The sequence below is a fragment of the Methylocystis heyeri genome, from assembly GCF_004802635.2.
GTDB classification, from domain to species: Bacteria; Pseudomonadota; Alphaproteobacteria; order Rhizobiales; family Beijerinckiaceae; genus Methylocystis; species Methylocystis heyeri.
In genome coordinates this window covers 1,196,079-1,423,524 of record NZ_CP046052.1, presented here as the reverse complement: position 1 = coordinate 1,423,524, position 227,446 = coordinate 1,196,079, and the positions used below count along the sequence as shown (strand labels likewise).

General features: G+C 63.5%; 203 protein-coding genes, 2 tRNA genes, 1 other RNA gene and 1 riboswitch (1 of these 207 running past the window's edge). Of the genes, 149 read left to right on the top strand and 57 right to left on the bottom strand.

The genetic code is table 11. The features are described from left to right. Nucleotides 1–66: 66 nt before the first annotated feature. Entirely contained in the window at nucleotides 67–891 is an 825-nt protein-coding gene (locus H2LOC_RS06375; RefSeq protein WP_136497010.1) for a TIGR00282 family metallophosphoesterase, read from the bottom strand. A gap of 165 nt (nucleotides 892–1,056) precedes the next feature. Between H2LOC_RS06375 and H2LOC_RS06370 the strand changes: the two genes are divergently transcribed. Both H2LOC_RS06370 and H2LOC_RS06365 read left to right on the top strand, forming a co-directional pair. Next, nucleotides 1,057–2,232 carry an aminodeoxychorismate synthase component I gene (locus tag H2LOC_RS06370; protein ID WP_136495634.1) on the top strand — a complete coding sequence of 392 codons (1,176 nt, stop codon included), beginning with the start codon at nucleotides 1,057–1,059 and terminating at the stop codon, nucleotides 2,230–2,232. After that, nucleotides 2,196–2,864 (top strand): aminotransferase class IV family protein, encoded by a 669-nt coding sequence (locus tag H2LOC_RS06365; protein WP_136495633.1) that lies wholly within the window; start codon nucleotides 2,196–2,198, stop codon nucleotides 2,862–2,864. The genes H2LOC_RS06370 and H2LOC_RS06365 overlap by 37 nt, the downstream gene beginning before the upstream one ends. Nucleotides 2,865–2,955: 91 nt before the next feature. On the opposite strand, the gene H2LOC_RS06360 is transcribed toward H2LOC_RS06365, so the two are convergent. From H2LOC_RS06360 to H2LOC_RS06350, 3 genes are all read right to left on the bottom strand, one after another. Further along, nucleotides 2,956–3,186: a hypothetical protein gene (locus tag H2LOC_RS06360; RefSeq protein ID WP_136495632.1), complete on the bottom strand. Its 231-nt coding sequence runs from the start codon at nucleotides 3,184–3,186 to the stop codon at nucleotides 2,956–2,958. Between the two features lie 168 nt (nucleotides 3,187–3,354). Then, nucleotides 3,355–4,119, bottom strand: a complete 765-nt coding sequence (locus H2LOC_RS06355; protein ID WP_136495631.1) for an AAA family ATPase — start codon at nucleotides 4,117–4,119, stop codon at nucleotides 3,355–3,357. 15 nt (nucleotides 4,120–4,134) lie between these two features. Further along, on the bottom strand, nucleotides 4,135–4,689 hold the full coding sequence (locus H2LOC_RS06350) for a hypothetical protein (RefSeq protein ID WP_136495630.1): 555 nt from the start codon (nucleotides 4,687–4,689) through the stop codon (nucleotides 4,135–4,137). A 146-nt stretch (nucleotides 4,690–4,835) separates the two neighbouring features. On the opposite strand from H2LOC_RS06350, the gene ccmA reads away from it, so the two are divergent. The 15 genes from ccmA (at nucleotide 4,836) to H2LOC_RS06275 (ending at nucleotide 23,332) form a co-directional block, all read left to right on the top strand. Then, on the top strand, nucleotides 4,836–5,492 hold the full coding sequence (gene ccmA / locus H2LOC_RS06345; RefSeq protein ID WP_136495629.1) for a heme ABC exporter ATP-binding protein CcmA: 657 nt from the start codon (nucleotides 4,836–4,838) through the stop codon (nucleotides 5,490–5,492). Next, nucleotides 5,489–6,154, top strand: coding sequence for a heme exporter protein CcmB (gene ccmB / locus H2LOC_RS06340; protein ID WP_136495628.1), 666 nt, complete (start codon nucleotides 5,489–5,491; stop codon nucleotides 6,152–6,154). Before ccmA ends, ccmB begins: the two co-directional genes overlap by 4 nt. 112 nt (nucleotides 6,155–6,266) lie before the next feature. Next, nucleotides 6,267–7,805 carry a YifB family Mg chelatase-like AAA ATPase gene (locus H2LOC_RS06335; RefSeq protein WP_136495627.1) on the top strand — a complete coding sequence of 513 codons (1,539 nt, stop codon included), beginning with the start codon at nucleotides 6,267–6,269 and terminating at the stop codon, nucleotides 7,803–7,805. Between the two features lie 132 nt (nucleotides 7,806–7,937). Continuing rightward, on the top strand, nucleotides 7,938–9,674 hold the full coding sequence (locus tag H2LOC_RS06330) for an ATP-binding protein (RefSeq protein WP_136495626.1): 1,737 nt from the start codon (nucleotides 7,938–7,940) through the stop codon (nucleotides 9,672–9,674). Nucleotides 9,675–9,771: 97 nt separating this feature from the next. Next, complete coding sequence (gene olsB, locus H2LOC_RS06325; RefSeq protein ID WP_136495625.1) at nucleotides 9,772–10,683, top strand: l-ornithine N(alpha)-acyltransferase; 912 nt, start codon at nucleotides 9,772–9,774, stop codon at nucleotides 10,681–10,683. Nucleotides 10,684–10,774: 91 nt separating this feature from the next. Beyond that, nucleotides 10,775–12,010, top strand: a complete 1,236-nt coding sequence (locus H2LOC_RS06320) for a glycosyltransferase family 87 protein (RefSeq protein WP_246207024.1) — start codon at nucleotides 10,775–10,777, stop codon at nucleotides 12,008–12,010. 219 nt (nucleotides 12,011–12,229) lie between these two features. Next, nucleotides 12,230–13,270: a cytochrome-c peroxidase gene (locus H2LOC_RS06315; RefSeq protein WP_136495624.1), complete on the top strand. Its 1,041-nt coding sequence runs from the start codon at nucleotides 12,230–12,232 to the stop codon at nucleotides 13,268–13,270. 149 nt (nucleotides 13,271–13,419) lie between these two features. Then, a complete protein-coding gene (acpA, locus tag H2LOC_RS06310) occupies nucleotides 13,420–14,823 on the top strand; it encodes an acid phosphatase (RefSeq protein ID WP_136495623.1) in 1,404 nt (467 codons plus the stop codon). An 849-nt stretch (nucleotides 14,824–15,672) separates the two neighbouring features. Beyond that, the gene (amoC, locus tag H2LOC_RS06305; RefSeq protein ID WP_136495622.1) at nucleotides 15,673–16,440 is read left to right on the top strand and encodes a bacterial ammonia monooxygenase, subunit AmoC; all 768 of its coding nucleotides are present in this window, start codon (nucleotides 15,673–15,675) and stop codon (nucleotides 16,438–16,440) included. A gap of 238 nt (nucleotides 16,441–16,678) precedes the next feature. Then, nucleotides 16,679–17,437 (top strand): bacterial ammonia monooxygenase, subunit AmoA, encoded by a 759-nt coding sequence (gene amoA, locus H2LOC_RS06300; RefSeq protein ID WP_136495621.1) that lies wholly within the window; start codon nucleotides 16,679–16,681, stop codon nucleotides 17,435–17,437. A 182-nt stretch (nucleotides 17,438–17,619) separates the two neighbouring features. Further along, entirely contained in the window at nucleotides 17,620–18,879 is a 1,260-nt protein-coding gene (gene amoB / locus H2LOC_RS06295; protein ID WP_136495620.1) for a bacterial ammonia monooxygenase, subunit AmoB, read from the top strand. Between the two features lie 566 nt (nucleotides 18,880–19,445). Continuing rightward, a complete protein-coding gene (locus H2LOC_RS06290; RefSeq protein WP_246207022.1) occupies nucleotides 19,446–20,006 on the top strand; it encodes a hypothetical protein in 561 nt (186 codons plus the stop codon). Between the two features lie 42 nt (nucleotides 20,007–20,048). Continuing rightward, nucleotides 20,049–20,432: a copper resistance CopC family protein gene (locus H2LOC_RS06285; protein WP_136495618.1), complete on the top strand. Its 384-nt coding sequence runs from the start codon at nucleotides 20,049–20,051 to the stop codon at nucleotides 20,430–20,432. Nucleotides 20,433–20,583: 151 nt separating this feature from the next. Continuing rightward, on the top strand, nucleotides 20,584–22,494 hold the full coding sequence (locus H2LOC_RS06280; protein ID WP_136495617.1) for a CopD family protein: 1,911 nt from the start codon (nucleotides 20,584–20,586) through the stop codon (nucleotides 22,492–22,494). 223 nt (nucleotides 22,495–22,717) lie between these two features. After that, nucleotides 22,718–23,332: a copper chaperone PCu(A)C gene (locus H2LOC_RS06275; protein WP_136495616.1), complete on the top strand. Its 615-nt coding sequence runs from the start codon at nucleotides 22,718–22,720 to the stop codon at nucleotides 23,330–23,332. Nucleotides 23,333–23,400: 68 nt separating this feature from the next. On the opposite strand, the gene H2LOC_RS06270 is transcribed toward H2LOC_RS06275, so the two are convergent. Continuing rightward, nucleotides 23,401–23,637, bottom strand: coding sequence for a hypothetical protein (locus tag H2LOC_RS06270; RefSeq protein ID WP_136495615.1), 237 nt, complete (start codon nucleotides 23,635–23,637; stop codon nucleotides 23,401–23,403). Nucleotides 23,638–24,113: 476 nt separating this feature from the next. Between H2LOC_RS06270 and H2LOC_RS06265 the strand changes: the two genes are divergently transcribed. Beyond that, nucleotides 24,114–25,316, top strand: coding sequence for a pyridoxal phosphate-dependent aminotransferase (locus H2LOC_RS06265; RefSeq protein WP_136495614.1), 1,203 nt, complete (start codon nucleotides 24,114–24,116; stop codon nucleotides 25,314–25,316). A 202-nt stretch (nucleotides 25,317–25,518) separates the two neighbouring features. Here the strand turns inward: H2LOC_RS06265 and H2LOC_RS06260 are convergent, their stop codons facing one another. Continuing rightward, complete coding sequence (locus tag H2LOC_RS06260) at nucleotides 25,519–27,792, bottom strand: ATP-dependent helicase (RefSeq protein ID WP_154331746.1); 2,274 nt, start codon at nucleotides 27,790–27,792, stop codon at nucleotides 25,519–25,521. 162 nt (nucleotides 27,793–27,954) lie between these two features. On the opposite strand from H2LOC_RS06260, the gene H2LOC_RS06255 reads away from it, so the two are divergent. Further along, the gene (locus tag H2LOC_RS06255; RefSeq protein ID WP_136495613.1) at nucleotides 27,955–28,728 is read left to right on the top strand and encodes a class I SAM-dependent methyltransferase; all 774 of its coding nucleotides are present in this window, start codon (nucleotides 27,955–27,957) and stop codon (nucleotides 28,726–28,728) included. A gap of 107 nt (nucleotides 28,729–28,835) precedes the next feature. Here H2LOC_RS06255 and H2LOC_RS06250 read toward each other — a convergent pair whose 3' ends face one another. From H2LOC_RS06250 to H2LOC_RS06220, 7 genes are all read right to left on the bottom strand, one after another. Beyond that, nucleotides 28,836–29,081, bottom strand: a complete 246-nt coding sequence (locus H2LOC_RS06250; RefSeq protein WP_136495612.1) for a ribbon-helix-helix domain-containing protein — start codon at nucleotides 29,079–29,081, stop codon at nucleotides 28,836–28,838. Beyond that, nucleotides 29,078–29,287: a DUF4169 family protein gene (locus tag H2LOC_RS06245; RefSeq protein WP_136495611.1), complete on the bottom strand. Its 210-nt coding sequence runs from the start codon at nucleotides 29,285–29,287 to the stop codon at nucleotides 29,078–29,080. Before H2LOC_RS06245 ends, H2LOC_RS06250 begins: the two co-directional genes overlap by 4 nt. An 11-nt stretch (nucleotides 29,288–29,298) precedes the next feature. After that, entirely contained in the window at nucleotides 29,299–29,862 is a 564-nt protein-coding gene (locus tag H2LOC_RS06240; protein WP_136495610.1) for an SspB family protein, read from the bottom strand. 62 nt (nucleotides 29,863–29,924) lie between these two features. Next, nucleotides 29,925–30,289, bottom strand: a transfer-messenger RNA (tmRNA) gene (ssrA, locus tag H2LOC_RS06235). A 23-nt stretch (nucleotides 30,290–30,312) separates the two neighbouring features. Further along, nucleotides 30,313–30,573, bottom strand: a complete 261-nt coding sequence (locus H2LOC_RS06230) for a hypothetical protein (protein WP_136495609.1) — start codon at nucleotides 30,571–30,573, stop codon at nucleotides 30,313–30,315. After that, nucleotides 30,570–31,175 carry an aminoacyl-tRNA hydrolase gene (gene pth, locus H2LOC_RS06225; RefSeq protein ID WP_136495608.1) on the bottom strand — a complete coding sequence of 202 codons (606 nt, stop codon included), beginning with the start codon at nucleotides 31,173–31,175 and terminating at the stop codon, nucleotides 30,570–30,572. Before pth ends, H2LOC_RS06230 begins: the two co-directional genes overlap by 4 nt. A gap of 140 nt (nucleotides 31,176–31,315) precedes the next feature. Further along, nucleotides 31,316–31,942: a 50S ribosomal protein L25/general stress protein Ctc gene (locus tag H2LOC_RS06220; protein WP_136495607.1), complete on the bottom strand. Its 627-nt coding sequence runs from the start codon at nucleotides 31,940–31,942 to the stop codon at nucleotides 31,316–31,318. A gap of 239 nt (nucleotides 31,943–32,181) precedes the next feature. On the opposite strand from H2LOC_RS06220, the gene H2LOC_RS06215 reads away from it, so the two are divergent. The 4 genes from H2LOC_RS06215 (at nucleotide 32,182) to H2LOC_RS06200 (ending at nucleotide 36,624) form a co-directional block, all read left to right on the top strand. Continuing rightward, nucleotides 32,182–32,388: a hypothetical protein gene (locus H2LOC_RS06215; protein ID WP_136495606.1), complete on the top strand. Its 207-nt coding sequence runs from the start codon at nucleotides 32,182–32,184 to the stop codon at nucleotides 32,386–32,388. Beyond that, complete coding sequence (gene murA, locus H2LOC_RS06210) at nucleotides 32,376–33,671, top strand: UDP-N-acetylglucosamine 1-carboxyvinyltransferase (protein ID WP_136495605.1); 1,296 nt, start codon at nucleotides 32,376–32,378, stop codon at nucleotides 33,669–33,671. Before H2LOC_RS06215 ends, murA begins: the two co-directional genes overlap by 13 nt. Before the next feature lie 278 nt (nucleotides 33,672–33,949). After that, a complete protein-coding gene (locus H2LOC_RS06205) occupies nucleotides 33,950–35,395 on the top strand; it encodes a DUF1800 domain-containing protein (RefSeq protein ID WP_136495604.1) in 1,446 nt (481 codons plus the stop codon). Nucleotides 35,396–35,397: 2 nt separating this feature from the next. After that, nucleotides 35,398–36,624, top strand: a complete 1,227-nt coding sequence (locus H2LOC_RS06200; RefSeq protein ID WP_425487322.1) for a DUF1501 domain-containing protein — start codon at nucleotides 35,398–35,400, stop codon at nucleotides 36,622–36,624. Between the two features lie 36 nt (nucleotides 36,625–36,660). Here H2LOC_RS06200 and H2LOC_RS06195 read toward each other — a convergent pair whose 3' ends face one another. Further along, nucleotides 36,661–37,596 carry a diguanylate cyclase gene (locus H2LOC_RS06195; protein ID WP_136495602.1) on the bottom strand — a complete coding sequence of 312 codons (936 nt, stop codon included), beginning with the start codon at nucleotides 37,594–37,596 and terminating at the stop codon, nucleotides 36,661–36,663. After that, nucleotides 37,593–41,045: a hybrid sensor histidine kinase/response regulator gene (locus H2LOC_RS06190; protein WP_136495601.1), complete on the bottom strand. Its 3,453-nt coding sequence runs from the start codon at nucleotides 41,043–41,045 to the stop codon at nucleotides 37,593–37,595. The genes H2LOC_RS06195 and H2LOC_RS06190 overlap by 4 nt, the downstream gene beginning before the upstream one ends. 245 nt (nucleotides 41,046–41,290) lie before the next feature. Between H2LOC_RS06190 and H2LOC_RS06185 the strand changes: the two genes are divergently transcribed. Next, nucleotides 41,291–41,830: an SRPBCC family protein gene (locus tag H2LOC_RS06185; protein WP_162009706.1), complete on the top strand. Its 540-nt coding sequence runs from the start codon at nucleotides 41,291–41,293 to the stop codon at nucleotides 41,828–41,830. 109 nt (nucleotides 41,831–41,939) lie between these two features. On the opposite strand, the gene H2LOC_RS06180 is transcribed toward H2LOC_RS06185, so the two are convergent. After that, the gene (locus H2LOC_RS06180) at nucleotides 41,940–42,539 is read right to left on the bottom strand and encodes a superoxide dismutase (RefSeq protein ID WP_136495599.1); all 600 of its coding nucleotides are present in this window, start codon (nucleotides 42,537–42,539) and stop codon (nucleotides 41,940–41,942) included. Between the two features lie 247 nt (nucleotides 42,540–42,786). Next, complete coding sequence (locus H2LOC_RS06175) at nucleotides 42,787–44,091, bottom strand: endo-1,4-beta-xylanase (protein WP_136495598.1); 1,305 nt, start codon at nucleotides 44,089–44,091, stop codon at nucleotides 42,787–42,789. Nucleotides 44,092–44,356: 265 nt separating this feature from the next. Between H2LOC_RS06175 and H2LOC_RS06170 the strand changes: the two genes are divergently transcribed. After that, complete coding sequence (locus H2LOC_RS06170; RefSeq protein WP_136495597.1) at nucleotides 44,357–44,851, top strand: hypothetical protein; 495 nt, start codon at nucleotides 44,357–44,359, stop codon at nucleotides 44,849–44,851. Nucleotides 44,852–44,973: 122 nt separating this feature from the next. Here the strand turns inward: H2LOC_RS06170 and xth are convergent, their stop codons facing one another. Both xth and H2LOC_RS06160 read right to left on the bottom strand, forming a co-directional pair. Beyond that, the gene (gene xth, locus H2LOC_RS06165) at nucleotides 44,974–45,774 is read right to left on the bottom strand and encodes an exodeoxyribonuclease III (RefSeq protein ID WP_136495596.1); all 801 of its coding nucleotides are present in this window, start codon (nucleotides 45,772–45,774) and stop codon (nucleotides 44,974–44,976) included. A gap of 17 nt (nucleotides 45,775–45,791) precedes the next feature. After that, nucleotides 45,792–46,871 carry a YcjF family protein gene (locus tag H2LOC_RS06160; protein WP_136495595.1) on the bottom strand — a complete coding sequence of 360 codons (1,080 nt, stop codon included), beginning with the start codon at nucleotides 46,869–46,871 and terminating at the stop codon, nucleotides 45,792–45,794. A 218-nt stretch (nucleotides 46,872–47,089) separates the two neighbouring features. Here H2LOC_RS06160 and plsY point away from each other — a divergent pair, with 218 nt between their 5' ends. Next, complete coding sequence (gene plsY, locus H2LOC_RS06155) at nucleotides 47,090–47,692, top strand: glycerol-3-phosphate 1-O-acyltransferase PlsY (RefSeq protein WP_136495594.1); 603 nt, start codon at nucleotides 47,090–47,092, stop codon at nucleotides 47,690–47,692. Further along, a complete protein-coding gene (dprA, locus tag H2LOC_RS06150) occupies nucleotides 47,692–48,990 on the top strand; it encodes a DNA-processing protein DprA (protein ID WP_136495593.1) in 1,299 nt (432 codons plus the stop codon). The genes plsY and dprA overlap by 1 nt, the downstream gene beginning before the upstream one ends. Nucleotides 48,991–49,018: 28 nt before the next feature. On the opposite strand, the gene H2LOC_RS06145 is transcribed toward dprA, so the two are convergent. Further along, nucleotides 49,019–49,270, bottom strand: a complete 252-nt coding sequence (locus H2LOC_RS06145) for a hypothetical protein (RefSeq protein WP_136495592.1) — start codon at nucleotides 49,268–49,270, stop codon at nucleotides 49,019–49,021. Between the two features lie 138 nt (nucleotides 49,271–49,408). On the opposite strand from H2LOC_RS06145, the gene H2LOC_RS06140 reads away from it, so the two are divergent. Beyond that, a complete protein-coding gene (locus H2LOC_RS06140; RefSeq protein ID WP_136495591.1) occupies nucleotides 49,409–49,738 on the top strand; it encodes a hypothetical protein in 330 nt (109 codons plus the stop codon). Between the two features lie 58 nt (nucleotides 49,739–49,796). Here H2LOC_RS06140 and ruvX read toward each other — a convergent pair whose 3' ends face one another. After that, nucleotides 49,797–50,267 (bottom strand): Holliday junction resolvase RuvX, encoded by a 471-nt coding sequence (gene ruvX / locus H2LOC_RS06135; protein ID WP_136495590.1) that lies wholly within the window; start codon nucleotides 50,265–50,267, stop codon nucleotides 49,797–49,799. 106 nt (nucleotides 50,268–50,373) lie between these two features. On the opposite strand from ruvX, the gene H2LOC_RS06130 reads away from it, so the two are divergent. Next, nucleotides 50,374–51,072, top strand: coding sequence for a metal-dependent hydrolase (locus H2LOC_RS06130; RefSeq protein WP_136495589.1), 699 nt, complete (start codon nucleotides 50,374–50,376; stop codon nucleotides 51,070–51,072). Nucleotides 51,073–51,261: 189 nt separating this feature from the next. Here the strand turns inward: H2LOC_RS06130 and H2LOC_RS06125 are convergent, their stop codons facing one another. Beyond that, nucleotides 51,262–53,496, bottom strand: a complete 2,235-nt coding sequence (locus H2LOC_RS06125; protein WP_162009705.1) for a toll/interleukin-1 receptor domain-containing protein — start codon at nucleotides 53,494–53,496, stop codon at nucleotides 51,262–51,264. Nucleotides 53,497–53,674: 178 nt separating this feature from the next. On the opposite strand from H2LOC_RS06125, the gene gatC reads away from it, so the two are divergent. From gatC to H2LOC_RS06100, 5 genes are all read left to right on the top strand, one after another. Beyond that, on the top strand, nucleotides 53,675–53,962 hold the full coding sequence (gene gatC / locus H2LOC_RS06120) for an Asp-tRNA(Asn)/Glu-tRNA(Gln) amidotransferase subunit GatC (protein WP_136495587.1): 288 nt from the start codon (nucleotides 53,675–53,677) through the stop codon (nucleotides 53,960–53,962). A gap of 45 nt (nucleotides 53,963–54,007) precedes the next feature. Beyond that, nucleotides 54,008–55,504, top strand: a complete 1,497-nt coding sequence (gene gatA / locus H2LOC_RS06115) for an Asp-tRNA(Asn)/Glu-tRNA(Gln) amidotransferase subunit GatA (RefSeq protein WP_136495586.1) — start codon at nucleotides 54,008–54,010, stop codon at nucleotides 55,502–55,504. Nucleotides 55,505–55,509: 5 nt separating this feature from the next. Next, entirely contained in the window at nucleotides 55,510–55,863 is a 354-nt protein-coding gene (locus H2LOC_RS06110) for a chorismate mutase (protein WP_136495585.1), read from the top strand. 261 nt (nucleotides 55,864–56,124) lie between these two features. After that, entirely contained in the window at nucleotides 56,125–57,597 is a 1,473-nt protein-coding gene (gatB, locus tag H2LOC_RS06105; protein WP_136495584.1) for an Asp-tRNA(Asn)/Glu-tRNA(Gln) amidotransferase subunit GatB, read from the top strand. Between the two features lie 634 nt (nucleotides 57,598–58,231). Beyond that, nucleotides 58,232–58,606, top strand: a complete 375-nt coding sequence (locus tag H2LOC_RS06100) for a histone (protein WP_136495583.1) — start codon at nucleotides 58,232–58,234, stop codon at nucleotides 58,604–58,606. 183 nt (nucleotides 58,607–58,789) lie between these two features. On the opposite strand, the gene H2LOC_RS21365 is transcribed toward H2LOC_RS06100, so the two are convergent. Continuing rightward, nucleotides 58,790–59,215, bottom strand: coding sequence for a hypothetical protein (locus H2LOC_RS21365; RefSeq protein ID WP_162009704.1), 426 nt, complete (start codon nucleotides 59,213–59,215; stop codon nucleotides 58,790–58,792). Nucleotides 59,216–59,498: 283 nt separating this feature from the next. On the opposite strand from H2LOC_RS21365, the gene hemB reads away from it, so the two are divergent. The 3 genes from hemB (at nucleotide 59,499) to pyk (ending at nucleotide 62,529) form a co-directional block, all read left to right on the top strand. Further along, nucleotides 59,499–60,533, top strand: coding sequence for a porphobilinogen synthase (gene hemB, locus H2LOC_RS06095; RefSeq protein ID WP_136495581.1), 1,035 nt, complete (start codon nucleotides 59,499–59,501; stop codon nucleotides 60,531–60,533). Nucleotides 60,534–60,631: 98 nt separating this feature from the next. Next, the gene (locus H2LOC_RS06090) at nucleotides 60,632–61,057 is read left to right on the top strand and encodes a DUF1036 domain-containing protein (protein ID WP_136495580.1); all 426 of its coding nucleotides are present in this window, start codon (nucleotides 60,632–60,634) and stop codon (nucleotides 61,055–61,057) included. A 41-nt stretch (nucleotides 61,058–61,098) separates the two neighbouring features. Next, a complete protein-coding gene (gene pyk / locus H2LOC_RS06085) occupies nucleotides 61,099–62,529 on the top strand; it encodes a pyruvate kinase (RefSeq protein WP_136495579.1) in 1,431 nt (476 codons plus the stop codon). 79 nt (nucleotides 62,530–62,608) lie between these two features. On the opposite strand, the gene H2LOC_RS06080 is transcribed toward pyk, so the two are convergent. From H2LOC_RS06080 to ptsP, 4 genes are all read right to left on the bottom strand, one after another. Continuing rightward, complete coding sequence (locus tag H2LOC_RS06080) at nucleotides 62,609–63,091, bottom strand: GNAT family N-acetyltransferase (protein WP_136495578.1); 483 nt, start codon at nucleotides 63,089–63,091, stop codon at nucleotides 62,609–62,611. Next, the gene (locus H2LOC_RS06075) at nucleotides 63,088–63,879 is read right to left on the bottom strand and encodes an inositol monophosphatase family protein (protein ID WP_136495577.1); all 792 of its coding nucleotides are present in this window, start codon (nucleotides 63,877–63,879) and stop codon (nucleotides 63,088–63,090) included. The genes H2LOC_RS06080 and H2LOC_RS06075 overlap by 4 nt, the downstream gene beginning before the upstream one ends. 135 nt (nucleotides 63,880–64,014) lie before the next feature. Then, a complete protein-coding gene (gene prfA / locus H2LOC_RS06070) occupies nucleotides 64,015–65,088 on the bottom strand; it encodes a peptide chain release factor 1 (RefSeq protein WP_136495576.1) in 1,074 nt (357 codons plus the stop codon). A gap of 67 nt (nucleotides 65,089–65,155) precedes the next feature. Continuing rightward, entirely contained in the window at nucleotides 65,156–67,423 is a 2,268-nt protein-coding gene (gene ptsP, locus H2LOC_RS06065) for a phosphoenolpyruvate--protein phosphotransferase (RefSeq protein WP_136495575.1), read from the bottom strand. A gap of 253 nt (nucleotides 67,424–67,676) precedes the next feature. Here ptsP and H2LOC_RS06060 point away from each other — a divergent pair, with 253 nt between their 5' ends. Further along, the gene (locus tag H2LOC_RS06060) at nucleotides 67,677–70,604 is read left to right on the top strand and encodes an EAL domain-containing protein (RefSeq protein ID WP_136495574.1); all 2,928 of its coding nucleotides are present in this window, start codon (nucleotides 67,677–67,679) and stop codon (nucleotides 70,602–70,604) included. A gap of 3 nt (nucleotides 70,605–70,607) precedes the next feature. Continuing rightward, the gene (gene ligA, locus H2LOC_RS06055) at nucleotides 70,608–72,725 is read left to right on the top strand and encodes an NAD-dependent DNA ligase LigA (RefSeq protein ID WP_136495573.1); all 2,118 of its coding nucleotides are present in this window, start codon (nucleotides 70,608–70,610) and stop codon (nucleotides 72,723–72,725) included. A gap of 126 nt (nucleotides 72,726–72,851) precedes the next feature. Here the strand turns inward: ligA and H2LOC_RS06050 are convergent, their stop codons facing one another. The 4 genes from H2LOC_RS06050 to H2LOC_RS06035 form a co-directional block, all read right to left on the bottom strand. Then, nucleotides 72,852–73,514 (bottom strand): sterol desaturase family protein, encoded by a 663-nt coding sequence (locus tag H2LOC_RS06050; protein ID WP_136495572.1) that lies wholly within the window; start codon nucleotides 73,512–73,514, stop codon nucleotides 72,852–72,854. 4 nt (nucleotides 73,515–73,518) lie between these two features. Further along, nucleotides 73,519–74,511 (bottom strand): fatty acid desaturase, encoded by a 993-nt coding sequence (locus H2LOC_RS06045; RefSeq protein WP_136495571.1) that lies wholly within the window; start codon nucleotides 74,509–74,511, stop codon nucleotides 73,519–73,521. 33 nt (nucleotides 74,512–74,544) lie between these two features. Further along, nucleotides 74,545–75,684 (bottom strand): hypothetical protein, encoded by a 1,140-nt coding sequence (locus H2LOC_RS06040; protein WP_136495570.1) that lies wholly within the window; start codon nucleotides 75,682–75,684, stop codon nucleotides 74,545–74,547. A gap of 183 nt (nucleotides 75,685–75,867) precedes the next feature. Further along, nucleotides 75,868–77,106, bottom strand: coding sequence for an aminotransferase class I/II-fold pyridoxal phosphate-dependent enzyme (locus H2LOC_RS06035; protein ID WP_136495569.1), 1,239 nt, complete (start codon nucleotides 77,104–77,106; stop codon nucleotides 75,868–75,870). Between the two features lie 468 nt (nucleotides 77,107–77,574). Between H2LOC_RS06035 and H2LOC_RS06030 the strand changes: the two genes are divergently transcribed. The 6 genes from H2LOC_RS06030 (at nucleotide 77,575) to H2LOC_RS06005 (ending at nucleotide 84,489) form a co-directional block, all read left to right on the top strand. Continuing rightward, nucleotides 77,575–77,650: transfer RNA gene (locus H2LOC_RS06030), tRNA-Ala, on the top strand. A 1,094-nt stretch (nucleotides 77,651–78,744) separates the two neighbouring features. After that, nucleotides 78,745–79,728, top strand: a complete 984-nt coding sequence (locus H2LOC_RS06025; protein WP_162009703.1) for a DUF2232 domain-containing protein — start codon at nucleotides 78,745–78,747, stop codon at nucleotides 79,726–79,728. 37 nt (nucleotides 79,729–79,765) lie between these two features. After that, complete coding sequence (gene rplI / locus H2LOC_RS06020) at nucleotides 79,766–80,332, top strand: 50S ribosomal protein L9 (RefSeq protein WP_136495567.1); 567 nt, start codon at nucleotides 79,766–79,768, stop codon at nucleotides 80,330–80,332. Between the two features lie 307 nt (nucleotides 80,333–80,639). Beyond that, nucleotides 80,640–82,148 (top strand): replicative DNA helicase, encoded by a 1,509-nt coding sequence (locus tag H2LOC_RS06015; RefSeq protein WP_136495566.1) that lies wholly within the window; start codon nucleotides 80,640–80,642, stop codon nucleotides 82,146–82,148. A 141-nt stretch (nucleotides 82,149–82,289) separates the two neighbouring features. Further along, complete coding sequence (locus H2LOC_RS06010; protein WP_136495565.1) at nucleotides 82,290–83,615, top strand: Nramp family divalent metal transporter; 1,326 nt, start codon at nucleotides 82,290–82,292, stop codon at nucleotides 83,613–83,615. 88 nt (nucleotides 83,616–83,703) lie between these two features. Continuing rightward, a complete protein-coding gene (locus tag H2LOC_RS06005) occupies nucleotides 83,704–84,489 on the top strand; it encodes a class I SAM-dependent methyltransferase (protein ID WP_136495564.1) in 786 nt (261 codons plus the stop codon). A 26-nt stretch (nucleotides 84,490–84,515) separates the two neighbouring features. Here the strand turns inward: H2LOC_RS06005 and cobO are convergent, their stop codons facing one another. Next, entirely contained in the window at nucleotides 84,516–85,130 is a 615-nt protein-coding gene (cobO, locus tag H2LOC_RS06000) for a cob(I)yrinic acid a,c-diamide adenosyltransferase (RefSeq protein ID WP_136495563.1), read from the bottom strand. Between the two features lie 179 nt (nucleotides 85,131–85,309). Here cobO and H2LOC_RS05995 point away from each other — a divergent pair, with 179 nt between their 5' ends. The 13 genes from H2LOC_RS05995 to H2LOC_RS05940 all read left to right on the top strand — a co-directional run bounded on the left by H2LOC_RS05995 (nucleotide 85,310) and on the right by H2LOC_RS05940 (nucleotide 98,365). After that, nucleotides 85,310–85,549: a cysteine rich repeat-containing protein gene (locus tag H2LOC_RS05995; protein WP_246207018.1), complete on the top strand. Its 240-nt coding sequence runs from the start codon at nucleotides 85,310–85,312 to the stop codon at nucleotides 85,547–85,549. 136 nt (nucleotides 85,550–85,685) lie between these two features. Next, nucleotides 85,686–85,880: riboswitch (cobalamin riboswitch) on the top strand. Between the two features lie 30 nt (nucleotides 85,881–85,910). Continuing rightward, nucleotides 85,911–86,102 (top strand): CbtB domain-containing protein, encoded by a 192-nt coding sequence (locus H2LOC_RS05990; RefSeq protein ID WP_136495562.1) that lies wholly within the window; start codon nucleotides 85,911–85,913, stop codon nucleotides 86,100–86,102. A gap of 6 nt (nucleotides 86,103–86,108) precedes the next feature. Next, on the top strand, nucleotides 86,109–86,780 hold the full coding sequence (locus tag H2LOC_RS05985) for a CbtA family protein (RefSeq protein WP_136495561.1): 672 nt from the start codon (nucleotides 86,109–86,111) through the stop codon (nucleotides 86,778–86,780). A 122-nt stretch (nucleotides 86,781–86,902) separates the two neighbouring features. Next, nucleotides 86,903–87,934: a cobalamin biosynthesis protein CobW gene (cobW, locus tag H2LOC_RS05980; protein ID WP_136495560.1), complete on the top strand. Its 1,032-nt coding sequence runs from the start codon at nucleotides 86,903–86,905 to the stop codon at nucleotides 87,932–87,934. Between the two features lie 7 nt (nucleotides 87,935–87,941). Next, the gene (gene cobN / locus H2LOC_RS05975; RefSeq protein ID WP_136495559.1) at nucleotides 87,942–91,229 is read left to right on the top strand and encodes a cobaltochelatase subunit CobN; all 3,288 of its coding nucleotides are present in this window, start codon (nucleotides 87,942–87,944) and stop codon (nucleotides 91,227–91,229) included. Then, nucleotides 91,213–92,463: a precorrin-3B synthase gene (cobG, locus tag H2LOC_RS05970; RefSeq protein WP_136495558.1), complete on the top strand. Its 1,251-nt coding sequence runs from the start codon at nucleotides 91,213–91,215 to the stop codon at nucleotides 92,461–92,463. Before cobN ends, cobG begins: the two co-directional genes overlap by 17 nt. A gap of 28 nt (nucleotides 92,464–92,491) precedes the next feature. After that, a complete protein-coding gene (locus H2LOC_RS05965; protein ID WP_136495557.1) occupies nucleotides 92,492–93,124 on the top strand; it encodes a precorrin-8X methylmutase in 633 nt (210 codons plus the stop codon). Continuing rightward, complete coding sequence (locus H2LOC_RS05960; protein ID WP_136495556.1) at nucleotides 93,121–93,861, top strand: precorrin-2 C(20)-methyltransferase; 741 nt, start codon at nucleotides 93,121–93,123, stop codon at nucleotides 93,859–93,861. Before H2LOC_RS05965 ends, H2LOC_RS05960 begins: the two co-directional genes overlap by 4 nt. Further along, on the top strand, nucleotides 93,858–94,613 hold the full coding sequence (gene cobJ, locus H2LOC_RS21490; protein ID WP_202620534.1) for a precorrin-3B C(17)-methyltransferase: 756 nt from the start codon (nucleotides 93,858–93,860) through the stop codon (nucleotides 94,611–94,613). The genes H2LOC_RS05960 and cobJ overlap by 4 nt, the downstream gene beginning before the upstream one ends. Then, a complete protein-coding gene (cbiE, locus tag H2LOC_RS05955; RefSeq protein WP_202620533.1) occupies nucleotides 94,610–95,806 on the top strand; it encodes a precorrin-6y C5,15-methyltransferase (decarboxylating) subunit CbiE in 1,197 nt (398 codons plus the stop codon). The genes cobJ and cbiE overlap by 4 nt, the downstream gene beginning before the upstream one ends. After that, complete coding sequence (locus H2LOC_RS05950) at nucleotides 95,785–96,204, top strand: cobalamin biosynthesis protein (protein ID WP_136495554.1); 420 nt, start codon at nucleotides 95,785–95,787, stop codon at nucleotides 96,202–96,204. The genes cbiE and H2LOC_RS05950 overlap by 22 nt, the downstream gene beginning before the upstream one ends. Then, nucleotides 96,201–97,064, top strand: a complete 864-nt coding sequence (gene cobM, locus H2LOC_RS05945; RefSeq protein ID WP_136495553.1) for a precorrin-4 C(11)-methyltransferase — start codon at nucleotides 96,201–96,203, stop codon at nucleotides 97,062–97,064. The genes H2LOC_RS05950 and cobM overlap by 4 nt, the downstream gene beginning before the upstream one ends. Then, complete coding sequence (locus H2LOC_RS05940) at nucleotides 97,061–98,365, top strand: cobyrinic acid a,c-diamide synthase CobB (protein ID WP_136495552.1); 1,305 nt, start codon at nucleotides 97,061–97,063, stop codon at nucleotides 98,363–98,365. Before cobM ends, H2LOC_RS05940 begins: the two co-directional genes overlap by 4 nt. A gap of 459 nt (nucleotides 98,366–98,824) precedes the next feature. Here H2LOC_RS05940 and H2LOC_RS05935 read toward each other — a convergent pair whose 3' ends face one another. Continuing rightward, nucleotides 98,825–100,702 carry a potassium transporter Kup gene (locus H2LOC_RS05935; protein WP_136495551.1) on the bottom strand — a complete coding sequence of 626 codons (1,878 nt, stop codon included), beginning with the start codon at nucleotides 100,700–100,702 and terminating at the stop codon, nucleotides 98,825–98,827. Nucleotides 100,703–100,972: 270 nt separating this feature from the next. On the opposite strand from H2LOC_RS05935, the gene scpA reads away from it, so the two are divergent. Continuing rightward, nucleotides 100,973–103,141, top strand: coding sequence for a methylmalonyl-CoA mutase (scpA, locus tag H2LOC_RS05930; RefSeq protein WP_136495550.1), 2,169 nt, complete (start codon nucleotides 100,973–100,975; stop codon nucleotides 103,139–103,141). Between the two features lie 148 nt (nucleotides 103,142–103,289). After that, a complete protein-coding gene (locus H2LOC_RS05925; protein WP_136495549.1) occupies nucleotides 103,290–105,098 on the top strand; it encodes a DUF2786 domain-containing protein in 1,809 nt (602 codons plus the stop codon). Nucleotides 105,099–105,297: 199 nt separating this feature from the next. On the opposite strand, the gene H2LOC_RS21700 is transcribed toward H2LOC_RS05925, so the two are convergent. Beyond that, nucleotides 105,298–105,594, bottom strand: a complete 297-nt coding sequence (locus tag H2LOC_RS21700; protein ID WP_246207016.1) for a phosphate-starvation-inducible protein PsiE — start codon at nucleotides 105,592–105,594, stop codon at nucleotides 105,298–105,300. A 295-nt stretch (nucleotides 105,595–105,889) separates the two neighbouring features. Here H2LOC_RS21700 and H2LOC_RS05915 point away from each other — a divergent pair, with 295 nt between their 5' ends. Next, nucleotides 105,890–107,194 (top strand): glycosyltransferase, encoded by a 1,305-nt coding sequence (locus tag H2LOC_RS05915; RefSeq protein ID WP_136495548.1) that lies wholly within the window; start codon nucleotides 105,890–105,892, stop codon nucleotides 107,192–107,194. A 135-nt stretch (nucleotides 107,195–107,329) separates the two neighbouring features. On the opposite strand, the gene H2LOC_RS05910 is transcribed toward H2LOC_RS05915, so the two are convergent. Together H2LOC_RS05910 and H2LOC_RS05905 are read right to left on the bottom strand one after the other, a co-directional pair. After that, nucleotides 107,330–108,211 (bottom strand): class I SAM-dependent methyltransferase, encoded by an 882-nt coding sequence (locus tag H2LOC_RS05910; protein ID WP_136495547.1) that lies wholly within the window; start codon nucleotides 108,209–108,211, stop codon nucleotides 107,330–107,332. A gap of 112 nt (nucleotides 108,212–108,323) precedes the next feature. Next, complete coding sequence (locus H2LOC_RS05905) at nucleotides 108,324–110,153, bottom strand: PAN domain-containing protein (protein ID WP_136495546.1); 1,830 nt, start codon at nucleotides 110,151–110,153, stop codon at nucleotides 108,324–108,326. 276 nt (nucleotides 110,154–110,429) lie between these two features. On the opposite strand from H2LOC_RS05905, the gene H2LOC_RS05900 reads away from it, so the two are divergent. The 4 genes from H2LOC_RS05900 to H2LOC_RS05885 all read left to right on the top strand — a co-directional run bounded on the left by H2LOC_RS05900 (nucleotide 110,430) and on the right by H2LOC_RS05885 (nucleotide 113,664). Further along, complete coding sequence (locus H2LOC_RS05900) at nucleotides 110,430–110,984, top strand: L,D-transpeptidase (RefSeq protein WP_136495545.1); 555 nt, start codon at nucleotides 110,430–110,432, stop codon at nucleotides 110,982–110,984. Nucleotides 110,985–111,377: 393 nt separating this feature from the next. Further along, nucleotides 111,378–111,878, top strand: a complete 501-nt coding sequence (locus H2LOC_RS05895) for a type III secretion system chaperone family protein (protein ID WP_136495544.1) — start codon at nucleotides 111,378–111,380, stop codon at nucleotides 111,876–111,878. Next, nucleotides 111,875–112,711 (top strand): pyrroline-5-carboxylate reductase, encoded by an 837-nt coding sequence (gene proC, locus H2LOC_RS05890; protein ID WP_281350551.1) that lies wholly within the window; start codon nucleotides 111,875–111,877, stop codon nucleotides 112,709–112,711. The genes H2LOC_RS05895 and proC overlap by 4 nt, the downstream gene beginning before the upstream one ends. A gap of 188 nt (nucleotides 112,712–112,899) precedes the next feature. Then, nucleotides 112,900–113,664 carry a TetR family transcriptional regulator gene (locus tag H2LOC_RS05885; RefSeq protein ID WP_136495543.1) on the top strand — a complete coding sequence of 255 codons (765 nt, stop codon included), beginning with the start codon at nucleotides 112,900–112,902 and terminating at the stop codon, nucleotides 113,662–113,664. A 455-nt stretch (nucleotides 113,665–114,119) separates the two neighbouring features. Here H2LOC_RS05885 and H2LOC_RS05880 read toward each other — a convergent pair whose 3' ends face one another. After that, nucleotides 114,120–114,581 carry a DUF192 domain-containing protein gene (locus H2LOC_RS05880; RefSeq protein WP_246207013.1) on the bottom strand — a complete coding sequence of 154 codons (462 nt, stop codon included), beginning with the start codon at nucleotides 114,579–114,581 and terminating at the stop codon, nucleotides 114,120–114,122. A gap of 173 nt (nucleotides 114,582–114,754) precedes the next feature. Then, on the bottom strand, nucleotides 114,755–115,255 hold the full coding sequence (locus tag H2LOC_RS05875) for a cold-shock protein (protein WP_246207148.1): 501 nt from the start codon (nucleotides 115,253–115,255) through the stop codon (nucleotides 114,755–114,757). Here H2LOC_RS05875 and H2LOC_RS21695 point away from each other — a divergent pair. From H2LOC_RS21695 to H2LOC_RS21895, 3 genes are all read left to right on the top strand, one after another. Next, entirely contained in the window at nucleotides 115,169–115,441 is a 273-nt protein-coding gene (locus tag H2LOC_RS21695) for a hypothetical protein (RefSeq protein ID WP_246207248.1), read from the top strand. The genes H2LOC_RS05875 and H2LOC_RS21695 overlap by 87 nt on opposite strands. 532 nt (nucleotides 115,442–115,973) lie before the next feature. After that, on the top strand, nucleotides 115,974–117,386 hold the full coding sequence (locus H2LOC_RS05870) for an aspartate aminotransferase family protein (RefSeq protein WP_136495540.1): 1,413 nt from the start codon (nucleotides 115,974–115,976) through the stop codon (nucleotides 117,384–117,386). A gap of 244 nt (nucleotides 117,387–117,630) precedes the next feature. Continuing rightward, a complete protein-coding gene (locus H2LOC_RS21895) occupies nucleotides 117,631–118,338 on the top strand; it encodes a hypothetical protein (protein WP_202620531.1) in 708 nt (235 codons plus the stop codon). A 209-nt stretch (nucleotides 118,339–118,547) separates the two neighbouring features. Here the strand turns inward: H2LOC_RS21895 and H2LOC_RS05860 are convergent, their stop codons facing one another. From H2LOC_RS05860 to H2LOC_RS05850, 3 genes are read right to left on the bottom strand one after another with little or no spacing between them, the layout of a single operon-like run. Further along, the gene (locus H2LOC_RS05860; RefSeq protein WP_136495539.1) at nucleotides 118,548–119,999 is read right to left on the bottom strand and encodes a pilus assembly protein TadG-related protein; all 1,452 of its coding nucleotides are present in this window, start codon (nucleotides 119,997–119,999) and stop codon (nucleotides 118,548–118,550) included. Between the two features lie 2 nt (nucleotides 120,000–120,001). After that, nucleotides 120,002–120,679, bottom strand: coding sequence for a TadE/TadG family type IV pilus assembly protein (locus H2LOC_RS05855; protein ID WP_136495538.1), 678 nt, complete (start codon nucleotides 120,677–120,679; stop codon nucleotides 120,002–120,004). 16 nt (nucleotides 120,680–120,695) lie between these two features. After that, nucleotides 120,696–121,325, bottom strand: coding sequence for a TadE/TadG family type IV pilus assembly protein (locus H2LOC_RS05850; RefSeq protein WP_136495537.1), 630 nt, complete (start codon nucleotides 121,323–121,325; stop codon nucleotides 120,696–120,698). 488 nt (nucleotides 121,326–121,813) lie between these two features. On the opposite strand from H2LOC_RS05850, the gene H2LOC_RS05840 reads away from it, so the two are divergent. The 24 genes from H2LOC_RS05840 (at nucleotide 121,814) to H2LOC_RS05725 (ending at nucleotide 151,295) form a co-directional block, all read left to right on the top strand. Continuing rightward, nucleotides 121,814–122,452 carry a hypothetical protein gene (locus H2LOC_RS05840; protein WP_136495535.1) on the top strand — a complete coding sequence of 213 codons (639 nt, stop codon included), beginning with the start codon at nucleotides 121,814–121,816 and terminating at the stop codon, nucleotides 122,450–122,452. A 372-nt stretch (nucleotides 122,453–122,824) separates the two neighbouring features. Next, nucleotides 122,825–124,291: an O-antigen ligase family protein gene (locus H2LOC_RS05835; protein WP_136495534.1), complete on the top strand. Its 1,467-nt coding sequence runs from the start codon at nucleotides 122,825–122,827 to the stop codon at nucleotides 124,289–124,291. A 38-nt stretch (nucleotides 124,292–124,329) separates the two neighbouring features. Next, entirely contained in the window at nucleotides 124,330–126,600 is a 2,271-nt protein-coding gene (locus tag H2LOC_RS05830) for a GumC family protein (protein WP_136495533.1), read from the top strand. Continuing rightward, nucleotides 126,597–127,238, top strand: coding sequence for a hypothetical protein (locus H2LOC_RS05825; RefSeq protein ID WP_136495532.1), 642 nt, complete (start codon nucleotides 126,597–126,599; stop codon nucleotides 127,236–127,238). Before H2LOC_RS05830 ends, H2LOC_RS05825 begins: the two co-directional genes overlap by 4 nt. 26 nt (nucleotides 127,239–127,264) lie before the next feature. Then, nucleotides 127,265–128,110 carry a class I SAM-dependent methyltransferase gene (locus H2LOC_RS05820; RefSeq protein WP_136495531.1) on the top strand — a complete coding sequence of 282 codons (846 nt, stop codon included), beginning with the start codon at nucleotides 127,265–127,267 and terminating at the stop codon, nucleotides 128,108–128,110. A 162-nt stretch (nucleotides 128,111–128,272) separates the two neighbouring features. Then, on the top strand, nucleotides 128,273–129,757 hold the full coding sequence (locus H2LOC_RS05815; RefSeq protein ID WP_162009702.1) for a flippase: 1,485 nt from the start codon (nucleotides 128,273–128,275) through the stop codon (nucleotides 129,755–129,757). A gap of 49 nt (nucleotides 129,758–129,806) precedes the next feature. Then, nucleotides 129,807–130,997 carry a glycosyltransferase family 2 protein gene (locus H2LOC_RS05810; protein WP_136495529.1) on the top strand — a complete coding sequence of 397 codons (1,191 nt, stop codon included), beginning with the start codon at nucleotides 129,807–129,809 and terminating at the stop codon, nucleotides 130,995–130,997. 95 nt (nucleotides 130,998–131,092) lie between these two features. Further along, a complete protein-coding gene (locus H2LOC_RS05805; protein ID WP_136495528.1) occupies nucleotides 131,093–132,103 on the top strand; it encodes an NAD-dependent 4,6-dehydratase LegB in 1,011 nt (336 codons plus the stop codon). A gap of 28 nt (nucleotides 132,104–132,131) precedes the next feature. Then, complete coding sequence (locus H2LOC_RS05800) at nucleotides 132,132–133,322, top strand: LegC family aminotransferase (RefSeq protein WP_246207011.1); 1,191 nt, start codon at nucleotides 132,132–132,134, stop codon at nucleotides 133,320–133,322. A gap of 13 nt (nucleotides 133,323–133,335) precedes the next feature. Further along, the gene (locus H2LOC_RS05795) at nucleotides 133,336–134,394 is read left to right on the top strand and encodes an aspartate aminotransferase family protein (protein ID WP_136495527.1); all 1,059 of its coding nucleotides are present in this window, start codon (nucleotides 133,336–133,338) and stop codon (nucleotides 134,392–134,394) included. Continuing rightward, complete coding sequence (locus H2LOC_RS05790; RefSeq protein WP_136495526.1) at nucleotides 134,379–136,193, top strand: NeuD/PglB/VioB family sugar acetyltransferase; 1,815 nt, start codon at nucleotides 134,379–134,381, stop codon at nucleotides 136,191–136,193. Before H2LOC_RS05795 ends, H2LOC_RS05790 begins: the two co-directional genes overlap by 16 nt. Next, nucleotides 136,190–137,203: an N-acetylneuraminate synthase family protein gene (locus H2LOC_RS05785; RefSeq protein WP_136495525.1), complete on the top strand. Its 1,014-nt coding sequence runs from the start codon at nucleotides 136,190–136,192 to the stop codon at nucleotides 137,201–137,203. The genes H2LOC_RS05790 and H2LOC_RS05785 overlap by 4 nt, the downstream gene beginning before the upstream one ends. Further along, nucleotides 137,188–138,408, top strand: a complete 1,221-nt coding sequence (neuC, locus tag H2LOC_RS05780) for a UDP-N-acetylglucosamine 2-epimerase (protein WP_136495524.1) — start codon at nucleotides 137,188–137,190, stop codon at nucleotides 138,406–138,408. The genes H2LOC_RS05785 and neuC overlap by 16 nt, the downstream gene beginning before the upstream one ends. Continuing rightward, complete coding sequence (locus H2LOC_RS05775) at nucleotides 138,405–139,133, top strand: acylneuraminate cytidylyltransferase family protein (RefSeq protein ID WP_136495523.1); 729 nt, start codon at nucleotides 138,405–138,407, stop codon at nucleotides 139,131–139,133. Before neuC ends, H2LOC_RS05775 begins: the two co-directional genes overlap by 4 nt. After that, the gene (locus H2LOC_RS05770; RefSeq protein ID WP_136495522.1) at nucleotides 139,130–140,191 is read left to right on the top strand and encodes a nucleotidyltransferase family protein; all 1,062 of its coding nucleotides are present in this window, start codon (nucleotides 139,130–139,132) and stop codon (nucleotides 140,189–140,191) included. The genes H2LOC_RS05775 and H2LOC_RS05770 overlap by 4 nt, the downstream gene beginning before the upstream one ends. A gap of 39 nt (nucleotides 140,192–140,230) precedes the next feature. Further along, nucleotides 140,231–141,172 carry a glycosyltransferase family 52 gene (locus H2LOC_RS05765; protein ID WP_136495521.1) on the top strand — a complete coding sequence of 314 codons (942 nt, stop codon included), beginning with the start codon at nucleotides 140,231–140,233 and terminating at the stop codon, nucleotides 141,170–141,172. Between the two features lie 36 nt (nucleotides 141,173–141,208). Beyond that, on the top strand, nucleotides 141,209–142,222 hold the full coding sequence (locus H2LOC_RS05760) for a glycosyltransferase family 2 protein (RefSeq protein ID WP_136495520.1): 1,014 nt from the start codon (nucleotides 141,209–141,211) through the stop codon (nucleotides 142,220–142,222). Between the two features lie 20 nt (nucleotides 142,223–142,242). Continuing rightward, nucleotides 142,243–143,385, top strand: coding sequence for a glycosyltransferase family 4 protein (locus H2LOC_RS05755; protein WP_246207147.1), 1,143 nt, complete (start codon nucleotides 142,243–142,245; stop codon nucleotides 143,383–143,385). Nucleotides 143,386–143,465: 80 nt separating this feature from the next. Then, nucleotides 143,466–144,512, top strand: coding sequence for a glycosyltransferase family 4 protein (locus H2LOC_RS05750; protein WP_136495518.1), 1,047 nt, complete (start codon nucleotides 143,466–143,468; stop codon nucleotides 144,510–144,512). Beyond that, a complete protein-coding gene (asnB, locus tag H2LOC_RS05745) occupies nucleotides 144,512–146,467 on the top strand; it encodes an asparagine synthase (glutamine-hydrolyzing) (protein ID WP_136495517.1) in 1,956 nt (651 codons plus the stop codon). Before H2LOC_RS05750 ends, asnB begins: the two co-directional genes overlap by 1 nt. A 1-nt stretch (nucleotide 146,468) precedes the next feature. Next, complete coding sequence (locus H2LOC_RS05740; RefSeq protein WP_136495516.1) at nucleotides 146,469–147,620, top strand: EpsG family protein; 1,152 nt, start codon at nucleotides 146,469–146,471, stop codon at nucleotides 147,618–147,620. Then, nucleotides 147,617–148,750 carry a glycosyltransferase family 4 protein gene (locus tag H2LOC_RS05735; protein WP_136495515.1) on the top strand — a complete coding sequence of 378 codons (1,134 nt, stop codon included), beginning with the start codon at nucleotides 147,617–147,619 and terminating at the stop codon, nucleotides 148,748–148,750. The genes H2LOC_RS05740 and H2LOC_RS05735 overlap by 4 nt, the downstream gene beginning before the upstream one ends. A gap of 231 nt (nucleotides 148,751–148,981) precedes the next feature. Continuing rightward, a protein-coding gene (locus H2LOC_RS05730) for an IS5 family transposase (protein ID WP_202620455.1) occupies nucleotides 148,982–149,733 on the top strand; the annotation gives its coding sequence in 2 pieces (ribosomal slippage) (nucleotides 148,982–149,312 and nucleotides 149,312–149,733; 753 coding nt in all). Between the two features lie 128 nt (nucleotides 149,734–149,861). Further along, nucleotides 149,862–151,295 (top strand): sugar transferase, encoded by a 1,434-nt coding sequence (locus tag H2LOC_RS05725; protein ID WP_162009701.1) that lies wholly within the window; start codon nucleotides 149,862–149,864, stop codon nucleotides 151,293–151,295. Nucleotides 151,296–151,493: 198 nt separating this feature from the next. Here the strand turns inward: H2LOC_RS05725 and H2LOC_RS05720 are convergent, their stop codons facing one another. The 3 genes from H2LOC_RS05720 to H2LOC_RS05710 are packed head-to-tail and all read right to left on the bottom strand — an operon-like array spanning nucleotide 151,494 to nucleotide 152,874. Continuing rightward, on the bottom strand, nucleotides 151,494–151,982 hold the full coding sequence (locus H2LOC_RS05720; protein ID WP_136495513.1) for a cupin domain-containing protein: 489 nt from the start codon (nucleotides 151,980–151,982) through the stop codon (nucleotides 151,494–151,496). A 40-nt stretch (nucleotides 151,983–152,022) separates the two neighbouring features. Continuing rightward, a complete protein-coding gene (locus H2LOC_RS05715; RefSeq protein WP_136495512.1) occupies nucleotides 152,023–152,421 on the bottom strand; it encodes a VOC family protein in 399 nt (132 codons plus the stop codon). A gap of 36 nt (nucleotides 152,422–152,457) precedes the next feature. Beyond that, a complete protein-coding gene (locus H2LOC_RS05710) occupies nucleotides 152,458–152,874 on the bottom strand; it encodes a 4-oxalocrotonate tautomerase (RefSeq protein WP_136495511.1) in 417 nt (138 codons plus the stop codon). A 124-nt stretch (nucleotides 152,875–152,998) separates the two neighbouring features. Between H2LOC_RS05710 and H2LOC_RS05705 the strand changes: the two genes are divergently transcribed. Further along, complete coding sequence (locus H2LOC_RS05705; protein WP_136495510.1) at nucleotides 152,999–153,865, top strand: LysR substrate-binding domain-containing protein; 867 nt, start codon at nucleotides 152,999–153,001, stop codon at nucleotides 153,863–153,865. Between the two features lie 181 nt (nucleotides 153,866–154,046). Here the strand turns inward: H2LOC_RS05705 and H2LOC_RS05700 are convergent, their stop codons facing one another. Together H2LOC_RS05700 and H2LOC_RS05695 are read right to left on the bottom strand one after the other, a co-directional pair. Next, entirely contained in the window at nucleotides 154,047–155,216 is a 1,170-nt protein-coding gene (locus tag H2LOC_RS05700) for an acetyltransferase domain-containing protein (RefSeq protein WP_136495509.1), read from the bottom strand. A 440-nt stretch (nucleotides 155,217–155,656) separates the two neighbouring features. After that, nucleotides 155,657–156,400 carry a flavin reductase family protein gene (locus H2LOC_RS05695; RefSeq protein WP_136495508.1) on the bottom strand — a complete coding sequence of 248 codons (744 nt, stop codon included), beginning with the start codon at nucleotides 156,398–156,400 and terminating at the stop codon, nucleotides 155,657–155,659. 167 nt (nucleotides 156,401–156,567) lie between these two features. Here H2LOC_RS05695 and ada point away from each other — a divergent pair, with 167 nt between their 5' ends. After that, complete coding sequence (ada, locus tag H2LOC_RS05690; protein ID WP_136495507.1) at nucleotides 156,568–157,635, top strand: bifunctional DNA-binding transcriptional regulator/O6-methylguanine-DNA methyltransferase Ada; 1,068 nt, start codon at nucleotides 156,568–156,570, stop codon at nucleotides 157,633–157,635. 142 nt (nucleotides 157,636–157,777) lie between these two features. Here the strand turns inward: ada and H2LOC_RS05685 are convergent. Then, a tRNA-Arg gene (locus tag H2LOC_RS05685) sits at nucleotides 157,778–157,854 on the bottom strand. A gap of 293 nt (nucleotides 157,855–158,147) precedes the next feature. Between H2LOC_RS05685 and H2LOC_RS05680 the strand changes: the two genes are divergently transcribed. From H2LOC_RS05680 to H2LOC_RS05595, 18 genes are all read left to right on the top strand, one after another. Beyond that, nucleotides 158,148–159,161: an RluA family pseudouridine synthase gene (locus H2LOC_RS05680; protein ID WP_136497005.1), complete on the top strand. Its 1,014-nt coding sequence runs from the start codon at nucleotides 158,148–158,150 to the stop codon at nucleotides 159,159–159,161. Between the two features lie 42 nt (nucleotides 159,162–159,203). Then, a complete protein-coding gene (locus tag H2LOC_RS05675) occupies nucleotides 159,204–160,019 on the top strand; it encodes an ATP12 family chaperone protein (RefSeq protein ID WP_136495506.1) in 816 nt (271 codons plus the stop codon). 219 nt (nucleotides 160,020–160,238) lie between these two features. Then, nucleotides 160,239–160,604, top strand: a complete 366-nt coding sequence (locus H2LOC_RS05670) for an NADH-quinone oxidoreductase subunit A (RefSeq protein WP_136495505.1) — start codon at nucleotides 160,239–160,241, stop codon at nucleotides 160,602–160,604. Continuing rightward, nucleotides 160,595–161,179 carry a NuoB/complex I 20 kDa subunit family protein gene (locus tag H2LOC_RS05665; protein WP_136495504.1) on the top strand — a complete coding sequence of 195 codons (585 nt, stop codon included), beginning with the start codon at nucleotides 160,595–160,597 and terminating at the stop codon, nucleotides 161,177–161,179. Before H2LOC_RS05670 ends, H2LOC_RS05665 begins: the two co-directional genes overlap by 10 nt. A gap of 70 nt (nucleotides 161,180–161,249) precedes the next feature. Continuing rightward, complete coding sequence (locus H2LOC_RS05660) at nucleotides 161,250–161,852, top strand: NADH-quinone oxidoreductase subunit C (protein WP_136495503.1); 603 nt, start codon at nucleotides 161,250–161,252, stop codon at nucleotides 161,850–161,852. 55 nt (nucleotides 161,853–161,907) lie between these two features. Beyond that, nucleotides 161,908–163,098: an NADH-quinone oxidoreductase subunit D gene (locus H2LOC_RS05655; RefSeq protein WP_136495502.1), complete on the top strand. Its 1,191-nt coding sequence runs from the start codon at nucleotides 161,908–161,910 to the stop codon at nucleotides 163,096–163,098. After that, a complete protein-coding gene (gene nuoE / locus H2LOC_RS05650) occupies nucleotides 163,098–163,712 on the top strand; it encodes an NADH-quinone oxidoreductase subunit NuoE (RefSeq protein WP_136495501.1) in 615 nt (204 codons plus the stop codon). The genes H2LOC_RS05655 and nuoE overlap by 1 nt, the downstream gene beginning before the upstream one ends. Before the next feature lie 22 nt (nucleotides 163,713–163,734). Continuing rightward, nucleotides 163,735–165,039 carry an NADH-quinone oxidoreductase subunit NuoF gene (gene nuoF, locus H2LOC_RS05645; RefSeq protein ID WP_136495500.1) on the top strand — a complete coding sequence of 435 codons (1,305 nt, stop codon included), beginning with the start codon at nucleotides 163,735–163,737 and terminating at the stop codon, nucleotides 165,037–165,039. A gap of 43 nt (nucleotides 165,040–165,082) precedes the next feature. After that, nucleotides 165,083–167,146, top strand: coding sequence for an NADH-quinone oxidoreductase subunit NuoG (gene nuoG, locus H2LOC_RS05640; RefSeq protein WP_136495499.1), 2,064 nt, complete (start codon nucleotides 165,083–165,085; stop codon nucleotides 167,144–167,146). A 32-nt stretch (nucleotides 167,147–167,178) separates the two neighbouring features. Then, nucleotides 167,179–168,207, top strand: coding sequence for an NADH-quinone oxidoreductase subunit NuoH (nuoH, locus tag H2LOC_RS05635; protein ID WP_425487338.1), 1,029 nt, complete (start codon nucleotides 167,179–167,181; stop codon nucleotides 168,205–168,207). A 10-nt stretch (nucleotides 168,208–168,217) separates the two neighbouring features. Beyond that, on the top strand, nucleotides 168,218–168,706 hold the full coding sequence (nuoI, locus tag H2LOC_RS05630) for an NADH-quinone oxidoreductase subunit NuoI (protein ID WP_136495497.1): 489 nt from the start codon (nucleotides 168,218–168,220) through the stop codon (nucleotides 168,704–168,706). Between the two features lie 123 nt (nucleotides 168,707–168,829). Continuing rightward, on the top strand, nucleotides 168,830–169,378 hold the full coding sequence (locus H2LOC_RS05625) for an NADH-quinone oxidoreductase subunit J (protein ID WP_246207145.1): 549 nt from the start codon (nucleotides 168,830–168,832) through the stop codon (nucleotides 169,376–169,378). An 11-nt stretch (nucleotides 169,379–169,389) separates the two neighbouring features. Then, nucleotides 169,390–169,701 (top strand): NADH-quinone oxidoreductase subunit NuoK, encoded by a 312-nt coding sequence (gene nuoK / locus H2LOC_RS05620; RefSeq protein WP_136495495.1) that lies wholly within the window; start codon nucleotides 169,390–169,392, stop codon nucleotides 169,699–169,701. Nucleotides 169,702–169,708: 7 nt separating this feature from the next. Next, on the top strand, nucleotides 169,709–171,772 hold the full coding sequence (gene nuoL, locus H2LOC_RS05615) for an NADH-quinone oxidoreductase subunit L (RefSeq protein ID WP_136495494.1): 2,064 nt from the start codon (nucleotides 169,709–169,711) through the stop codon (nucleotides 171,770–171,772). Then, nucleotides 171,772–173,280, top strand: coding sequence for an NADH-quinone oxidoreductase subunit M (locus tag H2LOC_RS05610; protein WP_136495493.1), 1,509 nt, complete (start codon nucleotides 171,772–171,774; stop codon nucleotides 173,278–173,280). The genes nuoL and H2LOC_RS05610 overlap by 1 nt, the downstream gene beginning before the upstream one ends. Before the next feature lie 13 nt (nucleotides 173,281–173,293). Further along, on the top strand, nucleotides 173,294–174,724 hold the full coding sequence (gene nuoN / locus H2LOC_RS05605; RefSeq protein ID WP_136495492.1) for an NADH-quinone oxidoreductase subunit NuoN: 1,431 nt from the start codon (nucleotides 173,294–173,296) through the stop codon (nucleotides 174,722–174,724). 9 nt (nucleotides 174,725–174,733) lie between these two features. Then, complete coding sequence (locus H2LOC_RS05600) at nucleotides 174,734–175,552, top strand: biotin--[acetyl-CoA-carboxylase] ligase (RefSeq protein WP_136495491.1); 819 nt, start codon at nucleotides 174,734–174,736, stop codon at nucleotides 175,550–175,552. Next, complete coding sequence (locus tag H2LOC_RS05595; RefSeq protein WP_136495490.1) at nucleotides 175,549–177,219, top strand: ribonuclease J; 1,671 nt, start codon at nucleotides 175,549–175,551, stop codon at nucleotides 177,217–177,219. Before H2LOC_RS05600 ends, H2LOC_RS05595 begins: the two co-directional genes overlap by 4 nt. A 181-nt stretch (nucleotides 177,220–177,400) precedes the next feature. Here H2LOC_RS05595 and H2LOC_RS05590 read toward each other — a convergent pair whose 3' ends face one another. Beyond that, complete coding sequence (locus H2LOC_RS05590; protein ID WP_136495489.1) at nucleotides 177,401–178,150, bottom strand: phytanoyl-CoA dioxygenase family protein; 750 nt, start codon at nucleotides 178,148–178,150, stop codon at nucleotides 177,401–177,403. Nucleotides 178,151–178,546: 396 nt separating this feature from the next. Further along, nucleotides 178,547–179,062, bottom strand: a complete 516-nt coding sequence (locus H2LOC_RS05585; protein WP_246207006.1) for a septal ring lytic transglycosylase RlpA family protein — start codon at nucleotides 179,060–179,062, stop codon at nucleotides 178,547–178,549. 427 nt (nucleotides 179,063–179,489) lie between these two features. Here H2LOC_RS05585 and mog point away from each other — a divergent pair, with 427 nt between their 5' ends. The 8 genes from mog (at nucleotide 179,490) to H2LOC_RS05545 (ending at nucleotide 185,509) form a co-directional block, all read left to right on the top strand. Beyond that, a complete protein-coding gene (mog, locus tag H2LOC_RS05580) occupies nucleotides 179,490–180,035 on the top strand; it encodes a molybdopterin adenylyltransferase (protein ID WP_246207004.1) in 546 nt (181 codons plus the stop codon). Nucleotides 180,036–180,066: 31 nt separating this feature from the next. Continuing rightward, nucleotides 180,067–180,204: a hypothetical protein gene (locus H2LOC_RS05575; RefSeq protein WP_154331585.1), complete on the top strand. Its 138-nt coding sequence runs from the start codon at nucleotides 180,067–180,069 to the stop codon at nucleotides 180,202–180,204. Nucleotides 180,205–180,207: 3 nt separating this feature from the next. Then, on the top strand, nucleotides 180,208–181,023 hold the full coding sequence (gene dapB, locus H2LOC_RS05570) for a 4-hydroxy-tetrahydrodipicolinate reductase (RefSeq protein WP_136495487.1): 816 nt from the start codon (nucleotides 180,208–180,210) through the stop codon (nucleotides 181,021–181,023). Between the two features lie 21 nt (nucleotides 181,024–181,044). Then, the gene (locus tag H2LOC_RS05565; RefSeq protein ID WP_136495486.1) at nucleotides 181,045–181,662 is read left to right on the top strand and encodes a 2,3-bisphosphoglycerate-dependent phosphoglycerate mutase; all 618 of its coding nucleotides are present in this window, start codon (nucleotides 181,045–181,047) and stop codon (nucleotides 181,660–181,662) included. Nucleotides 181,663–181,706: 44 nt separating this feature from the next. After that, nucleotides 181,707–182,315: an alpha-ketoglutarate-dependent dioxygenase AlkB family protein gene (locus tag H2LOC_RS05560; protein ID WP_246207002.1), complete on the top strand. Its 609-nt coding sequence runs from the start codon at nucleotides 181,707–181,709 to the stop codon at nucleotides 182,313–182,315. A 179-nt stretch (nucleotides 182,316–182,494) separates the two neighbouring features. After that, entirely contained in the window at nucleotides 182,495–182,893 is a 399-nt protein-coding gene (locus tag H2LOC_RS05555) for a c-type cytochrome (protein ID WP_136495484.1), read from the top strand. A gap of 257 nt (nucleotides 182,894–183,150) precedes the next feature. Continuing rightward, the gene (cysG, locus tag H2LOC_RS05550) at nucleotides 183,151–184,602 is read left to right on the top strand and encodes a siroheme synthase CysG (protein ID WP_246207000.1); all 1,452 of its coding nucleotides are present in this window, start codon (nucleotides 183,151–183,153) and stop codon (nucleotides 184,600–184,602) included. A gap of 223 nt (nucleotides 184,603–184,825) precedes the next feature. Then, complete coding sequence (locus H2LOC_RS05545; protein ID WP_202620529.1) at nucleotides 184,826–185,509, top strand: hypothetical protein; 684 nt, start codon at nucleotides 184,826–184,828, stop codon at nucleotides 185,507–185,509. Here H2LOC_RS05545 and H2LOC_RS05540 read toward each other — a convergent pair. Continuing rightward, nucleotides 185,471–185,887, bottom strand: a complete 417-nt coding sequence (locus H2LOC_RS05540; RefSeq protein WP_136495481.1) for a very short patch repair endonuclease — start codon at nucleotides 185,885–185,887, stop codon at nucleotides 185,471–185,473. The two genes, H2LOC_RS05545 and H2LOC_RS05540, sit on opposite strands and share 39 nt — an antisense overlap. Continuing rightward, nucleotides 185,884–187,062 (bottom strand): DNA cytosine methyltransferase, encoded by a 1,179-nt coding sequence (locus H2LOC_RS05535; RefSeq protein WP_136495480.1) that lies wholly within the window; start codon nucleotides 187,060–187,062, stop codon nucleotides 185,884–185,886. The genes H2LOC_RS05540 and H2LOC_RS05535 overlap by 4 nt, the downstream gene beginning before the upstream one ends. A gap of 78 nt (nucleotides 187,063–187,140) precedes the next feature. Between H2LOC_RS05535 and H2LOC_RS05530 the strand changes: the two genes are divergently transcribed. The 3 genes from H2LOC_RS05530 to H2LOC_RS05520 all read left to right on the top strand — a co-directional run bounded on the left by H2LOC_RS05530 (nucleotide 187,141) and on the right by H2LOC_RS05520 (nucleotide 189,409). Then, nucleotides 187,141–187,374, top strand: coding sequence for an SAM-dependent methyltransferase (locus H2LOC_RS05530; RefSeq protein WP_202620528.1), 234 nt, complete (start codon nucleotides 187,141–187,143; stop codon nucleotides 187,372–187,374). A gap of 358 nt (nucleotides 187,375–187,732) precedes the next feature. Further along, nucleotides 187,733–187,939: a TOBE domain-containing protein gene (locus H2LOC_RS05525; RefSeq protein ID WP_136495479.1), complete on the top strand. Its 207-nt coding sequence runs from the start codon at nucleotides 187,733–187,735 to the stop codon at nucleotides 187,937–187,939. A 291-nt stretch (nucleotides 187,940–188,230) separates the two neighbouring features. Next, nucleotides 188,231–189,409 (top strand): DUF2235 domain-containing protein, encoded by a 1,179-nt coding sequence (locus tag H2LOC_RS05520; RefSeq protein WP_154331584.1) that lies wholly within the window; start codon nucleotides 188,231–188,233, stop codon nucleotides 189,407–189,409. A gap of 132 nt (nucleotides 189,410–189,541) precedes the next feature. On the opposite strand, the gene H2LOC_RS05515 is transcribed toward H2LOC_RS05520, so the two are convergent. The 4 genes from H2LOC_RS05515 to H2LOC_RS05500 all read right to left on the bottom strand — a co-directional run bounded on the left by H2LOC_RS05515 (nucleotide 189,542) and on the right by H2LOC_RS05500 (nucleotide 194,763). Further along, complete coding sequence (locus tag H2LOC_RS05515; RefSeq protein WP_136495477.1) at nucleotides 189,542–191,845, bottom strand: alkaline phosphatase family protein; 2,304 nt, start codon at nucleotides 191,843–191,845, stop codon at nucleotides 189,542–189,544. Between the two features lie 134 nt (nucleotides 191,846–191,979). Further along, nucleotides 191,980–192,690: a uroporphyrinogen-III synthase gene (locus tag H2LOC_RS05510; protein WP_136495476.1), complete on the bottom strand. Its 711-nt coding sequence runs from the start codon at nucleotides 192,688–192,690 to the stop codon at nucleotides 191,980–191,982. Continuing rightward, complete coding sequence (hemC, locus tag H2LOC_RS05505) at nucleotides 192,687–193,613, bottom strand: hydroxymethylbilane synthase (protein ID WP_136495475.1); 927 nt, start codon at nucleotides 193,611–193,613, stop codon at nucleotides 192,687–192,689. Before hemC ends, H2LOC_RS05510 begins: the two co-directional genes overlap by 4 nt. 481 nt (nucleotides 193,614–194,094) lie before the next feature. Next, nucleotides 194,095–194,763 carry a uracil-DNA glycosylase gene (locus tag H2LOC_RS05500; RefSeq protein WP_136495474.1) on the bottom strand — a complete coding sequence of 223 codons (669 nt, stop codon included), beginning with the start codon at nucleotides 194,761–194,763 and terminating at the stop codon, nucleotides 194,095–194,097. A gap of 214 nt (nucleotides 194,764–194,977) precedes the next feature. Here H2LOC_RS05500 and H2LOC_RS05495 point away from each other — a divergent pair, with 214 nt between their 5' ends. The 9 genes from H2LOC_RS05495 to H2LOC_RS05455 all read left to right on the top strand — a co-directional run bounded on the left by H2LOC_RS05495 (nucleotide 194,978) and on the right by H2LOC_RS05455 (nucleotide 204,670). Beyond that, entirely contained in the window at nucleotides 194,978–195,508 is a 531-nt protein-coding gene (locus H2LOC_RS05495; RefSeq protein ID WP_136495473.1) for a hypothetical protein, read from the top strand. A 5-nt stretch (nucleotides 195,509–195,513) separates the two neighbouring features. After that, nucleotides 195,514–196,248: a dCTP deaminase domain-containing protein gene (locus H2LOC_RS05490; protein ID WP_136495472.1), complete on the top strand. Its 735-nt coding sequence runs from the start codon at nucleotides 195,514–195,516 to the stop codon at nucleotides 196,246–196,248. A 225-nt stretch (nucleotides 196,249–196,473) separates the two neighbouring features. Next, the gene (locus tag H2LOC_RS05485; protein ID WP_202620527.1) at nucleotides 196,474–197,670 is read left to right on the top strand and encodes an MFS transporter; all 1,197 of its coding nucleotides are present in this window, start codon (nucleotides 196,474–196,476) and stop codon (nucleotides 197,668–197,670) included. A 194-nt stretch (nucleotides 197,671–197,864) separates the two neighbouring features. After that, entirely contained in the window at nucleotides 197,865–198,929 is a 1,065-nt protein-coding gene (tsaD, locus tag H2LOC_RS05480; RefSeq protein WP_136495470.1) for a tRNA (adenosine(37)-N6)-threonylcarbamoyltransferase complex transferase subunit TsaD, read from the top strand. 7 nt (nucleotides 198,930–198,936) lie between these two features. Continuing rightward, nucleotides 198,937–199,488, top strand: coding sequence for a phospholipase D-like domain-containing protein (locus H2LOC_RS05475; RefSeq protein WP_136495469.1), 552 nt, complete (start codon nucleotides 198,937–198,939; stop codon nucleotides 199,486–199,488). Then, nucleotides 199,485–200,474, top strand: a complete 990-nt coding sequence (locus tag H2LOC_RS05470; RefSeq protein WP_136495468.1) for an NAD(P)H-dependent glycerol-3-phosphate dehydrogenase — start codon at nucleotides 199,485–199,487, stop codon at nucleotides 200,472–200,474. The genes H2LOC_RS05475 and H2LOC_RS05470 overlap by 4 nt, the downstream gene beginning before the upstream one ends. Nucleotides 200,475–200,561: 87 nt before the next feature. Continuing rightward, a complete protein-coding gene (locus tag H2LOC_RS05465; protein WP_136495467.1) occupies nucleotides 200,562–201,137 on the top strand; it encodes a hypothetical protein in 576 nt (191 codons plus the stop codon). 39 nt (nucleotides 201,138–201,176) lie between these two features. Then, nucleotides 201,177–203,189, top strand: coding sequence for a glycosyltransferase family 2 protein (locus H2LOC_RS05460; protein WP_136495466.1), 2,013 nt, complete (start codon nucleotides 201,177–201,179; stop codon nucleotides 203,187–203,189). Nucleotides 203,190–203,374: 185 nt separating this feature from the next. Further along, entirely contained in the window at nucleotides 203,375–204,670 is a 1,296-nt protein-coding gene (locus H2LOC_RS05455; RefSeq protein ID WP_136495465.1) for a KpsE/RkpR family capsule polysaccharide export protein, read from the top strand. Here H2LOC_RS05455 and H2LOC_RS05450 read toward each other — a convergent pair. After that, the gene (locus H2LOC_RS05450; RefSeq protein WP_136495464.1) at nucleotides 204,658–205,740 is read right to left on the bottom strand and encodes a hypothetical protein; all 1,083 of its coding nucleotides are present in this window, start codon (nucleotides 205,738–205,740) and stop codon (nucleotides 204,658–204,660) included. The genes H2LOC_RS05455 and H2LOC_RS05450 overlap by 13 nt on opposite strands. 309 nt (nucleotides 205,741–206,049) lie before the next feature. On the opposite strand from H2LOC_RS05450, the gene H2LOC_RS05445 reads away from it, so the two are divergent. Together H2LOC_RS05445 and H2LOC_RS05440 are read left to right on the top strand one after the other, a co-directional pair. Next, entirely contained in the window at nucleotides 206,050–208,566 is a 2,517-nt protein-coding gene (locus tag H2LOC_RS05445) for a rhamnan synthesis F family protein (protein ID WP_246206998.1), read from the top strand. A gap of 123 nt (nucleotides 208,567–208,689) precedes the next feature. Beyond that, nucleotides 208,690–209,445, top strand: a complete 756-nt coding sequence (locus H2LOC_RS05440) for a CDP-alcohol phosphatidyltransferase family protein (RefSeq protein ID WP_136495463.1) — start codon at nucleotides 208,690–208,692, stop codon at nucleotides 209,443–209,445. 36 nt (nucleotides 209,446–209,481) lie between these two features. Here the strand turns inward: H2LOC_RS05440 and H2LOC_RS05435 are convergent, their stop codons facing one another. Continuing rightward, nucleotides 209,482–210,993, bottom strand: coding sequence for a DUF1254 domain-containing protein (locus tag H2LOC_RS05435; protein WP_136495462.1), 1,512 nt, complete (start codon nucleotides 210,991–210,993; stop codon nucleotides 209,482–209,484). A 307-nt stretch (nucleotides 210,994–211,300) separates the two neighbouring features. Here H2LOC_RS05435 and H2LOC_RS05430 point away from each other — a divergent pair, with 307 nt between their 5' ends. From H2LOC_RS05430 to H2LOC_RS05360, 15 genes are all read left to right on the top strand, one after another. Continuing rightward, on the top strand, nucleotides 211,301–212,311 hold the full coding sequence (locus H2LOC_RS05430) for a 30S ribosomal protein S2 (RefSeq protein WP_136495461.1): 1,011 nt from the start codon (nucleotides 211,301–211,303) through the stop codon (nucleotides 212,309–212,311). Between the two features lie 188 nt (nucleotides 212,312–212,499). Next, a complete protein-coding gene (tsf, locus tag H2LOC_RS05425; protein WP_136495460.1) occupies nucleotides 212,500–213,426 on the top strand; it encodes a translation elongation factor Ts in 927 nt (308 codons plus the stop codon). A gap of 122 nt (nucleotides 213,427–213,548) precedes the next feature. After that, nucleotides 213,549–214,277: a UMP kinase gene (pyrH, locus tag H2LOC_RS05420; RefSeq protein ID WP_136495459.1), complete on the top strand. Its 729-nt coding sequence runs from the start codon at nucleotides 213,549–213,551 to the stop codon at nucleotides 214,275–214,277. Between the two features lie 112 nt (nucleotides 214,278–214,389). Beyond that, nucleotides 214,390–214,950 carry a ribosome recycling factor gene (gene frr, locus H2LOC_RS05415; RefSeq protein ID WP_136495458.1) on the top strand — a complete coding sequence of 187 codons (561 nt, stop codon included), beginning with the start codon at nucleotides 214,390–214,392 and terminating at the stop codon, nucleotides 214,948–214,950. A gap of 102 nt (nucleotides 214,951–215,052) precedes the next feature. Next, on the top strand, nucleotides 215,053–215,844 hold the full coding sequence (locus H2LOC_RS05410) for an isoprenyl transferase (protein WP_136495457.1): 792 nt from the start codon (nucleotides 215,053–215,055) through the stop codon (nucleotides 215,842–215,844). After that, entirely contained in the window at nucleotides 215,841–216,743 is a 903-nt protein-coding gene (locus H2LOC_RS05405) for a phosphatidate cytidylyltransferase (RefSeq protein ID WP_136495456.1), read from the top strand. Before H2LOC_RS05410 ends, H2LOC_RS05405 begins: the two co-directional genes overlap by 4 nt. Nucleotides 216,744–216,749: 6 nt before the next feature. Then, entirely contained in the window at nucleotides 216,750–217,940 is a 1,191-nt protein-coding gene (gene dxr, locus H2LOC_RS05400; protein WP_136495455.1) for a 1-deoxy-D-xylulose-5-phosphate reductoisomerase, read from the top strand. Between the two features lie 94 nt (nucleotides 217,941–218,034). Then, a complete protein-coding gene (locus tag H2LOC_RS05395) occupies nucleotides 218,035–219,207 on the top strand; it encodes a M50 family metallopeptidase (protein WP_246206996.1) in 1,173 nt (390 codons plus the stop codon). 320 nt (nucleotides 219,208–219,527) lie between these two features. Continuing rightward, entirely contained in the window at nucleotides 219,528–222,020 is a 2,493-nt protein-coding gene (bamA, locus tag H2LOC_RS05390) for an outer membrane protein assembly factor BamA (protein WP_136495454.1), read from the top strand. 502 nt (nucleotides 222,021–222,522) lie between these two features. Continuing rightward, nucleotides 222,523–223,587 carry a UDP-3-O-(3-hydroxymyristoyl)glucosamine N-acyltransferase gene (gene lpxD / locus H2LOC_RS05385; RefSeq protein ID WP_425487337.1) on the top strand — a complete coding sequence of 355 codons (1,065 nt, stop codon included), beginning with the start codon at nucleotides 222,523–222,525 and terminating at the stop codon, nucleotides 223,585–223,587. Nucleotides 223,588–223,628: 41 nt separating this feature from the next. Next, nucleotides 223,629–224,090, top strand: coding sequence for a 3-hydroxyacyl-ACP dehydratase FabZ (fabZ, locus tag H2LOC_RS05380; protein ID WP_136495452.1), 462 nt, complete (start codon nucleotides 223,629–223,631; stop codon nucleotides 224,088–224,090). Between the two features lie 60 nt (nucleotides 224,091–224,150). Next, nucleotides 224,151–224,975, top strand: coding sequence for an acyl-ACP--UDP-N-acetylglucosamine O-acyltransferase (gene lpxA / locus H2LOC_RS05375; protein ID WP_136495451.1), 825 nt, complete (start codon nucleotides 224,151–224,153; stop codon nucleotides 224,973–224,975). Further along, nucleotides 224,972–226,120: a lipid-A-disaccharide synthase gene (gene lpxB / locus H2LOC_RS05370; RefSeq protein ID WP_343040068.1), complete on the top strand. Its 1,149-nt coding sequence runs from the start codon at nucleotides 224,972–224,974 to the stop codon at nucleotides 226,118–226,120. The genes lpxA and lpxB overlap by 4 nt, the downstream gene beginning before the upstream one ends. A gap of 233 nt (nucleotides 226,121–226,353) precedes the next feature. Then, on the top strand, nucleotides 226,354–226,773 hold the full coding sequence (locus H2LOC_RS05365; RefSeq protein ID WP_136495449.1) for a rubrerythrin family protein: 420 nt from the start codon (nucleotides 226,354–226,356) through the stop codon (nucleotides 226,771–226,773). Nucleotides 226,774–226,932: 159 nt separating this feature from the next. Next, nucleotides 226,933–227,446, top strand: the beginning of a protein-coding gene (locus H2LOC_RS05360; RefSeq protein WP_136495448.1) for a (Fe-S)-binding protein. The gene runs 824 nt beyond the window's last position; 514 of the gene's 1,338 nt are visible here — the first part of the coding sequence; it begins with the start codon at nucleotides 226,933–226,935; its stop codon lies beyond the right edge, outside the window.

Sequence of the window (227,446 nt, the reverse complement as noted above, 5' to 3'; positions counted from 1 at the left end):
GCTCCTGCTCTCCTCAAAAGATAGACCTTTCCGATCCGCGGCGAGAAGCCTTTCCTGCCGCTCCGCTCAGGGCGCGCCCCAGAATTCGGGCCAGGCCTGGGACAGCCTGCCGCCGAGTCGCACCGGCGCGATCTTCTGCGCGAGGCCAGATCCGCCGATCTCGACAGCGACGCCGCAGAGCGTGGCTTCGCCCTGCGCCGGCTCGTAGCGGGCGCCGGGCGTCTTGCGGATGAAGCGCCGCAGCGGCTCCTCCTTGTCCATGCCGATCACGGAATCATAGTCCCCGGTCATGCCGGCGTCCGAAATATAGCCGGCGCCGTGGGGCAGGATCTGGCAGTCGGCGGTCGGGACATGGGTGTGGGTTCCGGCGACGAGCGAAGCCTTGCCGTCGACGAAATGCGCCATCGCCATTTTTTCGCTGGTGGTTTCGGCGTGCATGTCGATCATCGCCGCGTCGCAGGCGACCCCGAGCGGGCAGGCGGCGAGCTCCCGCTCGATGGCGGCGAAGGGATCGTCGAGCTGATCCATGAACACCCGGCCCTGGACATTGACGACCAGCACCTGCTGGCCGCGGGCGGCCGCGAAAAGATTGGCCCCGCGTCCCGGCGTGCCCGGCGGATAATTGACCGGCCGCAACAGGCGCGGCTGGCGTTCGATGAAGACCAGGGCTTCCCGCTGGTCGAAGGCGTGATTGCCGAGCGTCACGCAATCGGCTCCCGCCTGCAGCATTTCCTCGCAGATGGCCTCGGTGATGCCGAAGCCGCCGGCGGCGTTTTCGCCGTTGACGATGACGAAATCCAGCGCCCAGGACTCGCGCAGGCGCGGCAGGCGCGATTGCACGGCGGCGCGGCCGGCGCGGCCGACGACATCGCCGATGAACAGCAGGCGCAAGGGGGAGGCGGTCTCTTGGCTCATCTCTTCTCCAGAACTCATCCCAGCCCATAGCGCGCGGCGGCCTCCGGGGCAATTTTGCGGCCCGGGGATTGCTCATCGGTGCGTCATTCCTTAGGTGAAGCAGCTGCTGTAATCCAAAGGCAAATATGGGCGCCGCCTTAAATGACTAACGCCGTAGGCCTCTCCGGCCCTTCCGCCCAAAATACGGGCGCCTCGATCGATCGACCTTTCGTGCTGTTTGAAGACGGGCGCGACGAGGGGCGTTCCCTGTTGTTCGACGCGCCCGAGGAGATCATCGTCGCGCGCAGCGCAGCGGAGGTCGCGGAAGCGTTCTCGCGCATGGAGGCGGCCTCGCGGAGGGGACTGCATCTCGCCGGTTACGCCAGCTACGAACTCGGCTACGCCTTGGAGCCCAGGTTCCGGGCTCAGGCGACGCCTGCCTCGCCGACGCCGCTGCTGCTGTTCGGGGCCTTCAAAGCGCCGAAGCCCTACGTCCCGCCCGCCGGCGAGGAGGAGCCTGCGCAGATTGCGCTCCAGCCGGCCTGGAGCCGCGAGGAATACGCCGAGCGCTTCCAGAAATGCCGCGATTACATCTTCGCCGGCGATGTCTATCAGATCAATCTGACATTCCCGCTCTATGGCCGCTTCGACGGGGATCCGATGGCGCTCTATCGCGGGCTCCGCAAGCGTCAGCCGGTCGCCTATGGCGGCGTCGTGGCGCTCGGCGAGGAAACCGTCGTTTCGCTTTCGCCGGAAGTTTTCTTCGAGGCCAGGGGCCGCGACATCCGCGCCCGGCCGATGAAGGGCACCGCGCAGCGCGGCTTCATGCCGCTCGAGGACATGGCGCGGGCCAAATATCTCACCGAGGACGAGAAATCCCGGGCCGAAAACCTGATGATCGTCGACCTGCTGCGCAATGATCTCTCGCGCCTCGCAGAGGTCGGCTCGGTCAAGGTGGCGGATCTCTTTACGGTCCACACCTATCCGACCCTCCACCAGATGACCTCCGGCATCGAGGCGCGGCTGCGCGAGGGCGTGACGCTCAAAGACCTGTTCACCGGGCTTTTTCCCTGCGGCTCGGTCACCGGCGCGCCCAAAATACGAGCGATGGAGATCATCCGCGATCTCGAATGCGCGCCCCGCGGCGTCTACTGCGGCTCGCTCGGCGTCATCGCGCCCGACGGCGAAATCAGCTTCAATGTCGCGATCCGGACACTGACCATTTTCCCCGACCACAGCCTCGTCTGCAACGTCGGCTCGGCCGTGGTGGCGGATTCGAGGCCCCGCGAAGAGTATGACGAATGTCTGATCAAGGCGCGGTTCCTGACGGGGGCGTGAGCGGTTTCGGCCTCATCGAGACTCTCCTTTGGACGCCATCCGACGGCTTTTTCCTGCTCGACCTGCATCTCGGGCGGCTCGGCGATTCCGCGCGCAGGCTCGGGTTTTCGTTTGATCGGGCCGCTGCCCTGGCCGCGCTGATCGCGGCTGTCGAGGGTTTCTCCCAAGGCGCCGCCACTCCGCCCCAAGCCTTGCGCGTCCGCCTCGTGCTGCAGCAGGGCGGAGCGCTCGAGGTCGGCGCTGTCGCGATCGAGCCGGTTCCGCCGCAGACGGTCTGGCGGGTCGCCGTAGCAAGGGCCCGATTCGATTCGGGCCAGCCGCTCCTGGGCCACAAGACCACCCGGCGGGAGCTTTACGAGAGCGAGCTCGCCGCCTCCGGCGCCGACGAGGTTTTGTTCCTCAACGAGCGCGACGAGGTTTGCGAGGGCGCCCGCGCCAATGTCTTTCTGGAGCGGGGCGGGAAGCTGCTGACCCCGCCGCTTTCCTGCGGCCTGTTGCCGGGCACGCTGCGCGCCAATCTGCTCCGCGAGGGCAGGGCGAAGGAGGCGGTCCTGCGCCTTTCGGATTTCGAAGGCGCGGATTTCTTTATGGGCAATTCGGTGCGCGGGCTGGTGAGAGCAAGGCTCTATTAGAGCGTTTCCAGCCGAAGTGGATGCGTCCGCTCCCGAAAGTAGTCGGCGATTCGAGCGATATTCTCTACCGCACGAGGCGTGAATCGCAGCTTCACGCCTCAAATCGACCGAAGGCGGCGGCGACCTCTGCATCGGTAGCAAATTGACGCTGTTGGGCTTGCGCCAGCCCTTCGAGAACCTCGGCTAGATGCCCAAGGTCGATGTCCTCTGGCTCGCCTTCGCCTGTCTTTGCAAGCGCGAGCATGGCGCGGGCGATTTCGTCCTGCGCGGCCAATGGAAGAGAACGCACGGTCTCAAGAGCTCGGTCGAGCAGCTTTGTCATGCAAGAAATCTAGAACTTCCGAATGCAAAAAGAAAGGGGATGCTACCCGCGCAAGGAAAGATGTGCGGCCTTGCCTGTGCAGCGAGCTTTTCATTCTCCTGAATCCTTGCCAACGCCCGCCTACGCGAGGGTGGGAGCAGAGACGCTCTCGGAGCTCGGGCGCGGGCCTCAAATTTCAATCATCGTCTCCACAAAGCCCTCCGGATCGGCGCAGAATTCCTTGAGCAGCTTGAAATGGGAGGTCTCTCGCAGAGTGATGGGCGCGAGTTCGCGGCCGTTGAGGCCGACCAGCGCCGCGCCTCTATGCGCCATCAGCAGGGGAGAATGGGTCGCGAGGATCACCTGGCAGACGCCGGAATCCTCCATGCGGCGCAGGAGCTTGAGAAATGCGATCTGGCGTTCGGGCGACAGCGCCGATTCCGGTTCGTCCCAGATGTAAATGCCTTGTCGCTGACAACGCTCCTCGAAGAAACGCAAAAAGCCCTCGCCGTGCGAATGCGACAGGAAGTCCGGCGGCATGGCGCCCACGTCCAGCGCCGCGATGTCCAGATAACGCGCCACCGCATAGAAGCTTTCGGCGCGGAAGAACCAGCCGGTAGTGATTTTCGGCAACCAGCTCGCGCGCAATGCGTTCGCAAGCCTGCCGCCTTGCTTCTCTATGGCGCGAGAATGATCGACCGGCATATAGCCCTTGCCGCCGCCGGCGTCGTCATAGCCCGCCAGGGCGGCGATTCCTTCCAGCAGCGTCGATTTGCCGGTTCCGTTTTCGCCGACGATGATCGTCACCGGTCGGTCGAAGAAGAGTTCGAAATCCTTGCCGCGGAACAGCGGGAGGCAGAAGGGATAGGCGTTTTCGTCGGCGACGCGCTCGGGTTCGAGCCAGATGCGCTTGAGGTAGGGGGCTTTCAGCCCGATGTCACGCCGCCGCCGCACGGAGCCCTCTTTGGATCATGAGAACGCGCCTCTTATATTTTCAGCGAGGGAAAACGCATTGTCGGACCATCCGAGGTAACTGACATCAAGTGTTTCTCCCCCGAATATGCAACGAATAGTATCTGTCCAGAGCGATGGTCCATTCAGGTAAATAAGCTCGCAGTCTAGTCTTATCAGGGCTTTGGTGCTGGTAATGCGACCCCTGAACAGATTGATTGTAATACCGGCACGCCCGGAAGCGATAGCATCTAAAATTTCTGCGCATCTGTATATCGTCACAACACCCGGCTCTACAAATGCTCCAACGCGATCGGGGGTCTCATTGGTGTATTCGTCCAGCGTAATCTGATGTGCTCTAGCGTGCAGTCGACGCCAATTTTCTATGGTAAACCCGATGGATTCTTCAGTAACAATTATCTCGACCATAATTTGTTCAATGGACGGCGGTTCGATTTCGATCGATAAATACTGTCCATAGTCTTGGTCGAAACGTTCGGAGCAGGCGACACGAATCCCCGTTTGCGTGAACTGTTGCGCCCAGTTGAAGCAGAGTTCCGCCAGATGATTCATTGCAGCGCGCGTGGCCTCTGGAAGCACTCGTACGAGCGAGAGCGGATGTTGGGCGCGCGCCAAAGATAAAATGGATCGGCGTCGCAGCGCAACTCGTCTGATCGCCCCCACTGGCGCATTTCACTTCAAGCCTTTATGGCTTGGCCATGCCCGGCTTCCATAGACCTCACGCGGATTTCCATTCTCCCCTGCATCTGAAGGTCGAGCGGCTCTGTGTCGAGCGTGGCGGCCGGACGGTGCTGCGGGACATTTCCTTTGCGCTTTCGGGCGGAGAAACCCTGGTCGTGACCGGCCGCAACGGCGTCGGCAAATCGACCCTGCTGCGGGCGCTCGCGGGGCTGCTTCCGCTCCTTTCCGGAGCCGCCGTCCTCGAAGGCGCGGGCGAAGCCGAGTTTTCCGCGCAGGCTCATTATCTCGCCCATGCCGACGCTCTGAAGGCGCCTTTGACCGTGCTGGAGAATCTGGAATTCTGGGCGCGCTATCTCGACGCCGGCCATCCGGCTCAGAGCCTTTCGCCTTCCGCCGCGCTGGAGGCTGTCGGTCTGCCGCATGTCGCGCAGGCGCCGGTCGGCATATTGTCGGCGGGCCAGAAGCGCCGCGTCGCGCTGGCGCGCCTGTTGGTCGCCCATCGGCCGGTGTGGCTGCTGGACGAGCCGATGACCGCGCTCGACGCCGCCTCGCGCCGGCGCTTCGCCAAGGCGATGCAGGACCATTGCGCCCTCGGCGGAATCATCGTCGCCGCGACCCATGAGCCGCTGGGGATCGAGGAGGCGCGCTCCATGCCGCTGGGAGCCATGTCATGAGTTCGGAACTGAGCGCGCTTTTCATTCGGGAGCTGCGCATCGCCCGGCGCATCGGCGGTTCGGGCTCGATGGGCGTGGCGTTCTTCCTCACCCTCGTCGCCATCACGCCTTTCGCGGTGGGGCCTGATCCCAATCTGCTCGCCCGCATAGGGCCCGCCATGCTGTGGATTTCAGCGCTGCTCGCCAGCCTGCTCGGCCTCGACCGGCTGTTCCAGGCCGACGCCGAAGACGGCTCGCTAGATCTCCTGCATCTTTCGCAGGTTCCGCTGGAGCTTGCGGTGCTGGTCAAATGCGCGGCCCATTGGGCGACCGCGGGGCTTCCGCTGGTTCTCGCCGCGCCCTTGCTCGGCCTGATGCTGCAGCAGGACGGCGCCGCCCTGCTGGGCGTGGTGGCGAGCCTCGCCGTGGGCTCGCCGGCGCTGACTCTGATCGGCTCCATCGGGGCCGCAGCCACCGTCACCGTGCGACGCGGCGGGCTGCTGATGGCGCTTCTGGTCTTGCCGCTCGCCATTCCGGTTTTGATCTTCGGGGTCTCCGCCGCCAACGCCGCCGCGGGCGGAACCGTGCCCTTCCTCACCCCCTTCGCCATTCTCGGCGCGATCACCCTCGTCGCGCTGGCGCTTTGCCCCTTCGCCGCGGCGGCCGCGCTGCGCCAGCTGTAGGAAAGACTTCGGATCGGGTTTGTTCGCATATTGTTCTTGCGGGAGACTTTTGCCCGGGCTAAGTTTCATGCGCCGATTTCGTTGTTTTTCTTTGCTTGCTGGAGCGCGCGTCATGGTCGTCAGGGTCGCAACCGTCGCTTTCGAGGGGATCGAGGCCAAACCCGTCGACGTCCAGGTGCAGATCGCCAACGGCAATGTCGTTTTCACTCTGGTGGGGCTCGCCGACAAAGCGGTGGCCGAATCGCGCGAGCGGGTGAGGGCGGCGCTCGTCGCGGCCGGGCTCGCCCTGCCGGCAAAACGGATCACGGTGAATCTCGCGCCCGCCGACATGCCGAAAGAGGGAAGCCATTACGACCTGCCCATCGCGCTGGGCGTGATGGCCGCGATCGGCGCCATTCCCGCCGACGCGCTCGAAGGGTTCACGGTTCTGGGGGAATTGGCGCTCGACGGAACCCTGACCCCGGTCGCGGGCGTTCTGCCGGCCGCCGTCGCCGCCAATATGCGCAATCACGGCCTCATCTGCCCGGCCGCCTGCGGGCCGGAGGCCGCCTGGGCGTCCGGGGATATGGAAGTCATCGCGCCGCGGTCGCTGGTCCAGCTCGTCAATCATTTCAAGGGAACGCAAGTCCTGTCGAGGCCGACGCCGGCGGTGAGGCCGCCCGCGCTGGACATGCCCGATCTCGCCGACGTGAAGGGTCAGGAGAGCGCCAAGCGCGCCTTGGAGATCGCGGCGGCGGGCGGACACAATCTGCTGATGAACGGCCCGCCCGGCGCCGGCAAATCCATGCTGGCGGCGAGGCTGCCCTCGATCCTGCCGCCGCTCACGCCGCAGGAGCTGCTGGAAGTCTCCATGATTCACTCCGTCGCAGGGCAGATCGCGGGCGGCGAGCTGACCGACCGACGTCCCTTCCGCGCGCCGCACCACTCCGCCTCCATGCCGGCCCTGGTCGGCGGCGGCGCCCATGCGAGGCCCGGAGAAATATCGCTCGCCCACAACGGCGTACTGTTCCTCGACGAGCTGCCCGAGTTCAACACCCAGGCGCTCGACAGTCTTCGTCAGCCTCTGGAGACCGGGGAGGTGGCCATCGTCCGCGCCAATCACCGCGCGATCTACCCGGCGCGCTTCCAGCTCGTGGCCGCGATGAACCCCTGTCGCTGCGGCCATGCGCTCGATCCGGGCTTCGCCTGCAAGCGCCAGCCCAACGAGCGTTGCGCGGCCCAATATCAGGCGCGGCTTTCGGGACCGCTGCTCGACCGCTTCGATCTCCAGATCGAAGTCGCCGCAGTGACCGCCGCCGATCTGGTTCTGCCGCCTCCGGCGGAAGGCTCGCGGGAGGTCGCGGCGCGGGTCGCCGCGGCGCGGGAAATCCAGCGCGCGCGCTACGCCTCCCTCGGGCGGGAGAACGTCACGACCAACGCGGCCGCCCCGGCCAATGTCATCGAGAGCGTCGCAAGGCTCGACGCCGGCGGAACGGCCCTGATCAGAGACGCCTCGGAGCGCTTCGGCCTCACCGCGCGAGGCTTCCACCGCGTGCTCAAGCTCGCGCGCACAATCGCCGATCTCGAAGCGAGCGAGGCGGTTTCCCGCCCGCATCTCGCCGAGGCCCTCGCTTATCGCTCCGGCCTCACGGGAATGCGGCGGGCCGCGTAATCGAGCGATCCTGACCGGGAGCGGACGGCGCTTGGGCGAACCGCGGTCGCGTGGGACGCGGATCCGCAGCGCGCGGACGAATTTTTAACGGCGTCGATCTAGACCCGTTTCTCCTCGCAGGGATATGGCGTCATGTCGTCGAGCGCGTTGCTGATCGCTCTTCTCGTCTTTGGGCTCGTCCTGGCGGCCGCAGGCCTCGGGGCGGCTTTATCCGCGTTCCGCAAGCGCCGGCACGCCATGGAGGCGGAAATCGAGACCCTGCGCGACGAGATATGGGAGCTGCGCGCGGCGTCGGCGGCGCGCGACAAGGCCGAAGCCGCGAGCCGGGCGAAGTCCCGCTTTCTCGCCACGGTCAGCCATGAAATCCGCACCCCCCTGAACGGGATTCTCGGCCTGGCGCAATTGCTGTCGATGACGCAGCTGGAGGCCGAGCAGGCGAGCTATGTCGAGGCGATCGGGGATTGCTCGCGCGCGCTGGCGCGGCTGATCGACGACATATTGGATTTTTCCAAAATCGAGGCGGGCAAGCTGGAGCTGCGAATCGAACCCTTCGGCCTTACGCAGCTCGTCGAGAGCGTGGTCGAGCTGCTTGCTCCCCGGGCCCACGGAAAGAACCTGGAGATCTCCAGCTTCGTTTCGGCCGATGCGCCGGAGCGCATTTTGGGCGATCAGGCCCGGTTGCGGCAGGTTTTGATAAATCTCGTGGGCAATGCGGTAAATTTCACCGAAAAAGGCGGGGTCGCGGTTCGAGTCGTCGCCGAATCGCCGGATGTCCTGCGCTTCGAGGTGGAGGATACCGGACCCGGCGTGCCAGCCTCGGCCCGCAAGCTCATCTTCGAGGAGTTCGAACAGGGCGACGGTTCCGCCACGCGAAGCCAGGGCGGCACGGGCCTCGGACTGGCGATCTCCCGGCGGCTGGTCGAGCGTATGGGGGGCGAACTGCAGATCGCCGCCACCTCGCCGCGAGGAACGGTGTTCGCCTTTCGTCTGCCGGCCGTCGCCGAGACGGGAAAGCCGGGTGAAAATCGGCGCCGGCTGCCGAAGCAGAGACGCGTTCTCATCGTCTCCGAAAGCCGTTTCGAGGCGCCTTTCCTCGCGCGATATTTGTGCGAGGCCGGAGCGTCCGCGCGCATCGTCTCCAGGGAAGAGGCGATGACGCTGCTCAGCTCCGAAGCGAATGGATATGACGACGCCATAGTCGACTGCGCCTTCGGAGAAGAGGCCACCAAGTCCTTGGCGCGTGCAGCCCGCGCGGGCGGCGCGGCGCGGGTCTTTCTTTTGTTTTCCCCGTTCGAGCGGCGCGCTTTCGGAGAGGCCGCGCTCGGCGATTTCGACGGCTGGCTGGTCAAGCCGGTGCGGGCGTCTTCGTTGATCGAACGACTCGCGGATGCGACGCCGCCGGGGGCGGCGCCGAGACCCGCCGCGCCGGAGCCGTGCCTTGCAGGGCTCCATGTCCTGCTTGCGGAGGACAACGACATCAACGCCCTCATCGCGGTCCGCCATCTCAATGCGCTCGGCGCCATGATCACACGCGCCGAAAACGGCGCGCGCGTGGTGGAATTGGCCGCAGCGGCCATCGAGGGAGCCGTAGCCCGTTACGGCGTGATCCTCATGGATCTTTTCATGCCGGAACTCGACGGCCTGGAGGCGACCAAGCGGATTCGTCGCGCCGAGGCTCGGGCAGGGGCCCCCCGCACGCCGATCCTCGCGTTGACCGCGACCGCGCTCGAGGAGGACTTGCGCGCGGCGAAGGTCGCGGGCGTCGACGCGACGCTGACGAAGCCGGTCGAATTCGCAAAGCTCGCCGATACGATTCGAGCGTTGCGAGAAGCCGCTCCTCCCAAATTCGAAATGCGCGGAAAGTCGTAATCAGGACGACCGAAGCTCCGTCACAAAAACTTTGCCGCGAGGTGATCTATCCGTCGCGTCGGCTATCCGTCGGCGCCCGTGCGGAGAACCTCGAGCCATGTGGGCCATAAATCTGAACGCTGGACGCAACATCGTCGCCGGCGCATTTCCCGCCTTCCAGCCGAAATCGAAAAAGCGGCGCAGCCCGCTGCAGGGGTCGATTGCGCAGGTCGGCGCCATGGAAGTTCGGCTCGCCGCAACAAGGAAAGAAATACGCAAGGCGCAGCGGCTGCGATTCAAGGTGTTTTTTGGCGAGGGCGGCGCCGTCGCCGACGCAAAGACCAAGCTCACCCGCCGCGACGCGGATCGTTTCGACAAATTTTGCGATCACCTCATCGTCATCGATCATTCCACGCGCAACCGGTTCGGCAAGATCAAGCCGAAAGTGGTCGGCGCCTATCGGTTGTTGCGCAGCGACGTGGCGCTGGAGAAAAACTGCGGCTTCTATTCGGCCGATGAATATGAGGTCGCGAGCCTGCTCGAACGCCATCCGCACAAGCGGTTCCTGGAGCTCGGGCGCTCCTGCGTGCTAGCGGATTATCGCGGCAAACGCACGATCGACCTGCTGTGGCGCGGCATTCTGGCCTATATCCGGCATTACGACATCGACGCGCTGATCGGCTGCGCGAGCTTCGAGGGCGCCAACGCCTTCACCCATGCCGCGCAGTTGAGTTTTCTCGCCTATCACGCCCGGGCCGAGGGGGAGTGGCAGGTGCGCGCCCGCGAGTCGCGCCGCACTCCGATGGAAATGCTGGGGCGCGAAGCGGTCGACGAGCGCAGGGCGCTGGCGGCGCTGCCCCCTCTGATCAAGGGCTATCTGCGGATCGGCGCGCGCTTCGGCGACGGCGCCGTCGTGGATCGCAAGTTCAACACGGTGGATGTTTTCGTGGTGATGCCGGTCGAGAAAATGGACGCCCGTTATCTCGAGCATTTCGGCGGTCATGCCGAGAAGGCCAGACAGGCGGCGTGATCGAGGCGTTGGCGAGCCGTTAACCCGCGTTTTCTATGATCCCGATAGGGACCCGGTCCCGGCGTCCTCGGTAGCGCAGGCGGTTGGGCTCATGGAAAAAATGCTGGACGCGGCTAGGAGCGGAAGCTGGCTCACTCCAGAGCGCATGCGCATCTATCCGCTTCTGCTGCTTGCGATCGCGGCCGCCTCCATATGCGCGATGCTGGCCCTGAGCCACGGCCGCATGGGGCCGGACCACAACCAGCTCGGCACCGATTTTTCGCAGGTGTGGGTCGCGGGAAACGAGGCGCTTCGCGGCCATCCCGACGAACCCTTCGACGTCGCCCGCCACATCGCGGAACAGCGAGCGGAGTTCGGGGCCGACAGCGCCGTATATGGCTGGCACTATCCGCCCTATTTTCTGGCGCCGGCGGCCTTGCTGGCGCATCTGCCCTATCTTCCCGCGCTTTTCCTGTGGCAGCTTTCGACCCTCACGCTCTATCTTCTGGTCATGGCGGCGATCGCGCGGCGTTTCGCGCTGAATCCCGGACAGATAATCATCGCCGCGCTGGCTTTTCCGGCGACGCTGGTCAATCTCGGCCACGGTCAGAACGGCTTTCTGACGGCGGCCTTGCTCGGCGGCGGATTTCTGGCGCTGGAAAAGCGCCCAGCGCTCGCCGGAGTCCTATTCGCGCTGCTGGCCTATAAGCCTCATTTGGCGCTTGTTCTGCCCTTGGCTCTCGTCCTCGATCGCCGTTGGCGGGCGCTCGCCGCCGCCGCCGCGACGCTCGCCGTCATGACCGGTGCGACCATTGCCGAGTTCGGCCTGCGGAGCTGGAGCGCATTTTTCGAGAGCCTGGACTTCACCCGGAGAATCGCGGTGGAGCAGGGCGCCGCCGGCTTTGCGAAAATCCAGAGCGTGTTCGCGGGCGTGCGTCTTCTGGGCGGCGACGTCGCCGCGGCCTATGCGCTTCAGGCCGTGGCGACTGCCGCGACGATCGCGGCGCTGTTCTGGCTTTGGCGCTCCAGCGCGGATTTTCGCCTGAAGAGCGCCGCGACGCTCACCGCGACCCTTCTGACGACGCCTTATTGTCTCGATTACGACATGATGGCGCTTGCGCCCGCTCTCGCCCTGCTGGCCGCTCACGGACGGGAAAAGGGATTTGCGCCGTTCGAGAAAACAATTCTCGCCGTCGCTTTCATGGCGCCTTTCGTGGCGCGGCCGTTCGCCGTCGCGGTTTCGTTTCCCTTCGGCGTCTCCGCCTGCATATTGTTGTTCGCCTCGATCGTCTTGCGGGCGCGCAAGGGCGGCGCGGACGAGGCCTCCCTCGCCGGCGCGTCGGCCTGATCGGAGCGCCCTGCGCAAGCCTGCTTCCATCGTGGTGTTGCGTACGGCTATATTCTTGCTGCCGTAATAATCCTATGGCCTACAGGGCCTGCTGGGGACCGACCGAACGCGTGCTTGGCTTTGCCGCCGCCGCGCCTTGTGATACGGACTCCCCTCGAAACTCGCGTTTCCGCAGGCGCAAAGACAAAAAAATCTGAGCCCACCCAAGGAGGAGCAACAATGTCAAGGTCATGGATCGCCTCGCTGAGCGCGATAATCCTGTTCCCGCTTTCAGCGTCCGCCGGCGATTTGAGGCAGGACGCCGCGGCGGTGTTTCAGCCCATCGATCCCGCGGCTGTCGCCAAGCAGGTCAAGAACAACGAGATCACGCCCGCGAAAGTGGAGCTCGGACACAAGCTGTTCTTCGATCCCCGGCTTTCGAAGAGCCAGCTCATCAGCTGCGCCACCTGCCACAATCTTTCCACCGGCGGCGTCGACGCCGGCCCGACCTCGGTTGGCCATGCCTGGCAGAAAGGCCCGCGCCGCGCTCCCAGCGTGTTGAACTCCGTGTTCAACGGCGCCCAGTTCTGGGATGGCCGCGCGGAGGATCTGAAGGCCCAGGCCAAGGGGCCCGTTCAGGCCGGCGTCGAAATGGCCAACACCCCGGCGGCCGTCGAAGCCACGCTCAAGAGCATCCCGGGCTATGTCGGTGAGTTCCAGAAGGCCTTCCCGGGCGACGTCGCTCCGGTGTCGTTCGACAATATGGCCAAGGCGATCGAGGCTTTCGAATCGACCCTCGTCACCCCGAATTCGCGCTTCGATAAATTCCTGAAGGGCGATGCGACCGCGCTCAACGACCAGGAGAAGAAGGGCCTGCGCCTGTTCATGGACAAGGGCTGCGCGGGTTGCCACAGCGGCGCCAATGTGGGCGGCTCTGGCTACTTCCCCTTCGGCGTATCGGAAAAGCCCGACGAAGAGATCCGTCCGGCCGCGGACAAGGGCCGCAGCGCCGTCACCAAGAGCAGCGCCGACGATTACGCTTTCCGCGTCGCTCCCCTGCGCAACGTGGCCTTGCGGGCTCCCTACTTCCATTCCGGCAAGGTCTGGACGCTCGAGGAGGCCGTCACCGTTATGGCGAAGACCCAGCTCGGCGAGACCCTTCCGGCGGAGGACACCGCTGCGATCGTGGCCTTCCTCAACACGCTGACCGGCGACCAGCCGAAGGTGGACTATCCGGTCCTCCCCGCGCGCACCAAGGACACGCCGCACCCGCAATATTGATCGCGCAGTCTGCGCTCTGATCGCAAAATTGCCCGCGCGTCCCGCTCATGGCGGGGCGCGCTTCATCTTTTTGTCAGGGCCCGTCGTTTCACGCCCTGGAACAATGCGACGCCGAAGTTTTTCATTTCCCTGGCGCAGGAATGGTTTCAATGAAATCGACCAAGCTCGCCGCCGCGCTGGCGGTCTCCGGTTTGCTCTGCTCCGTGGCTCAGACCGGCGCGGAAGATCGCGACCCTTTCGCGAAGATCGGCCATTTCGTGGTGATCTATACCGAGAACCGAAGCTTCGATCATATTTTCGGGCTTTTCCCGGGCGCGGACGGGCTCAACGCCGCCAAGGCGCATTTCCCCCAGGTCGACATGAAGGGGGCGCCACTGAAAACTCTTCCCGGATCGCCCAGGGACAAGCGCATTCCGGCGGGGCTCGAGAACCGGCCCTTCGCACTGGAGCCTTACATCGGCGTCGACTCTCAGGCGACCGACGACCCCGTTCACGATTTCTATGTCGAGCAGGAGCAGATCGACGGCGGTAAGATGGACCGTTTCGTCGAGGCCTCGAACGCCGGCGGCCTCGTGATGGGCTATTATGACGCCTCGCGTCTGAAGCAATGGAAGCTGGCGCAGGAATTCGTCCTGGCCGATCATTTTTTCCATGCGGCCTTCGGCGGCTCCTTCATCAACCATTTTTTTCTCGTTTGCGCATGCGCGCCGCTCTTTCCCGACGCTCCCGCAAATTTCATCGCGAAGGTCGACGAGTCGGGAACGCGGCTCGTGCGCGCCGTGGATTCGCCGGCCGATCCGCTCCAGGGACCGCCTCGATGGGCTCATTCCGGCAGGGTGACGCCCGATTATTACGCCTACGGCACCCTGCTGCCCCAATTGCAGGTCGGGCCGAAGCCGTCAAAAGCCTCCGCCGAATTGCTGCCGCCCCAGAAGATGCCGACCATCGGAGACAGGCTCACCCGGAAAGGCGTGTCCTGGGCGTGGTACGCCGGCGGCTGGGCCGACGTCCAGGCGGGCGTTCGCGAGCCCGGAATCTCGGGGGCCGGATTTCTGACCCATCATGCGCCGTTCCTCTATTTTGAGAATTATGGGCCGGGCTCGCCCGGGCGCGCGGAGCATCTCAAGGACGCTGCGGAATTCCTCGCCGCCGCAGACGCCGGCGCGCTGCCTCAGGTGTCTTTCTACAAGCCGATCGCCGACCGGGACGGCCATTCCCTCTATTCCACGGTCGGGGCCGGGGATGACGAAATCTCCAGAATTGTCGAAAGGCTGCGCAGGAGCCCGAACTGGTCGGACATGCTGATCGTCGTCACAGCGGATGAGAACGGCGGTTACTGGGATCATGTGGCGCCGCCCGCGATCGATCGCTTCGGCCCCGGCGTGCGCGTGCCGACCCTCGTCATCTCGCCCTTCGCCAGGAAGGGCTATGTCGACCATACCGTCTACGACACCACGTCGATCCTGCGCACACTGGAGCGGCGCTACGATCTCGCGCCGCTGGGAACGCGAGACGCTTCCGCCGCCGACCTGCGCAACGCCCTGGAGCCGTAAAGCGCTCCGCGCCCGCGACAGAAAGATCCGCAATGCTCCTGCGCCATCTCCGGCAAGAGGCGGCGAGGCCTGTCTCAGCGGCGGCGGGAGCGGATCTGGGCGGGGTGGAGCCCTGGGTGGAAGAAGAATAACCTCCAGCGGGGCGGTTTTTTAGAAAAATTCGAAGAAGGCGGAGCAGGTCTCGCTCGCCCAATATCCTGCAGCGCGCGTTTTTTGGACGGCGTTGAGGGATAGGGGCTTAGCGGGGTTCGGGCGGCTGAAGCCGGGGTTTCGGTCTCAAGTTCTGAGCGAAGGCCGGCGCCGCCTGTATGGTGCGTTGCAGCACAGGATGTCGCAGCCTTGCGGGTAGGCCGTCGGAAGGAGCCGGGAGAACCGGAGTCGGGCGGATAGGTTTGATGCAATGCATTGATAATATGTATGTATCATTTTTTCGTCGGGAGCGGTCGGGCGGCTCGATGATGTCCGTGTCTCAGGATTAGGGTGGGATATGACCTACCCGAATAGGTCAATAGACCTCTTCAATAGATTGTCCCCAGCTACCCACCCGAGTATTGTTTTTAGGGTCGCGAACATAAATTGTTACGCCACGCTAAGCGGGGTCTCTGGCGGTCCTTTCGGACCGAACGCGGCTTCCGTCTTAGGCGGCGACATCGGTGTTCGTCCGATAAAAAACAACAGCGGCGGGGAGGGGCGCAGGCCCGTTTCGCAAGCCGCGGGAGAGATAAAGGGCGGTTGGGCGCCGGGAGCGCCCCAAGCGAACTTAAAAAAGAGGACGAACGAGTTCCGTTCTGGGAGGCGGAGCGTAACCGATCGCGCGCAAATCCCTGGGAGCACTTAGGAGGATAAAGCATGAGTTCGACCACCGAGACAGCTGCGGGCGCAGCTGCTGGCACAGATACAGTCGTCGATCTGAAGGGGATGTGGATCGGCCTCGCCGTTCTGAACACCTTCTATCTGATCGTCCGCATTTACGAGCAGATCTTCGGCTGGCGCGCCGGCCTGGACTCCTTCGCTCCGGAGTTCCAGACCTACTGGCTGTCGATCCTGTGGACGGAAATTCCGCTCGAGCTGGTTTCGGGCCTCGGCCTCGCCGGCTATCTGTGGAAGACCCGCGACCGCAACGTCGACGCGGTTTCGCCGCGCGAAGAGATGCGCCGCCTCGTCGTTCTGGTTCAGTGGCTGACCGTTTACGGCGTCGCCATCTACTGGGGCGCTTCGTTCTTCACCGAGCAGGACGGCACCTGGCACATGACGGTGATTCGCGACACGGACTTCACGCCGTCGCACATCATCGAATTCTACATGAGCTACCCGATCTACTCGATCATCGCGGTTGGCGCGTTCTTCTATGCGAAGACCCGCATTCCGTATTTTGCTCATGGCTACTCGCTGGCGTTCCTGATCGTCGCCATCGGCCCGTTCATGATCATCCCGAACGTCGGCCTGAACGAGTGGGGCCACACCTTCTGGTTCATGGAAGAGCTGTTCGTCGCTCCGCTGCACTGGGGCTTCGTGTTCTTCGGCTGGATGGCGCTCGGCGTGTTCGGCGTGGTTCTGCAGATCCTGGCCCGCATTCATGCGCTGGTCGGCAAGGAAGGCGTCGCGCTGCTGGCGTGATGTGAGAGAAAGCGGGCCGCGCGTCGCAAAGCGGCGGCCCGCGCTTTCCGGGTCCACTCAAAGACAAACGGCAACACAGGGACGATTTGGGCGCGACGCTTTCGCGAGACGCTCGAACTATGTCTGGAGAGCCGGCCCTCTCCCTGCGGGGATAGGGCAATGAGGGCGGTCTCGGAAGGTAGCAGAAAATCCGGCGCAAGAGAAGCCGGGACTTATTGAGACACCAAGGAGAAAAAATATGTCGACATCGAAGAGCGGGGGGGCGGTCGGACCGTTCCATTCCGTCGCCGAAGCGGCGGGATGCGTTCAAACCACCGACTGGTTGCTTCTGACACTGCTGTTTTTCGCCGTTCTCGGCGGCTACCACGTCCACTTCATGCTGACGGCGGGCGACTGGGACTTCTGGGTCGACTGGAAAGACCGTCGTATGTGGCCGACCGTGGTTCCGATCCTGGGCGTGACCTTCGCGGCCGCTTCTCAGGCGTTCTTCTGGGTGAACTTCCGCCTTCCGTTCGGCGCGACCTTCGCGGTTCTGGGCCTTCTGATCGGCGAGTGGATCAACCGCTACGTGAACTTCTGGGGCTGGACCTACTTCCCGATCTCCCTGGTGTTCCCGTCCGCTCTGATGGTTCCGGCGATCTGGCTCGACGTGATCCTGCTCCTCTCGGGCAGCTACGTGATCACGGCGATCGTGGGCTCGCTGGGCTGGGGCCTGCTGTTCTACCCGAACAACTGGCCGGCGATTGCGGCGTTCCACCAGGCCACCGAGCAGCACGGCCAGCTGATGACCCTCGCGGATCTGATCGGCTTCCACTTCGTGCGCACCTCGATGCCGGAATACATCCGCATGGTCGAGCGCGGCACGCTGCGCACCTTCGGTAAGGACGTCGTTCCGGTTGCGGCCTTCTTCTCGGGCTTCGTCTCGATGATGGTCTACTTCCTGTGGTGGTTCATGGGCCGCTGGTATTCGACGACCGCCAAGATCGAGAAGATCTAAGCAGTCTCTCCGGAGGGGAGGCGCCGATGCGGCTCCCGTCCACAAGCTAGCGACAAGAAGAAGAGGGGCGGCCTTCATCATCCCGCAAGGGTATGGCCGCTCCCGAGAAAAGAGACGAGGCGCGGAACCGGCGCGGTTTGATCACCGGCCTGGGCCGCTAAGAGAAACTGGGAGGTTTGTATATGAGAAACCTGGTGAAGCTTGCCGCGGTTGGCGCGGCGGCCGTCGTCGCGACGCTCGGAGCGATCGCTCCTGCGTCGGCTCACGGCGAGAAGTCGCAGCAGGCGTTCCTTCGTATGCGCACGCTGAACTGGTATGACGTTCAGTGGTCGAAGACGACGGTCAACGTCAACGAAGAGATGGTGCTTTCGGGCAAGGTGCACGTGTTCTCGGCTTGGCCGCAGGCCGTGGCGAACCCGCGCGTTTCGTTCCTGAACGCCGGCGAACCCGGTCCGGTTCTGGTGCGCACGGCTCAGTTCATCGGCGAGCAGTTCGCTCCTCGCTCGGTGTCGCTGGTTCCGGGCAACGACTATGCGTTCTCGCTCAACCTGAAGGGTCGTCGCGCGGGCCGTTGGCACGTTCACGCTCAGATCAACGTCGAAGGCGGCGGACCGATCATCGGACCGGGCCAGTGGATCGAGATCAAGGGCGACATGAAGGACTTCACCGATCCGGTGACGCTCCTCGACGGCACCACTGTCGACCTCGAGCACTACGGCATCGACCGCGTTTACGCGTGGCACCTGCCGTGGCTGGCTGTCGGCGCGGGCTGGATCTTCTTCTGGTTCGTCCGCAAGGGCATCATCGCGTCCTATCTGCGTGTCGCCGAAGGCAAGGCTGACGAAGCCGTGACCGACGAAGACCGCCGCATCGGCGCGATCGCTCTGGCTCTCACGATCCTGGCGACGATCGTCGGCTACGCCGTGACCAACAGCACCTTCCCGCGCACCATCCCGCTCCAGGCTGGTCTGCAGAAGCCGCTGACCCCGATCGTGACCGAAGGAACCGCCGGCGTCGGCAAAGAGCAGGTCAAGGCCGAGCTCCAGGGCGGCGTCTACAAGGTTCCGGGCCGCGAACTGACCGTGAACGTCAAGGTGACCAACGGCGCTTCGGAGCCGATCCGTCTCGGCGAATACACCGCGGCCGGCCTGCGCTTCCTGAACCCCGACGTGTTCACGACCAAGCCCGAGTTCCCCGACTACCTGCTGGCCGATCGTGGCCTGTCGGTTGACGCGACTCCGATCGCCCCCGGCGAGACGAAGGAAATCGTGGTGAAGATCCAGGACGCCCGTTGGGACATCGAGCGCCTGTCGGATCTGGCCTACGACACCGACTCTCAGGTCGGCGGCCTGTTCTTCTTCTTCACCCCGAGCGGAAAGCGCTTCGCGGCTGAAATCGGCGGACCGGTCATTCCGAAGTTCGTCGCGGGCGACATGCCCTGATAGAACAGTCAGCCTAGTCTGATGATTGCGCCGGCCGGACCAAAATCCGGCCGGTCGCTTTTTTCCGGGGGATCAGATTTTGACGATGTTTCAGCGCGAGCGGCGTCGCGGCCCGGCGCGCGGCGTCATCGGCCAAGTCGCCCATTCTTCGCTTTGCTTGGTTCCCGGCGCTCGATCTGCGCGACATCCTGAGCTTGCAGAACAAGCGAGCCTGAGGGTTCGAGGAGCGCGCTGCACGGCGTGGATCTACGATCTTCCCATCGCTCGGTTGGTTTCGGCGGCCCGAACCTCCATCGCCGGAATGTGAGCCCTCCGTGGCCGGCCCGGCGGGCGTTGGCCAGAGGCTCCTTCGTCGCGCGTCCAAAAGTCGCAAAGGACGCTTTCGCTTTTTTCTCGAAACTGTATTGGTTTTGGGCGAGAGTAATTTGAGACTCCTTGCAAAACGGGGCCAAGTCGGGCAGGTTTCCATCGTGGAACGAGGCTTTTCGGGGCGGCCCGAGAAAACGATAAGGGAAGCGCACAAGATGAAATGGCGTGGGGTTTGGGCAGCAGTTCTCGGAGCCTTGATGTTCGTCGTCGCCAGTCCCGCCGCCAGGGCCGAAGGGGGCGCCGGTCCGGAAGCGATGACCATGGGCAATATGTGCATGGTGATGTTCGGCTACGACATGATCCACATCACGTCGTACCTGCCCGGAAAATCGCGCAGCGAATATTGCGAGGAGATACCCGCCACCGGCAAGGTGATCATGGTGTTCGACATCGAGAACCCGCATTTCCGGGATCTGCCGATCGAAATCCGGATCATTCGCGATCCTCTGACTCCCGTGAACGTCAACTCCGATCTCGAGCCGCTCACCGAGGTGCATTTCCCGGCGCAGCAATACAAGAAGGGCACCTTCAGCTTCGAGCACGAGTACAAGAACAACGGGCATTACATTGGACTGGTGACGCTTACCAAGGACAATGGCGAGAAAGAAACCCAGATGTTCAAGTTCTCGGTCGGCGAGACGCTCTGGCAATATGTGTCTTATGTTCTGGGCGCGGTGCTCATCGGTCTTGTGGTTCTCGTCTACTGGAAGCACAGCCATCCGGGTCGGCGTCCTGCGGCGAAACAGGCCAGCGCGTAAATTCCGTCCAGACAAACAATAAAGCTCGAAGGGAGTTGGAACATGCTCGACAAGCGCAAAGGCTTTTCATTGAGCAGGGCGACGGCGACGGCGATGCTCGGATTGCTGTTCGTTTCGGGACCTGCGCTGGCGCATTCGTTCCTGGTGGACGCCAATCCGTCCTCGAAAGACCACGTCGCCGCGCCCAAGTCCGTGAGGCTGAAGTTCGGCGGCGGCGTAGAGCCCGCCTATTCGAAGCTGACGATCGAGACGCCGGATGGAAAAGTGCTGGCCCAGGGCGCGGTAGGCAAGCCGGAGAGCCCGCGCGAACTCACTCTCGACGCGCCTGAACTCGCTCCCGGGCGCTATATCGTGAGGTATCGCGTGCTTTCGACCGACGGCCATATCGTCGAGGGCAATTACGACTTTACCGTCGACGGGAAATAAGCTCGCGGCAGGCCTCGGAAGCCGGTATCGGCTTCCGCTCGGCCGCGGCGCTGCGCCGCTGCGGATATGAAGGGGCGGAGCCATCGGCGGCCCGAATGCGCAAGGGCCCGGGTTTTCCGTCTAAGAGCGTCAAACACGGAAGTTCCCTACAATGCAACTGGCGTTTCTTCGCTTCTTCGAGAGCCTGCCGGCGGCTCTCGCGGTGGGATTGCTGCTTCTGCCGCGCCTCATCGGGGAAGACGGCGGCCGCTTCAAGAAGATCGTCGCCTTGTTCGCATCGGTGCGGGCGGTCCTCGGCTTCTTCCTTATCGCTGCGATTGCGCGCGCCATTATCCCGGCAGACCGTCCGGTCGATTACGACACGCTGCTCACTTTCTGTTTTTCCACCGTGGTCGGAAAAGCCTGGGTCGTCACCCAGGCCATTGCGCTGGCTTTCGCCGCTCTTTCGATCTTGCGTCTCTTCCTGAATGCGACGTGGCTCGATTACGCCGCGCTTGCCGCCGGGGGACTGGTTCTATCCGTCACTTCGGTGACGGGACATGCGATCGACGACAGTTTCACCCTGTTCACTCAGGCGAGCTTTTTCCTGCACACCTTCGCCGGCCTGACCTGGATCGGGGGGCTTCTCGGCCTCGTCTGGTGGATGTTCACGGGGCGGCAAAAATCGCCGGACGTGGCCGCCAAACTGGCCGAGCGCTGGTCTCAGATCGCCAAGGTAGCCATCCTTCTGGTTCTGGCCAGCGGCTTGGTGATGGCGTGGGAGAACGTGGGCAGCTTCGCCAATCTGTTGGCGACGCCCTATGGACGTTGGTTGACAGTGAAGCTGGCGCTTTTCAGCGCCGCGATGCTGGCGGCGCTCGCTCTGGCGCTTTATCTCAATCGCAGGCCGGCGGGCGCGTTCGATTTCGATTGGTACGGCCGCGTCGGCGGAGCGGAAGCGGTCGCGGCGGTCGGCCTGCTTTTCATCGCCGGCTATATCTCGGTCAGCACGCCGGCCTCGCACGAGACCGATCTCTACTGGCCGCTTCCGTTCCGTCTGTCCTGGGCTGCGACCTGGGGATATTGGGGCCTGAAGGTTCCGACCAACAGCGCGCCCTTCTGGTATGCGGTCGTCGGCGTAATCCTCGCGGCGCTGGCGGGCGTGTTGTGGATTTGGCCGAAGACGAGGGCATGGCGGCGTTATGCGTCGCCGGCGACGCTCGTCGTAGGCATTCTCGCCATAGCCGCTTCTTTTTCGACCGAGGCTTACACCGACACTTATAATGATCCTACGGTCGACTTCACCGCGGAGTCGATTGCGCGAGGCCAGAAGCATTTCTCCGAGAACTGCATTGGATGCCACGGGGTCGGCGGCGAAGGCAACGGCGAGATGGCCAAGAGCCTCAAGGTTCCCCCGGCCGATCTGACCGCGCCCCATGTCGGCACCCACACCATCGGAGACATTTTCCACTGGCTCTCCTTCGGCGGGCAAAGCGGGGTGATGCCGAGCTTCAAGGACGCCCTCGACGTCGACGATCGCTGGGACGTCATCAACTTCCTCCTCATCCTGTCCAGTTCGAACCAGTCGCGTTTCATCGGTCCCAGCGGCATGATTCAATGGCTGATCGCGCCTGACTTCGCCCTTGTCGACCCCGAGGACAAGATAACCTCGCTGGTCAATCTGCGCGGCGTTCCGACCCTGTTGTCCTTCGCGCGCTGCAATGCGCCCGAAGCCGATGAGAAGGAACTGGAGAAGAGTCTCGAACTCGCGCATGAGGCGGCCATGGCGGCGGGCGCAAATCAGGTGACCGTCTATCAGGGCGACTGCCCCGGAAACGTCGAGGCCCGCAAGCCTGTGCATCCGATGGCGGTCGAGAGCGCATATTCGGTGATCAATCGCTATCCCAACGAAACGGCGTCGAAGGAAATCGGCGAAGCTCATTTCCTGATTGACCGATCGGGCTATGTTCGGGCGCGTTTCAGACATTTCGCGGAGTACGACGGAAGCGTCGGGCGGCTTAAATCGCAGGTTGCGCTGATGGCTAAGGAGCCTATCGTGGTGATCAGCCTGCACTCGCACTAGAGCGCTTTCCGACCGGACGGAATCGTCTGGTCGATAAGAAATCGCTCCAGATTCAGGAAGCTGGAGCAAAATCTCATCGAAAAAGTCTATCAACTTTTTCGGATTTTGCTCTGGAGCGCATTCGCAAAAATCGGCAGACTCTCGTGACCAGAACGTGTCGGGACGCATTCGTCTGCAAAGGGCTCAAGCCGGCGGGTTAGCCGGCGGCAAGAGGGAGGAAACAATGATGATCAAGCGGCGTGATTTGTTGTTGTCGGGCTGCGCCCTGCTGGGCGGCGCAGCGGCGGCGAGCCTTGTCGGGCCTTCGCCTGCGAGCGCGCATGAATATGAAATCGGCAAGCTCATCGTGGAGCATCCCTGGGTTCGGGCCCCCGCCGACGGCGACAACAAGGCCTATTTCTACGCCTTCATCCACAACAATGGAGACGCCCCCGACCGGCTCATCGGGATCAAGGCCGAGAAATTCGGCAAGATCGAGTTCCAACCCGACGCGCGGCAGGACGGCGCCGCGACCGGCGTGATCCTCCCGCCGAAGCAATCGACCACGCTCGCTCCGGGCGGCGCCTATGTCCTGCTCACCGATTTCAAAAAGCATATCGAGGTCGGCTGGGGGCTCGAGATGACTCTCGTCTTCGAAAAAGCCGGCGAGGTGGTGATCGACGCCGCCATCGAGGCTCCCGACGCTCTGCACGCCCATGACGCTGAAGCGCAGGCCCGCTGGGAGAAGGCCCACAACAAGGACACAGCGGGGCCGGCCGCCAGTGGGCATGACCATGATCATCACGACCATGGCGATCATGACCATCATCACGACGCTGCGCCTGCCGCCAAGCAATAAAATTTCGCGCCGGGCCACGCCCGGCGCGTCACTGTCTCGCAGGTGGAAGCGGGTTCAGACGTCGAGGTTCAGTTGGCGTCTATCGACACCAGCCGCCCAGAAAAGCCGCCGTCGGTCGCGAGGGCGCCTTGTTTCGAAGGCGCCGGGGCGGTCAAGGGCTGTGCGAACCCGAGGACAAAAGCCGCGACGCCCATGGCCGCGACCAGCGTGATCGACATGCGAAACTGCCGCCGCGCGCTTTCGCGGTCGAAACTGCGCGTGAATGCGGGCTCAATGTGATCGTCAAATTTATCTGCGAGCGACATGCCATCCCCCTGCGTTATTTTTAGCCGGGCGCGCAGCGTGGAAATCTCGTATGCGGCGCGCTCCCCGCGCGCCCGCCGCTTCAGCCTCGACCTTTGAATCGTAAAACGGGAATCCCTTTCGAAAGTTGCATCGAAAGTGCAAAAAAGCTGCTTTCGTTAAAATTTTTTTAATAATTTGCGTCGAATTGAATTCGAGCCTGATTCGCGACGGGCGCGGGCGATGCGGCGTAAAAGCTGGATGCGGCGCACAACGTCGACGCTCTTTCGGTTCGGTCGCTCCTCCCGCTGACGAGCGTCGGACGCCCAGGTCAGGCCCGCGGCCGCTATTCAAACGGCGTGGAGCGTTGAATCCTCGGATTTTCATTGCTCCCGAAAGCCTTGGCTTCTATGTTTCCCCGGTGCTATGTGCGGCGCACACAGAGGCCGCCAAATCCTGATAGGCCGAGCCTCCCGCGCCAAGAACCGAGGAACTCACGATGACATTTCTGGCCAACGCCCTGTCGCGCGTAAAACCTTCCGCCACGATCGCCGTGACGCAGAAGGCGCGCGACCTGAAAGCGCAGGGCAGGGAGGTCATCAGCCTGTCGGTGGGCGAGCCTGATTTCGATACGCCGGAGCATATTCGCGCCGCCGCCAAAGCCGCGATAGACCGCGGCGAGACCCGTTACACCCCGGTGCTGGGCATTCCGGAACTGCGCGAAGCGGTCGCAAACAAGTTCAAGCGCGAGAACGGCCTCGACTACAAGGCCTCGCACACGATCGTCGCGACCGGCGGCAAGCACATTCTGTTCAACGCCTTTCTGGCGACGCTCAATCCCGGCGACGAGGTGATCATCCCCTCGCCCTTCTGGGTGAGCTATCCGGAGATGGTCGCCATCTGCGGCGGAACCGCTGTGACGGTCGAGACGCATATGGAGCACGGCTTCAAGCTCCAGCCGGAGGATCTCGAGCGCGCGATCACGCCGCGGACGAAGTGGCTGGTGCTCAACTCGCCTTCGAATCCTTCGGGAGCCGCTTATAGTTTCGAGGAGATGAAAAAGGTCACCGACGTCCTGCTGCGCCATCCGCGGGTGCATGTCCTGACCGACGACATCTACGAACATCTGGTCTATGGCGACTTCAAATTCGTCACGCCCGCGCAGGTGGAGCCCGAACTTTTCGGCCGCACGCTGACCATGAACGGCGTCTCCAAAGCCTATGCAATGACCGGCTGGCGCATCGGCTATGCGGCGGGCCCGGCCGCGCTGATCAAGGCGATGGACCTGCTCCAGGGTCAGCAGACGTCCGGCGCCTGCTCGATCGCGCAATGGGCTGCGGTCGAGGCGCTGGAAGGGCCGCAGGATCATCTCGCAACTTTCCGGAAGGCTTTCCAGGAGCGGCGGGATCTCGTGGTCTCAATGCTGAACCAGGCGTCCTATCTGACCTGCCCGACGCCGGAAGGCGCCTTTTACGTCTTTCCGTCCTGCGCCGGCGCGATCGGGCGCAAGACGCCGGAGGGCAAGGTCATCGAGAGCGATACGGATTTCGTCACCGCTCTGCTGGAGGCGGAAGGCGTCGCCGTGGTGCAGGGATCGGCCTTCGGCACGGGCCCGAACTTCCGGGTCTCCTACGCCGCTTCCAATGAGCTGCTGGAGAACGCATGCGCCAAGATTCAGCGCTTCTGCGGCAGCCTGAAGTAACTGTCGGCTTCACGCCGTCCTCGCGAGGAGCGCAAGCTCCGTGGCGACCCACGAGGCCCAGGATCGCTGGGCCTTCGGCTCACGAGCCGATCAAGCAACACACCCGTCGAGACGCCCGCTGCGCGAGCCCTCAGGGTGAGGTGAGTGCGGGCTCATCAGGGTGAGGGGGACCGGCCGTTCCCGGGCGGAAACAGCATCAACATCAGGTCGCTTCGACGAAGCTCTCCAGCACCATCTTGCGGCCGGCTTTGTCGAAGTCGACCGTGAGTTTGGCGCCATCGGCGCCGGCGACCGTGCCCGGGCCGAATTTGAGATGCATCACCCGCGCTCCCGGCGCGAAACGGGAGCCGGGGCTCGACCTTCCCACGACCTCGCCTTCGATCGTCTTCGGCTGCCGCGCCCTTCCGCTGTCACGGCCCGCGCTTTTGGCGTAGTTTTCCCGCGGCGCGCTCTGCGCTCTTTTCCAGCCCGGAGTGTCGTAGCCGGAGTTGTAGCTGTCGAGATTGGCGAAGCGCGAGACGCCGTAGGAGCCGTATTGCGACGCCCCGGCCGCTTCCACCACCTCGACATGGGCGGGCGGAAGATTGTCGATGAAGCGCGAAGGCATCGTGCTCTGCCACAGGCCGTGAATGCGGCGGTTGGTGGCGAAATAGATTTTCGCCCGGCGCTTGGCCCGCGTGAGACCGACATAGGCGAGGCGGCGTTCCTCCTCCAATCCGGCGCGGCCGTTTTCATCCAGCGAGCGCTGATGCGGGAACAGCCCTTCCTCCCAGCCCGGCAGAAAGACGGTCTCGAACTCGAGTCCCTTGGCGCCGTGCAGCGTCATGATCGAAACTTTTTGGGCGCCCGCGGCTTCGTCCGTCTCCATCACCAGCGAGACATGCTCGAGGAAGCCGGCGAGGTCCGGGAAGGGCTCCATCGCCCGCACCAACTCTTTGAGGTTTTCGAGCCGCCCGGCGGCCTCCGGGGTTTTGTCCTGCCGCCACATTTCGGTGTAGCCGGATTCGTCCAGCACCATCTCGGCCAGTTCGTGATGCGGCTTGACGTCGATGAGCGAACGCCAGCGCTCGAAGTCTGCGAGCAGGGCGCGCAAGGTGGCCCTCGGCCTCGCCTTGATCTCTTCGCTTTCGACCAGGATGCGGGCCGACGTCATCAGGGGCGTGTTCTCGCGCCGCCCGTATTCGTGCAGCATCTGCAGCGTGGCGTCGCCGAGGCCGCGCTTGGGCGTGTTCACGATGCGCTCGAAAGCGAGATCGTCCGCAGGCTGCGCGACGCAGCGCAGATAGGCGAGAGCGTCGCGAATTTCGGCCCGCTCGTAAAATCGCGGACCGCCGATGACGCGATAGGGCAAGCCGAGGGTGATGAAGCGCTCCTCGAACTCGCGCATCTGGAACGAAGCCCGCACCAGAATCGCGATTTCCTCGAGATCATGGCCTCGCCGCTGCAATTGCTCGATGTCCTCGCCGATCGCGCGGGCTTCCTCTTCGCTGTCCCATACCCCGGTGACCGTAGGCCTGTCGCCTTCGGCGCCGTCGGTGAACAGCGTTTTGCCGAGCCGGCCCTCGTTATGGGCGATGAGGTGGGAGGCGGCGGCGAGAATATGTCCCGTGGAGCGGTAGTTGCGCTCCAGCCGCACGATCCTGGCGCCGGGAAAATCCTTTTCGAAACGCAGGATGTTTTCGACCTCGGCGCCGCGCCAGCCATAGACGCTCTGGTCGTCGTCGCCGACGCAGCAGACATTGTGGCGGCCCTGGGCGATGAGGCGCAGCCAGAGATATTGGGCGGTATTGGTGTCCTGATATTCGTCGACCAGAATATATTTGAAGCGCCGGTGATAGTCGGCGAGGACGTCGGGGTTTTCCCGGAACAGCCGCAGAGTCTCCAGCAGCAGGTCGCCGAAATCGACCGCGTTCAATATTTTGAGCCGCTCCTGATAGAGCGCGTAGAGTGCGGCGCCCTTGCCGTCGGCGAAGCTCTGCGCTTCGCCTGCGGGAACCTGGGCGTATGAGAGGCCGCGGTTTTTCCAGCCGTCGATGCGCATGGCGAGCGCGCGCGCCGGCCAGCGCTTGTCGTCGATGTTCTCGGCTTTCAGCACCTGCTTGAGCAGGCGGATCTGGTCGTCGGTGTCGAGAATGGTGAAATTGGGCTTGAGGCCCGCGAGCTCGGCGTGGCGGCGCAGGATCTTGGCGGAAATGGCGTGGAAAGTGCCGAGCCACTGCATCGCCTCGGCGCCCTGGCCGACCAGCGTTTCGACCCGCTCGCGCATTTCGCGCGCCGCCTTGTTGGTGAAGGTGACGGCGAGAATCTCGAAGGCGCGGGCGCGGCCGCTCGCCAGAATATGAGCGATGCGGGTGGTCAGCACGCGGGTCTTGCCGGTGCCGGCGCCGGCGAGCACCAGGACCGGACCGTCCAGCGTTTCGACGGCGGCGCGTTGCTCGGGGTTCAGCGCGTCGAGATAGCGAGGCGCGCGGGCCATGGCGGCGGCCTGGGCGGCGAGGCCGCCGGGCGCGGGCTGATGTGCGGGCGCGGGCGAGGACAAGCTTGGGCTCCTTTGATTCCGGCGATTATACAGGAGAACGCAAGCAGATAGGCGCGGAATCTCTTCTCATGGGGCTTCCTTCATGTACAAAGCTTCCGCATGAATCAGGCGACGCTGTTCGGGCATGAGGCAAACCGGTATTTTGCAGCCCGCCCTCGATATCCCGACGAACTCTTCGAATGGCTCAGCGGCCTTGCGCCCGCGCGCGAACTGGCCTGGGATTGCGGCGCCGGCAGCGGTCAGGCGGCCCTCGGGCTTGCGCCCCATTTCAGCAAAATCGTCGCCACGGATGTCGACGACCGCCAGCTCGCCCTGGCCCCGCGCCGGCCAAATATAGAATATCGTCGCGCCGAGGCGGAGGCAGACCTCGGGCTCGACGAGGCCGTGGACCTCATCGCCTGCGGCTGTTCGATCCATTGGTTCAACCTGCCGGCTTTTTACCAACGGGCATCCCAAGCGCTCAAGCGAGGGGGCGTCATCGCCGCCTGGACCTATGACTGGCCCTGGACCGGCTCGGGGGCGGTGGACGCGGTTCTGCGCAAGCTGAGGGAAGATATTCTGGGCCCTTTCTGGGGCGAGAACTCTGTGCATTATTTCGGGCGTTACCGAAACCTGCCCTTTCCCTTCTCTGAAATCGAGCCTCCGCAGTTCCGCATGGAGATCGCCGGTTCCAGGGAAGAGCTTAGCGGATTTCTGGCCACCTGGTCGGCTCTGCTCAAATTTCGGCAGCATTCCGGAGAGGACGCTCTCGCACTGTTCGCGCGTGAACTTTCCGAGGCATGGGCGCTGGAGCCGCCGGCCTTGCCGCTCCGCGTGCCGCTGCATATGCGTTGCGGCTTCAAACAGGGGCCGGATACAACTGCTTCCGGCTGATTGGTTTGCGTCCGCGAGCGTAAGCGAAACGAAAAGAGATCCAGAGCCGCGCCAATCCCCCTGGATCGCAGCGGAGCTTACGCTCCTCACGACGACAGATCGAGTTGCTATCGTTCGGGCGATTGCGTCTGCGCGCGTTCGAGCGCAAAAACCCGCAGCGCCGATGACAGATTGGCGTCGCCCCGTTCGGCGTCTACCTGCGCAACGAGTCCCGCCAGCGAAACGCCGTCAGAGGCGGCGATGTTTTTGAGCGCGCCCCAAAAAGCCTCTTCCAGCGACACGCTGGTGCGATGGCCGGAGATCACAACGGAGCGCTTGACGACCTTGCCCGAGCGACCCGAGTCGGCGCTCATGCCTCGCTCGGTCCCGATTCGCCGTCGTCGGGAGTCTCCAACCGATGGGCTTCCAGCCGCTCGCGGGTGAGCTTCGCCTCCGCCTCGGATAGAGTCCGCTCGGTTTTGGTGCGGCCGAAGGCGGCGCGATTGGCGGCGGCTTCGGCCTCCTGGGCGCGCCTGTCGCGGTCTTTTCTGGCGCGTCGGAGGTTCACGACTTCGCCCATGATGGAGGCTTTCAGGTCTTTTTGCGGAAGGCGTCGATCGAAACGATCTTGTCGCCGTCGGCGCTCGCTGCGGCGGCGTCCGGCTCGCTTGCCGCTTCGCTCTTTTGCGGGGCAGGGGCCGGCGGCGCAGCCGGCGCTTCGTAATCCTGGTCGGGCCGCACGAGGCTCGGTCCAGGACGTTTGGCGGGCTGCTGCTCCTCCGGCTCTCCGCGCTCGTCCTCGAGATTGAACTTGAAGCCGAATTCGACGGAAGGGTCGGAGAACACCGTCACGGCGGCGAAGGGAATATAGAGATTTTCCGGGATCGAGCGGAAGGAGAGCGTAACGCCGAAACCCTGATCGTCGACGCTGAGGTTGGAATATTGGTGCTGCAGGATGATGGTCATTTCCTGCGGCCACTGCTGGGCCAGCCGGCGGGAAATCTTCACGCCCGGAGCGTCGGTGCGGAAGCTGATGGTGAAATGATGCTCGCCGGGCAGCGCTCCCATGGCGGCGACTTCGCCCAGAACCTTGCGCATGACGCCGCGCATGGCGTCCTGAACGATGAGATCATATCGAATGAGATCGGTGGCCATGGCGCTCAGCGAAAACTTCTTTTGGCGCCGCTTCGCGGTAAGACGGCGTGGCTAGCGGGAAAAGTGGAGGCTTCTGTTGCCAGGCGCCTCCGAGCCCCGCCTAAAGGTGCGAACCCTTAGGGCTTTGATCCCAGTACAGGCGCTGCATTACGCAGCGACGGCCACCGGAGCATAGTTGTCATTGGCAACTATAAGGTTTGACCCGATAACGGCGGTATCATGCCGAGCGAAAAAGCACCCTTTACGCCCTCGTCGATCCTATTTCGCCCCCGCCCCAGGCCACGCAGTTTTGCTTCATGGCCTCGGGTGGAGGCGCCGGGTACCGCCCCCGGGTCCGATAGGTTTATTACGGAGTTCGTTTATCGCCATAGCCGCCCCGTAGGACGGCGAAATCAATATACGCATTCCGATCTTGATCGGAAAGGGGCCGCGGCTGTGAATTTCGCTTGATTAGGGGTTGCGTCTTCGCCCGCGGCCGCATGTGGGCTCTCCAGGCAGGCAGGCGATTCCCGGCGTCGAGCAGGCGACGGCGCCGTCGGGCTGCCTGCTGCAAACGACGCAGCCGTCGCCCCAGTTCGGACAGTCCGGATTGTCGTCGCCGAAGGCTGCGACAGGCTTTTGCGCCGTTTCGCCGGCGCCCGCCGTCTGCGCCGCGGCCGTCGTAGCGGCCGCCAGAAACAACAGGCAGGCCGTGAGCGCGCGCGCCGTCATTTTTCCCCAGGCCGCTTGATCGTGCCGAAGCCCGCCGCTTCCATGGCGAGATGCAGCTTGTTCTGGAGTCCGGCGTCCTCGCCGGCGACGACCAGCGTCGCATTGTCGGCTATGGCGTCGCACATCGCAGCGACCCATGGCTCGTCCGCTTTGGCGAAATCGCCGAGGACATAGCTGTGGACCAGCGCCTTGTCGCCGGGATGGCCGATACCGAGGCGGATTCTTTTATAGTTGCCGCCCATATGGGCGGTGATCGAGCGGAGGCCGTTATGGCCGGCGTCGCCGCCCCCGACCTTCACGCGCAGCTTTCCGGCGGCGAGGTCGAGCTCGTCGTGGAACACCACGATTTCCGACAGCGCGATCTTGTGGAACCGCGCCGCCTCGCCCACCGAGCGGCCTGATTCGTTCATATAGGTCTGGGGCTGCAGCAGAAGCACGCGCGCTCCGCCGATCGTCCCCTCGCGGAGGAGGCCCTGGAATTTGGCGCGCGGGGCGGGGAAATTGTGCCGGCGCGCGATGGCGTCGAGCGCCATGAAGCCGATGTTGTGGCGGTTTCTGGAATATTCGCGGCCGGGATTGCCGAGCCCTACGAAGAGCAGCATGGAACGACTCCGGCGCGGCCCGAAGGTTTGCTCGCCAGGGCGCCGGGCGGCGGCCCTCGCCTGAAAAGGAGGCGGGCGGTTCCTTGGCCGGTCGCCCGAAAAAACTCTCCCGCGCCGCGGCGCGGGAGAGTGACAGGCGTTTACTTCTTGCCTTTGCCCTTGGCGGGGGCGGCGGCGGCCGCGGCGGGCTCTTCCGGCGCAGCGACCGGAGGCGTGATGCTGGCCACCGTGAAGTTCTTGTCCGGATTGGTCGGCTTGCAGCCCTGAGGCAGGGGAATCGCCGAAATATGCAGCGAATCGTTGAAGTCGAATCCGGTCAGATCGGCGGTGATGCCGTCCGGAATGTCGTCGGCCGGCACCCACATCTCGACGGAGTGATAGACGATGTTCAGCGAACCGCCGCGCTTGAGGCCGGGCGAAGCTTCGTGATTGACGAAGTGAACCGGCACTTCGAGGCGGACGCGGGAGCCCGGGCGCAATCGCAGGAAATCGATATGCACCGGCGTGTCCTTGACGACATCGAGCTGATAGTCGCGCGGGAGGGCGCGCTCTTTCTTGCCGTCGATGTCGAGCTCGAAAATCGTGGTCAGGAAGTGACCCGCGAAGATCAGCTTGGTGACTTCTCTGGTTTCGAGCGAAAGCGGAGTCGGCGCTTCGCCGCCGCCATAGATCACTGCGGGAGTGCGGCCTTCACGGCGTGTGCTGCGGGCGGCCCCCTTGCCGGTCCCGCTGCGAACCGTGGCCGCGAGCTTCTTGGTCTCGGCCATTTGATTCATCCTTCAAGAAATAGAAAAGCGCGCCTTTCGCCTCCAGGGGTGTCGGAAACACGGCGCGCCGCGCAAGTCTATAAGCGACGCGGGCGAAGCTGGCAAGGCGCGGCGCATCCGGGCCAGCTCGAGCTTTGCTCCGCGTAATCGCCTCCGGTCCGAGCCCGCGTCTTGCCTGAAACGGGGCAAGCGCCTAGGAACGGCGCAGGCGAAGATGAAATCGAGGAGCGCCGGCGGCGGTGAGCGACAAGGCGGACAAGGGTTCTCCGGCGAGCGAGGGCGAAGCGCTCGAGCCCGAGGCGGGCCGCGTTCCCAAAAAAGACACGACTGCGCTCTCGAATGCGCTGCGGGCGAATCTGCAGAGGCGCAAGCAGGCCCAGCGCGCCCGCGAGCAGGAAAGCGGCCCCGAGACCAAGGCCGAAGACGAGGCGAAATGGACAAAATAAAAATCACCGGCGGAAACAAGCTCAACGGCGTAATCCCCGTTTCAGGCGCGAAAAACGCCGCTCTCCCGCTGATGATCGCCTCGCTTCTCACCCGCGAGACCTTGACGCTGGAAAACATGCCGCTGCTCGCGGACATCACCCAGCTCGAGCGCATTCTCTCCAATCACGGCGTCGATTACACGATCGCGGGAAAGCGCGCCGGCGCCACCGGGGACGAAGGCAATACCGTGCATTTTACGGCGCGCGAGATCGTCGACACCACCGCGCCCTACGAGTTGGTGTCGCGCATGCGTGCCAGTTTCTGGGTCTTCGCGCCCCTGCTGGCCCGCATGGGCGAGGCGCGGGTGTCTCTGCCCGGCGGCTGCGCCATCGGCACGCGTCCGGTGGATCTCCTCCTGATGGCGATGGAGAAGCTCGGCGCCAAGATCGACATCGAAAACGGCTATGTGGTCGCGACCGCCAAAGACGGCCTGCGCGGCGCCGAGATTGTTTTCCCCAAGGTCACGGTGGGCGGCACCCACACCGCCCTGATGGGCGCCGTCTTGGCGCGCGGCGTGACCGTGCTGCGCAACGCGGCTCGCGAGCCCGAGATCGTCGATCTCGCCGAATGCCTCAACAAGATGGGCGCGCGGATTCACGGGGCCGGCCAGTCCACCGTGGAGATCGAGGGCGTTACTTCGCTCCATGGCGCGCGCCACGCCGTCATGCCCGATCGCATCGAGGCCGGCACTTACGCCATGGCGGTCGCCATGACCGGCGGCGATGTGCTCCTCGCAGGGGCGCGAGCCGATCTCTTGCAGGCCGCGCTGGACGTTCTCACGCAAACCGGCGCGCATATCGAAGAGACCAACGAAGGCTTGCGCGTGACGCGCAACGGTTCGGGGATCGCGCCGGTCGACGTGACGACGGCGCCTTTCCCCGCTTTTCCGACCGATCTTCAGGCCCAGTTCATGGCCCTGATGACGCGGGCCAAGGGCGTCTCGCGCATCACGGAAACCATTTTCGAAAACCGTTTCATGCATGTTCAGGAACTGGCGCGTCTCGGCGCCCACATCCGGCTGGAAGGGGACAGCGCCATCGTGACCGGCGCGGACCACCTCGACGGCGCGCAGGTGATGGCGACGGATTTGCGCGCGTCGGTGTCTCTGGTCATCGCGGCGCTGGCGGCCCGTGGAGAAACTACGATCAACCGCGTCTATCACCTCGACCGCGGCTTCGAGAGGCTGGAGCATAAGCTCCGGGGATGCGGCGCGATCATCGAGCGCGTCAGCGGGCAGGGGTGAGGCTCGTTCTCTGAGCGATGAGGTGAAGGACGGGAGCCTTTGGCGTGGGGCGCCCCTACCTCCCCTTGGCAGCCAGGGGAGGCACACATCTCTCCTGGGCGCCGTCATTGTCGGGGTTGGCGACTTTCGAGACGTGTGGCTCCATCAGCCTTTGACCGGAGAGTAATCGCCCTTCGCCCAATCTTTCATTCCAGCCCGTAATTTCGGCGTCATATTCATAATCTGGTCAGCTTCAGCCTGCTTTACTCGCGACGCTTCTCGCGAACAAAAGGCGCGCAATGGCCGTCGGACCGGATCCCTTCGCCGCTATGACGGCGTTCAATCGTTTCGGACTTGGGGCGCGGCCGGGCGACCTCGCCGCCGCCGCGGGCGATCCGCGCGGTTTTCTGCTCGAGGAGCTTCACGCTCCCGGCTCCGGTCGGATAGAGCCGGGCGATCTGATCGCGTCTCCGCAGGCGCTGCAGATGTTCTTCGCCGATCAGCAGCAACAGCGCATCGCGCGGGAAGCTGCCGCGATGGCGGCCGTAGCGCCGATGCCCGCAGCAAACGCCATGGCGGAGCCGGCGATGGCCGGAAAACCCGTCGAGGGGAAGCCCAAACCCGCGGAACCGCCTGCCGAGCAAAAGATCTTCCGCGCCGAGGCGATGGCGCGCTTCAAAGCGCAGCTCGACGCGTCTTGTGGTTTTGTCGAGCGGCTGGTGGCCTTCTGGTCCAACCATTTCGCGGTTTCGGTCGCCAAGGGGCAGTTCATCCGCGTGACGGCGGGGGCCTTCGAGCGCGAGGCGATCCGTCCGCATGTGCTGGGAAAGTTTTCCCAATTGCTGATCGCGGCGGAATCCCACCCCGCGATGATCTTCTTTCTGGACAACCAGCGCTCCATCGGGCCCGGCTCCAGGGCTGGCCGCTTCGACGCCAAGGGGCTCAACGAAAATCTCGCGCGCGAAATTCTCGAACTGCATACGCTCGGCGTCGGCGGCGGCTACAGCCAGGAAGACGTGACCGCGCTCGCGCGCATCATCACCGGTTGGAGCTTCGCCGAAGCGGGCGGCGAGACCGGAGAACCCGGCTCCTTCTTCTTCAAGACCAATTGGCACGAGCCCGGCGCGCAAACGCTGCTCGGAAAGACCTATGCCCAGGAAGGCCGGGCTCAGGGCGACGCCGCCTTGCTCGACCTCGCGCGGCGCCCGGCCACCGCGCGCCATGTCGCGTCCAAGCTCGCGCGGCACTTCATTGCGGACGATCCACCTGCGGATGTGGTCGACGCGCTGACGAAGACATTTTTGGACAGCGACGGCGATCTCGGCGTCGTCTGCGCTGCGCTGATTGCGCATGACCGCGCCTGGAGCGCGCCCGCGACCAAAATCCGCACGCCGTCGGAGTTCGTAGCCGCCGCCATGCGCGCGACCGGCTTCGCGCTCAGCGAACCGGGGCAGGCGCTGGGGCTTTTGAACGCGCTCGGCATGCCCTTATGGCAACCGGCAGGCCCCAATGGCTATCCCGATACGGTGGCGGCCTGGGCTTCGCCCGAGCAGATGAAATTGCGGCTCGACGCCTCCTGGCAAATGGCGCAGCGCGCCCGCGATGTCGGGTCGCCGCTCAGCGTGCTCGATACGGCCAGCGGGCTCGCGGCTTCGCGGGAGACGCGCGAAGCGCTGCAGCATGCGGAGTCGCGGCAGCAGGCGCTGGCCTTGCTGCTCATGTCGCCGGAATTCCAGAGGAGATGAGCATGAATTCTCGCGTCTTCTCGCGCCGCCGCGCGCTGCAGGGCATGAGCGTCGCCTGCGCCGCCGCTTTCGCTCCGCGGCCGCTCAGCGCCGCCGGCGCCCGCGATCCGCGCGTCGTCGTGATCATCTTGCGCGGCGCATTGGACGGGCTCGCCGCCGTGGCTCCGGTCGGCGATCCCGATTACGCGCCTCTGCATGGGGCTTTGGCGCTTGCGCCTACCGGCGAGCGCGCCGGCCTCCCGCTCGACGGATTCTTCGCCCTGCATCCGGCCATGCCGGCGTTCGCGCGGCTTTATCGCGAGAAGCGCGGGGCGGTGGTTCACGCCGTCGCGACCAGCTACCGCGAGCGCTCGCATTTCGACGGCCAGGACGTTCTGGAAAGCGGCTTTCCGGGTCCGGGCCGCACCGAAAGCGGCTGGCTCAACCGCGCCGTGGCGGTGCTGCCTTCGAGTGGAGGCTCCGCGCGGCGGGGGCTCGGCGTCGGCGTCACCGCTCCCCTTGTCATGCGCGGCCCGGCGCCGGTGTTGGGCTGGGCGCCGCAAGGCCTTCCCAGCGCCGGCGACAGTCTCGCCATGCGTACGCTCGATCTCTACCGACACCGCGATCCTGCGCTCGCCGCCGCTCTCGAGTCCGGCCTCGACACCGAGCGCGTGGCGACCCAGGGCGGCATGAGCGACGACGCCAGAAAGAACAAGGGCGGCATGGATCAGCCCGGCGGCATGAGACAGGCCTCGGCCGGCGCGGCGCGCCTGCTGGCGGCGCCGGAAGGGCCGCGCGTCGCCGCGCTCGCTTTCGATGGCTGGGACACGCATCAGAACGAAGGCGGCGTCACGGGACAACTCGCGACCCGGCTTTCGGGCCTCGACGGCGCCTTTGAAGAGCTTGAGAAAGGGCTTGGCGAAGGCTGGAAGGACACCATCGTCCTCGCCATTACGGAATTCGGCCGCACCGCGCGGATCAACGGAACCAACGGCACCGATCATGGAACCGGAACAGTCGCCTTGCTGGCGGGCGGGGCGGTGGCCGGCGGCCGCGTGATCGCCAATTGGCCGGGGCTCAAGGCAAACCAGCTTTATCAGGGCCGCGACCTTGCGCCGACCATGGATTTACGCGCCGTGCTCAAGGGCATGCTCGCCGATCAGTTCGGCCTTTCCGCGCAGGCTCTGGCTGAAAAGGTCTTTCCCGAATCCGCGTCGATCGCGCCGATGAAAGGGTTGACGCAGGCCTGAGCGAAAGGCGATGCGCCCGCTCCGACCCGCGCGGGATTATTCCAGCCGATTCCTTTCGGCGAGGCACACCTGGTTTCTCCCCGCCGCTTTTGCCGCGTAGAGCGCCTGATCGGCGCGCAAAGTCAGATCAGTACACGAAACATCCTCGCCCGGACTCGCGCTGGCGGCGCCCACGCTGACCGTGACGACGGGCGCGGTCTCCGAAGCGGGATGAGGCAGGCCGAGACGCTCCACCGCGGCGCGGATTTCCTCGGCTCTGGCTTCGGCTCCATCGGAATCGGTTTCGGGCATCAGGCAGATGAATTCCTCGCCGCCGTAGCGCGCGGCTAAATCGTGAGGCCGGCGAAGATGCTTGGTGATGGTGGCGGCGACGCTTTGCAGGCAGGCGTCGCCGCTCTGGTGACCGAGGCGATCATTGTAGAGTTTGAAGTGATCGACATCGATCATCAACACGCCGAGGGAAAAATTGTGGCGCTGGCAGTAGCGCCATTCCAGGGGCATCAGACGGTCGAACTGGCGACGGTTGGCGATCCCCGTCAACCCGTCCATCGACGCCAGATTGCGCAGGAAGTCGCTTTGCGCTTTCAGCGCCAGATGGGTTTTCACCCTCGCGCGCGCGACGGCGAGATTCACCGGCTTGGTGATGAAATCCACGCCGCCGGCTTCCAGTGCCCGCACCTCGTCCTCGACGCCGCCGCGGGCGGTCACGAAAATGACCGGAATCTGGGCGAGTTCCGGAACTTCCTTTAGGCGCCGGCATACCTCGTAGCCGTCCATGCCGGGCATTTCCACGTCCAGCAGCACGAGATCCGGCGGGGTCTTGGCGCAGAAAGCCAGCGCCTGTTCGCCGCTGGTGGCGAAAAAGACTTCGCCGAGCTCCCGGATCGCGTCGTACATAAGCTGGATGTTGATCGGCTGGTCGTCGACGATCAGGATTCGAGGCGTCTTGGTCGGAAACGGGGGCGCGTTCATGCCTCTTCCCCGATTATTTTGCGCAAGGCTGCGCAGGCTCTGGATGCGGCTTCGAGATTCATCTCGGCCACGGCGCTTTCGAGGCTGTCCAGGGCGTCGCCCAAAGCGGCGCCCTGTTCTCGTTTGAGTTCGGCGAGGACGCTGAGCATGCGCAGATTGCCCGCCGCCAACAAGGGCTCGAGCTCGTCGAGACGGGCGAGGAGGGCGGGAGCGTCGAGCGCCGCGACTGCCGGGGTCGGAAGCTCCAGATCAGCGGTGATCTGGTCGAGTTCGACGAGAGCCTTTTCGATTTCGGCGTCGAGTTCGCCCATCACTTCGCCGAGCGGCGAACCCGTCTTCACCCGATCCTCCGCGGCCTGGACGGAAGCCGAAAGGGAAACGGCGCCGAGCGTTCCCGCCAGACCCTTGAGCGTATGCAGTTCGCGGGCGAAATCGGCTCTGACGTTTTCATCCGCCGCCCTTCGCGCTCGCTTGCGGATCGCGGCCTGATCGTAGCGGAAGGACGCAGCAAACCGGAGATAAGCGTCGGTCCGATTCCCTATGCGGAGCAGGGCCTGTGCGAGGTCGAAACCGGAGGAGGCCGCTTTCGCCGGCTCCGGCTCCGAGGAGCTTTCCCGCGCGGCGCTTCCGCGTCCGCACAAGGTCATGACCTTGGCGACCACTTCGCCGAGATCGAGGGGTTTGCCGACGTGATCGTCCATCCCCGCCGCGAGGCAGGCCTCGCGATCGGAGGATAGCGCATTGGCGGTCATGGCCAGGATAGGCAGTCTCGCCCGCCGGTATTCCCGGCGCAGGACGCGCGTGGCCTCGAAGCCGTCCATCTCCGGCATCTGAATGTCCATCAGCACGGCGTCGAAGGGAGGCTCGGCGGTCTGCGCCAGCCTGACGCCGTCGGCGCCGTTGCCGGCGACCGCAATCTCGGCTCCCTGCAATTCGAGCAGTTCGCGCGCCACCTGCTGGTTGGTTGGATTGTCTTCCACCAGCAGCAGCCGCAGACCCGCGAGAGGGCGGTCAGGTCCCGGCAATTGCGCCGGATTGGGCGTCACCAGCTTCCCGTCGGACGCTGTGGATACGGCGTCGACCAGCATCGAATGGGTCAGAGGTTTGGTCAAAAAACCGTCGAAGGGACTGTCGGCCTCGTCGAGGTGTCGGCGCATCACCTGGCGTCCATAGGCGGTGATCAATACGAAGATCGGGGGATCGGCGGGCGGATGGGCCGCCCGGATGCGGCGGGCCAGCTCCCAGCCGCCCATGTCCAAAGTCTTCCAATCCAGGAACACGGCGTCATAGGGGCGATCGTCGGCGCCGCGACGCTCGAAATCGCCTATGACCTCGAGGCCGCAGGAGGCGGTGTCCGCCCGCCAGCCGAGGTCCCGGGCCATTTTGGCCAGCACGCTGCGGGCGGCGTTGTTGTCGCCGACGATCAGCGCGCACAGAGGACCCGGGGTCCGCTGACCCAACTGGGCCAATGTTTGCGGAGCCGAAGCGGGCGCTTCGCCAACGGGCAGATCGATTGTGAAAAAGAAGCGGCTGCCCTCGCCGAGCTTGCTCTCGACCTGCAGGTCGCCGCCCATCAGCTGCACCAGCCTTCGGCTGATGGCGAGGCCGAGTCCCGTGCCGCCGAAGCGGCGGGTGGTCGAGGCCTCGGCTTGGGTAAAGCCCTCGAAGATCGACGCCTGCTTGTCGGGCGCTATGCCTATGCCCGTGTCGCTGACGCTGAACTCCAGCCGGACGGATTTGTCGAAGGCGCCGAGGAGCGCCAGCTTGACGGTGATGGCGCCGACGGAGGTGAACTTGACCGCGTTGCTGGTGAGGTTCAGCAATATCTGTTGCAGGCGAAGCGCGTCGCCGATCAGATCTATCGGGGCCGCGCCGTCGACGTCGAAAAGTATCTCGACGTCCTTGTCGCGAACTTGAATCGAAAGCAGCGCAGACAGGGTATGGAACAGGTTCTGAATGCTGAACGGCGCGCTCTCCAGTTCCATCTTGCCGGCCTCGATCTTGGAGAAATCGAGGATGTCCCTGATAATCCCGAGCAGCGAATTGGCCGCTACTTGCGCCTTTTGGACATAGTCCTTCTGCCGCTTGTCGAGCGGCGTGCGCTCCATCAGCTGCAACAGACCCAGCACGGCGTTCATCGGAGTGCGGATTTCGTGGCTCATGTTGGCGAGAAACTGACTCTTGGCCAGATTGGCCGTCTCGGCCTGTTTTTTGGCCTGGCGCTGGCGCTCCCGGCTTTCCCGGAGCTCCGTTTCGGCCTCCTTGCGCTTGGTGATGTCGCGGGCCGAAGCGTGTAGATAGCGGCGCCCTCCGAATTCGACGCCCTGGGCGTTGATTTCGACGTCGAAAATGGAGCCGTCCTTGCGGCGATGTCTGGTTTCGAAAGTCGCCGGGACAGCCATGAGTTCGATCAGGCCTCTCAGCAGGGGCTCGCGGGGAAACGCGGCGTCCCAGTCGGTCACGTTCAGCCGGGCGACTTCCTCGTCCGTATAGCCCAGCATCTGCGCAAAGGAGTGGCTGAATTCCACGAGATCGCCGTTCTCGTCGAGGATGTGGACGCCGTCCCTAGCCGTGTTCAGCAGGGTTTTCAGGCGGCTGGAGGTTTCCGTCAGCCTTTGCTCGGTTTCATATCTTTCGGTGACGTCGCGGTTGCTCCCGACCACGCGCAGGACCGCGCCCTTATCGTCCCGCTCTACGAAGGCGGCCGCCTGGATATAGCGGATCCGGCCGTCCGGCGGCATAATGCGAAAAACCGGATCAAAGCGCCCGGTTCCGGCGATCTCCGCCCGCAACATGCTCTCCACCATCGCGATATCGTCGCGATGGACGCGGGACTGCCAGAATTCATAAGCCAGCCCGCTCTTCCGCTCCTCTTCGGTGGCGCCGTACATTTCGTACATGCGCTCGTCCCAGAGCAGAGTCCCTCCGGCCACGTCCCATTCCCAAATTCCGATTTCCGCGGCTTTCGTGGCCATTTCCAGCCGGTCGAGCGCGGAGGTCAGCTCGCGCGCCTGCCGTTGCGCCTCCTTGCCGGCTTTCTTGTAGCGCGCGTTGGCGTCTTTGAGCTGGTCGTTGATCGCCAGCAGTTCGGGCAGACTGGGTAAAGCCAGGAGCGCGGGCAGTTTGGGCGCCATGTACAGCGCCGTTGCGAGCGAGATGACGGCCGTAATCGCCTTGACCGCGCCAGACCAAAGGAAAATCGGATACCAGATCGTGACGATATTGAGTGCGTGGGTGACGCCGCAGGCCGCGATGAAAGAAGCGAACAACACGATAATGGCGGAGTTGTCGGCGCTCCGCCTTTTATACTGGTAGGCGAGGATGAGGGCCGGGATGGCGAAGTATGAAAGAACGATGACTGTATCGGACGCCACATGCAGCAATATGAGGGAAGGATCCCAACCAAAGCACAGGCCGTGCGGCAAAAATCGATTTAACGCGAGCTCCAACCCTGTCCTCCATCTATAGCCTCTCGGACGGGCGTGGCGCTCGGCCGATGGATGGGAAGGCGTGCACGCTGCAAATTTACCCGCCTTCCTCTGCCTTCCGGTTAACCGGCGGGAAGAAATGCCCTGTTTTTCACGGACTTGTCCCGAAAATCCGTCGCGGGGCCGAGGCGCGCCTCGCCCGGCTTGCTTTCGACGCGTTCCGGGCTACTCTGAGACGATACAGGGGTCTCGCTGGGAGCATCGCCATGCTGACCTATGTGCTTCTTCTTTTGCTCGGCCTGATCGGCGGCGTGGTCGCCGCCGCCTCCTTGCGTCCCGACAGCTTCAGCATCTCGCGCAATTCGATTATCGACGCGCCGGCGGCCGATGTTTTCGAGTCGATCGGCGATTTTCACAAATGGGAGGAGTGGTCGCCCTGGGCCAAGCTCGACCCCAACGCAAAGCGCATATTTGACGGGGTTCCCGGCGTCGTCGGCTCCAGTTTCGAATGGGCCGGCAATGCTAAGCTGGGCGCGGGCAGGATGACGCTTCTCGAATCCGTGCGCGATGAGATGCTGCGCATGAGGCTCACGCTTAAGCGGCCGATCAAGGCGACGACTCTCGTGACCTTCGCGCTTTCCCCCGAGGGCGCGGGAACCAGGCTGGTCTGGTCCATGTCGGGCAAGCACGATATTTTCGGCAAATTGTTCGCGCTGTTCGTCGATCCGGACAAATTCTGCGGCAAAGACTTCGAACGCGGGCTCGCCAACCTCAAAAAGCTCGTCGAGACGCGGCAGGCGGCGTGACGGCTCGGCGGATGCGGCGCTTTCCGATGGCGCAAGGCCGCCGTTCTATTCTCACAAAAAAATTGGCCGGGACGAGCCCGGCCAAAGCAAATCGCGAGGGTTCGGCGCCTTACTTCGTGGCGGCCTCGAACATCGCCTCGACATGGCTCCAGTTCACGAGATGGTCGAGGAAGGCCTTGAGGTAGTCGGCGCGACGGTTGCGGTAGTCGATGTAGTAGGAGTGCTCCCACACGTCGGCGACGAGGATCGGCTTGGCGCCGAAGATCAGCGGGTTTTCAGCGTTGGCGGTCTTGCGCACCGCGAGCTTGCCGTCCTTGACCTCGAGCCACACCCAGCCGGAGCCGAACTGGCCGAGGCCCTGGGCCTGGAACTCTTCCTTGAACTTGTCGACCGAGCCGAAGGAGTCGATGATCGCCTTCTCGACCTTGCCCGGGATGGCGCCGCCGCCATTGGGCTTCAGCCAATGCCAGTAATGGTGATGGTTGTAGTGCTGCGCCACATTGTTGAAGATCGGCACATTCTTGCCGTGCGAGGCGACGATGATCTCCTCGATCGGCTTGCCCTCGAACTCCGTGCCCTTGATGAGGTTGTTGGCGTTGGTCACATAGGTCGCGTGATGCTTGTCGTGATGATATTCGAAGGATTCCTTCGACAGATACGGCTGCAGCGCGTCATAGGCGTAGGGCAGCGGCTCAAGCGTAAACGACATTATCGCGTCTCCTGAAGTTTCGATCGAAGTGAATTTAGGGCGGGCGCCACACTCATGCTCTTCCTAGTGCGGCGGAGCGTCGCGGGCAATATCGTCTTTCCATGACGCGCTTGCAAATTTCATGCTTGAGCTGGGCGAGCGCCGCTTTGGTTCTCATGGGCGAGGCTATGCTGCGGCGCGGCGGGGTCGAAGCCGCGCTATCATGCGAATTGTCCGAAAGCGGTCGGGCCCGGTCGCGTTTCGCGCGTCATTTTTGGTCGCTTTTGACCGCGAGGGCGGCAGCCAATGCGTCGCGGGCGGCTTTGGGCGAAAGCTCCTGATCATAGATGGCCGGCCTTGGGCATGCCGGTCTAGCGACGCAGCCGGGCCAGCGGCCGAGCGCCGGGAAGGTGGACTCCGGCGTAGCTTCGTCGCGGTACCAGGACAGGCTGTCGGCGAAATCCCAGTTCGTGACCATCGTCACCGCGGGAATCTCGAGCGCGGCCGAGACGAAAGACTGTGTGTAATCCGCGACGAGCTTGTCGCGCGCGGCGGCGTCTTCCAGCGCACAATCATTGACGTCGAGCTCCGTGATATAGACCGCGACGCCGCGGGCCTGGAGATCCTTCAGGAATTTGACGAAGGGTCGCCAATCCGGCTTGTCGCGATCGTTCATCCACTCCGGCTGCAGGTGGCTTTCGAGGCCGACGGCGTCGATCTTGCGTCCCGCAGCTTGCAGGCTGTCGACGAGGGCGAGCATCGCGCCCCGCAGGATTGGACCGTGTTTGTCTGTGTCGCAATTGGCTTCATTGAAGAAAAGCGCCGGTTTCGAGGAACGGCTGTATTTTTCCGCAAGGTTGAAAGCTTGATGAATGTATCCCGGCGCGCCGTCCGGCATCGGATCGAAAGCCTCGAGCCATGTTCCCTGCCGCCAGGCGGGCTTGCCGAACCAGACCTTCCAATAGGCGAAAGGCTCGTTGATGAGGCCGCACCACGGCATCACGCTCTTGCCATATTGGCGGTCGAGCGCCTGGAAGCGGGAAAAAATGCTTTCCAGATTTTTTTCGTACGCTTCCTGCAACTGATCGCGCCAGCCCTTCGGCCGTTCTTTCGCGAGCTTTTCGATCCAGGGCGGAAGCCAATCATTCCAGATCAGCGCGTCGCCACGGACGGAAGCGCCGAGACGCGATGCGAGGCGCACGATGTCGTCGGCTTCGGTCCATGTCGATATCTTTTTCCCATCGGCCTCGCGCTCGAAAGCGATGGATTCGGGATGGAGATTGCCGAATTTCAGTCCGCTTCCTATGGCGATAATATTGGGCCGTTCCATTTTGACCGCTTCGACGACGCTCGTGTCGTAGATCGACTCGCCTTCGAGATGGACGCCCCACGAGACATGAGGGTTGATCGCGCCCAGTGGAACAGCAGGCTGGTTCGAATGGTAAACAGGCGGCGACGGCTCCCGGCAAACGCGCCCTGCATGGGCCTGCGGCGCCAGCGCGGGCGTCAATCCGGCGCCGAGAAGCGCCGAACCAAATTGGCGCCGCGAAAACTCTTTTGGTTTTGCCTGCATCGGAACCGCGCTGTTTCAGGAGCGAAAAGGCTAGAGCGAAAGGATTGCTCGATTATGACCGTAAAGCGCGAGCCGCGGCGCGCTGGGCCTGAAACTGCTCCACGCGCTTGATCTCATGTCGGCTTCGATGGCGCGGCCGTTTCATCGGGGGGCAAAGCGCGCTAGAGAGCGTGAAATGAAATACGGCGGCGCGAGAAGACGCCGTCTGCAGCCGAGTGCAACGGGTCCCGAGCCGGCCCGCGAAACGACAGGAATCCTCATTGCGATGTGGCGAAATATCTCGAGATGGGGCGTCAGCCTCGCAGGCCTCGTTCTGGTCGTCGCCGGCGCGGCGGCCATGTCCAGCGGCTGGGAGACGATTCAGGTCGAGCGCGGTTGGAGTCTTTTCATCAGCGGGGCGATCGCTTTTTCCGGCGGGCTGATCGTCGCCGCTCTTGGCCAGATCCTCGCGCGCCTCGATGAGTTCATCATCGCGTCGAAGGGGCGGGAGGCCCAGGAGACCGCAGCCCCGATCAAGCCGGCGAAAGTCGAAAACGCCCCGCCGCGCGAGCGCGCCGCGCAGGCTTCGGCCGCGCCCCCGCCCGCGCCGAAGTGGCAGGAGCAAGTCCGAAGCGAGCCGGCGGAGGTGGATCGCTACGAGTCCGGCGACATCACCTATGTCATGTATTCGGACGGCGCCGTAGAGGTTCGAACGCCCAACGGCGCGCAGAGATATGCGTCGCTGGCGGAATTGCGCGCCGAGGCGGCTCCGAGGCGTTAGAGCATGTTCTCAAAAAATGCGCAGCGGCTTTTGGAAAAGAACTTGCTTCGTCAATGAGTTCTGTAGCGCGTTCGACTGCGTTCGAACCGAACGCGCTCTAACGCGCATGCATCGAAAACGCTCTACAGGCTGAGTTCGACGGTCACCGGCACATGGTCGGACGGGCGTTCCCAGCCCCTGGCTTCGCGCGCCACTTGCAGGCCCGCCAGCGCGCCGCCGAGCGCCTGGCTCACGAGAACGTGGTCCAGCCTTCGGCCGCGGTCGGAGGCCGCCCAGTCCGACGCGCGATAGCTCCACCAGGTGTAGAGCTTTTCCTGCGGCGGCACGAAGCGGCGCATCGAGTCGATCCATTCGCCCGCCTCGAACATCTTGTTGAGCTTCTCGACCTCGATGGGGGTGTGGCTCACCACCTTCAGCAGGGCCTTGTGGCTCCAGACGTCGTGCTCCAGCGGGGCGATGTTGAGGTCGCCGACGAGAACCGAACGTCCGGCGGCGATGCGCTCGCGTTTGATCCATTCGGTCATCTCGTCGAGAAAACCGAGCTTGTGCGCGAATTTGGGATTTACCGTCTCGTCGGGCTCGTCGCCGCCCGCCGGAACATAGAAATTATGCAGGGAAAGCGGGGCGCCGCCCGCGTCGATCTCCACCGCAACGTGGCGTGCGTGTCCGGCGTCGCAAAAATCCTGCTTGTCGAGCAGGCGGACGGGAAGCTTCGAGGCGATGGCGACGCCGTGATAGCCCTTCTGTCCATTCACCGCGAGATGCTCATAGCCCAGCGCCCGGAGATCGCTCGAAGGGAATTCGGCGTCCCGGCACTTGGTCTCCTGAAGGCAAATGACGTCAGGCGCGTTGGTTTTCAGGAAATGGACGACCAGCGGCATGCGCAGCCGCACGGAGTTTATGTTCCAGGTGGTGATTTTCATGGGGGCTTCTTTGAGACTCAGGCCTTCTTGTCGCCGAACAAGAACGGCGCCACTTCGGCGACGCCGGGCTGTTTCACCGCGCAGAACGGCATGGGACGGCAGACCGCCATCGCGGAAAGTCCGACGCGCGCCGTCAGAAGGCCGTTCAGCACGCCTTCGCCGAGGCGCGCGGAGAGGCGCGCCGCGATGCCGTGTCCGACGAGCTGCTGGAGAAGCGAGTCCCCGATCGCCAGGCCGCCGGTGATGGCGAGATGCGCGCCGACCGAGCGCGCCAGCTTGAAGAAGCCCAGAAGTCCGGGCCGGCCGCCGTAAATTTCGGCGATCCGGCGCATCAGGGCGATGGCTTGTCCGGCGACGAAAATGAGGTCGATCAGGGCGCGGGGGCTGATCGTCGTAACGACCGAAACCCGTTTAGACGCATTCGCGATTTCGCGGCGGGCCAGTTCGTCGAGCGGAAGCACCAGGTTTCTTTCGGCGAGGTCGATGAGATCGCGGCCGTCGATGATCTGCCTGGTGTATTCGATGATGCGGGCGCGGGCCTGACCGGTTTCCGGGCGATCGTCGTAGATCTTGCAGAGTTCCAGTATCTTTTCCCGCGCCGCTTGCGCGTCGTCCGCCGTGCGCGCCGCGGCCAGGGCGATATGAAGCCGCGCGATCTTGTTCTGGCGCATCATGGTGCGGATCTCGCCCGCAAAGAGAGCCAGCGCCGCGGCGCCGAAAGCCAGCGCCAGAACGAGGCCGACGCTTCCCAGAATCGCGGAATGAAGAAACAGGCCCTCGATCAGATTGGTGAGCCACAGTGTGACCGCCAGCGAGGCCAGCCCCGACAGGGCCGACCAGAAAAGGCCGCCCCAGGAGAGGATGAACCTGCGCAGCAGCCCGCTGATCTGGGCTTCTTCGACCGCCTGTTCATCTGATTCCGGGGTCCCTTCGGCGCCCAGAAGCCGATTGGCGAAAACATCCACCTCGGGTTCTATGACCTGAGCGGCGGAGGGGCGCGCGGCCTCTTCGGCCTGTTGCTCCTTTTTCGGCGGCACCACGGTGTCGCCGTCAAGACGAAAGGCTCTGGGCCGCGGTCTGCGGTCGGGTTCTGTCATGCCTGCCTCTGAATCTGCGCCACTCCTTTACCCTTTTCGCGCCGAAAGGGGGAGACCCTCGCATCGAGGTTCAGCCTTTTGCGGGAAAGCCCCGCGCCGACGCCACGCTCTGGTTGCGGCGAGTCAACGGCTCGGCTAGCATCGCGCGAATTCCAGCCGAGGGACGGCGCGCAAGGCGCCATGAAGGTCCCTTCAACCCGGACGCGTCGCCTTCGCTCATGTCCTCACTATCCCCCGTATCCGCCGACATCGCAGCCCTCGCCCTCGGCTATGTGCTGGGATCGATTCCCTTTGGTCTCATTCTTACGCGCCTCGCCGGAGCCGGCGACATCCGATCCATCGGTTCCGGGAATATAGGCGCGACCAATGTGCTGCGCACCGGGCGCAAGGATCTCGCCGCCGCCACTTTGCTGCTCGACGCGCTGAAAGGGACGGCGGCGACGCTGCTCGGCGCATGGCTCTCGCCGCAGGCCGCAATTTTCGCCGGGATCGCAGCCTTCGTCGGCCATATTGCGCCGGTTTGGCTCGGGTTTCGCGGCGGCAAGGGCGTCGCCACCTTCCTCGGCGTACTGTTTGCGCTCTATTGGCCAGCGGGGCTGGTGTTCTGCGCCGTGTGGCTTTCGGCCGCGGCGATATGGCGTTTCTCCTCGCTCTCGGCGCTGCTCGCCTCGGTGGCGGCGCCGGCCTCGTTGTGGGCTTTCGGCCATGGCGACGAGGCTGCGGTGGTGGCGCTGATGACCGCGCTGCTGTGGTGGAAGCATCGGGAAAACCTCTCCCGCCTGCTTTCGGGCCAGGAAAGCCGCATCGGACAGAAATCCTGATGCAGGGCCGGGGGCTGTCCGACGCGGAGCTGGTGGATTGGATTCGCCTGATCCGCAGCGAGAACATCGGCCCCCGCACTTTTCGCCAGTTGATCTATCGGTTCGGCTCCGCCACGGCCGCGCTCGAATCCCTGCCGGGCCTGATTGCGCGTTCTTCGGCTGCGCGCGCGATACGGATCGCGGAGCGCGACGAGGCCTTGCGCGAGATCGACGCCTCGTCCGCAATGGGCGTGCGCTTCATCGCCATGAGCGACCCGCTGTATCCGCCTCGGCTCCGGGCGATCGACAGCGCCCCTCCGATACTCGCGGCGCGGGGCGACCCCGCCTTGTTGCGCAGCTCCTCCGTCGCCGTCGTCGGCTCGCGAAACGCTTCGGCGTCCGGCACGACCATGACCGAAATGCTGGCGCGCGGGCTCGGTCGCGAGAATTATGTCATCGTGTCGGGACTTGCGCGCGGGATCGACGCCGCGGCGCATCGCGCCTCGCTGGAGACGGGCACGATCGCAGTACTCGCCGGCGGACATGCGAAGCCTTATCCGTCGGAGAATCTCCGGCTTCTGGAAGCGATCGTGCAGTCCGGCGGCGTCGCGCTTTCGGAAATGCCTTTGGAGTGGGAGCCGCGGGGACGGGATTTTCCGCGACGCAACCGCATCGTCTCGGGTCTCAGCCTCGGCGTGATCGTGGTCGAGGCCGCGCGCCGCTCCGGCTCGCTGATCACCGCCCGCTTCGCGCTGGACCAGGGGCGCGAAATATTCGCGGTGCCCGGTTCGCCGTTAGATCCGCGCGCCGGCGGAACCAATGATCTGCTCAGGGACGGCGCTACGCTGTGCAGCGACGTGAAGGACGTCGTCGATGGACTGTCCTCCGCCCGCAGGCGGGGGCCGACCCCGGGGGCGGACCTCTTCGGCGAGAGGGCTTCGGTCCTGGAAAGCGAGCCCCTGTTCGAAGAGCTGGACCTTTTCTGGCTTCAGCGCAGGGATGACGAAGCTCCGCATCCGGCCGAAACGCCCGAGCCCGCAGCGACGCCGCCACAGGAAACCACGGCTTCGCCGCTTCGGGCCGAGGCGGCGATCGTTCGTCACGAGGGGGCGGTCGCTGGCGGGGAGGAGCCCGACGCTCGTTCGAAGGTGCTGTCGTTGCTCTCGCCTGCGCCGATACCGCTCGACGAACTCATTCGCGCCGCCGAATTGCCGGCGCGCGAAGTCCAGAGCGTGCTCTGCGATCTCGATCTCGAAGGGCTGCTGGAGCGCCATGGCGGAGCGCTCGTTTCGCTGACTGCCTCGTCCGTCCTGCGATGATCGGGGTTTTTCGCGCCGGCGGCCTTCGTCAGCTCTCGCCGGAAATTCCCTGCCGGCCGTGCTCGCGCACATACATCTGAGCTTCGACGCGGGCGAGATTCAGAAAGTAAGCCAGCATGGGCAGCTTGCCCCGGGCGGCGAGCTGGGCCATCTCCGCGGTCAGGTCGGCGATATACGCCGCGACGGAAAGGCTCTCCGCATCTGTTATGTCGGTTTGCGGCGAGGCGGCTCCGTTGTGTTTTTTGCCGTTGCCCGAGGCCGAATTAGAATTATTGACCATAACGACTCGCTGCCAGCTTAAATTCGTAACGGGCGGAATTGTTTAGGCTATAATGCGATTACTCCTAATGGTTGTCAATATGTTGTTGTTCGCCTTTTTGGTTGTATGCTTCCTGACAGGAAAAGGGGAAAAGACGGGATGAGGGCTTTCGCGAGATCCGCGCTTCTTGCCGCTATGGTCGCTGTCGGCTTTTCCCAGGGTGCGGCCGCCTGGGTCGGCCCCGGTCAGGAGGCGACGCCTTCCGCGATGGAAGAGGCCGGCTTTACGCTGGCGTCCGCCCGAAATTGCCAGGATTATCCTCGCCACCGCCGCCGTCCTCGCGCTGCATGCGCAACGCAGCCGAGGCTGCGCTACAATTACTACTATCCCGGTTATTACTGGGATGGAAACGTCTACCAAGGTTGGCAATATCCTTATTACGGCTATCCCAACTGCGGCTATCCCTTCGAAAGAGGCTGCGGCTGGTGACGTCGTCCGTCAAGTCGAAATCGCGCGCAGACACAATGGAGACAACATCCTGCCGCGGCTAGATTCTAGCCAGCCGATCGAGCGCGCCCTGTAATATGTAAGCCGCCGCCATGCGATCGACGACTTCCGCACGCTTGGCCCGGGAGGCGTCCTGGGCGATCAATTCGCGCGTGACGGCCGCGGTCGAGAGCCTTTCGTCCCAATAGACATGAGGCAACTCGGTCATCCGGGCGAGGTTGCGCATGAAGGCGCGCGTCGCCTGAACGCGGGGGCCGTCCGAGCCGTCCATATTCAACGGCAGGCCGACGACGAAGGCGCAGATCTCGAAATCCCGGGCGCGTTTCAACAGGTCTTCGGCATCGGCTGAAAATTTCACGCGCCGGATCGTGTCCAGCGGCGAAGCCAAGCGGCGCTCGACGTCCGAAAGCGCGAGTCCGATGGTTTTCGTGCCGAGGTCCAGCCCCATGAGCCGGCCTTTTGCGGGAAGCGCTTCCGCGAGTTCCTCGAGCGTCTTTGGTCCCTTGGTCATGGCCGAAGTGCTATCACGCTTTTGCGCAGATTCCACGCAAACCCGGCGCTGATTTTGCGTTATCATGCGACAGGCGGCGAGAGCCCGCGCGGGAGACGAAGAGGTCATGAAGATTGTTTGGCTCGGCCATTCGGCGTTTCGGCTCGAGATCGGATCGAGCGTCATCCTGACCGACCCCTTTCTCACCGGAAATTCGAAATTCACCGGAGATTTCGAGGAAGCCATTCGCGGCGCGACCCATATTCTGCTCACCCACGGCCATGACGACCATGTGGGCGACGCATTGCGGATCGCGCGCGAGACCGGCGCCGAGATCGTCGGCAATTTCGAGATCTGCAGCTTCCTGGAAGAGCAGGGGGCGCAAAACACCAATCCCGGCAATACCGGCGGGCGCATTCCCTGCGGCGAATTTTCCGTAAGCCTCACCGATGCGCGGCATTCCGCCAGCACCATGATCGACGGCGCGCCGATCTATCTCGGCCCCGCCAATGGGCTGATCGTCGAAAGTCCTGGCGAGCCGACGCTGTATCACATGGGCGACACCGGCGTGTTCGGCGACATGGCGTTGATCGCCGAGCTCTACGCGCCGCGCATCGGCATCGTTCCGGTCGGCGGCCGCTTCACCATGGACGGGCCGCAGGCCGCGTTCGCCGTGCGCAAATTCTTCAGTTTCGACACAGTGATCCCGTGTCACTACGGCACCTTCGACGCTATCGCGCCCGATCCTTCCGCCTTCGTCGCCGCCATGAAAGGGGTGAATACAAAGGTGTGGGCCGGGGGCATCGGCGAGGCGCTGGAGATATAGTGGCGGGGCGGGAAAGCGATCCGCCATGCGCGGAATTTGCATGGCCACTGCGCCAATTGTTGCGCGCTCCGCCCGCCATAAGAGGGAACGTCATCGCGAGGAGCGCAGCGACGCGGCGATCCAGAGGGATTGGCGCGGCCCCTGGATCGCTTCCCGCTTCGCTTCGCTCGCGGTCGCGATGACATCGCTCTAAATCAAGAATTTCGACAATTCTTCAATCGCCTTACCGACGGCTTGGAACAGCGCCGCGCCTTGCTCTGTTGCGAGGATCGAGGCGGTCGAGCCCAAGATATTATAGAGGGCGACAAGAAAACCGAGAGTGCCGAGCACGTAACGGCGCTTAAGGGTCACATGGCGCGAGCCAGGATCGGACGCTGCGATGTCTGGTGGCAACGGCGCGATGTCCTTGGCGAATTGAGCGGAATTCTCCGTGATTTTGCCGATGTTCTGGGTTGCGAGCCCGACTTGAACCATCTCCTGCATTTTTTCGGAGACCTCCGCGATTGGCTGAATCAGAGCATCGCCAGTGGCTTCGGTTTCGTCAATTGGGATATCGGCGAACTTCTCTTCGTTTTTGAGCGGAAAGTGGGTGACGAGCAGGCCATGATTTTCCAAGAACGACTCGAAGAGATCGGCGTTGCCGACGCCCAGAAGCTCTGGTTCTGTGGCTTTGATGGATTCGATTTCCTTCTCCAGCGCGGAAGCGAGCGCCTTTAATATGCCGATAATCGGTTGCAAGCCTCGCTCTTGCAGCTCCTCGTCGTAGGAGCGCAGCGCCGAATCCAGTATTTTCGGAGCGTTGGGCGGCAATGCGCGGCGTATCGTCTTGATCAGCGTGCGCTGGATATAGGGAAGTTCGACCAAGTCCTGATCGACAAACGGCTTGTCGAAAACCTTGTTCGGGCCTGCATCCAGCTGGTTCGTGTCATTGAGAGCTGGTTGCGGGCTCGCGGTTTCGGCGAGTTCAGCCCGGATTTGCGTGACGTCTCTTTTCGCCGGCTTGGGCGCGATGGCCTCGAGGATTGCCACCCCGCGCTGTTCCTTCGACAATCCGACGAGCGATTTATAGACGATTTGCCGCGCGAGCGGGTTGAGGGCTGTCGGGCGCAGAAGAAGTGGAATGAGCTTGCGCTGCCTGCCTGAAGGATCGCTGTTGTAGGCGGCGGACCATTCCGCCTGACAATGGTCGGATTTTTCGTAGTTGGGCGAATAGAGCGCGATTACCCGGCCTGAATCATCCAGTCCCGCCTGCATTTCACGAACGAAATTGTTGCCGGTAGCCATGTCTTTGAACTGCGCGAATGTCGAATAGCCGGCCTGCTCGATCACGGCGGCGACCTCGCGGGCGTCGGCCTCGTCATGCGTGCTGTAGCTGATGAAGAAATCCCAAGAGGCAGCGGGCTGCTGCGACAGCGCCTCCTTTTGCAGCTCCTCCAGCCGATCCCTGATCCATCGGTTCGCCGCTGCCGGGCCCTTGGCGCGTTCGGATTCAGGGACGGTGGCGAAGACGAGTTCGACTTCTTCGGGGTCCGAAACGCCTGCGAGGCGGCGGTCATACCAATCGAACCAGACTTGCCAGTCGTTTTGGGGAGGTAACGCAAAGCGCAGCGAAACTCTCAAGTCGCGCGCCCAAGGAGGCTCGCCATCGGGCCAGAGCGGTTTCGAAGCGAGAGCTTTCGGGGCGCTACCCGAGGCGAAATATGAAAGGTCGCCTGCGACCGACGCCCAGATCAGCTTCGCTGCGTCGTCGCGAGCGGCCACCACTGCTTCGGCAAAGAAAGTCTGGGTTGAGGCTGCGGCGGCATTTGCGGCTGCGAATGTAGCGTATTCAATTGACGCTGCGCAGAATCCAGCCCAACCGGTAAAGATGTCCGGAGCGGGAACGTAAAGCGCCGAGCGAGCGGCAGAAACCGTGCAGTCTCGGACATTGACGCCGACGGGATTGGTGAAACCGGGCAATGAGAGTGAATCGCGGATGATGGATTCCGCGGAATCTCGAAGCTCATTGGCGCGATTGGGGTATTGCGTCGCGGCTCTGACGACGGCCGCTAGAGAAAATGTCACGAACATCAGCGTCGACAAGTCGCCTAGCGGAAACACCTTGTGCATCCGGTAAGCATCGGCAAGGCAAGCGACGCGCAACGCCGCCCGCGCGGCAATTGCCGCGGCAACTCTCTGCCCCTGCTCGGGCGGCAGGCTTTTGAGCCATTCTTCCAGTTCTTTTCGGCTCGAAATCTTCAGCTCGCCGCCTTCTGCTTCCCCGGCCAAAAAAAGCCCCCTCTGACTGAAAACTGTGCCGCGAGGGTAGAGGGTTTGGCTCGTCCAGCCAAGGCGGGGCAGGGCTGGGCGCTTAGGCGAAGGGCGCTTACCCTCCCATCGAGGGGGAGGGTCGCCGCGAAGCGGCGGGGTGGGGTGGTTTTCCACCCAAACTCGCGCCTTTTGCCCCCACCCGACCGCCTTCGGCGGTCGACCTCCTCGCGTCGGGGGAGGTAGGGCGCTCCACATCAAAAGTTCCTCCCCGACAAGCTCGCCCTCCTGCCGCATTGCGCCGCGAAAGCGCCGGATGCTATAGCCCCAGCAAGAAGAAACAACGGAGAGCAAAATGTCGGTCGATTCAGCGGTAGTTCGCCGTATCGCGCATCTTTCCCGTATTGCGGTCGAGGACGCCGAGGTCGAGCGTCTGCAGGGCGAGCTCAACGCCATTCTCGCCTTCGTCGAGGAACTCAGCGAGGTCGACGTCTCCGGGGTCGAGCCGCTCACCTCCGTCCTGCCCATGAAGATGAAAAAGCGCAGCGACGTCGTGACCGACGGCGGCATCGCCGACGACGTCCTCGCCAACGCGCCGGAGCGCGAAGATCATTTTTTCGTCGTGCCCAAGGTGATCGAGTAAGCTCCAGCCCCTTCAGCCGACGCCGCGAAGCATCGAGTAACCATAATGACCGAGCCCACGCATCTCACATTAAGTCAGGCGCGCGACGCGCTGAAAGCCAAGACGCTGTCGGCGACCGAGCTGACGAAGGCCCATGTCGACGCCATCGAGCGCGCCGGCGCGCTGAACTGCTTCATCACCAAGACGCCCGAACTCGCGCTTCAATCCGCCAGGGACAGCGACGCGCGCATCGCGAAGGGCGAAGCGCGGCCGCTGGAAGGCCTGCCGCTCGGCATCAAGGACCTTTATTGCACCAAGGGCGTGCGCACGACCGCGGCCAGCCGGATCCTCGACGATTTCACGCCGCCCTATGAATCGACCGTCAGCGCAAATCTGTGGCGCGACGGCGCCCTGATGCTGGGCAAGCTCAACCTCGACGAATTCGCGATGGGCTCGTCCAACGAGACCAGCGCCTTCGGCCCGGTGATCTCGCCCTGGCGCCGCAAAGACGCGAGCGGCGGTTTCGATACCGCCAGGATCGTGCCCGGCGGCTCCTCCGGCGGCTCTTCCGCCGCGGTGGCCGCGCATCTGTGCCTCGGCGCCACCGCCACGGACACCGGCGGCTCCATTCGCCAGCCGGCGGCCTTCACCGGGACCGTCGGCGTCAAGCCGACCTATGGCCGCTGCTCGCGCTGGGGAATCGTCGCCTTCGCGTCCTCGCTGGATCAGGCCGGTCCGATCACCCGCACCGTGCGTGACGCCGCGATCATGCTGCGCTCGATGGCCGGCCACGATCCCAAGGACACCACCAGCGTCGACGCGCCGGTTCCGGATTACGAGGCCTCGATCGGCGCCTCGGTGAAGGGCAAGCGGATCGGCATTCCGAAGGAATACCGGCTGGACGGACTTTCGCCCGAGATCGCGGCGCTGTGGGATCAGGGCGTCGCCTGGCTGAAGGACGCCGGCGCGGAGATCGTCGAGATTTCGCTGCCGCATACGCGCACTGCGCTGCCGGCCTATTACATCATCGCGCCGGCGGAAGCCTCTTCCAACCTCGCCCGTTACGACGGCGTGCGTTACGGCCTGCGTGAGAAAGGCCGCGACATCACCGACATGTACGAGAAAACCCGCGCCAGGGGTTTCGGCGCCGAAGTGCGCCGGCGCGTCATGATCGGCACCTATGTGCTTTCGGCGGGCTATTACGACGCCTATTATGTGCGCGCGCAGAAAATCCGCAGCCTGATCAAGCGCGATTTCGATATCGCCTTCGCCGCCGGCGTCGACGCCGTGCTGACGCCGGCCACGCCGTCGCCCGCCTTCGCGATCGGCGAAAAGGGTTCCGCCGATCCGGTGGAGATGTATCTCAACGACGTGTTTACGGTGACGGTCAACATGGCCGGGCTTCCGGGCCTCGCTCTGCCGGCGGGCCTTTCGGGCAATGGCCTGCCGCTCGCCTTGCAATTGATCGGACGCCCATTCGACGAGGAAACGCTGTTCTCGCTGGCTTCCGCGATAGAACAGGCGGCGCCGAAGATCCAATCTCCTGCGCCGTGGTGGGGATGATCTCCATGAACAAGGCCCCAGACGCGCGGGAAATGTCGCCGCAGGAAGAAATGGCCGATGTGCGCAGGACCATCGACGGTCTCGACGATGAGATTGTGGCGCTGTTCGCCAAGCGGCAGCGGCAGATCGAACGGGCGGCGCGCGTAAAGCCGCTGCTCGGCGTGCCGGCGCTGGTTCAGGAGCGGGTCGACGAGGTCATCGCGCGCGTGCTGGGCGCGGCGCGGCGGGAGGGCCTTTCCATGGAGCTCGCCCTGAAACTCTGGAGCGCCGCCATCGAGTGGTCGATCCAATATGAAGAGAAGCTCATGGGGGACAAAGCGCCGCGGTCGCGGGACGAGTCCGCGGAGGACGGCGGCTAGATCAGGCCGCGTTCAGGCTGGTTCGTTGGGGCGCGGATAGGCGTTCGGCTCCGGATGGGAAGGCGGCATTCGGTCCGCGGCGCGCAGGCGGTCGCGAAGCGCGCGTCGCGCCGTCGCCGCCATCGCAGGGCGCCGCGGCCGCAACCTCGCGTATTTTGAACGCCGAGGATCGCCACGCCGCCGCAGGCGCCGCTTTCGGCAATCCAGGCTTTTGGTCTATATCTTGCGCCAATCTTTGCGGCGTCGATCGAGGAACCCCCCATGACTGCTACACCGGCCACTCCTTCCAAGCTCATCAAGGGCGCGACTGGCGATTGGGAAGTCATCATCGGCATGGAGATACATGCCCAGGTGACCAGCAGGGCCAAGCTGTTTTCAGGCGCGAGCGCCGAATACGGCGGCGAACCCAACGACCATGTCTCTCTGGTCGACGCGGCCATGCCCGGCATGTTGCCCGTCATAAACGAGGAATGCGTGGCGCAGGCGATCCGGACCGGGCTCGGCCTGGAGGCGAAGATCAATCTGCGTTCGGTGTTCGACCGCAAGAACTATTTCTATCCCGATCTGCCCCAGGGCTATCAGATCTCGCAGTTCAAACATCCGATCGTGGGCGAAGGCGAGGTGATCGTCGACGTCTCTCCGACCGAGCGCATCAATGTCGGCATCGAGAGGCTGCATCTCGAACAGGACGCGGGCAAGTCTCTCCACGAGCTGTCGGCGACGGAGAGCCATGTCGACCTCAACCGCTCAGGCGTCGCTTTGATGGAGATCGTCTCCAAGCCAGACATGCGCTCGGCGGAAGAAGCGCGGGCCTATGTCTCAAAGTTGCGGACAATCCTGCGCTATATCGGTTCCTGCGACGGCAATATGGAGCAGGGCTCGTTGCGGGCGGACGTCAATGTCTCCGTTCGCCGGCCCGGCGAGCCGCTCGGCACGCGCTGCGAGATCAAGAACGTCAATTCGATCCGCTTCATCGGACAGGCCGTCGACGTCGAGGCGCGTCGCCAGATCGCGATACTGGAGGACGGCGGCGCCATCGACCAGGAAACGCGCCTGTTCGATCCGGGCAAAGGCGAAACCCGCTCGATGCGCTCGAAGGAAGAAGCGCATGATTATCGCTATTTCCCCGATCCCGATCTGCTGCCGCTGGAGTTCGATCAGGCCTATGTCGACGCGCTCTCGCGCGAGTTGCCGGAGCTCCCCGACGCCAAGCGCGCGCGCTTCATCGAGCAGTACGGCCTGCCTCCCTACGACGCCGGCGTGCTGGTGATGGAGCGGGCGAGCGCCGACTATTTCGAGGAGGCGGCCAAAGGGCGCGACGCGAAGCTCGTGGCGAACTGGGTGATCAACGAATTGTTCGGACGCCTCAACAAGGAAGGGCTGGACGTGAACCGTTCGCCCGTTTCCGCGCAGGCGCTCGGCGCGATCGTCGACCTCATCTCGAAGACAGTCATTTCGGGCAAGATCGCAAAAGATCTGTTCGAGATCGTTTGGACCGAGGGGGGCGATCCCGAACAGATCGTCGAAGCGCGGGGCATGAAGCAGGTCACCGACACCGGAGCGATCGAAGCTGCGGTGGACGCCGTCATCGCCGCCAACCCCGACAAGGTGGAGCAGGCTCTGGCGAAGCCCACGATGCTCGGCTGGTTCGTCGGACAGGTGATGAAGACCACCGGCGGCAAGGCCAATCCGCAGGCCGTCAACGACCTTCTCAAGAAGAAGCTCGGCATCTGATCCCGACGCGTTGCGCGCCGCAAGACGAATCAGTTTTGCGGCGCGCTGCGCGATTTTTGTTTTTGCAGCATGTCCGACACGCCGAATTTCGACCTTTCGGAAGCATCCTCCATAATTTTTTTTGATTGCGGCGAGAGCGCCACACCGGCGCCGTTCGTCTCTTTTTTCAGTCGCCGCCAAGCGTCTCGACCGCGGCTCGAACGCCTCGCGCGCGCCGCCTTCGATCAAGCAAAATCGATACGCCGAGAACACTATGCGCATGCGCGGCGACGTTGCGCGCTTGTCGGCGTAGCCGAAGAAAATCAATGTATTGAAATTCGAATTGCAGATGTCGAAGCGTCGCGGGCAAGCTTGGCGGGTCCGTGTTTGCCGGTTCGGCTTCGCCTTGTCTCGATGCGTTCGCGAGGTCTTTGAAGATGTCGTCGGAGCATCTGCTGATCGTTCGATCGAACAAAGGCGCGCATGCGCGTCGCGCTCGTAACGCGTCGTAACGCGCTTCATTGGTCGCAAAGATATTCGCCGGCGGAGTGAATTCGTGCGGCGCCTCTTGAACGCACAATTAACCACGTTACGCTATCGCAACCTGTTGTCGGCTGAACGATACTCCGACAATACGGGACCAAGGGGACCAAAGATGGCGAAAGCAACAACCAAGCGTAAGCCGGCCAAGAAGGCCGCAGCGAAGAAGGGTGCGCGTAAGACCGCGACCAAGAAGTCCGCGACGAAAAAAGCTGCGTCGAAAAAAGCTGCGACCAGAAAGTCCGCCGCCAAGAAGACGACGCGCAAAGCGGCTACCCGCAAGACCGCGACGAAGAAGGTCGCCCGCAAGACGGCTGCGCGCAAGACCGCGGTGAAGAAGAGGGGCGCGACCAAGAAGGTCGCCACGAAGAAGACCGCCAGAAAGACTGCCGTGAAGAAGACCACGCGCAAGGCGGCCGTCAAGAAGCGCGCCGCGCCGCGTAAGCCGAAAGTCGTTCCGCCGGCCCCGGTCACTTCCGAGACCGATTGAAGGCGGCTACGCGACTTCGGGGCGTCTTCGCTTTCGCGCCGCCACGACGTTCTGATTAAGCAATCACCCGACACTGCTTGCAAAGCGCGGTTCGGGTGATTTTCGTTTGGAGCGCATTGCGCAAAGGCTGGCGGCGCCCCTGCGATGGCCGCGCGCGCTGCAGCGCGACAAACCGGCGCGATTTCAGCGGGTGAGGCACTTTGCCGCGAAGTTTCGCCACATCGGCAGAGCGCCGGGAGTCTGCGTCTTCATGCGCGCCCATTCTTCCGCACATTCTCGCATCCGCTCACGAGAGGCCTGAGGCAGCATCGGCGGCGGCGACGACGTATCGGGCGGCGGCAGCGGCGCAAGCGTCGGCCTTTTCGGCGAAGCTCCTTCCGGAGACGGCTCGCCGGCGGGGCGCTGCGGAGGGGATTGCGGCGGCGGAACCTGCTTCTTTTGTTGTTGCGGCGCCCTGGTCTTGGCCGTCCTTTTGATCGAGCGGCTCTTTACGTCCGATTTTTTGCCGGCGGCGGGAGCCGCTTCGCCGTGGGCGACGGCCGGGACTCCCGAAGAGAACGACGACAGCCCGAGGGCGAAGCCGAACGCGCAGAGGCAAAGCAATCTCAACGGCGTTGAAAGCGCTTTCCTTCGGCGCGAAGAGAGCGTGAAATCTCGCGGCTTGTTTGGGTCAGGATCGATTGTCACGCCAATGGGGGTCCGCGTCGCTGTGTGGTGGCCGCTGCAGCAAAAGGCGTCTCGCATTCAGGGCGGCCGCAGGGCCGCCGGGTCCATAAAGCATACAGGACAGGTTGATCGCAACAGGTTCGCTTTTACCTGAAAACAGCGCGTGATAGAGCGGTCGTCGAGGGCCGCGGGAGCGGCCGGCGAGCAAACGGCGCGGGAGGGGTTCATGAGCGAGCAGGCAGCGAAGGGGCAAGGCGCGGGTCGGCTGAATCTGCTGCATCGCCCGCGCCGCAATCGGCGCAGTGAATGGGCGCGTCGGCTGGTGCGCGAGCACAGGCTGGATGTTTCCGACCTCATCTGGCCGCTGTTCCTCATCGAAGGAAGCGGACTGCAGGAGCCGGTCCCGTCGATGCCGGGGGTGTTCCGCTACTCGGTGGATCTCGCCGTCGAAGCCGTCGCTCAGGCCGCCGCGCTCGGAATCCCGGCCGTCGCTCTCTTTCCCAACATAGACCCCGCATTGCGCGACGAGCGCGCCAGCCAGGCGCATCATCCGGAGAATCTGGTCTGCGCCGCCTGCCGCGCGATAAAGGCCGATGTGCCGGAGATCGGCGTCATCACGGATGTCGCGCTCGATCCCTATACCAGCCACGGCCATGACGGCCTGCTCGAAGGCGACGAGATCGTCAACGACGCCACTGTCGCCGTCCTTGTCGCCCAGGCGCTCAATCAGGCGCGCGCCGGCGCGGACATCATCGCGCCCTCGGACATGATGGACGGCCGCATCGGCGCCATAAGGGCCGCGCTCGACGCCGAAGGGTTCGAGCAGGTTCAGATCATGGCTTACGCCGCAAAATACGCCTCGGCTTTTTACGGACCTTTCCGCGACGCCATCGGCACCAAGAAAACCTTGCGGGGAGACAAGCGCAGCTATCAGATGGACCCCGCCAACACCAATGAAGCCCTGCGGGAGGTCGCCCTGGATCTGGAGCAGGGAGCCGACATGGTGATGGTGAAGCCGGGGATGCCTTATCTCGACATCGTTCGGCGCGTGGCGGACGAATTCGGCGCGCCGACTTTCGCCTATCAGGTTTCCGGCGAATACGCGATGATCATGGCCGCGGCGCAGAACGGCTGGCTCGACGGCGACCGGGCCATGATGGAGAGCCTGCTGGCGTTCAAGCGCGCGGGAGCAAAGGGCGTCCTGACCTATTTCGCGCCGCGCGCGGCGGAGATGCTGAACCGAAAGATCGAGCTCCTGTGACCCTGGTTTTCCGAGAGGCTCTCTCCCCGGGCTGGACAAAGCCGCGCGCTCGTGGTTTGGCTAAAGCTCGCTCTCCTGCTCGTAAACGCCTGCGCGCCATGATTCGTCGTGTCCTCCCGCTTGTCATGATTTCGTGCTTCTCTTGCGGCGTAACCCCGGCGCAGGCCGATTTTCGGCTGTGCAACAACACCGCAGGCAGGGTCAGCGTCGCCATCGCCTATACCGACGGCCACAGCTGGCTGTCCGAAGGGTGGTGGAACCTCCGTCCCTCGGCGTGCGAAACCTTGTTGAGAGGCCCTTTGGCGGCTCAATATTATTATGTATACGCGATGGACGAACGCGGGGGCGAGTGGAAGGGCAAGTCCTTCATGTGCACCCGCGACCGCGAGTTCAGGATAGACGGGCGCGAAGACTGCTTTGCGCGCGGCTTCGACAGGACAGGCTTCTTCGAGATCGACACCGGTCGAGACGCCAGAAACTGGACGGTCCAGTTGACCGATCCATCGGGGTCCGCCGCGCAATAGGCAATGCCGCGGGCGCCCGCCCGCCAGAAGGATTTGGGTTTATGAGAAGGCTTCGGCGCGTCAAGATTATCGCGACTTTGGGTCCCGCGAGCGTGGACAAGGCGGTTGTCGCCGGCCTCGCCATGGCGGGCGCCGACGTCTTCCGGATCAACATGAGCCACACCGATCACCCGGGGCTCGGCAATTATGTGCGGATGATCCGGGAAATCGAGGAAGACCTCGGCCGCGCCATCGGCGTTCTGGTCGATCTGCAGGGGCCGAAATTGCGCATCGGAGCCTTCGCGGAGGGCTCCGCGCATCTGCGCAAGGGGGATGTCTTCCAATTCGATTCCGACCCCGCGCCGGGCGACGCCAAGCGCGTGCGCCTGCCGCATCCGGAAATTCTCGCCGCCCTCAAGGTCGACGACACCATTCTGATCGACGACGGCAAGGTGCGGCTCCATGTCGTCGAGGCGACGCCGGAATGGTCGCGCGCGGTGGTGGATGTGGCCGGGCGCATCTCCAATCGGAAGGGAGTCAGCCTTCCCGATACCGAAATCCCCATCACCTCGATGACCGAAAAAGATCGCGCCGATCTCGAGGCGGCCCTGAAGGAGGGCGTGGATTGGGTCGCGATCTCCTTCGTGCAGCGGCGCGAGGACGTGCTCGAGGTCAAGGCCCTCACGCAGGGGCGCGCCCTGGTCATGGCCAAGATCGAGAAGCCCCAGGCGATCGCCCGGCTCGACGACGTCATCGAGGTTTCGGACGCCCTGATGGTCGCGCGCGGCGATCTCGGCGTGGAGCTGCCGCTCGAGAAAGTTCCGGGCCTTCAGAAGAGGATCAACCGCGCGGCGCGGCGGCTGGGCAAGCCGGTCGTCGTCGCCACCCAAATGCTTGAATCAATGATCCTTTCCCCGGTGCCCACGCGCGCCGAGGTGTCGGACGTCGCGACCGCCGTGTTCGAAGGCGCCGACGCCGTGATGCTTTCCGCCGAGAGCGCCGCAGGCCAATATCCCCAGGACGCGGTCGCGACCATGAGCCGGATCGCCGAAGAGGTCGAGACGGACATCGTCTATCGCGGCATCATCAACGCCCAGCGTGGAGAGGCGCCGAATCCCACTCCCGCCGACGCCATCGCCGCGGCCGCGCGCGACGTCGCCCAGACTCTCGGGGTCAAGGCGATCTGCGCCTGGACCGATTCAGGCTCGACCGCCTTGCGGATCGCCCGGGAGCGGCCCGCCTCGCCGATCCTGGCGCTTTCGCCCAAACGGGACACTGCGCGCCGCCTCGCGCTGGTCTGGGGCGTCCACGCCCTGCAGACGCGGGACGCCAGCGGAGTCGAGGATATGGTGCAGCGCGCCTGCGCTCATGCCCGGGCCGAGGGCTTCGGCGACGACAATGACGACAGGATCGCGATCGTCGCCGGCATGCCGTTCGGTTCGCCCGGCGCGACCAATATGATCCGCATCGCGCTGTTGGGCGAGGGGAACTGACAAGGGCCGGGGAAGGGGGCCGCGCGATCTCTTGCGATCGGCCGGCCCCTTGCTGGAGCCGCCGGCCTGACGAGATCGATCAGCTGGGTTTCCACTCCAGCACCAGCGTCGGCCGGCCCGATTGGCTCAGGGCGCCGTCGCAGAGGCGCATGAAGCCTTCGCGATAATAGAAGCGTAGCGCCCGGTCGTTGTCGGCGTTGACATCCAGCCGGATGCCGCCGGGAGACGCCTCGCGGGCGGCTGCGATGAGGGCGTCTGCTCCGCCGTTTCCGAACTGGTCGGGGTGCACGCAGATCTGGTCGAGCCAGCCCGTCGCCGGGTCGATGACGACAAAGCCTTTGATGTCGCCGCGGGGCGCCGCGTGCAGGCAAAGCGTCACGGCGCCTGCGCTCTCCAGAGTCGAAAGATGATCGACGAACCAATCTCGCCGGGCGTCGAAATCGATGTCGGCGTAGGTGGCGCGCCATGAGGCGACCCAAACATCCAGCAGCTCGGCGATTTCCTGGGGCGCGCGCCTCGACACCAGGGGCGGGCGCTGTGGCTCGCGCGCGGCGAGGTTCATGCTTTCCTCAGGGCGTCGAGAAGCTGCCGGTGAATGGCTTCGTTGCCGGCGCAGATTTCCGACTTCGTCAGCATGTCGCCGCCTCCGGAGAGATCGGTGACGAATCCGCCCGCCTCACGGACCATGACGACCCCGGCCGCTATGTCCCACGGCTTGATGCCGCGCTCCCAATAGCCGTCGCAGCGGCCGGAGGCGACCATGGCGAGGTCGATCGCCGCGGCTCCGAGGCGACGGATATTTCCGGTTTTCGCCATGGTTGCGGCGAGTTCGGACTGGAAGCGGGCGTGAAGGCCGACTCTGCCCAAGGCGGGAATGCCGCAGGCGACCATGGAATCGGCCAGGGTGCGGCGCGCCGCGACGCGCATGCGCCTGTTGTTGTAGAAGGCGCCCTGGCCCTTTTCCGCGACATACATGTCGTCGGTCGCGGGATTGTAGATCACCCCGGCGACGATCTGGCCGTCGCGCTCCAGCGCGATCGATATGGCGAAAATCGGAATCCCGTGCAGGAAATTGGCGGTGCCGTCGAGCGGGTCGATGTGCCAGGTGTGGGTTTTATCGGAGCCCTCGACGGAGCCGCCTTCCTCCATCAGGAAGCCGTAGCCCGGACGGGCCTTCGAGAGCTCATCGAACAGGGTTTTCTCGGACCGTTTGTCGGCCGCGGTGACGAAATCTCCCGGTCCCTTGACGGAAACCTGCAGGTTTTCGACCTCCCCGAAATCCCGCTTCAGCCCGCGTCCCGCCTTGAGGGCGGCGGCGGTCATGACATTCATCAGGGCGGAGCGAATCATCGAGACCTCTGAGAGCGAAAAGTGAGCTTTTCAATGCCCATGCCGGAGCTTGCTCGTCAAGCTTGGGCCTGGGTTGGAGCGGCTCGTCACGGGCCGCCGGCGGCGCCGATTTAAAATGGGGCGGCGGAGCGCCGCTCAAAGGTCGCTTTGCGCGAGCAGCCTGGTCTGATGGTCGCGCAGCAGGGCGTCGATGATCTCGTCCAGGGCTTCGCCTTCCATCACCTTGTCGAGCTTATAGAGCGTGAGGTTGATTCTGTGGTCGGTCACGCGCCCTTGCGGAAAATTATAGGTGCGGATGCGTTCGGAGCGATCGCCCGACCCGACCTGCTGCCTGCGGTCGGCCGAACGTTCGCTGTCGAGGCGTGCGCGTTCGGCGTCGTATAGCCTGGAGCGCAGCAAGGACATCGCCTTGGCCTTGTTGCGGTGCTGCGAGCGCTCCTCCTGCATCATGACCACGATTCCGGACGGAATATGCGTGATGCGGATGGCGGATTCGGTCTTGTTGACGTGCTGCCCGCCGGCGCCGCCGGAGCGCATCGTTTCGATGTTGAGGTCTTTTTCGTCGATGGTGAGGTCGACGTCCTCGACCTGCGGCAGCACGGCCACCGTCGCCGCCGAAGTATGGATGCGGCCTTGCGTCTCGGTGGCGGGCACGCGCTGGACGCGATGCACGCCGGACTCGAACTTGAGCCGGCCGTAGACGCCGCGGCCGATGATCTCCGCGATGATTTCCTTGTAGCCGCCGAGAGCGCCTTCGCTGGCCGAAAGGACCTCCACGCTCCAGCCTTTCGAGGCGGCGTATTTCTGATAGGTGCGGAAGAGATCTCCAGCGAACAGCGAGGCCTCGTCTCCGCCGGTTCCGGCGCGAACTTCCAATATGACGCTTTTCTCGTCGGCTTCGTCCTTGGGCAGAAGCGCGAATTTCAGGGCTTCCCGCGCCGAATCCAGCCTGCTCTCGGCGGTCGCGACCTCTCCCTCGGCCAGCGCGCGCATTTCTTCGTCCGTCGCGGGATCTTCGACCAGGTCGCGCAGTCCCGCGCGTTCGCTTTCGGCTTCGCGGAACGCGCGTATCGCGGCCGTCACTTCGTCCAGCGAGGCGAGTTCGCGCGAAAGGGCGACGAAAGTCTGGGAATCCGGCCCGCTCGCCAGTTTTTGGCCGATCTCCTCATGGCGACGCAGGATCAGATCGAGTTTGTCTTGGGCGAACATTCACATCCCATGGAGATTGATAGCCGGAAGGTTTTGCGCGCGCGAAATTGCGCCTACGACGCCGTCGCTACAACGCGACGCCCTGTGCGCTGGCGAATTGGCGAAGATTTTCGCGCAGCGACGGCTGGCCGTCGTTGTTCGCCATCAGCGACGCGAGGAAGGCCGTGGCCTGTTCCATATCCAGGCTCAGAATCATCGCCTTCACCGGCCCGATCGAGGAGGGCGACATCGAAAGCGAGCGATAACCCAGCGCCAGCAGCGCCATGGCCTCGAGCGGACGCCCGCCCATCTCTCCGCATAGAGTCACGGGCTTGCCCGCCTTCGCTCCCGCTTCGAGAATGGTCTTGAGCGCGCGCAGCACCGGAACCGACAGATTGTCGTAACGCTTGGCGACGCGCGTGTTGTCGCGGTCGGCGGCATAGAGATACTGCACCAGGTCGTTCGAGCCGACGGAGAGGAAATCGGCGTGCTCGGCCAGCTGATCCAGCTCCCAAAGCAGCGCGGGAACCTCCACCATGGCGCCGAGATCCAGCGTGGTCGGCGTCGCGTGGCCGTGGCGGCGGATGAGATCGAGTTCGCGCAGGGCTATCGCCTTGGCGAGATCGAACTCCGCAACATTGGCGACCATCGGGAACATGATGCGCAGATCGCGGCCGCCCGCCGCCTTCAGCATCGCGCGCAGCTGCATGCGCAACAGGCCGGGGCGGTCGAGGCCGATGCGAATGGCCCGCCAGCCGAGGGCGGGGTTCTCTTCCTCGATCGTCGCCATGTAAGGCAAAATCTTGTCCGAACCGATATCCAGGGTGCGGAAGGTGACGGGACGGTCGGGAACGGCGTCGAGCACGGTCTTGTAGAACAGATACTGGTCCTTCATGCGCGGGAAGCGGTTCGCGAGCATGAACTGCAGTTCGGTGCGGAACAGGCCGATCGAGCGCGCGCCGGTGTCGCGGACGAAAGGCACGTCCACGGTCAGGCCGGCGTTCATGTGGAGCGCTATCTCCACCCCGTCCTTCGTGACCGAGGCAATGTCGCGCAGCGCCGCATATTGCTCCTGCCGCCGCGCGCGCAGCCGGGCCTTTTCCCCGTAGGCGCTCCTGACGTCCTGCTGCGGCCGGACGTGAAGGTCGCCGGTGGAGCCGTCGATGATGATGGGGTCGTTGGGCTCGACTATTCCCGTGATGTTGGGAACGAGTCCGACCGCCGCAATGCCCAGAGCGCGGGCCACGATGGCGACGTGGCTCGCAGGCCCGCCCTCCTCGAGAACGAGGCCCCTGAGTTTTTCCCTGTCGTAGTCGAGCAGGGCGGCCGGACCCATGTTGCGGGCGACGATGATCGCATTGTCGGGCACGCTGTCGCGGTCCGCGACATAGCTCTGGCCGGTAAGCTGATGCAGCAGCCGGTTGGCGATGTCGTCGAGATCGTGAAGCCTGTCGCGCAGATAGGGATCGGTCTGGCGTTGCATGCGGGCGCGGGCGTCGTTCTGCACCCGCTCCACCGCAGCCTCGGCCGTAAGGCCGGTCATGACCGCCTCGCGCAGGCGGCGCAGCCAGCCGCGGTCGTTCGCGACCATGCGCACCGCTTCGAGCACTTCGCGATGCTCGCCCGCGCCCATCCGATCGCCATGGGCGACCAGCTCGTCGATGGAACTGCGCATCGCTTCGATGGCGGTGTCGAGGCGCTGCAATTCCCCCGGCACGTCCTCGGCGAGCAGGCTCTTGATGACCACACGCGGCTCGTGGAGCAGCGCGTAGCCGAGGCCGACGCCGTCGCTGATCGGGGCTCCCCTGAGCGAGACGGGCCCGTTGAGGGCGAGAAGCTCGGCCGATTTGGCGATCGACTGGAGCTCGCCGGAGGCGATCATCTCGGCCAGAAGCATGGCCGTGGTCTGGAGCGCTTCGACTTCTTCCTCGGAGTAGGTGCGCCGCACCTTATTCTGGACGACGAGGACGCCTACGGTGTTGCCTCCGCGCAGGATCGGAACGCCGAGGAAGGAATGGTAGATTTCTTCGCCGGTTTCCGGCCTGTAGAGGAAGGCCGGGTGCTCCTGGGCCTCCGAAAGGGCCAGGGGTTCGGCGCTCTGGGCGATCAGGCCGACCAGGCCTTCGCCGGCCTTCAGGGTGGTCAAATGGACCGCTTCGCGGTTCAGGCCCTCGGTCGCATAGAGCTCCAGGCGCTGGTCCGCGCGCAGGACATAAACGGAACAAACCTCCGCGACCATATTCGCCGCAATTTGCACGACGATCTTGTCGAGCCGCGTCTGGGCGTTCACCGGCTCCGCGCTTATTTCGCGCAGCCGGCGCAGCAACAGGCGTGGGCCGCCGAGAACGCTACGCATCAGGCGATTTCCTATCCAACGATTTTCCGGACGCTCCCTTCGACGCCAAAAATTTACATATCATAATTCGTTTCAATCTCTCGCCGCTGGTTTCCTTGGAGCGTATATTGCCGTGGTCCGCGCTCTGCAAGGTTGAGAGGACCGGCCTCCGCCCGCAAAGACCATGCCGTTTTTGTCGCGGGCGGGCTATACGGCTTGCGGGTTACGTCTTAAGCCTCTACCACTGCAGCGCCGCGGTCATTCCGCCCGATCCATGCAGGGCCTTCTGCTTGTAGCGCCGGTCCTTTGTCGTCGAGAAGCGAGTTTCGTGGGTTTCAAAAAATATCTGCTCGGCTTGCTGGCGTTTCTCGCTTTCGCTCCCTCGGCCTGGGCCGTGGACAGCGTCCGCGTGCCTCATGACGCCCAGGCCATCGATCTCACAAACGCCATCGAAAAGCACGCCTCGCAGGGCGATCGCCTGCAGGTTTCCACCGCGCCCGGCTCGGACGGCATCGTCCGCCGCATCGAGGTCGGGGCGAAAGAGCCCGGAACGCGGCCGAGCTGGATCGTGTTCGCTCTCACCAACGACACCGACGAGCAGATCGAGCGGCTGATCGTCGCGCCCCATTTCCGTCTGCAGGGCTCGGGACTGATCTGGCCCGATCTCGGCGCGACCCGCATCTCCACCATAACGGCGAGCCAGGGCTTTCCGCCGGAGCAGGAAGAAAGCTCCGACGCTGACGTCTTCCGCCTTACGCTCGATCCGGGCACGACCGTCACCTATGTCGCGGAGCTGCGCACGCCCAATCTGCCGCAGCTCTATCTGTGGGAGCCGGACGCCTATAAGGACAAGGTCACGAGCCTCACCCTTTATCGCGGCATAGTGATCGGGATATCGGGGCTTCTTGCTCTATTTTTAACCATCGTTTTCGTTGTCAAGGGCGCCGTGATCTTTCCGGCGGCGGCTGCGCTCGCCTGGGCGGTTCTGGCCTATGTCTGCATAGATTTCGGGTTCTGGGACAAGATTTTCGGCGCGGACCCGGCTACGGACCGGATCTGGCGCGCCGGGGCCGAAACCGTCCTTTCGGCGACGCTGGTCGTGTTCCTGTTCGCCTATCTCAACCTCAACCGCTGGCATGTCCGAGCGTGGCATATCGCCGCCGTCTGGCTGCTGATTCTCGCCGATCTCGCCGGACTGGCCGTTTTCGACGCGCCGGTCGCAGCCGGGGTCGCCAGAATTTCGCTCGGCGTCGTCGCCGTGGTCGGATTCGCGCTCATTCTTTATCTCGCCTCGCATGGTTTCGACCGCGCGATCATGCTGATCCCGACATGGTTCCTGCTGCTGCTCTGGGTCTGCGCGGCGGGCTTCACCATTTTCGGCTGGCTGACCAACGACCTCGTGTCTCCCGCGCTGATCGGCGGCCTCGTGCTGATCGTCATGCTGATCGGCTTCACGGTGATGCAGAACGCCTTCGCCAGCGGCGGTCTCGGCGCCGGGGCGATCTCGGATATCGAACGCAAGGCGCTCGCCCTGACAGGGGCGAGCGAGATCGTCTTCGATTGGGACGTTCCCTCGGATCACATCTACGTCAGTCCCGAGGCGGAGGTTCAGCTCGGCCTCGACCGCGGCGGGCTCGAGGGTAGCGCCGCATCCTGGCTCGATCTCTTGCATCCCTTCGAGCAGGACCGCTATCGCGCCTGCCTCGACGCCATATTGGAGCAGAGGCGCGGGCGCATCGACCAGGAGTTCCGCCTGCGCTCGGCAGACGGGCATTACCTCTGCTTCCGTCTGCGGGCGCGACCGGTGGTGGGGCCGGACGGCGAGGTGGTGCGCGTCGTGGGCACGCTGAACGACGTGACGGAAGAACGCAACGCCCAGGAAAGGCTCCTGCACGATGCGATCCGCGACAATCTCACCGGCCTGCCCAACCGGCAGCTGTTCTTCGACCGCCTCGGAGCGACTCTCGTCTTCGCGAGGATGCACAAGGAGCTGCGGCCGACGGTGATGTGCATCGACATCGACCGTTTCAAGCAGATCAACGAGCAGGTCGGCGTCGCGACCGGCGACAGCATTCTCCTCACCATTTCTCATCGTCTCGGCCGGCTTTTGCAGCCGCAGGACACTTTGGCCCGCCTCGACGGCGACACTTTCGCGATCATCCTGGTTTCCGAGGCCAATCCCGATACGGCGATCACGGTTGCCGAGTCGGTGCGGCGCGCCCTGGCGACCCCCGTCCGTTTCACCGATCGCGAGATCAGCCTGTTCGCGTCGATCGGCGTCGCGCTGTTCGATCCTTCGGTTCATCCGGGGGCCGAAGACATGCTCGACGACGCTGAGATCGCGATGCGGAACGCCAAGCGCTCGGGCGGCAATTGCATCGAGGTGTTTCGCCCCGCCATGCGCGGCCAGCGCTCGGACCGCCATACGCTCGAAGCCGATCTTCGCCGCGCCCTGGAGCGCAACGAGATCAAGGTTCTGTTCCAGCCCGTGGTTCGGCTGGAGGATCGCACCATCGCCGGGTTCGAGACCCTGGTGCGCTGGGACCATCCGAAACTCGGGCGGGTCGATGCGCCCGATTTTCTCGCCGTCGCCGAAGAGACGGGCTTGATCATAGACATCGGTCTCCTGGCCTTGGAGCGGGCGGGGCGGGAACTCGCCGCCTGGCAGCGCGCGCTCGCCGTAGATCCGCCGATCTTCGCCTCGGTGAGCGTATCGTCCCAGCTTCTGTTGCGTCATGACCTGCTGCGCGACGTAAAGAGCGTTCTGATGCGCAATGAAATCGTCCGCGGCAGCCTCAAGCTGGAGCTGCCCGAGAACCTCGTGATGGAAAATCCCGAGCACTCGGCGCAGGTGTTGGCGCGTCTCAAGGAACTCGGCGCCGGCCTGTCGCTCGCGGGCTTCGGCTCCGGCTACTCGTCCTTGTCCTATCTGCAGCGGTTCCCGTTCGACACGATCAAGATAGACCGCTCGCTCGTGCGGCAGACCGGCAAGGCCTCTCGCGCCGCTATTCTTCGCTCGACGATTTCGCTGGCCAAGGATCTCGGCTTCGACGTCATCGCGGAAGGGGCGGAAACCGAATCCGACGCCATCGAGCTCTACCAGCTCGGCTGCGGCTACGCCCAGGGCTACGCCTTCGGCCGTCCCATCAGCTTGCAGGAGGCGCGGCGGCTGCTCGGCGCCGCTCCGGAAGCGGCGGCCTGACTCATGCCGCCGCGCTCCCCGAAATCGTCGCAACCGATAGAGGGCCTCACGCCCGATGAAGCGCGCGCAGAGCACCTGAGGCTCGCCGCGGAAATAGCCGAGCACGACCGCCACTATTATCAAGAGGACGCGCCCGCCGTTTCGGACGCGGAATATGACGCGTTGCGGCGACGCTACGACGCGCTCGAAGCGGCCTTTCCCGAGCTTGCAACTCCCGAGTCGCTGTCCCGGAAGATCGGCGCCGCGCCGGCGGAAAAATTCGCCAAGGTCAAGCATGTCGTGCCCATGCTTTCGCTTGGCAACGTCTTCTCAGACGAGGAGGTGCGGGAGTTCGTCGCCCGCGTCCGTCGTTTCCTCGGTCTCTCCGAGGACGCGCCGCTCGCTTTTACGGCGGAGCCCAAGATCGACGGCCTTTCCTGCTCGCTGCGATACGAACACGGCCGCCTCGTCAGCGCGGCCACGCGCGGCGATGGTTTCGAGGGCGAAGACGTCACCGCCAATATTCGCACGATCGACCAGATTCCGGCCGAGCTGCGCGGCGGTTTTGGTCCCGTGCTGGACGTGCGCGGCGAAGTTTATATGACTCATCGCGATTTCGCCGCGCTCAATGAAAGACAGGCCGCGGCGCAGAAACAGAAATTCGCCAATCCCCGCAACGCCGCCGCCGGCTCCCTGCGCCAGCTCGATCCGGCCGTGACGGCGGGCCGGCCGCTGCGCTTTTTCGCCTATGCCTGGGGCGAGGCCAGCGAGCTGCCGGCCAAGACCCAGAAAGGCGTCATCGAGGCGTTTTCGCACCTCGGCTTTCCGGTCAATCCCTTGACCCGGATCTGCGCCAATGTCGAAGAAATGCTGGAGCATTACCGCGCCATCGAGGCGCAGCGCGCGACGCTCGGCTACGACATCGACGGCGTGGTCTATAAGGTCGACGACATCGCCCTTCAGGCGCGTCTGGGTTTCGTCTCGCGCGCGCCGCGCTGGGCGGTGGCGCATAAATTCCCGGCCGAACAGGCGACGACGATCCTGCGCGGCATAGAGATCAATGTCGGCCGCACCGGCGCCCTCACGCCAGTGGCGCGGCTCGAGCCCGTCACCGTCGGCGGCGTGGTGGTCTCCAACGCCACTTTGCATAATGAGGACGAGATCGAGCGCAAGGACGTGCGCGTCGGCGATACGGTTGTCGTGCAGCGCGCCGGCGACGTCATTCCCCAGATCGTCGAGGTCCGGCTGGACAAACGGCCGCCTGATGCGAAGCCATATGAATTTCCGCATGTTTGCCCGGTATGCGGCTCGGCGGCCCTGCGGGAAATCGACGAAAAAACCGGCGAGGCCGATGTCGTCAGGCGCTGCACGGGTTCGCTGGTCTGCGCGGCGCAGGCGGTGGAGCGGCTCAAACATTTCGCCTCGCGCAACGCCATGGACATAGAAGGCCTCGGCGACAAGCAGATCGAGTATTTTTACCAGGAAGGCCTGATCAAGACCGCCTCGGATATTTTTACGCTTCAAGCGCGCGACGAAGCCGGGCTGTCGCGGCTTAAAAACCGCGAGGGCTTCGGAGAAACTTCGGTCAGGAATCTTTTCGCGGCTATCGACGCGCGCAGGCGCGTGCCGATCAACAAGTTCATCTATGCGCTCGGCGTCAGGCATGTCGGCGAAACCAACGCCAAGCGGCTGGCGCGGCATTTTCCCGACTTTCAGCAGCTTCGCGCCGCAGCGAGCGCGGCCGAACCCGGCGGCGAGGCTTTCGCCGCCTTCGACGAGATCGACGGGCTCGGTCCCGTCGTGGCCGAGGCGCTGCATGACTTTTTCGCCGAACCGCACAATGAGCGGGAAATCGACGCGCTGCTCGAACATGTGACGCTGGAGCCGATGCCGGCGGTCGAATCCTCTTCTCCGGTCGCGGGCAAGACGGTGGTCTTCACCGGGTCGCTGGAGCGGCTCACCCGTGATGAGGCCAAGGCTCAGGCCGAGCGTTTCGGCGCCAAAATATCGGGGTCGGTTTCGAAGAAGACCGATCTCGTCGTGGCGGGACCGGGCGCGGGCTCAAAGCTCACCAAAGCCAAAGAGCTGGGCGTCGAGGTGATATCCGAAGACGAGTGGTTCGCCCTGACCGGGCAGGGGTGATGGCGTGCTAATTCTGCCGCCATAAATGGAAAGGGCGTCAATCGCGAGGAGCGCAACGACGTGGCGATCCAGGAGGACCGGAGCGCCCTGGATCGCGTCGTCGCCTTTGGCTCCCGATGACGCCTCTCACACCGCCCTGGTTCCGGGCTTGTCGCCCTTCTGATAGGCGGTGCCGAAGACATAATCCCACCAGATCGCATGCACGCCGAAGCCTTTGGCGGCGTCGCGGAAGTGGTGAAGCATGTGCAGCCGGCGCACCAGATGGCCGAGGCGCGATTTCGGCTGTCCGTGATGGGTCCAGTAGTGGACGCAATCATAGACGACATAGCCGATCATGAAGCCCGCGAGCACCGGCCAGGCGAAGGTTCCGCCAAACAGAAGCCTGATGATCGACAGCGCGATCAGCATGATCGGCCCCGAGAGCAGAGGCGGCATCACGAGGCGCAGAGGATCGTTGGGATAGATGTGATGCACGCCGTGGATCAGGAACTGGAAGCGCGGACCCAGCCCGAAGGGCAGGGGGAACACGGTGTGGAACAGATATCTGTGGCCGAAATATTCGGTCAGGGTCCAGGCGAGGTAACCGACCAGGACGCCGAGCGCCACGAGCGCCGTCGCCTGCGAAACCAGCGAATAGATCAGCAGGCCGACGATGATCGGCGTATAGACGATGACCGGCGTCAGATGATGAACGCGCGAAAGCTTGTCGAGAAGGTCGCTCTCGAACAGGCGGGGCGAGGCGCTCAAGGGATCGCCCGGCGCGTTGGCGTTATCGACTTCGAAGCTCATGGCCTCACTCCGCGGGTTGTGCGACGATTTCCGGCGCATGAGCCGCATGTTCGACATTTTCCGAGCGCGTGCTCAGCGAATATGCCGGATCGAAGATGAAGGTCGCAAGCAGCGCGACCCAGGATCTGTGGCAGGCGAGCCGGTCATAGAACTCCGGCGCCATCGCTTTCAATTCGGGCAGCCGCGACCACGGGATTTCGTGAAAGTCGTGATGCTCGTTGTGATAGCCGATATTGAGCGCGTATTTGTTCAGGGCGCCGTAGTAATCGAAAGTGCCCTGGTCCGGCCCGAAGGCGAAATGCTCCTGAAGCCAGCGGGCGCTCAAGGGGTGAAGTCCGCCGACCGAAAACCAGAACGACAGGAACAGATAGAGCAGGGCGTTGGCGCCGAAGGCCCACAGAACGAAGATGTCGAACGCGATGATTATGGCGATGTTGATATAGGTCCATTTGCCCATGATCGGCACGGTTCCCTTCAACCGCGACAGGCGGGCGAGCTGGATCGCCGGAAAGAAGAACAACCACAGCGCCTTGCGCCAGGAGCTGTTGCCGACGAACTCCACCTCCCAGCGACTCGGGACATCCGCATCGTAGTCATAGGCGGAGAGATGCGAGTGATGCTTGATGTGGTAGCAGCGAAAGCCCATCGCGGTGGGAAAGCCGTTGGAGAGGTCGGCCAGTATCGCGTTGAGCTTGTTGAGGAGATTGTTCTCGAACACGCAATTGTGGATCGAGTCGTGGATGATCACGAAATTGGCGTGGTTGGCGAAGGCCCCGACGCATATCGCAAAGAGCAGAGTCAACGGCCAATAGGCGAGTCCCAGCCAGCCGAGAAAAATGGCGATCGCCATCTGCCCGGCGAATATCGCCACGGTTATCTTGAAGGTCGTTATGTCGCGGCCGAAGAGGTCGCGGACCTGCGGATATTTCTCGAGGATGGCCTGCCGGCGCTCGACATGCGAGCGGTCGGCGCCCGCGCTGGTGACTGAGATCGTCATGTATATGCGTTTCCTACGGTATCCGGCCCCCGGTCAGAGGCGCTTTTCGTAAATGCGGTGGATCTTGTCGACTTTGCCGCCGAACATTTCGATCGGGCGGCGCATGGCCATGTTGTCCTCCAGCACCCAGCCGGCTTCGATCTTCTGGAGGTCTCTTCGGGAGGCGCGCCGCCGCAATTCCTCGACGATCGCCAGAAGTATCGCGCCGCCGGTGGCGCTGTTCTGCAGTTCCTTGCGGGTTCCGAGCAGCAAAATTCTGCCGGTCCGGTATTTGTGCTTGCGGAAGCGGGATATCAGCTTCCCCAGCCCGAACGGCAGCAGGCGTCCGTCGAGATCGTCGACGATCTCGAAAAGATTGGGGAGGGCGACCGCGAAGGACTTGGGTTCTCCGTCGAGCTCGACGACCAGCGTGAAGTCCGGCGGCGTGGCGAAGGCGAGCGCGTCCGCGATCGAGTCGAACTCGGCCTTGGTGAAGGGAACGAAGCCCCAATTGTCGCGCCAGCCGTCGTTGAAGAGATCCGACATCATCTGCGTTTCGCCCTTCTTGAGACGATCGAAGTCGATCTCGCGGATCTTCAGCCGGTCCTTCCATTCGGGGCGATTTGCGATTCGCGCCGGCTTGTTCAAGTCCTCGGGGTTCATCTCGATCATATAAGAGACGAGATCGCGCGCTTTCGTATAGCCGAGCGCCTCGACGTGACGGCTGAGATAGGGCGGATGCCAGGGCGTGAGGAACATCGGGGTCGCCTCGAAGCCCTCGATCAGCATGCCGCATTCGCCGTTGATCGTGGGAGAAAACGGACCGTTGATCCGGTCGGCCCCGCGGGCCTTCAGCCATTGTTCGGCGGCCTGCGTCAGCGCGCGCACGACCTCGATGTCGTCCACCGCGTCGAGCGAGCCGAATTGGAAGCGCGAGGAGCCCACCGGGGCATATTCCGGCTTGTAGACCTGCGCCAGTATCCGCCCGACCCACTTTCCGTCGCGCCGGGCCAGAAATTCCTGCGCCTCGACCAGCTTGAAATGCGGATTGAGCATGTGGCCGTGCAGCGTCCAGCGTTCGACGTCGAGCGGCGGAGCGAAGCCCTTCGCGCCTGCATAGAGCAGACGCGGAAGCTTATTGTAGGTCAGGAAGTGCGCGAGACCTTTCGCCGGCAGGACTTCGATTTGCGCCATTGTGAAACCCTAATGCTGTTCGGTTGCGATAAAAGGCGTCATAACGACGCGGCTGGAGCGCACTCCGCAAAAGGCCCGCGAGCCAGTGCGGAATGCGCTCCAGCGCTGTGATACGTCGCAGTTTTTACCGCTTGCACGAAAAAATGCGAAGCAAAAAGGGCCACGCCGTTTCCGGGGAGTTCGTCACGCCCCCGCCATGGCGGCCGCGACGATTCTGTGCGCCTCTTCCGAAACCGGAGGCATGTTCTTCAGCGCCGCGATGACGCCCCGGATTTCGTCTTCGGTGTGGTTGGCGGAAATGAAGAAACGCAGCCGCGGCTGGTCCTTGGGGACGCCAATCTGAACGATGGGCGGGACATAGAAACCCTGTTCGAGCAGATGCTGCGAGGCCCACATGGTCTCGACGCTGTCCTGGAACAGAATCGGCACCACGCCGCGGCCGATGGCGGGGCCCGTGGAGAGGCCGGCGGCATGGGCGGTGTCGCGGAAGAATTCGGCGTTGCGCGCGAGCTTGCCGATTCTCCAGGATTCGTCCTCCTGCATCAGCTTGAGCGCCGTGCGCGCCGAGGTCAGAATCACCGGGGAGAGGCCGACGCTGTAGACGAAACCGGGCAGGGTGTAGCGGAACCACTCGATCACCTGCTTGCGGCCGCAGACATAGCCGCCGCAGGAGGCCAGGGTCTTGGACATGGTGCCGACGACGAGATCGATTCGCGACGGATCGACGCCCTGGTGTTCGGCGAGCCCCCGGCCGGTGGCGCCGAGCACGCCGAGCGAATGCGCTTCGTCCAGCAGCAGCCAGACCTGGTGCTTCTCCTTGATGTCGAGCAGGCGCGGCAGGTCGGCGGTGTCGCCGTCCATGCTGTAGATGCCTTCCGCGACCACCAGCACATGGCGGAATTCTTCGCGCCTCTTGTGGAGAATATGTTCGAGATGCTCGAGGTCGTTGTGGCGGAACTTGATGACCTCCGCGTCGGAGGCGTCGGTCCCGGCGACGATGCTGTTATGGGCCAGTTCGTCGATGATGATCGCGTCGCGCTTGCCCATCAGCCAGGAGATGGTGCTGACATTGGCGAGATAGCCGGAGACCAGCGTAAGCGCGCTCTCGAAGCCGAGGAACTTGGCGATTTCGGCCTCGAAGGCCTTATGCGTGCTGCGCTCGCCGCCGACGAGGCGGGAGGCGAGGGCGCCGACGCCCAGAGTGTCGAGCTCGCGCTTGGCCTCCGCGATGATTCGAGGGTGGTTGGCGAGGCCGAGATAGTCGTAGTTCGCGAAGCTGACGAAATGCTTGCCAGCCGATTCCATCTCTTTCTTCAGCTTGTCGATCTGAGCGAAGAACGGGTCGGAGAATTCGAGCAGAGCGTTGCCCGCGAAACGGAACCTGCGCGCAGCGTAGTCCGAGAGGCTTCTATGCTTGGTCACTTAATTTGTCGCCCTAGGATATAGGCGCGCGGCGGCGCCGGCTTGGTCAAAGACGATGGGCGTCCGGAGCCTGTCCGGCGCGACTTTCCATCCGCCTTCCGGCGAGAAAGATACGCGCCCGCGGGGCGACCCGCCCGGGGAATGAACGCGTTCCTTAGCCCCTTATGCGCCCGCGCGCCAGTGCGGCGCTTTTTTCGGGCCGATCGGGTGGAGGGCGCTGTTCCCGCTCCTCGATGGGAAGAATCGCGGCGACGCGCGAGACGGGAGGATTTTCCGCGCTTTTCGGCTTTGGCGCGAGGGGGAGGAAAGCGCTTTTCGCCCGGTGGCGCCGGGCTTTTTCGTGGAGCCGTGAACTATTTTTCACAACGGGCTTGCGGTCCTCCGCCGGCTCGACTATACACCCCTTCATCGAGACCGGCCGCGCCGGTCGCGGAACCGGACTTGACCCAAAAAGCCGGTAAAAACAGTGGGGCCATAGCTCAGTTGGGAGAGCGCTTCAATGGCATTGAAGAGGTCGTCGGTTCGATTCCGTCTGGCTCCACCAAGCAAAATCAAACATATCGACCAAAAGCGCAACGCGTTGAAGGCTATTCCCACAAGGCGTAGCAGCAACGCACGTTGACGCGGGCGTCATCGCGAGGAGCGCTGCGACGCGGCGATCCACCGGGATTGATGCGGCTGAGCATCGTTTCGCTATCGGGGTTCCGGCTGACTGCGGAAATCCCGATCGACGCAGCGGAAGAATCATTTTCGTTTTTGAAAAATAGCAGGCCGATTGCGCCACTTTTCCTTTCGATGGGAGTTCTATTGACAGGCTGCCATCTTGGAGGCGTGCATGGAACGTCGTGAATTTCTGAAATTGCTTTGCTTGGGAACCTGCGCTTCGCTAGCCGCACAACCGGCTAAAGCGCTCACCGCGGCGGCAATGATAAACCGGGCCGAGCCCGAGTCGGCGCCGGATCCGGCCGTTGCTACCGAAAGGGATATGGACCAAGCAAGAATCGAAGAGGCCTACTATGGTCATTGGTGCCGGGTGAACCGGCGGCACTATAGGCGCGTGAGTCGGCGGGTCTATCGTCGGCATCATTATTATTACTGATCAACGCCACAGGGAGACGGCCGGGATTTGGCGTGCTGCCTGACGCCGCGAGGAAAATTCGGCAATCTTAAAGATCCAAGGTGGTTTGCCCGGCTGGAGTAGGCGATAGCGTTGTCGTCGGCGAATCGAGATGACGCCCCCTTCGCCTCCCGCTCAAGCGGGGCGATCGGGTCAAGGGCTATTACCCTACCCTTGAGGGGGAGGGTCGCCGCGAAGCGGCGGGGTCGGGTGGTTTTCCGCCCTATTTTGCGCCTTTTACCCCCCACCCGATCTGCTTCGCCGATCGACCTCCCCGCCAAGGGGAGGTATTCGCCCCACATCGAAAGGTTCCGTCCTCCAACCAATCGCCCAGCTTCGCCTCCCGCCCAAGCTTGCGTCCCGGACGGACTCGGCTTAAAAGCAGGCCGCGCCGTCGGGATGGGCCCGTCAGGGCGCTTTTTTTGCTTGCGCGTCACGAGCGCGCTTTCCGCTTTGACCAGACCGGGGCGGAAACCCGCTCGCGGCGCGTTTCGAGAGACAGAACCGGGATCTCCGCCGCCGTGCCCGACAGAAGCGTCTACAACTGGACCAATATCGGGATTTCGATCTGCGGCGGCCTGGCTGCCGCGGCTGTTTTCGCAGTTCTGACCAAGGGCACATTGGCGGGCCTCGCGCTCGCCCATCTCGCGCCGCTGCCCATCGTGATCGTCGCTCTGGGGCTCGGCGTGCGCCACGGCGCCAGCGCCGCCATCGTCGGAACCATCGCGCTCTCTTTCTGGCCCCACTATCTCTTCGGCATGGCCTATGGCCTGCTGGTCGCCCTGCCGGCATGGCTCGGCTGCTATGCTGCTGCGGGCGCTCCCTGGGGGCGCCGCGATCTGCTGAGCGTCAATCTCTCCGCCTGGGCCGTGACCGCCATCAGCGTCGCGATCATCGGCGCCCTCGTTCTCTTCCTTTCTCTCGCCTATTTTTCGCACGGGGCGATAGACCAGCCGCTCGCCTATGTGCAGGGGCAGTTCTATTTCACGCTCGATCAGATGATGAAGGAGCGCAAGCCCGGGGAAGGGGGACCTACCGCCGAGGAGCTGACCCGTTTCGTCAAGCTCTACCTGCCGGCGGTCTTCGCGACCTATGCTCTGCTGCTCCAATGTTTCAATCTGTGGGCGGGCGCGCGCCTGACGCAGATTTCGGGAATGCTCAAGCTGCAATGGCCGGACATCGCGGCGGACTTCCGTCTGCCGCGCGCCGTCGCCGTCCTGTTTGCGCTCGCGACCGGCCTCAGCTTCATGGGCGGCTTCCTCGGCGCCGCGGCGCTGGTCGCCGCCTCGGTTCTCGGAATGGCGCTCGGGTTTCAGGGATTGGCCGTGGCGCATTTCTGGGTTCGCGGATCGAAGTCGGGAACGCTGACGCTCGCGATCCTCTACTTTTTCCTCGGCTTGCTGGGCTTGCCGATGATTCTCCTCACGCTGCTCGGCCTCGCCGACACGGCGCTGCGTTTTCGCGAGCGAAAATCCGTCGCGCCCCGGCCGGCCGACAGCCCCTGACCATCCCAAGAAACAACTGAACTCCTGGAGAAGAACAATGGAAGTCATTTTGCTCGAACGCGTGGCCAAGCTGGGCCAGATGGGCGACACGGTGCGCGTGCGCGACGGTTACGCCCGCAATTTCCTGCTCGCCCGCAAGAAGGCGCTGCGCGCCACCGAGGCGAACAAGAAGCACTTCGAAAGCCAGCGCGCCCAGATCGAGGCCAATAACCTCACCCTGAAGAAGGAAGCCGAGGCCATCGCCGAGAAGCTCGAGGGCCAGACCTTCATCGTGATTCGCCAGGCGGGCGAGAGCGGCCATCTCTACGGTTCGGTCGCGACGCGCGACATCGCCGAGGCCGCCACGGCCGGCGGCTTTACGCTCGATCGCAACCAGATCGTGCTGGTGCATCCGATCAAGGCGCTCGGACTGCACAATGTTCCGGTTCACCTGCATCCCGAGGTGGACGTCAAGATCGTCGTCAATGTGGCGCGTTCGGAGGAAGAAGCCGAGCGTCAGGCGCGCGGCGAATCCACCGTAGAGGCGCGCGAGCATGCTTCGATGGACGATCTGGGCCTCGAGGTCGGCGCCGCTCTCGCGGAAGCGGGCGACGTCGAACTCTAAGACCCGGCTACTCCTTCAAAAAATCCCGGCGGGCCCGACTCGCCGGGATTTTTTGTCCCGCCGGTCTTTTGCACGCAAGGGGTTCCAGGAATCCTCAGGCAAGCGTTTTTGCGTTTTTCATGAAAATTATTTGTCGAGCATGTGAATAAGACTCATAACGCTCTCCAACCCTGCAAGCTTAGCCGAAACTTAATTTATCGCCGTTGCGATCCCGCCTCGGTTCGTGCGAAGCTCCGCTCGTCCTTGAAAGGCCTCCGCGTCGCGTCAGCAGGCTTTCCGGGACGCCAACTCAAAAACCCGAGAAACGATGCCCGCAATCGAATCCTTGCCGGGCCGGCGCCTCTATCAGGTCGTCGAGCCTCAGGAAAGCAATCTGCGCGTCCCGCCGCACAATATCGAGGCCGAGCAGGCTCTGCTGGGAGCGCTGCTGGTCAATAACGACGCCTACGACCGGGTCTCGGATTTCCTGCGTCCAGAGCATTTTTCCGAGGAATTGCATCGGCGGATCTACGATGTCTGCGGCCAGCTCATCCGCGCGGGCAAGCTCGCAACCGTCGTGACGCTCAAGACCTATCTCGGCGGCATCGAGCTCCCCGAGGGCGTGACCATGCAAGGCTATCTTGCGCGGCTCGCCGCTGAAGCCACCACGATCATCAACGCCGAGGACTACGGCCGCACCATCCATGATCTCGCGGTGCGTCGCAATCTCATCAGCATCGGCGAGGAGGTGGTCAACGCCGCCTATGATTCTCCGGTCGATTCCTCTCCGCGCCAGCAGATCGAGGAGGCGGAGCGCAGGCTTTACGCCATTGCGGAGACCGGCCGCTACGACGGTGGTTTTCAGCGCTTCTCCGACGCGCTCGTCACCGCCATCGACATGGCCAACAGCGCCTATCAGCGCGACGGTCATCTCTCGGGCCTGGCGACGGGACTGATCGACCTCGACGAGAAAATGGGCGGGCTGCAGAAATCCGATCTCATCATCGTCGCGGGCCGCCCAGGCATGGGCAAGACGGCGCTCGCCACCAATATCGCTTTCAACATCGCGAAAGCCTATCAGTTCGAGACCGAGCCGGACGGCTCCCACAAGACCGTAAACGGGGGAATAGTTGGATTTTTCTCGCTGGAAATGTCGGCCGAACAATTGGCGACGCGCATCATCGCCGAACAGGCCGGAGTTCCCGGCTACAAGATCCGCCGCGGCGACATCACAGAAGAGGATTTCCGCCGCATTACCGACGCCGCGCGCGAGATGCAGAGCATCCCGTTCTATATCGACCAGAGCGGCGGCATTTCCATCGCTCAGCTCACCGCCCGCGCAAGACGCCTGAAGCGCCAAAGGGGGCTCGATCTGCTGGTGGTCGACTATCTGCAGCTGCTTGCCGGCTCCCGGGCGCGCTCGGACAACCGCGTGCAGGAACTCACCGAAATCACCACCGGCATGAAGGCGCTAGCCAAGGAGCTTTCCGTGCCGATCATTGCGCTGTCGCAGCTTTCACGACAGGTGGAATCGAGAGACGACAAGCGTCCGCAATTGTCCGACCTGCGCGAATCCGGCTCCATCGAGCAGGACGCCGACGTGGTGCTCTTTGTTTATCGCGAGGAATACTATCTTAAGAATCGGCAGCCCCGCGAGGGCACCGAAGAGCATATCGCCTGGCTGGCGGAAATGGAGCGCGCTCATGGACGCGCCGAGGCGATCATCGGCAAGCAGCGCCACGGACCGACGGGAACGGTCCAGCTCGCCTTCGAGGGCGAGATCACGCGCTTCTCGAACCTTGCCGAAGAGGATCAGCTTCCCGCGCAGATCGGATAGACGCGCCGTCATCCGGCAGGGGCGGCTTTTGCCTGCGGGCGCGGCGCGATTGTTGCGGGGGACGGAAAGGCGCGGCCAAGCCGCCACATTGCGCTGCTTTCGGCGCAGATGCTAAAAGGCCCCGCTTTTCTGGAGGAATTGATGACGCCCGCCGCGCCGCCGCCAGCCTGTTCGATCCCGCGCGAGCCGGGGGACTTGCGAGGGTCCATTCTGATTGCGCCCGGCGGCTCGTCGTTTCGCCGGCTACTCGTTTTTCTCGGGCCGGGCTATCTCGTCGCCACCGGCTACATGGACCCCGGCAATTGGGCGACAGCGCTCGCGGGCGGGTCCAAATACGGCGCGGCGCTGCTCTTCGTGGCGGTGCTCTCCAGCCTCATGGCCGTGGTGCTGCAGGCCCTGGCCGCAAGGCTCGGCCTGGGCGCAGGGCTGGATCTCGCGCAGGCGTGCCGGGTGCATTTTCCCCGCCCGGTCGGGGTTGGGCTGTGGCTGGTGGCCGAGGCCGCCATTCTCGCCACCGACCTCGCGGAAATCATCGGCACGGCGATCGGGCTGCAGCTGCTGTTCGGCCTGCCGCTCGCCGGCGGCATCGTCGTCACCCTGCTGGACACTTTTCTGGTGCTCGCCTTCGAGCGTGCCGGCTTTCGTAAAATCGAACTCTTCGTCGTCGCGCTTCTGGGGCTGATCGCGATTTCTTTCTCGGCGCAGCTCGCCATGGCGAATGTCGATTTCGCCTATGTCGCAAAAGGTCTTCTCCCGACCCCGGAATTTTTCTCCGATCCCGAGATGCTTTATCTGGGCCTCGGCATTCTGGGCGCCACGGTGATGCCGCATAATCTCTTTCTGCACTCCTATATCGTGCAGACCAGAGCCGTAGGCGCCTCCCGCGGGGAGAAATCCGAGGCGATCCGCTTCGCGGTCATCGACAGCACCATTGCGCTGCTGTTCGCGCTGCTGATCAACGGCGCCATCCTGGTGCTGGCGGCTTCGGTGTTTTTCGCCAGCGGACACAAGGAGGTGGCCGAGCTCGGCGAGGCCTACCGCCTTATAACGCCTCTGCTCGGGGCGCCGATGGCGTCGACGCTTTTCGCCGTGGCGCTGATCGCCTGCGGGCTGAATTCCACGGTCACGGCCACTCTCGCGGGGCAGGTGGTGATGGAAGGCTTCCTGCGCCTGCGCCTGAAGCCGGCGACCCGAAGATTCGTCACGCGGCTGATAGCCATAGCGCCGGCGGTGGCGATCACGCTCTACTATGGAGAATCGGCGACAGGGCGTCTTCTGGTGGCGAGTCAGGTGGTCCTGAGCCTCGCCTTGCCTTTCGCGGTTCTGCCTCTGCTTTGGTTCACCTCGTCGCGGCGTGTCATGGGCGAATTTGTCGCGCCGCACTTCCTCACCATGCTCGCAGGAGTCATCGCCGCCGCGATCGTCGTTCTCAACGCCAAGCTCGTCTATGACGCGGTTGCGGGCTGAAACGCCGGGCTGCTTGCTTTTATCGCCCTCTTATTAAACAACGTCTGCCGTCGCATTGGAAAAGCGAAACTGGAGCCCGTTCAGCCGGATGTTGCCGCATTTTGTCCAAAGGACCTACAGCCGCCTCAAGCGCAATCTCTGGCAATTGCCGCTCACCGGCGCGCCGGGGCCTTTCCGCAGCGAGGCGAAAAGGGACGGCGATCTGGCGGCGGAAATCGCGGCCTATGAAAAATCCGCCGGGCTCGCCCATGGCGCGGGTTCGCTGCCCTTGCGGACCTTGCTGCGCATCGAGCAACTGCTCCCCGAGGGGGAGGTCAGCTCCGTCGAAACCGGCTGTGGGAAGTCGACGATCTTCTTTTCCCGGATTTCCAAAAAGCACCGGGTCTTTTGTCTCGACGACCGCGACGCCGGCGCGTCGTCGAGCGTCGGCTATTTCATGGATTGCCCGGCCACCCGGATGGAGGCCGTCGACGTCGTGTTCGGCCCGACCCAGGCGACGCTGCCCCTGTTCAAAGGCCACGAGCCTTATGATATCGTCATGATCGACGGGCCCCACGGGTTCCCTTTTCCCGAACTCGAATATTATTATTTTTACCCGCATCTGAAGCAGGACGGGCTGCTCGTTCTCGACGACATCCACATCGCGACCATCGGGCGCCTCGCCGATTTCATCGCGGAAGATCGCATGTTCGAACTGGTCGAATGCATCGGCGCCACCGCGATATTCCGGCGCACCGCGGCTCCGACCTTCGATCCCTTCGGCGACGGCTGGTGGGAGCAGGGGTTCAACCGCCGCCGCGCCGACTTCAACAAACATGTCCATCTTTTGGACGGCAAGCGCAGGAAGCCGTTTTCATTCGAGGGGCGGTTTTAGGTGGGGCCTGACGCCTCAACGAAAGGCTAAAACTCGATCCCCTCCTGCGCCTTCACGCCGCCGGCGAAATGGTGCTTGACCAGGGTCATTTCGGTCACGAGGTCGGCGGCGTCGAGCATTTCCTGCTTGGCGTTCCGGCCCGTGACGACGACATGCAGATCGTCGCGCCGGGCCCGCAGCGCGGCGATCACTTCCTCCAGCGGCAGGTGCTCGTATCGTAGCGCTATGTTCAGCTCGTCGAGCACCAGAAGACGAATATCGGGGTCCGCCATCAGTTCCTGCGTCTTGGCCCAGGCGCGGCGGGCCGCGGCCTCGTCGCGGGCGCGGTCTTGGGTCTCCCAGGTGAACCCTTCGCCGAGCGTGTGCCAGGAGACGAGATCCTCGCCGAGCCGTTCCAGCATGGAGCGCTCGCCGCTCCGCCACGCGCCCTTGCCGAACTGTACCACGCCGATTTTCCAGCCATGGCCGAGCGCCCGCAGCGCGAGGCCGAAAGCCGCGGTCGATTTGCCCTTGCCGGGGCCGGTGTGGACCATGAGCAGGCCTTTCGAGTCGATCGGCTTGCTCGCCACCTCGGCGTCCTGGACCGCCTTGCGCTTTTCCATTTTGGCGCGGTGACGCTGTGCTGCTGCTTCATCCGTCATGGGTCGTTCGCCCGATAGCTCGACGACGCTGCGCGCCGTATCAATTGCCGATTTCTATTTCATAGCGATGGGGTGAAGGTCCTTCACCTTATTGCACTGCTTTTCCTGCATCCGGCTTGATGAACCGGCTTCGCAGGGTAAACTCGCAAGCGTGGCCGACAAATAGGGGAGGGCCGTCCATGAATGTCAAAAATTTGGCGCTGGCGATTGTTTCCTTGGCGTATTTCGTTTCGCCCGCAGGGGCGCAGGAGGCGCGCGAGGCTCTGATCAAATATTGCAAAGCGGATGTCGAGAGGCTTTGCGCCGGGGTCGAGCCGGGCGGCGGCCGGATCATCAAATGCCTCAAGGAGCATAAGGAAGAGATGAGCGTCGGCTGCGCCGAGGCGCTGATGAAGATCAAATCGGAGATGGGAAAATAAGGGGCTCCTCCCGCCGGTGCGCATCGGCTCCAACTCCGGCCTCGCATCGGTTCGCGGCGCCTGCCGTGGATGGCCGGGCCGAGCCCGGCCAGGGCGGAAGCGCGAACAGCTTTCGTTTGACGCAGCTTCTGTACGCGCCTAAGACCTTTGTGACGGTTCTTCGCAAGAAGTGAAAAGGGAACGCGGTGAGGAGCGATCCAATCCCGCGGCTGCCCCCGCAACTGTGACCGGAGAGGCCGCGCCATCAGCCACTGGAGCTTCGGCTCTCCGGGAAGGCGGCGCACTCCAAAGACCCGGGAGCCAGGAGACCTGCCGTCAGAGCTGAAATTATCGCCGCCGGTGGGGCGGCAGGGAGACGATCATGATTCATTCTCACCTTTCCAGCGTCGCCGGCCTCCATGTTTCCGCCAAGCGGATCGAAGCGATCAAAGCCGCTTTCGTCGCCCTGTTCGTCGGCGCGGGCCTGGTCTATTTCGCCGGTTTCTCCGGCGCCGAGGCGGCCCATAACGCCGCTCACGACACGCGTCATTCACTTTCCTTTCCCTGTCACTAAAGCAGCGTGATACAGCGCGTCCTGGCGATTGGTCTAATCGCCGGGCTTGTCGCAGGGCTTGCGATCGCGGCGCTGCAACATGTCACCACGACGCCGTTGATTCTCGCGGCGGAGGTCTATGAGACCGCGCAGCACGGCCATGAGGCGGACGAGGGCTGGAAGCCCGCGGAAGGCATTCAGCGCACTGCGGCGACCAGCGTCGCCGACGTTGCAGCGGCCTCCGGCTACGCCCTAGTCCTGATCGGCCTGATGCTGGCGGCGGGCGAGGCCATCGAGCCGAGACGTGCAGTCGCCTGGGCCGCCTGCGGATTCGCCTCCACCGGGCTTGCCACGGCGCTGGGGCTGGCGCCTCAATTGCCGGGAGCAGCCGAGACCGACGTGGTCATGCGGCAGATCTGGTGGGTCGGCGCCGCCGCCGCGACCGGCGCAGGGCTTTTTCTGTTGTTCCGGTCAGAAAAGCTGGCGGCCATGTCGCTCGGCGCAGCCTTGATCCTTGCGCCCCATATCGTCGGCGCGCCCAAGCCGGCCGTTCCGCAAAGCACGGTTCCGGCGGAGCTCGCCGCGCGCTTTGCGGCGTCTTCGCTGGCCGTCCATGCTGCGATGTGGATTCTGACCGGCTTTGTGGTCGGTGTGCTATGGCGCGAGTTTTCCGCAAGGGGGCGTGGAACGGCGTCTTAGGGCGCATTCCGCAAAAGTTGACGGACTTTTGCGGACAGAATGCTCTCAAACCCCAGGATGTGGCGCGATTTCTTTCCGCTCGAACGATGCCGTTCCAGCGGAAAAGGCGCTAAAGAGGCAAAATGAGCGCGAAAATTCCCGCCACGATCATCACGGGCTTCCTCGGCGCCGGCAAGACCACACTGATCCGCCATCTGCTGGAGACGACGCGGGACCGTCGCCTCGCGCTCATCATCAACGAGTTCGGCGACGTCGGCGTCGATGGCGAAATCCTGCGCGCCTGCGGCGTGGAGAATTGCCCGGAAGAAAACATCGTCGAGCTCGCCAACGGATGCCTCTGCTGCACCGTCGCAGACGATTTCGCACCCGCGATCGAGGCGTTGCTGGCGCATGACAATCCGCCCGAGCACATCATCATCGAGACCTCGGGCCTCGCGCTGCCTAAGCCTCTGGTCAAGGCTTTCGACTGGCCGGCGATACGTTCGCGCCTGACGGTGGACGGCGTCATCGCGGTCGTCGACGGCCGCGCCGTAGCCGAGGGGCGTTTCGCCGACGACCTCGAAGCCATCGCCGCGGAGCGCGCGCAGACCGAGACCATCGACCACGACAATCCTCTCGAAGAAGTATTCGAGGATCAGCTCGCCTGCGCCGATCTCATCGTCCTCAACAAGATAGATCTTCTCGACGCCGATGAAGACGCGGCGGTGATGGCGACCCTGGCCAATGGAACGCCGCGCGGCGTCAAGGTGCTGCGCGCGCGTCATGGCGCGGTCGATTCGCGAGCTGCGCTCGGGCTTTCCGCCGCCGCCGAGGACGATCTCGCCAATCGGCCGTCGCATCATGACGCGCTCGATGAGCACGACCACGAGGATTTCGAAAGCTTCGTCGTGGAAATCGCCGCGGCGCAAGATGCTGCCGGGCTGGTGGCGAGGCTCGCGGAAGTCTCCGCGGCGCATGACGTGTTGCGCATAAAGGGCTTTGCGGAAGTCGTCGGCAAGCCCATGCGCCTGCTGGTGCAGGGGGTGGGCCCGCGGTTTCAGCATCAGTTCGACCGGCCCTGGGGTTTGGGAGAACGACGCTCCAGCCGGCTGGTGGTGATCGGGCGCAAGGGCCTCGACCGCGAGGCGATCGTCGCAGCGCTCGCGACGCGTTAGCTGCGCCATGCATCTGCTCGCCCGCGATCTTCACGGTCTCGACGACGCAGATTCTGCGGTCGATCTCGAGCAGACGCCCGCCGACGTCGTGTTCCTGTCCTTTTCGGATTCGGAGCTGCGCCAGATCGCGCGCCTGCATGAACAGGCCTTTACAGACGGCTTCACGCTCCGTTGCGCGCCGCTCGCGCTGCTGAAGCATCCCTATTCGGTCGACCTTTACGTCGAGAAAGTCGCGCGCCGGGCGCGGCTGGTGGCGGTTCGGCTGCTCGGCGGCAAGGACTATTGGCCTTACGGCGTCGAGCAGCTCGCCGCCGCCGCACGCGCCCATGGGTTTTTGCTCGCCATCGCGCCGGGAGACAATCTCGCCGATGCGCGGCTCGCCGAGGCCTCGACGGTCTCAGCCGAAGATTGCGCGCGCATTTGGGCCTATTTCCAGGACGGCGGTTCCGAGAATTTGAAGAACTTTCTCGCCTTCGCTTCGAGCCTGATCGGACGCCATTCGATCTGGCTCGAGCCGGCGCCGCTCCCCAATGCGGGTTATTGCCTCGCCGCGCGCCGGGATGCGCCGGCGGGCGCTGCGCGAGCGCTGATCGCGCTCTATCGTTCGGTCTATCTCGCCGACGACATCGCTCCGATTGTTTCATTGGCGGACGCGCTCGCTTCCCGAGGGTTCGGGGTCGAGGCGGTTTTCGTCGCGAGCCTCAAGGATCAAGCCAGCGCGAGCTTTCTTAAAGAGGCGATCGAGGCGTTCCGGCCCGACGTGGTGGTAAACACGACGGCCTTCTCCGCGCGGGGCGCGCTCGGTTCCCCGCTCGATCTCGCCGACGCTCCCGTGATGCAGGCCGCGCTGGCGACGTCTACACGAGAGGCCTGGGCGGCCTCTAAGCGCGGCGCCAATGGGGCGGACCTCGCGATGAACATTGTTCTGCCGGAGGTCGACGGGCGGATTTTCGCCGGCGCCATATCCTTCAAGGCCAAGGCGGAAACGCGGGCGCAGAGCGAATTCGTCGAAATGGGGCACAGGCCCGAGCCCTCGCAGATCCAACATGTAGCCGATCTCGCCTCCAACTGGGCCGCGCTGAGGCGCAAGGGCAACGCCGAAAAAAGCTTAGGGTTGATTCTGTCGGATTATCCGGCGCGGCGGGGCAGGGGCGGCTACGCCATCGGGCTCGACGCCCCGGCGAGCGTCGCCGCCATCGCACAGGCCTTGCGCGGCGCCGGCTACGGTCTCGGCCCGCTGCCGCAAGAGCTCATGCCGGCGCTCGAGAACGGAGTTCACGAAGGGCGGCTTGCGCTTGGCGATTACCGCAGCTTTTTCGAGGAATTGCCGAAAGACTTCGCCGCCGGCGTAATCGGCGCATGGGGCGAACCGGAGGACGATCCCTCCTTCCGCGACGGCGCGTTCCATTTTTCCTGTATCGAGGCCGGCAGGCTCGTCGTCGCTCTGCAACCCGACCGCGGCGCGCGGGCCGAGCGTCGCGAGACCTATCACGACGCCGAGGCTGCGCCGCGCCATTCCTATTTGGCCTTTTATCTCTGGCTGCGCCATATCAGAAAAATCGACGCGCTGATCCATCTCGGCACCCATGGCACGCTGGAGTGGCTGCCGGGAAAATCCACCATGCTTTCGGCAGATTGCGCGCCGCAGGCCGTGCTGGGGCCGACGCCTTTGATCTATCCTTTCATCGTCAACGATCCCGGCGAGGCGGCGCAGGCCAAACGCCGTTCCGCCGCGGTGACGATCGGCCATTTGACGCCGCCGCTGGAGCGCGCGGAGCTCTACGACGACGCCGCGCGCATCGAGAACATGCTCGATGAATATTCCAACGCGGCCTCGCTCGATCCGCGCCGCGCAAAGCTCATCGCCGGCGCCATTCTGGACGAAGCCGAGCGTTGCGGCCTCGCCGGGGAATCCGGCGTCTCGAAAGGTTCGGATGCGGCCGAGGCTCTGGCGCGGCTCGACGCCTGGCTCTGCGACATAAAGGAAATGCGCATCGGCGACGGGCTGCACATATTCGGCGCGGCCGGAAGCGGAAGCGATTCCTTGCGCAAGGCCTGCGCTACTGCGGAAATCTCCGCTCTGCTGCGCGCGCTCGAAGGGCGGTTCGTCGAGCCGGGCCCTGCCGGCGCGCCGGCGCGCGGGCGCAAGGATGTGCTGCCGACCGGGCGCAATCTCTTCTGCATCGACCCGCGCCATGCGCCGACCAGAACGGCCTATGATATCGGCCGCCGCGCTGCGGCCGAGGTGATGACGCGCCATGCGCAGGAGCATGGCGAATGGCCGCGTTCGATCATGCTCGACCTCTGGGGGAGCGCCACCATTCGCACCGGCGGCGAGGATTTCGCGCAGGCGCTCGCCTTGCTCGGCGTCATGCCCTTGTGGGACAGCGCAACCGCCCGCGTGAGCGGCTTCGAGATCGAGCCGCTGTCGAAGCGCGACTTTCCGCGCGTCGACGTCACTCTTCACATATCGGGCCTGTTTCGGGACATGTTTCCCGGGCTCATCGGCTTGTTCCACGACGCGGTGAATGCTGTCGCCGCGCTCGATGAAGACGAAGAATCCAATCCGCTCGCCAGGCACGAAGGCGCCGCGGTGGAGCGTATCTTCGGAGTCGCCCAAGGAGCCTATGGCCTTGGGCTGAACGAGGCGATTTCCCGGGGGGAATGGGCTGCGCGCGAGGAATTGGGGCAGGCGTTTCTTTCTGCCGGGGGCAACGCCTATGATCGCCTGGGCGAAGCCAGGCCGGCGCGAGAGCAGTTCGCAGCGCGGGTCGCTGGCGCCGACGCGCTCGTGCATGTTCAGGACATGGCGGAAGTAGATGTCCTCAGCGGCCCCGCCTTCGCAGAGTTCGAGGGCGGCTTCGCCGCGGCCAACAGCGCCTTGGGCGGCAAGGCGGCGATAACCCATCTCGACGCGACGCGGCCCGAGCGGACCGTCGCTCGTCCGCTCGATCGGGAAATCGCCCGGGCGCTTCGGGCGCGCGCCGCCAATCCGCGCTGGATCGAGGGGCAAATGCGCCACGGCCACCGCGGCGCGGCGGAGATTGCTGAAACCATCGACAATATCTTCGCCTTCAGCGCGCTGGGCGATTTCGTGAGCGATGCGCAATTCGATCTCGTCTTCGACGCCACGCTCGGCGTCGAGGCCGTGCGCGATTTTCTGCAACGCGAGAATCCCCGCGCCTATGAGGCGATTGTTCGCGTTTTCGAAGAAGCTCTGCGGCGCGGACTTTGGCGCAGCCGGCGCAACAGCGTGCATCTTTTGATGGAGCGGACCGATGCGCAGCGCGCCTGAAATCAAAGGCTGGTGTCCAGGAGCGCTGGCGCCGATGGAGAGCGGCGACGGTCTGCTCATGCGCGCCAAGATCATCGGCTCGAGACTGACCTTGCGCCAGTTGCGCGAGATCGCCGCCATAGCGACGGACTGCGGCAATGGCCTCATCGACCTTTCGCAGCGCGCCCAGCTTCAGATGCGGGGCGTGAGCCCGGCGACGAGCCATGAGGCGCAACAGCGCCTGAAGGCGATCGGCCTGCTGGCGGCGGACGCCGCAGCAGAAAGCGTCATGAATGTCATGGCCTCGCCGATCCGGGGCAGGGACATCGACGCCAACGAAATCGCGTCGCAGCTCGCGCGCGCCATCGAGCAGGATCAGGCGCTTCGCGCCTTGCCGGGGAAATTTCTTTTCCTCGTCGACGACGGCGGGCCGCTGGGATTGGCCGATATCGAAGCCGATGTGAGGCTCGAAGCGAAGGGCGAGGAGATAGCGATACTCGTCGCCGGAGCGCGCGACATTGCCGTCGTTCTCCCCGCCAGTGAGGCTGTCGGCGCGGCGATCGCGCTGGCGCGGGCTTTCGTCTCGCTGCGGGCGGAGCGGCGTTTCGAATGGCGCCGCATGCGCGCCGTGACGCAAGCCCTCGGCGCCCCGGCGATATTCGGCGCCGCCGGGCTGGAGGCCGAAGCCTATCGCACGCTCACGACCGCGACGCCGATCGACCGGGCTCTCGGGGCGCAGAATGCGGGCGGGGCTTTCTTTGCCGGCGTCGCCGCGCCCTTCGGCCGCTGGCGCGCGGAAGATATGGCTCGCCTCGCCGAAACGCTGGGCCAGGAAGGCGCCGAGGAACTGCGGCCGACGCCGTGGCGGGCCATGCTGGCGCTCACGCCCTCGGCGCAATCAGCCGGGCGCATCGCCGAGGCGGCTCAGCAGATCGGGTTGATCGTGGATCCCAAGGACGCCCGGCTCGCCGTGGTCGCATGTCCCGGCGCGCCGGAATGTCCGCAAGCCCACGGCCCGACCCGTACCGACGCCGAGCGTCTTGCGCCGCTCGCCGCCAGATTGGGAGCAGGGGCGGTCGGCCTGCATATTTCCGGCTGCGCCAAGGGCTGCGCCATGCTTTCGCCGGCGCCGGCCGCTTTGCTGGTTCGTGAAGGCGGCTACGATCTGATATTCGACGGCCGCGCCGATGCGAAGCCTTTCGCCGTCAATCTATCTTTGGCAGAAGTCGAGCAAGCGCTCGCCGCTCGTTCGTAAACACTCTAACGCCGAAAAAGGAGACGCCATGTCCGGCGCGCTGGACTATATCCGCGACGGGGCCGAAATTTACCGGCATTCCTTCGCCATCATCCGCTCGGAGGCGCGTCTGGAGCGCTTCAGCCCGGCGGAAGAGCGCGTCGCCGTGAGGATCATCCACGCATGCGGCATGACCGAGGTGGCGCAGGACATCGAATTTGCGCCGGGCGTCGTGGAAACCGCGCAGACGGCCCTGCGCGCCGGCGCGCCCATTTTCTGTGACGCCAATATGGTGGCCTATGGCGTAACCCGCGCAAGGCTGCCGGCGGCCAATGAGGTGATCTGCACGCTCGCCGACCCGCAGGTTCCGGCGCTTGCGCAAAAGACCGGAAACACCCGGAGCGCCGCGGCGCTCGAACTCTGGCGCGAGCGTATGGGCGGGGCGGTGGTCGCTATCGGCAATGCGCCGACGGCGTTGTTCCGACTGCTCGAAATGCTGAGGGAAGGCGCGCCGATGCCGGCTGCGATCATCGGCATGCCCGTGGGCTTCGTCGGCGCCGCCGAATCCAAGGAAGCGTTGGAGGCCTATGGCCGCGCCCCTTTCATTGTGGTCCAGGGCCGCAAGGGCGGCAGCGCGATGGCGGCGGCGGCGATCAATGCGCTGGCGAGCGAAAAGGAATGAACGGCTTGCAGAATAGCGGGGTGCTTTACGGCGTCGGGCTCGGCCCCGGCGATCCGGAGCTCGTGACGATGAAGGCCGTGCGTCTGATCGGCGCCGCGCCGGTCGTGGCCTATTTCGCCAAACAGGGGCGGGAAAGCCACGCGCGCAGGATCGCGCGCGATTATCTGCGGCCCGGCTGCGAGGAGATGCCGCTCGCCTATCCGATGACGACGGAGCGTCCTTTCTATCAGCCTGAGTATATCGACGCCCTGCGGGGATTTTACGTCGAGAGCGCCGAGCGAGTGGCCGCGATCCTGGCTCAGGGGCGCGACGTCGCGCTGCTGTGCGAAGGAGATCCCATGCTCTATGGCTCCTTCATGCATATCTTCATTCGGCTGAAGGATCGTTTCCGCGCCGAGATTTGCGCCGGCGTCTCCGGCATGTCGGGCTGTTTCGCGGCTGCAATGCAGCCGATGACGTGGGGCGACGACGTTCTGACCGTCGCGCCCGCTACGCTCGACGAAGAGGCTTTGGCCGAGCGGCTCGCGGGCGCCGACGCCGCGGTGATCATGAAGCTCGGCGGCAACTTCCCCAAGCTCCGCCGCGTGCTGATCAGGCTCGGCCTCGCCGAGCGCGCGATCTATGTCGAACGCGGAACCATGGCGGATCAGAAGATCATGCCCTTCACCGAAAAGGGCGACGATTCGGCGCCCTATTTTTCCATGGTGCTTTGTCCCGGCGCCGGGAGGAGGCCATGAGCCTCGGGCGTCTTTACGTCATCGGTCTCGGCCCCGGAGACGCAGGCTATCTGACCCATGACGTCGCCGCCGCGCTCGCCGAGGCTCAGGACGTCATAGGCTATGCGCCCTATGTCGCCCGCGTGCCGGACCGGGAAGGCCGGACCAAAATCGCCAGCGAGAATCGGGTGGAGCTCGATCGCGCGCGGGAAGCCCTGTCGCGCGCATCGAAGGGGCGGGTAGTCGCGGTCGTCTCGGGAGGCGATCCCGGCGTCTTCGCCATGGCCGCAGCCGTGTTCGAAGCGGTCGACGAGGGCGATCCCGCCTGGCGCGCGCTCGATATCGTCGTTCTTCCGGGAATCTCCGCCATGCAGGCGGCGGCGGCCCGGCTCGGCGCGCCGCTGGGCCAGGATTTCTGCGTCCTCTCGCTTTCCGACAATCTCAAATCATGGGGAACAATCGCCAACCGGCTGGAATGCGCGGCGCGAGGGGATTTCGTCATCGCGATCTACAATCCGGCATCGCGCTCGCGCCCTCAGACCATAATCGACGCCTTCGCCCTGCTGCGCGGTCTGCTGAACGGAGAAACCATTGTGGTCTTCGCCAAATCGGTCGGCCGCCCGGAAGAAAGGCTGATCGTGACCAGTCTCGCCGAGGCGGATCTCGCCCAAGTGGACATGTCGACGCTCGTCATCGTCGGCGCGCAGGGGACAAAGCTGATCCAGCGCGAAACAGGCGCGCCCATCGTCTACAGCTCGCGGAAATCGCGGTGACGACGGCCCCCTGGCTTTCGCTGATCGGAATAGGCGAGGACGGCGAGCTTTCTTCCGCCGCGCGGGCTCTGATCGACGCTGCGGCGAGCATCTTCGGCGGCGCCCGGCATCTCGATCTGGCGGGACCGACGAAAGGCGAAAAGGTCAAATGGCCTTCGCCTTTTTCGATCGACGGCCTGCTGGCCCGGCGTGGCCGTCCTACGGCGGTTCTCGCCTCGGGCGATCCGTTTTTCTACGGCGTCGGCGCTTCGATCGCGGCGCTTGTCCCGCCAGAGGAAATCTTCTGCCTGCCGGCGCCGTCGGCCTTCTCGCTCGCTGCGGCGCGGCTTTGCTGGAGCCAGCAGGATTGCGCCCTGCTGTCGCTGCATGGCCGCGCCCTGGAGCGCATCGCGCCCCATTTGCAGCCGGGTCGCCGCCTGATTGCGCTGTCGTGGGACGAGACGACGCCCGGCCGCGTCGCCGAGCTTCTCTCTAGCCTCGGCTTCGGCCGGTCCATCATTCATGTGCTGGAGAATCTCGGCGGGCCGAGAGAACGGGTTCGCGCCGCGCAGGCCGAAGGTTTTTCGCTTCAGGACACAGGCCCGCTCAACACGATCGGGATCGAGCTGGTCGCGGCGCCGGGCGCGCGGGCGATAGCGCTGACGCCGGGGCTGCCGGACGACTGGTTCGAGCATGACGGGCAAATCACCAAGCGCGACATTCGCGCGGTGACGCTTTCGGCGCTGGCCCCCCGCAAAGGCGAAATCCTTTGGGACATCGGCGCCGGCTCGGGCTCCATCGGCATAGAGTGGTTGCTGGCCGATCCCGCCAATCGCGCCGTCGCGCTGGAGCAAGACCCCGAACGCGCTGCGCGCGCGGCCCGCAATGCGGCGAACCTCGGCGTTCCCGATCTTCAGGTCATAACCGCTCGCGCGCCCGAGGGGCTGGTGGGGCTTCCTCCGCCCGACGCCATCTTCATCGGCGGCGGCGCCAGTGCACCCGTGATCGAGGCCGCCTGGAGCGCTCTTCCCCGCTACGGCCGCATCGTGGTCAACGCAGTTACGCTGGAGACGCAGGCCCTGCTGACGCAGGCGTTTCGCGATCACGGCGGCGAGCTTGTTCACGTCCAAATCGCGAAAGCGCGGCCGGTCGGGCGCTTCACCGCGCTCGACCCGGCGATGCCGGTTCTGCAATGGCGGGCCGCGAAGACGTGACGTGGGTTTACGCCTTCGGCGTCGGGGCGAGGCCGGGCGCCGATCCCGACGCGCTTGTCGCGCTGCTTCGCGAGATCGCCGCAAGTCATGGGCTCGACTTGAAAAAAGCGATCCTTGCGACCATGGACGCGCGTGAGAATGAAGCCGGGATTCACGCAGCCGCAAAAATTCTGGAGATGAAGCTGTTGTTTTTGCCGATAGAAAGCCTGCAAAGGCGAAACGCCGACGGGTTCACGCGCTCTTTGCGGGTTGTTGAGCTGTTCGGCGTCGGCAGCATCGCCGAAACCGCCGCGCTCGCCGGGGCGGGAGAGGGAAGCCGATTGCTGGCGCCGAGGACGGTCGCCGGCGCGCTGACTTGCGCCATTGCGCGCGGAACGTCGAAAGGCGCAGAAAAATGACGGTGCATTTCATCGGCGCCGGTCCCGGAGCCGCCGATCTCCTGACGCTGCGGGGACGCGACCTCATCGCCGCCTCGCCCGTGTGTCTCTACGCCGGTTCGCTGGTGCCGATGGGCGTGCTCGCCCATTGCCCGCCCGGGGCCAGAATAATCGACACCGCGCCGCTGTCGCTCGACGCCATCATCGACGAAATCGCGGCCGCCCATGCGGGAGGGCTCGACGTCGCGCGGCTGCATTCGGGGGATCTTTCGATCTGGAGCGCCTGCGGCGAGCAGATGCGTCGTCTCGACCGGCTCGGCATTCCCTATACGATGACGCCGGGAGTGCCTTCCTTTTCCGCCGCCAGCGCCGCGCTGCGCAGGGAGCTGACCCTCCCGGAGGTGGCGCAGTCGCTGGTCCTCACCCGCACCAGCGGCCGGGCTTCGGCTATGCCGCCGACCGAGACGCTGAGCGTCTTCGCCCAGGCGCACGCGACCATGGCGATCCATCTTTCGATTCACGTGCTGGATCGCGTCGTCTCCGAGCTGACGCCTTTCTACGGCGCGGATTGCCCTGTCGCTATCGTGTTCCGCGCGTCCTGGCCGGACGAGCGCGTCATTCGCGGAACGCTGTCGACCATCGAGGCGCTGGCGGCGCAATCTCCGATGGAGCGGACCGCGCTTATCCTCGTCGGGCCAGCGCTCGGCGCGGAGGATTTCCGCGAAAGCGCGCTGTACGACGCGGGTTACGATCGCAGATTCAGGCCCGGAGGGTTTTCGAGCGAAGTGGATGCCGGTTCGCGTGAAGAAAACTCGACTAATCGAGGAATTCCAGAGAATTTGCGGGTCGAAATCTCTGGGGACGGCGGAGAGAGCGTTTGAGCGCTCCGGGGCTCGTCATCGCCGCGGTGCGTTCCGGCTCGGGCAAGACGACCGTCGCGCTCGGCCTCATGCGCGCCCTGACGCGGCGGGGAATGCGCGTCGGCGCGGCCAAATGCGGGCCGGATTACATCGACCCCGCGTTCCACGCGGTCGCGACCGGGCGCCAAAGCCTCAATCTCGACAGCTGGACCATGGCGCCGGAGCTCGTCGAGCGGCTTGCGGGACTGGCCGGAGCGCAGGCGGATATCGTCGTCGCGGAAGGGGCGATGGGCCTGTTCGACGGCGCGCCCAATCCTCCCGGACGCAGCGGGGCCTCCGCCGATATAGCCGCCGCAATGGGCTGGCCGGTGGTGCTGGTCCATGACGTTTCCGGCCAGGGCCAGACCGCCGCGGCGATCGTTCGCGGCGTCGCGGCGCATGATCCGCGACTCAAGCTCGCGGGCGCAGTGTTGAACAAGGTCGCCTCCGAGCGGCACAGGAAGCTCGCCGGCGAGGCGATCGAGGCGCTGGGCGTCCCGGTGCTGGGAGCGCTTGCACGGGACGCCGGCGTCATTCTGCCCGAGCGTCATCTGGGGCTGGTTCAGGCGAGGGAGACCTCGGGCCTCGACGCCATGCTGGATGCGCTGGCCGACAGGGTGGAGGCCGGCCTGGACATCGAAGCGCTTTGCGCCGCCGCCGCGGGCGGAGCCGCCGCATCCGGCAGAAGCTCGTCGGGCCTGCGGCCTCCCGGACAGCGCATCGCAGTGGCGCAGGACGAAGCCTTTTCATTTTTCTATCCGCATCTGGCTCTGGACTGGCGGGCCTTGGGCGCGGAACTCGTGTTTTTCTCGCCTCTCGCCGACGAGCCGCCGCCGCCCCAATGCGACGTCTGCTGGCTCCCCGGCGGCTATCCCGAGCTTCACGCCGGCCGCATCGCCGGGGCGCAGTGTTTTCTTTCCGGCCTGCGCCGCTTTGCTCAGACACGCCCGGTTCACGGCGAATGCGGCGGATACATGGTCCTCGGGCGCGGCCTCGTCGACGCCGAGGGCGTTCGCCACGCCATGGCGGGCCTGCTCGAATTGGAAACCAGTTTTTCGCAGCGCAAACTCAATTTGGGCTATCGAAGAGCCCGATTGTCCGCAGATCACCGTCTGGGCGCGGCGGGTGCCGACCTTTTCGGCCATGAGTTTCATTATGCGACGATTTTGCGCGAGGAGGGCGCGCCTTTCGCCTTTGTTTGCGACGCTTATTCGGAGCGCGAGAGCCCCGCGGGCCTCAGGGCCGGCGATGTGTCGGGCTCGTTTTTCCACGCAATCGCTTGAACAAAAAAAGGGGCCGCCGGATCACCAGCGGCCCAAGTCAAGGGAGGAAACGCCCAAGGAGGGCTACGAAGCAAGAGCAATCTCGCTGCGATGCACTCAATCTAATGCTGCGGCGCACAACAGTCAAGGCTTTTTTCGAGAATGTGAAGTTTTTTGGACAGCGGCTCTCCCGAGTAGAGGCCGAAAACCGACAAAACATCAGAAATCCCGAACGCTTCGGTTCGCCTTATGCATGGCGGAATCGGGTTTGACAAGAGTCAAATTTGCTAAAGATCAAGCTTTTTCGTGTCGTCAAAAAAGACTGGCCGCACTTCGGCGGCCAGCAGGTTCGTCGTTCAGAGGGAGCGCCTCGAAGTTGAGGACAACTGCCGGCATAATCTGATTTTTCGCGCCAAACTCAAATTAAGCTTCGGTAAGGCGAATTAAATTCCCGTAATGTGCGGGCGTGGAGTCCGGCGTTCAGATTTCCACCTGGCTGCCGAGTTCCACGACGCGGCCGGGAGGTATCTGGAAAAATTCCGTGGCGGGCACGGCGTTGCGATGAAGAAATTCGAAGACGCCCATTTTGAACCGGCGCCATTTGAAGGCGCTGGTCGGCAGGATCGACAATCGTCCGACGAAGAAGGACGTGTCCATCATATTGAAGCGCAGCGGGCAGCCGATCGACTCTAGGATCAAGGCGCGAGGAATGTTCGGTTGCTCCATGAAACCGTAACGAAGCGTGACCGAATAGAACTCGTCGCCGAGGTCCTGGGTTTCGACCCGCTGCGCGGCTTTAATTCTGGGAACCTGTTCCGTCTGCACGTGAAGGATCACCACGCGCTCGTGCACGACCTTATTGTGTTTGAGATTATGCAGCAGCGGCACCGGAACGACATTGTGCCGGCCAGAAAGATAGACCGCGCAACCTTGCACCCGCGGCTTGCCCCGGAATTTCCTGATGAAATCGGCCAGCGGAAACGTATCCCGCTCCAAAGCGGCGCGCATCGCCACATAGCCCTGGCTCCAGCAGGTCATCAGGAAGAAAATGATCGAGGCCACGACCAGCGGAATCCAACCGCCCTCGAAGAATTTGACCATATTCGCCGCGACGAAGGAGCCGTCGACCACGACGAAGAGGCCCGCGGCGAGGAGGCTCAGAGGCAGGCTCCAGTTCCATACCTCGCGCATGGCGACGAACATCAGGAAGCTGGTCAGCAGCATGGTCAAAGACACGGCGATGCCGAAAGCTGCCGCAAGGCTGTCGGACGACCGAAAGACGATGGTGAGGATCAGGGTCAACGCCATCAGCGCCCAATTGACGAAGCCGACGTAGATCTGTCCGTAGCTTTCCGCGGAGGTCTGCGAGACATGGATGCGGGGCAGGAGACCGAGCTGGATCGCTTGCCGGGTCATCGAAAAGGCGCCGGTGATGATCGACTGGCTGGCGATGACGGTGGCGAGGGTCGCGAGCGCCACCAGAGGAAGCTGTAGACCCGCGGGGCAGAGGTCGAAGAACGGGTTGGGCGACGCCGCCGGCGGCTCGCTGACGATCAGCGCGGTCTGGCCGGCATAATTGAGCACCAGCGCCGGCAGCACCAGGCCGTACCAGGCGAGTCTGATCGGCTGGCGCCCGAAATGCCCCATGTCGGCGTAAAGCGCTTCGGCGCCGGTGGCGCAGAGGAAGACCGCCCCCAGTATGAGAAACCCCGCTGCGCCATGTTCGAAGAGATAGGCGGCGCCGACGGCCGGGTTGAGCGCCGCCAAAACGCCGGGATGCTGGACGACCGCGGCAAGGCCGAGTGCGCCGATGGCGAGGAACCAGATGATCATCACCGGCCCGAACAGCCGGGAAATCTCGGCGGTTCCCCTGTACTGCACGCTGAACAGCCCGATCAGCACGACGACCGAAAGAGGCACGATATAGGGGGCGATGGCTGGGGCAGGGGTCTTGAGGCCTTCCAGCGCGCTCAGAACCGAGATTGCGGGCGTGATTGCTCCGTCGCCGAACAGCAGGGCCGCGCCCAGCATGCCGATGGCGATGATGGCCGGATGCCGCCCCCGTTTTATGCCGAGCAGCGACATCAACGCGAGAATGCCGCCCTCGCCGTCGTTGTCCGCGCGCATGATCACCGCGACATATTTGATCGAGGTGATGACAATCAGCGTCCAGAAGATGAGCGAGAGCATCCCCAGCGCTTCTTCCGGCGCGATCGCGCCGCCCGACCATTCGATGGCGGTCTTGATCGTGTAGAGCGGGCTGGTGCCGATATCTCCATAGACCACGCCCAGAGCCCCGAGCGCGAGTGGGCCGAGGCGATGGGAGGAATGCGAGGTCGTATCTGGCGCGCCGCTCATCTTGGTTCCATCCGGGGTCGGGGCGCGGCTGCGGGGCAGGCGGGCCGATCTTGGAAAATCAAGCGATTTCCGCTCTCGGCCTGATCTACGCTTCAAGTCCTAAGCCGCGATTAGCGCCGCGTGGACCTTTGCGCCGCGCGCGGCTGTGGGTTAAAGCGTTGGCTTACGAATTTTTCCCATGGGCTCCGGTTCGGCCGGAGCGAAGGATACAAAAGAAAGTCAGGGTTTTCCCCAAGCTTGGGGCGCCCTTACGCCAAAGCCGAGGACCCGATGGCCGCCATTCCCGATTTCACCAAAATTCCCTTCGCTCCCGCGACCGCTAGCCAAGCGGAGCCGGAGCCGCGGCTTTGGGTGACCCCGGAAGGCGTCGAGGTTAAGAATCTCTATAAGCCCGCGGATATCGAAGGGCTTTCCTTCGTCGATTCATACCCCGGTCTCGCGCCTTTCCTGCGCGGCCCCTATCCCACAATGTATGTGGCCCAGCCCTGGACCATCCGCCAATATGCAGGGTTCTCCACGGCCGAGGATTCCAACGCCTTCTACCGGCGCAACCTCGCGGCGGGCCAGAAGGGCCTTTCGGTCGCCTTCGATCTCGCCACCCACCGCGGCTATGATTCGGATCATCCCCGCGTTTCGGGAGATGTCGGCATGGCGGGCGTGGCCATCGACTCGATCTACGACATGCGCACGCTGTTCGACGGCATTCCGCTCGACCAGATGAGCGTTTCGATGACCATGAACGGGGCGGTGCTGCCGGTGCTGGCGCTGTTCATCGTGGCGGCGGAAGAGCAGGGCGTTTCGGCCGACAAGCTCACCGGCACCATCCAGAACGACATTCTCAAAGAATTCATGGTGCGCAACACCTATATTTACCCGCCGCTGCCCTCCATGCGCATCGTTTCGGACATCTTTGCTTATACAAGCCAGCATATGCCGAAATTCAACTCGATTTCGATTTCGGGCTATCACATGCAGGAGGCGGGCGCCTCGGCGGATCTCGAACTCGGCTACACGCTGGCCGACGGCATCGAATATGTCCGCGCCGGCGTCGCGGCGGGGCTGGACATCGACGCTTTCGCCCCGCGCCTGTCGTTCTTCTTCGCCATCGGTATGAATTTCTTCATGGAAGTCGCCAAGCTGCGCGCCGCGCGCCTGCTGTGGGCTCGTCTGATGAAGGACCTCGGAGCGAAATCCGAGAAGAGCATGACGCTGCGCACCCATTGCCAGACCTCGGGCTGGTCGCTGACGGCGCAGGACGTCTATGTCAACGCCATCCGCACCAGCATCGAGGCCATGGCGGCGACGCAGGGCCACACCCAGTCGCTCCATACCAACGCTCTCGACGAGGCGCTGGCCCTGCCGACGGACTTTTCCGCCCGCATCGCCCGCAACACCCAGATCGTGCTGCAGCAGGAGAGCGGCACCACCCGCGTCATCGACCCTTGGGGCGGCTCCTATTATGTCGAGCGCCTCACCGCCGAACTCGCCAAGCGCGCCTGGGAGCATATCCAGGAGATCGAACAGCTCGGCGGCATGGCCAAGGCCATTGCGGCGGGCGTGCCGAAGCAGCGGATCGAGGAAGCCGCGGCCAAGACCCAGGCGCGCATCGACACCGGGCAGCAGGTCGTCGTCGGCGTCAACAAATATCAGCCGCAGGACGACGTCACGCCCGACGTGCTCAAGATCGACAATTCGGCCGTGCGCGGCGCCCAGCTCGAAAAGCTCAGGCGCCTGCGGGCCGAACGCGACGAGGCCAAAACGCAAGCCGCGCTCGACGCGCTGACGGAAGGCGCGACCTCGGGCGCCAATCTGCTCGACCTTGCCGTGAAGGCCGCGCGGGCCAAGGCCAGCGTCGGGGAAATCTCCTTCGCGCTGGAGAAAGTATTCACCCGCCACAAGCCGAAAGCCAATGTCATCTCCGGCGTCTACGCCCGTGAGGCCGGCAAAGATGCGCCGGCGGTCGCGCGGGTGAAGGGCATGACCAAGGCCTTCGAAGAGAACGAAAGCCGCAAGCCCCGTATTCTGGTCGCCAAGATGGGCCAGGACGGCCATGATCGCGGCCAGAAGGTGATCGCCTCGGCTTTCGCCGACCTCGGCTTCGACGTCGTCATCGGGGATCTCTTCGCGACGCCGGAAGAGGTGGCGAACAAAGCGGCCGAGGAGAATGTGCATGTCGTCGGCGTTTCGACCATGACCGCGGGCCATCTGACGCTGACGCCCGAGCTGCGCGACGCGCTGCAGGGGGTCGGCCGCGAAGACATCATGATGGTCGTCGGCGGCGTGATCCCGAAGCAGGATTTCCAGGCGCTCTATGACGCCGGCGCCAGCGCCATCTTCCCGCCCGGCACCAATATTCCCGAGGCGGCGGAGAAGCTGCTGCATGAGCTCAACATCCGCCTCGGCTACGCCCAGCGCGAAGTCGAGTCCGCGCGGGAGTGAGTAGGCCCCGTCATCGCGAGCGGAGCGAAGCGATCCAGAGTCGCGCCACTCGCCTGGATCGCCGCGGAGCTGCGCGTTTCGCGATGACGGCGCGAAGCCTGGGTCTCTTGAGTCGCCTTTTCGTCGCCGTAAGTGCGGGAGCTTTCAAATGAGCAGGCGGAAAGAGGCGGCGGGATCAGCGCATAAAGGCGGCGGCGCACAGCTGGACGACGAAGAGCTGGCGGCGCTGATCGATGAGCTTTGCGCGGAGGCGGTGTCTGGCCTTTCCCACAATAGGATCGAGGAAGGCGCTCGCCCATGGCTCGCTAAGGCTGAGCTCGATCTGGATAACCCGGAGCACATGGCGCGGTTCGTGGAAGCGCTGGCCTTTTCCGGTTATCTGAGCGTGTTCACGCCGTCCCTCACAGGCTTCGCGCCGATTGAGCGCTTCATCCGCGACCGCCGCTCCGGAGCCGACGCCGATACGGCTATCGCGCTGGACGCGTTGGCGCGCGCCGAATTCCGGCTCCTCCACATCGACTCGGTCTGCGTGCCGGACCGGTGTAGCGCAACCGATCTGGCCAATGGCGAAAAGGTCACGCTGTTCGAGGAGATCCCGGAAGAAGCGGTGGGATGCGATGTCGCCCTCTGGCTGGCCGCGACGCCAAAGGGAGAGCTCGTCGCGCTCGGGGTGATAGCGCCACTCGACGACGCCGCGCTCGCCGAAGCCATGAAGTTTGTTCGTCCAGGGAAGGGATTGCGCAACTCGCATCGCTGCGCCGCCGCCCTTTATCGTCATGTGGTCCGCCACGACACTTTGCGGATCGAGGGACTGAACCTCTTTTCCGAGGAACTGTCGGATATCCCCGACGAAGACGAAGAGGACTGGGACGAGCTCCAGAAGCTCGCTGTCGCCTTTATGGCGCAAGAGATCGCCGAGGCGTGCGGGGAATCGATAACCGAGGAAATTCTGCAGGCCGCGCGCGGCATGACGAACGTCGCGAACCTCATGGAGGCGCTGTCGCGCTGCGTCATTTATCGCGCCGGGGGGAAGGCGAACTTCGCCGAAGCATTTTCGTGGATCGGCTTCGTGATGCTGGAGACGCTCGATCGCCGCTTTGCTTCGGGATTTGGCGGCGCGACGCGGTCGATCGAAGTAATAGCCGGGGACATCGAACGCGCCATCGCCGAGGGTGAGGCGCCGGAAGGCGTAGGCCCCCTGTTTCAGGAGTTGCGCGTCAAGCTGATGGCGACCCGGCGTGCAAAAACGAAAGGGCGCCCACAGGATGACGAACTCGCCCGGGTTCTACAACGCATCCAGGCGTTGCGCGCCAAGACCGTCGACCAGGGGTGCACCGAGCAGGAGGCTCTGGCTTCGGCGCAAAAAGTCGCCGAATTGCTGGATCGCTATGGTCTGTCGCTCGACGAGGTCGAGATGCGCGAACGCCCCTGCGAGGGAATTGGCGTAGACACGGGCCGGAAGCGGAGCTCGCCGATCGACGAATGCGTGCCGGCCATAGCCGATTTTTGTGATTGCAGGACATGGTTCGAGAAGACCGCCTCCGGCTCGCTGCGCTTCGTGTTTTTCGGCCTCCCCGAGGATGTCGCCGCCGCGCACTATCTTTACGATTTGATCGTCCTCGCGTTCAAAACCGAAGCCGACGCCTTCAAGAAGCGAAGCAAAGCGGAGGTCTCGGGGCGAAATTCATCGCGTTCGTTTCAAATCGGTTTTGGGCATGGAATATGTTACAAACTGAGCGACTTGAAAGCCGAACGGGATAAGGCGACGCGCAAGGCCGACGGCCGCGCGCTTGCGGTCGTCAAATCTTCGGTGGTCGAAGACGAAATGGAAAAGCTCGGTCTGTCGCTCCTCGCGAAAGAGCAAAACAGAAGCCGCAAGGTGTTGGTGGACGATTACCGGGCCGGCGTCGCCGCCGGAGAAAAATTCGAACCGCATCTCGGGGTCGAGACGGAGTGATATGGCGACCGCTTCGCTGCGCCCTCGCTGCGCAGGCGTTATTCGGAGTCTCTTCGTCCTATGGCCGACTCCGAGAAGCGCGCGGAGGCATATCGAATCGTCAAGACCGCCAGAGACAGGATCAGCGTCGCGCCGGCGAGAATAAGAACCCCGAGGTCTGGGGAAGCCTCTTTCTGCACATAGCCGATCATGTGGCGGGTCAGCGCCGTGAGCCCACATAGAGCAGGAAACGCACCGGCATGTGGTTGGTGCGAAAATAAATGCCGACCATCGATCCGATTTCGAGATAAATGAAGAGCAGCAAGAGGTCTTCGATCGAGGCGTGTCCTTTGGTGGACATTTCGAGAAACGCCTTCAGCGCGGCCCAGACGGTCGCGGCCCCGATTGCGAAAAGCCCGAGTAGGTGGAAGCCCTCCGTAAGCAAATAGCCGATCGGGTCTATAGTTTGCCGCAACCGGCGAACGGTCGGAGGCTTCTCGTTTCCAAGATCGCTCATTGTCCCGGCAAGCTCCGCATCTGCGACATGGCCTGCCGCCATCTTCTCACACAATCGCCGGAGAATCCGTGCGACATTGTCGCGAAATCAGGGGAATCCGATCAAGGAATGAACAGCCCCACGTTCCATGGTTCTTCCCTTCATCGAATTCCCCTGAAGCCCGGCCATGACATGTGTGCATTCGATAGCCGCAGGCGGGGAGGTATGGTCGCCTCCAATCGAATGATTCCGCCCTTCAGCAGATTCCCTATAATTTCATTGTAGATTTGCGCAGCCTTCAGGAATAGTTCAACCGATGTGCGCCGCGCTGCCCAAAATCCTCATCGTCACCTTCGGCTCGCTGGGCGATCTCCATCCCTTCATCGCGCTGGGACAGGCTCTCCAACGCGAGGGTTTTTCCGTCGTCGTCGCGTCTTCCTCGGACCATCGCGAGCGTGTGGAGGCTCACGGGCTGGGTTTTACTCCGATCTCGCCGAGTCTGGCGGACATTCGCGCGCGCCTCGGCCTCGACATGGGCGGGCTGGCGCGGCGCATGAGCGAGGATGACGGCTTCCTGTTCCGGGATTTGATCTTCCCGCATCTCCACCAATCCTATGAGCAATTATTGGCGATAAGCGCTGGCGCGGCGACCGTCGTCGCGCACAGCATCGCCTTTTCCGCGCATGCGGCGGCGGAAAAACTCGGGATTCCGCTCGCTCTGGTCACGCTTTCCCCGATGCTGCTCTATTCGGCTTACGATCCGCCGCTCGGCTCCCGCGCTCCTTTCATCCCGGAGCCCAGGGCGCGGCTTTCGCTGGCCTACAATCGCGCGATGCTCGGGCTTTTTGCGGAGCTGGCGGATCGCTGGGCCGCTCCTTTGCGGCGTTTCAGGCGTGATCTCGGCCTGCCCAATCCGGGCCCCTTTGCGCTCTTTCGCGGAGTGGCGCGAGATATTCCGACCATTGGCCTGCACTCGGCTTTGCTGGCGCCGCCGCGCCCCGATCACTCGCCCAATCTTTTGGTCGCCGGGCACAGCTTTCACGACGCCGCGACCTCGATGAGCGAGGAAGAAGCGGCGTTGCTGGAGGAGTTTCTCGAGGCGGGAGAAGCGCCGGTGGTTTTCACGCTCGGCAGTTTCGTCAGCCACGGCCTTCACGCGCATTACCGCGCCTGCGTCGAGGCGGCCCAGAGCCTTGGAAAACGGGCGATCCTGCTCGCAGATAAAGAGGATGTGGAAGAGCTGCGCGCCGGCGCGCCAGCGAGTGTCCATGTCGCCGGCTATGTGCCGCATTCGCAGCTGTTTCCGCGCGCGCTGGCCGTCGCCCACCATGGCGGGATCGGAACCAGCGGGCAAGCGCTGCGGGCCGGAAAGCCGCAGCTCGTCACGCCCTTTCTCGGCGATCAGCAGGATAATTCCGCCAGACTCGCGCGGCTGGGCGTCGCACGCGCGCTGCCGGGCCGGAAAGTCTCGGGGACAAGGCTCGCGGTGGAGCTTGCGGCTTTGTTGGAAAAACCCGATTACGCCCGGTGTGCGGGCGAGCTCGCGCCGCGCATCGCCGCGGAGGATGGCCCCGCCGCCGCCGCCCAAAGGATTGCGCAGTTGGCGCGGCGCCGAAAGTAATGTGCTCCCGTCATTGCGAGCGAAGCGAAGCAACCCAGAGTCACGCCAGCATGAAAAATAGGATTGCAGCGGTCTAACCTTCAAAGCAATCTGGTTTGTTCTTCTGGATTGCTACGCTACGCTCGCAATGACGGCCTAGCTTTTCTCGGAAGTCGCCTTGAGCGCGTCGGCCAGCCGCATCTGCGCCGAACCGGGTTTTAGGGGCTTTTGCTGGCTCTCGTGCGGGGCCCAGCCGGAAAGCCATATGATCTCGAAACTCGCGCGCACGCGCCCGTCGGTATCGGAGAATTTCTCGGCGTAGATCTGGGCGGCGCGCAGGAAGACCGAACGGCGAAGGGGTCGCCGGGAACCCGCCGCCAGCGCATTGGCGGCGCCCATGGCGCGCAGATCGCGGCAGAGCGCAAACATGGAGTCGTAACGCAAGGTGAAGACGTCGGCGTCGGTCACCGGCAGCGCAAAGCCGGCGCGCTGGAGCAGGGACCCCAGATCGCGCACCTCCACGAAGGGCGAGACCCGGGGACTGGCTCCGCCCAGAATTTCCGCTTCCGCCTGCGCCAGCGCCTGGCGCAACTCGGTCAGGCTGGAGCCGCCGGCCATGCAGGCCAGAAAAAGCCCATCGGGCGCGAGGCTGCGTCTCACCTGGGCGAAAACGCCGGGTAGATCGTTGACCCACTGCAGGGCCATGCCGGACACCACCAGATCGAGCGACTGGGGCGCGAAGGGCAGGGCTTCTTCATCCGCCGCCACGCGAACGCCGGTCTCCGCCGCCGAGGGGAAGGTCGCCGCTGCCCGCAGCGGGGCCGCCTGCGCGCGCGCCGCCAGCACTTGCGCGAAATGAGCCGTCGGGGTCGCGAGATCGAGCGCGCGGGGAAACTCCCTGCGGATCGCAAACAGGCGGTCCTGCAGATCCTCGGCGGCGCGCTGCATCAGGAAATCGGGCGCGCCCTTTTCGAGGGCGCGGGCCAGACGCTTACGCACGAGGGCGCGGTCGAAGATGATGGGCGGCGATTGAGTCATTCGGCTTGGTTCTAATTCGTCGATCCGACGTTTCGCAAGCGCGCTTTCTGCAGCTAGTCGCGCGGGATCGAAAAAACCAGCGAGGGCGGCGCCCGCCCGCGCCGTCACAGGGTCAACGCTCCTGTTTTTTCCCGCCGCTGTCGGCTTCCTGATTTGGAAAATATTCCCCGGTCGACTCCATCAACTGGCATTTGCGGCTGGACCACAGGAAAGTATAGGCGACGCAGGCTTCGTCGCGCCGGCAGATATCCTCGCAGTCCTGCGGCTTTCCCGCATTCGGGGTCTTGTAGCCCGCGCCGGGGAAGGCCCTGCCGCGATAACGCTCCATGATGATGCGGGATGTCGCCAGCTTGGGGTTGGGGCCGCCCTGGATCACGCCGGATATAGCCCTCGGTTCGAGCCTCAACGACCCCACGCTGGATTTGGGAAAACAGATATGGTTCCACTTGTCGTAGCTGTAGGCGCGGCAGGCGGGATTGTCGCGGCAGGCGGCGGCGCAATCCTCGGCGCTCGGGCTCGGGATCTTCCCGAGGTCTTTCCCCTGGATGTCGCCGCTGTCGAAAGTGTTGAACTTGATCGCGAGGCGCGGCTGGCTCTCGTCCAGCGCAGCTGCGGTCGAAGACTTTTCGGCGCCGGGCGCCCCGCCCGGGGCCGACGTTTTGCGGAGGCCTTCGGGCTGGGCATTGGCTGCGTTCAGCGCGGCCTCCAGCTTCGCGACCTTCTCGGCTGCGGCTTTCAGGGCCTCGGTCTTTTCCTCGAGCTCCGCATTCTTGCGCTTGAGCTGCGTCTCGAACTCGCGGCGCTCGGGCGCCGATTGCGATGCAGCGGCCCGCAGTTGCGCAATAGTCTCGTCCTGGATTTTCAAACTGTCGCGCGCGGCCGCAAGCTCGCCGGCGCCCTGGGCCGCTTGCTGTTTCGCCTGCTCGACCGACGCCCCATCGACGCCGGAACCGGAGGCGGTTCGATAGGCGAGTCCTCCGGCGAGAGCGGAGCCGAGGCATGCGGCGAGAATCCATGCCGGCGTGCGCCTGGATTTGTAGGAGGCTTCTTCGGCTTCCGCTGCGGCGAGGGCGGTTTCCGCGCGTTTGGCCTTCAGCAGCGCAGCGTCTCGCACCTCATGGGCGACTTCCCTTCGCTTCAGGGCTTCTTCGCGCGCCTCCGCCGCGCTTTTCGCCTCCTTCACCGCTGCGTCGCGCTCGGACGCGAGCTGCTGGAGCGCGCCGGAACTGAGCCATTCCGGCGACGACAGAGCCTCGGAGACGTTGGGACGCGCGTCGTATGCGGCGTTTCGCAGGTCGCCGATCCACTTTTCGAAGGCGGCCGAACATTCGTTGAGAACGCCGCTCTTCGATTGCTCGAACAATCTGGCGGCGTCGGAAAGCGCGCTTTGCGCCGAGTTGATTTCTTCCTTGAAGCGGCTGCGCTCTCTTTTCTCGATTTCTCCGCGAAGCGCGTCCGCATGAGGATCCTCCGGGAAGCGTTGCGTCCAACCCAAAAGCTCACGGTCGCTCGCAGCGCCGAGGGCCTCGCCGAGGGCCGGCAGGCCCGGGCGGCCCGTGAGGGCGGCGAGTTTTTCGATGAGGGCGCGCCATCCCAAATGCTGGGCGTCGCCGTTCCAGCCGGAAAGGTCCGGCGCGTCGTTCGACTGGAACTGTGACGGCGCCTTGCATTCCTCCAGCAGGCAGGAGACGAGCTTCGCGCTGGATTGGGCGACCGAGGCCTCGCCGTTCACCCGCACGGAATGCGCGGAATGGCTCGTCCAGCAGACCAGAACCGCTTTCGCCTCCCGAAGCCGCTCGTTCACCTCGCTCTCGTCCCAGCTTCCGCCATTTCCGGCGGGCCCCGCCGGCCATAGCCGAAGGCCGAAGGCCGCAAGCTTCTCGACGATGGGAGCGACGCGCTGCTCGTCCTCGCGCGCATAACTCATGAAGACGTCGGACACGAAAATTCCTCGCTGCAGGGGGTGTCGGGGCGCGAAAGCCGAAGCCGCGCGGGGGCTTGACGACTCCGTGGGCGCGCCGCCGGCCGGGAGAGAAAAAAAGGTCGGGCTTCAGCGCAAGTTTCCATCACTGTTGCGAAACCGCAACACATAACGAAATCTTAGTGATATCCACTAACCGAAAGTCCAAGAAGCTTTAGACAAAAATGGGGCGAAAGATAGAATGATTTTTGTCACGATCTATTTGGCCTGTCGGGGCCAAGCGTAAGGGTGAGTCCCATGGGCCTGTCTTCGCTGTTCGGGCGCGCCGCGAGCGCGCGCCTGTTGAATGCTCTCGCTGTCGGCGCTGTCGTTTTGCTTGGCGCGGCCTCGGCGCCGCAGGAGGCGGCCGCCCGCAACATGGTTTCCTTTTCTCCCTCCTATCAGCCGGGGACCATCGTCATCAGCGCCCGCCAGCGCAAGCTGTTCCTGGTCGTGGGGCAGGGCGTGGCGATAAGCTACCCCGTCGCCGTTCCCAAAGCGGGCAGGGAGTGGTCGGGCGCAGCCGCCATCGAAGGCAAATACGTCAATCCGGATTGGGTGCCCCCGCCGGTGGTCAAGCAGGACCATCCCGAACTGCCGAATTTCATCCGGGGCGGCTCCCCCCATAATCCGATGGGGGTGCGCGCCCTGACCCTCGATCGCTATCAGGTCGCCATCCACGGCACCACCAGCAAGATGCGCTCTTCGATCGGCACTGCGGCGTCATACGGCTGCATCAGAATGCTGAACGAGGACGTCGCCGATCTCTTCGATCGCGTGAGCGTCGGCTCGCCGGTGATCATGGCCCCCTGAGGCTTCGACGAGAACATATTGCATCCGGCGCGGCCCCCGACGGGCCGCGTTTTTGTCTTCAGCGCTGTTTGATCGTCTTTTCTTCACGCGAGCCGGGCGTCCACTTCGCACGAAAACGCTCCAGGCTCGCGTTATCCAAAGTTTTTTAGCGAATTATCCAATGCAAATTGTGGAATGCGGCCGCAGACTCTAGACCGAAGCTCACGAATCTTTCACTGTTCGAGGCAATGGCGAGCAGGCCCGCCGCGGCTGGAGCGAGGGAAAACTGGCCGAGATTCAGTCGGATCGGCTATAGTGACCTTGAACCGATTCGATCCGGCCCAGGCGCCGAGCGTCGCAATGCCGCTTTGTGTTCATAGCAGCGTTGCCATGGCTTTCATTAAAGGTTGGCTAATGCAGATCGTGTCAGAAGAAAAAGATCGCGCGGAACATCCAGTGGACGTGGTCGAGCAACTCGCCGCCACCAACGACTGGTCGTTCGATCGCGACGACGAGGACGAAATCTGCATATCGGTCGCCGGCCGCTGGACCGACTACCATGTCGCCTTCACTTGGCTGGCCGACCTCGAAACCCTGCACATAAGCTGCGCCTTCGACCTCAAGGTTCCCGATCGCCGCCGCGCCGAAATCGCGGCTTTGATAGCCGCGATCAACGAACAGCTCTGGATGGGGCATTTCGACCTCTGGCCCAAGGAAGGGGTCGCCATGCATCGGCATGGCCTGGTGCTCGCCGGCGGCGCGCAGCCGTCGGGGCAGCAATGCGCCGCCCTTCTGGAAAATGCGCTGGCGGCCTGCGAACGCTATTATCAGGCGTTCCAATTCGTGCTCTGGACCGGCAAAAGCGCAAGGGAAGCCCTCGAATCCGCAACCTTCGAGACGAAAGGCGAGGCGTGAGCGCGCTGCCGACTGCCGAACTCGCAAATCTCTCGATAGTCTTCGTCGGCGCGGGAAAGATGGGCTCCGCTCTGCTCGCGGGCCTGGCCGCAGGAGCGGGCGGCGCAAAGGTGCTGGTTCTCGAGCCCTCGCCTTCGCCGGACGCGGAACGCATATGCCGTGAGAACGGCTTCGAGCTTCGCGCCTCCGCCTCGACGCAGGACGCGCCGGCGGACGTGCTGCTGCTCGCGGTGAAGCCGCAGGCGCTCGACGCGGCGGCGCCGGCGATTGCGCCGCTGGTCGGATCGAAAACTCTCCTGGTGTCCATTCTGGCGGGGAAGCGCATCGCAGATCTCGCCGTTCGTTTGCCGGCTGGCGCCTTCGTGCGCGCCATGCCCAACACGCCCGCTTCGATCGGACGCGGCGTTTCCGGCGCTTACGCGAGCGAGCAAACCAGCGCCGAACAACGCGCGATCGCCCAGACGCTGCTTTCCGCCGGCGGCGCGGTGGAGTGGGTCGACGACGAAAAGCTCATCGACGCGGTGACTGCGGTCTCGGGCTCCGGCCCCGCCTATGTGTTCTATCTCGCCGAATGTCTGGCCGCGGCGGGCGTCGCCGCTGGTCTCCCCGAGGAATTGTCCATGCGCCTCGCGCGCGCCACAGTCTCGGGGGCAGGGGAGCTGATGCGCCGCTCGGAGCAGACCGCGCCAGCGGTTCTGCGCGAGAACGTCACTTCTCCGGGAGGCACGACGGCGGCCGCTCTCGGCGTCCTGATGGCCGACGACGGCATGAGGCCTCTGCTGCAGCGCGCGGTCGAAGCCGCCCGCCGCCGCGCCGGAGAACTCTCCGGCTGAGGCGCATTTCCGCGCAAATCGAAAGGCTCTCGCCTTCGATTGGAAACTCGCGCAAGCTTCGGTCCCGTTTCGGCTACATCCCGGCCGCCGTCTGAAAGACTTGGCCGGACGCCGGCTCAGGCCTATTTAGCAGGGACAACAAACCCCGAGATGAGGCGCCCGCGGGCGCGAAATGCAGGAGATTGGTCATGACAACCGGCCCCGGGACATTTCCAGGCGCGCGCTATGACGCCGCCTCGGCGACAGCGCCGGCGGGAGGGACCCGCGAAGCCATCGTCGACGCCCTGCTGCGGTTGGCGGCGCGGCGTGATTTCGGCGCCACCACGATCACCGACATCGCCCGGGAGGCGGGCGTGTCGCTCGCCGATTTCCGTGACGCCTTCCCTTCGAAAGGCGCTGTGCTCGGCGCATTTTTGCGGCGGATCGATCGCAAGGTGCTCGAAAATCCTTCCCGTTCCTACGAGGACGAGCCGTCGCGGGAGCGGCTGTATCACGTCCTTTCGCATCGGCTCGACGCGCTCGAGCCCTATCGTGACGCGGTGCTGAATATCGCCGAATGGGCGGCCAAGGACCCGTTGTCCGCGACCGCGCTGAACCGGGAAATCGTAAACTCGATGAGGTTCATGCTTGAGGCCGCCGATATCGACAGCGAGGGGCCTGTCGGCGCGCTCAAGCTGCAGGGCTTGGCCCACGCCTGGAAAAAGGTGCTCGACGCCTGGCGCGAGGATCGGGCCGGCGAACACGCCCGCGCTCTGTCAGCGCTCGACCGCGAATTGAGCCGAGGTGAGAAATTCGTGGATCGCGCAGAAGATCTCGTGCGCATGACGGAGCCGTTTTTCTCGCTGGCGCAAAAACTCTTCGATGGCGCGCAACGGCGATCCGGCCGCCACTCGCATCATCATCATCACGAGGCCGAGGACGATTACGAACATCATCCGCACGCAAGCGCGTGACGCGTGGGCAATCCGTTCGATCTCGAGCGCGTCGAATGCAACTCGACGCGCTTGGAACAGGTTCCCAAAAAGTGCGAAGCGGCGGAAAGGAACATGCTCCGTCAATGAGATTTGAAGCGCGTTCGACTGCGTTTGAACCGAACGCGCCGACTGCCGACAAACTCGCGATATAGCCCCTTGCGCTTCGAGACGCCTGCTTTGCAGGCTCCTCGGCATGAGGGGCTTCTTTTTTTGTCAGCTGCCTTTAGGCTCATCTCGAGGAGCGTGCTTTGCTCGCGTCTCGCAGGACGAGGTCGCCTCAGAGGTTTGTCAGCAAACTGAGGGCGGTCCAGGTGGACTGGGTTGATTGCATCGCCGCGCGCAATGACGCGAGCCGACCAATCGGCGTCCTGCTTTTGTGACGAAGAGCTCGTGCGGGGTCCCTTGTCGCTCGCGCGATCCGGGGGAAATGCGCGTCAGCGCTTGAATGCCGGATGGCGCACGTCGTCGCCGATCTTCAGTTTGATCTCGCGGGCCACGCCGGCGTTGAGTTCAATGACGGCATAGGCGGGCTGGCCCGAAGGAATGATCTCTTCCGACATCGGCGTGGCGTTCTCGGCCACTCCGGTGACGCGCCCGCGCCGCGACACGAAAACCATGTCGAGCGGAATGTAGGTGTTCTTCATCCACATGGCGACCGGCTGCTCGACGTGGAATTCGAACAGCATTCCCTGGTCGCGGGGCATGGAGCGCCGCTCCATCAGCCCCTTCTCGCGTTGCTCCTCGGTGCGCGCGACTTCCACCTGAAATTGATGAGCGCCGGAGGAGGTGACGATTTCGAGCCGCTCGAGCGGCGCCTCGGCCGCGCAGGCCGCGGAAAGGCTCGCCGCGACCGCCGCCATGGCCAAAAAAGCCCGCAAAGGCGAGAGAAAGCTCATAGAAAGGGGCTCCGCTTTGCTCATGGACGATTATCCGGCTTACAAGAGGTCGCGGAACAGAAAGCGGGGCGACGCCAGCATCGCCGGGGGAGTTCCGAGGTCGCCGCCGCCCTTGGGAGAATGCGCTTTGCGAAGCGCTGCCGCAAGGGCGCCGCTGACGACCGGGAAAGGCGTTAGTGCGAGGCGGGACCCTTGTTGTCGAGCAGGCGAACCTCGGCAGCCATCAGGCCCTTGGGGCCATCGCCGTAGCGCACGAGGACGCTGTCGCCCGGCTTCAACTCCGCGAGACCGAAGCGTCTGACCGTCTCCATGTGAAGGAAGATGTCGGCCGTGCCTTCTCCGCGGGTGAGGAAACCAAAACCTTTGACGCGATTGAACCACTTTACGATCGCGATCTCGTAGCCGCCGACCGGAACGACTTGCGTGTGCGTGCGCCCGGCGGCCGATTGCGAGGGATGAACCGCAGTCGATTCGTCCATGGTGATGACACGGAAGACCTGCATGCCTTTCGAGCGGCGATGCGCTTCGCAAACCACGCGCGCGCCTTCCTGCGCGGCCTGGTGGCCGGAGCGGCGAAGAGTCGTCACATGCAGGAGGACATCGGCGGAGCCGTCGTCGGGCACAATGAAACCATAGCCTTTGGCTACGTCGAACCACTTGATCGAGCCGGCGATTTCGACAAGATCGAGTCCGGCTTCATCGCCTTCCGCAAGCGTGGCGGGCAAACCAAACTCATTTTGAAAATCGGATTTTACTCCCAACTGACCAACCCCCCTGCTGATCCAGCGCTGGCCGGCGCAGCTGAAAAGAGCGCCGCGTCCTGGCCGAATCGGCGATGCGCCGATGAATCACTCAAGTAACCATATCATTCGCCACGGTTACTCCAACCCGGATTTTTAACCTTTCGTTATTTGCTGTGGACGGCGTGGAGCGGTCCCGAACGCTTGTCGCACATCAAGACAATCGCGACTCGTTTCTTGGCGAATATCAAAGAAGCGCCAGCGGGCGCCCTGCCTCCGGAGCGATCCGCTCGACCGGGAGGCGCCTTTCGGATAATAGCTCCATAAAGCAGATCGGACATATGCGTTGCGCTCCGCCTCCGCCCCTCATAAGAGTGGAGACCGAGAAGCGCGGTCCGTTCGAGGAAGCGCCGGCGCGCTTTCGGCTCGCTCCCCGCTTTCGGCGCAAAGCGACGGGCGGCCAAAGAGGCCCAGCGGCCTCTCGCAAGGCGATCGGCGTCCTCGAGACGCCCAAAAGGAATCCTGCGAGCGATCGAAATCGCGTCGAAAAAAGAGTTGGAGCCGTTCCAGTCGCAAAAGCGGTCGAGAATGCGTTCCTGGAGCTTGGCCGAGAGGGCGCGCCGGGCGGTCTGAAGCAAATTTGGAGCCTATGATGACTGTTCCGACAAAGCTCGAGTCGCCGGTGGATATCGCGGGGCTGGCGAACGCGCGGGCGGACGAACGCTATGCGCTGCATTCCCAACATCTCAACGAAATGTGGGTGCGCGTCCTCAAAACCATCGGCTACGACGTCGGTTTCAACCGCGGCGTCGGCGCCTATCTCTACGATCGCACCGGGACCCGTTACCTCGATCTGTTGAGCGGCTGGGGCGTTTTCGCCGTGGGCCGCAACCACCCCGTCGTGCGCGACGCCCTGATCGGCGTCCTCAATGCGGAGCTGCCCAATCTCGTTCAGCTGGACGTTTCGGCGCTGGCCGGCGTGCTGGCGGAGCGGCTGCTGCGCTACACGCCGTGGCTGGATAAGGTCTTCTTCGCAAACTCCGGCACGGAATCGATCGAGGCGGCGATCAAATTCGCTCGCGCCGCGACGGGGCGGTCCGGCATTTTGCATTGCGCCCATTCCTTCCACGGCCTGACCTACGGCTCGCTGGCCATGAACGGCGACGCCATCTTCAAGACCGGCTTCGGGCCGATGCTTCCCGACGCACGAGAGGTTCCGTTCAACGATCTTCCGGCGCTCGAAGAAGCCTTGAAGAAGCGCGATGTCGCGGCCTTTTTCGTGGAGCCGATCCAGGGCAAGGGCGTGAACATCCCCGACGACGACTATCTGCGCGGCGTCGCGGATCTGTGCCGTAAATACGGGACTTTGTTCGTCGCCGACGAAATCCAGACCGGGATCGGCCGCACCGGCGCCTTCCTCGCGATCGACCATTACGGCGTCGAACCCGACATGGTGATCCTCGCCAAGGCGCTGTCCGGCGGCCATATTCCGGTGGGCGCCGTGCTTACGCGCAAATGGGTGTTCGACAAGGTCTTCGACCGCATGGATCGCGCGGTCGTGCACGGCTCGACCTTCTCCAAGAACGACATGGCCATGGCGGCGGGCATTGCGACGCTGGACGTCATCGAGCAGGAGAAGCTGGTCGAAAATTCCGCGAACCAGGGTCGCCGGCTGATCGAGTCGTTCAAATCCATGGCCAAGGATTTCGAGCTCGTCGCCGACGTGCGCGGAAAGGGGCTGATGATCGGAATCGAGTTCGGCCCGCCGCAGTCGTTCAAGCTGAAAGCCGCTTGGAACCTGCTCGAGACCGTGAATTCGGGCCTGTTCTGCCAGCTCATCAGCATTCCTTTGTTCCGCGACCACAAGGTGCTCACCCAGGTCGCCGGCCACGGCAATCACACGATCAAGCTGCTGCCTTCGTTGACACTCAGCGACGCCGACTGCGAATGGATCGAAACGTCCTTCGCCGCGGTGATCGCCGACGCGCATCGGGCGCCTTCTGCGGTGTGGTCTCTCGGCAAGACTCTGGCCGAGCACGCGATAAAGGCCCGCCTCGGCGCCTGAGGGGCCGGGTCGAGCGCATCGCGGGAAATTGTTTATGGGGCCGTTTTCCGCGCGGAGCTTCAGCCGCGCGGAAAGGGCCGGAGCATTGCGTTCTTCCGCCTGTCACAGGCTGGTGGACAGGAACGTATTAACGGATCATTTATTGCCATGTCGTCGCGTCGGCGCCTTCAGGCGTCCCAAAAAGACGCGATTTCCGCCCCTGGAGCGGGGATTCGCCCTGATTAAGTAAAGAAAGGGCACGCATATGCGTTTCAAATCAAAACTGCTTTGCGCCATTGCCGCGGCTGCGGCGATGGCCGCGGCCTTTGGGGCCGACGGCGCCCTGGCCGGTGGTCGCGGCGGCGGGGGAGGCGGCGGCGGCCATTTCGGCGGCGCTCATTTCGGCGGCGGACGCTTCGGAGGCGCCCATCGCGGGCTCGGCTATATCGGCAATGGTTCGGCCGGGGGCGCTGGCGGCCATTGGGTCGGCGGCAGCGACTATGGTCCTGGTCTCGGCGTGCATTGGGAGAGCGCCTATGGCCGCGGCCATGGCGGATTTGGCGGCGGTTGGGGCGATGGCTTCGACGGCCGCGCCGGCTGGCATGGCGGCGGCCGTCAAGCCTTCGACCACGGCCAATTCCACCACAGGGGCTACGGAGGCTTCGGCGATTACGGCGCGGCCTATTGGGGCGGATATTACGGCGGCGGCGGAGTCTATTACGCCGATGCGGGCTATTATGGCGATTACGGGCCCCCGGTTCCCGCGGCCTACACCGTGAACGCCTATGCGCCGAGCTATTACGCCGCGCCGGCTTATGCGCCGCCCTATCCCCCGCCGGGGCCGGTTTATGGCGCTCCGGTCAGAACGGTCTATGTGCCGGCCGAGCCCTATCGCTCCAATCCGCATATCATAAATCTTGCGACCACGGAGCGTGGCGCCGCGCGCAAGGATCGCATCCGCGTGCGGCACTGATCTAAGTGCAAAATGGCGGGCGATGATCGCCCGCCGGTCGGTTTCCTTGGATTGTTTTAAGCCTTGTTGTACCGCTTCCGACTGGTCAGTTCGGGTCATCGCGAGCGAAGCGAAGCGATCCAGAGCCGAGCCAGTCCTCCTGGATCGCCGCGGAGCTTACGCTCCTCGCGATGACGGCGCGAAGCCGCTTCATTCAGCCGGAAACCGTATTATTGCGTCAGGCGCGCGAGCTGAACCGCCTGGAAGAAAAGCTTCTGAATGCCAGCCGCAATATCCTGAGGCGTGCTGGCGTAGGTGTAGAAGCCCGGAGAAGCGCAGGCCTGCATGGCGGGCGATAGATTAGGCTGCGCGTTATTGGCCTTGTATTCCTGATAGTTGCCGAAGCTCTGTGGGTTGGCGAAAGGCGGGTAGGGGATTTGCAGCACCGCGACCGTGACGCCGCGGTTCTTCAGGACGTTGCAATAGGTCGAATCCAATGCGCGGATCGAAACCGTCACGCCCGGCGCCGTCGGGTAGGTGGTGTAGCCGGTCCACCCGCCAGATCTGGTGTACCACTGGCTGTCCTCCATTCCGTCGGAAACGAACATGACGAAGGGCTGGCGAGAAGCCTGAGACGAGCCGTCGCCGACGGTGACGATCTTTGCGCTGATGTCGTTGAAGATGTTTTCGATATGAGTGCCGCCCGCGCCCATGGGATAGACATCGGCGGGCGAATTGGAGGTCACCCGGTAATTGGGATTGAACGAGGAGGCGAAAACGCTCTCGTTGCCGACGTCGAGCAGCTTGCCGAAATCGGTCGATCCGGTGGCAGGGTTGTAATTGATCGCGGTCGCCACCGAATAGGCGTCGCCGGAAAGATCCGACGTCAGATCGACGAAAGTGTTGGCGTGCAGGATGAACGGATAGACCCCGACGCGATATTGATTGGGAAGAACCTGCGTCTTCTGGGCCTGGCCCATGAGCTCGGCCACGCCGGCGCCCACCGCATCGACGCGCAACTGTATGTTGTTGGCCCTCGCCAAAGTATAGCCCTGCGACCCCGGGAAATGACAGGCGAAGCGGCAGCCGGTGGGGTAGTTGGCGCGTTCGTCAGGGTTGACGGCGGCGAGCGCGACTTCTCCGGCGGGAGTGGAGGGAAGCCCCATCGAGCCAGAGACGTCGAGCAGCAGGTAGAAATCCATATATTTCGGCATCGTCACCGAAGCGGCGGCCGTGTTCTGCATGTTCATCGTCTTCATGCCTGCGATCTTGCCGAAATTGGTCGGCACGGAGGCGTTGTAGGACGCGGACGCCGAAATCGTGCGCCCATTGATCGAGACTGAAATCGTCGGGCCGGAGGTGAGGTTCGCGCCGTTTTTGCCCGCCTGCGCCAGGAAGGATTTGCTCCCCTGGGCCTGGCCGTCGAGTCTGGCCTGGCTGGCTGCGTTGGGGTTGGTTGCCGAGAGAGCGATCATGGTCGTCTCGGCGGCTTTGATGGCGGCCAGCGCCGCTGCGTCGGCGGCGGAATCGAGCCGCGTCTTCGCGCTTTGGGCGACGGCGTAATCGGCTGCGATTCCCGACGCCAGCAACACCGGGATGACGGCGAATCCCATGATCGTGGCGACGGAGCCGTTTTCGTCGGAAATCAATGAGGCGAGTTTGCTCGAAATTGCGGCGCGCATGATCAATATCCCGGGCAGGTGGTGACGAGGGAAACGCTGCCGGCGACCGGCGCGTATTTCAAATAGGCGGCGCCGAGCGTGTAGCGCGGCTGCATGAAGGCCGAACGCTTGATGGTGAGCGACGGCATGAAGCTCGCCGCGAAAAGCGGCGTGTAGTCGAAGGAGAGATCGACCGCGATCAGCGGCACGGGTCCGAAGGCGTCGCGGGGGAGGCTCGTCCGCGACGGCCCCTGGGTGTCGTCCACGGCGTCGAGAAGGCGGTTGCAGGGCCGAGATACGCCGAGACCGCCGCTGCTCCAGGCCACCTGGGCGTTGTAGGCGCAATTCGAAGAGCAGTTCGGATTGGTCTTGCCGAACACGATGCTGCTCATCGAAATCTGTATATCGTTGCTCCAGGCGACGCCCTTACGGGCCGCGTCCGCCAGAACCGTGGGGAACAGCACCATAGTCGCGTCCCGCGCAAAGGCGACGTCGAGATCGCTGATGGTTCCCGACTGGGATTGGGTCAGCATTTCGGCGATGGAATTGGCCGTGTTCTCCAGCTTGCGCGTCATTGTGACGTAGCGGTCGAGCTCGAAAAAGCCGAGCAGAACCACCAGCAGCAGGGGCAGGGCGACCGAGAATTCGACCGCCGCGAGTCCGGCGTTGCAGTCCTTGAATTTAGCGACGTAGCGCGACATGTCAGCACTCCGCAGTTCAGTTGGTCGGAAAGGGTTCGTTTTTGAATGTGGCGGTGGATTGCAGCAGTCGGGCCTTGCCGCCGTTGTAGGTCATCACGTCGGGAGAGAGATAACTGGTCGCGAACAGGGGCTGGGGATAGACGACCTGGATGGTCACATAGCTCGCGCCGATCCCGATGTTGTAGGAGTTCTTGGTGTTGTCCAGGGCCGGGGTCACGAGCCCCGTGCCCGAGGCGTTGACGAACTGCAGGTAAGGAGAGGCGACCCCCAGAGTGGTCGGCTCGGAAAACACCTGGATGTTCACGAAGACGTTGTTGCAGTTCATCGTCGCCGGGAGCTTCGGACACAGGATCTGATCGCGAAACTGCTGCGCCGTGAGCGACTGGCCGTTGGACTGCGTATTCTGCACCACGCCCGTCATGATGAGGCGCGCCGTCGATTGAACGGCGGAGTCCAAACGATATTGCGAGAAATTGCCGTAACCGATCTCGATTATGGCGATGAGCATGAAGAAGAGCGGCAATGCGATCATCGCGAATTCGACGATGGTCGAGCCGGATTTATCTCTCGAAAAACAGCGGATCGCAGTGAGGGCGCGGCGCGGCGCCCGATCGCGCTTTTGGGGATTTGTTAATTTTGCGTTCATGGTCGGCCTCGAAATCGGCGCCGAACTGTCCTGAAACGGCGCGTCTCAAGGCGAGAGATTGTTAGCGTTTCCTTAACGAATCCTTCCCTGGAAATTCTAAACTCCGAGCAAATTGCGAATAAATTTTCACGAATTAATATAAGGTTAATTTCTGCGGGCCCGCAAACCCGCCCGGGCGACCCCGTGGTTTATGGGCTCCTGCGCATGAGCAGGGCCGCCGACACGGATCTGAAGAGGTCGGCCTGGGGACAGGCGACGCGGCTGTAATTTTCTTGCGCGAGACCGCTGGCGACGAGAAGGCGGAGGTCGTATCGTCGAACATAGCGGGCGTGGCTGGCGGATGCCCGGAAAAATTTGGCGCAGACAATCAATACTTTATCCATATCAGCGTCTTATGCTGCGTTTGCCAGCCAAATTGCAAGCGTTCGTGAATAAGACGGGTTAGAATACGCGGCGCTTATGCCTCGGCCGGGTCGGAGGGACGGGCCATGAAGAAGGTTGCGCTTCGGTTGTTCGTCGCAGCGCAGGCTGCGAGCGGCGTTTGCCAGGCGCAGACAACCGACCTTTCATCGCGCGAGGGGCCGCCGCTGCCTCACAGCCAATGCGCACAGCAGTTCAGGGGCGACATGCAGCCGAGCCTCCTCGCGCTGCTTCGATCCCTTCCCGGAGGCGGGAAGGAATTATCCTCCGCCGTAACGGATCGTTTGGTTGGCGACCCTCTGCTCGCGGCGCAGATCCTGGTCCTGGCGGAGCGGGCCAGCCTTCGACAGAAGGCCGATATCGCCGTCGGCGTGATTCGAGCCCAGCTGAGTCTGCAGCGGGTCGATGTCGCGGGCGCACGTTCAGTCTATTGCGCGCTTCCGGCCGCCGATCCCGTCTTTTGGGCGATGCTCGACGCCCTCGAGGCGCAACAATGCACTCAGGCGGAAGAACAGGCCGAGCTTCATGACGCTGCAAAGACGCGCTGCGTCATCGCGCAGGAATGTCATTGCACGGGAAGAAGAGGCGGGGATCATGCCGGCGAAGAGGCCTCAGCCCGCTCCGTCAATTTCGGCCTCGGGAGCGGCGGCGGCTCTTCTCGAGGGAGCAATCGGCGCGGCCTGTTCATAAACATAAGTCCGAACTGACCGGCGCTTCGTCCAATAGAGCGCGTTCGCTTCAAACGCAGTCCAACGCGCTCCAGATCTCATTGGCGGAGCATGTTCTTTTCAAAAAACCGCTTCGCTTTTTTCGGGAACTTGCTCAAGCGCCTTCCAATTTTTTCTTATGTTCCCCGCGGCATTTTGTCGTTTGGCCAAACGGCAAAAATATCATGTAATTAACCGGCTTAATGGCGATGGGCGGGTAGCTTGAACGGCCGGGTGGGAGAAAGCGCCGGAACCGCCTGATCCCGTCGCCTAAGAGCGGTCCTGCGTCTATCGATTCTGGGCGAAACCTTGTTTCACCCCGACTGCGGTAGCATTCCGGAATTTTCATCACGTCATGTTGAGGCTGACGACTTGTCGGAAAAGCCGGCCCGATTGAACATCGCGACGCTCTCTCGGGCGGCGCTCTCGGGCGCAAATTCAGGCGACGATTCGATCGAATTTATTCTATTCTGCATCCTCGTCGGAGGGCTCGCCTGGGCGCCTTTCTGGCTTGGTTCAAACCGAGTCCTGCCCTGGGGCGTCAACGGAGTCCTCTTCCCCTTGTTGACGCTCGTTTACGAAGTCTCCCTGCTTGTGCGTGGGCGTCGCCACCCCTTCGCGCTGAAGCGGATCGGCGCGCCGGCGGCTGTGTTCCTTCTCGTGCTGGCCTGGATCTGCGTGCAGATGTCGACCGAGGCGGCGGGTCTGTTTCCATCGCTGACGCATCCGATTTGGGGCATGGCGGCGGAAACTCTCCGGATGCCGGTCGCAGCGAGCATTTCGGTCAATCGGGGGGCTACCGCCATCGCGCTCCTGCGTCTTCTTACTTTGGCCAGCCTTTTTTGGCTCGTCCTGCAGCTCTGCCGAAGCGCGCCGAGAGCCAACCTGCTATTGCAGGCGATCAGCCTTATCGTCGCCGTCTATTCGGCTGCCGGGCTCGCTCTCGCCGCCTGTTGTTCCGGCGCCATACCTCTCTTCGAGGCGCCCGCGAACAACGGCCTCGTCCGCTCGACCTTCGTCAATACGAACAACTTCGCCACCTATGCGGGGCTGGGCCTGCTAGTATCGGTTGCGCTCATCCTTCGTCTCTACCGCCATGAAGTTCATGCGGAAGCGGATTCCTTCTCCCATCGCCTGGCGGCGTTCATCGAGACGACCGGCCGGCGCGGCTGGTTTCCGCTTTGTTGCTGCCTGCTGATCCTGGTGGCGTTGCTCGGCAGCGTGTCGCGTGGCGGCATATGTGCAGCCATGCTCGGGCTTCTCGGCGTCTACAGCCTGTCGCTCTCACGCGGCGGCCGCGGCGGCGGCATAGGGATCGAGGCGGTCGCTTTCGTAACCATCGCCCTCGGCGCCGGCTTCGCTTTCTACGGCGATCTTTTCTTTGGCCGTATGGCTTATGCGGGCGTCGCAGATTCCGGCAGGCTCGCAGTGTTCCGGATCACCCTGAACTCGATTTTCGACGCGCCTCTGCTGGGTTTCGGCTACGGCACTTTCGCGGACGTCTTCCCGATGTATCGCGATCGCTCGATCAGCGCCCTGGAGCTGTGGGACAAGGCGCACAACAGCTATCTTGAAATGTTTCAAGGGCTTGGTTTTGTTTTCGGCTTGGCGCTGTTGGGCGTCGTCGGGGCGCTGGTCGCAAAATGCTTTGCCGGCGCCGTGACGCGCCGGCGTGACGCAACGGCGGCCATTGTCGCGGCTGCAGCCTCTCTGCTGGTCGGCTTCCATGCTGCAGTGGATTTCAGCCTGCAGATCGAGGCCGTGGCTCTGACCTATACGGCGCTTCTCGCCGCAGGAGTGGCGCAGTCGGAAAGTTCTCTTCACGACAGCGCTGATTGAACACATGTTCCGCAGCTCCTCATCAGGAAAGCTCAACGATGCTTGATCGGCTCGATACAGCCGAGAAATACCCCGGGACGAGCCCGACCGCCGGCGGGATCGATCTTCATTCCGTCATCGGCTTTCTTTGGCGGCGCTGGCGTTTGATCGCCGCGGGCACGGCGCTGGCGCTGCTCGTCGCCGCCTTCAATCTGGCTCGGGCGACGCCGCTCTATACCGCCACCGCCGTTTTGTTGATCGAGCCCAACAGGGAGCGGCCCTTCGGCAAGAGCGCGATTTTGCCGGACGATGCGCCGGAAGGTTCCATGCTCGAAAATGCGATAACGCTCATCAATTCCAGCGCGCTGCTGCGTCGAGTCGTCGCAAATGAAAATCTCGTCAGCGACCCGGAGTTCGGAGTCGCTCCCGCCGGCGCAGGCGGTTCGACCCTGCTCGCCGCAACTCGGAGCCTGTTCTCACGCTCGACGACGCGGGAGCCTCCTCCAAAGAAGAAAGTGGCCGAGGGTCGGATCTCGACGACGATCGAGGGGGCGTCCAAAGAAACGCTCGCGACCACGGAGAACATCAAGAGCCGCCTCGCAGTGAGCCGGCTTCCTGGCCAGGGGGCGGTGCTGAATATCTCCTTCGTCTCCGTCGACCCGGCCAAGGCCGCGCGCCTCGCCAACGCCGTGGCCGACGCCTATGTCGTCGACAAGCTGGACGCGCGTTTCGAGGCCGCGAAACGGGCGACCACATGGCTCAACGATCGCCTGGTCGAGCTGCGCAAGAACGTTCGCGACGCGGAGGGGGCTGTTGCGCGTTTTCGTGCGGAAAACAATCTGCCGAACGTCGCGCCCGGCATGACGCTGACCCAGGAGCAACTCGCCCAATTGAATGGCCGCCTCGTTGCGGTGCGGGCCGAAACCGCCGAGAAAAGAGCGCGGCTCGATCTCCTGCAGAAGGTCGAAGCCAATGGCGGCAACGTCAGCGCGCTTCCAGACGCCATGAACTCCGGAGTCATCGCGGATTTGCGCAGGCAGGAGAACGATCTGTCTCGCCAGGAGGCCGATCTTCTCGCCCGCTACAGTCCCGTTCATCCGGCGGTGGTGAATTTGCGGGCGCAGATTTCGGACATCCGCCGCGCCAGCGCCGCAGAACTCAAACGCCTCACCTCGGCGATCAGAAACGAGTACGAACTCGCCACGGCGCGTCAGGCGGCGGCCGAAAAAACCCTTCGAGAAGTGACCGGGCAGGCGGATCTCGATAATGAAAAGGCGATCACCCTGAGGGAGCTCGAACGGGACGCCGCCGTCAACAAGAGTCTTTTCGAAGACTTTTTGCAGCGGGCGCACATCGCTCAGGAGCAGTCGACTTTCGAGGTGCGGGATGCGCGCGTCATTACCGCGGCGCTCCCTCCGACGGCGCCTTCTTCGCCGAAGACAATGATCGTTTTCGCTACCGCGCTGGGGATAGGGCTCGTCGGCGGCGCGGCCGCGGCTTTTCTGGTCGAGATGCTGAACGCCGGCTTCACCACGCCGCGTCAGATCGAAGAGATGCTCGAACTTCCGCTGCTCGCGTCGATCAGCAAGATGGAGGAAAGCGAACTCGCAGTCGAGGGCGAGAAAGTCTCGATCCCGCGATACCTGCAGATCAAGCCGCTGTCGCGTTTCAGCGAAGCGATACACTCTCTGCGCAGCGCCATTCAAATGAGCGACGTCGACAACCCCCCGAAAGTCCTGCAGGCGACTTCCACCACGCCAGGAGAGGGCAAAACCACGATTTCGCTGGCGACCGGCGCTTCGGCCGCGCACTCGGGTCAGAAAGTGGTCATCGTCGACTGCGACCTGCGCCACCCCTCGATCGCCAAGTTCTTCGGTCTCGATCAAGCCGCGGGCCTCGTCGATTATCTGGCGGGGGAGGCCGAACTGGCGGCGGCGGTCCACTATGACGAAAAGCTGCGCTTATGGTTCATGCCCGCGGGCGCCAAGACGCAGAACCCGCATGATCTGCTCGCCTCGGAGCGCATGAGGGCGCTCGTCGCCACGCTTCGACGCGATTACGATCTCGTCATTATCGACTCGCCGCCGGCGGGGCTGGTGATAGATCCTCAAATCATTTCCAATCTGGTCGAAAAAATCATCTTCGTGGTCCGCTGGGGCGCGACCCCCCGCGAAATGGTGAGCCACTCGATCGGGCGTCTGTCCAACCGCAAGAAAATCGCGGGCGTCGTTTATAATCATGTGATCGACAAGCAGGCGCGAAAATACGGCAAATACCACTACAGCTACTATTATCAGGGACGCTACTACAAGGACTACTATACGGAATGACGCGTCTACGCGGATCGGCTTTTCTTACGAGCCTGCTCGTGATCGCGCTTTGCGCCTGTACGATTTCGGGCGCTGCGACCCTTTTGCGGTTTGGCGTCGAGGAGCTCATCGTCGATGGAGAAAACGCCGAGGCGCGCTTGCGTCCCTTCACGGGCAGCGCTTGGGTTGGTTATCTCGCCCGTCGCGATCTGCTCGCCGACTCGGTGGGCGAGGACGCCTCCGAGCGGCTCGCGGACATCTCCGGTCTTTTGAGCGGCGCGCCGCTATCCAGCGAAGCCTGGCTCGAACTCGCCCGGTTGCGTCGGGCCCAGGGGGCTCCGTTGTCGGAAACTATCGGCGCGCTGGCGATGTCGCATCTCACCGGCCCCAACGAGGGACCGCTGATGGGCCGCAGGGTCGGTCTCGCGCTGCCGCTGTGGTCGGCCCTGCCTCCCGATATACGACGTATGCTGATAAGCGATCTCATCGGCGGCGGCTGGGGTTACCTGGATCAACCCGGCCAGACGGCCTTGCCGGCGGTGTTGCGGCTGTCGCGTGAAGAATCGCGGGCCGAACTGCGGGCGGCGCTGTCGAGGGCCGGCGAGCCGGGAGCGGCGATCGTCAGGGCTCTCGACCTCGATGCCTCAGGTTCGAATTAAAGCGCATAATCGAGAAAGGCCGGCCGATGCAGAGCCCCGGGTCCAATTCAAATCTGGATGCTGCGACCGTCGCCAGCTTCGGCGACGAATGGTCCCGCTACGACCAGTCTGATTTGGGCGACGCAGAGCGCGCGCTGCTGTTCGAGCGTTATTTTCGTATTTTTCCGTGGAATAGCCTGCCGCCGATGGCGGAGGGCTTCGATATGGGCTGTGGGTCCGGCCGCTGGGCCGAACTGGTTTCGCCGCGCGTCGGGCTGCTCAACTGCATCGACCCCAGCAGCGAAGCCCTGGCGGTAGCGAGACGCAATCTCGCGGGAAGTGAGAATGTCAGATTCACGCAGGCGAGTGCAGACGCTGTTCCGATCGAGGAAAGCAGTCAGGATTTCGGCTATTCGCTTGGAGTTCTGCATCACATCCCTGATACGCAGGCCGCTATGGGCGCCTGCGTCAGGCTGCTGAAGCCGGGCGCGCCCTTTCTCGTCTATCTCTACTACCGGTTCGACAATCGGCCCGCCTGGTTCAGAGCGCTATGGCGCCTCAGCGAAATACTGAGGGGCTGCATCAGCGCGCTGCCGCCTCGGCTCAAGCATCTCGTCACCGATCTCATCGCTTTTGCGCTCTACTGGCCGCTTGCGCGAATGGCGCGGCTTGGAGAACTGCTCGGTTGGGATATGCGGCACTGGCCGCTTTACGGCTATCGGGGGCTCAGTTTCTACACCATGCGCACCGACGCCCGGGACCGGTTCGGCACGCCGCTCGAACAACGGTTCACCCGCGAGGAGATCGGCGGCATGATGCGGGCGGCGGGATTGAAGAACATCATCTTCTCCGACAGCGAACCATTCTGGTGCGCGGTAGGAGAGAAATGTTAGGCGGATGGTCGAGAGGTCGTGCTTTCGATCCTTGGGCGCGCCGGAATTCCCGGCTCTGGGAAAGGATGCGCATATCCTTTACGATGTGAAATATATGCTCCGTCCCGAAGAGGCGGGTCTTCGTCTTTGACTAGGCGGGATCAGGAGGAGATCGGCAGACCTGTGAGCATCCGCAAACACACCGGCTACAACCTGCTGGGATCCCTGCTGCCGATAGGCGTGTCGCTTCTGACGGTCCCCGTCTATATTCGCCTTGTCGGCGACGCCCGATACGGAGTTTTGGCGCTCGTCTGGTCGCTCCTCGGCTACTTCAGCGTGTTCAACTTCGGACTCGGCCGCGCGACCGCGCAGCGGCTCGCCGCGATCGGCGGTTCTTCGCCGGAGCGCGCAGCGTCGGTCTTCTGGACCGCAGTTGCGATGAATGGCGCGCTGGGCGCCATGGGCGGCCTTCTGCTCTGGCCGGTTTCGAACTATTTTTTGGGCCAGGGGATCAGCATGGACGCCGGCCTCAAGGCGGAGCTCGGGCCAGCTCTTCCCTGGCTGATGTTGTCGGTTCCCCTTATGACGCTTTCGGTCGTTTTCGGGGGCGCGCTTCAGGGGTATGAAAAATTTCTGGAATTGAACATAATTGCGGTTGCAACCGCCGTGCTGGCGCAGCTCTTGCCGCTGCTCGTCGCATGGAAGCACGGCCCGGATCTGACCTGGCTGCTGGCGTCGGTCATCCTCACAAGGCTGTTTTTATGCATCCTCCTCTTCTGGCGGTGCAGAATTCACGTGCTCGGCGATAGTGCGGCGGCGTTTTCGCGCGACGACGCAAAAAGTCTGTTCGTGTTCGGCGGCTGGGTGACGGTTACGTCGCTCGTCTCCCCGTTGCTGGTGGTTCTCGACCGCTTCGTCATCGGCTCCATGATGAGCGCGAGCGCCGTCACTTACTATGTAGTGCCGTTCCAGCTCGCGGAGCGAGCGACTCTCCTGCCGTCAGCCTTGACGCAGGCTCTGTTCCCGCGCTTCGCCGCCGACAGCATTGTCGAAAGCCGGCAACTGGCGACGTTGTCCACTCGCGCGCTGGCGGCGGTCACAACGCCCGCGATGATTTTCGCCCTTCTCGTGGTCGAACCGTTTTTCAGGCTGTGGATCGGCCCCGAATTCGCTTCGAACGCCTATGTGACGGCTCTCATCCTGCTGCTCGCATATTGGATAAACGGATTGGCCTATGTGCCTTATACGCAGCTTCAGGCCGCGGGTCGCCCGGACCTGACTGCGAAATGCCACCTGGTCGAACTCCTTCCATATTTGGCCGTGCTGTTTCTCGGGTTGCGCCTATGGGGCATTCCGGGAGCGGCAGTGGCCTTCGCCCTGCGCACCTTCGGAGATTGGGCGTTGCTGATGTGGTTCGCGGGAGCTTTGCCGAGCGGGGCCGCCATGCTCAGGATTCCCGCGGCGCTGCTTCTCGGCGCATTGTCCATCGCGGTTGGCCTGACTGTCGGCTCCGCGAGCTGGTGGGCCGCTTCCGTAACCTTGCTGACGGCGTCGCTGGCCTGGGCGTGGCGCAGCGCCCCGGCTCAGATCCACGACCTGGCCGCCGGCGCGGCCAAGAGACTGTTTATCGACCTTCGGTGGGCCGAGCGATGGGCGCAGTCGAAATGATCGATTTGTCCGCCATCGGGGCCGGCCCGCGCTCGCCGGTGCAGGATTTATGCGCATAGAAACACAAGCTGAGACCAATGCGTCGCGCTGGGCCAGCGAGGCCGACAAGCGAGGTCGACCCTTCGCCGCCGCCGACACGGTTCCCGGTCGTCGTGGCGACGAGGAGCTGCGCACAGGCGACATGAGAACTTCGATTTCGATCGCCATGGCGACCTACAACGGCGAGAAATTCCTCCGGGAGCAATTGGAAAGTCTCGCGCACCAAACGCGCCTTCCTCTGGAGCTGGTCGTCTGCGACGATTGCTCCAGCGACAAGACGGTGGAGATTTTACGCGAATTTGCGGCTTCCGCGCCTTTTCCGGTTCGATTGCATCGCAACGAGGCCAACCTCGGTTATTCCGATAATTTTTTTAAGGCGGCCGGGCTCTGTCGCGGCGAGTGGATCGCCTTTTGCGACCAGGACGATGTCTGGCTTCCCAACAAGCTGGCCCGTGTGAGCCAGGCCATTTCCGGGGTTCCTGGCGACGAATTGATGCTGGTGGCGCATACGTCCCTTATCGCCGATGAAAATCTGGAGCCGACCGGGCAGCGGGCCCCGAATTTCCGGCGCGACGTCCGTATGCCGCGCGCGGGAAGATTTGCCGCCTTCTGCATTGTCGGTTTTTCGCTCGTCTGCAGAGCGACCCTGGTGAGGGAGATCGACCCGGCTTCGAGGCCGGTCAGCTATTGGGGAGAGGGGCGGAGGCCTACCGGGCACGATGATTGGATCAGCGTATTGGCCAATGCGCTCGGAGATTCGATTTATATCAGCGAACCTCTCGCTATATGGCGCCGTCACCGCCAGTCCATGACGTCGCTGGACTTTATTTCCAGAACGGTGTGGGCGGAAGAAAACCTCAAGGGAAAGGTGAGGGCGTCGCTCGCGTCCGTTAAATCCGAACCCTACCGCTTGCTCGGAAAAGTCCTCTCGGCCAACGCCGGGGCCTTCGCGAAGCTTTCGGAAACGGTGAAAAGGGAAAAACTGAAGGCGCGCCTGGCGTCGGCGGCGTCGGGCAACGCCGCTCTAGCACAAAAACTCCTTCGAAGAGCCGAGATGTACGACTGCGCCACCCCGATCCAAAGGTTGAGGGCCTTAATGAGATTATTGGCATCGAATGCATATTCCGGCCCGAAATATTGTTCCCTGGGTCTTAAGTCTTTCGCGAAAGATTTGGCGTTCGCGCTCGGAGTGATCGGATAAAGCATCGGCGACGATCCGAGCACGCAAAGTTTCGAGGAGACGCTGGTTTAACAGGGGCGCCGAAATGCGGTTTGGGGCAGAACTCAGGAGCGGAAATGAGCTCGGTTAAACGGAGCGTTCTCGTCACCGGCGCGGACGGCTTCATCGGATCACATCTCGTCGAGGCGCTGGTTCGCGAGGGCTGGGACGTCAAAGCCTTTGTCTTTTACAATTCCTTTAATTCCTGGGGTTGGCTCGATCGATGCGCGTCGGACGTCGCAGGACAATTCGAGGTGGTCGCTGGGGATATTCGCGATCCCTATGGCGTGCGAAACGCTATGCGAGGACGCCAGGTCGTCATGCATCTCGCCGCATTGATAGCCATACCGTTCAGCTATCATTCGCCCGACGCCTATGTGGAAACGAACGTCAGGGGAACGCTCAACATACTTCAGGCCGCCCGCGATCTCGGCGTCGACAAGATCGTGTGCACGTCGACGTCCGAAGTTTACGGCACTGCGCGTCAGGTTCCGATCACCGAAGATCATCCGCTGAACGCGCAGTCGCCCTATGCGGCCACCAAGACCGCGGCAGACCAGCTCGCACTTTCTTTTCACCAGTCATTCGGTCTGCCCGTCGCAGTGCTGCGGCCGTTCAATACCTATGGACCTCGCCAATCGGCGCGCGCGGTCATTCCGACCATCATCGGCCAGATCGCCTCGGGTCAGCGCAGAATCAAGCTCGGCGCGCTCACGCCGACCCGCGATTTCACCTTTGTGACCGACACCGCCCGCGGCTTCATCGCGGCGGCGCGTTGCGCCGAGACAGTCGGCCGCGTGACGAATATCGGCAGCGGGTTCGAAATTTCGGTCGGCGAAACGGCCGCGCTCATCGCAAAGGTGATGGGCGCTGAGATCGAGATCGTTTGCGACGATGAGCGTCTGCGGCCCTCGGGGAGCGAGGTCGAACGTCTTTTCGCCGGCGTCGACCTCGCCAGGAGCCTGTTCGGCTGGAGCCCGGAGCACTCCGGGCGCCAGGGCTTCGTCGATGGATTGAGGAAAACCGCCGAGTGGTTCCGCGATCCTCAAAACCTCGCCGCCTATAAAACTGCCCGTTACAACATCTGAACGGCCTGAACCGAGGCTCGGAACTATCGTGAACGCCGGCAAAAAAACCGAGATACGCGATCTGGCGCGGACCTTCGTCGCCCGGCTGCTCGACATTGCGGGCGGAGGGAACGCGGCGGTCGCCCTGCATGAGCCCGAGTTCTCCGGCGCCGAGTGGGAGCTGGTGAAGGACTGTCTCGACAGCGGGTGGGTGTCATCCGTCGGCAAATATGTCGATCGCTTCGAAAGCGAAATCGCGCAGCGCTGCGGAGCCCGGCATGGGATAGCCGTCGTCAACGGCACGGCCGCTCTGCATGTGGCTCTGATCGTATCCGGCGTTCGACCGGGCGACGAGGTGATCGTTCCGGCGCTCACTTTTGTGGCGACCGCCAATGCAGCGGTTCATGCGGGCGCCGTTCCGCATTTCGCCGACAGCGCCGCGGACACGCTGGGTCTCGATCCGGCGGCGCTGCGCGACTACCTCACAAAAATCGCGGACCGCCGTTGCGGCTCTTGCATCAATGCCGAAACCGGCCGGCGCATCGCGGCGATCGTTCCGATGCATGCGTTCGGCCATCCCGTGGACATGGACGGACTACTGGCTCTTGGCGCGGACTTCGACCTTCCGGTGATCGAGGACGCGGCGGAGTCGCTCGGGAGTCTGTACAAAGGCGGGCCTTGCGGCGCGCTCGGGCGAATCGGGGCGCTTTCCTTCAACGGCAATAAAATAATCACCACGGGCGGGGGCGGCGCTATCGTCACCAATGATCCAGATCTCGCGCGGCAGGTCAAACATCTGACGACGACGGCCAAGACGCCGCACAGATGGGCGTTCAATCACGACCAGGTCGGTTATAACTATCGTCTCCCCAACATCAACGCGGCGCTCGGCTGCGCGCAGCTTGCGCGGCTCGAAGATCTGGTTGCGCGAAAGCGACGTCTCGCCGAGCGCTATTTCGTCGGTTTTGCGGATTGCGAGGGGCTCGCCGTGTTCCGGGAGCCGGCTTTCGCCACCAGCAATTATTGGCTGAACGCGGTGATGCTGGATGAAGACCGCGTATCCGAACGCGACACGCTTCTGGCGGCGGCCAATGACGCCGGACTGATGTGTCGTCCGGCCTGGACGCTGCTGCATCGTCTGCCGATGTATCGGAGCTGCCCGAGGGCGGCTCTTCCTGTCGCCGAGGCGATCGAGGCGCGCCTCATCAACATTCCCTCGAGCGCGAAGCTGGCGTCGTGAAGGAGTTGCGAGGGTGAATCCGCTAGCGCGTTTTGGATCTGCGACGACGGCGCCGGCCTTTGGCGGCGAGCTGCCGCTCGGCTGCGATCCGCTTCTCGCCGAGCCGAGTCCGCTGCCGGAGTCCTGTCTCGCCTTTTCTCACGGCCGCGCGGCGCTGCGCTGGCTTTGCGAGCGCAGCGGCCGGTTCGACTGCGCCGTGATCTCGGCCTACACCTGCCCAACGGTCCCGGCATTGCTGGAGAAAATCGGCCTGCGGCTGCGGCTCGTCGATGTCTTCTCGGCTGATTGGGAGCAGGCGGTGGGTTCGGAAAAAGGGCGGCTGCTCGTCGTCGCGCCGGCCTTTCTCGGTCATGAACCGGCTGTAGATGTTTCCCGTCTCGCTGCGGCGGTCGGCGAGAGCGGGCTTGTCGTGATCGACGCCGCGCAGACGGCCTTTGGTCATCTGTCATTCGAGACCGCTGAAAATACGGCCGTCATTTCCGGCCCTCGTAAATGCGCGAGTCTCGGGGACGGGGCGATACTTCGGATGCACAGAGTATCCGAGGAAGAACGCGCTCGCGTCAAACGCCTGCCCTGGGCGATCGAAGCGGTCGCAGCGAAGCTCGCCGCGCGTTCGCTGATGGCCTGTCGTTCTCCCGAGAACGAGCCTGACGCGCTGGCCTTTACGGCGCGAGCCGAAGCGGCGTGGCCCGATGCGCCGCACCGGGTGAGCGACTCCGGGCTCTGGCGGCTATCGTGGCTCGATCCCAAAGCGCATGCCGACGCCCGTTGGCGAAATTGGAAAGCCCTCGAACAAGCGCTCGGAGACCACGTCGAGATCTTGCGCCTCCCAGGTGGGACGCCCTTCAATCTGTCGATCCTCGTAGAAGACCGCGCCGCTGTTTTGGCCCGTCTGCACGCAGCGCGCGTGTTCGCCACGGCGCTTTGGCCCAACGCGCGGCGCCGGCATGACCTTCATCCTCGTGCGGAAGATCTCGCGCGTCGCCTCGTCGGCCTGCCTATTGATCAGCGCTATACCGAGGCGGATATGCTCGAACTGGCGAAAAGGGTGAGGCGATGCATGCGCCGATGACCCATGGGCGGTTCGACGCTCGCGAACTTCTCGGGGACGTCTATTTCCTCGAGGATTTCATCGCGATACACGCCAGACACGGTTTTGATTGCGCGATCGAGGAGGCTTTCGCCCATGGGGCCGCCGTCGTGCCGATTCCCGGCTCCGCCCATTTCGACTTGCAGACCTCCTGGGGGTTTGGCGGGCCGCTGGCGCTCGCCCCGTCGGCCTTGCAGACCGGCCTGGCTCTCTGGAAGGAGCGCCAGCGCGAAGCAGGCGCAGTTGCGGAGTTCCTGCGCCTGCACCCGCTGCTCAATCCGGCGTCGCTCGCAGATCATGTCGATATGCTCCATTTCAACCGATGGACCGTCATGGTCGATCTGGAGGAGGGGCGGGGGGCGCGGTGGAAATATTACTCGGACAGCACGCGCAATTGCGTGCGCAAGGCCTCGCGCCTTCTGGGCATCCGCCGTATCGGCGCCGAAGAAGCGCCCTTGTTCCGGGAGCTTTACGAGGCGGGTCTCGGCCGCAATCTCGCAGAGAAGAGCTATTATTTCGACGACGGCTTTTTCGACGCCTTGCTCGCGAGGCCCTGGGCGAAAGCCTGGCTGGCCTACGACGACGAGGGGCCGCTGGCGGTCGGGTGTTTTCTCCACTCCGGCGGCGAGATCTGCCATTACCATCTGGCGGGCGGCGCGGAGAGGGCGCGGAGGCTGAACGCGGCCTATCTCATACTTGAGACCGCTTTCGAGCACTTTTCCGGGCTCGGAGCAAAATTGATGTGTCTGGGCGGCGGACGCTCCACCGCGGCCGACGATGCGCTTTTGGCGTTCAAATCGAAGTTCTCGCCCCTGCGTGCGCCCTATTACGTCGCGGGAATCGTGCATGATCACGACGCCTATGAACGATTGGGCGGCGGTGGCAGTCGTTTCTTGTGTTCCGTTTCGCAAGGCGCAACGGGGACGGGAAGCGTGGATCTCAAAGCCCGGTTCGCCGAGAACAGGTCGCCTGATCGCAAGGACGCCTTAGTGCGAAAAGAAGTTTCCGTTTCCGGCGGCAAGCTCGACCGCGAGATTCTCATGCTCGGCGGCGGCGGCCATGCGCGGTCACTGATCGCCACCTTGAAAGCTCTGGGTCTTTCGCCCAGCGGCTGCGTGTGTCGTGCGATCTCGCCTTACATCCTGTCGGATTCGATCCCCTGGCTCGGGGACGACGAGATCTTATCGCAGGTGGATAAGGAAGCGCTCTACCTGCTCAACGCGATCGGATCGGTCGGCAATCTGACGCTGCGACGCATTATTTTCGAGCGTTTCGCCGCCAGCGGTTTCTCCTTTCTTTCTCTCGTCCATCCCACGGCGATTGTCGACGAGGACGTCGTGCTGGGCGAGGGCGTGCAGATAATGGCGGGCGCCATTATTCAGACCGGCGTGCGAATCGAGGCGAATTCCATCGTCAACACGGGCGCGATCGTCGATCACGATTGCCTCATCGGCGAGCATGTTCATATTGCGCCCGGGGTTAGCCTTTCGGGCGGAGTGACGATAGGCCACAGCGTTCACATCGGAACAGGAGCGATCGTCATTCAGAACGTGAGGATCGGAGACGGCGCGCTTGTCGCGGCGGGAGCGGTCGTGACCGCGGATGTTCCGCGAGGCCGGAAAGTCGGCGGCGTTCCGGCGCGCCCGCTCAAAGCCCGGCCGGCCAACATCGACAGCGACGATCGTCGTGTTTTCGAAGCCGTACAAGTCTCGAGGTCGGGGCAGGAGCTTCCTGCCGCGCCTCCCGCTTCAGCTCAAAGTCCATCGGGGGTCACGGAATGACAAGGACGGTCGTGGTCGCGGAGGCCGGCGTCAATCACAATGGTTCGGTCGAAATGGCGCATCGGCTCATCGACGTCGCCAAGGAAAGCGGCGCCGACGTGGTCAAGTTCCAAACCTTTTCAACCGAGCTGGTGTTGCGCTCCGATACGCCGCTTGTCGCTTATCAGCGCAAGACGGGCGCCGAGACCATGTTCGACCTCGTGAAGGGGCTGGAGCTCGGCAAGGAGGATTTCGCTGCGCTCAAACGGCATTGCGATACGATCGGCATCGAGTTTCTTTCGACAGCTTTCGACCTCCCCAGTCTCGATTATCTCGTCGGCGAACTCGGCATGCGTCGCATCAAGATACCCTCCGGCGAGGCGGTCAACGTTCCTCTTCTCCGCCGCGCCGGGGCGAAGGGGCTGCCGATCATATTGTCGACCGGCATGTGCACGCTGGAGGAGATCGGCTTCGCGCTCGACACTTTGCGCGCCGCGAGGCCCAAAGAAGAGGTCGACTTCACCGTGCTTCATTGCACCACGGCCTATCCCACGCCGGTCGATGAAATCCATCTGCGCTCGATGACCACGATCCGCGACCGCTTTGGACTGCCGACCGGCCTCTCCGATCACAGCGAAGGGTTCCTTGCCGCCGCCGCCGCCGCAGCGATGGGCGCCGTCATGATCGAGAAGCATTTCACTTTGGATCGGGACCTTCCCGGCCCCGATCATCGCGCTTCCGTCGATCCGGCGGGGTTGAAGACGCTCATCGATGCGGTTCGCTCGGTGGAGGCCATGCTCGGCAGCGGCGAGAAAGGCCTTCGCGCCATCGAACGCGACACGATCCGCGCCGTGCGCCGGTCCCTGGTCGCCGCACGGGACATTTCGGCCGGCGAGACAATAAGGGAAGACGATCTCGTGGCGCTGAGGCCCGAGGATGGCATACCGGCGCGCGATGTAGATCTTGTCGTCGGGGTTGCGGCCTGGGCCGATTTCAAGCGCGGCGAGGTGTTGAAATGGCCCGCTCGATAGGCGTCGCCACGACGGCCAGATCCGATTACGGCGTTCTTTTGCCTTTGCTGCGGGTTTTGCGGGAGCATCCCGGCGTGCGGCTGCAAATCTACGCGGGAGGAACCCATTTTTCCGCCATCAACGGCTTTTCCATCGGCGAGGTCGAAGAAGAATTCGGCGAATGCACGATCCGCGTGCCCTGCGAGATAAAGGGCGACGGTCCCGCCGACCTCGCGGAGGCCATGGCCGAGGTGCTGGCGGGCTATGGGCGGGCTTTCAGCGCCGATCGGCCGGATATTCTCGTCGTGTTGGGCGACCGCTACGACATGATTCCCGTCGTTCTCGCTGCGCTGCCGTTCAATATCCCCGTGGCGCATCTCTCCGGAGGGGAGGTGACCGAGGGCGTCATAGACGACGCGATACGTCACGCCGTCACCAAGCTCTCCCATCTGCATTTTCCGACCGCGCAAAGCTATGGCCGGCGGATCATGCAACTGGGAGAAGAAGAATGGCGAATTCACGTGGTCGGCGAGCCGGGGCTCGATCTGTTCCGAACCATGGAGCTGCTGCCGAAGGACGAGGTCTATGGCGAATTGGGGCTCGATCCGGGACGGCCTCTCAGCCTGTTCACCTATCACCCCGAGACCATCGGCTATGAAGATGCGGCCGCCAATATCGCGGAAATTCTCGCAGCCGCCGATCTCATGTCCCAAACGCAGATCCTCTTCACCCATCCGAACTCCGACACGGGATCGCTTCACATTCTGGAAGCCATCCGCGCTTATGTGAAGAAGCGCGGAGACTGTCTCGTCGTGCCCTCGCTCGGCAAGCGGCGCTATTTCCAGTTTCTCGGACATTGCGATTGCCTCGTCGGCAATTCGTCGTCGGGGATCATCGAGGCGGCGACCTTTCGCCTTCCCGTCGTCAATATCGGAACGCGACAGGCCGGCAGAATCGAGCCCCGCAACGTCGTAACGACGCCGACCCGGCGCGACGCCATAGCCGAGGCCTGGGGGACTGCGTTGTCGAGCCAATTCCGCGCCGCCCTGGACGGAATGGAGAATCCCTATGGAGACGGGCTTTCGTCGGCCCGCATCGCCGACATCCTAGTAGCGGCGCCCTTGTCGCGAGAACTCATCAGGAAGAAGTTTATCGACCGCGCAGAGGCGATTCCGGTCGAGAACAGGATGCTCAACGGATCGATCTTCGAAGGCGGCGACCCATGACCTTGATTTGCACCATACTCGCGCGGGGCGGCTCGAAAGGGGTGCCCGGAAAGAACATTCGCCCGCTGGCCGGCAAGCCGCTGATCGCGTGGTCGATCGAACAAGCGAAAGCGACCGGTCTTTTTGCGCTGATCGCGGTCAGCAGCGACGACGCCGATATCCTCGCCGCAGGGCAGGCGGCGGGCGCCGATCTTCTGGTAAAGCGCCCGGCGGAAATGGCGACGGACGACGCCTCGAAGCTGCCGGCGATCCGCCACTGCGCGCTCGAGGCGGAAGCGGCTCTTGGACGGGAGGCCGACATCGTGGTCGACTTGCAGCCGACCAGCCCGCTTAGACTGCCGGAGGATATCGCCGCCGCCGTGGCATTGCGCGCCGAGACTGGCGCACAAAGCGTCATCACCGGGCAGGTTGCGAAATGTTCGCCTTATTTCAGCCTGGTCGAGGAGGCTCCCGACGGCGTGGCGAGTCTGTCCAAAACGCTCGACCGCCCGATCGTCCGGCGCCAGGACGCGCCGCGCTGCTATGACATGAACGGCTCGATCTACGTCTGGACGCGCGCCGCGCTGGTCGATGAGCCCTCCGTCTTCTATCCGACGACCCGGCTTCTCGTCATGCCCGAGGAGCGGTCTGTCGACATAGACACCCAACTGGACTTCCTGTTTGCAGATTTCCTGATGCGGCGGCGGCTCGGAGCCGCCGGCGACGCTATGGTTTCCCAACAATGAAGACAGACCTCGACGACATCGTCATCGGCGAACAGGCGACTGTTCTCGACGCTATTCAGGCCATCGACAGGGGCGCTGTAAATCTCGCCCTGGTCGTGGGGCCGGAACGCCGCCTTATTGCAACCGTGACAGACGGCGACACGCGCCGCGGTATTTTGCGCGGCGTCGGTCTCGACGCTCCTGTGAGCGAGGTCATGAGGCGGAATCCGCTGGCTGTCGAGGAGAATGACAGCAGAACCGCGGCGCTGAGGTTGATGCGCGAGCACAAAATCTCCCAGGTTCCGGTGGTCGACGCCGAAGGCCGCGTCCTCGGTCTGGAATTGATCGGGGAGATGATCGAGCCTTCCTCCAACGAAAGGTGGGTCGTGCTGATGGCGGGCGGCCGCGGCGACCGCCTGCGGCCGCTGACCGACTCGATTCCCAAGCCCATGCTGCCCATCGGGGGCCGGCCCTTGCTGGAATCGATAATCCGCAACCTTTCGGCGCAGGGCTTCCGCAAATTCTATATCTCCGTAAACTACAAGCGGGAGATCATCCAAAGCTATTTCCGTGACGGCCGGGATTTCGACGTCGAGATCCAATATCTCGTGGAAAACGAGAAGCTGGGCACGGCGGGCAGTCTGGCGCTACTGCCTTCGAGGCCGACGAAGCCCTTCATCGTCATGAACGCGGACCTGATGACATTGGTGCATTTCCAAAGCCTCCTGCGCTTTCATGAGGATCATGTCGCCGACGCCACCGTTTGCGTGCGCGAACATGTAACGCAGTCGCCTTTCGGAGTCGTCAGGTTCGAGGGAGTGAGGCTGGTGGGAATAGACGAGAAGCCGAAATACAGCCACATGATCAACGCCGGGATCTACGTGCTGGCGCCGGAGGCGCTGGACTATGTCAAAGCAGGCGAGGCTTGCGACATGCCGACTGTCTGCGAGGCCATGATCGTGAAAGGAAGCAAGGTTTGCGTGTTTCCGATCCGAGAAAGCTGGGTCGATATCGGCAATAAGGACGATATGGAGAAAGCAAGAAGAGAGTTCGGCGGATTGTTTCCGGAAATGCTTTAGGCTGCAGGCAAAATCGTTTGGTTGGTGGGAGGGGACGCGATGACCTCGGCTCTTGTTTTGTGTCGGACGCCGTCGCAGGCCAATCTCGTCGATCGCGTGCTCCGCCATGAGCGTGTCGACAGCTTCGATCTGCTCTATTTTACGCATCAGGCCTCGCCGGAGGACAGGCGCTATTTCTCGTTGCTCGCGCAGCGCGCCCGGCAGGCGAAATTCATCCATGTGCCGCCGTCGCGCCGGGATATCCTCAATCACATCCGGTTTCGCGTCCATGCCGGGGCGTTCATGTGCGATCTGCGTCGCGACATCGTCGTTCTCGCCAGCATAGATTGCTATGTCTTCAACGCCATCGCAAAGCGTCAGGCGGGCGCGCAACTCGTCACTTTCGACGACGGCCTCGCCAATATCGTCGCGTCGGGCGCATATCGCCGCGCTGGATACGAAGGACGCGAAGAAGCCTATCGCCGGCTGTTCGGCGCGTCCAGGCTCGACGAACTCCGGAACCGCATCGCGCGACATTACACGATCTTCCCCAATTTTGAGAACATCGTCCCCCGCGACAGGCTGCGGCCGATAGACCCGCTGCCCGATGGAGCGCTTCCACAGGTTCAGGGGCCGGTGTTTTTTATCGGTCAACCGTTTCACGAGTTTCTGACGCCCGAACGGATCGCGCGGCTGAGCGCCTTTCTGCGCAAACGGCAGATAGACTTTTACGTCCGGCACCCCAGGGAGCGCCAGTCTTTGGACATAGGCGCCCGCGAATTCGACAAGCAGGGTCTCATCGCCGAGGACGCGATTTTGCAGAGCTGCGGCGACGCCCGGCCCGAGATCATCGGCTTGACCAGCACGGTGCTGTTTTCGCTTCCGCCGCAACGGGCGACCAAGACGATGCTCGTGTTCAGAGACGGCGAATCGTCCCGGGAGGCGGAGGAGGCCGAGGCGATCGGGCGCGCGGTAGGCTGCTCGATTTGCGTGACGCCATAGAATGTCCGGAGCGTTCAAATCCCGGAGCGGCGCCCGATGACCGCAGCTGCGCCTGAAATCTCGGTCGTCATCCCGCTCTATAACAAGCGGGCCTACATCCGGCGCGCCGTGGACAGCGTCCTGGCGCAGTGCTTCCGCGACATTGAATTGATCGTGGTGGACGACGGCTCGACCGATGGCGGCCATGAGCAGCTGGCGGATATGGCCGATATGCGGCTGAGACTGATCCGGCAGGCCAACGCCGGCGTGAGCGCTGCGCGCAACCGCGGTGTGGAGGAAGCGAGAGCCGCATGGGTCGCATTTCTCGACGCCGACGACATGTGGCTTTCGGGGCACCTCGACGAATTGGCCGAGATCATAAAGCGTCATCCTGAATGCGGCCTGATCTCCAGCGGAAATTGGGAGCTTCCCCATGGCGCGACCCGCATTTGCGTTCCGCAGCGGGCCCCGAACATTCGGCTCTGCGATTATTTTATCGAGGCGAGCCGCCGCGTCGGCGTCATCAATTCCTCCAGCGCCGCAGTCAATCGCTCGGCGATGCGACGCTGCGGGGGCTTCAGCCGCTTCCGGGCTGGCGAAGATCTGGAGTTCTGGGCCAAACTCGCGCTTGATTATCCGGTGGCCCTTTCGGACCGGATAACCTCGATTTACTTTCGGGGAACCGGCGGCGTCATGGAGCAGATGGAGCGGACCCGGAAGCCGCCCGATCGACCCGTCGGGATCGAACATATTTCCCCTTCGGTCAGCCTGCTGATCCGCGCGCTGAAGGAGGGCGATTACAAAGCCCGGAAGGAAAGCATCGAGACCTATGTGAACTCCAGGCTTCTCGCCGTTGTGAAGGGCGCGCTGCTCGAGCGCGACGTCGCGAGGGCGCGAGCGGTCGCGGGGCTCGCCATGGGCAGGATTGCGGTCGGCTTCCAGATGTTGCAGGCGCTCTTGCATTTGCCCGACGCCATGGTCTCTCTGGCCATCGACATATATGCCGCCGGCCGCAGTCTCCTCGCGTCTTCCCGGCGCCGGCCGCGCGCAGCGCAAAGCCAGCAGCGATAAGGGAGACGGGATTGCTCAAGGTGGCGCAGATTCTATACTCCGGCATGGGGGGGCATGGCAGCGTCGCCTTTTCGCTCCTGGGCGCGGATCAGAACCGCGAATGGCGGCCGTTTCTCGGATTTCTGGGCATCGAACCGTTGTCGGGGGCCTATGCCGAACAGTGCAGGACGCGCGGCATATCCCATCGGTATTTTCCGGTCGTCGCCGGAAAATCCTGGCGGGCCTGGGGAGCGATCTTCGCCTGGCTGAGCGATATCGGCCCCGAGGCGATCATCCTGCACAGCATCACGGCGCTGCTTCCTTGTCTGATATATTCGCGCAGTCGAAACGCGCCTTTGATCGTCGTCGAGCATCAGTCCAACGCCTTGAAGAGCCGCAGCGAGTGGGCGTTCAGCTTTCTCGCCATGCTGCTGGCCGATCGGATCGTGACGCTAACGCCGGACTACGACCGGGAACTGAGAAGATGGCTGGGTCCATTCTTCCGGCCTGAAAAGGTCCGCATCATTCCAAACGGCGTCGACGTTTCGAGATTCTCCCCTGGGAATGGCTCCGACAGACGCACGGGTTCGATCAGGCTGGGCATGGCGGCACGGTTCACCGAGATCAGGCGGCAGGATGCGCTGATCGATATGCTGTCGGAACTTCGACGGCGCGAGCCCGGCGTTGACTGGCGCCTCAGTCTCGCCGGCGACGGCGTGACCCGGGAAGCCTTGGAGCGGAGAGCGCAAGGCTTGGGCCTTGGCGCCTGCGTCAATTTTCCGGGCCAGTTGAACGAAGAAGAGATGATCGCGTGGTACAGCGCGCTCGACATCTACCTTCATGCTTCGGAAGGCGAGACGCTGAGCACTTCGCTGCTGCAGGCGATGGCGAGCGGCCTTCCCATCATAGCGTCGGACGCGCCGGGCATCGGAAATCTTGTCGCCGGCGAGACAGACTGCGGGGTTCTGGTCCAGGGGCAAAGCCCGCAAGGGTTCGCCGCCGCAGTAATCGGTCTGGTCGAACGGCCGGAGGCCGTGGTTCGCCTCGGCGCAAACGGACGCCGGCTCGCCGAAGAGTTTTATAGCCACCGCCAAATGTTTTCGAAATACAAGTGTGTTATTGAAAACAAGGCCTCAGGCTCCGAAGCCGGAGACGACAGGCCGGTTTCATCGGATGGAGCGTAAATGCAAGCCCATCGCAGCGACTGGAAACAACGAGACGGCTTGCTCCAAATCGGTGGCGCGCGATATCTCCCAGCTCCGCAATGACCCGCACCTGTAGAATCGTCCATCTGATCCCGAGGGACGGCGTCGGCGGCGTCGAGACCGCAGCCAAATCGATCGGCTCATTGCAGGACGGCGCGTTGCGCTTCGAAGTGGATTATCTTTTCAAAAGCGAGAGCGCCAGCAAGTTTCAAAACGCGCTCGATCCGGTGGTCATGATTTCGCAGGCTGTGCGGCGTTCTCGCGAAGAGGTCGACATTCTGATCGTCTCCCTATGGCGAGCCTATTTCGTTGGAGCGGTGTTCAAACTGCTGCGGCCTCGGTCGAAGCTGGTCGTGTTTCTCCATTCTTCGAAGCATGTCCACTGGCTCGATGTGCTGTGCACGCGCTGGGCCGCGTCCCTGGCGGACGAGGCCTGGGCGGATTGCCAGGCGACCCTGACCGGGCGACTGACGCGCCCTCCATTGAAAGTCCGGATCATTTCGTTTCTGACCCGGCGCTTCGACGCGCCGCCGCCTCGCGCGGTCGAACCTACTTTTATATTCTGGGGCCGTCTCGCACCCGGAAAAGGACTTGAAAGGGCGGTGCGCATATTCGCCTCGATCCGGGAAAAGCGCCGCTCGGCGCGCTTCGTGATAATCGGCCCCGACAGGGGCTCGGAGGCGTCTCTCAAAACTCTCGTCGCGTCCCTGGGGCTGAAGGATGCGGTCGTTTTCCGGGGAGCCGCGACGCATGACGAGATCGCCGGCCTTGCGCGCAACGCTTCTTTCTATCTCCAGACCAGCGAGCAGGAAGGGATGGCGATGTCCGTCGTCGAGGCGATGCAGCTGGGGCTTGCGCCCATAGTGACGCCAGTCGGCGAAATCGGTTCCTACTGCCGCGAGGGCTATAATTCCGTAATTGTCGACTCCGACCGCGACGCCGTCGCGACGGTTCTCGAACTCCTGGATTCCGACGGCCGATATCAGAGGCTGCGCGCCAACGCCGTCGCAACGTGGGAGGGACGGCGGCTCTACCGCGATTCCGTGCTCGATGCGTGCAGGGATCTGCTCGACGACCACGCCAGATCTGTCAAAGAGCTCTGCTGATGTGCGGGCTGGCCGGGTTCATTGCGGCGCGTCCGCCGGCGGATATGAAGACCGTCATATCGGCGATGGCGGATTCCGTTCGGCATCGCGGGCCGGACGACGAGGGCGCCTTTGCGGACGCCGAAGCGGGAGTAGCGTTGGGGTTCCGCCGCCTCGCGATCGTCGATCTGTCCGCCGCCGGGCGCCAGCCCATGCACTCCGCCTGCGGCCGTTACGTGCTGGTCTTCAACGGCGAGGTTTACAATCACCGCGAGTTGCGCGCTGTGCTGGAGCAAGAAGGCTGCAGGCCCCCATGGCGCGGCCATTCGGACACCGAAACATTGCTGGCGGGATTCGCCGAATGGGGCGTGGTCCCTACGCTGGAGCGGGCGGTGGGAATGTTCGCCTTCGCTTTATGGGATCGGATCGAACGCCGCCTCACGCTCGGGCGGGATCGTTTCGGCGAGAAGCCGCTCTATTACGGCTGGGTCGGCCAAGGCGCCAAACGCGCATTCGCGTTTGGCTCGGAGCTGAAAGCCTTGCGCGCCTATCCGGGCTTCGCCAACCCGGTGAGCCGGGATGCTTTGGGCCTTTATCTGCAATATTCCGTCGTGCCCGCGCCTTACTCGATTTACGAGGGCGTCTTCAAGCTGGCGCCCGCCAGTCTGCTTACCCTCCGGGCGGAGGATTTGCCGGATCAGCGGCTTCAGATCGAGCCATATTGGAACGCGGCGCAGACGGCGAGGCAGGGTCTGGCGAACCCGTTCCGGGACGAGAACGAGGCGCTCTCACTGCTGGAGGCGGCCCTGCACGAAGCGGTCGGCCTGCAGTCCGTGGCCGACGCGCCCTTGGGGGCCTTCCTGTCGGGCGGCGTCGATTCCTCCATGATCGTCGCTTTGATGCAGGCGCAATCCGCCCGACCCGTGCAGACTTTCACCGTGGGATTCGACGAAGCGGGTTTTGACGAATCGCCCCACGCTCTGGCGGTGGCGCGCCATTTGGGCTCCGATCATCATGAGCTGCGCCTCGGCGCGGCGGACGCGCGGGCGGTGATTCCCCTTCTTCCCCGATTGTACGACGAGCCATTCGCCGACAGCTCGCAAATCCCGACCTATCTGATCTGCAAGGCGGCGTCGCGGCGCGTCACCGTCGCGCTCTCGGGCGACGCCGGAGACGAGCATTTCGGCGGCTATAATCGCTACATCTGGGCGAGGCGGGTGTTCGGGTTGCTCGGCCGGACGCCCCCTGCGCTGCGCCGGCGCCTGGCTTCCGCCATTTGCGCCACGCCATCATGGATCTGGAGCGCGCTCGGCAGTGCGTCCGGCGGCGTGGGGGGCGTGGCGCGCCTTGAAGAGAAGGCGCACAAATTGGCCAGCCGGCTTCAAAACGTCGACAGTCTGGACGACTTCTATCGCAGTCTGGTGAAGGAATGGCCGGATGGGCGCCTGCTGGCGCTCGGCGCCGGCTTTCTGCCTACGCAGCTCGACGACGCGGGTTTGACGGCGGGCGTGACCGAACCAGAGCATAGAATGATGCTGTGGGACAGCCTGACCTACCTGCCCGACGACATCCTGACCAAGGTGGATCGCGCGGCGATGGGGGTGAGCCTCGAAACCCGGGCTCCGTTTCTCGATCACCGGGTCGTCGAACTCGCCTGGCGCTTGCCGCTGCACATGAAAATTCGCGACGGCCAAGGAAAGTGGGCGCTGCGTCAGCTGTTGTATAAATATGTGCCGCGCGAGTTGATCGAACGCCCGAAGGCGGGGTTTTCCATTCCGCTGGGCCAGTGGCTTCGCGGCCCGCTGCGCGATTGGGCGGAGGACCTCCTGGAAGAAAGCCGGCTGGATCGGGAAGGGTATCTCGACGCGAAACCTATTCGCGAGGCCTGGGGGCGACATCTCGGCGGCCGCCGCGACTGTACGGGTCGGTTGTGGAGCGTGCTGATGTTTCAGGCCTGGCTCGAGGCGAACTCGTAAGATGTGGCCATATTGGGCGATGTTCGCGTTCCCGTCTTTGGCGGCGTTGGCTGCGAGCGGCGCCGACGGCGTCCCCGCGTTCAGACCGCGCCCGGCGTCGACCTATTTTGCGTGGTCTCTGGTCTGGCTGGCGTGGACGCTGCTGATCGGCTACCGTTTTCAAGTCGGCGGAGACTGGCAGAATTACGCAAGGTTCCTCGGCGAAGTCAGAGGCGTCGAATTCTGGGACGTCTTTCAGCTCATCGATCCCTCTTATTACGCGCTGAACTGGATCAGCCTGCACATGGGCTGGGACATCTACGGCGTCAACCTGATCGGCGCGGCCATCTTCGCTTTCGGCTTGGTGGTGTTCTGCCAGAACCAGCCTTGGCCCTGGCTGGCGCTGGCGGTCTCGGTGCCGTATCTCGTGATCGTCGTCGGGATGGGTTACAGCCGCCAGGGCATCGCCTTGGGGCTCGAGATGCTGGGCCTCGTAGCGCTAGCCCGAAAATCGACTTTCAAATTCGTCCTGTGCGTAGCGTTCGCGGCCACCTTTCACCGCTCGGCGATATTGCTCATTCCGGTCGCCGCCCTGGCGGGTTCGAGCAACCGATTGTTGACCATGGCGTGGGTCGGCGCGACCGCGGTGGTTCTTTACTATCTTCTGCTCGAGAAAAGCGCGGACAACCTTGTTTCCACCTATGTCGGGGGCGCCGTGCAATCGGAGGGAGCGGCCGTGCGATTGCTGATGAACGCGTTGCCGGGAGCCGCCTTTTTGAGATGGCGCGCCAGATTCTCCTTTTCGGCCGCGGAGGAGTCGCTCTGGAAATGGTTTTCGATCATCGCGCTGGCGCAGTTTGGCGGCTTCCTGATCATGCCCTCGGCCTCCACCGCGCTGGATCGCATGGCGCTCTACATGCTGCCTCTTCAGATCGTGGTATTTGCGCGTTTGCCTTACGTGTTCGGCGCGCACGAACTCCCTGGACGCGGCCGATATGGCGTTGTCGCCTCTCATGACCCGACCCGACCCTTGCCCGCAAGCAAGGATGCGGCTGCGCTGACGGCTGCCACGCTCTTCTATTACGGACTTGTAATGGCGGTTTGGCTCAACTTTGCATCGAATGTCTACGCCTGGGTGCCGTATAACTTCTATCCGTTGGTGCTCGCATTTTGAAAGTCCTCCTGTTCGCCAACACCGACTGGTATCTCTTCAACTTCCGGCGAACACTCGCCGCCGCGCTGAAGGATCGCGGCCACGACGTGACGCTGGTCTCCCCGCCGGGGCTTTATGGCGAAAAGCTGGAGGCGCTGGGTTTTCGGTGGATACCCGCCCCGATGGACCGCAGAAGCCTGAACCCGTTGCGTGAACTCGCGCTGCTCGGCTGGCTATTCAGGCTGTTGCGTCGCGAGCGGCCCGACGTGGTGCATGGCTTCACCATCAAATGCGTCGTTTACGGCGCTCTGGTCGGCCGTTTGGCCGGCGCGGCTCGCATCAACGCCGTAGCTGGGATGGGCTATGTGTTCATCAGCAATTCCCTGAAGGCGCGGATATTGCGGCCCTGGGTGCGCGGTCTGATGCGCCTTGCTCTCGGCGGGGGGCAGGCCAGACTGATATTGCAGAATCCCGACGACGTGACGCTCTTCGAGCGCGCGCGCCTCGTTTCCGTAGATAAGATCCGCCTCATCCGCGGATCGGGAGTGGACTGCGCCAGATTTATTCCGGGCGACGACGAAGAAGTCGCCGAGAACCGCCCATTGCGCGTCCTGCTCGCCGCCCGGCTGTTGTGGGACAAAGGCCTCGCCGAGTTCGTCGACGCAGCGCGTCTTCTGAAGGCGGAGGGCAGGGATATTCGCTTTACCTTGGCCGGCGCTCCGGACCCGGGCAATCCTGCCGCGGCGCCCGAAGCGACCATCGCTGCGTGGCAGGCGGAAGGGCTCGTAGACTGGCTCGGCCACGTCGATGACATGCCGGCTCTTCTGCTCGCCGCCGATATCGTGGCGCTGCCGAGTTATCGTGAAGGACTGCCCAAGACATTGATCGAAGCCGCGGCCTGCGCAAAGCCGTTGATTGCAACCGACGCGCCCGGTTGCCGCGAGGTGGTGACGCATGGCGTGAACGGCCTGCTTGTGCCGATACGCAACGCACAGGCCCTGGCGGAGGCGATCGCCCGCCTGCAGGACGACCCCGGACTGGCGCGAAGGCTGGGTCTTGCCGCGCGAGCGAAAGCTCTGGCCGAATTCGACGAGAAAATCGTCATCGCGCAGACACTGGCCGTTTACCATGAGATGCGATCGCAAGCGTAGCGCCGCGTCAGCGCCTTTGAGTCCCGATCTTCACGACGATTCGAAAATACGAGTTTTCTCGCGACCGGGCGTTTTGTCTAGGTCGATAATATTGTTGAGTTTTGCGGCTTTTAGTCGCGTGGATGGCCAACTCGAAATTCTCTAAACGAGGAGAGTGCAGACTAGGGCCTGTTGAGAATCAGGATTCCCATTTTGGTGGAAGGATGATTCAAGCTCCGAAAGGAGTTTGCAATGCCCCGATTCTGTCTGACGGACGGCCAATGGTCGAAGCTGGAGCCCTTTTGTCTTGGCAAGCCCTCCGATCCCGGCCGGACCGGGAGCGATGGGCGATTGTTTTTAGAGGCGATCTTGTGGATTGCGCGCACGGGCAGCCCCTGGCGCGATCTGCCTCCCGCCTTCGGCAAGTGGAACACCGTGTTCAAACGCTTTCGCGATTGGGTGAAGGCCGATGTGTTCAAGCGGATGTTTGACGCCGTGTCGGACGATCCAGACATGGAATACGCCATGATCGACGCCACCATCGTCAAGGTCCACCGCCATGGACAGGGCGCAAAAGGGGGACTCAGGGCCAGGCCATAGGCAAATCCAAAGGCGGCTGGACCACCAAAATCCTCGCGCTCACCGACGCGCTCGGCAATTTGGTCCGCTTCGTTCTGCTGCCGGGGCAACGCTTCGACACGGTCGGCGTCGCGCCTTTGATCGAGGGCGTCGAATTTGGCGCGCTGCTCGCCGACAAGGCCTTCGACAGCGACTGGATCGTCGCCGAACTGAACGAGCGCGGCGCGCAAATCGTCATCTCCCAACATCCAAGACGAAACGCGCCTCTCGCCATCGACATCGAGCTTTACAAAGCCCGTCACCTCATCGAAAACTTCTTCGGCAAACTCAAGGAGTTCAAGCGGATCGCCCTGCGCGCCGACAAAACCGATCAAAGCTTCACAGCCATGATCCGCCTCGCCGCCGCGCTCATCAATTCGCGATGAATCTCAACAAGCCCTAGGGGACATGTGCAATGGGCTTAGACTTCCCCGCATCGAGATTGACCGCGCCCCCTAGGCTTTCATCTTTCGATTTATCATGGGTGGTGGCCGCTCCGTTTATCGCGCTCGCGTTGCGTGATCCAGGCCTGCTCGATACCGGCAATTTCCCCAATGAATTAGCGCCGGGCTACCAATATGCGCTCGTCACTATCGTCTGCGCTCTGGTGGCCTTCCGGCTGTTCCGCGTAAGCGACGGGGTGAGCCATTTCTTTTCCGTTCACGATGTCCTCGCGGTTTGCGCCGCGGTCGCGACGACGGCGACTTCAAGCGGAATCATTCTCTTCATCTTCACCCGCCTGGAGGGCATTCCCCGCTCCATGCCGCTGATCTATGCGCTGGTCCTCGGCTCGGGCATGATTTTCAGCCGGACGCTCGCAAGGGTCCTTTATAACGAAGCGTGGTCGGAAGCGGATAAGATCGCCGAGGAGATCTGGCCGCAGCATATGCGCCACGTCATCCTGATCGGCGTCGATCGTTTCGCGGCCACTGCAATCAAGCTGCTGGATCTTCAGCAGCCGCGCACCACGCGAGTTGTGGGGGCGCTGGACGTCCGCGAGGCCTTCCACGGAAGAACGATCGCCGGCGTGAAAATCATCGGCCATGTCGACGAGATCGCAGAGGTCTTCGACGAATACGCCGTGCACGGCGTCGAAATCGACGAAATCTGGCTTGCCGACGGCGCAACGAGCCTGTCGCACGCGGGCGTTGAACGGATGAGAGACTGGTGCGCCGGACGAGGCCTCAAATTCGCGCGGGTTTCGGAAGCGCTCAACCTTGCGGTGCGGCCGAATTATTCGAAACCCCGCGCCAATCGGACAGGCGCAGTCGTTCCTGGAGAGTATTTCAAGACGAAACGCCTCATCGACCTCGCCGGCGCCTCGACCTTGCTGATCTTACTTCTGCCGCTGGCGCTCTTGACGGCCTGCCTCGTTCTCTTCGACGTCGGCGCTCCGGTCTTCTTCTGGCAGCAGCGCATAGGTCAGAACGGACGCAAATTCCTTTTGTATAAATTCCGCACCTATCGCGCGCCTTTCGACAAGTCCGGAGCCAGGATTCCAGGCGACCTCCGCCTGTCGCGGCTCGGACGCGCCGTTCGCGCCGCTCGACTGGATGAAATTCCGCAACTTCTGAATGTGCTTGTGGGAGACATGTCGCTGATTGGTCCGCGTCCGCTCCTTTCGGCGGATCAGCCGGGCGATCCTCGCCCGCGCCTTTCGGTGAAGCCCGGCATTACCGGATGGGCGCAGATCAACGGCGGGACTTTCATTACGCCCGCGCAAAAGGATGCGCTCGACGTCTGGTACATCCGACACGCCTCTCTGCGGCTCGATACGAAGATCGCCGTCAGCACCCTGCTGTTTACGTTGGTGGGAGAAAAAATAAACCATACCGCCCTGGAAGAGGCCATGAGCTGGTCGGAGAGCAATACCGGCTTGCCCGCCATGTCGCTGGAGCACGATCCGACTTCGGCGGAAGTAGACACGCTGGAAAGACGGTCGGCGTGAGGGCGTTGCGCGGCGGCTTGGTCTCAAATCCAGGTGATCTTCGCCCGTGCAGGGAGGGCGCCAGCCGATTATCAGATGGTCCGGAGTGGTTCTCGTTTTTTGTGGGTGGGGTTCGTCGAAGCTCAACCAGGCGCGAAAAAGCCGAAGGAAGTGATGTTCGACGATCAAGCCGGCTGTAAATGACGTGCGCCGCCGCTGTTACGGAACGATCAGAAAGGGCTGCCCCTTCTTGACCGTATAGACGATGAGATATTTGAGCGTTGAGGTCGCCTCCGGGTTGCGGAAGATTATGTGCCGAGAGTCGGCCTTGTCCTGATAGCTCTCGCCTGCGGTAAAGCGCTGAAGCTCTTCGCCTGCATATTGAGACTCCGCCACACCCTCCAGAATGTAATTATGCGCGACCGAAGGGTGATGATGAACCGGCAGTCCCACTCCCGGCGGATAGGTCGTCAAAACCATCCGGAACTCTTCGCCGTCGGCATTGATATGATTCTGGAGCGTTGTGCGGATAATGCCGTGCTGCGACACCGTGGTGTTAACCGCCGCCTTGATTTGCGCCCGGAGCGGGGCGCCGGAAAATATGCAGGCGGCGCCGGCCATGGCGCCGAGAAACAGGCGCTTTTTTATGTCCGCCTCGATTTTCACGGCCGCAATTTCTCCCGCGTGCGAAAAGTTGAACTGCGACATTTCCCTTTTTCCTTCGTGGGGCGCGGTAACAGCCCGCTTTTCAGCTCAGCGGGCAGTTGAACATCCACTGGACGCCGAAAGCATCGACCAGCATGCCGAAATCGGAGCCCCAATACTGGCGCGCCAGCGGGACAGTGACGGTCCCGCCTTCCGACATGCGTTCAAACAGCGTCCGCAAGCAGGCAAGATCATTCATTTCCACCATCAGCGCCGAGCCTTTCATCGGTTCGGCGTCGTCATTGTCCGAGGCGAAGAACAGCACGCCCGGCCCATCGAAGCGTGCATGCAGGATTTTGCCGCGCATGCTTTCTGTCCGCACAGGCATGCCGTTCTGGCCCCAGCGCAGCAGGATCTGCGCCTTGCCGAGGCCGCAGCGCTCATAAAAGCGGAGGGCTTCCTCGCAACGAGCGGAGAAGAACAAGGAGGGAGATAGTCGCATGGCTCGGCTCCGGCCCCCGGGCTTCGTTGCGGGGCGTCAGCCCTTGGCGACGGACGCAACAAGTTCCGCATTGGTCATCGCCGCGCCGTCCAGTGTCCAGGCGCCGTCAGCGGCATGTACGGCGTTGGCCCAGATGTGGCTCTTCGGCAGTCTGCCACCCGACAGTTCGTGGACGATCTGCACCGCCTCGGCGAAGAATGCTTTTTGAATTTCGCGGTCCGCCAGGGCAAAGGACGGAACCTTCCATTCGATCCAGGCGCCTTCCACCGGTTCGCCGCCGGCGAAGGTCAGCCCCTTCGGCGCCAGATGAACATGGGCGGTTACGTTCGGCGTCATCGTCTTGTTGCCGGCAAGGCCGTGAGATTTGAGGAAGGCATGGGTGATCCGGGCAATCGCCGTTTTCTCGGCGCCATGGGGCAGGACGCCTTCCGTCAGCGTGAGGGTCAGGGGCATGAAAACTCCTTTGCGTCAATTTGGATCCGAGGCCCGCAGGCCGTCGAGGGCGTTGTGCCTTGCTTTGGCCAGCAGAAAAAGCGAGTAGTTCTGCGGGATACTCTTGAGGAAAGCTGATGTTTCCATGCACAATCTCGATACGGCATGGCTTCGCACGCTGGTCGCCGTCGCCGACTGCGGCAGCTTCGCCAAGGCTGCACAGGCGGTAAATCGCTCCGAATCCGCCGTCAGCCTGCATATCGGCAACCTCGAAAGGGAGACTGGCGCCAGCCTGTTTCGCCGGGAAGGACGCCGCATGGTCCTCACCGACGAAGGGCTGATCCTGCTCGACTACGCCCGGAAGGCGCTCGATCTTCTTGATGGCGTTCTGAGGCAATTCGGCCAGAACCCGGATCACGACACGGTGCGGATCGGCATGTCGCAGGACTTCGCCGACACCTGGCTGCCCGCGGCGCTCGCCAGCCTCGCCCGCAAGCATCCGCGCATTCGCCTGCACACAACTACCGGCCGTTCGCCCGATTTGGTGAGCAGTCTTGGCGCCGGCGCCATCGATCTCGCCATGATCTACGGAGAAACAAAGGAAGTTCCGTGTCTTTGGTCTGGATCCTTGTCCATGGTTTGGATCGGAGCGCAGGATTTCACCCTGAGCCACCCGCTGCCTTTGGCCGTTTTCGATCCGCCCTGCGCTTTCCGCGGCGCCGCCATGGATGCGCTTGAAGCTGCGGCCATGCCATGGACCGTTGATTTCGCGAGCCCAACGCTTGCGAGCCTTTGGGGCGCCGTGGGCTCGGGTCTTGGCGTGACCGTTCGCACGCCGCTGGGGATTCCGCCTGGACTTAGGATCATGACGGAAGCGGATGGATTTCCGCGCCTGCCCAGCGTTTGCCTTGGCCTCTATGCCGCGGGGGGCCTTGCGGTTTCGCCAGCCGCCTCGGCAGTGGCCGACATCATGACGGGCGTGGCCGGCCAAAGCCTTCTCGCCGCGATTTGAATGCAAGCATCCTAACGGAATCCGCCGGCGTGAGGCGCGCCCGGCGCGATTCGAAGGTGCGACCTCTGCCTTCGCAAGAGAAAGCCCCGGTTATGGATGTAACCGCGGGGCATTCTTGCGTTACTTGAGCGGCGGCCCTGCGAGCGCATCAAAGCCTCTTTGTCGGGCGGCAGGGGCGTCCTCAGAGGTAGCTCAGCCATTGCCAATCCTTCCGGCGCCGCTTGAGATCGGCGAACCAGCGGCACGGAGGGTAGAGCGCGGCGACGACGAGCGCCCATGCCACATAGGCGCCGCCGAGGCCGGCGCCGAATTCAGGCGGGGGCTCGCCGATGTTCAGATATTTGGCGATGTCGGCGAAAGAGTAGCCTTGCGCGAGCGCGAGAGCCATGGCTGCGGCGAGGCCGATGTAAATGTGCAGCACATAGAAGAACAAGGGCGTTCGTCCGAATGTGGCCAGCGCCCCGCCGGCTCGGCCGGGTAGCCGCTCCAGCGCCGGCAGGGCCAGCGCCGCGCAACCGAGCGTGATCAGAAGATAGAGCAGCGAGGGCGGGTATTTGGTGACGTTGAGGAAAGATAGAAGGGTGAACATCGGTTCGTGCTGAAAGGTCCAGCTCGCCGGATCGCCGTAAAAATTGCCGCTACGCAAGAGAACGAAGGCGGCGAGCGACGCCAGCCCGGCGCCGCAGAGGACACGGTCTCGCCGCCGGATGGGCTGATGAAACAGGGGTCCAATCCCGTAGCCGAGCGCTACGACGCCGATCCATGGCAGCGCCGGATAGAGCACGGACCCTGAAGCGCCAAGCGGCAAAGGTCCCGGCTCATGCAACATGCGCCACCATGGCCCCCACGCGCCGAGCGCCTCGGCGTGGATTCCGTCGAGAAGATTATGCCCGAGGACGATCGCGGCGCCGACGGCGAAGACTATCCGCGCCGGCAGCCGGGAAAGGGCCGAGAGCGCCAGCAACCCGCAGCCGATGGCATAGAGCGTGCCCAGCTCCACCCGTCCGCTTCCCGGCGCCCATGCGGGACTAATGACGAAGACGTCGAGGAAGATCAGCCACAAGCCGCGCGACGCGAGGAAGAAAGACAGCCGGCGCGGATCGCCGAGCCGCGCGCCGTGGAGATAGGCGCCGACGCCGGCGAGCAGCGCAAAGGTCGGCGCGCAGAAATGTGTGACGAAGCGGGTGAAGAAAAGGAACCGATAAGTATGGGTCAGGTCGGTGGGTCTGAAGCGTAAGGCGTCGGCGTCGAAAAAATCGCGCATATGGTCCAGCGCCATCAGGACCATGACCAGGCCCCGCAACCGGTCGATCCCCGGGAGGCGGTTGTCGTTGCTGCCGACGTCGCTCATTTGAAGATTTTCCGCATTGCGGTGATCTCAGCATTCGGGCGGAATTTGCGCGGTCAAACGCATGACGGTCAAACGCGAGCTATGCCGCAGTCGCTCTTATATCGCCCTATCGCATTGCATATCGCAACAGGCTCGGCGGCGGAACGCGCCTGCGTAGGCGTCAACGCCCGGGGCCGGAAAAAATCGCATGGAGCGACGGAGGAGGGCGCGGCAAAGTTTTCAGGATATCGATGCTTGCGTAAGGAAGGCGGCCCATGGAGGATAGGGCGCTCCTTCGCCGGAACTGACCGGCCTGAAGCCGACGCGGAGCGGAGGACCGCTTTGCCCTACTGCAGGCAGGCCGTATCCGAACACCTCCCTCGTCGCCTTGGCGCATTGAAGCGTGAACACCGTGCCGGAGCGGGAAGCGCCGCCACTGGGAATTACCTGACTCGCATCCCTTACGAGCCGGGAGGAGGGGCTGTTACCGTGTGGTCAAATGTTTCAAGGGCGGCGTCGGTCTGATTTCCCGGCGCTCGTCTAGCGCGATCGACATCGGGGCTTCGGTAGCTGTCCTCGGAAATTTCGGCGAGGCGCGAGGATTGGACGCGGCCTTCGGCCAAACCGTAGAAATTCTGAAAGCTCATGATGAGCGGCCGCCATTTGTCGGGATCTATCCTGTTCTCGAACCCATCCATCAGGATTTGCGGCGCGACATGCACGCGCTGGACACGGAGCTCGAAGGCGAGCAGAGCGCCCTTCCACGGGCTATCCTCGCCAAGACCGTGCTTGGCGGCGAAAACGGCCTCCATGTGAATCGGGCATTCGAGCGCACGAGGCGGAGCGACGGTGCATGACGGGACGGGCGTGAGGCCGGCCGCCTCGAACTTCTTGGCTTCATGGCGGTAGCCCTTGGCGAGCTTGCTTTCCGGCGCCGGGTCTGAGCCTGTCAGTCGCGCCAGTCGATCGACAGCTCCGACCTGATTGACCGAAGGCAGGTTCAACACGCACTCGCCGGTGCGGATCAGGTTCTCCGTGGTCTTCGAGGCGGCGGAGAGCCCGAGCATGCACCGCCAGCCGAGCCACCAGGCCGATGAGATCGGCGCGAGGTTGGCTGTGTCGTCCTGGTTTTGCGTGCTGACGAGAATGACCGGCGCGCCAAAATAGAGAATGGCCGGTTCGATTGAGCGATGTTCGGCTGGCATGGGGTGGACCTTTCAGCAGGTGGATCGACCCACGCCTATTCGCCGCTTGCGGAACCAGCACTCCGGTTCTTGCCTTCAATTCGCGCCGGAATTTGAAAGCAAGGAGTGGAGCGCGCGCATCGCAGGAATCCTTCAACGTGCGCAGCAGGACAAATCGAGGGAAAGCTATGACGAACGCCGCCGCCTCATCGACCGAATGCGATCCACGCTGGAAAAGCGTCCTCTCTCGCGACGCCTCGGAAGACGGAAACTTTGTGTACGCGGTCAAAACCACCGGCGTGTATTGTCGCCCGTCCTGTCCCTCCCGCGACGCAAAGCCCGAGAACATTCGCTTTTTCGCGACGTCGGCCGACGCCGAGGCCGCCGGCTTTCGGGCTTGCAAGCGGTGTCATCCCAAAGGCCTGTCTACGGACGAGGCCAATGCGCAGATCGTGGCCAAGGCCTGCCGGCTGATCGAGAAGGCGCAAGAGCCGCCGAAACTGGCCAAGCTCGCCGCCTCGGTCGGCATGAGCCCGTATTATTTTCATCGCCAATTCAAGGCGATTACTGGACTGACGCCGCGCGCCTACGGAGCCGCGCATCGCGCCGGGAAGGTGAGAGCTGCGTTGGCCGAGGATCGCATCTCGGTGACCGACGCGATCTATGGCGCCGGCTTTTCATCCAGCAGTCGCTTTTATGAGAACTCAAACGCGGTTCTCGGCATGACGCCGACCACTTTCAAGCAGGGCGGGAAGAGTGTCAGAATCCGCTTCGCCATAGGTCAAAGCTCGCTCGGAGCCATTCTCGTGGCGCGCAGCGACAAGGGGATTTGCTCCATAACGCTGGGCGACGATCCCGAGGCCCTGGCGCGCGATATCCAGGACCGTTTTCCCATGGCCGAACTCATTGGCGGCGACCCCGAGTTCGAACAATTGGTCGCCAGTGTCGTCGGCCTGGTCGAAGCGCCCCAGATTGGTCTCGATCTGCCGCTCGATGTGCGCGGCACGGCGTTCCAGCAGCGAGTCTGGCAAGCCCTCCGCCAAATTCCCGCAGGGCAGACCGCGAGCTACGCCGAGATTGCGGCCCGGCTGGGCGAGCCGACCGCGGTGCGGGCCGTCGCCGGGGCCTGCGCGGCAAACAAGATCGCGGTGGCGATACCCTGCCATCGCATCATTTGCTCCGACGGCTCGATCTCCGGCTACCGGTGGGGCGTCGAACGCAAACGAGCCCTCCTGAAAAGGGAATCGGACGCATGAACTCGCGTTCCCGTTCTGCGCCGCTTCGTCAGTTCGGAAACTGATCGACGAGGAACAATCTCAAAATTCTCGAATACCCGCGGTTGATCATGTCGGGCGACAAGGTGCGAGTGCTTTTTCCAATCGGTGCGATTTGGATTTTTGGCGCGCCCGGCACGATTCGAACGTGCGACCTCTGCCTTCGGAGGGCAGCGCTCTATCCAGCTGAGCTACGGGCGCTGAAGAGTCGTGATTCCGTATATCTCAAGCGCGCGTCTTCCGCAACGCGCTCCGGGCTGTTTCCGATCGAAGCCTCGGCCGCGGCCTTTGGAACAGGAGTCTCGCCCCCATTTCTTCTGCTCGCGTGACGGGCGCCCGCGCCTTTGCTACAAGCGCTTATGCAATCAGGGCCCAATTCTACCCGCCGCGGCGGTTCAAAAATCGAGGAAGAGCGGCTGCCGGAGGACGGAGCGCGCGCTGGCGCGGCGTCATCCGGCGTTTCCACCGCCGTCGTTTCGGAAGACGAAGCCGGAATGCGGCTCGACCGCTGGTTCAAAAGGCGTTTCCCGGCGCTGTCCCTGACCCATCTCGCCAAGATCTGCCGAAAGGGCGAGGTCAGGGTCGAGGGCAAGAGGGTCGAAACCTCGACGCGGCTGGAGCAGGGCCAGACCGTGCGGATACCGCCCTTGAGGCTGGAAGAGCAGCCGGCCCCAGCGATTCGGCGCGCGAGCCCCGAGGACGCGGAAGCCATCGCGCGCATGACCCTGTTCGAGGACAAGGACGTTCTCGTCCTCAACAAGCCCTTTGGTCTCGCGGTGCAGGGCGGCTCCGGCACAAAGCATCACATCGACGGCATGCTTGAGGCGCTCGCCAAGGGCGATCAGCGGCCGGTTCTGGTCCATCGTCTCGACCGCGACACCTGCGGCGTCCTGCTCATCGCCAAGAATCGGCGCATGGCGGCGGATCTCGGGGAAATCTTCCGCTCCCGCCAGGCCCAAAAAATCTATTGGTCCGTGGTCGAGGGCGTGCCCAAGCCGGCGCAAGGGCGCATTTCGCTTTATCTCGCCAAGGGCGCGGGAATGGGCGACGAGAGGGTTCCGCGTAAGCCGGGGGCCGGCTCGACCCGGGATCTCGAGAAAATGCGCGTCGCCCGCCACGGCGAGGCCGACGCCCAGCATTCCCTGACCTATTACGCCATTGTCGACAAAGCGGCCCCGCGCTGCGCCTGGCTTTCGATGAAGCCCCTGACCGGACGCACTCATCAGTTGCGCGCCCACGCCGAAGCCATCGGCCATCCCATATTCGGCGATCCGAAATATGGCCATCGCCCGGAAGACGAGGTGCGCCGCCGCGACCCCCTGCGAGCCATGCCGGAGGCTCTGGACAAAAAGCTTCACCTGCTGGCGCGCCGGCTCGTTCTTCCTCACCCCAAAGGGGGCCTGATCGACGTGACCGCACCCCTGCCGCCCCATATGAAGGCGACATGGGAATTCTTCGGCTTCGACGAGCGGCAATACGACCCGATCGAGGACGCGCCCGAGGAATGACCCCGCGCCCCGATCGGGCGGGCGTCTGAGGAAGGAAAAGGCATGAGCGACAAAGACGACGGCTTCGGTTCCGCGTTTTTTGTCGGCGAGCAGGAGCGCAATCCGCTGCGCGGCTCCCGGCAGCCCGGCGAGAAGCCCTTGCCCCGGCGATTCTATAAAGTGGCCGTCGCCGCCCCGGCGGAAGGCGGCTTCGGCGTGTTCCTGGACGGAAAACCGGCGCGCACCCCCGCGAGAAATATGCTGATTCTACCCGGGGAAGGTCTGGCGACGGCGCTCGCAGGAGAATGGGACGCCCAGGCGGAGACCGTCGACCCCGCCGCCATGCCGCTGACCCGGCTGGCCAATTCCGCCATCGACGGCGTGGCCGATAAAATGGACGAGGTTCTGGGGGATGTCGTCAAATATGCCGGCTCGGACCTGATCTGCTACCGGGCCGGGGAGCCCGCGGGGCTGGCAAAGGCCCAGAGCGCAGCCTGGGACCCTTACGTGCATTTCGTCAGGGAGGAGTGCGGGGCGCGGCTGATTCTGTCCGAGGGCGTCGTTTTCCACGCCCAGCCCGAGGAGGCGCTCGAGGCGATCGCGGCCCGAATCTCCGCCTATGTCGGGGCGGGGCAGGGGGCGCCGTTCCGGCTTGCCGCGCTTCACGCCATGACGACCCTCACCGGCTCCTGCGTCATCGCCTTGGCCGCAGCCCTGCGTAAGATGGATGGGGAGGCCGCGTTTTCGGCCGCTCATGTCGACGAAGACTACCAGATGCGCCTTTGGGGGGGCGATGAAGAGGCCGTGGCGCGCCTGACCCGGCGGCGCGCCGATATGCTCGCGGCTGCCGAAATGTCCCTGTTCTGCGCCCCGGCTTGAGGCGGCGGGCGCCTGATTTTGGGGCGTTGCCCGGGTATCAATGTGCATTGCATCAATTGTCGGGAGAAAGCCGCGCTTGTCTCTTGCGTTGGCGGGAACGCTTTGTTACGGAACGCACGGCCGGCCGCCGGAGAGACGCCTGTCCCCTGGCGCTCAAGCTTCCAGCTGCCGACCCGGCGCGAATATCTGTTGCGCGCCCAGATCAATCGGACACGAAAAATGCCGACTCTGCTCGAACAATATCTCCCGCTCGTGATCTTCGCGGCGCTGTCGGCGATCATCGCCGGCGCCCTTCTGGTCGCGCCGTTCCTTCTCGCGTTCAAGGCGCCCGACCCCGAGAAGCTCTCGGCCTATGAGTGCGGCTTCAACCCGTTCAACGACGCGCGAATGAAGTTCGACGTGCGATTCTATCTCGTGTCGCTGCTCTTCATCGTGTTCGACCTCGAGGTCGCGTTTCTGTTCCCCTGGGCGGTCGCCTTCAAGGAGGCCGGCGCCTTCGGCTTCTGGGCCATGATGGCCTTCCTCGGCGTGCTGACCGTCGGCTTCGTCTATGAATGGCGCAAAGGAGCCCTCGAATGGGATTGATCGGCAATCAGGGCTCGACCATCGTCGCCCCGCAGGGAACGGGCCTCATCGATCCCCGCACCGGCAAGCCGGTCGGTTCGACCGATCCGTTCTTCGTCAACATGAACGACGAGCTGGCCGACAAGGGATTTCTCGTCACCGCCACCGACGACCTCATCAACTGGGCCCGCACCGGCTCGCTGATGTGGATGACGTTCGGTCTCGCCTGCTGCGCGGTCGAGATGATCCAGGCGGCCATGCCGCGTTACGACCTCGAGCGTTTCGGCTTCGCCCCGCGCGCCAGCCCGCGCCAGTCGGACGTGATCATCATCGCCGGCACACTGACCAACAAGATGGCGCCTGCGCTCCGCAAGGTTTACGACCAGATGCCGGAGCCGCGCTACGTGATTTCGATGGGCTCCTGCGCCAACGGCGGCGGCTATTACCACTACTCCTATTCGGTGGTCCGCGGCTGCGACAGGATCATTCCGGTCGACGTTTATGTGCCTGGATGCCCGCCCTCGGCCGAAGCCCTGGTTTATGGCGTCCTTCTTCTGCAAAAGAAGATCCGCCGCACCGGCACGATCGAGAGATAAGGCGGCCGCGCCGCGGTCGAGGACAGGACGGTCGGCCTCATGAGGCTGGGCCTTCGGGGAATGTTGCGAAATGGTTGCTGAACTCAAGGATCTAGGCGCGAAGGTCGTCGCCGCCCTGCCTGGCGCAATCAACGAGGTGAAGCTCGCTTACGGCGAGCTTACGCTGACCGTGGCCCGCGAGCGCTGGCTGGATGTCGCGAAGACGCTGCGCGACGAGTATCTCTTCGTCAACTTCATCGACGTGACCGCAGCCGATTATCCCGAGCGCGAGCAGCGTTTCGAGGTGGTGGCGCATCTTCAGAGCCCCAAGCTCAATCTGCGCATCAGGCTGAAGACGCCCACCGACGAGGATACGCCGGTGGCCTCCCTGACCGCGCTCTACCCGGGCGCTGACTGGTACGAGCGCGAGACCTACGATCTCTTCGGCGTGGCTTTTTCGGGGCACCCCGATCTTCGCCGAATCATGACCGATTACGGTTTCGAAGGCCATCCGCTGCGCAAGGACTTCCCCATGACCGGCTTCGTGGAGGTCCGTTACGACGACGAGATGAAGCGGGTCGTCTACGATCCGGTCCGGCTGATGCAGGAATATCGCCATTTCGACTTCCTCTCGCCTTGGGAGGGCGTCCAGTACGACCTTCCGGGAGACGAGAAGGCGAAGGGGCAGCAGTAACAGGAACTGGCGCAGGCCGGTCGGCGTCGCGCCGACGCGGTCGAGGGACGCAAGAATGACCGACCAATCGTTACGCAATTTCTCGATCAACTTCGGACCGCAGCATCCGGCGGCGCACGGCGTTCTGCGCCTCATCCTCGAGCTGGACGGCGAAGTGGTCGAGCGCGTCGACCCGCACGTCGGCTTCCTCCATCGCGGCACGGAAAAGCTGATGGAGGCCCGCACCTATCTCCAGAACGTGCCCTATTTCGACCGGCTCGACTATTGCGCGCCGATGAATCAGGAGCATGCGTTCTGCCTCGCCATCGAACGTCTCCTCGGCGTCGAGGTTCCCCGCCGCGGGCAGCTCATCCGCGTGCTTTACGCCGAGATCGGCCGCCTGCTGTCGCATCTCCTCAACGTGACCTCTCAGGCCATGGACGTCGGCGCGTTGACGCCGCCGCTGTGGGGCTATGAAGAGCGCGAAAAGCTGATGGTGTTCTACGAGCGCGCCTGCGGCGCGCGCATGCACGCCAATTATTTCAGGCCGGGCGGCGTCGGCCGCGACCTGCCGGATCAGCTGGTCGAAGACATCGGCGCCTTCATCGACCCCTTCCTGAAGGTCTGCGACGATCTCGAAGCTCTCTTCATCGAGAACCGCATCTTCAAGCAGCGCAACGTCGGCATCGGCGTGATCTCGCTGGAGGACGCCTGGAAATACGGCTTCTCCGGCGTGATGGTGCGCGGCTCGGGCGCCGCGTGGGATCTGCGCAAGGCGCAGCCCTACGATTGCTACGAGGAAATGGAGTTCGATATCCCCGTCGGCAAATATGGCGACTGCTACGACCGCGCGGTGATCCGCATGGAAGAGATGCGTCAGTCGGCGTCGATCATGCGCCAGTGCGTGAACAAGCTTCTGAGCGCCGAAAACCGCGGACCGGTTTCGGTCGTGAACAACAAGATTTCCGCGCCGTCGCGCTCGGATATGAAGCGTTCCATGGAAGCCCTGATCCATCACTTCAAGCTCTACACCGAGGGCTTCAAGGTTCCGCCGGGCGAAGTCTACGCCGCCGTGGAGGCGCCGAAGGGAGAATTCGGCGTCTATCTGGTCTCCGACGGAGGGGACAAGCCTTACCGCTGCAAGCTCCGCGCGCCGGGCTTCGCGCATTTGCAGGCCATGGATTTTCTTTGTCGTGATCACATGCTCGCCGACGTTTCGGCGATCCTGGGATCGCTCGACATCGTGTTCGGAGAGGTTGATCGCTAATGTCCGTCCGCCGTCTCGCCGAAAAGCAGCCTGAGAGCTTCGAGTTCACGCCGCAGAACAAGGCGTTGCTCGAAAAGCTGATCGCCAAATATCCCGACGGGCGCCAGGCCTCGGCCGTCGTCCCCGCGCTTTGGCAAGCTCAAAAGCAGAACGACTACTGGCTTCCCCGCCCGGCGATCGAGAAGGTCGCGGAGACATTGGGGATGCCCTACATCCGCGTGCTCGAAATCGCGACCTTCTACACCATGTTCAATCTCGAGCCGGTGGGGAAGTTCTACGTGCAATTGTGCGGCACGACGCCCTGCCTGCTGCGCGGCTCCGACGACATCGTCAAGGTTCTTGAGCGCAGGGTCGGACCGCAGCGCAAGGTCTCGGGCGACGGGTTGTTCTCCTGGGCCGAGGTCGAGTGCCTCGGCGCCTGCTGCAACGCGCCGATGGTTCAGATAAACGACGACTACTACGAAGATCTGACGCCCGAGAACTTCGAGAAGCTGCTCGACGATCTCGCCGCCGGCCGCCCCGTCAGGACCGGATCGCAGACCGGCCGCTCCAGTTCCGAGCCGGAAGGCGAATTGACCAGCCTCACCTCGCTTTATGGCGAGGGATCGAAGTAATTCCAGAGAGACGGGACGAACCATGCTCTCCGACGCAGACCGGATATTCACAAACCTCTACGGGCTCGGCGATCGCTCGCTGGCCGGGGCGAGGAAGCGCGGCCAGTGGGACAACACCAAGGCGCTGCTGAACCGCGGGCGCGACGCCATCATCGCCGAGGTGAAGGACTCGGGGCTGCGCGGGCGTGGCGGAGCCGGATTCTCCACCGGCATGAAGTGGTCCTTCATGCCGAAGGAAGTCGATCCTGCGAGGCCCCATTATCTCGTCATCAACGCCGACGAGTCCGAGCCCGGCACCTGCAAGGATCGCGAGATCATGCGCAACGACCCGCATACGCTGGTCGAGGGCGCCTTGGTGGCTTCCTATGCGATGGGCGCCCACGCCTGCTACGTCTATGTCCGCGGCGAGTTCATCGCCGAGCGGATCGCGCTGCAGCGCGCCGTCGACGAGGCCTATGAAGCGGGGCTGATCGGCAAGAACAACATTCACGGCTATCCCTTCGACTTCTATGTCCATCACGGCGCCGGCGCCTATATCTGCGGCGAGGAAACCGCCCTGATCGAAAGCATCGAGGGCAAGAAGGGCATGCCGCGGCTCAAGCCGCCGTTTCCCGCCAATGTGGGGCTCTATGGCTGCCCCACGACGGTGAACAACGTCGAGTCGATCGCCGTGGTTCCCACCATTCTGCGCCGTGGCGCTTCCTGGTTCGCGGGCATCGGCCGGCCCAACAACGCCGGCACCAAGCTCTTCAGCGTCTCCGGCCATGTAAACAAGCCCTGCAACGTCGAAGAGGCGATGTCGATCTCCTTCCGCGAGCTGATCGACCGCCATTGCGGCGGCATCCGCGGAGGCTGGGACAACCTGCTCGCCGTCATTCCCGGCGGCTCTTCGGTTCGTTGCGTTCCGGCTCACGAGATCATCGACTGTCCGATGGATTTCGACAGCCTGGCGGCGCTCGGCTCCGGCCTCGGCACGGCCGCGGTCATCGTCATGGACAAGTCGACCGACATCATCCGCGCCATTGCGCGCCTGTCTTATTTCTACAAACACGAGTCCTGCGGACAGTGCACGCCCTGTCGTGAGGGCACCGGCTGGATGTGGCGCGTCATGGAGCGCATGGTCGAAGGGCGCGCGCACAAGCGCGAGATCGATCTGCTGTTCGACGTTTCCAAGAAGATCGAGGGCCACACGATCTGCGCGCTGGGCGACGCCGCCGCCTGGCCGGTTCAGGGCCTGATTACGCATTTCCGCGACGTGATCGAACAGCGCATCGACCAGTATTCGGCCAACCCGCATCCCGAACCCGTGCAAGTCGCAGCGGAATGAGAAGGGCCGGGGTAGGCGATAGCGTCGATTTGGAGAAGGCGAAGTGACAAAAATTCTCGTGGATGGCGTGGAAGTGGATGTCCCGCCCGAGTTCACCCTGCTCCAGGCCTGCGAAGAGGCCGGGGCGGAGGTGCCGCGCTTTTGCTATCACGAGCGCCTGTCCATCGCGGGCAATTGCCGCATGTGCCTTGTCGAGGTGAAGGGCGGTCCGCCGAAGCCGGCGGCCTCCTGCGCCATGGCGGTGAAGGACCTACGCCCGGGACCGAACGGCGCGCCGCCGGAGGTCTTCACCAAGACTCCGATGGTGAAGAAGGCCCGCGAGGGCGTCATGGAGTTTCTTCTGGTCAACCATCCGCTCGACTGCCCGATTTGCGACCAGGGCGGCGAGTGCGACCTGCAGGACCAGGCGCTCGCCTTCGGCGGGGACTCCTCCCGCTATGTCGAAAACAAGCGGGCGGTCGAGAACAAATATATCGGTCCCCTGGTCAAGACCGAGATGAACCGCTGCATTCACTGCACGCGCTGCGTTCGCTTCACCGCCGAAATCGCCGGCACCGGCGAGATGGGCGCCATCGGGCGCGGCGAAGACATGGAGATCACGACCTATCTCCAGAGCGCCATGACCTCCGAGCTCCAGGGCAATGTGGCGGATCTCTGCCCGGTGGGCGCGCTTCTGCCCAAGCCGCAGAATTTTCGGGCGCGCCCCTGGGAGTATCAGAAGACGGAAAGCATCGACGTCCAGGATGCACTCGGTTCGGCGATCCGCATCGATTCTCGCGGCCGAGAGGTCGTTCGCATTCTTCCCCGCGTGAACGATGCGGTCAATGAGGAGTGGATTTCCGACAAGACCCGCCAGGTGGTCGACGGCCTCGGCCGACAGCGCCTCGATCGGCCTTATGTTCGCGAAAACGGGCGGCTGCGTCCGGCCTCCTGGCAGGAGGCGCTCGGCGCCGTCGCCGCCAGGACCCGGGCGACGCCGGCCGGCAAGACCGCGGCGCTGGTCGGCGATCTCGCCGCGCTCGAGGAAATCTTTGCGCTCAAGCTGCTCGCCGAAAAGCTCGGGGTCGTCAGTCTCGACTGCCGCCAGGACGGTTCGCGCCTCGATCGGTTCTTCGGCCGGGCTTCCTATCTGTTCAACGCGACGATCGCCGGGATCGACGAGGCGGACTCGCTTCTCATCATCGGGTCCAATCCGCGCAAGGAAGCGCCTGTCCTCAACGCGCGCATCCGCAAGCGCTGGCTCAAGGGTGGCTTCAATATCGCTCTCGTCGGCGAGAAGGCCGACCTCACCTACGACTACGACTATCTCGGGGCCGGGCCGGATTCGCTGCTGCGTTTCATCAAGCAGGGACAGACGCCCTCGCAGAAGCGCATCGTTCTGATCGGGCAGGGGGCGCTGACCCGTCCCGATGGCGACGCGATCCTCGCTCTCGCCGCGCAGGCTGCCGTCAGACACGGGGGACTCTCCGAGGGCTGGAACGGGTTCTCCGTGCTGCACACCGCCGCTGCGCGGGTCGGAGCCCTCGACCTCGGCTTTGTTCCGTCCGTGGGCGGCATGCCCGCGCATGAATTTGTAAGCAAAGGGGCCGCAGACCTCATCTTCAATCTCGGGGCCGACGAAATCGAAATCGAGCCGGGCGCCTTCGTGGTCTATATCGGCTCCCATGGCGATCGCGGCGCTCATCGGGCGGATGTCGTTCTGCCCGGCAGCGCCTATACCGAGAAGTTCGGTCTGTTCGTCAACACCGAAGGGCGGGTCCAGGCCGCCGCGCGGGCCAGCTTCCCGCCGGGCGAGGCGAGGGAGGACTGGGCCATACTGAGGGCGCTTTCGGGCGCGCTCGGGGATCCGCTGCCGTTCGACTCGTTGGCGCAACTGCGCAAGGCGATGTTCGAACGTCACCCCCATCTGCAGCGGATCGACGCTATCGAACGCGGCGACGACGCCGACATCGGCAAGCTGGTTCAGCATTCGGCGGTCGCGATGAAGGATCCCTTCGTTTCCGTCGTTTCCGATTTCTATCTCACCAATCCGATCGCACGCGCGTCCGCCGTCATGGCGGAATGTTCGGCGCTGGCCCAGGGCCGGCTGCGTCAGGCCGCGGAATAGGAGCATTCGACGTGGGCGACCTCTGGAACACCATCGTTTCCTTCATCTCGGAAAATCCGCTGGCGCTCGCTTTGGTGAAGAGCGTGCTGATCGCCGTCGTGCTTTTGATTTACGTCGCCTATGTCATTCTTGCGGACCGCAAGATCTGGGCGGCCGTCCAGCTGCGCCGGGGACCCAACGTCGTCGGTCCCTGGGGTCTGTGGCAGAGCTTCGCGGATTTCATCAAATTCGCTCTCAAGGAGCCGGTGATCCCGGACACCGCCAATAAGAGCGTGTTTCTGTTCGCGCCCTTGCTGATGGCGACCCTCGCTGTGGCCGCCTGGGCCGTGGTGCCGGTCTCCTCCGGGGGCTGGGTCGTCGCGGACATCAATGTCGGCATTCTCTATATTTTTGCGCTGTCGTCCCTCGGGGTCTATGGCGTGATCATGGGCGGATGGGCGTCCAACTCGAAATATCCGTTCCTTTCGGCCCTGCGCTCGGCCGCTCAGATGGTGTCCTACGAAGTCTCGATCGGCTTCGTCATCATCACGGTCCTTCTCTGCGCCGGTTCGCTCAATCTCACCGACATCGTCAACGCCCAGGACACCAAATATGGCGTCTTCGGGTGGTACTGGCTGCGGCTGCTGCCGATGTTCGTGATATTCTTCGTTTCCGCGCTCGCCGAAACCAACCGCCCGCCTTTCGATCTGGTCGAAGCCGAATCCGAACTCGTCGCGGGCTTCATGATCGAATATTCCGCCACGCCTTACGTGTTGTTCATGCTGGCGGAATATGTGGCGATCGTGACCATGTGCGCCCTGTTGACCATTCTGTTCTGCGGGGGCTGGCTGCCGCTGTTCAACTTCGCGCCCTTCACCTGGATTCCCGGAGTCGTCTGGTTCCTGCTGAAGGTCAGCTTCTTCTTCTTCCTCTTCGCGATGGTGAAAGCCTTCGTTCCCCGCTACCGCTACGATCAGCTGATGCGGCTGGGCTGGAAAGTGTTCCTGCCGATCTCGCTGGTCATGGTCATCGTCGTCGCCGCCGTGCTGGAATTCTGGCCCAGCGCCGCTCTGGCGAATTGAGGTTCGCATCATGAGACTGGACAACGCCGCCAAATCGCTCTTCCTGACGGAGTTCGTGAGCGCTTTCCTTCTGTCGATGCGCTACTTCTTCAAACCGAAGGCCACGATCAACTACCCGCACGAGAAGAATCCGCAGTCGCCGCGCTTTCGTGGCGAACATGCCCTGCGACGCTATCCCAACGGGGAAGAGCGCTGCATCGCCTGCAAGCTTTGCGAGGCGATCTGCCCGGCGCAGGCGATTACTATCGAAGCAGGGCCGCGGCGCAACGACGGCACCCGGCGTACGACCCGCTACGACATCGACATGGTGAAGTGCATCTACTGCGGTTTCTGCCAGGAAGCCTGTCCGGTCGACGCTATCGTCGAGGGTCCGAACCAGGAATTCGCGACGGAAACGCGCGAGGAACTCTATTACAACAAGGAGCGTCTGCTCGAGAACGGCGCGCGGTGGGAACGGGAAATCGCCCGAAACATCGCGCTCGACGCTCCTTATCGCTGACCGCTGCAAGGCAAGCCCCTGAAATTCGCGCGCCGCGAGGGATGCGGCGCGACCCCTGAAAAGGACGAAGCCGTGGCCGCATTCTTCTATCTCTTCTCGGTCGTGCTGATCGCCTCGGCCTTCATGGTGATCACCGCGCGCAATCCGGTGCATTCGGTGCTGTTCCTCATCCTGGCCTTCTGCAACGGCGCGGGGCTCTTCCTGCTGCAGGGCGCGGAGTTCCTGGCGATGATCCTCATCGTCGTCTATGTGGGCGCCGTGGCCGTGCTGTTCCTGTTCGTGGTCATGATGCTCGACGTCGATTTCGCCGAGCTGAAGCAAGGCTTCCAGAAATATCTGCCGGTTGGCGGAGCGGTCGGCGCCGTGGTGCTGTTCGAACTCGGTTTCGTCGCGGTCAACTGGAAATCCGCGCCTTCGGCGACGGAGGCGGCGGCTTCACCCATCGTGGCCCAGGTCACCAACACCGCGGCTCTGGGGCAGGTGCTCTACACCAAATATGTGATCTTCTTCGAGGTGTCGGCGCTGGTTCTGCTTACGGCCATGATCGGCGCGATCGTGCTGACCCTGCGTCACCGTCCGAACGTGAAGCGCCAGAACATCGAAGAGCAGAATTCTCGCACCGCGAAGACCGTGGTCGAGATCAGGAAAGTGCCGTCGCGGGCGGGCCTCTAAGGAAAATGACCATGACGACGATCGGCCTCACCCATTATCTCGTAGTCTCCGCCATTCTGTTCACGCTCGGGATCGCGGGCATCATCCTCAACCGGAAGAACATCATCGTCATCCTGATGTCGGTCGAGCTGATACTTCTCTCGGTCAATCTGAATTTCGTGGCTTTCTCGGCCGCGCTGGCCGACCTGACCGGACAGGTGTTCGCCCTGTTCGTGCTCACGGTCGCGGCGGCCGAAGCCGCCATCGGCCTCGCCATCCTGGTCACATTCTATCGTAATCGCGGCTCTATCGCGGTCGACGACATCAACAGCTTGAAAGGCTGATCCCGCGATGATTCAGGCAATCGTCTTTCTTCCCCTTGTCGGCTTCCTGATCGCCGGCGCCTTCGGCCGCAAGATCGGGGCGCGAGCGTCGGAGCTCGTGACCACGAGCCTGCTCATCGCCGCCGCGGCGATGTCCTGGATCGTCTTTTTCAACATCGCGCTCGGCGAGGGCCATTCGACCACTCCGGTCCTTGGCAACTGGTTCACCTCCGGCGCGCTGAAGGTCGACTGGGCCTTGAGGGTGGACACGCTGACCGCTGTGATGCTGGTGGTCGTGAACACTGTCTCCAGCCTCGTGCACCTCTATTCGATCGGATACATGCACGAGGACCCGCATCGGCCGCGGTTCTTCGCCTATTTGTCGCTCTTCACCTTCGCCATGCTGATGCTGGTGACCGCGGACAATCTGGTGCAGATGTTCTTCGGCTGGGAGGGCGTGGGCCTCGCTTCATATCTGCTGATCGGTTTCTGGTATGAGAAGCCCTCCGCCTGCGCGGCCGCGATCAAAGCTTTCGTGGTCAACCGCGTGGGCGACTTCGGCTTCGCGCTCGGAATCTTCCTTGTCTTTCAGTTGACCCATTCGGTCAGTTTCGACGAGGTTTTCGCATCCGTTCCCGGCGTCGCCGGCAAGACCATCCATGTCTTCGGGCTGAATGTCGACGCCCTCACGCTCGCGGCTTTCCTGCTCTTCGTCGGGGCCATGGGCAAGTCGGCCCAGTTCTTCCTTCACACATGGCTGCCCGACGCCATGGAAGGCCCGACGCCGGTCTCGGCGCTCATCCATGCGGCCACCATGGTCACCGCCGGCGTGTTCATGGTCGCCCGCATGTCGCCCGTGTTCGAATACGCCCCGGACGCTCTCACCTTCGTCACGATCATCGGCGCCACCACGGCCTTTTTCGCCGCGACCGTCGGTCTGGTTCAAAACGACATCAAGCGCGTCATCGCCTATTCGACCTGCTCTCAGCTCGGCTACATGTTCGTTGCGGAAGGCGTGGGCGGATATTCGCTCGGCGTGTTCCACCTTTTCACGCACGCTTTCTTCAAAGCGCTGCTGTTCCTCGGCGCCGGTTCGGTCATCCAAGCGATGCACCATGAGCAGGACATGCGGAACATGGGCGGGCTGCGCAAGGACATCCCCTTCACATTCGCCATGATGACGATCGGAACGCTCGCGCTCACCGGCTTCGGCATCCCGCATACGTCCATCGGCTTCGCCGGCTTCTTTTCCAAGGACGCGATCATCGAAGCGGCTTTCGCCGCAAGCCAGCATTCCCACGCGGCCATGTATGGTTTCGTCGCCACCGTGGTCGCCGCCGGGCTCACCTCCTTCTATTCCTGGCGGCTGGTGTTCATGACCTTCTTCGGGACCAGGGCGGTGAGCGCCCATGACGCTCACGCTCATGATCCCCACGCGCATGTTCAGGTTCACGAACATATCAGCGACGAGGAGCCGGTCCACTGGGCTCACGACGATCATCACGGTCATGGCCACGGCGATCATAAGCCGCATGAATCTCCGCTGGTCATGCTGATCCCGTTGGCGGTTCTCGCCGCGGGCGCTGTGGGCGCGGGTTTCGTGTTCGAACGTTACTTCGCTGGCCACGCCTACCACGAGTTCTGGAAGGAAGCGCTCTACACCCGCGAACACAATCACATATTGCACGCCATGCACGAGATCCCCGGCTGGGTGTCCTACATGCCGTCTGCGATGATGGTCGGAGGCTTCCTGGTTTCGCTCTACTTCTATGTGCTGAAGCCTGGCACGGCTCAGGCGCTCGCCGGCGCCTTCCCGAGGCTGTACCAGTTCCTGCTCAACAAGTGGTATTTCGACGAGCTTTACGATGCGTTGTTCGTTAAGCCCGCCTTCGCCATCGGTCGGCTGTTCTGGAAGGGCGGCGATGGTCGCATCATCGACGGTCTGGGTCCGGACGGCGTAGCGGCCCGGGTTTCCGACGGCGCCCGCCTCGCCGTTCGCCTGCAGACCGGTTACATCTACCATTATGCATTCGCCATGCTGATCGGCGTGGCGGCGGTCGTCAGCTGGTTCGTCGCCGGAGGCATACGCTAATGTTCGGTTTTGGAATTCTCTCCGGCCTTACCTTTCTTCCGCTGGTAGGCGCGGCGTTCATTCTGACCCAGCGAGGCGAAAGCGATGCTTCGCTGCGCAATGTTCGCTGGGCCGCCCTTCTGACGACCATCGCGGTGTTCGTTCTGTCCGTTGTGGCGTGGAATCGGTTCGACGCCGCCAACGCAAGCTTTCAGCTGATCGAAGAGAAGAGCTGGTTCGGTTCGGGCCTCGTCTACAAGCTGGGCGTCGACGGCTTTTCAATGCCCTTCGTTCTTCTGACCACCTTCCTGATGCCCTTCGCGATCCTGGCCTCCTGGGAGTCGATCACGAAGCGCGTCGCCGAATATATGATCGCGTTCCTCGTGCTGGAGACACTGATGATCGGCGTGTTTTGCGCGCTCGATCTGGTGTTGTTCTACCTGTTCTTCGAGGGCGGCCTCATCCCGATGTTCCTGATCATCGGCATTTGGGGCGGCAAACGGCGCGTCTATGCGAGCTTCAAGTTCTTCCTCTATACGCTCGCCGGTTCGCTGCTGATGCTGATCGCCATTCTGGCGATGTACAATCTGGCCGGCACCACCGATATCTCGGTCCTGCTGACCGTGCATTTCCCGCCCCAGATGCAGACATGGCTCTGGCTCGCCTTCTTCGCCTCCTTCGCGGTGAAGATGCCGATGTGGCCGGTTCACACCTGGCTGCCGGACGCTCACGTCGAAGCGCCGACCGCGGGCTCGGTTATCCTGGCCGCCATTCTGCTGAAGATGGGCGGATACGGTTTCATCCGCTTCTCGCTGCCGATGTTCCCCGACGCCTCGGTGCAGTTCGCTCCGCTCGTTTATGCGATGTCGGTCATAGCGATCATCTACACATCGCTGGTCGCTCTGGTGCAGGAGGACATCAAGAAGCTCATCGCTTATTCGTCCATTGCACATATGGGCTTCGTGACGATGGGGCTGTTCACGATGAATCCCCAGGGCGTTCAGGGCGCGATGTTCCTGATGATCTCGCACGGTCTCGTGTCCGGCGCCTTGTTCCTTTGCGTGGGCGTCATCTACGACCGTATGCATACCCGCGAGATCGCAGCCTATGGCGGTCTGGTCAATCGCATGCCGCTTTACGCCTTCACCTTTATGGTGTTCACGATGGCGAATGTCGGCCTGCCCGGAACAGCCGGCTTCATCGGCGAGTTCCTGACCCTGACCGGAGCCTTCAGCGCCAATAGCTGGGTCGCGCTTTTCGCGACGACCGGAGTGATCCTGTCGGCCGCCTATGCGCTCTACCTCTATCGGCGCGTGGTGTTCGGCGCTCTCGAGAAGGCGAGCCTCGCCAATATCGCGGATCTTTCCGCCCGTGAAATCGCGCTGTTTGCGCCCTTGATCGTGTTGACGATCTACTATGGCGTCCAGCCCGGGCCCGTCATCGACGCTTCCGCGGCCTCGGTCGCCAATCTGCTCCAGTCCCACTCTGCGCTCCTCGATGCGGTGAAGCTCGCCGCCGCCAGCCACTGACGGATCGATAAAGATGCCCTTTTTCACCCAGCTAGCGCACCACTTCCTTCCGGAAGTCATTCTCGCCGCGGGCGTCCTGGCGCTCCTCCTCCTCGGCGCCTGGCGGGAGCGCGCCAATGCTCTCGTATCCGAACTGGCTGTCGGGGTGCTGGGGCTGGCTCTGCTGGCGATCGTTCTGTCGTCTCATTCCGACGCGAGCGTGTTCGACGGCGCCTTTGTCGACGACGCCTTTTCCCGTTTCGTCAAGGCGGTCACCCTGGTCGCATCCCTGGTGACGATTCTCCTGTCCAGCGACTTCATGCGTCGGGCGCAACTCGACAAGTTCGAATATCCGATCCTCATCCTGCTCGCCACTTTGGGCATGCTGCTGCTGATATCGGCTGACAATCTCATCGCCCTTTACCTTGGGCTGGAACTGATGTCCCTGGCGCTCTATGTGGTCGCGGCCTTCGCCCGCGACGACGCGCGCGCATCGGAGGCAGGCCTGAAATATTTCGTGCTGGGCGCGCTTTCCTCGGGCATGATGCTCTACGGCTCCACCTTGCTCTATGGTTTCGCCGGCACGATCTCCTTCGACGGCATCGCCGCCGCGGTGTCCGGCTCGGCCCCGATCGGAGTCGTGTTCGGGCTGGTGTTCGTGCTCGCCGGTCTTGCGTTCAAGATGTCGGCGGCTCCGTTCCATATGTGGACGCCCGACGTCTACGAGGGCGCTCCTACTCCGGTGACGGCGTTCTTTGCTTCGTCCGCCAAAATGGCCGCTGTCGCGATCACGGTGCGTTTCGCCCTGAGCGCTTTCCCGGGCATGACCGGACAGTGGCGCCAGATCGTGGTGTTCCTCGCTATCGTCTCGACCCTTCTCGGCTCCTTCGCCGCGATCGGGCAGACCAACATAAAGCGCCTGATGGCCTATTCCTCGATCGGCCACATGGGTTTCGTGCTGATCGGGCTTGCCGCGGCCAACGAGGCGGGCGTCAAGGGCATTGCGATCTATCTCGTGATGTATTCGGCCATGACCCTCGGCGCCTTCGCCGCTATCCTGACGATGCGCGTCAATGGTAAGCCGGTCGAAGAGATATCGGATCTCTCGGGTCTTTCCCGCACCCGGGGATCGACCGCGTTCTTTCTCGCGATGTTGATGTTTTCCCTCGCCGGCATTCCGCCTCTCGGCGGCTTCTTCGCCAAATATTATGTGCTGCTCCCCGCGGTTCAGGCCGGGCTTTACCCTCTGGCGGTGATCGGCGTTCTCTCGAGCGCAGTAGCGGCCTACTACTACCTTCGGATCGTGAAGGTGATGTATTTCGACGAGCCCGCGCCCGCCTTCGATCCTTCGTCCCGCACCGTGGGCGGCATACTCGCGATCTCCACCATCTTCGTGCTCGGCTTCTGGGTCTATCCCGGTCCGCTGATGGATGCCGCCGCGGCCGCCGCGAAATCACTCTTCTGAGTTCCTTCCGTGGGATGGGAACTCGGCGAGACAGCGCGCGCGCGCGGAATTGGACTGCTTGCTCTCGAAGAGGTGGATTCCACCAATGAGGAGGGCAAGCGGCTCGCGGCAGCCGGCGAGCGTGGGCCGTTGTGGATCGCAGCGCGGCGGCAGAGCAAAGGGCGCGGCCGGCTTGGGCGCGAGTGGGTTTCCCGCGAGGGCAATCTTCACGCGAGCCTGATCTACTCCGATTGTCCCGATCCTGCTAAGGCGCCTCAACTCGGCTTTGTCGCCGGACTGGCGGCAATCTCCGCGGTCAAGGATGTAACTGGGCTCGGCGACCGCATAGCGCTGAAATGGCCTAACGACCTGCTGCTTGACGGCGGAAAGCTGGGGGGCATATTGCTCGAAGGCGTTTCCGTTGCGACCGGAGACGAGCGCCAGCCCGATCGCATGGTCACGATCATCGGGATCGGGGTGAATTGCGCCTTTGCGCCCGAAGGATTGCCCTATCCGGCAAGGGCGCTTAAAGACGTTCTGCCGCGGGCGCCTTCGGCCGAGGAATTGCTTGCTCGTCTTTCTGATAGCTTCGCCGCCACGCTGGACCTGTGGTCCGGGCGCGACGGCTTCGCCGCCGTTCGCGAAAAATGGTTGCAGGAAGCCGCCGGCGTCGGGCACGCGATCAGGGTGAACTGCGCCCGAGGCGTCGAGTTGCGGGGGCGTTTCAAGACCATCGACGCATTCGGGCGTCTGGTGGTGGCGACCGGGCAGGGTGACGAAATCGTCGACGCGGGCGACGTCTTTTTTGGGGAGGCCGGCAGTTTTCGGCCTTCGAACGGGATCGCATGACGACGGACGCAAACGACTTTGTTTTCGCGCCTCTTGGCGGCTTGGGCGAAATTGGCATGAATGCGGCTCTCTACGGCTACGGACCGCCGCGAGCGCGCAAATGGCTTATGGTCGACTGCGGGCTGACATTCCCCGGATCCGAGCTGCCCGGCGTCGATCTGGTGCTGCCCGATGTTTCTTTCGTAGAGAAGATCGGCCGGGATCTCGTGGGTTTGTTGATAACCCACGCCCATGAGGATCACATCGGCGCGCTGGCCGCGCTCTGGCCCAGGCTGCGTTGCCGGGTTTTCGCGACTCCCTTCGCCGCCGGCCTCATCGAGACCCGGCGTCTTTCCGAGCCCGGCGCTCCGAAGATCGAGATAACCCGTGTCGGTCCTGGGTCGGTCATCGATCTCGCCCCGTTCAGTGTGGAATATGTCGCTGTGGCGCATTCCATTCCGGAGGCCTGCGCGCTCGCGATCCGCACCCCGGCGGGTCTCGCGGTCCATACCGGAGACTGGAAAGTCGACCCGGAGCCCGGCGCCGGGCACAGGATCGACGAGGCGCGGCTGCGGGCGCTCGGCGACGAGGGCGTCACGGCGCTGATCTGCGATTCCACCAATATATTGCGTGACGGCGACAGTTTTTCGGAGGGCGACGTCGCCAAAACCCTGCGCCCCCTGGTGGCGGAAGCCAAGGGTCGCGTTCTGGTGACGACATTCGCCTCGAATATCGCGCGGATCCGCGCCATCGCGGAAGCGGCGCAGGCGTGCGGAAGAAGCGTGATCGTCGCGGGTCGCGCTCTCGACCGCGCGATAGAAGTCGCGCGCGAATGCGGGTATCTCGACGGCGTGCCTCCGTTCTTCTCGCTCGACTATTTCTCCGCTCTGCCGCGCGAGAAGGTCGTCGTTATCGCGACGGGAAGCCAGGGCGAGGCGCGTGCGGCGATGGCGCGTGCGGCGGAGGGCGACCATCCCGCGATAAAGCTGGTGTCGGGCGATCGAGTGATATTTTCCTCTCGCGCCATTCCGGGAAACATCCGCGAGGTTCAGGGCGTCATCAACAAGCTGTGCGACCTCGGCGTCGAGGTCATCACGGACCACGACCATCTGGTGCATTGCTCTGGCCATCCGCGGCGGGGCGAAGTCGCCCGGATGTATGAGTGGGTTCGGCCCCAGGCGGCGATTCCCGCGCATGGGGAGGCGCATCACCTCACCTATCACGCCGCCTTCGCGCGCGCCCATGGCGTCCAGCAGGTGGTCTCGGCGCGTAACGGCGATGTGGTTCGGCTGGCGCCGGGCGCTCCGGCGATAATCGGCAAGGCTCCCGCGGGGAGGCTGTTCAAGGACGGCGACGTGCTGATTTCCGAAAATGACGGCTCGGTGCGCGAACGGGTCAAGCTCGCATTCGCCGGCGTGGTTTCGGTTGCGGTCGCGGTGAGCAGGCAGGGCGACATGGTGGGCGATCCCGATGTGGTTTTCGCGGGGTTGCCCAAGCGCGGCAAGGACAATGTCGATATGGGCGAAGTGGTCGACGACGCCGTGTTCAGGACATTCGACGGCCTGTCGAGGCCGCGCCGGCGCGACTTCGATTCGGTCGCCACCGCGATCGAAAAAGCTGTGCGGGCCGCGGTGTTCGCGAGTTGGGGCAAAAAACCGATCGTTCACGTCCTTATCGTGGGGGCGTGACGCTTCCGTTACTTCCATATGACGAGGATCCTAGAGGTCGCCACATATCCTTCTTTTCGCAGACGCAAATGGGAAGAGTTCCACATGCTGCAGTGGTAGGGCGGCGGGGCGGCGCGCGGCTGAACGGGACGGGGATCCGGCGCATCGCTGAAATGAAGATGGCGGAGGCCCGTGGCCTCCTTTATCCGAAGGCCCTTTCGCCTTCATCGCAATCAGCCGAAGACATATATCCGCTGACGTAGAAGGCGCGGGGGTGGGCCGATCGGTTCGGCCCCGAACCGTGCACGGTGTAAGCGCTCCAGATCGCAACATCTCCGGGCGCCAACTCCAGGTCGATCGCATCTGCTTGTTTAAGGCCGAGCTCATCGAGGATGGATGTGTGAAGGTCGCCGCCAAGAACGGGCTTGTCGGTTATCGCAAAGCCCGCGCGATGCGATCGGGGAATGATTTGGACGCCTCCCGCTGCGCGCGAGTGCGGGTCCACGGCCAATCCGCATTGAACATATGATCTCGCCAGATTGCGGTGGACTGACGGGTTGCCCCACTGGGCGTCCTGATGGAACCCGATGGTCGTCCCAGACGCCCCGGGACTCTTGAGAAAAAACGCATTTCGCGCAGTTACGATATCCGGGCCGAGTATTGGGGACAGCACGTCGAATAAGCGCGCGTCAATCCGAAACGAATCGAGAACCGGATCGGCGAGGCATGGCCAATCGACCAGGCTGAGATGGGTAGGATCGTCGGGCGCGAAACGGAAGCGAATTCTTGGGTCGGGCGCAGTATAATTTGGATCGCGGGCTTTCGCTTCGATCTCTGCGCGGGATGTTTTCAACTTATCAATATCTTCCTCTGAAAATAACCCGCGGAGAACGGAGTATCCCACGTTCAGAAATTCCTGAACGTGTCGTAGTTGTTTGCCATGCTGTCCCATTGGCTACGCACTCCGCAACAAGAATCATACAAAGACAGCCTCTCACAGTCGTTCCGGCCACGCCTCTGACAGAGCAGCCAGTATTTGACCACGCCATTTGTTAACAATGGCCTTCATCAAAGCCTGTTTTACGAACATCTAAGAATAACTTTGAGCCTGTAATGCAAAATCCGCTCGATTGGAGCGGTATTTCGTATTCGTTCACCGCAAAAAGCGATGCAGATCAGTGATTTTTGCGACGGTCACTTCTGCGGATCGCGAAGCGATCTAGCGGAAGCCGTATAAAAGGATAAGGCCGGCTGCGCTTGGGTCTATGGCTATTATGAGCTTAGTAAAGGCGCGCCTGCGGCTCCAGACGACGCATTCGCGCCCGGAGCCGGCAGGCTGCATGAGGTTTTAGCGGCTGGCGAGAACCGTCACATTGACGCGGCCGGTGCCGCTTTGAATGAGGCCGAGTTGGGCGGCGGCTCCCTTGGATACGTCCAGGCTCCGGCCGGTCCAGGCCGCGGGACCGCGGTCGTTGATACGAACGACACAGGAGCGGCCGCCGTGCGTCAGCAGCAGGCGCGTGCCGAGGGGCAGGGTGCGATGGGCTGCCGTCAGGCCCCATTTGTTGAACCGCTCCCCGCTGGCGGTGTGCGAATTGGGTTCGTAGGCGCGAGAACCGCCCCCATACCAGGAGGCCAGAGCGGTGAAGCTGTGGCCGTGTCCGTCGGAGGCTTCCGGCTGGTAGTTCCAGTGGCTGCGCGCGCGCCGATGACGCCCATGGCGTTCGGCGGGGGCATAATCATACGCCTGGTCGGCGGAACTGACGAAGATGCTGTCCAGAAGCTGGCTGACGACATCGGCTTTCGCCTCGATCGGAGCGGACGCAAGTCCAATCGCCATTACCGACCATATTACTCGTTTCATGCGTTACCCTTTTTAACGTTACGCGTGTAGAGCCTCCGGATCTCCCGAGGCTCCCGCTGCAGTGTTTGTCTATCTCCTTGGATTGACGTTGCGTGTTCTGCTTAGAAAGCAAATGTGACCAAAATGAGCTGATAAAAATGGCTCATTGAAGTTTACATATGTGGCCAAGTGAGCATTAAGTGGCCGTAATGTCGACGTTGTTGGGCCGATAAGTTTTCGCCTGTCCCGATATGGTTCGTGCGGTCGGGGGATTTACGTTTGATTGAGCCCTAATCGGAGCGCATATAGGCAAGAACATCACGCTCTGTGTTTGGAACGTCTATACTTGTGCGGGAAGTATTCGTTGCAGCCTAAACATGGCCGCCAAGGTTGACGAATTGGGGCGAGGCGCGCTCATAGATCAGCGACGAGCGCAATGGAGGAAGACATGACGACCACGCCGGCGGCAGCCGTGATCGGGGTGCTCACAGCGTCCGACCGGGCGAGCGCGGGGATCTATACGGATGAAAGCGGCCCCGCCATCGAGGCCTATCTCCGCAGGGTTCTGACCACGCCCTTTCGGATCGAGCGGCGGATAGTTCCGGACGGCTTCGAGAGCGTGCGGGACGCCTTGATCGATCTTGCGGACAATATCGGCTGCGACCTTATAGTCACGACCGGAGGCACCGGCCCCTCGCCGCGCGATCTGACGCCGGAGGCGACGCTCGCCGCTGCGCCCCGGGAGTTGCCGGGCTTCGGCGAATTGATGCGGAAAGTATCGCTGGAACAAGTTCCGACGGCGATTTTGTCGCGCCAGCTCGCCGCGCACCGCGGCAAATGCCTGATCGTCAATCTGCCGGGAAAGCCCGCCGCCATAGAGCTCTGCCTGAACGCCGTGATGCCGGCGGTCCCCTATTGCCTCGACCTGATCGGGGCCGCCTGGATCGACACCGATCCCGCCCAGGTGAAATGCTTCCGGCCCAAGCCCAAGTAATTGGGCTCGTCGCTGGAGCCTACCCGAAAGGATGGTTGACTACGCGATCACGGCGCCGCTTCTCTTCATCTGCGAGCACGGCATGGGCCTATACGCCGCGCGCGCCGGCGATGCGATCGGCGCGGCCGGCTTCGCCCTGGCGCTTCGACGGCCGGTTAGAGAGGTTTGAACCATGAATGACTTGCGGCTGGCCGTGGTGGGCGCCGCCGGCCGTATGGGCCGGATGCTCGTGCAGACGATACCCGACACTCTGGGCGTGCGCCTCGTCGGCGCCCTGGGCCGCGCCGGGTCGGGCTGCATCGGCGTCGATTCCGGAACCCTGATCGGTTCCGGCCCCAACGGCGTGGCGATCAGCGACGATCCGGCGGCCGTAGCGGCCCAGTGCGACGTCCTCATAGATTTCTCGTCGCCGGAGAACACGGTGGCTCTGTCCGGGCTTTGCGCGCAATTGGGCGTCGCCCATGTGATCGGAACGACGGGGCTTTCCGCCCAGGATCTCGAAGTCGTCGCGGAGGCGTCCCGGAAAGTCGCCGTGGTTCGCTCCGGCAACATGAGCCTCGGCGTCAATCTTCTCGCCGTGCTGGTCGAGAAAGCGGCGCGCGCCCTCGGCCCGGCCTGGGACGCGGAAATCGTCGAGATGCATCACGCCAAGAAGGTCGATGCGCCGTCGGGCACGGCGCTGCTGCTCGGCGAGGCGGCGGCGCGGGGCAGGGGAATCGATCTGGGCGAGCACAGCGCGCGCGGCCGCGACGGGCTGACGGGGCCCCGCAAGACCGGCGATATAGGCTTTGCGAGCCTGCGCGGCGGTACGGTGGTCGGCGATCACACAGTGATACTCGCCGGGGCGGGAGAGCGCATCGAATTGACCCATCGCGCCGAAGAGCGCGGAATCTTTGCGCGCGGAGCGCTCGCGGCGGCGCTCTGGGTCCGGGGCCGTCCGCCCGGACTATATAACATGCAGGACGTTCTCGGCCTTTCAGGCGACTGACACAGCGAGGATCACAAAGGCATGAACCGCACACTCGTCCTCGTCCGCCACGGTCAAAGCGAATGGAATGCGAAGAATCTGTTCACGGGTTGGAAAAACCCGGGCCTCACGCCGCTGGGCGAGGAGGAAGCCCGCCGCGCCGGACGCGAACTGCGCAAGCGTGATATTCTCTTCAGCGCGGCCTTCACCTCTGCGCTGCGCCGCGCCCAGGATACGCTGGAGTTGGTTCTGGGCGAACTCGGTCAATCCAATGTGCCGACGATAAAGGATCGCGCGCTCAACGAGCGCCATTACGGCGATCTCTCGGGGCTGAACAAGGATGAGGCGCGGGAGCAGTGGGGCGAGGAACAGGTGCGTCTGTGGCGCCGTTCGTATGATGTCGCGCCTCCCGGCGGCGAGAGCCTGAAAGACACGGTGGCGAGGGTCATACCCTTCTATTGCCAGCGCATACTGCCGCCGGTTCTGCGCGGCGAGCGCGTGCTCGTGGCGGCGCACGGCAATTCGCTCAGGGCGCTGGCCATGGTGCTGGATCAGATGACGCCGGAAAGCATTCCGACGCTCGAAATCGCGACCGGCGTACCGATAATCTACAAGCTCAACGCCGATTCGACCGTGGCGTCTAAGACCGTGCTGGTCTGAGAAAGGATCCGCCCACGATCCTCGCGTCCGATCTCCCGCCGGGCGTGGTTCTGCGCCGCGGCTTTCTCGACGCTGCGGCCCAGGAAGCGCTGGCGCGCGAAATCCGGGAGATCGTCACGCGCGCGCCGCTCTTTGTCTCCGTCATGCCGAAGACCGGCGCGCCGATGTCGGTGCGCATGACCAATTGCGGGTCTCTCGGCTGGATGAGCGACAAGGAAAGAGGGTACCGCTACGAACCGCGCCATCCCGTCACCGGCGAGCCGTGGCCGGCCATCCCGAAGGTCCTGCTGGACGCATGGGGGATGCTCGCCGACTGTCCCGCTCCGCCCGAGGCCTGCCTGATCAACGCCTATGGCCCGGAAGCCCGCATGGGCCTTCATCAGGATCGCGACGAAAAGGAACTCTCGGCGCCGATAGTGTCTTTCTCCCTCGGCGCGGATTGCCTGTTTCGAATCGGCGGCTTGAAGCGCGGGGGCGCGACGGTTCCGCTGGTTCTGTCCTCCGGCGACGTCCTGATTCTCGGAGGGGAGGCGCGTATGCGCCATCACGGAGTCGATCGCATATTGCCGACGCTGGCGCCGCCGAACGTCCTCCAACTTCCCGCTGGCGCCGTGCGCGTAAACCTGACGCTGCGGCGCGTGAACGGCGCGTGAATGCGCGGGCGGCCGGGCCGACGGGCGGCTTTTGGCCGCCGGGATATTGTGTCTTGGACTGCGCCGATATAGTTTCCGAACTGTGAGGGTCCGGTTCGGCGCGCCGCGGGAGGCCACGGCCCGAAATTAAAAAACGACGGTCGGCGTTGTGACGACCGCGACGAGGAAAGGTAACGAGGATGAAGTCTATTTCGCTGATGACGTTCCTGGCTGGCGCTGCTTTCATCGCCATGGCCGGCACGGCCTCCGCCGCCGGCGACGCCGCCGCGGGCGAGAAGGTGTTCGCCAAGTGCAAGGCCTGCCATCAGATCGGCGAAGGCGCCAAGAACGCCATCGCGCCGGAGCTCAACGGAATCGACGGCCGCAAGGCTAGCTCGGTCGAGGGCTACAACTATTCCGACGCCATGAAGGCTTCGGGCATCACCTGGGACGCCGCCTCGTTCAAGGAATTCATCAAGAACCCGAAGGCCAAGGTCCCCGGCACCAAGATGGTGTTCCAGGGTCTCCCGAGCGAGGGCGACGAGGACAACGTGTGGGCCTATATCTCCAGCTACGGCGCCGACGGCAAGAAGAAGTAATTCTTCACAACCGCAGCAATCGGAAAGCGGCTCCTCGGGGCCGCTTTTTCTTTGCGCTCCTCCGCGCACGGGAGCCCTCTTGGAGCGAAGCGCGGCTCCAGCGCCGCTTCCCGCTCGCCCATTGTGCGTTGTATAGGTCGGGTGCGCCATGCGAAGGGCGAAAAGCCGCGCCCTCTCAGAAAGCAAGACGCATTCTTCCCGCAAAGCGCGCGGTCCTTCGCCGGGCCGCGCTTACCGCGACAGGACAAGCCGAATTGATGCGCAAGCCCGACGAAATCTCGTCCGATCTCATGGCGCCGCTGGAGACCTTGCCGGTCTTCCTCGACCTCAAGGGCCGGAAGGCGGTCGTCGTGGGCGGCTCGGAGGGCGCAGCCTGGAAAGCCGACCTCGCCGCCGCCGCGGGCGCGGAAGTTTGCGTTTTTGCCGCCGAAGCCAGCGAAAAAATGCGCGACATCATAGCTGCTCGCGCCAATGTCTCGTTCTTCGCGCGCGATCTCGCCCCGGAGGACCTGGTAGGCGCGGCGATCGTTCTCGGATCGGTCTTCGACGACGTCACGGCCGAACAGGCTCGCAATCTCGCCAAGGCCGCCGGGGTTCCGATTAATCTGGCCGATCGGCCGGCGATGAGCGACTTCATCATGGGGGCGATCGTGAACCGATCGCCGCTGGTCATCGGCGTTTCCACCGGCGGCGCCTCGCCGGTGTTCGCGCAGGCGGTGCGCGGGCGGCTCGAGACCCTGGCCCCCGCTTCCTTCGCCGGTTGGGCGCGCGCCGCCAAGGCCTGGCGCCCCCAAATTCTGGCCTCCGGCCTCGATTTTCTCGCGCGCAGGGATTTCTGGCGCCGCTTTGCGCGGCTCGCCTTTGCGCAGATCGCGCGCGAGCCGACCGAGCAGGACTGCGAAGCGCTGCTGGCTGAAACGCGCGAAGCCCTGGACGCTCCCTCACGCGGGCGCGTGACATTGGTCGGCGCCGGGCCAGGCGATCCGGAGCTTCTGACGCTGAAGGGCTTGCGCGTGCTCGCGGGCGCCGATGTCGTGCTGTTCGACGATCTGGTGCCGGCGAGCGTGCTCGATTTCGCGAGGCGGGAAGCCCAGCGCATCAATGTGGGCAAGCGCGGCTATGCGCCTTCGGTGCAGCAGCAGGAAATCACCGCCCTTCTGGTGAAACTCGCGAGCGAGGGCAAGAATGTGGTGCGCCTCAAGGGCGGCGACCCCATGATCTTTGGCCGCGCCAATGAGGAGATCGGGGCCATCCGCGCCGCCGGGCTGGATGTGGAGGTGGTGCCGGGCGTCACTGCGGCGCTGGCCGGAGCGGCCGCGCTGGGCCTGTCGCTGACCAGCCGGGAAACCGCCCGCCGGGTGCAGTTCATCACCGCCCACACCAAGGACGGGGTTTTTCCCGAGGATTTCGACTGGAGCGCGCTCACCGACGCCCGCGCGACGACGGCGGTCTATATGGGCAACCGGACCCTGCCGGAGCTCTCGAGGCGCCTGATCGCAGAGGGCGCCGATCCGTCGACGCCCGCATTTCTGATCGAGCGCGCGAGCACGCCGCAGCAAAAGGTCATCCGCGGGACCATCGCCGATCTGCCGGGCAGGATGGCGCAGGAAAGCCTCGACGGGCCGGTGCTGGTGCTGATCGGGCGCGCGCTGGCGGGGGAGGGCGATGGAACTTGGGTGCTTGTCGACTCGGGAGGTGGGGCGTCCTAAAACTGGAGGCTAAGCCGCTCGCGATTCGCTGTCAGGACTCGAGATGTTTGGTCCGGAGATACTCGTCCGCACTCTCTCTAAAACGACGCGGGAGGATCGATACGGAAACCGTTGGCAATATCATTCCCGCAGCGATCACCATTCTAAGGTTGCGTGCTGGGGAATCATATTCGACCTCCTGCGGTTGAACCCTTTGCTGCAACGTCACGTCGCGAATGGGATCGTGAATTTCGGGATCAACCACGAGATGCGAGATTTCGCTCACGATCGGAAGAAGAATCTCGATCTCGTTCTCTGCACGAGCTCCCGCGTCGACAGCAGGCTGGCGGACCAGACGCTGCAGTCTATTTCGCGTGATTACGGCATCGACCTCACTGAAAAGGAGCAGGCCGAGATGGAGGCTCTTCCTCCTCTGCGCCGCGCTCCAGTAGGCAGCGTCCTGATGGCGCTGGAAGCCAAAGCTTGCATGACGGCGCATCAGCGGGCCCTTCCGCGCCTTTATGACGAGCTGAACTCGTCGCATCTGACCGTTCATGGGGCGAGCGACCAGGCAATCGCCGCCGGTTTCACCATGGTCAATATTGCCAGCAATTATCTCAGCCCCGATCTCAACAAAGGAAATCGACGGCATAGTCCAGAGTGGAGCGTTCACGATCAGCCGCGCGACGCCCAATTGGCGATCGAAAAAATCCGTCAGCTACCGAGGAGATCGAAGACTGGCGACACAGGCTATGATGCGTTGTCGATCGTGGTAATCGATTGCGCGAACGACGGCGCCCCCGCCAGGCTGGTTACGGAGCCTCCAGCTCCACAACCGGGCGAAATCTATCACTATGCGTCCATGATCGACCGTCTCGGGCATATCTACTCAACTCGGTTCAAGGATATTGGACAGCTTGGCCCTTAGACGGCTGGGGTCGGAAGTCAGGCATTCCCAAACGATCGCTACCCGAAATCCGGCTTTTCTCAAAACCTTTATCGCTCGGGCGTCGCGTGATCGGTTCGATACGAATTTCTCGCGCCAGAATGCTTCGTTCGTTTTTGGGATTGTCGCTCGACGGCAGCCGGTATGATGGTGCCAGAAACAGCCATGAACAAAAACGGCCCATTTTCTTCGGCGATTGGCGAAATCCGGCGAGCCGGGCAGCGAACGCACGTTGAGCCGATACGACGCTCCCAACTCTCTCAAAGCCGACCCGACGATAAGCTCCGCGCTGGTTCCACGCTGACGGATCCGGCCCATAAGCAGGCTGCGCTTCGGATCGACAGGCGCGAATGATCTCATTCGGCGGCGACAGGTGGTATGAGCCGAGTCCCTGCGGTGGGCGCATCGGCCTCCATTCTCAGAAGATGGCGGCCCAGGCGCTCTTTGAAGCCGGGAACGAACCGTAGAGTGCCGCGCTCGGTTCGAGACAAGAAGCCCCGAGTAGCTCTGGCGGAGAGCGGTTTTCCTTCGAATCGCAGAAACTCGGAAAGGGGCGGGCGCTCCTTCCAAACCGGAAAGCTCCCGATTTCAACCCGGAGCCGATGCTTGCCATCGAAGCGCGCCGCTTTCGACCACCGTCCGTCAGATGATGGATCTCTGTCCCGAGCGCGGTCGTAACAGCCGGGCTTCGCCAGTCGCGCTCCTATCCACGCAGCCATGGGAACGGTTACCGCATTTCCGACCAGAGCCCAACGCTGCGAAGAGCGCGCAACCGACTCGGCCGGAGCCGTCCAGTCGGCGTCGAAGCCTTGCAACCGCTCGGCGTCCCGGATGTCCGGCGTGATTACTCGGCCGTTAGGGAGCAGTATTGCGGGTGGCGAAGCTATGCCGACGGTGGAGCCGTTCTTTAGGGTCGGGATAGCGTCAGGCGCCCACCCCAAGCCTCGTATGCCTTCTGTCCAATAGAAACCGTGCGCATGGGTCGACAGGGAGGTCTTTCGATCCTCTGTGAAGGCCTCATCGGCAAGAAGCACGTCGGCAGGGTCGATATCGGTCGTCGTAGCGACGAACAGAACACGCTCTCTGCGCTGGGGAAGAAAAGCGAGAGAGTTCACCACCCGATAAGCCCAGCGGTATCCTCTCTCCTCAAATGCTTCGACTAATGTGCGAAGTCCTCTCCCTTTGTCGAGGTGAAGCATGAACGAGACGTTCTCGAGCACAACCCAGGGGGCGCGCCGCTGATCGAGGAGGCGGAACACGTGCCCCACCAAACTCGAACGTGTTCCCGTAATGCCCGCCGTCAGTCCCGCCTGACTCAGATCCTGGCACGGAAATCCGCCGACGACGACTTCGGTATCGTCCGGCAGGCTTCGCAACCCGGCCACATCGGCTTCGCACGGAACATCCGGGTGCCGCGCGGACAGCACCGCTCGGGCGGGCTCCCAAATCTCGCAGAGCATGATCGCCTCATGCCCGGCCGACGCCAGACCCGATTCGAGACCGCCGATCCCCGCAAACAGTCCTGCGACCTTCATCTCTCACCTTTCAAGGTCTGCGCCGGTTTCGCCGATCGCCGGAATCACTCAATATTACATTGCTGAAACGCTGGGAGAATGAGAATACTCCTCAATGTATGTTCGCATATTGTTCTTGTGGAGCCAATCTTTTCTTTCCAGCCCGCTGGCCGCGCCGATCCGTCGACGCCCGCATTTCTGATCGAGCGCGCGAGCACGCCGCAGCAAAAGGTCATCCGCGGGACCATCGCCGATCTGCCGGGCAGGATGGCGCAGGAAAGCCTCGACGGGCCGGTGCTGGTGCTGATCGGGCGCGCGCTGGCGGGGGAGTAGGGGCGCGGAAGCTGAGCGAACGGACGTCGCGCGCGGTCGAGCTATAGTGTAATTAAAGCGCTATCGCACGGTTTCCGCGAGATCGCTTCGTGATCCGCAGAAGCGACCGCGTGGCCAATGGAGTGATGTTCGCGTCGTCCAAGGCTTCGGGCCAGCAACGCCGGCGCGCCGTCGATCATGAACAGCATTGTCTATTGGGGCGCCGACCATCCCGGATTCAAGGGCTGGGGCAGGTTCGATGAACGGCGTCCCGCCTGCCGGCCGGATGCTCCTCTCCCCGAATTGCAGGAGGTTGGATCGCCGGGCCCGGGGCTCTACTTGCAGCCTGTGGGCGCCCCAAGCCTGATGGAGATCGACTATGGCGACAAGTCTACGAAACCATGTGAAGGGCAAGGTCAAGGAGATCGTTCCGGGTCCGGCCGTGTGCGAGGTGGAAATCGAGACCTCGGCCGGAACCCTGAGTTCCGTGATCACCGCCCGCAGCCTGCAGGAATTGGGACTGAAGGTCGGCGACGAAGTCCGCGCGGTGGTAAAATCCACAGAGGTCGGAATAGAAAAACCGTAGCGCGTGCCTGCGCCGGATTGTTCGTGGATCACGGCGAATTACCACGTTCCCCAGCGTGTTCGGGCCAAACTCTGTCGAACGCGTTCCGTAGATCTTTGATCTGGTGCGTTCTCTTCCAAAAGACCGTTTCGCATTTCTTGGGAGCCTGCTCCAGGGGATTGCCAATTCTGCACAGGCTGATAGCCTGGGTTCAGGCTCTTTTTCCAGTCTCGATGGATTTCGGCCGTTCGGCCAGCAATCGCGAGCGTGAGCGGCCGGGTTCAGCTATTTCGTTTATTGCCGGAGGACAGCGTGGCCAAAAGTATCGTTATATTTTGTGACGGAACCTGGAACGAGCCGACAAAGCGGGGCACAAACGTCCTTCGCATGCTTCAGGCCATGGATTTTGCGGACAAGGACGGAAATCCTCAGCTTGCGCATTACATCGCGGGCGTCGGCACACGCCGGGAGGACGAAAAATTCATCGGCGGTGCGTTCGGTTTCGGCATATCAGAAAACATAAAAGACGCCTATTCTTTTATCGTCAGCAATTACGAGGTTGGCGACAATATTTATTTATTCGGCTTCAGCCGTGGCGCTTATACCGCCAGAAGCATCGCGGGTTTAATTCATAATCTTGGGATTCTTTATCGTTATAACCTTCCTCTGGTCTCGGTCGCCTATAAATACTACAAGGACAAGACCGAGGCGTGGAGCCCCCATGGAGCTGAATCGATAAAATTCCGCCAACAATATTGCCATCCCTATCCCAACAAGATTCGGTTCCTGGGCGTGTGGGATACGGTCGGCGCGCTCGGCGCGCCTTATGGCGAAATCTTCGGCCGCTTGCTCAACGCATTATTCAACACGGGATTCCACGACGTAACGCTGAGCGAGAGCGTCGACGCGGCTTATCACGCGATGGCCGCCGACGAACGCAGATGGCCGTTCCGACCGACCCCTATCGTCCTTACCGATCATCATCTTTCGCGGAACAAAGAGAACGTCGCCGAATTCGGTTTCCCGCTTTATGCGCAGCGATGGTTCCCCGGAGTGCATTCGAATGTCGGCGGGGGCTATGAGACAAAGCATGGCCTGTCTGATTACGCGTTGCAGTGGATGGCGGCGCGCGCCGAGGAAAACGGCCTGAAACTCCAGAATTTGTCGGAAGTTCGCTTTGCGCCCGATCGCCCTTTCGCGCCAGATCCGGGCGAACCGATAGAAAACAGCCAGACCTTGGCCTATCGGCTCGCCACCGTTCTGCTGGTCAGGATTCCGAGCCTCTTGGGGCTCAAATCGGTTTATCCCGAAAGCGATCAGCCGCTCGCCGCCAATATCGATTGGCGCGGCGACTATGTTCGCCCGATCGGCGCATCGGAAGATGTCAGCGCGGTCGAGGAAAAAATCGGAATCGACACCTCGTACCGACCGGTAAATTGCCCAGGCGCCGGGGTCTCTCAGCCGGAGCGGCAAAAAGAGCCCCAATCGTAACGGATTCAGGGCCTGCCGGCGACTAAAGCGCATTCATGTCTCCTGGAAACATGAATACGCTCTAAGCTTTTGTTTTGACGCGTGTCCCACGCCGAATCTACTTCGGCTGGAAACGCTCACATCTAGCGGCGCTCAGTGCGGCAGCGCCGGCGTCACGGTAAAGGAGTCGCTGCGGCCGATCGGAACGCCGGCGGCGCCGGTGTTCGTCAGCAAGTAGATATTGTAGACGGCGTTCACCGGTAGTTCGGAGGCTGAAGCCATCGCCTCGCCGCACGGGCCGCCGCCCTCTGCCGGCGTCTTCAGCCAATAGCCGATGCTGAGCGCATTCGCCTGCGTCAGCTGATCCGGCGTCGTTCCGGCCGGGAAGACGCCGATCCAGGCATCGCCCGCAGCGGCATTGTTGGGGCGGCAGTAGCGGACCAGCGTGTTGGCGCCCTCGCGCACGAAGATCGCCTTGGTCCCGCCGTCGGCCCGGGGGGCGTCGACGATCTCGACCCCGGGCGTGCGCGGACCGACCTGCGGCGAAGGAAGAACGCGCAGTGGGATAGGCGCGCGCACTGGCCGGCCGTCGGCTCTATCGACACGCCAGGCGCCGTAATAGCCCGGAGCCAGGCCCTCGGTCGGGATGGTCGCGGCTCCCTTTGCGTCGAACGCGAACCGCGGAGCGTCCTCATCCGGCGCTCGGCCGAGCGGCGCCAGCACGGCCGCCGTATTGGCGATGTCGTCCGGGGCGATCAATACGAACTTCTGCCCGCGCTCGGCCGAGGCGGGCGTCGCGACCCGGCCGAAGGTCTCGGCGATCGCGCCACGCGTCGCCAGCGCCGGTGAGGGGATCGGGTTGGCCGGGCGGGCATGAGGCCGTTGCTCGTCTTCGTCCTTGAACACGGAATTCAGCGGCGTAGCGTATCGGTCAAAGCGATCGAAGCCGGGTAGCCTGAAGGCGGACTCGATGGTGCGAAGCACGCCGTAGGCGTCGTAATGCGTGCGATCGATCGCGCCCTCGCGCAGCAGGCCGGGCGAGCCCACCAGGACCGTTGCAATGTGGTTGTCGGGCCAGCCCCAACCCAGGCTCTCGTCCCAGGTCACGACCAGCAGCGAGCGCGATCCTCTCCATTCAGGCGACGCCAGAAGCGGGGCGAATGTGGATTGCAGGAACTGGTCCTGCCGCTGCAACGACACACCCACGTCGAAGTTGTCCTGCCAAGCGCCTTCGCCGTCCCACCACCCGTCGGCGGCGATCCATGCGAAATTCGGGAGCTTGCCGCCGGCCGCGATCGCGCCCTGGAAATCGGTCAGATCGCGCATCGTCGCCTGGCAGCGGGCCGGGTTGGCGATGACATTGTGGAACTGCGCGAACGGCTGGTCGTCCGGCGCATACCAGCCGGCGCCCGACGGATCGCTATTGAGGTTGCACGGCGCCTTCATGTTCTGGACATAGGCGCTCCATGAGCGCCGCTGCGCGTCGAGCAGGTCGCCGAGATGCGTCGCCGACAGATCATAGTTGGGGTAATAGACCGGCCCAAATTTGTACGTATTGCCGGCGACCATCGCGACATAATTCTGATCGCTCGGATGGTAGGCGGCCCACATATCCGTCAGCAGCACACCCCGACGCGCCAGCGAGGCCAGGAACGGCATGCGCTCATCGATCGAAGCGGAGCGGCCGTCGTCATGCACGATGTCGGCGTAGTTCGTGTTCTCCATCATCACGACATAGACATGGTCGAGCGGCGGCGTCATGCCCTTCGGCTCTTTCGGCTCTTGCGGCGGCGCCGCAGCCAGCGCGCGGACATCGCCCGAGAGCGTCAGGCTCAGATTGTCGGCGAAAGCGTTCTGGAACGAGCTCATGCCGCTCGGGAAATCGACGCTGACGGCGATTTGGCGCGTGCCCGGCGGCACCATTCCCTGCGCGGCGCGCTGTAGCAGCGCTGTCTTCTGATGGCGCGCCTCGGGGCCAGCGCCGGCCACCACGACCGGCGCTCCAGCAGCCCGCCTGTCGTCATGGAGGAAGATCGCGGTCAGCACGGCGTGCTCGGGGCGGTCGCGCCAGCCGCCGAGCCAGCCCGACAGCGAAAAAGCCACCTGTCCTTTGTCGATGGCTTCGGCAGCGGCCGAGACGTCCACGATCTGCTCGATCGACGTATCGATTCCCGGCGAAGCGAACAGCGCCTTGCCCGGCGATCCGCCCGTCGGAAGGACCGGAACCTCGTTCATGTAGCTAAAACCCGACCAGCACGCGACGCTTGCCGCGCCCCGAACGACGGTCCAGCCCGGCGTCGGCGTCTGCGCAGTCCAGTCGTCCGTGCAAAGATGCGCCTCGGCGTGGCCGTTGACCAGAAGATTGCCTGTGACGGCCGCGCCCGCAGGCGGAACGCAGGCGAAGACTGCGCCTCCCACGGCAAGGCCGAGCAGCCCGTGGCGCAAAATATGTTTCATCAGCCCCCGCCTCGAATTGTTCTTCGTCGATTAGGGAGCGCCTATAGAAGCCTATGGTGACGGCGCGGTGACCGGCTCACGGGCTGATAGTTGATATTATGAGCGTTTGGGGCGGGCGGAACGGTCGAGATCGCTCAAGCTTGCTTCAGCGTCGCGAGCAATCCCAGCAATGCGCTCTCGTCCGGCGTGGCGGCGATGAGCGGCTTCACGCCCAGCTCGCGCTCCAGTGGTGCGGCGACATCGGCGGAAAGCGCAAGCTGCGGAACTTCGCGCAGGCGCTCCAAAACACCGGCCTCGCGCGCGAGGGCCAAAAAAATCTCGGCGCTGCGCCGGGAGTAATGCAACACGGCTTTGAGTTCGCCGCCGGCGATGGCGGCAAGCGCTTCCGCAGACAGCGCCTTCGCCGCCTGCGCTTCATAGGTCTCCACCACCACAACCTCATGCCCCGCCGCGCGCAGGCCGGATTCCAGATCCTCCTTGCGGTCTCGTCCGGCGAGATAAAGGAAGCGCGCCGGGGCGCGATAGCGGGCCTTGAGAAGCGCCAGCAGAGCCGCTGCCTTGCCGGCGACGATATAGGTCCGCCAGCCTTGCGCCTCTGCGGCTTTCGCCGTGCGCGCGCCGACTGCGTGGAGCGGCGTCTCCCACAGATCCTTGGGCGGCGGTAGGCGTTCGACGCCTCTGGCGCTGGTAACGAGCGCGGCGTCGAAAGGCCCCTCGGGAAGAGAGACTTCGAGACGCGCCGGCTCCAGCACGGGGGAAAGAACCGGCTCGAAGCCCATTTCGCGCAGCCTCGCCGCCGTGCGCCCGGCATCGTCGCGCGCACGAAGGACGAGGACGCGCCTCACGCCAGCCCCGCGACGCCGTGGGGCAGGCGGCGCAATATGTCGTGGCCGGCATGGTAGCCGATCAGGGCGGCGTCCACGGGGAGCCCGCTGTGGCTGGAGGAGAAAACCTCGCCGCCGTCGCTGCGCAGCACCTCGCCGGAGAAGACCAGATTCTCGCCTTCCAGCCGGGCGTAGGCGGCGATCGGCGTGCGGCAGGAGCCGTCGAGCACGGCGAGGAAGGAGCGCTCCGCCGCGAGCGCAAAACCCGTGGCCGCGTCCAGAATGGGGGCGAGCGCAGCGCGGGTTTTGGCGTCGTCGGCGCGGCAGGTGATCCCGATGGCGCCCTGGCCGGCGGCCGGCAGGAAGCTTTCCAATGGCAGAAGTTCTGTGGCCCTGTCGGCGAGCCCGAGCCGCTTGAGCCCGGCATAGGCCAGCAGCGTGCCGTCGAATTCGCCGCTCTCCACCTTTTTCAGTCTTGTTTCGACATTGCCGCGCAGCAGCGCGGTCTTGATGTCGGGCCGCAGGCGCTTGACCTGGGCGGCGCGGCGCAGCGACGCCGTGCCGACCGTCGCGCCCTGGGGCAGCTCCGCCAGTTTCATGCCGCCGCGGCCGATGAAGACGTCGCGGACATCCTCGCGCGGCAAATAGCCCGCGACGATAATCTCCGTGGGCAGATGCGTCGGCAGATCCTTGGAGGAATGAACGGCGAGGTCGATGCCTCCGGCGATCAGCGCGGAGTCGAGCTCCTTGGTGAAAAGCCCCTTGCCGCCCGATTCCGATAGCGCGCGATCCTGAATCACGTCGCCGGTGGTGCGGATGATCTCGATGGCGATGCTGTCTTCGGCGACGCCCAGCGACCGCGCCAGCAAAGCCCGGGTCATATGGGTTTGCGCCAGCGCGAGCGGGCTGCCGCGCGTGCCGATGCGTAGGGGTGGGGTGGTCATGCAATATCCGTTCTGGTGACGCGGCTTTCGCCGCGACTATAGGAGCAACGGCGCTTGCGGCAAGCAATAAGGCGCGCGAAGATCGCTCTGGACTCCGGTTATCTGATGCGGCGCTCTTTCTGTTGGTCAGTCTTCTCAAATGATCGAGCTCGAAAAATGCGTGACCAGAGGGAAAGGATGCACCTTCCATTCCGGGCATTGTTCAGATCGCCGGAAGCCTACACCATACCAACAGCAGATGGCGGCGCGGCTCTTCGATACAGGGCCGGAACTCGATTGCGCGAAAGCCCGGCGTCGCGCCGATTAGCGGGCGGCCTCTGCCGGTGCCGACTTGAACGCCGCTTCCTGGCCGGGGCGGATGGTGAGATAGGCAGTTTCTCATGAGTGTTCGAGATTTCGCGAACGGCGTTGCACGCGAACTCCGGGCCGACAATGCTCGAGTCAGATGCGTTCTGGCTTAGCGCAAGCGGCATAACGCGCATCAGAGTAGTCGTCTGCCTTGCGCCAACCCAAAGCGAGAGTGCATCCCCTCTACGAACTCCCTTTTTCCACCGTAGCTCGGATGACGAATTTTTTCGGCGCTGACTTCCAGTTCAGCGAGCCCCCGCTCTGCATCGCGGCCAATCGCGATTATGGATTTTGGTCGTAAGGTCTCCAAAAGCCAAATCAACAACGGTCGGCAGGCTTGGCGTTCGAAGCGGCTATGGCAGCGGTTCGAAAATGGGTTGCCAGCCTGATGTGGATGCAGTGGAAACACGTTCCAAAGGAAGATAGGTCGTTGAAGTTCGTTTAGAACTTGCCAAACAATCGTTGCAGTTCGCTCGGCTACTGCAGGCCCCTTGGTCGCCCGAGCCAGCGGCAAGGCACCCCCGAACAAATCGGCATGTGCGCCGAGGTGGGCTTCATCGGTTAAAGCGAGGCCGGTGCGCCGGCCGCCAAGGTAGCCAAGATCGCGCGCGATCCAAATCGACTCAACGCCATGGGTGAGCGCTGCGTTTAAAACCAGAGATAAGTTGCGCCTTCGAATTCCCGCGGCATCTGGAATATCCTGAGCAACGCAAACGTCGGAATAAGGGTTGAAAACGTCATCGAACCTGAGTGCGGCGATATGCCCGATGAACTTCTCGACCTCGCGCTCTTGGGATCTCATTTGGCTGGAATCCTTCTTTAATGGGGAAATTTATGGAGGATATTATCGCAGGACCTTTAGAAACATGTCTCGCCTATCCACAAGAAACTTTGTCTGGACCTAAGGGATTCTGGGCAAGGTGGTTGTATGGAAGTGAACCGAGAACAGAGCGACAGATTCCGGGAGGCTCTTGGGGCAGCATGAGCAGTCCCAAGGCGGAAGGGAGGGCCATCACATGATGTCATTGCGCCTGCATGCGAGCGACGTGCTCTTAACGGACGACCTAACTCCGTGGCAGCAAGAGCAATTCCGCCATGACCAGCGGAATCACTCGGACATTTTGAACATGCCCAGGCCCGACCGCCTGAAGCACTATGGATTGCATTTTGCGAAATATGTTGGCCGGCTTGCTCGTGGCTCGGCTGAGACAAAACCGGTTGATCGGACCATTGTCGACGCGGCTCTCATTTGTCTCAGCGCTGCCAACTCGCTCAATCAACGTCTGAAGAAACCGGCATCAACTATGCCGTCTTCGAGCCTTCAAACCGATAAAACGCTCTCCCTCGCGGATGCCGCAGGTCGGTTCGCCGACGCGTGTGAAAAGATAGACCATTTGGAAGAATTTTTATTGCTCGCACGAACTGCAAACGAAGACATCCTGAAATGGGTTTTCACTATCTCTGCAGAACGGCATCTGAATTTATCGTCAGCTATCAAAGTGCGCCGCAAAGAAATTGCCGATAGGCAATTTTATATTATGGACTAACGAGGATGAGCTTCTGGAGCGGCGAGAAACTTGCTGCGAACCCCGCCGTAGTAAGTGATTTTTCTATCGATCAGGTTGACGTGAACGCGTACAACTTGCGCATGGGAAACTGTTACTTTCGCACAGCCGAGAGTGCGGCAGGGAAAGAGCAAAAAAAGACGTTCTTGTCAGCAGGCGAAGCTTTTATCATACCGCCTGGGCAGTTTGCATACCTTCTTTCCCGAGAGGCTGTAAATGTCCCAGACAACGCGATGGCTTTCATATCAATGCGTACCGGAGTCAAGTTCAAGGGCTTGATTAATGTCTCCGGGTTCCACGTTGATCCGGGCTACGAGGGCAAGCTGATCTACGCAGTATATAATGCTGGCCCTTCTCAAGTGCAAATATGTGAGGGAGACGCTGTCTTCAAAATTTGGTTTTGCGACCTAGATCATCGGTCTGGTGAGCAATACCTGTTCAGAGGATCAGCGCGAAACGACATAAGTAGTGATCTGATAAGCGGAATGAGTAAAGAGATATATTCGCTGCAAAGTTTAGCAGATAAAATGAGAGATTTGGAAGCAAGTATAAACACAAAGCTTGCAGAGCAGAAGCCGATAATCGATAATCTTACCTTCGTGTGGCGCGCGGTTATAGTGGGCGTTATTGGGGCTGTGTTGCTTGCTGTTCTAACCTTGGCTTGGCAAAACTCAGTTGGAGATTTTCATGTTAGGAATCAGCGAACTCAATCTGTGCAGTAGTATTGCGCCCAGCTCGTGATTCCCCAATCTTTAAGCCCGACATATTCCGTGGCCACGACGCCAGTCGGATAGTATTCGTTTATCGCATGGCCAGCCTCGTCATAGGCGAAAATCGTCCCCGTGCTCGGCCCCGACGGATTGATTATGGGTATCCTTTGTCGGGGTCTTCTGGCGTCGTTGCGGTGGGCTCGGCCCTTGCATACCCGCCCTCGGCGAGGAGACGACGTGACCCACACCCCGGCGATCACAAAACTTGCCGATCCCTACCGCTGGACCGCGCTCGCGCTTGCGACCTGGGCCCAGGTCGCCGGCTGTTTTCTCATGCAGGGGCTCGGCGCTCTGGGACCTCAGATGCAACGCGCCATGGGGTTGAACGCCGCCAAAATCGGCCTGTTGAGTTCATCGGCCCAGCTCGCGCCCATCATCGGATTGCTGGTCGCCGGCGAGTTGCTCGACCGTTTCAGCGAGCGCCTGATCGTCGGTCTCGGGGCGGCGATGGTCTCAGCTTCGATCTTCGCGGCCTCGCGCGCGGAGAGCTATACGGCGCTGCTCGCCTGTCTGGTTGTCGCCAGCATCGGCTATTCCTCGGTTCAGCCCGGGGGCGGGAAGGCGGTGGCTTCCTGGTTCGCGCCCAATCAGCGCGGCCTCGCCATGGGCGTTCGCCAGGCCGGCCTGCCGCTCGGGGCGGCGCTGGGGACGCTAATTCTCCCCGCGGTCGCGCAGCTGCGGGATTGGCGCGGCGCTTTCGCTCTCGGCGCCTTGGTGGCGCTGCTCGGGGGCCTGAGCTTTGCGGCTCTTTATCGGGCGCCGGCGGAGGGCGCGCCGCGGCTGGCGGAATTCCCGCCCTTGAGCGAACGCCTCGCTCTGTTGCGCCTGCCGGGCATGAGGCGCATCCTTCTTCCCGGCGTCACGCTGGTTTCGCTGCAATTTGCGCTCAGCGTCTATCTGCCGCTCGATGTGCGGGATCGTTTCGCCCTGCCTGCGGAAACCGGGGTCGCTGCGCTTTTCGCCGCCCAAGCCGCCGGAGCCGTGGGACGCATCGTGCTCGCCTTTTGGAGCGACCACAGCGACCACGGCCGTTATTTTCCTTTGCAGGCCAGCATGGCCGCCCTCGTCGCCGGAACCGCGGCCTATGTGGCGCTGCCGGCGGCTTCGCCGGCGCTGCTTTATGCGCTGGCGCTGTGGCTCGGTTTCTTCGGCTTCGGCTGGTATGGCCCCTGGATCGCGCTGGTCAGCGAGACCGCGCCGCCGGGGCGGATCGGCTTCATGATCGGACTGGTCATGGCGGTGAACCAGATCGCCGTCGTCCTGGCGCCGCCTCTGTTCGGCTGGCTGCGGGACGCTTCGGGAAGCTTCGTCTTCGGTTGGCTTCTTTTGACGGCGGCGAGCGCCGCCGCGCTGGCGATCACGCGGCGGGGCTAGAGTCATTTCAGTTTCCATGGAAACATGAAAAGACTCGCCGCCTATTTCCCTCCCCATTCATGCGGTAGAGAGTCCCGGTTTGGTCGTGTTTTCTTCGCGCGAACCGGTATCCACTTCGCCCGAAAACACTCTATAGGTTGGAAAAGAATCGCGCGGGCGCAGAATCGGCCCTTCCATGCGCGAGGGGGACCCGAATGCGCGTTTTGGGCATTGAGACGACCTGTGACGAGACCGCCGCGGCGGTCGTCGAGGACAAGCTCGGCGGCGGGGGCGGCGAAATCCTCTCGAACGAGGTGATGAGTCAGATCGCCCGCCACGCCGCCTATGGCGGCGTCGTGCCCGAGATCGCCGCGCGCGCCCATATCGAGGTGCTCGATCGTCTGGTGGCGCGCGCCCTTTCCGACGCGCGCATCGACCTCGGCGCGGTGGACGCCGTGGCGGCGGCGGCCGGACCGGGATTGATCGGCGGCATATTGGTGGGGCTGACCGCCGGCAAGGCGCTGGCGCTCGCGGCCGGAAAGCCCTTCATCGCGGTCAATCATCTGGAGGCCCACGCCCTTACCGCGCGCCTCACCGACGGCACCGACTTCCCCTATCTCGCCCTGATCGTTTCCGGCGGCCATACCCAGCTCGTCGCGGTGCGGGGCGTCGGGGATTATCAGCGCCTCGGCTCCACCATCGACGACGCTATCGGGGAAGCTTTCGACAAGGTGGGCAAGATGATGGGCGCGCCTTATCCCGGCGGGCCGCATATCGAAAGGCTCGCCGCCGAAGGCGACGCCCAGCGCTTCAATCTGCCGCGCCCGATGCTGGGACGGCCCGGAGCGGATTTCTCCCTTTCCGGGCTCAAGACCGCCGTGCGGCAGGAGCTGCTGCGCCTCGGTGAAGAGCCTTCCGACACGGACAAGAGGGACATCGCCGCCTCTTTCCAGGCCGCGATCGTCGATATCGTGGTGGATCGCGTGCGCTCGGCGCTGCGGCTTCTCGCGGAAGAGGACTGCCGCCCCAATGCGCTGGTCATCGGCGGCGGGGTGGGCGCCAATGGCGCGATACGCCGCGCGCTCACGCGTTTCTCGGCGGAGGCGGGGCTGCGCTTCATTTCTCCGGCGCCCGAGCTCTGCTCCGACAACGGCGCGATGATCGCCTGGGCGGGGCTGGAGCGTTTCAAGCTCGGCCTCGTGGACGATCTCGGTTTTGCGCCTCGCCCGCGCTGGCCTCTCGACGCCAGCTTCAGCGCCGCGCATCACGGCAAGGCCTGAGAGAGCCATGCGAACCAGACTGGCCGCCGCGGTGACGGCGCTGGCCTTGACGCCGCAGCCGCCGGCCTCCGGCCCGCTCTCGAAAGAGCCGTCTTTTGCGGGCGTGCGGGCCTTCTATGGTCCGGGAGACGGGATCGGCTCGATCGACGCACGGCTGATCGACGAGGCCCGATCCTCCATCGACATGGCCGCCTATGTCCTCAGCGACCGGGCGGTGGTGAGCGCGCTGGGCCGCGCCGCGATGCGGGGCGTCCATATCCGCGTCTATCTCGACGGCGATCAGATGGCCCATTCCGAGCATGCGGTGGCGGCCATTTCCGCCACGCCCAATGTCGAGCTGCGCCAGAAACGCCGATCGGGGGATCTCATGCACATGAAATCCTTCGCCGTCGACCGGCGCATCCTGCGCAGCGGATCGGCCAATTTCAGCGTTTCGGGCGAGGAATATCAGGACAACGACCTGATCGTCGTCGAAAGTCCGGAGCTCGCGCGCGGCTTCAGCGAAAATTTCGAGCGGCTCTGGGCGCGGGCCGACAACCAGCGGATTGGAGCAAGATGAGCCGCGCCTCGGTATTCGTTCTCGGCGCCGGAGCATGGGGCGCGGCGCTCGCCAATGTCGCCTCGGCGGGACGCGATCGCGTGCCCCTTTGGGGACACGACACCGCCCATATAGCGGCGCTGGCGCGGGACCGGGAAAACCGGCGGCATTTGCCGGGCCTTCCCCTTGCGCCCGCCGTCGCGCCGACCGCCGATCTCTCCGACCTCGCCGAGGCCGAGATTGTCCTCGGCGTCGTGCCCGCGCAGGCGATGCGGTCCGTCGTCCGGCAGGCGCGCCCCTATCTGCGCAAGGGCGCGGCCTTCGTCACCTGCGCCAAGGGCATCGAGCGCGACACGCTCAAATTCATGAGCGAGGTCGTCGCCGAGGAGGCTCCCGAGGCGGAGGTCGCGGTTCTGTCGGGACCGAGCTTCGCCAGCGATGTCTGCAAAGGGTTGCCCACCGCCGTGACGCTGGCGGCGGGCGACGACGCCCTGGCGCAGCATCTTTGCGAGCAGCTTTCCACCAGGACCTTCCGGCTCTACCGTTCCACCGACCTGCGCGGGGTCGAGATCGGCGGCGCGGCCAAGAACGTCCTCGCCATCGCCTGCGGCATGGCCGCCGGGCGCGCGCTGGGGGCCAGCGCGCAGGCCGCCCTCATCGCGCGGGGTTTCGCGGAACTGCGCCGGCTGGGCGAAGCCTGGGGCGCCCGCCAGGAGACGCTGATGGGCCTCTCCGGCCTGGGCGATCTGGTGCTGACCTGCGGTTCCGCCCAATCGCGCAACTTTGCGCTCGGCTATGCGCTGGGCGGCGGCGAAACGCCGCGCGAGGCCAATCACGGCAAGCTCGCGGAAGGCGCCTTCACCGCTTCCGCGCTGGTGGAGGTCGCGCGCGAAAGACAGATCGAAATGCCCATAGCCGAAGCGGTGGCGGCGATCCTCACCAACCGGCTGAGCGTGGAAGGGGCCATAGATTCTCTGTTGATGCGCCCGCTTCGGGCGGAAGCTTGAACATGCCTGCTACCGCCTTTCTCCCGGCTTGTTATACTCGCTGAAAAATAACCGGCGACGCGAGAGGCTGGGACCGGAGGCAGGCCAATGAAACTAAACGATCTTCTTGTCGTGTGTGTGGTTACGGCCACGATTTCTCTCGGCCTCTACTCGAGGATAACCGACGCCACTGCCCGGGGGTCGCTGGGCTATGATCAGGACCAGTGCGTCCTCAAGATCGGCCCTGATTTCTTCTATTTTTCCGGCTATCAGCCCGGGACCGGGCGAAAAAAATTCTGCGAGGACGCGCCCTCGGTCGGAGACACGACCTTCGTCTTTGACTTCGGGCAGGACGAGCTGCGCGGGATGAAGACGGACTTCCGTATTCTTCGCGAGGGGGAAGAAACCGCGGACGGCGGCGCCGCCGATGGTCCGACGATCGCCTATCTCGCGCCGCAGGTCTATCCCAACGGCACCTTCAGCTTCGCTCATCGTTTCGACAAGGCCGGAAGTTATGTGGGGGTCGTGACGGTGGAGGATTCGAGCGGCCAGCATTGGGAGGCGCGCTTTCCCTTCTCGGTCGGCGGCGCGCCGATGAGGAAGCTGCCCTTCGTATTGCTCGGCCTCGCCGGCGCACTGGCCTTCGGCCTCTTTATCGCCGGCCGAAACGGCAAGAAGGCCTGACGGGCTTTTTTTGGCCCCGGCGGCGCCCATGCAGGAACAATGATCGACAAAAGCAATGACATGATCGGCGTGGAGGCCTGCGACCAGACTGGCTTGGCGCTCATCCCGGAACGCGACGTCGCAATGGGCGAATCCGGGCCCGAAGCGACGTCGGCGGAACCCTGGTTGCGACTGTCTTCGATCGCGGATTTTCAGCCCGGCCGCTGGATCGCCATGCGCTACGCCGCGAGTCTCTACGACGAGCCGGTGCGGCCGATACTGCGCTTCCTGATGCGCGACGGCTCGCGGAAGGACGTTCTCGCGCCCGCGCCTTGCGAGGGCGAAGCGATATGGCTCGGACGCGCGCCGCCGGACCTCGCCGCCCTGTGGATCTGCCCGACCGATCGGATCGGGAGATTCGACTTCCGCATCCTTTCCATAGGCCCGGTTCCGCTGGGGGTTTCGCTGCGCAAGGCGCTGGCGTCGCCGAAACGCATGTTCTTCTCGCTGTCGGCCCGGATGGTGGGCCTGCACGACGAGGCCGATCTCAATCTCCGCTGGGCGCTGGGGCGCGAGGAGGTTTCCGGCTATCCTGCCTGGAGCCGGGAGAGAAACCGCCGGTCCGACGGAGCCGTCGACCGCCCTCGCGCCGACTGGGAAAGCGCCCCGGTCGCGACGATCGTCCTGCATGTCGAGGGCGCGACCCCGGCGGCGGTGGAAGCGAGCCGACGCTCGTTTCTGGAACAAACCTATCCACGCTGGCGGGTCTTGCTCGAGGGCGGAACGGCCGGGTTTGCAGCCTCGCTCGGGGACGGGCGCTTCACCAGAATCGAGGACGGCGCGCCGGAGGTCTCGAACGATCTCCTTTGCAGCCTGCGCGCCGGCGATGAGTTCCCGCCTCACGGGCTCGCCTGTTTCGTCGAGCATTTCGCGAGAAACCCGCAGGAGACCATAGCCTACGCGGATCATTGCGACGCCGGGCCGCAAGGGGCGCCATGTTTCAAGCCGGGCTGGAGTCCGGTTCTGAACGCCGTTTCGCCCTATGTGGGCCGGGCGGCGATGTTCCGGGGCGCGCTGTTGCGAGGCGAGGCCGATTCGCTGGCGCGAACGCCCGAATGTCTGCTCGACGATTTGCTGGCTCGTGCGGAAGTATCCTCCGTGGGTCGCATCGCGCGCATTCTTTTCCGTCTGGGGGCGGCGCCCCAGCCGCGCCGGCCTGCGCGCCCGGCTTCGCCTGAAAGGCGGCCGAAGGCGCGGGTGAGCGCGATCATCCCGACCCGCGACCGCGCGGATCTGCTGCGGCCCTGTCTCGATTCGCTACTGAGTTCGGTCACCGATCCCGATCTCGACGTCATCGTGGTGGACAATGACAGCATAGAGGCGGCGACGCATCGCCTCTTCGTCGAGACCCTGCGCCGCGACCGGCGCGTCCGGATTCTGCCCGCGCCCGGTCCTTTCAATTTCTCCGCCATATGCAATCGCGCGGCGCAGGAGGCGCGCGGCGAGTTTCTTCTGTTCCTCAACAACGACACTACGGCGCTGACGCCGGGATGGCTCGAGTCGATGCTGGAGTTCGCGTCGATGGCGGATGTGGGCGCCGTGGGGGCGAAGCTGTTGTTCCCCGACAACAGAGTCCAGCATGTCGGCGTCGTGCTCGGCATGGGCGGCGTCGCGGGCCATTTCGGCTCGGAGCTGGGCGCAGCCGAAGAGGGCTGGCATGGCATGAATCTTCATCCTCACGAGGCTTCGGCGGTCACGGGAGCCTGTCTGATGGTGGAGCGGCGCAAGTTCGAGGCGGTTTCCGGCTTCGACGCCGAAAATCTCCCCATCGAACTCAACGACATCGATCTGTGCTTGCGACTTTCGCGGCGAGGATGGCGCACGATCTGCGACACGCGGGCGGCGCTGATGCACCATCAGTCCGCGAGTCGGGGCGGAGCCGCTTTCCGTCTGCAGAAAACCTACGCCGCCGAGCGCGGTTATTTCATCGACAAATGGCGGGGAACGATCCGCAATGATCCCTATTTCAATCCCGCGATGTCTTTATACGCACATATCCCGGCGCTGGCGTGATCGCGCGGCTGCAGTCACGGCCGCGTCATCCTTTGGCCCCAGTTTGATCCCAACTCCTGTTCAGATGGACGTTCCTCGTCTATCAAAGCCGCGGTGAACGACGCTGGCGCGCTTGCGCTTGCGGAGCCGCCGCAGGCGCGGGCGCATTTGGGACAGACGGCGCGAGCCGTTAGCTGAACGGGCGAATGACCGGGATAAATCTTTTCAGCCAAAAGATCGGAAAGTGGGCGGCGAGCCTGCGAAGCCTGTTCGCTTCGCCGGACGTTGCGAATCTGTCCAGGAACCTGCCTGCCGTCATACGCTCCCGGCTTCCGGCGGTGGCCGGCGCCGCCGCCCAAACCGGGAGGACGCTAGAGCCCGCCGTCTCGCGCATGGGGTTAGGCGCAAAGACTTTCCTGTTGTTCGTCATACTGCCCACCTTCGTCATGTGGCTTTACGCGCTGCTGTGGGAAACGAGGGGCTATTCCGTCGAGTTGCGCCTCACGGTGCGCGCCGCTCCCGAGCAGAAGGTCGCCGCCATGGGCGATTCCTCGACGATGTCCTCTCTCATCAGCAAGTTTTCGGGCGGCTCGAAAAGCACCACGCAGGACACTTATATCGTCCTGAATTATCTCAAGAGCCGCGCCATGATCGCGGACATCGGCGGTCGCGCCTATTTCGAAAGCATCTATTCCGGCGACGACGTCGATTATTTCTCGCGTCTGCGGCGCGGCGCCAATATCGAAGACCTCCAGAAATATTGGGCCAAGCATATCACCGCGAGCGTCGAGTCGATGTCGGGCATATTGACCGTCCAGGTCGACGCCTACAGCCCCGAGAGCGCATTGCGCCTCTCCAACGACCTGGTGCGGCTCAGCGAGGCGCTCGTCAATCAGATAACCCTGCGGGGCCGCAAGGACGCGTTGAAGCGCGCAGACCAGGAAGTCTCCGTGAGCAGCCAGCGCCTCGCCGACGCGCGCGAGAAGCTGCTGCAGTTCCGCAACGCCAATCTTCTCATCGATCCTACCTCGAAGGCCGCGAGCATAAGCGAGGTCATCGGCAAGCTGACGCTGGAAAAGATCGACCTCGAGGCCGAGCTTTCGACCTTCACGGGGGCGCTTTCTCCCGATTCGCCCAGCGAGCGCATACAGCGGGCGAAGCTCGCCACCATCAACAAGCAGATAGCCGAAGCGAGAGCCAAGCTCACCAGCGAAAAAGCCAGCGACGCGCTTTCCGCGCAGATTGCGGGCTACGAGCGCCTGAAACTCGAAGAGCAATTCGCGCAGACGCTCTATCAAATCGCGCAGACGTCCTATCAGAAAGCACGGCAGGAGCTTGAAAAGCAGGTGCTTTATCTGGTGGTGGTGGTTAAGCCGACCCTGCCGGAAGCGCCCGCCACGCCGAAGGTGTTCGTCTCGACGGTACTGTTGTTTTGCGAACTCGCCGTCCTCTGGGCGATCTGCATGCTGATCGGCGCGGCGTTCAGCGATCAGATGATCTGAGCGCCGTTTGGCGCGGGTCCCTCGGAGCCTCCCTCCACCGCGGCGAGGATCGACTCCTGCGCGGCCTCGTAAAGCGCGATATCATGCTCGAGAAGATCGGCCGCCAGTCCGACGCGCGCGAGAATCTGCGCCAGTGAGCTGACGCTCGAAAAAGTCTCGCTCGCCTCGTCCCGCAGGAATTCCGTCCCCACCGCCTCGTTCAAAAGGCTTCTGAAAAGAGGGTAGGACGTCTCCATTCCTACGACGTCCATCGTGGCGAGATTCTCCAGGGCGCGCGATACATGCGGCCAATCGGGCGCTTCCTCCGGGTTGCAGCCGAAGGTCTTGACCATCGGACTGGCGAGCGCCATGCGCTGGGCGTCGGTGCAGTTGCGGAAAGCGGAGAGCACGGCTCTGTGCTCGTCGATCTTGAGATCGCGGGCGAAATCGACCAGCGGTTCGACGCCGGTCACGAATGTTTTCAGCAAATGGCTCGAATTGGGGCGGGAGAGCAGCTTCAGCACCAGAAGGCGCTCCGCCATCTCCGTGAACGGATCGCGCAGCATCGCCGCGACGAGATATTCCGCGCTGCGCAAATGCTGGCAGACGCGACTGAAATTGGGGCGTCCGGCGAGAAATTGCGATCGCGCGGATTTATTGTTGATCAAAACGTGAATGGTTTCCGGCAGATAATGTTCGGCGGCGGTGTAGCAGAGGGCGAAACGCCGCGACGCCGCATTTATGATGCGTCGCTGCGGCATCACCGAGCAATCGAACAGGAACAGCTTGCGCTCGATGAAGCGGCCGGGGGGAAAGCGCCGGTAGATCGGAATGCGTTCGACGGCGTCGAACAACTCCACGTCGTCTATGTTCTCGAGATCGGGCACGATGAGATTGGTGATTTCAAACCCCACCTCTCCGGTCGGATGAAGTCCCAGATCCCTCACTTCGGGGCGCAGGATATCCGCTTCGAGGGCAAATTCCTCCTGATCCTGAACCTTGACGAGAATCTTTGGAGTCTGCGCGGGATCGTCGGGGGCGACCCAGCCGATGATTCTATGTCCTTCGTCCGCATCGATATGAAAAAACATCGGTTCGTTTCTGTCCCGTCCGGAGCGCGCTTTGCGCCCCGCCTTTCGCCGGGCTTCGCCCGAAAGGCGTCATGAGGAATATCTTTGCGCGCGCGGCAGGCCGAGCCGGACCTTCCGTCGAGAGAGCGCTCCGCCCGCAAGAGTCTGTAGATCCTCGCGAAAAGCGCCCCGGCGGGTTCAAGGGCCGGCGCCGGCTCCATAATTTATCATGAATGGCGCGGAAAACCGCTACAAGAAGCGAGGGCCGATGGTAGAAGTCGTTAAGGCTATGTCGCGGGTCCGTTTTTCACGGGCGACGGCCTGCCGCGAATGGCGGGGCAGAAACGGGTTGGCAATATGGCTTCGGGCAAGACCGAAACGACTTTTCAAGCGGTTCGCAGGCATCTTCGCAATGGATATGTGATCCTTACCGAGCGGGGGATAGTCGCCCTGTACGGCGCCGCGATGCGCGAACTCGCAAAAATAGTCGATTCGCCGGTCGGAGCCTTTCTGGCGCCCAAAGACATCTTCAAGGACGGGCCGGAACTGGTCCGGGCGCAGGGCTTGCGCGTCGCCTTCGGCGCCGTCCTGCGTCAGGTCGCGGCGGAATACGATCCTCCGCTGGGTCGAAGCCGCAATCCGGTGAACGCCGAGGCGCGAGCCTCGGCCATTCGCTATCATTACACCTATGAATTGCTGAAGCCGGACGGGGTTGCGCCCTCCCGGCGGCCCGTCAACGATGTGGACTACGCTCTCGAGATCCCGTTCGCCTATGCGCCCCGGCCCGGATTCAAGGGACCCGTCGCGGCCGTGATTCATGTGTTTTATCCCGAGGTTCTGCCGCTGATCCTCGAGAAGCTGGATAATATCCCCTGCGCGGTGGATTTGTTCCTTTCCAGCGACGCCGAGGAAAAGATCGCCCAAATTTCCGCCGACACGTCGAACTGGTCGAAGGGCAGGGTGGAGATTCGGCGGCTTCCCAACCGCGGCCGCGACATCGGCGCCAAATTCGTCGGCTTTCGCGACGTCTACGACCGCTACGAGATTTTCCTGCACCTTCACACCAAGCGTTCGCCGCATGGCGGCGAGCCGCTGGCGCGCTGGCGCGACTATCTGATCGACAATCTGTTCGGCACGCCCGAGATTGCGGCCTCGAACCTCAGCCTATTCGACGATCCGCAAATTGGGATCGTCTTTCCGCAGCATCTTTTCGAGCTGCGCGGCGTGTTGAACTGGGGCTACGACTACAATCTGGCCCGCAAGCTGATGCGCCGGATCGGCGTATCCATCGACAAGAATCTCGTGCTGGAGTTTCCCTCGGGATCGATGTTCTGGGGACGTAGCGCCGCCATCGGGCCGCTGCTCGAGGCGGGGTTGGAATATTCCGATTTCCCCGAGGAGCGCGGCCAGATCGACGGCACGCTCGCCCATGCGATCGAGCGCTGCGTGCTGATGGCGGCGGAGTCGCGGGGCTACGAGTGGCTGAAGGTGGTCCGGCGCGATCTTTATCCGGTGCAGAAGACCGTTCTTCCGGTGACGGCCCCCGCCGACATCGCCCAGCACAGGCTCAAGGTTTATCAGCCCTGTCTTGCGGGCGTGGACATCGAACTGGCCCCGTTCGCGCGGACGCTGAAGGAAACCCGCCCGATTCCGGTCTATCCCTCCCGCAGCGCGCGGGCGCGGCTCAACCTCATCGTCCCGACGATCAATCCGGAGCAGACCTTCGGCGGCGTCGCGACGGCGCTGCGGCTGTTCCGGCAGATCGGGGACGCTCTTGGCGATGATTTCGACCGCAGGATCATCGTCACCGACGCCGAGATCGAACAGGCCGCTTATCGGAACTTTCCGGGTTTCGTCCCCGCGCCCTTCGCCGCGAGCCTCGACGAAGCGGGTCGCACCATCGTGGACGCCAGCGAGCGCGAGGGCGGTCGGCTGGACTTGCGAAAAGACGATGTCTTCGTCGCAACGGCGTGGTGGACCGCCGAATTCGCGCTGGGGTTCGAGAGCGAACGGCGCAGGTTTTTCGGCGGAAGCCGGCCCTTCGTCTACGTCATTCAGGACGATGAACCGAACTTCTATGGCTGGAGCAGCAAATTCGTGATGGCGGAGGCGACCTACCGCTATCCGGAGGACACCATCGCGATCATCAATTCGGAGGAGCTCTTCGATCTGATGACCGGGAAATATCGTTTCCGCGCCGCTTTCTGCCTGCCTTACCAGACCAACGAAAGGGTGGCCGCGATGCTGCGTCCGACGCCCAAGGAGCGGATCATCCTGGTCTATGGCCGTCCTACGGTCATGCGCAACGCCTTCGAGCTCATCTGCGCGAGCCTGTGCCGTTGGCAGCAGCGCGATCCAATTCGCGCCAGCCGCTGGCGAATCCTTTTTCTGGGCGAGGAGTTCGAGGCGCCGCTGGCCTATCCCGTTCAAAACGCGGACCTCGGCGGCAAGGCGACTCTGGAGGTCTACGCCGATTGGCTCAATCGCGCTTCGGTAGGCGTTTCGCTGATGGTCTCTCCCCATCCGAGCTACCCCCCGCTGGAGATGGCCGAAGCCGGCCTGCTCACAATCGCCAATGATTTTCCGGGGAAGTCGCTGGCGAAGAGGTGCCCCGACATCGTTTCGTTGAATCGGCTCGATATTCAAACTTTGGCGGACGCGATCGAAGACGCCGTCGCGAAGATGGAGCCGCAGATCGGAAAGCCGGGCTCGCTGAGGGCGCTCGATTCGCCACAAAGCAGCCATCATCCCCTCGCAAGTCCTGAGGACATTGCGGCGCTTCTGCGCGCCGGGGCGGAACAGACGGAGCAAAAACCGGACGCCATCACGGCGTCGGCGCTTCGTTAAGAAGTAGTTAGTCCGATTGGTCCAATCTGATCCTGGACGCGGGCGGCTAAATCGCGAGGCTTTCTCTGATCAACCCCGGCGGGCCAGATCCGGCAAGGGTTTCAGGTGAAAAGGAGAAGCGCATTGGCGGATAAGACATTGAACCATAGTCTGCTGGCCCGGCCCGAGCGCATTGTGCTCCAGCGTCTGGTTCGTCTGCTTCCGAGGGCGGCCAAACCGGCGGACCTGACCCTGATCGCGGTGGTCGGCGGGCTGATTGCGGGCGTCTCCTTTGTCCTTTGCAACGTCTCGCCCAAGTTTCTGCCGCTGGCCCTGGCGGGAATCGCGATAAGCTGGTTCGGCGATTCCGCCGACAGCCTGCTTGCGCGCGTACGCAGGCTGCATCAGCGTCCGCAGGGATTTCTGTTCGAGCATTCATGCGATCTGCTCGCCCAGACCGCGATGGTGGTGGGGCTCGGCCTGTCTCCCTATCTGACCCTGACCTCGGCGCTGATGCTGCTGTCGCTCTATCTGCTGTTGAGTTCCTACACTTATCTCCGCATCACTGTGGAAGGCGTGCACCGGCTCTCCTACGCCGGCCTTGGCTCGACCGAGTTCCGCGCCATGCTGGCCCTCTGGCCGACGCTGGCGCAACTCGGCGACTGGCGGGTTCTCCACGCCCGAGTTTTGGGATTGACGGGCGTCGACTGGGCCGTCGCAGCTTTGTCCCTTTGCGCTTTCGTCGCCTTCATTCTGGTGGTGCGCCAGGATTTGCAGCGGATCGACGCCGACGAGAAGCGGGTGCGGGCAGCATATTCCGACGCACCGGCCGCGCCCGCGCCCGAGGAAGCTTCGCCCAAAGGGCTGGAAGCGCATTATCCGAGACGCGCGCAGGCTTGAGCCTGCGCGGCCGAAACTCGGTCCGTTCCACAGGCCCTAGTCGACGCGCTCGACGTCTCCGGGCTTCCAGCTCTTGTCGAACCAGGGCTCCAGCGGACCGTAGAGGCGCAAGAGCACATTCCAGCCTTTGCCCGGCACGGTCTGTATCCAGTTGCGCTCGTGACCTTTGGGCGGCTTGGGTCCGAACCAAACCGTGACCGAGCCGTCGGAGCCAGTCTCCAGATCCTTGGCCAGGCTATCGAGGCCGGCAGTCTTCTGATCCGTTTCCAGGAGAGACCGCGTCTGGTTGCTGTAGACCGTCAGCGCCCAGAACGCCTTGGCCGGAACCGGGGCCGGCAAGGTAATCTTATAGGTCTTGCTTCCGTCCAGATATTGGCCCTTGGCGTCGCGGAACGCGCCGGCGTAGGCCGACCCGGTCCCGGGCCTCGCCTCGGTCATGGCCGGCGTTATTCCGGTGGCGTAGTAGAAGAAGCTGGCTTCCACGTCGAGCATGCGCTCGGCTCCGTCCAGGAACAGATAGCTTCCCCCGACGAATGGATTGATCCATTGGCGATCGGGATAGACCGCGACGCGCTTGTCCCTCGGCGCCCAAAGCAGGGAGCGAGCCGCCGCATTGCCGACCGCAACAGCCTCCGTGAGAATATTCTTCAGCCGGGCGTTCGGCTCGAAGCTCTGCCCCTTCTTGATGCCGATCGCCGCGAACAGCCCGACGGTTTCGGGAGAAACGAAATCGGCGGGCTCGTTTTGCACCACCGCGTCGAGTTCCTTATAGAAATCGAAGTTGTTTGCGCTGATCGTGTTGAACTGTTTGCCCGAGGTGTCGACGAAGGGGGTCTCCGGCGGGTTCTGGGCCGCCGCGAGCGGATAAATCCGCGCGTTCTCCTTTACGCCCTTGACCGCCGCGGCGATGTCGCCGTCCCGAACGAACGCCCGGAAGAAGATGATCGAACGGTTGGTTTTCGGCTTGGCGACGAAGAAACCAAAGGGAGGCAGTTCGCCTTTATATTCCGGGGGAACGAAGAGATATCTGCCTCCGCGGCCCTGGTCGGGCCCCGTGAGGCCGACATCGGTCACCCAGCGGAAATAGGCGTCGTCCACCGGTCCGAGAACGCCCGGCGGGATCTCGACGACGATCGGTCCGTCATTGAGATTGACGCAGGTGAATACATAGACGGTCGTGGTGTTGGGCGTGAGAAACAGCGATCGCGCGTCCATCAGTTCTTCGGTGACGCCGAACACCTTGTTTTCCTTGACTCCGGCTTCGTCGAGGCCCCGGCACGCCGCATAAATGGAAGTTGCGGGAATGCCTTGAAGGAACGCCTCGATTCCGCGGCTGTAATCGAGCTGGTCATAGGCCAGCTCCGCCGTTTTCGCGTCTGGAGCGCCGTCCTTGAATTTCAGCGTTCCGACACGCGTCTTGAAGGTGTCGGGCGTTTCGACAGAAGGCGGGACTTTTGCTGAATATTTTGGGCTTTCAGCGCCTTGCGCGACAGACCAGCTCGCTGCCGCGAGCGTGGCCGCTACAATCAACGACCTTCCGTGCTTCATGAAACTCTCCCTTCCCGGGCTCTCAAATTCAATGCATTACTATTCTCGGAATTTTGCGGCGTTGCAACAGATGACGGGTCGTCGCATAGATTGGGACCGCCGGCGGCGGACGGCAAAGCTTCGCCGGCCTGCGTTCAATTTCGCCGCTGCGCCCCCAGGGCGCCCTTGCTCTTGGGCGAGGTCTGACATATAGAGCCCCCATCCCACAGGCGAGAGTCTAAACGGCGGCTGTTTCAAGGCGTCGTTCCGGTGGCCGGATTTCCGGCCGCAAATTGCTTTCGCCGAGGTCCAACCGGAGAACAAAAAAATGGCGCTTCCTGATTTCACCATGCGCGGACTGCTCGAAGCCGGCGCTCATTTCGGTCACCAGTCGCACCGCTGGAACCCCAAAATGGCGCCCTATATTTTCGGCGCGCGCAACAACATCCACATCGTCGACCTCGCGCAGACCGTTCCCCTGCTGCATCAGGCTCTCAAGGCTATTTCCGACACCGTGGCCAAGGGCGGTCGCGTTCTGCTGGTCGGAACCAAGCGGCAGGCTCAGGAGCAGATCGCCGACGCGGCGAGGCGCAGCGCTCAGTATTACATCAACTCCCGTTGGCTGGGCGGCACGCTGACCAACTGGAAGACGATTTCCGGCTCGATCCAGCGGCTCCGCAAGCTCGACGAAATGCTCGGCGCCGGGGCTTCGGGCGTCACCAAGAAAGAACGTCTCCTGCTCACGCGCGAGCGCGACAAGCTCGAAACGGCGCTCGGCGGCATCAAGGACATGGGCGGCACGCCCGACCTGATCTTCGTCATCGACACCAATAAGGAAGCCCTCGCGATCAAAGAGGCGAACCGCCTCAAGATTCCGGTGGTCGCCATTCTCGACACCAACTGCGATCCGGACGGCGTGACCTATCCGATCCCGGGCAACGACGACGCGGGACGGGCGATCGCCCTTTACTGCGATCTCATCGCCCGCGCCGCCATCGACGGCATCTCGCGCAGCCAGGGCGCCGCGGGGGTGGATTTCGGCGAGGCTGAAGCTCCGCCCGCCGAGGCTGCGCTGGCCGGCGAGGGCGCGGTGGAAGTCCCCGCCGAAGTCTTCGAGTTGCTCGCGGCTCCGCGCGGCGCGCCCGACGACCTCGCCAAGCTGCCGGGCGTCGGCCCGCAGATCGTGAAGAAGCTGAACGACGGCGGCGTGTTCCATTATTGGCAGATCGCCGCTCTGACCGTCGACGAAGCGGCCAAGCTCGATTCCGACCTCAAGCTGGGCGGTCGCATCGGCCGCGACGCCTGGGTCGAGCAGGCGCGTAGCCTCGCTTCTGCCTGAGCAGCGTTTCAAGGGCGCAAGACTGCGTCCTGACCAATGGTGAAAGAGCGCCGGTCCGGCTTGGGCCGGCGCTCTTTTCAAGAAAGTCCGCCGAGGCGGCCGGCTCCGGCTCAGCCGCCTCCGAAAAATGCGCCGCTACGGAGCGATGGTTCGCTCGTCGGGCGTCAAGCAGATAAAGGAATTTGCCCATGGCCACGATTACCGCCGCTCTCGTCAAGGAACTGCGCGAAAGCACCGGCGCCGGCATGATGGATTGCAAAACGGCGCTGGCCGAGTGCAATGGCGAGATGGAAGCCGCCGTCGACTGGCTGCGTAAGAAAGGCCTGTCCAAGGCGGCCAAAAAGGCCGGCCGCGTCGCCGCCGAGGGTCTGGTTGCGGCGCTGATCGGCGACAAGGCCGGCGTCGTCGTCGAAGTCAATTCGGAAACCGACTTCGTCGCCCGCAACGACGACTTCCAGAAGCTCGTGCGCAACATCGCGCAGGTCGCTCTCGCCAGCGGCAAGTCCGACATCGAGGCTCTGGGTTCGGAAAGCTATCCCACCGGCGGCTCGGTCTCCGAGGCCGTGACCACCGCCATCGCCAATATCGGCGAGAACCTCACGCTGCGCCGCGTCGCCGGCCTGTCGGTGAACGACGGCGTCGTCGGCCGCTATGTGCACACCCAGATTTCCGACGGCCTCGGCAAGATCGCCGTGATCGTCGCTCTCGAGTCGACCGGCGACAAGGACGTGCTCGCGGCCCTGGCCCGCCAGCTGGCCATGCATGTGGCCTCCGCCAATCCGCTGGCGATGACGGCCGCCGATCTCGACGCCGCCACGGTCGAGCGCGAGAAGAACCTGCTCGCCGAGAAGAACGCGGGCAAGCCGGCCAACGTGCTGGAGAAGATCATCGAATCGGGCCTGAAGACCTATTACAAGGAAGTTCTTCTGCCCGAGCAGGTCTCCAACCATCCCGACCATGCCGGCAAGACCGTGGCTCAGGCGATCAAGGAAACCGAGGGCAAGGCCGGCGCGCCGATCGCGCTCAAGGGCTTCGTCCGTTACGCTCTGGGCGAGGGGATCGAGAAGGCTACCGGCGATTTCGCCGCCGAGGTCGCCGCCGCCGTCAAGGGCTGATCCGCGATCGCGGCCGCCGATTATAGTCGCTTGGACACGCCCGGCGCCGCTTGCGGTCCGGGCGTGTCGTTTTGTAAGACATGCGAGCAAGTTTAATTGGCGCTCGATCGAAAGAGGACGGGATGACGAACGCAATGCCAGCGAACCGTTGGAAGCGAGTGGTCGTCAAGCTGTCCGGCGAGGCGTTGATGGGCGAGGGCCGGAACGGGCTCGACGCCCCGACCCTCGCGCGCATCGCCGGCGATCTCGCTTCAGCCGCCGCTACAGGCGTCGAAATCGCCGTCGTGGTCGGCGGAGGGAATTTCTTCCGGGGCATCCAGGGAGCCGACAAGGGAATCGAGCGCGCTCGCGCCGATTCGATCGGAATGCTGGCGACCGTCATGAACGGCCTCGCCCTCGAACAGGCGATCGAGGCGCAGGGGCGCCAGGCTCGCGCATTGTCCGCAGTTCCCATGCCCTCGCTCTGCGAATCCTATTCGAGGCGCGCCGCGTTGCATCACCTCGCCAAGGGCAGGGTGGTGATCTGCGCCGGAGGCACCGGCAATCCGTTCTTCACCACGGACACGGGAGCCGCTCTCCGCGCCGCCGAATTATCGGCTGACGCGGTCCTCAAGGCCACCCAGGTCGACGGCGTCTACACCGCCGATCCCAAGCGCGATCCCGCTGCGCGGCGATATGACGTGCTGACGCACGACGAAGCCATAGCCAGGAATCTGGCCGTGATGGACACGGCCGCCTTCGCGCTCGCAAGGGAAAACGGGCTCCCCATCGTCGTCTTCTCCATTCGCGAGGAAAAGGCGATTACCGCGATTTTGATGGGTGCGGGCCGGGCCACTTATGTGGCTCCGTAGCGCCGGCTGACGTAGCGCGGGCCGGTCCCTTCGGAAAAATCATGAATGTCGCCGGCGTATCGATTATTGTTCGCCGGATTCGGAAAACCAGACGCCATAGGTAGACGCCATCATGAGTCAGACGTTCGATCTCGCCGAGCTGAAGCGCCGCATGCAGGGCGCCGTGGCCACACTGAAACATGAATTGGGCGGTCTGCGCACCGGTCGAGCTTCGGCGTCCCTGGTCGAGCCGATACATGTGGACGCCTATGGACAACATACGCCGCTCAATCAGGTCGCGACCATCAGCGTTCCAGAGCCTCGCCTCATCGCGGTCCAGGTGTGGGACAAGGCCCTGGTGGGCGCTGTCGAACGGGCCATCCGCGACTCCAACCTCGGCCTCAACCCCAATGTGGAAGGCCAGACGCTCCGCATCCGCACCCCCGAACTGAACGAACAGCGACGCAAGGAACTGGTCAAGGTGGCGCATAAATATGCGGAGGAGAGCAGGGTGGCGGTGCGGCATGTCCGGAGGGACGGCATCGACATCCTGAAGAAGCTGCTGAAGGATCACGCCATTCCCGAGGACGACGAAAAGCGCCACGCCGTCGAGGTTCAAAAAGCGACCGACGACGTGATTCACGAGATAGACGCCTTGCTTGCGACCAAAGAAAAGGAAATCATGCAGATCTGACGCTCGGTCCCCGCGCGGGATCGATTGCTGTCAAGTCTGCGACGGTTTTCGGCTTGGTCGCGCCAACCTTGCGATAGTGAAATCACGGTTTGGAACACGCAAATGGCGGAAAGCGATTTTCTGGCGTTGAGCGGCTCCGCTAAGGAAGCGGACTCCGGTCCGCGCCCTGTGCCGCGCCACGTAGCTCTCATAATGGATGGCAACGGGCGCTGGGCCGCAAAGCGCGGGCTTCCTCGTTTCGAGGGGCATCGCCGCGGCGTGGAAGCGCTTCGCCGCGCCGTTCGCGCCGCCATCGGGATAGGAATCCAATATCTCACGGTTTATTCTTTTTCCGTCGAGAACTGGTCCAGGCCGCGGGAAGAAGTCCAGGGCCTCATGGGGCTGCTGCATCGATTCATCCGCAACGATCTCGCTGAACTCAACGCCAACAACGTCCGGGTGAGGGTCATCGGGGCCCGCGCCGGCCTCGACGCCGATGTGGCGGCCCTGCTGCGCGAGGCGGAGCAGGTCACGGAAGGCAACTCCGGACTGACCCTGGTCGTCGCCTTCAATTATGGCGCAAGGCAGGAGATCGCCGCCGCGGCCCGCGCCATCGCCGAAGCTGTCGCAGCCGGGCGCCTTTCCCTGAACGACATCGACACGGACGCGATTTCCGCGCATCTGCACACGGCCGACATTCCCGATCCGGACCTCATCATCCGGACATCCGGCGAGCAGCGCCTCTCGAATTTCCTCCTCTGGCAGGCGGCTTACGCCGAATTCGTCTTTCTGCCGATCAACTGGCCGGATTTCGACGAAGGAGCCTTCAAGGCCGCCATCGAGGACTACGCGCACCGTGACCGGCGCTTCGGCCGCGTGGAGCCGGTGGCCTGCAACGCGAAGACCGGTTCATGAACGAGCCGGGACGGGTTGGTGGCGAAGAGCCCATATCGGAGCGACTCGGCGGCCCAGCGCCCTCGCAACCAAAAAAACCGGGCGGCTTCGCCGATCTCGGACCTCGCGTCATTTCGGCGGTAGTGCTGGTCGCGCTCGCCGTGGCGGCGCTGGTCGCCGGCGGCGATTGGTTCGTTCTGTTCTGGATGACCGCCAGCCTGGCGATCAACTGGGAATGGCAGGGGCTCGTCGGGGGCGAGCGTCGATTCGTCAGGGTCGCGCTCGGCGGCGCAGGGCTCGCCGTCGCAGCCGCGATGACTCACGGCGGAGAGGTTCAGCCGGGCCTCGCAGCCCTCGTTCTGGCGGCGGCTGCGTCCGCCGTGGTCGCAGGCCCCGGGCGGCGTCTTTGGGCCGCTGCGGGCGTGATTTACGCGGGATCGCTCCTGGTATCGGTCTGTCTCCTGCGCGATTCGCCTCAGGCCGGCCTGCTCTCGATCGCCTGGCTTTTCGCCGTGGTCTGGGGCACCGACGTCTTCGCTTATTTCGGCGGCCGCCTGATCGGCGGACCCAAGCTCTGGCCGCGCGTTTCCGCCGGAAAGACATGGTCCGGGACGCTCACGGGCGCCTTCAGCGGGGCCTTGCTCGGGCTGGCCGTGGCTCGTCTCGCCGATCCCGCCGGAAGCAGCAGCTTCGCGGTGTTTCTGGTAAGCTTCGTCGCATCTGCGGTATCCCAGGTGGGGGACCTCGCCGAAAGCGCCATCAAGCGCCGTTTCGGCGTTAAGGATTCGAGTCAGTTGATTCCCGGTCATGGCGGCGTCATGGACAGGCTCGACGGTTTTATTTTCGCTTGCGTCTTCGCCGCTCTGCTGGGAGCGGCCCGCGGCCTCGCCTCGACCGCCGCCGGCGTCTTCTTCTGGTAAGGAAAAATGGGTTCACAAGCAAAAACCGCCGCGGCGCCGCGGCGTCTCGTGATTCTCGGGGCCACGGGCTCGATCGGCGCATCGACCATCGACCTGGTGGAGCGCAATCCCGATCGCTTTTCGGTGGTCGCCTTGGCGGCCGGCCGGGATCACGCGGCCCTGGCGCGCCTCGCCCGGTCGCTCAAGCCCGAATTTGTCGCGATCCGCGACGAGGAAGCCTATGGCGCGCTGAAGGAAGCCCTGGCCGGCACCAATATTCAGGTCGGAGCCGGGCCCGAGGCGATCGTCGAGGCGGCGTTGCGCGAGGCCGATCTGGTCGTCAGCGCGATCGTGGGCGCGGCGGGCGTCGAGCCGACCCACGCGGCTCTGGAGGCGGGCCGGGAGGTCGCGCTCGCCAACAAGGAATGCCTGGTCTGCGCCGGCGCGCCTTTCATGCGGACAGCCGAGCGGGCAGGGATCCGCCTGCTGCCCATGGACAGCGAGCATAATGCGATTTTCCAGGCGCTCGGCGGGGCTGATCCCGCGACGATCGAACGGATGACCATCACCGCCTCGGGCGGGCCGTTCCGAACCTGGTCAAAGGAAGCCATAGAGAAAGCGACCGTCGCCGAAGCGCTGAAGCACCCCAACTGGTCGATGGGGCCGAAAATCACGGTCGATTCCGCGACCATGATGAACAAGGGGCTCGAACTCATCGAAGCGCATCACCTCTTCGGGGTTCCCGCGGAAAAGCTCGATGTGGTGGTGCATCCTCAATCCATCGTCCACGGTCTGGTGTCCTTCGCCGACGGCGCCGTCACAGCCGGCATGGGCGCGCCGGATATGCGCGTGCCTATCGCGCATTGCCTGGGGTTCCCCGAGCGCATGGCGGCGCCGACCCCCCGGTTGGATCTCGCCGCAATAGGCACGCTCACCTTTGAAAAACCGGATTTCGAGCGGTTTCCTTCTCTGAGGCTGGCGCTGGACGCTCTCGGCGCCGGCGGCGGCCTTCCCACGGTCCTCAACGCGGCCAATGAAATCGCCGTTCAAGCTTTCCTGGCCGGGAAGATTCCGTTCGGCGGGATAGCGCGCCATGTGTCCGATGCGATCGAGGCGGCGATCGCCGACGGATCGGCGAGGGAGCCGTCCTCGGTGGCGGAGGCGCTCACCATTGACCATATTGTGAGAGAAAGATCGCGGGCCGTCTTGGCCGCGTGAGCCAGCTCATGCATTTTAACGCATCAGTAACCTTTCGAACCCGTTAACGCGGGCTCGGGCTTGTCTGGTGCGTGTTGCAAGGAGTTGGTATCTCATGGATTTACTCATGACTCTTCTGGTCTATATCCTGCCCTTCGTGATCGTGCTGAGCATTATCGTATTCGTCCACGAATACGGGCACTTCATCGTCGGGCGCCTTTGCGGCATCAAGGTCGACGCCTTTTCGCTGGGCTTTGGTCCGGAGATATGCGCTTTCGACGATCGCAAGGGCACAAGATGGCGCATCGCCGCCATTCCACTGGGCGGCTACGTGAAATTCCACGGGGACGCCAACGGCGCCAGCATGAGCGACGCCGAGTCGGTCGCGGCCATGCCGGCTGAAGAGCGGGCGGTGACCTTTTTCGCTCAGCCGGTCTGGAAGCGCGCCGCCACGGTCTTCGCCGGACCCGCGTTCAACTTCATCTTCGCGATCGCAATTTTTGCGGGGGTGTTTCTCGCCTTCGGCCGGCCCGTTCTCGTCAACGGCGAACCCGTGGCGACGCCGCGAATCTCGGCCGTCGATGCGGGACGCGCCGGCGCGCGCGCGGGCTTCCTTCCGGGCGATCTGGTCCAGACCATCGACGGCCAGACCATCGAGAGCTTCTTCCGGCTGCAACAGGTCGTGGCGGCTTCGGCCGGCAAGGAGCTTCGTTTCGTCGTCTTGCGCAATGGGGCGGAGACCAGCCTGACGGCCACGCCCGATCTGGTGGAGGCCGACACCCCCAAGGGCAAGGCGAAGCTCGGCCGCCTGGGCCTGAAGTCCAGCGAGGACTTCCGCGACATGCTGGTTGAGCCCTGCTCGGCGCCGGAAGCCCTGGAGATGGCTCTCGAGAAAACCTGGTCGATCGTGGAGACGACCGGGCGCTTTTTCGCGGGAGTCGTCACCGGCCGGGAAAGCCCCGCCAATCTTTCCGGCCCCATCGGCATAGCCGAGGCCTCGGGCCGGGTAGCCCAGAAGATACCGACCCTCGGTCTGTGGCCGATGATCAATTGGATCGCGCTGCTCTCCGTCTCGGTGGGCCTGCTCAATCTGATGCCGGTGCCGCTGCTCGACGGCGGTCATCTCATGTTCTTCGTCATCGAGGCCCTGCGCGGCCGCGCTCTCAACGATCGGGTTCAGGAATACGCCTTCCGAATCGGACTGGCGACGGTGGGATCGCTGATGTTGTTCGCCACCTACAACGATCTCGCGAGGGGCTTGCGCCGCCTTGTCGGGGGCGGGTCGTAAGGATAGGCTCGGGGTCGCGTCCGTTTTTCCTTCGGGAGCGGGCGCGACCTCCGACCCTGGCGTTTTTTACTATCTATAGCTAACGATTTCGACTTTCATCGAAGCGCTCTTAACCCTGTGTTCTCCATGAATTGTGGCTCCCCCGCCACGCGATCGACAAATTGATGTATGTAGACTTCTTGCGCATTTGCACCGTTCGTTAAACCTTGTAGAAGGGATAAACGGATCCGGCGAAGGGCGCGTGTGCGGCGCGTCGTGCGTGAGTGAACCGCGCCGTGCTTTAATAGGGCGGCGGAAGTTGCGACGAGGACTTAAGTTACATGCTGTCGACCAAGGCCAATTGCAGACGTTTCTCCTCGGTGGTCGCCATCCTTGCCGCAGTGAGCGGGCCTGCTGCCTATGCGGCGACGTCCGAGAACATTGAGGTCGTGGGCGTTTCCCGCGCCGACGCCGACGCGATCCGAGCTTATTTCTCGGGAACCAGCGAGGCCGAGGTTCAGGCCGGCCTCGAGGCTCTGCGCGCCAGCGGGCGCTTCTCCAATGTTTCCGTCAGCCGCAGCGGCGGCCATGTCGTCGTCCGGGTGGCTCAGGGCACTCAGATCAACCGCGTCGCCTTCGAGGGCAACAGCAAGCTCAAGACCGATAATCTCGAGCCCGAGATTCGCACCAAGTCCCACGGGACGTTCAGCCCGCAGATCGCGGATCAGGACGTCGCCCGCATCCAGGAGATCTACAAGCGCGCCGGCCGCGCCGCGGCGAAAGTCTCCTATCGCACGGTTTCTCTCCCCAACGGCCGCATCGACGTGGTCTTCACCATCGAGGAAGGCGACAAGACCGGCGTCAAGGAAATCCGCTTCATCGGCAATGATGTCTATTCCACCAGCCGACTCGTCGGGCTGATGGAAACGACCGAGATGAACTTTCTTTCCTTCATCAAGACCAGTGACGTCTACGATCCCGATCGGGTCGCAGCCGATCTCGAGCTGGTGCGCCGCTTTTATCTCAAGAACGGCTACGCCGACTTCCGCGTGGTCAATTCGGAAGCGATCTTCGACGCGGGGCAGGGCGGCTACATTCTCCAGATCACGGTGTCCGAAGGGCCGCAGTATCGCGTCTCCGGCGTCGACATCGAATCCCACCTTCCCGACATCGATCCGGAAACGCTGCGCCCGCTGCTGCGGGTGGCTCCCGGAGACGTCTACAACGGCGACGCGGTGGAAAAGACCGTGGACGTCCTGACCAGGGAAATCGCCCGCAAGGGTTACGCTTTCACCCAGGCCCGCCCGCGCGGCCAGCGCAATCCCGCCGATCGCACCGTCGCGATCAAATTCGTGCTGGATGAGGGGCCGCGCGTCTACGTCGAGAGAATCAACATTCGCGGCAACAACAAGACCCGCGAATATGTGATCCGGCGCGAGTTCGACATCGGCGAAGGCGACGCCTACAACCGCGTGCTGGTCGAACGCGCCGAACGTCATCTCAACGGTCTCGGCTACTTCAAGAAGGTGAAGATCACCAATGAGCCCGGTTCGTCGCCGGATCGGGTGGTCGTCAACGTCGACGTGGAAGAGCAGCCGACCGGCAGCTTCAACGTCTCGGGCGGCTACTCGACCGTCGAAGGCTTCCTCGGCGAGGTTTCCGTCTCCGACAGCAACTTCATGGGTCGCGGCGAGGCCGTGCGCCTCTCGGTGAACGAGGGCCAGTATTCGCGCGGCGTGAACTTCAGCTTCACCGAGCCCTATTTCCTCGACCAGCGCATGTCTGCGGGCTTCGACCTTTTCGCCAAGAAGAGCGACGCCTGGAACTACAACTATTACAGCACCACTTCCTACGGCGGCACCATACGTTTCGGCGTGCCGATCACGGAAGAGCTGACGTTCCAGCCGCACTATTCGATCTATCAGACCACGATCTCGATCCCGAACGACACGCAGAAGCCCTACAACGACTGTCAGCAGCCGATCCCCTTCTATACGCCGGGGTATGGCTACTGGCTCGCGCCGACGCCGGCCAATCTGAATCCGATCTATAACTGTATGACCAACGGCGAAGCTTCGCTGGCGATCAAGCAGTCGCAAGGGTCGATCACCACCTCGCTCGGCGGATACACTCTCAGCTACAGCAACATCGATAACCCCAGAAACCCGCGCAACGGCCTGTCCGCGACCGTCACCAACGACTTTGCGGGTATCGGCGGCGACGCTCGCTATATGCGTGCGACCGGCGAAGCGCGCTATTTTTACGAGTTGCCGTTCCTGAACGACATCATCGGCATCGGGCGTCTGCAGGGCGGTTTCCTGACCCCCTTCGGCGGCTATGAGCTCCGGGTCTTCGACAACTTCAACCTCGGGCCGAGCCTCGTTCGCGGCTTCGCTCCCGGCGGCATCGGTCCGCGCGACATCTCCAACTGGACCAGCACCGTCGGCAACTCGGTCGGCGGCACCAAATATGTCGGCGGCACGGTCGAGGTGCAGTTCCCGATTTGGGGTCTGCCGAAAGACATCGGATTGCGCGGCGCGCTGTTCAGCGACGCCGGCGCTCTCTGGGACTACCGCGGGCCGACCAACTTCAGCAAATATCTGGTCGGCATACCCAATCTGCCTTGCGTCTATCCCTATACGGCCCCGACTTATGGCCAGGGGAGCTGCCTTCTGCTCTCCGGGCAGGAATTCCGTATCCGGGCGTCGGTCGGCGCGGGCCTGCTGTGGCAATCGCCTCTCGGCCCGATCCGCTTCGACTACGCGATCGCTGTAGCGAAGGGCCCCTACGACATCACGCAGCGCTTCCGCTTCACCGGCGGCACCAGCTTCTAATCGGCGACGCATTTCGCGGCTTGGGCCGCGCCGGAATGGGGAACCACATGAGCCGGGGCGGCAAACGCGCCCCGGCTTTTTTGCGCGCGTCGTAGCGTCGGCGCGCAATGGCGCCTTGTGCGGGCGCGGGATTGCTGTCAGGAAGTAGCGTGATGATGAAGCTTCTCCTGGGGCGCAAAGTCACGAAAATCCGCGGACCGCAGCGATGGGAGCAGCTCCATCTCTTTGATACGGCGCGGGTTCTTTCCGTTCGAGCAAGTGGGTTCGAGCGCGCCGGAGCGTTTTCGAGTCGGGCGGAAACACCCGACGACTCCGAAAATGCGACAAAGCAAGAACTTAGAGCGCCGGTTTTGATTCAATCAAAGCCGAAAGCGCTCTGGAGCGTTTCCAGCCGGAGTGGAGGCCGGTTCGGCGTGGGAAACGCGTCAACACAAAAACTTAGAGTGGATTCATGTTTCCGTGAAACAGGAAGACGCTCTGGATGGACGGCAGGGCGCGCTTCGTGACGGGAACCGATTTTTTCGATGCGAAAGGCGCCATCTCGATCGCCGACATCGCTGCGCTGACCTCGGCGCGCGTCGTCGCCGACGGCCGGGATTGCGGCGACGCCGCAATTGTGGGCGTCGCCTCTGTCGACGAGGCGCATCCGGGCGAACTGACTTTCTACGACAACAGACGCTATGCTGGCGCGTTGGCGCTTTGTCGCGCGACTGCGTGCTTCCTGCGCGAAGCCGACCTGCGCTTTCTTCCCCACAATGTTATCGGACTGGTGACCGAGCGGCCGCAGCAGGCCATGGCTCTTGCTATGGCTGAGCTATATCCGGAGGCCATGGCGCCGGCTTCGCTTTTCGGCGGCGCCGGGGTTTCTCCCAGCGCCCTGGTGCATCCGGAAGCGCGGCTGGAACCCGGGGTGGTTGTCGATCCCGGCGCTTCTATCGGCCCCTTCGCCGAGATCGGCTCGGACACCGTCATCGGCTCGCATGCTGTCATCGGCCCCCATGTAAAAATTGGGCGCGGCTGCCGCATCGGCCCCCATGTGAGCGTCACCCATGCTTTCATCGGCAACCGGGTGATCATTCACGCCGGCGCGCGGCTGGGGCAGGACGGCTTTGGTTTCACGCCTGTTTCGAAGGGCTACCTCAAAACCCCCCAACTCGCCCGGGTGATCGTACAGGACGATGTCGAAATCGGCGCCAATACCACGATCGACCGGGGCGCTTTGCGGGACACCGTCGTGGGGCAGGGGAGCAAAATCGATAATCTCGTTCAGATCGGCCACAACGTAACCGTCGGAAGAGGCTGCGTGATCGCGGCTCAGGCCGGGATTGCGGGCTCTTGCGAAATCGGCGATTTCGTCCAGATTGGCGGCCAGGCCGCGATCGCCGGGCATATCGTGATCGGAGAAGGAGCGGGCGTTGCGGCCAAGGCCGGCGTCATGCGCGACATTCCTGCCTTTTCGCGCTATGGCGGCGCGCCTGCGCGTCCGCTACGCAGGTTTTTGCGCGGGGAGGCCCTATTGACGAGACTCAGCCGCCGCATATCGGATAAGAACGACAAGAAAAATTAAGGCGCGCCTAAAAAACGCACAGGCGCGCCGGGGAGCGAAATATGGACGACACTGCCGGAGCGACGCTCGAAACTCTGGATATCCAACAGATACTCGGCTACCTGCCGCATCGTTATCCGTTCCTGCTGATCGACCGGGTCGTCGGCATTCGGGGCGACGAGTTCGGCGTCGGCATCAAGAACGTGACCATGAACGAGCCCCAGTTCCAGGGACATTTTCCGCATGCGCCGGTCATGCCGGGGGTGCTGATGATCGAGGCCATGGCGCAAACGGCCGGGGTCATTGCGATGCACGCGCAAAAAGCGGCGCAAAGCCCGAAGACAGTCTATTTCGTCACCATCGACAAGGCCAAGTTCCGCAAGCCGGTGGGGCCCGGGGACCGGCTCGAGCTCCACATGACCAAGACTGCGCACAGGCGCAACATATATTGGTATGAAGGACGCGCGCTCGTCGACGGCGCCCTGGTTTGCGAAGCGCAAATCAGCGCCATGCTCGGCGCCTGACGGGCGGCCGGCCGGCGTTGCGGACGTTCGCCTTCGCGTCATAGCCGCTTGGGAACCGCCATGGAGGCGTGCGTCCATCCTTCTTCAGTCGTCGAGAGCGGAGCCCGGCTCGGCCGGGATGTCGTCGTCGGCCCATTTTGCGTCGTCGGGGCGCAGACCGAACTCGGCGAAGGCGTGGAGCTCGCATCCCACGCGATCGTCACCGGAGCGACCCGCATCGGGCCCGGCACGAGAATATTCTCCTTCGCCTGCGTCGGTTCTTCCGCTCAGGATTTGAAGGCCGTCGGGGAGGCGGGGAGCCTCTCGATCGGCTCCGACTGCATCATCCGCGAAGGTGTGACAGTCAATGTCGGAACACCGGGCGGCGGATCTGAAACCAGGATCGGAAACCGCTGCGCTCTGCTGGCCTATTCCCATGTCGCGCACGACTGCAGATTGGGGGACGGCGTGGTGCTCTCCAACAATGTTCTGCTCGGCGGTCATGCGGAAATCGGCGATCACGTCATGATCGGCGGCGCCAGCGCCGTGCATCAGCACGCCCGCATCGGGGCTCACGCTTTCGTCGCGGCCATGTCCGGCGTCGAGGGCGATGTCGCGCCCTTCATGCTTGCGGCCGGAAACCGGGCCCATCTCTTCGGCCTCAATCTGGTCGGCTTGCAGAGGCGGGGATTTTCGCCGGAACGGATATCGAGGCTCAAAGCCGCCTACCGGCTTCTGTTCGGCCGGCGCGAAACCGGCGAGGCGGCTTCGCTCGCCGAGCGGATAGAAACGCTCGCCGATCTGCATGAGGGAAACGAGGATATCGGCCTGCTTGTCGATTTCCTGCGCCCGGCCTCGAATCGCCCGCTGTGCGCGCCGCGCGCGGGCGCGATTGCCTCGAGGTGAAGCATATTTTCCTCATCGCCGGAGAAGCCTCCGGGGATCGCCTCGGCGCGCTTCTGATGCGCGCCCTGCGCAGGGCGGGCGACGTCGTCGTTTCGGGCGTCGGCGGCGAGGAGATGGCGCGAGAGGGACTGAACTCCCTTTTTCCGTTCGGCGATCTTGCGGTGATGGGTCTCCTGCCGGTGCTGGCGCGGCTGCCGCGCCTCGTCCGGCGCATCGAAGAGACAGCCCGCGCGATCATCGCCGATCCGCCCGATTGCCTGGTTCTGATCGACGCGCCGGACTTCACCCATCGCGTCGCCCGCAGAGTGCGCGCCGCGCGGCCAGATCTTCCCATCGTCGACTATGTCTGTCCGACGGTCTGGGCCTGGCGTCCCGGCAGGGCGCGGCGAATGCGCGCCTATGTCGACCATGTGCTCGCAGTGCTGCCCTTCGAGCCTGACGCCCTGGCGCGCCTTGGGGGCCCGCCCTGCGATTATGTCGGTCACCCGTTGATCGAGCACATCGACATGCTGGCCCCGATCGGAGTCGAAAAGCCCGCCGAGGGGCCGCTGCTGATTCTGCCGGGCTCGCGCCGCGCGGAAATCCGGCGGATGATGCCGGTCTATGGACAGGCGGCGGGAATTCTCGCTCGGGAATTCCCGGCGCTGGACATGGCGATTCCCGTGGTGCCGCATGTCGAAGCGGTCTTGAGGGAAGAACTTTCCCATTGGCCCGTGAAGCCGCGCCTCCTGAGCCAGCAGGAAAAGTTTTCGGCGTTCCGCGCCGCCCGGGCGGCGCTCGTCACCTCCGGCGTCGCAACTCTGGAACTGGCGCTCGCCGACGTGCCCATGGCGGTGGGCTACCGGGTCGCGCCGATCGAGAGCCTGCTCAGATTTCTGGTGACCGTCGATTCGATCGTGCTGCCTAATCTGATCGTCGGGTCCCGGCCCGTGCCGGAATTTTTTCAGGGCGCCGCTGCGCCCGGCGCGCTCGCGGACGCCGTGTCGGCAGTGCTCAGGGAAGGGCCTTCGCGATCGGCGCAACTTAATGCTTTCAAGGTCTTGCGCACTAGAATCCTTTCCGCAGGGGCCGAGCCGAGCGCCCGCGCGGCAAGGATCGTTTTGGGCTATGCTGACAGCGGACGTCGTGTCGGCACTGCAAATTAAGTGGCGATAAGGCTTGGCGCCGGCGAATTTTGAATTATTCTAAGTACGACGCCAGCGCGGCTTCCGACCGGACGGATTCGTCCGATCGACAAGAAATCGAGCAAAGTCGAAAAATTGGGGCGAATTCCTATCGAAAAAGTCGGTCAACTTTTTCGACAGTTCGCTCCAAAACGCGCCGCTCGGCGGACGGCGGGCGTCCCGGTTCAGTTTTTCCAACAGGAGAGCATCAGGCTATGGCTACGCTCAAGGGCACCAAGACCGAAGACAATTTGAAGGCCGCCTTCGCCGGCGAGTCGCAGGCGAATCGCCGCTATCTGTATTTCGCTCAAAAGGCGGACGTCGAGGGCTACAACGACGTCGCCGCGGTCTTCCGCTCCACCGCGGAAGGCGAAACCGGCCATGCCCATGGCCATCTCGAGTTTCTCGAGTCCGTCGGCGATCCGGCCACCGGCCTGCCGATCGGCAAGACCTCGGACAATCTGAAGGCCGCCGTCGCCGGCGAGACCCACGAATACACCGACATGTATCCGGGCATGGCCCGCTCCGCCCGCGAGGAAGGCTTCGAGGAAATCGCCGATTGGTTCGAGACCCTCGCCAAAGCCGAGCGTTCGCACGCCGGCCGCTTCCAGCGCGCCCTCGACGAGCTGAAATAAGAGTTCCCCAGGGACTTTGAAACAAAGTCCTTCGATCCGCACCCTCTCCCTGCGTGCAGGGAGGGGGCGCACCCCGAAAGAACTGGCGCTACTACTGCGCCGCTCGCCCTCCCGTGGAAGGGAAGGGTCGCAACTCTCTCGAAAATCGACAGGTCTACGATGCGGGAAGGCAGTCTGGAAGCCCCGACGCGGCATCCGATCGATTGGCAAAGCGCCGATTACTACGACGAGGCCAAGCTGGACGCGGAAATGCGCCGCGTGCTCGACATCTGCCACGGCTGTCGTCGCTGCTTCAACCTTTGCGACAGTTTCCCGCGCCTGTTCGATCTCGTCGACAATTCGAAGAACGGCGAGCTCGACACCGTAGACAGCAAGGACTTCAAGCCGGTCGTCGACGCATGCACGCTCTGCGACATGTGCTACATGACCAAATGCCCCTACGTGCCGCCCCATGAATTCAATCTGGACTTCCCGCATCTCATGCTGCGGTACCGCGCCGTGGAGGCGAACCGCGACGGCGTGAAGCTGAAGGATCGCGCCCTGGCGGCGACAGACTTCAACGGCGGGATCGCGACCGTCGTCTCGGGCCTCGCCAATTGGGCGACCGACGCCGACAACAAGGCGGCTCGCGGCGTCCTGAACAGCCTGCTCGGCCTCAATCCCGAGGCGGCGC

Bases quoted from the DNA above. Each gene is read 5' to 3' on its own strand.
- H2LOC_RS06370 (WP_136495634.1), top strand. From the start codon at position 1,057: ATGACTAACGCCGTAGGCCTCTCCGGCCCTTCCGCCCAAAATACGGGC.
- H2LOC_RS06365 (WP_136495633.1), top strand. From the start codon at position 2,196: ATGTCTGATCAAGGCGCGGTTCCTGACGGGGGCGTGAGCGGTTTCGGC.
- H2LOC_RS06360 (WP_136495632.1), bottom strand. From the start codon at position 3,186: ATGACAAAGCTGCTCGACCGAGCTCTTGAGACCGTGCGTTCTCTTCCA.
- H2LOC_RS06350 (WP_136495630.1), bottom strand. From the start codon at position 4,689: ATGAATCATCTGGCGGAACTCTGCTTCAACTGGGCGCAACAGTTCACG.
- ccmA (WP_136495629.1), top strand. From the start codon at position 4,836: ATGCCCGGCTTCCATAGACCTCACGCGGATTTCCATTCTCCCCTGCAT.
- ccmB (WP_136495628.1), top strand. From the start codon at position 5,489: ATGAGTTCGGAACTGAGCGCGCTTTTCATTCGGGAGCTGCGCATCGCC.
- H2LOC_RS06335 (WP_136495627.1), top strand. From the start codon at position 6,267: ATGGTCGTCAGGGTCGCAACCGTCGCTTTCGAGGGGATCGAGGCCAAA.
- H2LOC_RS06330 (WP_136495626.1), top strand. From the start codon at position 7,938: ATGTCGTCGAGCGCGTTGCTGATCGCTCTTCTCGTCTTTGGGCTCGTC.
- olsB (WP_136495625.1), top strand. From the start codon at position 9,772: ATGTGGGCCATAAATCTGAACGCTGGACGCAACATCGTCGCCGGCGCA.
- H2LOC_RS06320 (WP_246207024.1), top strand. From the start codon at position 10,775: ATGGAAAAAATGCTGGACGCGGCTAGGAGCGGAAGCTGGCTCACTCCA.
- H2LOC_RS06315 (WP_136495624.1), top strand. From the start codon at position 12,230: ATGTCAAGGTCATGGATCGCCTCGCTGAGCGCGATAATCCTGTTCCCG.
- acpA (WP_136495623.1), top strand. From the start codon at position 13,420: ATGAAATCGACCAAGCTCGCCGCCGCGCTGGCGGTCTCCGGTTTGCTC.
- amoC (WP_136495622.1), top strand. From the start codon at position 15,673: ATGAGTTCGACCACCGAGACAGCTGCGGGCGCAGCTGCTGGCACAGAT.
- amoA (WP_136495621.1), top strand. From the start codon at position 16,679: ATGTCGACATCGAAGAGCGGGGGGGCGGTCGGACCGTTCCATTCCGTC.
- amoB (WP_136495620.1), top strand. From the start codon at position 17,620: ATGAGAAACCTGGTGAAGCTTGCCGCGGTTGGCGCGGCGGCCGTCGTC.
- H2LOC_RS06290 (WP_246207022.1), top strand. From the start codon at position 19,446: ATGTTCGTCGTCGCCAGTCCCGCCGCCAGGGCCGAAGGGGGCGCCGGT.
- H2LOC_RS06285 (WP_136495618.1), top strand. From the start codon at position 20,049: ATGCTCGACAAGCGCAAAGGCTTTTCATTGAGCAGGGCGACGGCGACG.
- H2LOC_RS06280 (WP_136495617.1), top strand. From the start codon at position 20,584: ATGCAACTGGCGTTTCTTCGCTTCTTCGAGAGCCTGCCGGCGGCTCTC.
- H2LOC_RS06275 (WP_136495616.1), top strand. From the start codon at position 22,718: ATGATGATCAAGCGGCGTGATTTGTTGTTGTCGGGCTGCGCCCTGCTG.
- H2LOC_RS06270 (WP_136495615.1), bottom strand. From the start codon at position 23,637: ATGTCGCTCGCAGATAAATTTGACGATCACATTGAGCCCGCATTCACG.
- H2LOC_RS06265 (WP_136495614.1), top strand. From the start codon at position 24,114: ATGACATTTCTGGCCAACGCCCTGTCGCGCGTAAAACCTTCCGCCACG.
- H2LOC_RS06260 (WP_154331746.1), bottom strand. From the start codon at position 27,792: ATGGCCCGCGCGCCTCGCTATCTCGACGCGCTGAACCCCGAGCAACGC.
- H2LOC_RS06255 (WP_136495613.1), top strand. From the start codon at position 27,955: ATGAATCAGGCGACGCTGTTCGGGCATGAGGCAAACCGGTATTTTGCA.
- H2LOC_RS06250 (WP_136495612.1), bottom strand. From the start codon at position 29,081: ATGAGCGCCGACTCGGGTCGCTCGGGCAAGGTCGTCAAGCGCTCCGTT.
- H2LOC_RS06245 (WP_136495611.1), bottom strand. From the start codon at position 29,287: ATGGGCGAAGTCGTGAACCTCCGACGCGCCAGAAAAGACCGCGACAGG.
- H2LOC_RS06240 (WP_136495610.1), bottom strand. From the start codon at position 29,862: ATGGCCACCGATCTCATTCGATATGATCTCATCGTTCAGGACGCCATG.
- H2LOC_RS06230 (WP_136495609.1), bottom strand. From the start codon at position 30,573: ATGACGGCGCGCGCGCTCACGGCCTGCCTGTTGTTTCTGGCGGCCGCT.
- pth (WP_136495608.1), bottom strand. From the start codon at position 31,175: ATGCTGCTCTTCGTAGGGCTCGGCAATCCCGGCCGCGAATATTCCAGA.
- H2LOC_RS06220 (WP_136495607.1), bottom strand. From the start codon at position 31,942: ATGGCCGAGACCAAGAAGCTCGCGGCCACGGTTCGCAGCGGGACCGGC.
- murA (WP_136495605.1), top strand. From the start codon at position 32,376: ATGGACAAAATAAAAATCACCGGCGGAAACAAGCTCAACGGCGTAATC.
- H2LOC_RS06205 (WP_136495604.1), top strand. From the start codon at position 33,950: ATGGCCGTCGGACCGGATCCCTTCGCCGCTATGACGGCGTTCAATCGT.
- H2LOC_RS06200 (WP_425487322.1), top strand. From the start codon at position 35,398: ATGAATTCTCGCGTCTTCTCGCGCCGCCGCGCGCTGCAGGGCATGAGC.
- H2LOC_RS06195 (WP_136495602.1), bottom strand. From the start codon at position 37,596: ATGAACGCGCCCCCGTTTCCGACCAAGACGCCTCGAATCCTGATCGTC.
- H2LOC_RS06185 (WP_162009706.1), top strand. From the start codon at position 41,291: ATGCTGACCTATGTGCTTCTTCTTTTGCTCGGCCTGATCGGCGGCGTG.
- H2LOC_RS06180 (WP_136495599.1), bottom strand. From the start codon at position 42,539: ATGTCGTTTACGCTTGAGCCGCTGCCCTACGCCTATGACGCGCTGCAG.
- H2LOC_RS06175 (WP_136495598.1), bottom strand. From the start codon at position 44,091: ATGCAGGCAAAACCAAAAGAGTTTTCGCGGCGCCAATTTGGTTCGGCG.
- H2LOC_RS06170 (WP_136495597.1), top strand. From the start codon at position 44,357: ATGTGGCGAAATATCTCGAGATGGGGCGTCAGCCTCGCAGGCCTCGTT.
- xth (WP_136495596.1), bottom strand. From the start codon at position 45,774: ATGAAAATCACCACCTGGAACATAAACTCCGTGCGGCTGCGCATGCCG.
- H2LOC_RS06160 (WP_136495595.1), bottom strand. From the start codon at position 46,871: ATGACAGAACCCGACCGCAGACCGCGGCCCAGAGCCTTTCGTCTTGAC.
- plsY (WP_136495594.1), top strand. From the start codon at position 47,090: ATGTCCTCACTATCCCCCGTATCCGCCGACATCGCAGCCCTCGCCCTC.
- dprA (WP_136495593.1), top strand. From the start codon at position 47,692: ATGCAGGGCCGGGGGCTGTCCGACGCGGAGCTGGTGGATTGGATTCGC.
- H2LOC_RS06145 (WP_136495592.1), bottom strand. From the start codon at position 49,270: ATGGTCAATAATTCTAATTCGGCCTCGGGCAACGGCAAAAAACACAAC.
- H2LOC_RS06140 (WP_136495591.1), top strand. From the start codon at position 49,409: ATGAGGGCTTTCGCGAGATCCGCGCTTCTTGCCGCTATGGTCGCTGTC.
- ruvX (WP_136495590.1), bottom strand. From the start codon at position 50,267: ATGACCAAGGGACCAAAGACGCTCGAGGAACTCGCGGAAGCGCTTCCC.
- H2LOC_RS06130 (WP_136495589.1), top strand. From the start codon at position 50,374: ATGAAGATTGTTTGGCTCGGCCATTCGGCGTTTCGGCTCGAGATCGGA.
- gatC (WP_136495587.1), top strand. From the start codon at position 53,675: ATGTCGGTCGATTCAGCGGTAGTTCGCCGTATCGCGCATCTTTCCCGT.
- gatA (WP_136495586.1), top strand. From the start codon at position 54,008: ATGACCGAGCCCACGCATCTCACATTAAGTCAGGCGCGCGACGCGCTG.
- H2LOC_RS06110 (WP_136495585.1), top strand. From the start codon at position 55,510: ATGAACAAGGCCCCAGACGCGCGGGAAATGTCGCCGCAGGAAGAAATG.
- gatB (WP_136495584.1), top strand. From the start codon at position 56,125: ATGACTGCTACACCGGCCACTCCTTCCAAGCTCATCAAGGGCGCGACT.
- H2LOC_RS06100 (WP_136495583.1), top strand. From the start codon at position 58,232: ATGGCGAAAGCAACAACCAAGCGTAAGCCGGCCAAGAAGGCCGCAGCG.
- hemB (WP_136495581.1), top strand. From the start codon at position 59,499: ATGAGCGAGCAGGCAGCGAAGGGGCAAGGCGCGGGTCGGCTGAATCTG.
- H2LOC_RS06090 (WP_136495580.1), top strand. From the start codon at position 60,632: ATGATTCGTCGTGTCCTCCCGCTTGTCATGATTTCGTGCTTCTCTTGC.
- pyk (WP_136495579.1), top strand. From the start codon at position 61,099: ATGAGAAGGCTTCGGCGCGTCAAGATTATCGCGACTTTGGGTCCCGCG.
- H2LOC_RS06080 (WP_136495578.1), bottom strand. From the start codon at position 63,091: ATGAACCTCGCCGCGCGCGAGCCACAGCGCCCGCCCCTGGTGTCGAGG.
- H2LOC_RS06075 (WP_136495577.1), bottom strand. From the start codon at position 63,879: ATGATTCGCTCCGCCCTGATGAATGTCATGACCGCCGCCGCCCTCAAG.
- prfA (WP_136495576.1), bottom strand. From the start codon at position 65,088: ATGTTCGCCCAAGACAAACTCGATCTGATCCTGCGTCGCCATGAGGAG.
- ptsP (WP_136495575.1), bottom strand. From the start codon at position 67,423: ATGCGTAGCGTTCTCGGCGGCCCACGCCTGTTGCTGCGCCGGCTGCGC.
- H2LOC_RS06060 (WP_136495574.1), top strand. From the start codon at position 67,677: ATGCAGGGCCTTCTGCTTGTAGCGCCGGTCCTTTGTCGTCGAGAAGCG.
- ligA (WP_136495573.1), top strand. From the start codon at position 70,608: ATGCCGCCGCGCTCCCCGAAATCGTCGCAACCGATAGAGGGCCTCACG.
- H2LOC_RS06050 (WP_136495572.1), bottom strand. From the start codon at position 73,514: ATGAGCTTCGAAGTCGATAACGCCAACGCGCCGGGCGATCCCTTGAGC.
- H2LOC_RS06045 (WP_136495571.1), bottom strand. From the start codon at position 74,511: ATGACGATCTCAGTCACCAGCGCGGGCGCCGACCGCTCGCATGTCGAG.
- H2LOC_RS06040 (WP_136495570.1), bottom strand. From the start codon at position 75,684: ATGGCGCAAATCGAAGTCCTGCCGGCGAAAGGTCTCGCGCACTTCCTG.
- rplI (WP_136495567.1), top strand. From the start codon at position 79,766: ATGGAAGTCATTTTGCTCGAACGCGTGGCCAAGCTGGGCCAGATGGGC.
- H2LOC_RS06015 (WP_136495566.1), top strand. From the start codon at position 80,640: ATGCCCGCAATCGAATCCTTGCCGGGCCGGCGCCTCTATCAGGTCGTC.
- H2LOC_RS06010 (WP_136495565.1), top strand. From the start codon at position 82,290: ATGACGCCCGCCGCGCCGCCGCCAGCCTGTTCGATCCCGCGCGAGCCG.
- H2LOC_RS06005 (WP_136495564.1), top strand. From the start codon at position 83,704: ATGTTGCCGCATTTTGTCCAAAGGACCTACAGCCGCCTCAAGCGCAAT.
- cobO (WP_136495563.1), bottom strand. From the start codon at position 85,130: ATGACGGATGAAGCAGCAGCACAGCGTCACCGCGCCAAAATGGAAAAG.
- H2LOC_RS05995 (WP_246207018.1), top strand. From the start codon at position 85,310: ATGAATGTCAAAAATTTGGCGCTGGCGATTGTTTCCTTGGCGTATTTC.
- H2LOC_RS05990 (WP_136495562.1), top strand. From the start codon at position 85,911: ATGATTCATTCTCACCTTTCCAGCGTCGCCGGCCTCCATGTTTCCGCC.
- cobW (WP_136495560.1), top strand. From the start codon at position 86,903: ATGAGCGCGAAAATTCCCGCCACGATCATCACGGGCTTCCTCGGCGCC.
- cobN (WP_136495559.1), top strand. From the start codon at position 87,942: ATGCATCTGCTCGCCCGCGATCTTCACGGTCTCGACGACGCAGATTCT.
- cobG (WP_136495558.1), top strand. From the start codon at position 91,213: ATGCGCAGCGCGCCTGAAATCAAAGGCTGGTGTCCAGGAGCGCTGGCG.
- H2LOC_RS05965 (WP_136495557.1), top strand. From the start codon at position 92,492: ATGTCCGGCGCGCTGGACTATATCCGCGACGGGGCCGAAATTTACCGG.
- H2LOC_RS05960 (WP_136495556.1), top strand. From the start codon at position 93,121: ATGAACGGCTTGCAGAATAGCGGGGTGCTTTACGGCGTCGGGCTCGGC.
- cobJ (WP_202620534.1), top strand. From the start codon at position 93,858: ATGAGCCTCGGGCGTCTTTACGTCATCGGTCTCGGCCCCGGAGACGCA.
- H2LOC_RS05950 (WP_136495554.1), top strand. From the start codon at position 95,785: ATGGCGGGCCGCGAAGACGTGACGTGGGTTTACGCCTTCGGCGTCGGG.
- cobM (WP_136495553.1), top strand. From the start codon at position 96,201: ATGACGGTGCATTTCATCGGCGCCGGTCCCGGAGCCGCCGATCTCCTG.
- H2LOC_RS05935 (WP_136495551.1), bottom strand. From the start codon at position 100,702: ATGAGCGGCGCGCCAGATACGACCTCGCATTCCTCCCATCGCCTCGGC.
- scpA (WP_136495550.1), top strand. From the start codon at position 100,973: ATGGCCGCCATTCCCGATTTCACCAAAATTCCCTTCGCTCCCGCGACC.
- H2LOC_RS05925 (WP_136495549.1), top strand. From the start codon at position 103,290: ATGAGCAGGCGGAAAGAGGCGGCGGGATCAGCGCATAAAGGCGGCGGC.
- H2LOC_RS21700 (WP_246207016.1), bottom strand. From the start codon at position 105,594: ATGAGCGATCTTGGAAACGAGAAGCCTCCGACCGTTCGCCGGTTGCGG.
- H2LOC_RS05915 (WP_136495548.1), top strand. From the start codon at position 105,890: ATGTGCGCCGCGCTGCCCAAAATCCTCATCGTCACCTTCGGCTCGCTG.
- H2LOC_RS05910 (WP_136495547.1), bottom strand. From the start codon at position 108,211: ATGACTCAATCGCCGCCCATCATCTTCGACCGCGCCCTCGTGCGTAAG.
- H2LOC_RS05900 (WP_136495545.1), top strand. From the start codon at position 110,430: ATGGGCCTGTCTTCGCTGTTCGGGCGCGCCGCGAGCGCGCGCCTGTTG.
- H2LOC_RS05895 (WP_136495544.1), top strand. From the start codon at position 111,378: ATGCAGATCGTGTCAGAAGAAAAAGATCGCGCGGAACATCCAGTGGAC.
- H2LOC_RS05885 (WP_136495543.1), top strand. From the start codon at position 112,900: ATGACAACCGGCCCCGGGACATTTCCAGGCGCGCGCTATGACGCCGCC.
- H2LOC_RS05880 (WP_246207013.1), bottom strand. From the start codon at position 114,581: ATGAGCTTTCTCTCGCCTTTGCGGGCTTTTTTGGCCATGGCGGCGGTC.
- H2LOC_RS21695 (WP_246207248.1), top strand. From the start codon at position 115,169: ATGCAGGAGGACATCGGCGGAGCCGTCGTCGGGCACAATGAAACCATA.
- H2LOC_RS05870 (WP_136495540.1), top strand. From the start codon at position 115,974: ATGACTGTTCCGACAAAGCTCGAGTCGCCGGTGGATATCGCGGGGCTG.
- H2LOC_RS21895 (WP_202620531.1), top strand. From the start codon at position 117,631: ATGCGTTTCAAATCAAAACTGCTTTGCGCCATTGCCGCGGCTGCGGCG.
- H2LOC_RS05860 (WP_136495539.1), bottom strand. From the start codon at position 119,999: ATGCGCGCCGCAATTTCGAGCAAACTCGCCTCATTGATTTCCGACGAA.
- H2LOC_RS05855 (WP_136495538.1), bottom strand. From the start codon at position 120,679: ATGTCGCGCTACGTCGCTAAATTCAAGGACTGCAACGCCGGACTCGCG.
- H2LOC_RS05850 (WP_136495537.1), bottom strand. From the start codon at position 121,325: ATGAACGCAAAATTAACAAATCCCCAAAAGCGCGATCGGGCGCCGCGC.
- H2LOC_RS05840 (WP_136495535.1), top strand. From the start codon at position 121,814: ATGAAGAAGGTTGCGCTTCGGTTGTTCGTCGCAGCGCAGGCTGCGAGC.
- H2LOC_RS05830 (WP_136495533.1), top strand. From the start codon at position 124,330: ATGCTTGATCGGCTCGATACAGCCGAGAAATACCCCGGGACGAGCCCG.
- H2LOC_RS05825 (WP_136495532.1), top strand. From the start codon at position 126,597: ATGACGCGTCTACGCGGATCGGCTTTTCTTACGAGCCTGCTCGTGATC.
- H2LOC_RS05820 (WP_136495531.1), top strand. From the start codon at position 127,265: ATGCAGAGCCCCGGGTCCAATTCAAATCTGGATGCTGCGACCGTCGCC.
- H2LOC_RS05810 (WP_136495529.1), top strand. From the start codon at position 129,807: ATGCGCATAGAAACACAAGCTGAGACCAATGCGTCGCGCTGGGCCAGC.
- H2LOC_RS05805 (WP_136495528.1), top strand. From the start codon at position 131,093: ATGAGCTCGGTTAAACGGAGCGTTCTCGTCACCGGCGCGGACGGCTTC.
- H2LOC_RS05790 (WP_136495526.1), top strand. From the start codon at position 134,379: ATGCATGCGCCGATGACCCATGGGCGGTTCGACGCTCGCGAACTTCTC.
- H2LOC_RS05785 (WP_136495525.1), top strand. From the start codon at position 136,190: ATGACAAGGACGGTCGTGGTCGCGGAGGCCGGCGTCAATCACAATGGT.
- neuC (WP_136495524.1), top strand. From the start codon at position 137,188: ATGGCCCGCTCGATAGGCGTCGCCACGACGGCCAGATCCGATTACGGC.
- H2LOC_RS05775 (WP_136495523.1), top strand. From the start codon at position 138,405: ATGACCTTGATTTGCACCATACTCGCGCGGGGCGGCTCGAAAGGGGTG.
- H2LOC_RS05770 (WP_136495522.1), top strand. From the start codon at position 139,130: ATGAAGACAGACCTCGACGACATCGTCATCGGCGAACAGGCGACTGTT.
- H2LOC_RS05765 (WP_136495521.1), top strand. From the start codon at position 140,231: ATGACCTCGGCTCTTGTTTTGTGTCGGACGCCGTCGCAGGCCAATCTC.
- H2LOC_RS05760 (WP_136495520.1), top strand. From the start codon at position 141,209: ATGACCGCAGCTGCGCCTGAAATCTCGGTCGTCATCCCGCTCTATAAC.
- H2LOC_RS05750 (WP_136495518.1), top strand. From the start codon at position 143,466: ATGACCCGCACCTGTAGAATCGTCCATCTGATCCCGAGGGACGGCGTC.
- asnB (WP_136495517.1), top strand. From the start codon at position 144,512: ATGTGCGGGCTGGCCGGGTTCATTGCGGCGCGTCCGCCGGCGGATATG.
- H2LOC_RS05740 (WP_136495516.1), top strand. From the start codon at position 146,469: ATGTGGCCATATTGGGCGATGTTCGCGTTCCCGTCTTTGGCGGCGTTG.
- H2LOC_RS05720 (WP_136495513.1), bottom strand. From the start codon at position 151,982: ATGTCGCAGTTCAACTTTTCGCACGCGGGAGAAATTGCGGCCGTGAAA.
- H2LOC_RS05715 (WP_136495512.1), bottom strand. From the start codon at position 152,421: ATGCGACTATCTCCCTCCTTGTTCTTCTCCGCTCGTTGCGAGGAAGCC.
- H2LOC_RS05710 (WP_136495511.1), bottom strand. From the start codon at position 152,874: ATGCCCCTGACCCTCACGCTGACGGAAGGCGTCCTGCCCCATGGCGCC.
- H2LOC_RS05705 (WP_136495510.1), top strand. From the start codon at position 152,999: ATGCACAATCTCGATACGGCATGGCTTCGCACGCTGGTCGCCGTCGCC.
- H2LOC_RS05700 (WP_136495509.1), bottom strand. From the start codon at position 155,216: ATGAGCGACGTCGGCAGCAACGACAACCGCCTCCCGGGGATCGACCGG.
- H2LOC_RS05695 (WP_136495508.1), bottom strand. From the start codon at position 156,400: ATGCCAGCCGAACATCGCTCAATCGAACCGGCCATTCTCTATTTTGGC.
- ada (WP_136495507.1), top strand. From the start codon at position 156,568: ATGACGAACGCCGCCGCCTCATCGACCGAATGCGATCCACGCTGGAAA.
- H2LOC_RS05680 (WP_136497005.1), top strand. From the start codon at position 158,148: ATGCGGCTCGACCGCTGGTTCAAAAGGCGTTTCCCGGCGCTGTCCCTG.
- H2LOC_RS05675 (WP_136495506.1), top strand. From the start codon at position 159,204: ATGAGCGACAAAGACGACGGCTTCGGTTCCGCGTTTTTTGTCGGCGAG.
- H2LOC_RS05670 (WP_136495505.1), top strand. From the start codon at position 160,239: ATGCCGACTCTGCTCGAACAATATCTCCCGCTCGTGATCTTCGCGGCG.
- H2LOC_RS05665 (WP_136495504.1), top strand. From the start codon at position 160,595: ATGGGATTGATCGGCAATCAGGGCTCGACCATCGTCGCCCCGCAGGGA.
- H2LOC_RS05660 (WP_136495503.1), top strand. From the start codon at position 161,250: ATGGTTGCTGAACTCAAGGATCTAGGCGCGAAGGTCGTCGCCGCCCTG.
- H2LOC_RS05655 (WP_136495502.1), top strand. From the start codon at position 161,908: ATGACCGACCAATCGTTACGCAATTTCTCGATCAACTTCGGACCGCAG.
- nuoE (WP_136495501.1), top strand. From the start codon at position 163,098: ATGTCCGTCCGCCGTCTCGCCGAAAAGCAGCCTGAGAGCTTCGAGTTC.
- nuoF (WP_136495500.1), top strand. From the start codon at position 163,735: ATGCTCTCCGACGCAGACCGGATATTCACAAACCTCTACGGGCTCGGC.
- nuoI (WP_136495497.1), top strand. From the start codon at position 168,218: ATGAGACTGGACAACGCCGCCAAATCGCTCTTCCTGACGGAGTTCGTG.
- H2LOC_RS05625 (WP_246207145.1), top strand. From the start codon at position 168,830: ATGGTGATCACCGCGCGCAATCCGGTGCATTCGGTGCTGTTCCTCATC.
- nuoK (WP_136495495.1), top strand. From the start codon at position 169,390: ATGACGACGATCGGCCTCACCCATTATCTCGTAGTCTCCGCCATTCTG.
- nuoL (WP_136495494.1), top strand. From the start codon at position 169,709: ATGATTCAGGCAATCGTCTTTCTTCCCCTTGTCGGCTTCCTGATCGCC.
- H2LOC_RS05610 (WP_136495493.1), top strand. From the start codon at position 171,772: ATGTTCGGTTTTGGAATTCTCTCCGGCCTTACCTTTCTTCCGCTGGTA.
- nuoN (WP_136495492.1), top strand. From the start codon at position 173,294: ATGCCCTTTTTCACCCAGCTAGCGCACCACTTCCTTCCGGAAGTCATT.
- H2LOC_RS05595 (WP_136495490.1), top strand. From the start codon at position 175,549: ATGACGACGGACGCAAACGACTTTGTTTTCGCGCCTCTTGGCGGCTTG.
- H2LOC_RS05590 (WP_136495489.1), bottom strand. From the start codon at position 178,150: ATGGGACAGCATGGCAAACAACTACGACACGTTCAGGAATTTCTGAAC.
- H2LOC_RS05585 (WP_246207006.1), bottom strand. From the start codon at position 179,062: ATGAAACGAGTAATATGGTCGGTAATGGCGATTGGACTTGCGTCCGCT.
- mog (WP_246207004.1), top strand. From the start codon at position 179,490: ATGACGACCACGCCGGCGGCAGCCGTGATCGGGGTGCTCACAGCGTCC.
- H2LOC_RS05575 (WP_154331585.1), top strand. From the start codon at position 180,067: ATGGTTGACTACGCGATCACGGCGCCGCTTCTCTTCATCTGCGAGCAC.
- dapB (WP_136495487.1), top strand. From the start codon at position 180,208: ATGAATGACTTGCGGCTGGCCGTGGTGGGCGCCGCCGGCCGTATGGGC.
- H2LOC_RS05565 (WP_136495486.1), top strand. From the start codon at position 181,045: ATGAACCGCACACTCGTCCTCGTCCGCCACGGTCAAAGCGAATGGAAT.
- H2LOC_RS05555 (WP_136495484.1), top strand. From the start codon at position 182,495: ATGAAGTCTATTTCGCTGATGACGTTCCTGGCTGGCGCTGCTTTCATC.
- cysG (WP_246207000.1), top strand. From the start codon at position 183,151: ATGCGCAAGCCCGACGAAATCTCGTCCGATCTCATGGCGCCGCTGGAG.
- H2LOC_RS05540 (WP_136495481.1), bottom strand. From the start codon at position 185,887: ATGAGATCATTCGCGCCTGTCGATCCGAAGCGCAGCCTGCTTATGGGC.
- H2LOC_RS05535 (WP_136495480.1), bottom strand. From the start codon at position 187,062: ATGAAGGTCGCAGGACTGTTTGCGGGGATCGGCGGTCTCGAATCGGGT.
- H2LOC_RS05530 (WP_202620528.1), top strand. From the start codon at position 187,141: ATGAGAATACTCCTCAATGTATGTTCGCATATTGTTCTTGTGGAGCCA.
- H2LOC_RS05525 (WP_136495479.1), top strand. From the start codon at position 187,733: ATGGCGACAAGTCTACGAAACCATGTGAAGGGCAAGGTCAAGGAGATC.
- H2LOC_RS05515 (WP_136495477.1), bottom strand. From the start codon at position 191,845: ATGAAACATATTTTGCGCCACGGGCTGCTCGGCCTTGCCGTGGGAGGC.
- hemC (WP_136495475.1), bottom strand. From the start codon at position 193,613: ATGACCACCCCACCCCTACGCATCGGCACGCGCGGCAGCCCGCTCGCG.
- H2LOC_RS05500 (WP_136495474.1), bottom strand. From the start codon at position 194,763: ATGAGATCCCAAGAGCGCGAGGTCGAGAAGTTCATCGGGCATATCGCC.
- H2LOC_RS05495 (WP_136495473.1), top strand. From the start codon at position 194,978: ATGATGTCATTGCGCCTGCATGCGAGCGACGTGCTCTTAACGGACGAC.
- H2LOC_RS05490 (WP_136495472.1), top strand. From the start codon at position 195,514: ATGAGCTTCTGGAGCGGCGAGAAACTTGCTGCGAACCCCGCCGTAGTA.
- tsaD (WP_136495470.1), top strand. From the start codon at position 197,865: ATGCGCGTTTTGGGCATTGAGACGACCTGTGACGAGACCGCCGCGGCG.
- H2LOC_RS05475 (WP_136495469.1), top strand. From the start codon at position 198,937: ATGCGAACCAGACTGGCCGCCGCGGTGACGGCGCTGGCCTTGACGCCG.
- H2LOC_RS05470 (WP_136495468.1), top strand. From the start codon at position 199,485: ATGAGCCGCGCCTCGGTATTCGTTCTCGGCGCCGGAGCATGGGGCGCG.
- H2LOC_RS05465 (WP_136495467.1), top strand. From the start codon at position 200,562: ATGAAACTAAACGATCTTCTTGTCGTGTGTGTGGTTACGGCCACGATT.
- H2LOC_RS05460 (WP_136495466.1), top strand. From the start codon at position 201,177: ATGATCGACAAAAGCAATGACATGATCGGCGTGGAGGCCTGCGACCAG.
- H2LOC_RS05455 (WP_136495465.1), top strand. From the start codon at position 203,375: ATGACCGGGATAAATCTTTTCAGCCAAAAGATCGGAAAGTGGGCGGCG.
- H2LOC_RS05450 (WP_136495464.1), bottom strand. From the start codon at position 205,740: ATGTTTTTTCATATCGATGCGGACGAAGGACATAGAATCATCGGCTGG.
- H2LOC_RS05445 (WP_246206998.1), top strand. From the start codon at position 206,050: ATGGCGGGGCAGAAACGGGTTGGCAATATGGCTTCGGGCAAGACCGAA.
- H2LOC_RS05435 (WP_136495462.1), bottom strand. From the start codon at position 210,993: ATGAAGCACGGAAGGTCGTTGATTGTAGCGGCCACGCTCGCGGCAGCG.
- H2LOC_RS05430 (WP_136495461.1), top strand. From the start codon at position 211,301: ATGGCGCTTCCTGATTTCACCATGCGCGGACTGCTCGAAGCCGGCGCT.
- tsf (WP_136495460.1), top strand. From the start codon at position 212,500: ATGGCCACGATTACCGCCGCTCTCGTCAAGGAACTGCGCGAAAGCACC.
- pyrH (WP_136495459.1), top strand. From the start codon at position 213,549: ATGACGAACGCAATGCCAGCGAACCGTTGGAAGCGAGTGGTCGTCAAG.
- frr (WP_136495458.1), top strand. From the start codon at position 214,390: ATGAGTCAGACGTTCGATCTCGCCGAGCTGAAGCGCCGCATGCAGGGC.
- H2LOC_RS05410 (WP_136495457.1), top strand. From the start codon at position 215,053: ATGGCGGAAAGCGATTTTCTGGCGTTGAGCGGCTCCGCTAAGGAAGCG.
- H2LOC_RS05405 (WP_136495456.1), top strand. From the start codon at position 215,841: ATGAACGAGCCGGGACGGGTTGGTGGCGAAGAGCCCATATCGGAGCGA.
- dxr (WP_136495455.1), top strand. From the start codon at position 216,750: ATGGGTTCACAAGCAAAAACCGCCGCGGCGCCGCGGCGTCTCGTGATT.
- H2LOC_RS05395 (WP_246206996.1), top strand. From the start codon at position 218,035: ATGGATTTACTCATGACTCTTCTGGTCTATATCCTGCCCTTCGTGATC.
- bamA (WP_136495454.1), top strand. From the start codon at position 219,528: ATGCTGTCGACCAAGGCCAATTGCAGACGTTTCTCCTCGGTGGTCGCC.
- fabZ (WP_136495452.1), top strand. From the start codon at position 223,629: ATGGACGACACTGCCGGAGCGACGCTCGAAACTCTGGATATCCAACAG.
- lpxA (WP_136495451.1), top strand. From the start codon at position 224,151: ATGGAGGCGTGCGTCCATCCTTCTTCAGTCGTCGAGAGCGGAGCCCGG.
- H2LOC_RS05365 (WP_136495449.1), top strand. From the start codon at position 226,354: ATGGCTACGCTCAAGGGCACCAAGACCGAAGACAATTTGAAGGCCGCC.